Annotated in this window: 208 protein-coding genes and 2 pseudogenes (1 of these 210 cut by a window edge); 118 read left to right on the top strand and 92 right to left on the bottom strand. The window is 63.8% G+C overall.

The genetic code is table 11. The features are described from left to right. Window positions 1-42 precede the first annotated feature (42 nt). From F0A16_RS09230 to ggpS, 3 genes are all read left to right on the top strand, one after another. A complete protein-coding gene (locus F0A16_RS09230) occupies window positions 43-1122 on the top strand; it encodes a lipoate-protein ligase LplAB (RefSeq protein ID WP_149435100.1) in 1080 nt (359 codons plus the stop codon). A 209-nt stretch (window positions 1123-1331) separates the two neighbouring features. Next, a complete protein-coding gene (locus F0A16_RS09235) occupies window positions 1332-2627 on the top strand; it encodes an MFS transporter (protein WP_149435101.1) in 1296 nt (431 codons plus the stop codon). 92 nt (window positions 2628-2719) lie between these two features. After that, window positions 2720-5002 carry a glucosylglycerol-phosphate synthase gene (gene ggpS / locus F0A16_RS09240; RefSeq protein ID WP_149435102.1) on the top strand — a complete coding sequence of 761 codons (2283 nt, stop codon included), beginning with the start codon at window positions 2720-2722 and terminating at the stop codon, window positions 5000-5002. Between the two features lie 42 nt (window positions 5003-5044). Here the strand turns inward: ggpS and F0A16_RS09245 are convergent, their stop codons facing one another. The 4 genes from F0A16_RS09245 to rdgB form a co-directional block, all read right to left on the bottom strand. Beyond that, entirely contained in the window at window positions 5045-5896 is an 852-nt protein-coding gene (locus F0A16_RS09245) for a 23S rRNA (adenine(2030)-N(6))-methyltransferase RlmJ (RefSeq protein WP_149435103.1), read from the bottom strand. Window positions 5897-5984: 88 nt separating this feature from the next. Beyond that, a complete protein-coding gene (locus F0A16_RS09250) occupies window positions 5985-6662 on the bottom strand; it encodes a YiaD family glycine zipper/OmpA-like lipoprotein (protein ID WP_149435311.1) in 678 nt (225 codons plus the stop codon). Window positions 6663-6770: 108 nt separating this feature from the next. Then, window positions 6771-7943, bottom strand: coding sequence for a radical SAM family heme chaperone HemW (gene hemW / locus F0A16_RS09255; RefSeq protein ID WP_149435104.1), 1173 nt, complete (start codon window positions 7941-7943; stop codon window positions 6771-6773). Then, window positions 7940-8572 carry an RdgB/HAM1 family non-canonical purine NTP pyrophosphatase gene (gene rdgB, locus F0A16_RS09260; RefSeq protein ID WP_149435105.1) on the bottom strand — a complete coding sequence of 211 codons (633 nt, stop codon included), beginning with the start codon at window positions 8570-8572 and terminating at the stop codon, window positions 7940-7942. Before rdgB ends, hemW begins: the two co-directional genes overlap by 4 nt. Before the next feature lie 434 nt (window positions 8573-9006). Here rdgB and F0A16_RS09265 point away from each other — a divergent pair, with 434 nt between their 5' ends. Next, a complete protein-coding gene (locus F0A16_RS09265) occupies window positions 9007-9684 on the top strand; it encodes a LuxR C-terminal-related transcriptional regulator (RefSeq protein ID WP_149435106.1) in 678 nt (225 codons plus the stop codon). 66 nt (window positions 9685-9750) lie between these two features. Here F0A16_RS09265 and F0A16_RS09270 read toward each other — a convergent pair whose 3' ends face one another. The 5 genes from F0A16_RS09270 to F0A16_RS09290 form a co-directional block, all read right to left on the bottom strand. Beyond that, on the bottom strand, window positions 9751-11313 hold the full coding sequence (locus F0A16_RS09270) for a bifunctional aminoglycoside phosphotransferase/ATP-binding protein (RefSeq protein WP_149435107.1): 1563 nt from the start codon (window positions 11311-11313) through the stop codon (window positions 9751-9753). 31 nt (window positions 11314-11344) lie between these two features. Next, window positions 11345-12634 (bottom strand): glutamate-1-semialdehyde 2,1-aminomutase, encoded by a 1290-nt coding sequence (gene hemL / locus F0A16_RS09275; RefSeq protein WP_149435108.1) that lies wholly within the window; start codon window positions 12632-12634, stop codon window positions 11345-11347. 21 nt (window positions 12635-12655) lie between these two features. Beyond that, window positions 12656-13348 carry a thiamine phosphate synthase gene (thiE, locus tag F0A16_RS09280; RefSeq protein WP_149435109.1) on the bottom strand — a complete coding sequence of 231 codons (693 nt, stop codon included), beginning with the start codon at window positions 13346-13348 and terminating at the stop codon, window positions 12656-12658. Between the two features lie 2 nt (window positions 13349-13350). Then, complete coding sequence (thiD, locus tag F0A16_RS09285; RefSeq protein WP_420853078.1) at window positions 13351-14175, bottom strand: bifunctional hydroxymethylpyrimidine kinase/phosphomethylpyrimidine kinase; 825 nt, start codon at window positions 14173-14175, stop codon at window positions 13351-13353. Between the two features lie 135 nt (window positions 14176-14310). Next, a complete protein-coding gene (locus F0A16_RS09290; protein ID WP_420853077.1) occupies window positions 14311-16065 on the bottom strand; it encodes a chloride channel protein in 1755 nt (584 codons plus the stop codon). Window positions 16066-16324: 259 nt separating this feature from the next. On the opposite strand from F0A16_RS09290, the gene erpA reads away from it, so the two are divergent. The 18 genes from erpA to glmU all read left to right on the top strand — a co-directional run bounded on the left by erpA (window position 16325) and on the right by glmU (window position 33531). Continuing rightward, entirely contained in the window at window positions 16325-16678 is a 354-nt protein-coding gene (gene erpA, locus F0A16_RS09295) for an iron-sulfur cluster insertion protein ErpA (RefSeq protein WP_149435111.1), read from the top strand. Window positions 16679-16958: 280 nt separating this feature from the next. Then, the gene (locus F0A16_RS09300) at window positions 16959-17732 is read left to right on the top strand and encodes a transporter substrate-binding domain-containing protein (protein WP_149435112.1); all 774 of its coding nucleotides are present in this window, start codon (window positions 16959-16961) and stop codon (window positions 17730-17732) included. 136 nt (window positions 17733-17868) lie between these two features. After that, the gene (locus F0A16_RS09305; protein ID WP_110601654.1) at window positions 17869-18537 is read left to right on the top strand and encodes an amino acid ABC transporter permease; all 669 of its coding nucleotides are present in this window, start codon (window positions 17869-17871) and stop codon (window positions 18535-18537) included. Beyond that, window positions 18534-19325, top strand: coding sequence for an amino acid ABC transporter ATP-binding protein (locus F0A16_RS09310; RefSeq protein ID WP_149435113.1), 792 nt, complete (start codon window positions 18534-18536; stop codon window positions 19323-19325). Before F0A16_RS09305 ends, F0A16_RS09310 begins: the two co-directional genes overlap by 4 nt. Window positions 19326-20086: 761 nt before the next feature. Further along, complete coding sequence (gene mnmG, locus F0A16_RS09315) at window positions 20087-21982, top strand: tRNA uridine-5-carboxymethylaminomethyl(34) synthesis enzyme MnmG (RefSeq protein ID WP_149435114.1); 1896 nt, start codon at window positions 20087-20089, stop codon at window positions 21980-21982. Beyond that, window positions 21979-22623, top strand: coding sequence for a 16S rRNA (guanine(527)-N(7))-methyltransferase RsmG (rsmG, locus tag F0A16_RS09320; RefSeq protein ID WP_149435115.1), 645 nt, complete (start codon window positions 21979-21981; stop codon window positions 22621-22623). Before mnmG ends, rsmG begins: the two co-directional genes overlap by 4 nt. Before the next feature lie 114 nt (window positions 22624-22737). Beyond that, entirely contained in the window at window positions 22738-23505 is a 768-nt protein-coding gene (locus F0A16_RS09325; protein WP_110654305.1) for a ParA family protein, read from the top strand. Between the two features lie 28 nt (window positions 23506-23533). After that, on the top strand, window positions 23534-24448 hold the full coding sequence (locus tag F0A16_RS09330; RefSeq protein ID WP_149435116.1) for a ParB/RepB/Spo0J family partition protein: 915 nt from the start codon (window positions 23534-23536) through the stop codon (window positions 24446-24448). 234 nt (window positions 24449-24682) lie between these two features. Beyond that, a complete protein-coding gene (locus tag F0A16_RS09335; protein WP_149435117.1) occupies window positions 24683-25093 on the top strand; it encodes a F0F1 ATP synthase subunit I in 411 nt (136 codons plus the stop codon). A gap of 3 nt (window positions 25094-25096) precedes the next feature. Next, a complete protein-coding gene (atpB, locus tag F0A16_RS09340; protein ID WP_149435118.1) occupies window positions 25097-25963 on the top strand; it encodes a F0F1 ATP synthase subunit A in 867 nt (288 codons plus the stop codon). Window positions 25964-26036: 73 nt separating this feature from the next. After that, window positions 26037-26285, top strand: coding sequence for a F0F1 ATP synthase subunit C (atpE, locus tag F0A16_RS09345; RefSeq protein WP_011508579.1), 249 nt, complete (start codon window positions 26037-26039; stop codon window positions 26283-26285). A 68-nt stretch (window positions 26286-26353) separates the two neighbouring features. Next, on the top strand, window positions 26354-26824 hold the full coding sequence (locus F0A16_RS09350) for a F0F1 ATP synthase subunit B (protein ID WP_149435119.1): 471 nt from the start codon (window positions 26354-26356) through the stop codon (window positions 26822-26824). Between the two features lie 11 nt (window positions 26825-26835). Continuing rightward, window positions 26836-27378 (top strand): F0F1 ATP synthase subunit delta, encoded by a 543-nt coding sequence (locus F0A16_RS09355; protein ID WP_149435120.1) that lies wholly within the window; start codon window positions 26836-26838, stop codon window positions 27376-27378. 16 nt (window positions 27379-27394) lie between these two features. Beyond that, on the top strand, window positions 27395-28939 hold the full coding sequence (gene atpA / locus F0A16_RS09360; RefSeq protein WP_149435121.1) for a F0F1 ATP synthase subunit alpha: 1545 nt from the start codon (window positions 27395-27397) through the stop codon (window positions 28937-28939). Window positions 28940-29020: 81 nt separating this feature from the next. After that, a complete protein-coding gene (atpG, locus tag F0A16_RS09365; RefSeq protein WP_149435122.1) occupies window positions 29021-29911 on the top strand; it encodes a F0F1 ATP synthase subunit gamma in 891 nt (296 codons plus the stop codon). Window positions 29912-29992: 81 nt separating this feature from the next. Further along, window positions 29993-31372 (top strand): F0F1 ATP synthase subunit beta, encoded by a 1380-nt coding sequence (gene atpD / locus F0A16_RS09370; RefSeq protein ID WP_110601669.1) that lies wholly within the window; start codon window positions 29993-29995, stop codon window positions 31370-31372. Between the two features lie 176 nt (window positions 31373-31548). Beyond that, a complete protein-coding gene (locus F0A16_RS09375; RefSeq protein ID WP_149435123.1) occupies window positions 31549-31974 on the top strand; it encodes a F0F1 ATP synthase subunit epsilon in 426 nt (141 codons plus the stop codon). A gap of 168 nt (window positions 31975-32142) precedes the next feature. Beyond that, window positions 32143-33531, top strand: coding sequence for a bifunctional UDP-N-acetylglucosamine diphosphorylase/glucosamine-1-phosphate N-acetyltransferase GlmU (gene glmU, locus F0A16_RS09380; RefSeq protein ID WP_149435124.1), 1389 nt, complete (start codon window positions 32143-32145; stop codon window positions 33529-33531). 365 nt (window positions 33532-33896) lie between these two features. On the opposite strand, the gene F0A16_RS09385 is transcribed toward glmU, so the two are convergent. From F0A16_RS09385 to argE, 3 genes are all read right to left on the bottom strand, one after another. Beyond that, complete coding sequence (locus F0A16_RS09385; protein ID WP_149435125.1) at window positions 33897-34460, bottom strand: DUF1993 domain-containing protein; 564 nt, start codon at window positions 34458-34460, stop codon at window positions 33897-33899. Window positions 34461-34604: 144 nt separating this feature from the next. Further along, a complete protein-coding gene (locus F0A16_RS09390; RefSeq protein ID WP_149435126.1) occupies window positions 34605-35708 on the bottom strand; it encodes a DUF1615 domain-containing protein in 1104 nt (367 codons plus the stop codon). Next, the gene (gene argE, locus F0A16_RS09395; protein ID WP_149435127.1) at window positions 35705-36853 is read right to left on the bottom strand and encodes an acetylornithine deacetylase; all 1149 of its coding nucleotides are present in this window, start codon (window positions 36851-36853) and stop codon (window positions 35705-35707) included. Before argE ends, F0A16_RS09390 begins: the two co-directional genes overlap by 4 nt. 179 nt (window positions 36854-37032) lie before the next feature. Here argE and F0A16_RS09400 point away from each other — a divergent pair, with 179 nt between their 5' ends. Beyond that, window positions 37033-37809, top strand: coding sequence for a DeoR/GlpR family DNA-binding transcription regulator (locus F0A16_RS09400; protein ID WP_149435128.1), 777 nt, complete (start codon window positions 37033-37035; stop codon window positions 37807-37809). Window positions 37810-37842: 33 nt separating this feature from the next. After that, entirely contained in the window at window positions 37843-39684 is a 1842-nt protein-coding gene (glmS, locus tag F0A16_RS09405) for a glutamine--fructose-6-phosphate transaminase (isomerizing) (RefSeq protein ID WP_149435129.1), read from the top strand. 140 nt (window positions 39685-39824) lie between these two features. Here the strand turns inward: glmS and F0A16_RS09410 are convergent, their stop codons facing one another. Then, entirely contained in the window at window positions 39825-40772 is a 948-nt protein-coding gene (locus F0A16_RS09410; protein ID WP_149435130.1) for a LysR family transcriptional regulator, read from the bottom strand. Between the two features lie 210 nt (window positions 40773-40982). On the opposite strand from F0A16_RS09410, the gene F0A16_RS09415 reads away from it, so the two are divergent. The 7 genes from F0A16_RS09415 (at window position 40983) to F0A16_RS09445 (ending at window position 50167) form a co-directional block, all read left to right on the top strand. Beyond that, window positions 40983-41900: an alpha/beta hydrolase family protein gene (locus tag F0A16_RS09415; RefSeq protein ID WP_149435131.1), complete on the top strand. Its 918-nt coding sequence runs from the start codon at window positions 40983-40985 to the stop codon at window positions 41898-41900. A gap of 87 nt (window positions 41901-41987) precedes the next feature. Further along, on the top strand, window positions 41988-43484 hold the full coding sequence (locus tag F0A16_RS09420) for a porin (protein ID WP_149435132.1): 1497 nt from the start codon (window positions 41988-41990) through the stop codon (window positions 43482-43484). A 53-nt stretch (window positions 43485-43537) separates the two neighbouring features. Further along, window positions 43538-45112 carry an ABC transporter substrate-binding protein gene (locus F0A16_RS09425; protein WP_187775960.1) on the top strand — a complete coding sequence of 525 codons (1575 nt, stop codon included), beginning with the start codon at window positions 43538-43540 and terminating at the stop codon, window positions 45110-45112. A 2-nt stretch (window positions 45113-45114) separates the two neighbouring features. Next, on the top strand, window positions 45115-46032 hold the full coding sequence (locus F0A16_RS09430) for an ABC transporter permease (RefSeq protein ID WP_149435134.1): 918 nt from the start codon (window positions 45115-45117) through the stop codon (window positions 46030-46032). Window positions 46033-46035: 3 nt separating this feature from the next. Beyond that, window positions 46036-46965 carry an ABC transporter permease gene (locus tag F0A16_RS09435; RefSeq protein ID WP_149435135.1) on the top strand — a complete coding sequence of 310 codons (930 nt, stop codon included), beginning with the start codon at window positions 46036-46038 and terminating at the stop codon, window positions 46963-46965. After that, window positions 46965-48812 carry an ABC transporter ATP-binding protein gene (locus F0A16_RS09440; protein WP_149435136.1) on the top strand — a complete coding sequence of 616 codons (1848 nt, stop codon included), beginning with the start codon at window positions 46965-46967 and terminating at the stop codon, window positions 48810-48812. Before F0A16_RS09435 ends, F0A16_RS09440 begins: the two co-directional genes overlap by 1 nt. A 17-nt stretch (window positions 48813-48829) precedes the next feature. Then, window positions 48830-50167 carry a lyase family protein gene (locus tag F0A16_RS09445; protein ID WP_149435137.1) on the top strand — a complete coding sequence of 446 codons (1338 nt, stop codon included), beginning with the start codon at window positions 48830-48832 and terminating at the stop codon, window positions 50165-50167. A 194-nt stretch (window positions 50168-50361) separates the two neighbouring features. Here the strand turns inward: F0A16_RS09445 and putP are convergent, their stop codons facing one another. The 3 genes from putP to F0A16_RS09460 form a co-directional block, all read right to left on the bottom strand. Beyond that, window positions 50362-51873: a sodium/proline symporter PutP gene (gene putP, locus F0A16_RS09450; RefSeq protein ID WP_149435138.1), complete on the bottom strand. Its 1512-nt coding sequence runs from the start codon at window positions 51871-51873 to the stop codon at window positions 50362-50364. A gap of 84 nt (window positions 51874-51957) precedes the next feature. Then, a complete protein-coding gene (locus F0A16_RS09455; RefSeq protein ID WP_149435139.1) occupies window positions 51958-52761 on the bottom strand; it encodes a pyrroline-5-carboxylate reductase family protein in 804 nt (267 codons plus the stop codon). Further along, the gene (locus F0A16_RS09460) at window positions 52724-53410 is read right to left on the bottom strand and encodes a TetR/AcrR family transcriptional regulator (RefSeq protein ID WP_149435140.1); all 687 of its coding nucleotides are present in this window, start codon (window positions 53408-53410) and stop codon (window positions 52724-52726) included. Before F0A16_RS09460 ends, F0A16_RS09455 begins: the two co-directional genes overlap by 38 nt. 145 nt (window positions 53411-53555) lie before the next feature. Here F0A16_RS09460 and F0A16_RS09465 point away from each other — a divergent pair, with 145 nt between their 5' ends. Then, window positions 53556-55598, top strand: coding sequence for an NADH:flavin oxidoreductase (locus F0A16_RS09465; RefSeq protein ID WP_149435141.1), 2043 nt, complete (start codon window positions 53556-53558; stop codon window positions 55596-55598). A 55-nt stretch (window positions 55599-55653) separates the two neighbouring features. On the opposite strand, the gene F0A16_RS09470 is transcribed toward F0A16_RS09465, so the two are convergent. Continuing rightward, window positions 55654-56535, bottom strand: a complete 882-nt coding sequence (locus tag F0A16_RS09470; protein WP_149435142.1) for a LysR substrate-binding domain-containing protein — start codon at window positions 56533-56535, stop codon at window positions 55654-55656. Window positions 56536-56720: 185 nt separating this feature from the next. Between F0A16_RS09470 and F0A16_RS09475 the strand changes: the two genes are divergently transcribed. Next, window positions 56721-57965: an aromatic ring-hydroxylating oxygenase subunit alpha gene (locus F0A16_RS09475; RefSeq protein WP_149435143.1), complete on the top strand. Its 1245-nt coding sequence runs from the start codon at window positions 56721-56723 to the stop codon at window positions 57963-57965. An 82-nt stretch (window positions 57966-58047) separates the two neighbouring features. Here the strand turns inward: F0A16_RS09475 and F0A16_RS09480 are convergent, their stop codons facing one another. Genes F0A16_RS09480 through F0A16_RS09490 form a run of 3 tightly spaced genes read right to left on the bottom strand, consistent with a single transcriptional unit; the run spans window position 58048 to window position 63890 of the window. Continuing rightward, window positions 58048-59562: an MFS transporter gene (locus F0A16_RS09480; protein ID WP_149435144.1), complete on the bottom strand. Its 1515-nt coding sequence runs from the start codon at window positions 59560-59562 to the stop codon at window positions 58048-58050. 40 nt (window positions 59563-59602) lie between these two features. Next, on the bottom strand, window positions 59603-62719 hold the full coding sequence (locus F0A16_RS09485) for a multidrug efflux RND transporter permease subunit (protein ID WP_149435145.1): 3117 nt from the start codon (window positions 62717-62719) through the stop codon (window positions 59603-59605). A 16-nt stretch (window positions 62720-62735) separates the two neighbouring features. Next, window positions 62736-63890 (bottom strand): efflux RND transporter periplasmic adaptor subunit, encoded by a 1155-nt coding sequence (locus tag F0A16_RS09490; RefSeq protein WP_149435146.1) that lies wholly within the window; start codon window positions 63888-63890, stop codon window positions 62736-62738. Between the two features lie 157 nt (window positions 63891-64047). Between F0A16_RS09490 and F0A16_RS09495 the strand changes: the two genes are divergently transcribed. Next, window positions 64048-64782, top strand: a complete 735-nt coding sequence (locus F0A16_RS09495) for a response regulator (RefSeq protein ID WP_149435147.1) — start codon at window positions 64048-64050, stop codon at window positions 64780-64782. Beyond that, on the top strand, window positions 64779-65852 hold the full coding sequence (locus tag F0A16_RS09500) for an ATP-binding protein (protein WP_149435148.1): 1074 nt from the start codon (window positions 64779-64781) through the stop codon (window positions 65850-65852). The genes F0A16_RS09495 and F0A16_RS09500 overlap by 4 nt, the downstream gene beginning before the upstream one ends. 49 nt (window positions 65853-65901) lie before the next feature. Here F0A16_RS09500 and F0A16_RS09505 read toward each other — a convergent pair whose 3' ends face one another. Together F0A16_RS09505 and F0A16_RS09510 are read right to left on the bottom strand one after the other, a co-directional pair. After that, a complete protein-coding gene (locus F0A16_RS09505) occupies window positions 65902-66747 on the bottom strand; it encodes an anti-sigma factor family protein (RefSeq protein ID WP_149435149.1) in 846 nt (281 codons plus the stop codon). After that, window positions 66744-67265 carry an RNA polymerase sigma factor gene (locus F0A16_RS09510; RefSeq protein WP_149435150.1) on the bottom strand — a complete coding sequence of 174 codons (522 nt, stop codon included), beginning with the start codon at window positions 67263-67265 and terminating at the stop codon, window positions 66744-66746. The genes F0A16_RS09505 and F0A16_RS09510 overlap by 4 nt, the downstream gene beginning before the upstream one ends. A gap of 185 nt (window positions 67266-67450) precedes the next feature. On the opposite strand from F0A16_RS09510, the gene F0A16_RS09515 reads away from it, so the two are divergent. Then, window positions 67451-68524 carry a catalase family peroxidase gene (locus F0A16_RS09515; protein WP_149435151.1) on the top strand — a complete coding sequence of 358 codons (1074 nt, stop codon included), beginning with the start codon at window positions 67451-67453 and terminating at the stop codon, window positions 68522-68524. Then, window positions 68521-69069 carry a cytochrome b gene (locus F0A16_RS09520; protein WP_149435152.1) on the top strand — a complete coding sequence of 183 codons (549 nt, stop codon included), beginning with the start codon at window positions 68521-68523 and terminating at the stop codon, window positions 69067-69069. Before F0A16_RS09515 ends, F0A16_RS09520 begins: the two co-directional genes overlap by 4 nt. Before the next feature lie 208 nt (window positions 69070-69277). On the opposite strand, the gene F0A16_RS09525 is transcribed toward F0A16_RS09520, so the two are convergent. Next, the gene (locus F0A16_RS09525; RefSeq protein WP_149435153.1) at window positions 69278-69640 is read right to left on the bottom strand and encodes a hypothetical protein; all 363 of its coding nucleotides are present in this window, start codon (window positions 69638-69640) and stop codon (window positions 69278-69280) included. A 166-nt stretch (window positions 69641-69806) separates the two neighbouring features. Continuing rightward, window positions 69807-70742: an oxidoreductase gene (locus F0A16_RS09530; protein WP_149435154.1), complete on the bottom strand. Its 936-nt coding sequence runs from the start codon at window positions 70740-70742 to the stop codon at window positions 69807-69809. 103 nt (window positions 70743-70845) lie between these two features. Between F0A16_RS09530 and F0A16_RS09535 the strand changes: the two genes are divergently transcribed. Then, window positions 70846-71415 (top strand): HdeD family acid-resistance protein, encoded by a 570-nt coding sequence (locus tag F0A16_RS09535; protein ID WP_187775961.1) that lies wholly within the window; start codon window positions 70846-70848, stop codon window positions 71413-71415. 45 nt (window positions 71416-71460) lie between these two features. On the opposite strand, the gene mltA is transcribed toward F0A16_RS09535, so the two are convergent. Next, a complete protein-coding gene (gene mltA, locus F0A16_RS09540) occupies window positions 71461-72585 on the bottom strand; it encodes a murein transglycosylase A (protein WP_149435156.1) in 1125 nt (374 codons plus the stop codon). A 201-nt stretch (window positions 72586-72786) separates the two neighbouring features. Between mltA and pdxY the strand changes: the two genes are divergently transcribed. The 3 genes from pdxY to F0A16_RS09555 all read left to right on the top strand — a co-directional run bounded on the left by pdxY (window position 72787) and on the right by F0A16_RS09555 (window position 75270). Next, complete coding sequence (gene pdxY / locus F0A16_RS09545) at window positions 72787-73659, top strand: pyridoxal kinase PdxY (protein ID WP_149435157.1); 873 nt, start codon at window positions 72787-72789, stop codon at window positions 73657-73659. Between the two features lie 155 nt (window positions 73660-73814). Continuing rightward, window positions 73815-74684 (top strand): DUF72 domain-containing protein, encoded by an 870-nt coding sequence (locus F0A16_RS09550; protein ID WP_149435158.1) that lies wholly within the window; start codon window positions 73815-73817, stop codon window positions 74682-74684. Window positions 74685-74868: 184 nt separating this feature from the next. Beyond that, window positions 74869-75270 (top strand): MerR family transcriptional regulator, encoded by a 402-nt coding sequence (locus tag F0A16_RS09555; protein WP_149435159.1) that lies wholly within the window; start codon window positions 74869-74871, stop codon window positions 75268-75270. 27 nt (window positions 75271-75297) lie between these two features. Here the strand turns inward: F0A16_RS09555 and F0A16_RS09560 are convergent, their stop codons facing one another. Both F0A16_RS09560 and F0A16_RS09565 read right to left on the bottom strand, forming a co-directional pair. Beyond that, complete coding sequence (locus F0A16_RS09560; RefSeq protein ID WP_149435160.1) at window positions 75298-75570, bottom strand: BrnA antitoxin family protein; 273 nt, start codon at window positions 75568-75570, stop codon at window positions 75298-75300. Further along, a complete protein-coding gene (locus F0A16_RS09565) occupies window positions 75545-75856 on the bottom strand; it encodes a BrnT family toxin (RefSeq protein WP_149435161.1) in 312 nt (103 codons plus the stop codon). The genes F0A16_RS09560 and F0A16_RS09565 overlap by 26 nt, the downstream gene beginning before the upstream one ends. Before the next feature lie 130 nt (window positions 75857-75986). On the opposite strand from F0A16_RS09565, the gene F0A16_RS09570 reads away from it, so the two are divergent. The 11 genes from F0A16_RS09570 to F0A16_RS09620 all read left to right on the top strand — a co-directional run bounded on the left by F0A16_RS09570 (window position 75987) and on the right by F0A16_RS09620 (window position 82603). Then, window positions 75987-76184, top strand: a complete 198-nt coding sequence (locus F0A16_RS09570; RefSeq protein WP_239023775.1) for a MerR family transcriptional regulator — start codon at window positions 75987-75989, stop codon at window positions 76182-76184. A 57-nt stretch (window positions 76185-76241) separates the two neighbouring features. Beyond that, window positions 76242-76625 carry a nuclear transport factor 2 family protein gene (locus F0A16_RS09575; RefSeq protein ID WP_149435162.1) on the top strand — a complete coding sequence of 128 codons (384 nt, stop codon included), beginning with the start codon at window positions 76242-76244 and terminating at the stop codon, window positions 76623-76625. Window positions 76626-77335: 710 nt separating this feature from the next. Further along, window positions 77336-77926 (top strand): hypothetical protein, encoded by a 591-nt coding sequence (locus tag F0A16_RS09580; RefSeq protein WP_149435163.1) that lies wholly within the window; start codon window positions 77336-77338, stop codon window positions 77924-77926. Between the two features lie 96 nt (window positions 77927-78022). Continuing rightward, window positions 78023-78256: a DUF2188 domain-containing protein gene (locus tag F0A16_RS09585; protein WP_149435164.1), complete on the top strand. Its 234-nt coding sequence runs from the start codon at window positions 78023-78025 to the stop codon at window positions 78254-78256. A gap of 387 nt (window positions 78257-78643) precedes the next feature. Continuing rightward, complete coding sequence (locus F0A16_RS09590) at window positions 78644-79252, top strand: DUF5343 domain-containing protein (protein WP_149435165.1); 609 nt, start codon at window positions 78644-78646, stop codon at window positions 79250-79252. Next, entirely contained in the window at window positions 79249-79830 is a 582-nt protein-coding gene (locus tag F0A16_RS09595; protein ID WP_239023776.1) for a Swt1 family HEPN domain-containing protein, read from the top strand. The genes F0A16_RS09590 and F0A16_RS09595 overlap by 4 nt, the downstream gene beginning before the upstream one ends. 87 nt (window positions 79831-79917) lie before the next feature. Then, window positions 79918-80316, top strand: a complete 399-nt coding sequence (locus tag F0A16_RS09600) for a DUF6228 family protein (RefSeq protein ID WP_149435166.1) — start codon at window positions 79918-79920, stop codon at window positions 80314-80316. A 156-nt stretch (window positions 80317-80472) separates the two neighbouring features. After that, window positions 80473-81018, top strand: a complete 546-nt coding sequence (locus F0A16_RS09605) for a hypothetical protein (RefSeq protein WP_149435167.1) — start codon at window positions 80473-80475, stop codon at window positions 81016-81018. Between the two features lie 102 nt (window positions 81019-81120). Next, the gene (locus F0A16_RS09610) at window positions 81121-81816 is read left to right on the top strand and encodes a class I SAM-dependent methyltransferase (RefSeq protein WP_149435168.1); all 696 of its coding nucleotides are present in this window, start codon (window positions 81121-81123) and stop codon (window positions 81814-81816) included. Between the two features lie 121 nt (window positions 81817-81937). After that, the gene (locus F0A16_RS09615) at window positions 81938-82243 is read left to right on the top strand and encodes a hypothetical protein (protein WP_239023777.1); all 306 of its coding nucleotides are present in this window, start codon (window positions 81938-81940) and stop codon (window positions 82241-82243) included. 72 nt (window positions 82244-82315) lie between these two features. Further along, entirely contained in the window at window positions 82316-82603 is a 288-nt protein-coding gene (locus F0A16_RS09620) for a helix-turn-helix domain-containing protein (protein ID WP_149435169.1), read from the top strand. A gap of 73 nt (window positions 82604-82676) precedes the next feature. Here F0A16_RS09620 and F0A16_RS09625 read toward each other — a convergent pair whose 3' ends face one another. The 8 genes from F0A16_RS09625 to F0A16_RS09660 form a co-directional block, all read right to left on the bottom strand. Continuing rightward, a complete protein-coding gene (locus tag F0A16_RS09625) occupies window positions 82677-83588 on the bottom strand; it encodes a hydroxymethylglutaryl-CoA lyase (protein ID WP_149435314.1) in 912 nt (303 codons plus the stop codon). A gap of 1 nt (window position 83589) precedes the next feature. Then, window positions 83590-85674, bottom strand: coding sequence for an acetyl/propionyl/methylcrotonyl-CoA carboxylase subunit alpha (locus tag F0A16_RS09630; protein ID WP_149435170.1), 2085 nt, complete (start codon window positions 85672-85674; stop codon window positions 83590-83592). Next, complete coding sequence (locus F0A16_RS09635; RefSeq protein ID WP_149435171.1) at window positions 85671-86534, bottom strand: enoyl-CoA hydratase/isomerase family protein; 864 nt, start codon at window positions 86532-86534, stop codon at window positions 85671-85673. Before F0A16_RS09635 ends, F0A16_RS09630 begins: the two co-directional genes overlap by 4 nt. A gap of 112 nt (window positions 86535-86646) precedes the next feature. Further along, window positions 86647-88254 (bottom strand): carboxyl transferase domain-containing protein, encoded by a 1608-nt coding sequence (locus F0A16_RS09640; protein WP_149435172.1) that lies wholly within the window; start codon window positions 88252-88254, stop codon window positions 86647-86649. A gap of 158 nt (window positions 88255-88412) precedes the next feature. Beyond that, window positions 88413-89582: an isovaleryl-CoA dehydrogenase gene (locus F0A16_RS09645; RefSeq protein WP_149435173.1), complete on the bottom strand. Its 1170-nt coding sequence runs from the start codon at window positions 89580-89582 to the stop codon at window positions 88413-88415. Window positions 89583-89691: 109 nt separating this feature from the next. Next, on the bottom strand, window positions 89692-90159 hold the full coding sequence (locus tag F0A16_RS09650) for a MaoC family dehydratase (RefSeq protein ID WP_149435174.1): 468 nt from the start codon (window positions 90157-90159) through the stop codon (window positions 89692-89694). Window positions 90160-90190: 31 nt separating this feature from the next. After that, window positions 90191-91861 (bottom strand): acyl-CoA synthetase, encoded by a 1671-nt coding sequence (locus F0A16_RS09655; RefSeq protein ID WP_149435175.1) that lies wholly within the window; start codon window positions 91859-91861, stop codon window positions 90191-90193. 4 nt (window positions 91862-91865) lie between these two features. After that, on the bottom strand, window positions 91866-93251 hold the full coding sequence (locus tag F0A16_RS09660; RefSeq protein ID WP_149435176.1) for a GntP family permease: 1386 nt from the start codon (window positions 93249-93251) through the stop codon (window positions 91866-91868). Between the two features lie 270 nt (window positions 93252-93521). Here F0A16_RS09660 and F0A16_RS09665 point away from each other — a divergent pair, with 270 nt between their 5' ends. Beyond that, window positions 93522-93947 (top strand): hotdog fold thioesterase, encoded by a 426-nt coding sequence (locus F0A16_RS09665; RefSeq protein ID WP_149435177.1) that lies wholly within the window; start codon window positions 93522-93524, stop codon window positions 93945-93947. Between the two features lie 40 nt (window positions 93948-93987). On the opposite strand, the gene F0A16_RS09670 is transcribed toward F0A16_RS09665, so the two are convergent. Next, on the bottom strand, window positions 93988-94332 hold the full coding sequence (locus tag F0A16_RS09670) for a winged helix-turn-helix transcriptional regulator (RefSeq protein ID WP_239023778.1): 345 nt from the start codon (window positions 94330-94332) through the stop codon (window positions 93988-93990). A 101-nt stretch (window positions 94333-94433) separates the two neighbouring features. Here F0A16_RS09670 and F0A16_RS09675 point away from each other — a divergent pair, with 101 nt between their 5' ends. After that, complete coding sequence (locus F0A16_RS09675) at window positions 94434-95168, top strand: SDR family NAD(P)-dependent oxidoreductase (RefSeq protein WP_149435179.1); 735 nt, start codon at window positions 94434-94436, stop codon at window positions 95166-95168. 86 nt (window positions 95169-95254) lie between these two features. On the opposite strand, the gene F0A16_RS09680 is transcribed toward F0A16_RS09675, so the two are convergent. The 6 genes from F0A16_RS09680 to F0A16_RS09705 form a co-directional block, all read right to left on the bottom strand. After that, the gene (locus F0A16_RS09680) at window positions 95255-97003 is read right to left on the bottom strand and encodes an AMP-binding protein (protein WP_149435180.1); all 1749 of its coding nucleotides are present in this window, start codon (window positions 97001-97003) and stop codon (window positions 95255-95257) included. A 60-nt stretch (window positions 97004-97063) separates the two neighbouring features. Continuing rightward, complete coding sequence (locus tag F0A16_RS09685; protein ID WP_149435181.1) at window positions 97064-98254, bottom strand: acetyl-CoA C-acyltransferase; 1191 nt, start codon at window positions 98252-98254, stop codon at window positions 97064-97066. Between the two features lie 189 nt (window positions 98255-98443). Then, entirely contained in the window at window positions 98444-99214 is a 771-nt protein-coding gene (locus F0A16_RS09690; protein WP_149435182.1) for an SDR family NAD(P)-dependent oxidoreductase, read from the bottom strand. Beyond that, the gene (locus tag F0A16_RS09695; RefSeq protein WP_149435183.1) at window positions 99201-100364 is read right to left on the bottom strand and encodes an enoyl-CoA hydratase/isomerase family protein; all 1164 of its coding nucleotides are present in this window, start codon (window positions 100362-100364) and stop codon (window positions 99201-99203) included. Before F0A16_RS09695 ends, F0A16_RS09690 begins: the two co-directional genes overlap by 14 nt. Beyond that, the gene (locus F0A16_RS09700) at window positions 100361-101245 is read right to left on the bottom strand and encodes an enoyl-CoA hydratase (protein ID WP_149435184.1); all 885 of its coding nucleotides are present in this window, start codon (window positions 101243-101245) and stop codon (window positions 100361-100363) included. Before F0A16_RS09700 ends, F0A16_RS09695 begins: the two co-directional genes overlap by 4 nt. Next, window positions 101242-102408 carry an acyl-CoA dehydrogenase family protein gene (locus F0A16_RS09705; RefSeq protein WP_149435315.1) on the bottom strand — a complete coding sequence of 389 codons (1167 nt, stop codon included), beginning with the start codon at window positions 102406-102408 and terminating at the stop codon, window positions 101242-101244. The genes F0A16_RS09700 and F0A16_RS09705 overlap by 4 nt, the downstream gene beginning before the upstream one ends. A 290-nt stretch (window positions 102409-102698) precedes the next feature. Between F0A16_RS09705 and F0A16_RS09710 the strand changes: the two genes are divergently transcribed. The 5 genes from F0A16_RS09710 to F0A16_RS09730 all read left to right on the top strand — a co-directional run bounded on the left by F0A16_RS09710 (window position 102699) and on the right by F0A16_RS09730 (window position 110169). Further along, window positions 102699-103907 carry a thiamine pyrophosphate-dependent dehydrogenase E1 component subunit alpha gene (locus F0A16_RS09710; RefSeq protein WP_149435185.1) on the top strand — a complete coding sequence of 403 codons (1209 nt, stop codon included), beginning with the start codon at window positions 102699-102701 and terminating at the stop codon, window positions 103905-103907. Next, on the top strand, window positions 103904-104881 hold the full coding sequence (locus F0A16_RS09715; RefSeq protein WP_149435186.1) for an alpha-ketoacid dehydrogenase subunit beta: 978 nt from the start codon (window positions 103904-103906) through the stop codon (window positions 104879-104881). The genes F0A16_RS09710 and F0A16_RS09715 overlap by 4 nt, the downstream gene beginning before the upstream one ends. 13 nt (window positions 104882-104894) lie before the next feature. Continuing rightward, window positions 104895-106592 (top strand): dihydrolipoyllysine-residue acetyltransferase, encoded by a 1698-nt coding sequence (locus tag F0A16_RS09720; RefSeq protein ID WP_149435187.1) that lies wholly within the window; start codon window positions 104895-104897, stop codon window positions 106590-106592. Between the two features lie 196 nt (window positions 106593-106788). After that, the gene (locus F0A16_RS09725) at window positions 106789-108597 is read left to right on the top strand and encodes a protein kinase domain-containing protein (protein ID WP_149435188.1); all 1809 of its coding nucleotides are present in this window, start codon (window positions 106789-106791) and stop codon (window positions 108595-108597) included. 225 nt (window positions 108598-108822) lie between these two features. Further along, the gene (locus tag F0A16_RS09730; RefSeq protein WP_149435189.1) at window positions 108823-110169 is read left to right on the top strand and encodes a sodium-dependent transporter; all 1347 of its coding nucleotides are present in this window, start codon (window positions 108823-108825) and stop codon (window positions 110167-110169) included. Between the two features lie 143 nt (window positions 110170-110312). Here the strand turns inward: F0A16_RS09730 and F0A16_RS09735 are convergent, their stop codons facing one another. Next, window positions 110313-110501, bottom strand: a complete 189-nt coding sequence (locus F0A16_RS09735; protein WP_149435190.1) for a PA3496 family putative envelope integrity protein — start codon at window positions 110499-110501, stop codon at window positions 110313-110315. A gap of 216 nt (window positions 110502-110717) precedes the next feature. Between F0A16_RS09735 and hexR the strand changes: the two genes are divergently transcribed. The 10 genes from hexR (at window position 110718) to F0A16_RS09785 (ending at window position 124262) form a co-directional block, all read left to right on the top strand. After that, a complete protein-coding gene (gene hexR, locus F0A16_RS09740) occupies window positions 110718-111575 on the top strand; it encodes a transcriptional regulator HexR (RefSeq protein ID WP_149435191.1) in 858 nt (285 codons plus the stop codon). Window positions 111576-111807: 232 nt separating this feature from the next. Then, the gene (gene imuA, locus F0A16_RS09745; protein ID WP_149435192.1) at window positions 111808-112419 is read left to right on the top strand and encodes a translesion DNA synthesis-associated protein ImuA; all 612 of its coding nucleotides are present in this window, start codon (window positions 111808-111810) and stop codon (window positions 112417-112419) included. Window positions 112420-112423: 4 nt separating this feature from the next. Then, entirely contained in the window at window positions 112424-113938 is a 1515-nt protein-coding gene (locus tag F0A16_RS09750; RefSeq protein WP_149435193.1) for a Y-family DNA polymerase, read from the top strand. Next, window positions 113935-117114, top strand: a complete 3180-nt coding sequence (locus F0A16_RS09755; RefSeq protein WP_149435194.1) for an error-prone DNA polymerase — start codon at window positions 113935-113937, stop codon at window positions 117112-117114. The genes F0A16_RS09750 and F0A16_RS09755 overlap by 4 nt, the downstream gene beginning before the upstream one ends. 291 nt (window positions 117115-117405) lie before the next feature. Continuing rightward, entirely contained in the window at window positions 117406-118014 is a 609-nt protein-coding gene (locus F0A16_RS09760; RefSeq protein ID WP_149435195.1) for a ZapG family protein, read from the top strand. 112 nt (window positions 118015-118126) lie between these two features. Beyond that, window positions 118127-120367, top strand: coding sequence for a DNA helicase II (gene uvrD / locus F0A16_RS09765; protein ID WP_149435196.1), 2241 nt, complete (start codon window positions 118127-118129; stop codon window positions 120365-120367). A 171-nt stretch (window positions 120368-120538) separates the two neighbouring features. Continuing rightward, window positions 120539-121273: a phosphate signaling complex protein PhoU gene (gene phoU, locus F0A16_RS09770; protein WP_149435197.1), complete on the top strand. Its 735-nt coding sequence runs from the start codon at window positions 120539-120541 to the stop codon at window positions 121271-121273. A 113-nt stretch (window positions 121274-121386) separates the two neighbouring features. After that, window positions 121387-122115, top strand: a complete 729-nt coding sequence (gene cysZ / locus F0A16_RS09775) for a sulfate transporter CysZ (protein ID WP_149435198.1) — start codon at window positions 121387-121389, stop codon at window positions 122113-122115. Window positions 122116-122413: 298 nt separating this feature from the next. Further along, the gene (locus F0A16_RS09780) at window positions 122414-123025 is read left to right on the top strand and encodes a superoxide dismutase (protein WP_149435199.1); all 612 of its coding nucleotides are present in this window, start codon (window positions 122414-122416) and stop codon (window positions 123023-123025) included. 178 nt (window positions 123026-123203) lie between these two features. Beyond that, on the top strand, window positions 123204-124262 hold the full coding sequence (locus F0A16_RS09785) for a siderophore-interacting protein (RefSeq protein ID WP_149435200.1): 1059 nt from the start codon (window positions 123204-123206) through the stop codon (window positions 124260-124262). Window positions 124263-124274: 12 nt separating this feature from the next. On the opposite strand, the gene F0A16_RS09790 is transcribed toward F0A16_RS09785, so the two are convergent. The 6 genes from F0A16_RS09790 to F0A16_RS09815 form a co-directional block, all read right to left on the bottom strand. Continuing rightward, window positions 124275-125120 carry a M23 family metallopeptidase gene (locus tag F0A16_RS09790; RefSeq protein ID WP_149435201.1) on the bottom strand — a complete coding sequence of 282 codons (846 nt, stop codon included), beginning with the start codon at window positions 125118-125120 and terminating at the stop codon, window positions 124275-124277. Between the two features lie 102 nt (window positions 125121-125222). After that, window positions 125223-126893, bottom strand: coding sequence for a methyl-accepting chemotaxis protein (locus F0A16_RS22120; RefSeq protein WP_275401756.1), 1671 nt, complete (start codon window positions 126891-126893; stop codon window positions 125223-125225). Window positions 126894-127029: 136 nt separating this feature from the next. Next, the gene (gene phoR / locus F0A16_RS09800) at window positions 127030-128382 is read right to left on the bottom strand and encodes a phosphate regulon sensor histidine kinase PhoR (protein ID WP_149435202.1); all 1353 of its coding nucleotides are present in this window, start codon (window positions 128380-128382) and stop codon (window positions 127030-127032) included. An 8-nt stretch (window positions 128383-128390) separates the two neighbouring features. Beyond that, window positions 128391-129080, bottom strand: a complete 690-nt coding sequence (gene phoB, locus F0A16_RS09805) for a phosphate regulon transcriptional regulator PhoB (RefSeq protein WP_149435203.1) — start codon at window positions 129078-129080, stop codon at window positions 128391-128393. A gap of 145 nt (window positions 129081-129225) precedes the next feature. After that, the gene (gene ubiA / locus F0A16_RS09810) at window positions 129226-130122 is read right to left on the bottom strand and encodes a 4-hydroxybenzoate octaprenyltransferase (protein WP_149435204.1); all 897 of its coding nucleotides are present in this window, start codon (window positions 130120-130122) and stop codon (window positions 129226-129228) included. 125 nt (window positions 130123-130247) lie between these two features. After that, the gene (locus F0A16_RS09815; protein ID WP_149435205.1) at window positions 130248-130712 is read right to left on the bottom strand and encodes a chorismate--pyruvate lyase family protein; all 465 of its coding nucleotides are present in this window, start codon (window positions 130710-130712) and stop codon (window positions 130248-130250) included. A 227-nt stretch (window positions 130713-130939) separates the two neighbouring features. On the opposite strand from F0A16_RS09815, the gene F0A16_RS09820 reads away from it, so the two are divergent. From F0A16_RS09820 to F0A16_RS09830, 3 genes are all read left to right on the top strand, one after another. Then, window positions 130940-132142: an NAD(P)/FAD-dependent oxidoreductase gene (locus tag F0A16_RS09820; protein WP_149435206.1), complete on the top strand. Its 1203-nt coding sequence runs from the start codon at window positions 130940-130942 to the stop codon at window positions 132140-132142. 168 nt (window positions 132143-132310) lie between these two features. Next, complete coding sequence (locus F0A16_RS09825) at window positions 132311-132586, top strand: HU family DNA-binding protein (RefSeq protein WP_035472794.1); 276 nt, start codon at window positions 132311-132313, stop codon at window positions 132584-132586. A 139-nt stretch (window positions 132587-132725) separates the two neighbouring features. Then, window positions 132726-133082 (top strand): hypothetical protein, encoded by a 357-nt coding sequence (locus F0A16_RS09830; RefSeq protein ID WP_149435207.1) that lies wholly within the window; start codon window positions 132726-132728, stop codon window positions 133080-133082. A 90-nt stretch (window positions 133083-133172) separates the two neighbouring features. Here F0A16_RS09830 and F0A16_RS09835 read toward each other — a convergent pair whose 3' ends face one another. The 3 genes from F0A16_RS09835 to trpB all read right to left on the bottom strand — a co-directional run bounded on the left by F0A16_RS09835 (window position 133173) and on the right by trpB (window position 136219). Beyond that, window positions 133173-133886 carry a pirin family protein gene (locus F0A16_RS09835; RefSeq protein ID WP_149435208.1) on the bottom strand — a complete coding sequence of 238 codons (714 nt, stop codon included), beginning with the start codon at window positions 133884-133886 and terminating at the stop codon, window positions 133173-133175. Between the two features lie 141 nt (window positions 133887-134027). After that, window positions 134028-134897 carry a tryptophan synthase subunit alpha gene (gene trpA, locus F0A16_RS09840; protein WP_149435209.1) on the bottom strand — a complete coding sequence of 290 codons (870 nt, stop codon included), beginning with the start codon at window positions 134895-134897 and terminating at the stop codon, window positions 134028-134030. Then, window positions 134894-136219, bottom strand: a complete 1326-nt coding sequence (gene trpB, locus F0A16_RS09845) for a tryptophan synthase subunit beta (protein WP_149435210.1) — start codon at window positions 136217-136219, stop codon at window positions 134894-134896. The genes trpA and trpB overlap by 4 nt, the downstream gene beginning before the upstream one ends. Window positions 136220-136334: 115 nt before the next feature. Between trpB and F0A16_RS09850 the strand changes: the two genes are divergently transcribed. After that, complete coding sequence (locus F0A16_RS09850) at window positions 136335-137300, top strand: LysR family transcriptional regulator (protein ID WP_149435211.1); 966 nt, start codon at window positions 136335-136337, stop codon at window positions 137298-137300. On the opposite strand, the gene nanR is transcribed toward F0A16_RS09850, so the two are convergent. Continuing rightward, window positions 137261-137998 carry a transcriptional regulator NanR gene (nanR, locus tag F0A16_RS09855; protein ID WP_149435212.1) on the bottom strand — a complete coding sequence of 246 codons (738 nt, stop codon included), beginning with the start codon at window positions 137996-137998 and terminating at the stop codon, window positions 137261-137263. The genes F0A16_RS09850 and nanR overlap by 40 nt on opposite strands. A gap of 106 nt (window positions 137999-138104) precedes the next feature. Further along, window positions 138105-139169, bottom strand: a complete 1065-nt coding sequence (locus F0A16_RS09860) for a Gfo/Idh/MocA family protein (RefSeq protein ID WP_149435213.1) — start codon at window positions 139167-139169, stop codon at window positions 138105-138107. 233 nt (window positions 139170-139402) lie between these two features. Between F0A16_RS09860 and F0A16_RS09865 the strand changes: the two genes are divergently transcribed. From F0A16_RS09865 to F0A16_RS09885, 5 genes are all read left to right on the top strand, one after another. Then, window positions 139403-140143, top strand: coding sequence for a D-apionate lactonase family protein (locus tag F0A16_RS09865; protein ID WP_149435214.1), 741 nt, complete (start codon window positions 139403-139405; stop codon window positions 140141-140143). Then, complete coding sequence (locus F0A16_RS09870; RefSeq protein WP_149435215.1) at window positions 140140-141339, top strand: D-apionate lactonase family protein; 1200 nt, start codon at window positions 140140-140142, stop codon at window positions 141337-141339. The genes F0A16_RS09865 and F0A16_RS09870 overlap by 4 nt, the downstream gene beginning before the upstream one ends. Before the next feature lie 182 nt (window positions 141340-141521). Continuing rightward, entirely contained in the window at window positions 141522-142877 is a 1356-nt protein-coding gene (locus F0A16_RS09875) for an MFS transporter (RefSeq protein WP_149435216.1), read from the top strand. Window positions 142878-142910: 33 nt separating this feature from the next. Then, entirely contained in the window at window positions 142911-143711 is an 801-nt protein-coding gene (locus tag F0A16_RS09880) for a sugar phosphate isomerase/epimerase family protein (protein WP_149435217.1), read from the top strand. Continuing rightward, window positions 143708-144592, top strand: coding sequence for a phosphogluconate dehydrogenase C-terminal domain-containing protein (locus F0A16_RS09885; protein ID WP_149435218.1), 885 nt, complete (start codon window positions 143708-143710; stop codon window positions 144590-144592). Before F0A16_RS09880 ends, F0A16_RS09885 begins: the two co-directional genes overlap by 4 nt. 9 nt (window positions 144593-144601) lie before the next feature. Here the strand turns inward: F0A16_RS09885 and F0A16_RS09890 are convergent, their stop codons facing one another. Together F0A16_RS09890 and F0A16_RS09895 are read right to left on the bottom strand one after the other, a co-directional pair. Next, the gene (locus tag F0A16_RS09890; RefSeq protein WP_149435219.1) at window positions 144602-145489 is read right to left on the bottom strand and encodes an oxygenase MpaB family protein; all 888 of its coding nucleotides are present in this window, start codon (window positions 145487-145489) and stop codon (window positions 144602-144604) included. 15 nt (window positions 145490-145504) lie between these two features. Beyond that, a complete protein-coding gene (locus tag F0A16_RS09895; protein ID WP_239023779.1) occupies window positions 145505-146611 on the bottom strand; it encodes an Lnb N-terminal periplasmic domain-containing protein in 1107 nt (368 codons plus the stop codon). 175 nt (window positions 146612-146786) lie between these two features. Here F0A16_RS09895 and yccS point away from each other — a divergent pair, with 175 nt between their 5' ends. The 6 genes from yccS to F0A16_RS09925 all read left to right on the top strand — a co-directional run bounded on the left by yccS (window position 146787) and on the right by F0A16_RS09925 (window position 154259). Continuing rightward, entirely contained in the window at window positions 146787-149045 is a 2259-nt protein-coding gene (yccS, locus tag F0A16_RS09900) for a YccS family putative transporter (protein ID WP_239023780.1), read from the top strand. A 322-nt stretch (window positions 149046-149367) separates the two neighbouring features. Continuing rightward, window positions 149368-150180: a DeoR/GlpR family DNA-binding transcription regulator gene (locus F0A16_RS09905; RefSeq protein WP_149435220.1), complete on the top strand. Its 813-nt coding sequence runs from the start codon at window positions 149368-149370 to the stop codon at window positions 150178-150180. Next, window positions 150171-151418, top strand: a complete 1248-nt coding sequence (gene otnK / locus F0A16_RS09910) for a 3-oxo-tetronate kinase (RefSeq protein WP_149435221.1) — start codon at window positions 150171-150173, stop codon at window positions 151416-151418. Before F0A16_RS09905 ends, otnK begins: the two co-directional genes overlap by 10 nt. Continuing rightward, window positions 151415-152059, top strand: coding sequence for a 3-oxo-tetronate 4-phosphate decarboxylase (gene otnC / locus F0A16_RS09915; protein ID WP_149435222.1), 645 nt, complete (start codon window positions 151415-151417; stop codon window positions 152057-152059). The genes otnK and otnC overlap by 4 nt, the downstream gene beginning before the upstream one ends. Window positions 152060-152132: 73 nt before the next feature. Further along, window positions 152133-153062 carry a 3-hydroxyacyl-CoA dehydrogenase gene (locus F0A16_RS09920; protein WP_149435223.1) on the top strand — a complete coding sequence of 310 codons (930 nt, stop codon included), beginning with the start codon at window positions 152133-152135 and terminating at the stop codon, window positions 153060-153062. A 159-nt stretch (window positions 153063-153221) separates the two neighbouring features. After that, on the top strand, window positions 153222-154259 hold the full coding sequence (locus tag F0A16_RS09925; RefSeq protein WP_149435224.1) for a 2-keto-3-deoxygluconate permease: 1038 nt from the start codon (window positions 153222-153224) through the stop codon (window positions 154257-154259). A 142-nt stretch (window positions 154260-154401) separates the two neighbouring features. Here the strand turns inward: F0A16_RS09925 and recG are convergent, their stop codons facing one another. Both recG and F0A16_RS09935 read right to left on the bottom strand, forming a co-directional pair. Continuing rightward, window positions 154402-156480: an ATP-dependent DNA helicase RecG gene (gene recG / locus F0A16_RS09930; protein ID WP_149435225.1), complete on the bottom strand. Its 2079-nt coding sequence runs from the start codon at window positions 156478-156480 to the stop codon at window positions 154402-154404. After that, entirely contained in the window at window positions 156477-157397 is a 921-nt protein-coding gene (locus tag F0A16_RS09935) for a hydrogen peroxide-inducible genes activator (RefSeq protein ID WP_149435226.1), read from the bottom strand. Before F0A16_RS09935 ends, recG begins: the two co-directional genes overlap by 4 nt. Window positions 157398-157533: 136 nt before the next feature. On the opposite strand from F0A16_RS09935, the gene F0A16_RS09940 reads away from it, so the two are divergent. From F0A16_RS09940 to phnP, 14 genes are all read left to right on the top strand, one after another. Further along, complete coding sequence (locus F0A16_RS09940) at window positions 157534-158412, top strand: NAD(P)H-binding protein (RefSeq protein WP_149435227.1); 879 nt, start codon at window positions 157534-157536, stop codon at window positions 158410-158412. Window positions 158413-158669: 257 nt separating this feature from the next. After that, entirely contained in the window at window positions 158670-159494 is an 825-nt protein-coding gene (phnC, locus tag F0A16_RS09945; protein WP_149435228.1) for a phosphonate ABC transporter ATP-binding protein, read from the top strand. Between the two features lie 90 nt (window positions 159495-159584). Next, window positions 159585-160631, top strand: a complete 1047-nt coding sequence (gene phnD, locus F0A16_RS09950; RefSeq protein WP_149435229.1) for a phosphonate ABC transporter substrate-binding protein — start codon at window positions 159585-159587, stop codon at window positions 160629-160631. Between the two features lie 114 nt (window positions 160632-160745). Beyond that, window positions 160746-161537 carry a phosphonate ABC transporter, permease protein PhnE gene (gene phnE / locus F0A16_RS09955; protein WP_149435230.1) on the top strand — a complete coding sequence of 264 codons (792 nt, stop codon included), beginning with the start codon at window positions 160746-160748 and terminating at the stop codon, window positions 161535-161537. A gap of 34 nt (window positions 161538-161571) precedes the next feature. After that, a complete protein-coding gene (phnF, locus tag F0A16_RS09960) occupies window positions 161572-162384 on the top strand; it encodes a phosphonate metabolism transcriptional regulator PhnF (RefSeq protein ID WP_187775962.1) in 813 nt (270 codons plus the stop codon). After that, a complete protein-coding gene (gene phnG / locus F0A16_RS09965; protein ID WP_149435232.1) occupies window positions 162381-162833 on the top strand; it encodes a phosphonate C-P lyase system protein PhnG in 453 nt (150 codons plus the stop codon). The genes phnF and phnG overlap by 4 nt, the downstream gene beginning before the upstream one ends. A 17-nt stretch (window positions 162834-162850) precedes the next feature. Then, complete coding sequence (gene phnH, locus F0A16_RS09970) at window positions 162851-163486, top strand: phosphonate C-P lyase system protein PhnH (RefSeq protein ID WP_239023781.1); 636 nt, start codon at window positions 162851-162853, stop codon at window positions 163484-163486. Further along, entirely contained in the window at window positions 163486-164667 is a 1182-nt protein-coding gene (locus F0A16_RS09975) for a carbon-phosphorus lyase complex subunit (protein WP_149435234.1), read from the top strand. Before phnH ends, F0A16_RS09975 begins: the two co-directional genes overlap by 1 nt. 64 nt (window positions 164668-164731) lie before the next feature. Continuing rightward, window positions 164732-165565, top strand: a complete 834-nt coding sequence (locus F0A16_RS09980) for an alpha-D-ribose 1-methylphosphonate 5-phosphate C-P-lyase PhnJ (protein WP_149435235.1) — start codon at window positions 164732-164734, stop codon at window positions 165563-165565. Beyond that, a complete protein-coding gene (locus F0A16_RS09985) occupies window positions 165562-166452 on the top strand; it encodes a phosphonate C-P lyase system protein PhnK (RefSeq protein ID WP_149435236.1) in 891 nt (296 codons plus the stop codon). The genes F0A16_RS09980 and F0A16_RS09985 overlap by 4 nt, the downstream gene beginning before the upstream one ends. 11 nt (window positions 166453-166463) lie before the next feature. After that, on the top strand, window positions 166464-167231 hold the full coding sequence (gene phnL / locus F0A16_RS09990; RefSeq protein ID WP_149435237.1) for a phosphonate C-P lyase system protein PhnL: 768 nt from the start codon (window positions 166464-166466) through the stop codon (window positions 167229-167231). After that, the gene (locus tag F0A16_RS09995) at window positions 167228-168376 is read left to right on the top strand and encodes an alpha-D-ribose 1-methylphosphonate 5-triphosphate diphosphatase (protein ID WP_149435238.1); all 1149 of its coding nucleotides are present in this window, start codon (window positions 167228-167230) and stop codon (window positions 168374-168376) included. The genes phnL and F0A16_RS09995 overlap by 4 nt, the downstream gene beginning before the upstream one ends. A gap of 25 nt (window positions 168377-168401) precedes the next feature. Then, window positions 168402-168953: a ribose 1,5-bisphosphokinase gene (gene phnN / locus F0A16_RS10000; protein ID WP_149435239.1), complete on the top strand. Its 552-nt coding sequence runs from the start codon at window positions 168402-168404 to the stop codon at window positions 168951-168953. Then, window positions 168950-169705 carry a phosphonate metabolism protein PhnP gene (phnP, locus tag F0A16_RS10005; RefSeq protein WP_149435240.1) on the top strand — a complete coding sequence of 252 codons (756 nt, stop codon included), beginning with the start codon at window positions 168950-168952 and terminating at the stop codon, window positions 169703-169705. Before phnN ends, phnP begins: the two co-directional genes overlap by 4 nt. A 45-nt stretch (window positions 169706-169750) precedes the next feature. Here phnP and F0A16_RS10010 read toward each other — a convergent pair whose 3' ends face one another. Beyond that, window positions 169751-170416: a GntR family transcriptional regulator gene (locus F0A16_RS10010; RefSeq protein ID WP_149435241.1), complete on the bottom strand. Its 666-nt coding sequence runs from the start codon at window positions 170414-170416 to the stop codon at window positions 169751-169753. A 140-nt stretch (window positions 170417-170556) separates the two neighbouring features. On the opposite strand from F0A16_RS10010, the gene F0A16_RS10015 reads away from it, so the two are divergent. Genes F0A16_RS10015 through F0A16_RS10035 form a run of 5 tightly spaced genes read left to right on the top strand, consistent with a single transcriptional unit; the run spans window position 170557 to window position 175238 of the window. Continuing rightward, window positions 170557-171555, top strand: a complete 999-nt coding sequence (locus F0A16_RS10015) for an NAD(P)-dependent oxidoreductase (RefSeq protein ID WP_149435242.1) — start codon at window positions 170557-170559, stop codon at window positions 171553-171555. A 9-nt stretch (window positions 171556-171564) separates the two neighbouring features. Then, window positions 171565-172242: an RraA family protein gene (locus tag F0A16_RS10020; protein ID WP_149435243.1), complete on the top strand. Its 678-nt coding sequence runs from the start codon at window positions 171565-171567 to the stop codon at window positions 172240-172242. A 53-nt stretch (window positions 172243-172295) separates the two neighbouring features. Continuing rightward, on the top strand, window positions 172296-173264 hold the full coding sequence (locus tag F0A16_RS10025) for a tripartite tricarboxylate transporter substrate binding protein (protein ID WP_149435244.1): 969 nt from the start codon (window positions 172296-172298) through the stop codon (window positions 173262-173264). Window positions 173265-173270: 6 nt separating this feature from the next. Then, window positions 173271-173708: a tripartite tricarboxylate transporter TctB family protein gene (locus F0A16_RS10030; protein WP_149435245.1), complete on the top strand. Its 438-nt coding sequence runs from the start codon at window positions 173271-173273 to the stop codon at window positions 173706-173708. A gap of 21 nt (window positions 173709-173729) precedes the next feature. Next, complete coding sequence (locus tag F0A16_RS10035; protein ID WP_223119753.1) at window positions 173730-175238, top strand: tripartite tricarboxylate transporter permease; 1509 nt, start codon at window positions 173730-173732, stop codon at window positions 175236-175238. Window positions 175239-175410: 172 nt separating this feature from the next. Here F0A16_RS10035 and F0A16_RS10040 read toward each other — a convergent pair whose 3' ends face one another. Both F0A16_RS10040 and F0A16_RS10045 read right to left on the bottom strand, forming a co-directional pair. Further along, window positions 175411-178599 (bottom strand): efflux RND transporter permease subunit, encoded by a 3189-nt coding sequence (locus F0A16_RS10040; protein ID WP_149435246.1) that lies wholly within the window; start codon window positions 178597-178599, stop codon window positions 175411-175413. A gap of 104 nt (window positions 178600-178703) precedes the next feature. Beyond that, window positions 178704-179885, bottom strand: a complete 1182-nt coding sequence (locus F0A16_RS10045; RefSeq protein WP_149435247.1) for an efflux RND transporter periplasmic adaptor subunit — start codon at window positions 179883-179885, stop codon at window positions 178704-178706. Window positions 179886-180421: 536 nt separating this feature from the next. Here F0A16_RS10045 and F0A16_RS10050 point away from each other — a divergent pair. Then, a complete protein-coding gene (locus F0A16_RS10050; RefSeq protein WP_338100602.1) occupies window positions 180422-181339 on the top strand; it encodes an AraC family transcriptional regulator in 918 nt (305 codons plus the stop codon). Between the two features lie 35 nt (window positions 181340-181374). On the opposite strand, the gene F0A16_RS10055 is transcribed toward F0A16_RS10050, so the two are convergent. From F0A16_RS10055 to gmk, 4 genes are all read right to left on the bottom strand, one after another. Next, on the bottom strand, window positions 181375-181764 hold the full coding sequence (locus F0A16_RS10055) for a RidA family protein (RefSeq protein ID WP_149435249.1): 390 nt from the start codon (window positions 181762-181764) through the stop codon (window positions 181375-181377). A gap of 152 nt (window positions 181765-181916) precedes the next feature. Next, window positions 181917-184079, bottom strand: a complete 2163-nt coding sequence (locus F0A16_RS10060; protein ID WP_149435250.1) for a RelA/SpoT family protein — start codon at window positions 184077-184079, stop codon at window positions 181917-181919. Between the two features lie 112 nt (window positions 184080-184191). Further along, a complete protein-coding gene (gene rpoZ, locus F0A16_RS10065) occupies window positions 184192-184449 on the bottom strand; it encodes a DNA-directed RNA polymerase subunit omega (RefSeq protein ID WP_075561565.1) in 258 nt (85 codons plus the stop codon). Window positions 184450-184599: 150 nt separating this feature from the next. Then, window positions 184600-185262, bottom strand: coding sequence for a guanylate kinase (gmk, locus tag F0A16_RS10070; protein WP_149435251.1), 663 nt, complete (start codon window positions 185260-185262; stop codon window positions 184600-184602). Window positions 185263-185458: 196 nt separating this feature from the next. On the opposite strand from gmk, the gene F0A16_RS10075 reads away from it, so the two are divergent. The 3 genes from F0A16_RS10075 to F0A16_RS10085 all read left to right on the top strand — a co-directional run bounded on the left by F0A16_RS10075 (window position 185459) and on the right by F0A16_RS10085 (window position 188578). Further along, on the top strand, window positions 185459-186667 hold the full coding sequence (locus F0A16_RS10075) for an MFS transporter (RefSeq protein ID WP_149435252.1): 1209 nt from the start codon (window positions 185459-185461) through the stop codon (window positions 186665-186667). A gap of 101 nt (window positions 186668-186768) precedes the next feature. Further along, the gene (gene pyrC, locus F0A16_RS10080) at window positions 186769-187818 is read left to right on the top strand and encodes a dihydroorotase (protein WP_149435253.1); all 1050 of its coding nucleotides are present in this window, start codon (window positions 186769-186771) and stop codon (window positions 187816-187818) included. 4 nt (window positions 187819-187822) lie between these two features. Next, window positions 187823-188578 (top strand): carbon-nitrogen hydrolase family protein, encoded by a 756-nt coding sequence (locus F0A16_RS10085; protein ID WP_149435254.1) that lies wholly within the window; start codon window positions 187823-187825, stop codon window positions 188576-188578. Window positions 188579-188773: 195 nt separating this feature from the next. On the opposite strand, the gene iolE is transcribed toward F0A16_RS10085, so the two are convergent. The 7 genes and pseudogenes from iolE to F0A16_RS10120 form a co-directional block, all read right to left on the bottom strand. Beyond that, window positions 188774-189673, bottom strand: coding sequence for a myo-inosose-2 dehydratase (iolE, locus tag F0A16_RS10090; protein ID WP_149435255.1), 900 nt, complete (start codon window positions 189671-189673; stop codon window positions 188774-188776). Window positions 189674-189738: 65 nt separating this feature from the next. Next, on the bottom strand, window positions 189739-191592 hold the full coding sequence (gene iolD, locus F0A16_RS10095; protein WP_149435256.1) for a 3D-(3,5/4)-trihydroxycyclohexane-1,2-dione acylhydrolase (decyclizing): 1854 nt from the start codon (window positions 191590-191592) through the stop codon (window positions 189739-189741). Then, a pseudogene (locus F0A16_RS10100) lies at window positions 191589-193539 on the bottom strand (bifunctional 5-dehydro-2-deoxygluconokinase/5-dehydro-2-deoxyphosphogluconate aldolase). The gene iolD and the pseudogene F0A16_RS10100 overlap by 4 nt, the downstream one beginning before the upstream one ends. 69 nt (window positions 193540-193608) lie before the next feature. After that, entirely contained in the window at window positions 193609-194736 is a 1128-nt protein-coding gene (locus tag F0A16_RS10105) for a Gfo/Idh/MocA family protein (RefSeq protein ID WP_149435257.1), read from the bottom strand. 131 nt (window positions 194737-194867) lie between these two features. Next, a complete protein-coding gene (locus F0A16_RS10110) occupies window positions 194868-195698 on the bottom strand; it encodes an ATP-binding cassette domain-containing protein (RefSeq protein WP_149435258.1) in 831 nt (276 codons plus the stop codon). Then, window positions 195698-196816: an ABC transporter permease gene (locus F0A16_RS10115; protein ID WP_149435259.1), complete on the bottom strand. Its 1119-nt coding sequence runs from the start codon at window positions 196814-196816 to the stop codon at window positions 195698-195700. The genes F0A16_RS10110 and F0A16_RS10115 overlap by 1 nt, the downstream gene beginning before the upstream one ends. A gap of 44 nt (window positions 196817-196860) precedes the next feature. Beyond that, entirely contained in the window at window positions 196861-197799 is a 939-nt protein-coding gene (locus F0A16_RS10120) for a sugar ABC transporter substrate-binding protein (RefSeq protein WP_149435260.1), read from the bottom strand. A gap of 220 nt (window positions 197800-198019) precedes the next feature. Here F0A16_RS10120 and F0A16_RS10125 point away from each other — a divergent pair, with 220 nt between their 5' ends. Genes F0A16_RS10125 through iolB form a run of 3 tightly spaced genes read left to right on the top strand, consistent with a single transcriptional unit; the run spans window position 198020 to window position 200791 of the window. Then, window positions 198020-198925 carry a MurR/RpiR family transcriptional regulator gene (locus F0A16_RS10125; protein ID WP_149435261.1) on the top strand — a complete coding sequence of 302 codons (906 nt, stop codon included), beginning with the start codon at window positions 198020-198022 and terminating at the stop codon, window positions 198923-198925. A 12-nt stretch (window positions 198926-198937) separates the two neighbouring features. Continuing rightward, a complete protein-coding gene (gene iolG, locus F0A16_RS10130; protein WP_149435262.1) occupies window positions 198938-199933 on the top strand; it encodes an inositol 2-dehydrogenase in 996 nt (331 codons plus the stop codon). A 54-nt stretch (window positions 199934-199987) separates the two neighbouring features. Further along, window positions 199988-200791, top strand: a complete 804-nt coding sequence (gene iolB, locus F0A16_RS10135) for a 5-deoxy-glucuronate isomerase (RefSeq protein WP_149435263.1) — start codon at window positions 199988-199990, stop codon at window positions 200789-200791. Between the two features lie 186 nt (window positions 200792-200977). Here the strand turns inward: iolB and F0A16_RS10140 are convergent, their stop codons facing one another. From F0A16_RS10140 to F0A16_RS10155, 4 genes are all read right to left on the bottom strand, one after another. Further along, entirely contained in the window at window positions 200978-203083 is a 2106-nt protein-coding gene (locus F0A16_RS10140; protein WP_149435264.1) for a TonB-dependent siderophore receptor, read from the bottom strand. A gap of 62 nt (window positions 203084-203145) precedes the next feature. Then, entirely contained in the window at window positions 203146-204312 is a 1167-nt protein-coding gene (locus F0A16_RS10145; protein WP_187775963.1) for an ABC transporter substrate-binding protein, read from the bottom strand. A 117-nt stretch (window positions 204313-204429) separates the two neighbouring features. After that, a complete protein-coding gene (locus F0A16_RS10150) occupies window positions 204430-204996 on the bottom strand; it encodes a histidine phosphatase family protein (RefSeq protein ID WP_149435266.1) in 567 nt (188 codons plus the stop codon). 57 nt (window positions 204997-205053) lie between these two features. Next, a complete protein-coding gene (locus F0A16_RS10155; protein WP_149435267.1) occupies window positions 205054-206496 on the bottom strand; it encodes an aminotransferase class V-fold PLP-dependent enzyme in 1443 nt (480 codons plus the stop codon). A gap of 142 nt (window positions 206497-206638) precedes the next feature. Here F0A16_RS10155 and F0A16_RS10160 point away from each other — a divergent pair, with 142 nt between their 5' ends. Beyond that, window positions 206639-207103: an Lrp/AsnC family transcriptional regulator gene (locus F0A16_RS10160; protein WP_149435268.1), complete on the top strand. Its 465-nt coding sequence runs from the start codon at window positions 206639-206641 to the stop codon at window positions 207101-207103. A gap of 32 nt (window positions 207104-207135) precedes the next feature. Here F0A16_RS10160 and F0A16_RS10165 read toward each other — a convergent pair whose 3' ends face one another. Continuing rightward, the gene (locus tag F0A16_RS10165) at window positions 207136-208533 is read right to left on the bottom strand and encodes an aminotransferase-like domain-containing protein (RefSeq protein WP_149435269.1); all 1398 of its coding nucleotides are present in this window, start codon (window positions 208531-208533) and stop codon (window positions 207136-207138) included. Between the two features lie 125 nt (window positions 208534-208658). Here F0A16_RS10165 and F0A16_RS10170 point away from each other — a divergent pair, with 125 nt between their 5' ends. Continuing rightward, complete coding sequence (locus F0A16_RS10170; protein ID WP_149435270.1) at window positions 208659-209399, top strand: alanyl-tRNA editing protein; 741 nt, start codon at window positions 208659-208661, stop codon at window positions 209397-209399. Further along, window positions 209396-209998, top strand: a complete 603-nt coding sequence (locus tag F0A16_RS10175; RefSeq protein WP_149435271.1) for a LysE family translocator — start codon at window positions 209396-209398, stop codon at window positions 209996-209998. Before F0A16_RS10170 ends, F0A16_RS10175 begins: the two co-directional genes overlap by 4 nt. Window positions 209999-210010: 12 nt before the next feature. On the opposite strand, the gene F0A16_RS10180 is transcribed toward F0A16_RS10175, so the two are convergent. Both F0A16_RS10180 and F0A16_RS10185 read right to left on the bottom strand, forming a co-directional pair. After that, complete coding sequence (locus F0A16_RS10180) at window positions 210011-210559, bottom strand: DUF924 family protein (protein WP_149435272.1); 549 nt, start codon at window positions 210557-210559, stop codon at window positions 210011-210013. A gap of 101 nt (window positions 210560-210660) precedes the next feature. After that, window positions 210661-211863: an MFS transporter gene (locus F0A16_RS10185; protein WP_187775964.1), complete on the bottom strand. Its 1203-nt coding sequence runs from the start codon at window positions 211861-211863 to the stop codon at window positions 210661-210663. Window positions 211864-212068: 205 nt separating this feature from the next. Here F0A16_RS10185 and F0A16_RS10190 point away from each other — a divergent pair, with 205 nt between their 5' ends. Further along, the gene (locus F0A16_RS10190; RefSeq protein WP_149435274.1) at window positions 212069-212440 is read left to right on the top strand and encodes an RcnB family protein; all 372 of its coding nucleotides are present in this window, start codon (window positions 212069-212071) and stop codon (window positions 212438-212440) included. A gap of 120 nt (window positions 212441-212560) precedes the next feature. Then, a complete protein-coding gene (locus tag F0A16_RS10195) occupies window positions 212561-213508 on the top strand; it encodes a LysR family transcriptional regulator (protein ID WP_187775965.1) in 948 nt (315 codons plus the stop codon). 22 nt (window positions 213509-213530) lie between these two features. Here F0A16_RS10195 and F0A16_RS22325 read toward each other — a convergent pair whose 3' ends face one another. From F0A16_RS22325 to F0A16_RS10240, 10 genes and pseudogenes are all read right to left on the bottom strand, one after another. Further along, window positions 213531-214052 (bottom strand): OprD family outer membrane porin, encoded by a 522-nt coding sequence (locus F0A16_RS22325; protein WP_187775968.1) that lies wholly within the window; start codon window positions 214050-214052, stop codon window positions 213531-213533. A 1-nt stretch (window position 214053) separates the two neighbouring features. Next, a pseudogene (locus F0A16_RS22330) lies at window positions 214054-214860 on the bottom strand (OprD family outer membrane porin); the annotation flags it as partial. Window positions 214861-215011: 151 nt separating this feature from the next. Further along, window positions 215012-215980, bottom strand: a complete 969-nt coding sequence (locus F0A16_RS10205) for an alpha/beta hydrolase family protein (RefSeq protein ID WP_149435277.1) — start codon at window positions 215978-215980, stop codon at window positions 215012-215014. Window positions 215981-216076: 96 nt separating this feature from the next. Next, window positions 216077-217450 carry a lyase family protein gene (locus F0A16_RS10210; RefSeq protein ID WP_149435278.1) on the bottom strand — a complete coding sequence of 458 codons (1374 nt, stop codon included), beginning with the start codon at window positions 217448-217450 and terminating at the stop codon, window positions 216077-216079. Between the two features lie 76 nt (window positions 217451-217526). Further along, the gene (gene dcuC / locus F0A16_RS10215; RefSeq protein ID WP_149435279.1) at window positions 217527-218918 is read right to left on the bottom strand and encodes a C4-dicarboxylate transporter DcuC; all 1392 of its coding nucleotides are present in this window, start codon (window positions 218916-218918) and stop codon (window positions 217527-217529) included. A gap of 244 nt (window positions 218919-219162) precedes the next feature. Next, entirely contained in the window at window positions 219163-219591 is a 429-nt protein-coding gene (locus F0A16_RS10220; RefSeq protein ID WP_149435280.1) for an organic hydroperoxide resistance protein, read from the bottom strand. A 92-nt stretch (window positions 219592-219683) separates the two neighbouring features. Next, window positions 219684-220139, bottom strand: a complete 456-nt coding sequence (locus F0A16_RS10225; protein WP_149435281.1) for a MarR family winged helix-turn-helix transcriptional regulator — start codon at window positions 220137-220139, stop codon at window positions 219684-219686. Window positions 220140-220197: 58 nt separating this feature from the next. After that, window positions 220198-220506, bottom strand: coding sequence for a helix-turn-helix domain-containing protein (locus tag F0A16_RS10230; RefSeq protein ID WP_149435282.1), 309 nt, complete (start codon window positions 220504-220506; stop codon window positions 220198-220200). Continuing rightward, complete coding sequence (locus tag F0A16_RS10235; protein ID WP_149435283.1) at window positions 220503-221849, bottom strand: type II toxin-antitoxin system HipA family toxin; 1347 nt, start codon at window positions 221847-221849, stop codon at window positions 220503-220505. The genes F0A16_RS10230 and F0A16_RS10235 overlap by 4 nt, the downstream gene beginning before the upstream one ends. A gap of 122 nt (window positions 221850-221971) precedes the next feature. Beyond that, window positions 221972-222895: a LysR family transcriptional regulator gene (locus F0A16_RS10240; protein ID WP_149435320.1), complete on the bottom strand. Its 924-nt coding sequence runs from the start codon at window positions 222893-222895 to the stop codon at window positions 221972-221974. 158 nt (window positions 222896-223053) lie between these two features. On the opposite strand from F0A16_RS10240, the gene F0A16_RS10245 reads away from it, so the two are divergent. Continuing rightward, a complete protein-coding gene (locus tag F0A16_RS10245) occupies window positions 223054-224127 on the top strand; it encodes an SDR family oxidoreductase (protein ID WP_149435284.1) in 1074 nt (357 codons plus the stop codon). A 107-nt stretch (window positions 224128-224234) separates the two neighbouring features. Here F0A16_RS10245 and F0A16_RS10250 read toward each other — a convergent pair whose 3' ends face one another. The 3 genes from F0A16_RS10250 to F0A16_RS10260 form a co-directional block, all read right to left on the bottom strand. Continuing rightward, the gene (locus tag F0A16_RS10250; protein WP_149435285.1) at window positions 224235-225074 is read right to left on the bottom strand and encodes an inositol monophosphatase family protein; all 840 of its coding nucleotides are present in this window, start codon (window positions 225072-225074) and stop codon (window positions 224235-224237) included. Window positions 225075-225169: 95 nt separating this feature from the next. Then, entirely contained in the window at window positions 225170-226417 is a 1248-nt protein-coding gene (locus F0A16_RS10255) for a CynX/NimT family MFS transporter (RefSeq protein ID WP_149435286.1), read from the bottom strand. A 192-nt stretch (window positions 226418-226609) separates the two neighbouring features. Further along, window positions 226610-227533, bottom strand: a complete 924-nt coding sequence (locus tag F0A16_RS10260; protein WP_149435287.1) for a helix-turn-helix domain-containing protein — start codon at window positions 227531-227533, stop codon at window positions 226610-226612. 425 nt (window positions 227534-227958) lie between these two features. Between F0A16_RS10260 and F0A16_RS10265 the strand changes: the two genes are divergently transcribed. After that, window positions 227959-229005: an NAD(P)-dependent alcohol dehydrogenase gene (locus F0A16_RS10265; protein ID WP_149435288.1), complete on the top strand. Its 1047-nt coding sequence runs from the start codon at window positions 227959-227961 to the stop codon at window positions 229003-229005. A gap of 54 nt (window positions 229006-229059) precedes the next feature. Further along, window positions 229060-229265, top strand: the 5' portion of a protein-coding gene (locus tag F0A16_RS10270; protein WP_149435289.1) for an ABC transporter substrate-binding protein. Its footprint extends 1228 nt past the window's final position; 206 of the gene's 1434 nt are visible here — the first part of the coding sequence; it begins with the start codon at window positions 229060-229062; the stop codon falls past the right edge of the window.

A 229265-nucleotide genomic window follows, 5' to 3' on the forward strand; every position in this document is an offset into this window, starting at 1 on the left:
CGCTATACTGGCTCCTCGAACAGCGTTGCTCGAGGAGCCGAAATGACGGAGTCGAATGAGGGTCGTGAAACCGTACATCACGGCGAGTACAAGGTGCCGGGCGGGAAACTGCTGGTGGCAGATGTCATGGTCCGCGACGGGCGACTGGCGTCGGTACAGCTGTCCGGGGATTTTTTCCTCGAGCCCGACGACGCGCTGGAAGCGATAGACCGCGCCCTCGAGGGCGCCCCGGTCGATGCCGATGCCGGCACCCTGATCGCGAGAATCCAGCCAGCGCTTCCGCCGCAGACCGAGATGATAGGGCTTTCCGTACCTGCCATCGCTACCGTGATCCGACGAGCGCTGGCGAAGACGTCCGATTGGCGCGACCATCGCTTCGATCTGATTCACCGAGCCCCGGAATCGCCGCTTCTGCACATGGCACTGGATGAAGTTCTGACCCGCGAAGTGGCGGCGGGACGACGCGGCCCGATGCTGCGAGTCTGGGAGTGGGATCGCGCCGCCATCATTATCGGCGTGTTCCAGTCGCTGGCCAACGAAGTCGATAGCGATGCGGCAGCTGCGGAAGGCATCGAAGTAGTCAGGCGTATCAGCGGCGGCGGTGCCATGTTCGTCGAGCCGGGCAATACGATCACCTGGTCGCTGATCGTGCCGGAAACCCTGGTCCAGGGGCTCACCTTCGTCGAAAGCTACGCCTTCCTCGACGACTGGGTGATTCAAGCGCTGGGCGACATGGGTATCAAGGCGTGGTACGTGCCGATCAACGACATCACGTCCCCCGGTGGCAAGATCGCCGGTGCTGCCCAGAAGCGCATCAATGGCGCGGTACTCCACCACGTCACCATGGCCTACGACATCGACGCCGACAAACTCACCCGCGTACTCCGAATCGGCCGCGAGAAGCTCTCCGACAAGGGCACCACCAGTGCCGGAAAGCGTGTCGACCCGCTCAGGCACCAGACCGGGCTCGAGCGCGAGACGATCATCCAGCGCATGATCGACTCGTTCGCCGCGCGCTTTACCCTGATACCGTCGTCACTCACCCAAGGCGAGCTGGAACAGGCAAATGCCCTGGCCAACGACAAATTCTCCAGCGAGGCCTGGTTGCGACGCGTACCCTGACACAACGCGGTCGGTTTCGCTCACGGTTGCTATGCTGAATCGGGCCAGCCGATATGCACCACGCAGGTGCAAATAATCGAATAACCTTGGTTATGGTTGCGCCCCATTGTCGATAATATCATCTTATAATAATGACGCTTTTTGCGACCTTCCGTCCCTTCGGCACGCTTACTGCATGGATTGACTCGAGCGATGGCAAGGAGAAGGCTATGTGGTCGTTACTACGACCCATTCGTGCGTTGCTGGGGAGCGTGGCGCTACTACTGCTCGGCAACGGTCTGATCAATACCCTGTTGACACTGCGTGGCGCCGACGAAGGCTTTTCGACCAGCCTGATCGGCATCATCATGTCCGGTTACTTCATCGGCTTCATTGGCGGTACCTGGATCAGCGGCCGGCTGATCAAACGCATGGGCCACATCCGCACCTTCGCATTCTGTGCCGGACTCTGTGCCTCGGCTGCGCTGCTCCACCTGATATTCATCGACCCATGGGTGTGGCTGGGCCTCCGCGTGATCTACGGCCTCTCCTTCATCACCCTGATGACGGTGATCGAAAGCTGGCTGAATAGCCAGGCAGCCAGCCACCAGCGAGGGCGAGTGTTTGCCATCTACATGGTGGTCAATCTGGGCGCGTTGGCGATCGCCCAGCAGATCCTGCGCCTGGATAGCCCCGACGGCTTTCTGCTGTTCGCCCTGGCGTCGATCCTGATCAGTTGGGCGTTGTTGCCGATCACGATCACCAAACGCAGCCAACCCGTCATTCCCGCTCGTCCCAAGAGCAGCCTCAAGGCGCTGCTGGGGTTCGCCCCGCTGGCCGTTGCCGCCTCGGCAATGTCCGGTCTTGCCATGGGCGCGTTCTGGACTTTGACCCCGGTCTACGTGCGCAGTGTCGGCTTCGATGTCGCCGGGGTCGGCGTGGTGATGAGTTGTGCCATCGTCGGCGGCGCCCTGCTACAGATACCGATCGGCCGCTTCTCCGATACCCACGACCGCCCTCGTGTCATGACTTACGTGGTGATCCTGGCCGCGATCGCTGCTGCCGCCATGCCGTTCGCGCCCAGCCAGATGACGCTGCTCGGGCTATATTTCCTGTGGGGCGGGCTGTCGTTCTCGATCTACCCGATTGCCGTGGCTCAGTTGATCGACCAGTTGCATCCCGACGAAATCGTGGCCGGCTCAGCTGATATGCTGGTCGTCCAAGGCGCCGGCAGTGCCGTCGCGCCGATCCTGGCCGGGGTGATCATGCACAACGTCGGCGACCAGGGGCTGCCGCTCTACATTACCGTGGTGCTGGCTCTGCTCGCGGGCTATGCCATCTATCGCCGACGTCATGTCTCGGTTCTGGTCAGCGGCGACACGGCCCATTTCGAACCCATGACACCCACCAGTAGCCAAGCCTTGGAGATGATGTACGACGACGTGCAGAAGGATCTGTTCGCCGACCCCAGTTTCTACGAAGAGCACGAACGCCAGCGAATCGTCGAGATGGCCGGCAAGGCCTGACCCGAATCTGGGCCAACGTCATTCGACGAACGCGCGAACCACTCGCGCAGGGAAAATCGCCCCGGTCCTCAAAGGCCGGGCAGGAGGAAAACATGCTACTTGCAACCGATCTTGACGGCACCTTTCTCGGCGGCGAGTCCGAAGCCCGCCTGAGCCTCTACCAAACTATTGCCGCACACCCGGACATCAAGCTGGCCTACATCAGCGGCCGCAGCCTGGAAGCGATCCTGCCGCTGCTGTCCGACCCAACGCTGCCTCAGCCGGACTACATCGTCGCCGACGTGGGCGCCAGCCTCTATCTGGGCGACAGCCTGCAGCCGATCCAGCCGCTGCAGAACGAGATCGATTCCCGCTGGCCCGGTGAATCCCGGATTGCCAGCGCCATGCAACGCTTCCCAGACGTGGTGCGCCAGGACGAGCCGCAGCTGCGGCGCTGTTCCTACTACTGCCCGCCCGAGCGGGCCACGGACGAGGCCCTGGTCGCCCTCGCCCGGGAGCTGGACTGCGAGATGCTCTATTCGGCCGAGCGCTATCTCGATTTCCTGCCAAAAGGCGTCAACAAGGGCAGCAGCCTGCGGAAATTGATCGAATGGCTCGGAATCGATGAAGGAGAAGTGCTGGTGGCCGGCGATACCATGAACGATCTCGCCATGCTCACCGCCGGTTTCAAATCCGTCTGCGTCGGCGGTTCCGAACCCAAGCTGCTCGAACAGACCCAGAACCAGACACGAGTGATGCACGCCGAAAAGCCCGGCTGTGCCGGTATCATCGAAGCGTTTGCCCACTTCGGCTTTCTCGGCGCCCGTGGCGTGGCGGCGGAGAACCGCCGCGACGAAACCCAGACCGGCAAGGCCGAGCTGGTCATGGTCTACCACCGCCTGCCTTACGAGGAGTATCGGGTCGACGGCAAGATCCAGCGCCGTCGCCCCACTTCTCCCAACGGCATCATTCCCACGCTGCTGAGCTTCTTCGCCGACCAGCGCGGTTCGTGGATCGCATGGTCGATCTACGAGGAGGGTGAAGAAGAGGAAAAATTCGTCACTCACACCAGCGTCGATGCCAAGCAGTACCCACTGCTGACGGCTGCCCGCGTTCCGCTGACCAAGGTTCAGGTCGACACCTTCTACAAACGCTTCTCCAAGGAGGCCTTCTGGCCGACCTTGCATACCTTCTGGGAGCGTGCGCATTTCCGCGAGGACGACTGGGAAGTCTACTGCGAGGTCAACCGCGCCTTCGCCGAACGCACCGCCGAGGAGGCCGCCGAGGGCGCGCTGATCTGGATTCACGATTACAACCTGTGGATGGTACCGGCCTATCTTCGCGAGATGCGTCCCGATCTGCGTATCGCCTTCTTCCATCACACCTATTTTCCTTCGGCGGACGTGTTCAACGTGCTGCCATGGCGCCGCGAGATCATCGGCAGCCTGCTGCAGTGCGACTATGTCGCCTTCCACATTCCGCGCCAAGTCGAGAACTTCGTCGACGTGGCCCGCGGTGTCGTCCCGCTGACTACGCTGTCCCGCCAGAGCTGCGCACCGCGATTCCTGACCTACGGCTGCGCGGTCGGGCTCGAGACCATGACCACGGCGGTCGATACCGGGTCACGCGTGGTGCGGCTCGGCGCACACCCGGTGGGGCTAGATCTCAATCGGATAAGGAACGCGCTCGACCAGGAGGGAGCCAGTTCGCGCATGGCCGAACTGCGACAAGAATTCGAAGGCGTCAAATTGATCCTGTCGGTCGAACGGCTCGATTACACCAAGGGCATTCTCGAGAAGCTCCAGGCCTACGAACTCCTGCTCGACGAGAATCCCGAGCTGCGCGGCAAGGTCACCCTGGTCAGCATCTGCGTACCCGCCGCACGCGAGATGACCATCTACAACGAGTTGCAGACCCAGATCGAGCAGACCATCGGCCATATCAACGGCCGCTTTGCCGACGTCGGATGGACACCGGTCCAATTCTACTTCCGCGGGTTCCCGTTCGAAGAGGTCGTCGCCTGGTACGCCATGGCCGATGTGATGTGGATAACACCACTGCGTGATGGCCTCAATCTGGTCGCCAAGGAGTTCGCCGCTACCCAAGGCATGACCCAGGGGTGCGGCGTACTGGTGCTGTCGGAGTTCGCAGGCGCAGCGGCGGAGTTGAAGGGCGCGGTCCTGACCAACCCGCACGATCTTCACGATCTGGCCCGAACCTGCTATCTGGGGCTCAATCTCCCTCGCGCGGAGGCGGAGGCACGCCTTCGCCAGTTAAACGATATCGTCAGCTACAACGATATCCGACGCTGGGGCGACGAATTCATCGCCGCCATTCAGGGTCAGGAACCCGAAGGCACCGAAAGCCCGGCCAACCCAACCACCGATCTGGTCTGACGAGCTCAGAGAGCAACAGAATGACGGCGCCGCTTGGCGCCGTCACGCTTCGCCGGTCCACCACTCGCCCTGATGCCTCGCGCCGTCAGCCAGCACCGAGGCCAGCGTGGTGAAGGCGTGATTGAGCTCCCGATCGAGCTGCCAAGGTGAATTGAGCAACAGCAAGCCACTGCCGTACATGCCGCGATCGGCGATCGGCTCCCGGACCTGCAATTCGCTGCGCCACAGCTTGGGAATGCCGGCCTGCCTCAGCGTGTCCAGCAACAGTCGATGGCGTCCGGCCGGCAGCAGCGGATACCAGATCAACACCACTGCATGCCGCACCTTCCGCACGACTTGAATCAGCGTCTCGGCGACCTCCTGGTATTCATCTTTTTTCTCGTAGCTGGGATCGATCAGCACGCACAAGCGCGGCGTGGAGACCGGCACCAGCTTTACCAACCCCTTGAGTCCGTCCGCGTGTCGGCGCTGCACGCCGGCGTGGGGCGATACCGTCTGATCCGACAAGTGCCGGTGCTCGCCCGGGTGCAGCTCGAACAGCGTCAGCCGGTCCTGAGACCGCAGCGTCGAGCCCAGCCACCAGGGAGAACCGGGGTAGCGACTCAGCTCGGACCCGGACTGCAGTGTCGCCAATGAGGCCAGCCACTCCCCGATGGGCGACTCGACGCCAAAACTGCGACGCCTCTGCCACAGTCGCTCGATACCGTCATGAAACTCGCCAAGCTTCTGCGTCTCCGCCGCAGCCAACGGATAAAGACCTCGGCCGGCATGGGTATCGACGAAGCTGATGGCGGAGGATTTGCGCATCATGACCGAGACAAGTTGCCTCAAGCCGAGATGCTTGTGAACATCGGCAAAATTGCCGGCGTGATAAGCGTGCTGGTAGGCAAGCATGCGCGTCTGTCCATCAAAAAGGGCGTGGCTCTTGGCCACGCCCGGATTCGAGATCGATACGCCGGTCGCCTCGGGACGGCTCGTCGTCTCAGGACTGCTGAGTCGGCGTCAGGGTAATTTCGACGCGACGATTCTGAGCGCGTCCCGCATCGGTCTCGTTGCTGGCAACCGGGCGCGTTTCGCCGAAGCCGACCGCATTGATCCGGCCGGCTTCGACACCACCCTGCTCGAGGTAGGTCGCCACCGACTGCGCGCGCTGCTCGGAAAGCTTCTGATTGTAGCTGTCCGATCCGGTGCTGTCGGTATAGCCGGCCACGTTGATGCGGGTTTCCGGATAGGAGCGCAGCACCGCGTTGACGTCGTTGAGGGCCTGACGCGCCGGCGTCTGCAGATCGCTGGAATCGAAATCGAACGTCACGCTGCTCGGCATGTTGAGGATAAGATTGTTGCCGTTGCGCTCAACGCCGATGCCCGTGCCATCCAGACGATTACGCAGCTCCTTCTCCTGAGAATCCATGTAGGCGCCGACGCCACCGCCGATCGCCGCACCCGCTGCCGCACCGATCAATGCACGGTCCCGCGTGCTGCTGCCGCCATCGCCAGTCAGCGCGCCGACGACGGCACCCGCTACCGCACCAATGCCGGCGCCGCCCCAGGTGTTCGTGTTACCGCTACCTTGCTGCTGATTGTCAGCACCGTTGGAGGCACAGCCTGCCACTCCGACCGCCACGGCAACCGGAATGGACAGCCAGAACGTCTTTTTCATCATCTTCATGCTTGGAGAGCTCCTTGCTTGCCGATCATCACGCCTCGCCTTGTCGCGAGGTGGGTGACGATGAATCCATCACTGCCCGGCTTTCGCCATCGGAGAGAACTACGCCTCCTCATCGAACAACGCGAGCAGATCGTTCAAGAATAACAGGCCTTGCGGGGTCGCTTGCAGACGTGACGGCGAAGTCGTCAGCAGACCTTGCCGTCGCGCCGCTTCCAGGCGAGGCGTTAGCTCAGACAGCGGTTGCCCGGTATGGTTTTCCCAATCCTCGACATCGACGCCGTCAGTCAGGCGCAAGGCGTTCATCAGGAACTCCAGGGGCAGCGCCCGTCTCTCCACTGTCTGTCCCCCAGCCACGAATCCCCGCGGATCGTTCATCCGACGCAGATAGGCTTCCGGTTGCCGAGTCTTCCAGCGACGCTCGATGCGCCACCGCCCCGCCGGGTCGATCGAGGACAGTTTGCCGTGGGCTCCGGCGCCGATACCCAGATAGTCGCCGAAGCGCCAGTAGTTGAGATTGTGATGCGCCTGCCGCCCGGGCCGGGCGTAGGCAGAAATCTCGTAGCGCGAGAAGTCGGCCGACTCGAGCAGATCATGCCCCGCATCCTGAATATCCCAGAGCCGCTCCTCGTCGGGCAGCGGCGGCGGGTGGGAGAAAAACTCGGTGTTGGGCTCCAGCGTCAGTTGATACCACGACAGGTGCGTCGGCTCCAACGCCAACGCCTGCTCGATATCTCCCAGCGCGGCCGCCAGCGTCTGTCCGGGCAGCCCGTGCATCAGATCGAGATTGACGTTGTCGAAGCCGGCCTCCCGGGCGCTGCGCACCGCGCGCTTTGCTTCCCCGCCGCTGTGGATACGTCCCAGAGCCTCGAGTTGACCAGCGGCAAAACTCTGTACACCGATGGAGAGGCGATTGATCCCCGATCGCCGATACCCCTCGAAGCGCGTTTGCTCCACCGTCCCCGGATTGGCCTCCAGCGTAATCTCGATATCCCGAGCAAAGATGAGACGCTGGCGCAGACCGTCGAGCAGCCGCTGATAGGCCGAGGCGGAGAGTAGACTCGGCGTCCCGCCACCGATGAAGATACTGACGATCTCGCGACCCTGGACCGCATGATGATCCTGATCGAGATCCGCCAGCAGCGCGTCGATGTAGCGGGTTTCCGGTAGTTCGGTATCGCGCCCCACGCCGTGCGAGTTGAAGTCGCAGTAGGGGCATTTGCGCACGCACCAAGGCACGTGGATATAGAGCGCCAGCGGTGGTAAATCCATCATTCCCGGTACTTTTCCGATGCCTTGAGCTGCGCTATCAGCGCCTGTAGCGCGCGTCCCCGGTGGCTTAACCGGTTCTTCTCCTCGGCGCTGAGTTCGGCAACGCTCATGCCGCACTCGGGCACCCAGAACAGCGGGTCGTAGCCGAACCCCCCTTCCCCCCGCGGGTAAGCCAGAATGTCGCCTCTCCAGTCGCACTGGACGATCACTGGAACTGGGTCGTCCGCGTGGCGCAGATAGACCAGCACGCACCAGTAGCGCGCCGTCCTTTCCCCCTCGGGGATTTCCTTGAGCGCCTCCAGCAGCTTGGCGTTGTTGGCGCTGTCCCGGGACTCGCCACTTTTGGCGTCCCCGGCGTAGCGGGCCGAGTAGATGCCTGGCGCGCCGGCGAGGGCATCGACCGCCAGACCGGAGTCGTCGGCCAGTGCCGGCAGACCACTGGCACGCGCGGCGGCGCGCGCCTTGAGGATGGCATTTTCGACGAACGTCAACCCGGTCTCCTCGACCTCGTTGACGTCGAAATCCGACTGCGGCTGGACCTGCAGCCCCAAGGGACCGAGGAGCTGCTGAAATTCCGCCAGCTTTCCGGGGTTGCCACTGGCGACGACCAGATTCTCTATGGACGAGTTCATGGACGAGATTCCTGACAAAAACGTTCATTCTACGGGGCGTGGCATTCGAGGCATAGGAGACCCTGAGCTGGGGTGCCATCACTCACTCACCATATCGGGGATGAGAAACCTCAGAAATTTTCCTGCCGAGACTTTCGAGTCCTCGCAAGCATGAGCGTGTTTTTTCTAGAAAAGGAAACATTGTTTTCTAAAAAACCAAGGGGATATATTAAATAAACAACTGATTTCAATAGATTAATTAGAGAAATTAAGAATCACTTAATTGTCTCCACCATGTCACTTTTTGAAAACCTCAAGACCCTATATTTACAACGCATGGGTTTTATTAACACTATTGAGCTCCAACAATCACGGACCGGCAGCAGGTTGCTCAGCTAGGGATCAAAACGAAAAAGCGTAAAACACTAATTAAAATCCTTCGAAGGGATCAGACCATGAACACTGAACACACCGACATCGTTCTTGTTACGGATTGTAACTCTCAATCCGTACTATTTCTGGATTACATACACCAGAAAACGGGTTGCCGGGTCTCGGCACTCAGCCCGCAGGACCGTTTCCCGGTACCCGAAGGCAGTAGGGTACTCGTGCTACTGGATGGAGATCACGTTCAGGAAAAAGACCTACTGACCTGGAACACCAGAGCCGAGGAGAACGATGCCATCATCCTGTCGGCTTTCAACGTCCGCGATAACAAGCAGGTCATGGAACTGCTGATCGGCATACACCTTCGCGGCGTGTTCTATCGGCAGGATAGCCTCGAACTCATCTGCAAGGGGATCATCAAGCTCCTTGGCGGGGAGCTCTGGATTTCCCGGCCGCTCTCGGCGATGTTGATCGACTTCTATCGTCGCCAACAGGTCAATACCTATCGGCCCGTATGCGGTCTGACACGGAGAGAACTGGAGATCGTCACGCTGCTGGTATCCGGTGCGAGCAATACGGAGATCGCGGAGAAGCTATTCGTGAGCGAACACACGGTGAAGTCGCACCTCTACAACCTGTTCCGCAAGATCAACGTCCACAACCGCATCCAGGCGACCAACTGGGCACGGCAGAACCTGGGAACGATCCCGGTCATGGCCTCGCGCTATGCCAACGGGCGTCGCTGAATCCATCGAGCGGCCCCTTTCCATTCACCGGGAAGCCAATGGGACATGGCTTCCCGGCGGCACCCCTCAGCTTAGTCGCATCCTCTCCTGAATCAGAGAAGCGAGCGTCAGATTGGCATCCGGCGCGGTGGTGTCGAGATGCACCAGATGGGTCGTCTCGTCACTGGCGAACGGCTCGAAACGCTCCAGTTGCCGCTCCAGAATCGACAGGCTTCTCTCCGAGGGTTCTCCGCTTCGCCTGGCTCGCTTGACGATACGAGCCCGTAACGTCGCCCGATCCGCTTCGAAACTGACGATCAGCACGGGAAGCCCCCGCTTCTCGGCCTCGAAACGTAGCCGCTTGCGCTGTTCCAGCAGCAGGCAGGTGGCATCGATACACGCCGGCAAACCCGCTTCGAGTACGGTGCCCGTCAGCTCGGCCAGGCGTCGATAGGTCTGGTCGGTCGCTTTCTCGCTGTAGACGGCTTCCGCGTCGTCGGGAGCCGCGGTGAAATCGAATAGCCGCTTGCGTTCGACATCGGACCGTATCCGCACGCCGCCCAGCCGCCCCACTATCTCCTCGGTGAACCGGCTCTTTCCACTGCCGGAGACGCCAACCGCCAGGATCAGGTAAGGAAAGCGGAATTCGCTGTACTCCTCGGCCATCGTCAGATAGCGGCGGAAGACGTCGATCGGCTCGCCGCCGGGCAGGTCATCCATCACTCCGGCATCGTGATCCCGTACCAGTTCGATCCGTGCCCGCAACAAGGCTCGATAGCGCTTGTAGAAATTGAGCAATCGTACCGCTTGATAGTCCCCGGACAACTCGAGGTACCGATTGAGGGCATAGTGGGCGAATTCCCGCTCGCCACGGGCCTCCAGATCCATGATCAGGAAGGCGAGTTCGCAGGCCACGTCGCACCAACGCAGACGATCATTGAACTCGATGCCGTTGAACAGGATCGCCTTGCCCTCGAACCGCACCGCATTGCCGAGATGGATGTCGCCATGGCTCTCGCGGATGAAGCCTTCTCTCCAGCGTGATTCCAGGATGGGTTCCAGACGCGCGAAGCTCTCGAGCGTCAACGTCTTCACGCTGGATAGCTGCTCGAGATCCTGGGGCGATTCCAGTAGCGGCTCGATCACATCGAATTCGCCGACCAGCATCTCGTGAATGCTCTGCGGCGATCCCAGGGGATTGTCCCCCGAGGCGCTGGAAGCGGATTCGTGAAGCGCCACCAACTGGTCGATGAGGTCGTCGATCAACTCCGCCGAGAGTTCTCCACTGGCCTGCAGCGAACTCAACAGATGGCGGCTGCTGAACTGGCGCATCTTGACCGCGTATTCGATCGGTGAACTGTCGTCGTTGACTCTAGGCGCCTCCTCGGTTCCCGAGATGGCCACGCAGCCGATGTAGAGCGACGGTGCCACGCGACGATTCAGCGCGACCTCCTGTTCGCAGAGACGACGCCGCTTCTCCAGCGTCGAAAAATCGAGAAAGCTGCCATAATCCAGCGACTTCTTGATCTTGTAAGCGTAATCACCGGTCGATACCACCCAGGAGATGGGGGTTTCGAACACTTCGACAGCGCCAATCGGGTGATCGAAACAATCACTCTCCTTGAGCGCCTGTATCAGCGTTCGGCTCATGCGTCGTCTCCCTGTCAGTGGCGTTCGCGACTCATTGTTGACGCATGGCGGCGAAGGCACGCTCGCTGGCCATCAAGGTCGTCTGAATATGGTCATGGGTATGCGCGCTCGACATGAATCCGGCCTCGAATGCCGATGGCGCCAGGTAGACGCCGGACTCGAGCATGTGCGAGAAGAAATCGCGAAACGCCTGTGCATCGCACGCCATGGTCTGCCCGAAGTTATCGACCCGTTGTTGTGCCGTGAAGAACAGGCCGAACATGCCCCCGGCGCGCTGCGTCATCAGTGCGATACCAGCCTCGTGAGCACGTGTCTCGAGTCCGTCGCAGAGCGTTTCGACCCGGGTGGAGAGAGCCTCGTGAAAACCGGGCTGGCACACCTTCTCGAGCAACGTGATGCCGGCCGCCATCGCCAGCGGATTCCCCGATAGCGTGCCGGCCTGATAAACGGGCCCCAGCGGCGAGATCTGCTCCATGATGTCGCGCTTGCCGCCGAAGGCGCCCACCGGCATGCCGCCGCCGACGATCTTGCCCAGGCAGGTCAGGTCCGGGATGACGCCGTAATGCGCCTGCGCCCCGCCCAAGGCCACGCGGAAACCGGTCATGACCTCGTCGAAGATCAGCACGCTGCCGTGGCTGTCGCACACTTCACGCAACGCTTCCAGGAAGCCGGGCTGCGGCGGTATGCAGTTCATGTTGCCGGCCACCGGCTCGACGATGATGCAGGCGATCTGTTCACCCATGGCCTCGAAACATTCGTGTACGGCTTCGATGTCATTGTAAGAGAGCGTTATGGTGTGCTCGGCCAATGACGCCGGCACGCCGGGCGAACTGGGCTCGCCATGGGTCAATGCACCGGAGCCGGCTTTCACCAGCAGCGAGTCCGAGTGACCGTGGTAGTTGCCCTCGAATTTGACGATCTTGTCCCGTCCGGTATACCCCCGCGCCAGCCGGATCGCCGACATTGTTGCCTCGGTACCGGAATTGACCATTCGCACCATGTCGATGGAAGGAATGATCTCGCAGATCAGGTCGGCCATGGTGGTCTCGATCGCCGTCGGCGTTCCGAACGAGAGACCGCTGTCGAGCCGTTCGCGCACCGCACCGAGCACGTCCGGGTCGGCGTGGCCGGTGATCATCGGCCCCCAGGATCCGACGTAATCGATGTAGCGCTTGCCCTCGACGTCGAACAGGTAGGCACCCTCAGCACGCTCGATGAAGACCGGCGGTTGGGACATGCCCTTGAAGGCCCGTACCGGAGAGTTGACGCCGCCCGGGATATGCCGGCAGGCGCGTTCATAGAGTTCGGCGGATGTGGTCATGGTGTTCTCTCCAGCAAATTTCTACTGACATCGATCGATGTCGGATTCCGTCGATGACGTCCCGGTAAGGCCGGCATTGAGCTCGCGCATCGCTCGGGCGACATCCGGCATGCCGAAAATGGCATGAACCACAGCCAGCATCTCGGCGCCCGCCCGCCGTGCCTCGATGGCGGTGCGGGCATCGATGCCGCCAATGGCGACCCGTGGCAAACCCAGATGTGCCACCTCCTCGAGTATCGATAGCGATGCCGGCGCGGCTTCCGGCTTGGTGCGCGAGGCAAAGAAGCGCCCGAACGCCAGATAGCTGGCGCCAGCCTCGGCCGCCTGGCGCGCCAGGATCGGTGAATCATGGCAGGTGGCACCGATGATAGCCCGGTCGCCCAGGCGTCGTCTGGCGGTCGACAGCGAGACATCCTCCTGACCAACATGCAGCCCGACGACCTCCCCCCAGCGCTGCTGCAGTCGCAGCGCCAGTTCCAGGTCGTCGTTGACGATCAGCGGTACCGCGTGGCGCTCGCAGAGCGCAGCCAGCGCATCGCTCTGACGCCAGCGGCGGTCCTCATCCGCGGACTTGTCGCGATACTGCAACAGCGCGATACCCGCTTCCAGTGCCGATTCGCAGGCGACCAGCAGGCGACGATCGTCCGGCAACAGCCGGCTGTCGGTAATCGCATAGAGTCCATTCAGGGTCGATGCAGGCGGGCGTGTCGACATCATCACTCCAGCGTGGCATCGAAGTCCGGCGCGCGCCAGACCCGGTCCGGTAGATACTGGCCCTGGCCCAGCGCCAGGCCGTTGTCCAGCGTATCCCAGGTGAATCGCTGCGCTTGCGCGCAGGCCGCCGCGAGTCCCTCACCGGCGGCCAGCCGGGTCGCCAATGCCGACGCCAGCGTGCATCCGGACCCGTGATAGTCGGCCGGCAGACGTGGCCACTGCCACTGCCGGTTGAGTTCCGGCGTGTGCAGGGTGTGAACCACATGAGCCTGTGCCGATTCCGCGTCCAGCGGATCGGTACCGGTCACCAGCACCGCGGCGCAGCCCAGCGACATCACCTCGACCACCCGAGCCACTTCGTCGGCGTCGTCGATGGTGGAAAGCAGCGCCAGTTCGCGCCGGTTGGGCGTCAGGATATCCACAAGGGGAAGCAGCCGCTGGCGAATCGGCGCGATCAGACCGGGTGTGGATAATTCGGAACCGCGACCGCTGCGGATGACCGGATCGACGATCAGCGGCGTGCCGGGGCTCATTCGGGCGACGTCGATCACCGCCTCCAGCACATCGAGGTCGGGGATCAGCCCCACCTTGATCGCCGCGATACGAAAATCGTCGAACAGGACGCGGGCCGCGCGACGGATGAAATCGCCGCTGCACGACTCGACGCTGATCACGTCGCGAGTCGACTGGACGGTCATGGCAGTGGGCACGGTCACCGGCCAGCCACCACAACCGCGCACGGCCTCGGCGTCCGCGACCAGCCCCGCACCGCCGCTAGGATCGTGTCCCGCCAGAACCATCACCACGGGCTTATCTTCGTAGCGAATCATGACGTCCCCCCCGGGACGCTCGTCACCGCCAGGGATCGTGTGGCGAGATGGTCAATCGTCTCTCGCATGGGAGCTCTCCTCATCGATCGCTTCGGTGTGTCCTGAACTTCGACACCGGACGCATTCATCCTATCAACGTTTACGTCGATAATAGTTCTCGATCGCCTCGCGAGTGATGATACCGGAAATCCTGCGAATCATCGGCGCCGTGGTGTGCTCGACATAGAGCGCGTCGACGCCGGATTCGTTGAGCGTATCGTAGGCCTCGGAGAGCGTCGCCTCCAGATGCACCGGCGCCAGGTCTAGACGCTGCCCCGGCACCTCCTCGAGATCGATCCGCTCATGCTCCGCGAGCCACGCTTCATTGTGCAGCACTCGCGCCAGATGGGCAGCCTTCATCGCCAGTGGGGGCTTGTCCTTGCCCTCCTGGATGATCACCAGCCAGGTCGGCTTGGAATCAAGCAGCGCCTTGGCCCGGTCATGATCGATGACGCGTGGCGTGCGAACCAGATTGCGCTCCATCACCGCCGGCACGGCGACCCGCGACAGTGCCTGCATCAAAGGCTGCTGCAACGGATGGAGCCCTTGCCGGGTCAGGCTGGAAAGGAAGAATCCCTGACAGCGGCAGAGCTGGCGTGCGGTGAGAACGGCGACCACCACTGCCAGCATGCCCGGCAACATGATCGCCGAGTTCCGGGTCAGTTCCAGCAGTGCCAACAGCGCCGCCAACGGTGCCTGCAGCGCCGCCGCCATCATCGCCGCCATGCCGAGTACCGCGTAGAGGGCCGGGGTGGTAACCACGCTCGGCAGCAGCGCGCCACCGACCATACCCATTACCGCACCCACGGCGGCACCGGAGACCAGCATCGGCCCGATCACGCCCACCGGCACCCCGCCCGCCATGCAGACGCCGGTCAAGGCCAGCTTGATCACCGCCAGCACCAGCAGCACGTCCAGCGCCATCGGCCCGTTGAGCATCCGCTCGAGACTGTCGTAGCCGATCCCCTGCACCTGCGGGTACCACCACGCCACGGCACCGGTGAGCAGACCGATGATCGCCAGACGCAGGGCGAACGGTACGCGAGCGAGCGACGGATGCCCCTGGGCCAGACGCACGAAACCACCGGCCAGCACGCCGACGACCAGCGCGGTCAGCACGATCCAGGGCAGATCCAGCAACGAATTGAGCTGCAGCGGCGGCACGCTGAATGCCGGCTCCGACCCGTAGACCGCCCACGAGACCAGCGCACCCATGGTGGCAGCGAGTATCACCGGCATGAAACCGGCAATGGTGTACTCCATCATCACCACTTCCATGGCGAAGATGACACCGGCGATCGGCGTGTTGAACGACGCGGAAATGCCCGCTGCGGTCCCGCAGGCCACCAGCACGCGCAGGCTGTTGTGCGGCAGACGCAGGCGCGAACCGATCCAGCTCGAGGCGGCGGAGCCGAGATGGATCGCCGGTCCCTCTCGTCCGGCCGACAACCCGCCGATAACCGATATCACCCCCACCCACCATTGATTGATCCAGTTGCGCAGCGGCATCTTGCCCTGATGATAGGCGAGACGCTCGATGACGTGGCCGATCCCCATCTTCAGGGCGCGGTTGGGCTGCGGCCACAGCCAGAGCCCGATCAGGGTGACGGCAATCAACGGCAAGGCCGCACGGAAAGCCGGTGACAGGGTCTCGAAGGCTTCCGGATCGTCGCCGGGAATGAAGAACAGCGCGCCAAACTCCAGCAGCAGCCGGAAGGCGACCATCACGGAGCCCGTCAGAATGCCGGCGAATATCCCCAGAAGACAGAGTTGAGGCATGGCGTCGACGCTAGCCAACTGACGTCGAAAACGTTCGAGGCTGGGACGTCGTGGAACGAACCGCGGCACGCGTGACAAACTCTCCTCCTTGCCCGATCTCGATCGCTCGTCTTTCGTGCGCGATACCTGTTCAGGTGGGCGGCCACACCGTGCGAGCGGTTACGGGAGTGACATCATACACCGATCCTCGCATCCCGGAGGTAGATGTCCCCGACACTAAAGTTGACCCTTTTACTTGGTATTAACGATAATGGAGATCTGATGGCGGCTTTGCCGCCCTACGTCATTCGACAGTCCGGTCAAGGCCGGCACGAACGGGAGCGTGACGATGAGTACAGTGGAGTCTTTCGCTCCAACCCCGATGTTCTTCACCGATGCCGCCGCCAGGCGGGTCAGGGCACTGGTCGCCGAGGAGAACAATCCCGAGCTGAAGCTACGGGTCTATGTCACGGGCGGTGGCTGCTCGGGGTTTCAATATGGATTCGATCTCGGCGACAAGACCGCCGAGGACGACACCGTGATCGACAACGGCGACGTCAGTCTGGTGGTGGATCCACTCTCCTACCAGTATCTGGTTGGCTCGACGGTGGATTTCGAGGAAGGCCTCGCCGGGGCCCGTTTCATCATCAAGAACCCCAACGCCCAGTCAACCTGCGGCTGCGGTGCCTCGTTCTCGGTCTAGGTCTAGGTCTAGGTCTAGGTCTAGGAGGCCGGGCGGCGAGTCAGGTCTTGAATCGAAAATTGGCCGAGCGACGAGCAGACAAGGCAAAAATTGAGTAAATAGCGAAGTTTACGAAGTGTAAATGAGCATTTTGACCGAGCTGGCGCTCCAGTCGAATTTTAACCCAGTATGGTCGAGCATAGGCATTTTCGAACAAAACCTAGGTCGACTTGACGTTCAGTAACAACTTTCCTCAAGGTAGTCGTTGATTGTCCCGATCAAACAATGACTTGAGGAACTTATGAAAAACAACATGACCCCGGGCCACTGGCTCGCCATCCCCGCCGTCGCACTCTCCCTGAGCATCTCCGGGCAGGCCTCGGCCCAGGACGCCACGCTCAAGGCCGTCACCGATCCTAGCTTCGTGCCGTTCGAGATGATGGACCAGGAAAGCGGCGAGATGGTCGGTTTCGACATGGACATCCTTCACGAAGTTGCCGATCGCGCAGGCTTTGACATCGATCTCAATACCATGGATTTCAACGGTATCATCCCAGCCGTTCAGACCGGCAACGTGGATCTGGCCATTGCCGGCATCACCATCACCGACGAGCGCCAGCAGATCGTCGATTTCAGCGATCCCTACTACGACTCCGGCTTGCGCATTCTGGTTGCCGATGGCAGCGACGTCGACTCACTGGATGATCTGGAAGGCAAGCGAATCGCTACCAAGATCGGCTCCACCAGCTACGATTACCTGCAGGAGAAGTTGGGCGATAACGCCGAAATCACCCCCTATCCGGGCAGCTCGGACATGTACATGGCCCTGATGGGCGGCAGCGCCGATGCGGTCTTCTATGACGCGCCCAATGTGGGCTATTTCGCCCAGACCAAGGGCCAGGGCAAGGTCAAGACCGTCGGCCCGCTGTATGAAGGCCAGCAGTACGGCATCGCCTTCGCCAAGGGGAGCGACTGGGTCGAACCGACCAACCAGGCTCTCGAGGCCATGCACGAGGATGGCACCTACGACGAGATCCACAAGAAATGGTTCGGCGAGGCGCCGGAATCCGAGTGATCGGCCCCGCCTGACCGGGGGCCGCGCCATGGCGCGCCGGCCCCCGATTTTTTGTGGAAAACGCCACTACCTCAGCGGCCTGAGATATCTCGTCGTGATGCGATGAGAGATCTCTTCGTTGCCTACGGAGATCCCCGTGGAATTCAACTTCCAGTTCGACTGGCAGGCGGCCATCGATTCGCTGCCGTTTCTGCTCAAGGGTTTGCCCTACACCCTGCTCATCTCCTTCGCCGGCCTCGCCATCGGCTTCGTCATCGGCATCGTCTTCGGATTGATGCGAATCGGCCCTTCCCGCTGGATACGCTGGCCCGCCGTGGTCTACGTGGAGGTGTTTCGCGGTACCCCGGTGCTGGTCCAGGTACTGTTCATCTTTTATGGCCTGCCGACACTGCTCGGCGGTCCCATCGACGCGCTAACCGCCGGGATCGCGGCTATCGCCCTCAATGCCGGCGCCTATATCTCCGAGATCGTGCGTGGCGGCGTGCAATCGATCGAGCGGGGCCAGCGCGAGGCCGGGTTGTCGCTGGGACTCTCTCCGCCCCAGACCTTCCGCTACGTGATCTGGCCACAGGCGTTGCGCCGGATGATTCCCGCACTCGGTAACCAGGGTATCGTCAGCATCAAGGACACCTCGCTGTTCTCGGTCATCGGCGTCGGCGAGCTGGTCCGCCAGGGCCAGGTCTATATCGCCAACACCTTCACCGCGCTGGAGGTCTATTTCATGATCGCCCTGCTCTACCTGGCGATCACCCTGAGCCTGTCGCTGGCTCTGAGTCTGCTCGAACGCAAGGGGTTGGTGGGATGAACGATAGCGTAAACCGACAAGAGGCCACCCAAGCGTCCGGGACCTCGCCGATCGTGCGACTCGCCGGGGTCAACAAGCACTTCGGTCGCCTGCACGTCATGCAGGACATCGATCTCAGCGTGGCCCAGGGCGAGGTCGTGGTGATTATCGGCGCCAGTGGCTCAGGAAAGTCGACACTGATCCGCTGCGTCAATGGCCTCGAGCCATTCCAGTCCGGTCGCATCGAGGTCGACGGCAAGACCCTGCTGCCCAATGGGGCCAGCGGCAAATCGCTGCAGGCGGTGCGGACCGAGGTCGGCATGGTGTTCCAGCAGTTCAATCTGTTCCCGCATCTGTCGATCCGCGACAACGTCACCCTGGCGCCCCGCAAGGTCCGCGGCATGACCCGGCGGCAGGCCGATGCCACCGCCGACAGGCTGCTGGAGCGGGTCGGCATCTCGGATCAGGCCGACAAGCATCCGACCCAGCTCTCCGGTGGGCAGCAGCAGCGCGTGGCGCTGGCCCGGGCGCTGGCCATGGAACCGCGCCTGATGCTGTTCGACGAGCCTACCTCCGCGCTGGATCCGGAGATGATCGGCGAAGTCCTGGATGCCATGCGGGAACTGGTCAACGACGGCATGACCATGATGATCGTCACTCACGAGATGGGCTTTGCCCGCGAGGTGGCCGATCGCGTGGTCTTCGTCCACGGCGGCCAGATCGTCGAACAGGGCCCACCCGACCAGCTATTCGATCACCCCCGCCACGAGCGTACCCAGGCGTTCCTCTCCCGGGTGCTCAAGCACTAATTCGAACGTGGGTTAAAGCGTTCCAAAAAACGCGGGCACCGGTGCCATTCCCGGTGTCCGCCTGCCTCGACGGACACTTCGTTCCCTGACAGTACTCTCGGCTCTCCCCTGAACCACGCTTCTCCATTCCCGTCATTGCCTGTCTGCTTCATCGAACCTTGGTGCTTCCTGTCTTCGCTCGAGCGAAAAGCAGCCGAGCCATCGGCTCGCCTCGAGGTCGGAAAACCAGGTCGGACAGGGTCGATTTCGTCATTCACGATTACCCCAGACACTTTTTTCGCCTGTGGATAGTTTTTTTGCCTATCCGGCTGTAACCCTGATTCGTCCGGCACTGGTGGAGAATTCGCGGTTTGTTGACCACCGCGGTAACAGTTGGCGTATACGACGGTGGACAACCGGTGCTCGAACAGCGATGTGCACAAAGTGATCTTCTGTCCACAGGAACCAACGCCGTTGTCAGCAGCCTCCCCAAAGCTTTTCAAACAATCGGATAACAATGCAAGTAGCTGTAGGATATAGGGTAATTCGACTTATCCACTGAAAATGTCCACACCATTAGTTACTACCACAACAGAACTTCTTTATATATTTTTCTTTATTTAGTAATGACTCTGTTGGCTGATGGGCTGAAGCCAATCGGGTGTGGAAAACCCCTGACGGTTACCCACAGGAGGTTTATACTGGGCGGCTTTTCGAGATTCATTCACCACTGTCGGGTGCCTGTTCGAGCTACTCGTTTCCAGCACCTCGTGAGGTAAACCGTGGAGTATCCCGACCGTTTTCAGGTCATCGTGATCGGCGGTGGCCATGCCGGTACCGAAGCCGCGCTAGCAGCGGCACGTGGCGGTGCCCGCACCCTGCTACTGACGCACAACATCGAGACGCTGGGCCAGATGTCCTGCAATCCCGCCATCGGCGGGATCGGCAAGAGCCATCTGGTCAAGGAGATCGATGCCCTCGGCGGGGCCATGGCCCAGGCCACCGATCTGGCCGGCATCCAGTTCCGCGTGCTCAATTCGCGCAAGGGACCGGCGGTTCGTGCCACCCGAGCCCAGGCGGATCGCGTACGCTACAAGGCCGCCATTCGCGGGATGCTGGAAAATCAGCCCAATCTCACGCTGTTCCAGCAGGGCGTTGACGATCTGGTTGTGGAAAACGATACCGTCGTCGGCGTCACGACCCAGACCGGCATTCGCTTCATGGCGGATACCGTGGTGCTGTGTACCGGGACGTTCCTGGGTGGCGTGATCCATATCGGTCTGGACCATCATGCCGGAGGGCGCGCCGGCGACCCGCCGGCCAATGCACTGGCTCAGCGGCTGCGGGCGCTACCGTTCCGGGTTGATCGGCTGAAAACTGGAACGCCGCCGCGGATCGATGCCAAGAGCGTCGATTTTTCCCGGCTCGAGCGCCAGCCTGGCGATACGCCGTTACCGGTGATGTCCTATCTGGGTAGCCGCGAACAACATCCGCGTCAGGTCGATTGTCATATCGCCCATACCAACGAGCGCACTCACGAGATCATCTTTGCCAATCTCGATCGCTCGCCGATGTATTCCGGCGTGATCGAGGGCGTTGGCCCGCGCTACTGTCCGTCGATCGAAGACAAGGTCCATCGCTTTGCCGACAAGACCAGTCACCAAGTCTTCGTCGAGCCCGAAGGGCTGGACACCCACGAGCTCTATCCCAACGGGATTTCTACGTCACTGCCGTTCGATGTCCAGTTGCAGGTCGTGCGTTCGATCACCGGCCTGGAAAGCGCGCATATCACGCGGCCGGGTTACGCTATCGAGTACGACTTCTTCGATCCGCGCGATCTCAAGCATTCGCTGGAAACCAAATTTATCCACAACCTGTTCTTCGCCGGCCAGATCAACGGCACCACCGGTTACGAGGAAGCCGGCGCCCAAGGGCTGCTGGCAGGGCTCAATGCCGCACGCCGAGCGCAAGGCGAATCGGTCTGGTGGCCGCGACGCGACGAGGCCTACTTGGGCGTGCTGGTCGACGACCTGATCACCATGGGTACGCAAGAGCCCTACCGCATGTTCACTTCGCGCGCCGAATATCGGCTGCTGCTGCGCGAGGACAACGCCGACCTGCGTCTCACTGCCACCGGTCGCGAACTGGGGCTGATCGATGATCATCGCTGGTCGGCCTTCGAGACCAAGCGCGACAGGATCGAACGGGAGAGTGCACGCCTACGTTCGACCTGGGTCCAGCCGAAAACCGAGGCCGGTGATCGAGTGGCCGACAAGCTCGGCCAACCGTTGGCTCGGGAGTACAGCCTGATGGATCTGCTCAAGCGCCCCGAACTCGGCTACGCCGACGTCGCGTCGCTCAAGGGCGAGGCCGTCAGCGACGAACTGGTGGCCGAGCAAGTGCAGATCGAGGCCAAGTACGAGGGCTATATCGCGCGGCAACAGGACGAGATCGATCGCCTGCGCCGTCACGAAGCCACGCCGCTGCCGGAATCGCTGGATTATGCCAAGGTCGAGGGGCTCTCCAACGAGATCCGCCAGAAGCTCGAGCAGGCACAACCGCAAACCCTCGGCCAGGCCGGCCGGATATCCGGGGTCACCCCGGCGGCGGTGTCTATTCTGCTGATCCATCTCAAGAAGCGTCGGCTGATCGACGACAGCCGGGCATTGAGCGCATGACGCCAGCGTGTGAACGGCTGCTGGACGAGGGCCTGGGGGCTCTCGGGGTCGCTATCGATCGTGGACAGCGCGAGCGACTGTTGTCGCTGCTCGCGCTGTTGCACAAGTGGAATCGCGCCTATAACCTCACCGCAGTACGCTCGCCCGAGGCGATGGTCGGCCGTCATCTGCTGGATAGCGCCAGTGTCGCTTTCGCCGTGGGGGGCACCAACTTGCTGGACGTCGGTTCGGGGCCGGGTTTTCCGGGGTTGGTGCTGGCGATTCTGGATCCCGGACTTCAGGTCACGCTACTGGACAGTAACGGCAAGAAAGTCCGTTTCCAGCGCCAGGCGGTAATGGAACTGGGGCTCGACAACGTTTGCTGCGAGCAGGTTCGAGTCGAATCTTTCGACGCCACGTTCGATCAGGTTATCTCGCGCGCTTTCGCGGCGCTGGGCGATTTCATCGGACTCACCGAACCGCTACTGGCCCGAGGTGGCGAATGGCTGGCGATGAAAGGGGGCCTCGAACCCCGGGAACTCGAATCGCTGCCGCCCCATGTCGTGGTGCGCGAGTGCCGCGCTCTGGCAGTGCCCGGAGTGGATGACGCCGAACGTCAGTTGCTCCGCCTCGGGCGGGACGAAGACTCGGGCCATCGGTAGTAGGCTCGTCATGAGCCGGACGTGATGAACAGTGGCGTCGTCGACGCCATGCCCGATCAGCGCTAGCGGATCGCTCGCGATCCACAGGATCAGTCTCGACGAAGGGAGTCGCCAGTGACCAGAATCATTGCATTGACCAACCAGAAGGGTGGCGTGGGCAAGACAACGACCGCGGTCAATCTGGCGGCTTGCCTGGCGGCACTGGATCGCCGAGTACTGCTGATCGATCTCGATCCGCAGGGTCACGCCACCATGGGCAGCGGTGTCGACAAACACGATCTCGACGGCAGCGTGCTCGACGTACTGCTCGGCGACAAGAGCGCCGCCGAGGTGATTGTCGACTGCGCCGTGGCCGGGTACGCGTTGCTGCCGGGCAATGGTGACCTGACCGCCGCCGAGGTCGATCTGCTCGATCGTGATGGCCGCGAACGGGTGCTCCAGGCCGCCATCGAGAGCGTCGCTGCCGATTACGACGTAGTGATGATCGATTGCCCCCCGTCCCTCAACATGCTGACGGTCAATGCGCTTACTGCTGCCCACGGCGTACTGATCCCCGTACAGTGCGAGTTCTATGCGCTCGAGGGCCTCTCGGCGCTGCTCGATACCGTCGAACAGATTCAGGAGAGCGTGAATCCCACGCTCGAGATATTCGGCATCGTGCGAACCATGTACGACCCGCGTAACAGCCTGACCCGCGACGTCAGCAAGCAGCTCGGCCAGTATTTCGGCGATTCTCTACTCAAGACCACCATTCCGCGTAACGTCCGGGTGGCGGAAGCGCCGAGTCACGGCGTACCCGTCACCAAATACGCGCGTCTCTCGCGTGGCAGCCAGGCGCACCGCGTTCTGGCCAAGGAACTGATTCGCCGGTTGGCGCTGTAATGACGATGACTGCTGCGAGGAATATCCCATGACGACGCGCAAACGCCCCCTGGGCCGCGGCCTCGATGCCTTGATCGGTTCCAGTGCCCGTCGCCGCGACAGTCTGTCGCCGGAAGCCGGTTCTGAAAAGCCCTCGCCAGCCCAGGCACCACCGGAATTCGATGCCGCCCAGGAGCGGCTCGAACGTCTGCCGCTGCGCCAGTTGACCCGCGGCAAGTATCAGCCGCGGCGCGATATTCAGCCCGAGGCCCTGGAGGAGTTGGCCGATTCGATCCGGGCCCAGGGCGTCATGCAGCCGATCGTGGTGCGACAAATTGGCGCAGAGCGTTACGAGATCATTGCCGGCGAACGTCGCTGGCGGGCTTCGCAACTGGCCGAGCTCGAGACCATTCCGGCAGTCATTCGAGAAGTCAGCGACGAGGTAGCGCTGGCCCTGGCATTGATCGAGAACATCCAGCGCGAGAACCTCAATCCGGTCGAGGAGTCGATGGCGCTCAAGCGTCTACTCGACGAGTTTGAACTGACCCAGCAGCAGGTTGCCGATGCGGTGGGGCGTTCACGTGCCCAGGTCGCCAACCTGCTGCGCCTGCTGGCGCTGGATCCTCAGGTACTAACCCTGCTGGAACGCGGTGATCTGGACATGGGGCATGCTCGCGCTCTGCTGAGTCTGCCGGCCGCCAAGCAGCGCCATGCGGCCCACGAAGTCGTGGCCCGCGAGCTGACCGTGCGCCAGACCGAAGCCCTGGTCAAACAGATTGCCAGCGGCCAAACGAAAGCCGATGCCAAGAAGCCACCGGCGGACGTTGGCCGGCTCGAGAATCGTCTGGCCGATCTGTTGGGCGCGCCGGTCAAGATTCACCACAACAGTTCCGGCAAGGGACGGGTCACCATCCGTTACACCAGCCTCGACGAGCTGGACGGCATACTGGGCCATATCCGCTGAAAGGTTGGTATTCGGTGGTGCGACGAGAGAAAAAAACATTTAGCGCGTTAACGGAATTTACGCACTTTTCGTGATCGTTTACTCGAAAAGACGCATCAGATCGGTGCAGGTTCGGTTGAAGCGGCATGGCCGCTTCTCTATAATCCGCCGAGATTTGCCAAGCTGACGCTGAACACAGACATCGCACGTGGAAACAACAACGTCATCCTAGGACTCAACGGCGAGACCGACGCCATGCAACCAGCGGCACCGGCCAAGCTTCCAAGACCGCGAATCGCGGGGTTGATCCTGTTACAGTGCGGCGTAGTGATGGGGCTGGTCCTCATCGGTTGGGTTGGCTGGGACCTCGGAACGGCGTTTTCCGCTTTGACCGGTGGTCTCGTTGCCGCCATTCCCAATGCCTTCTTCGCCTGGCGCGCCTTTCGCTATCAGGGGGCGGCGCAGGCGAGATACATCGTCAAGAGTTTCTACCACGCCGAGGCCGGCAAGTTCGGTTTGACGGCGGCACTGTTCACGCTGGTGTTCGTGACCGTGCCCCCCTCAAACCCCGCTTTCTTCTTTGGCGCTTATGTCGTGACGCTGCTGGTGCACTGGATGGGGCCCTGGCTCCTGCACCGCCCGTCACACATTCAATCTCGAGGCTGAACCATGGCTGGCAACAACATGACGAGTACGGAGTACATCCAGCACCATTTGCAGAACATGACGTTCGGTCTGCATCCGGAAAACGGCTGGTCGATGGCTCATTCCGCTGCCGAGGCCAAGGCCATGGGATTCTGGGCCATCCACGTCGATACCATGCTGTGGTCGATCGGCCTCGGGGTGCTGTTCCTGTACCTGTTTCGTCTGGTGGCCAAGCGCGCTTCCACCGGCGTGCCGACCGGTCTGCAGAACTTCGTCGAGATGATGGTCGAGTTCGTCGATAACTCCGTGCGCGAAACGTTCCACGGCAAGAGCCGACTGATCGCGCCGCTGTCGCTGACGATCTTCTGCTGGATTTTTCTGATGAACATCATGGATCTGGTGCCGGTGGACTTCCTGCCGGTGCTGGCCCAGAAGGTAGGTGCCTGGTTCGGTGCCGACCCGGCGCACGTCTACTTCAAGGTTGTCCCCACGACCGACGTCAATGCCACGCTCGGCATGTCGCTATCCGTTTTCGCGCTGATCATTTTCTATTCCATTCGTTCCAAGGGCCTGTCCGGTTTCATCGCGGAATTGACACTGCACCCGTTCAACACGCCCAATAAACTTGCCCAGATCTTGTTGATTCCGGTCAACTTCCTGCTTGAAGTCGTTACCTTGTTGGCCAAACCGGTTTCGCTGGCGCTACGACTGTTCGGTAATCTCTACGCCGGCGAACTGATCTTCATCCTGATAGCCATGGTCGGATTGTGGCAGTTGCCGCTGCACTTCCCGTGGGCGGTGTTCCACATTCTGATCATCACGCTGCAGGCCTTCATCTTCATGATGCTCACCATCGTCTACCTGAGTATGGCGACGGAAGAGCAGCATTGAGACGCGTTCCCGTTAACCCCTGACCCTTAGTAAAACTCGACTGAGCAAGACTCGACTGAAACTGGAGAGAACCATGGAAGCACAAGTTCTGGGCATGACCGCAATTGCCGTTTCTCTGTTGATCGGCCTGGGTGCCCTCGGCACGGCCATCGGCTTCGGCATTCTCGGCGGCAAATTCCTGGAAGGCGCCGCGCGTCAGCCGGAAATGATCCCGCAGCTGCAGGTCAAGATGTTTATCGTCGCTGGCCTGCTCGACGCCGTGACCATGATCGGTGTCGGTATCGCCCTGTTCTTCACCTTCGCCAATCCGTTTGTCGGTTAACGTCGCCTCGAGGCCCGCGAGGCCCCCGGTGACCCTAACCCCAAACCCGTGACGCGAGAGGTGCTGGCGTGAATCTGAACCTTACACTGATTGGTCAGGCCATTGCCTTTGCCGTCTTCGTCTGGTTCTGCATGAAGTATGTATGGCCGCCGGTCATGCAGGCCCTGCAGGAACGACAGAAGAAGATTGCCGATGGTCTGGATGCAGCCAGCCGTGCGACCCGTGATCTCGAACTGGCTCAGGAAAAAGCCGAAGAGACATTGCGGGAGAGCAAGGAGCAGGCGCAGCAGATCCTGGAACAGGCCAACAAGCGGGCCAATCAGATCGTCGAAGAAGCCCGTGACAACGCGCGGGCCGAAGGCGAGCGCATCATCGAAGGCGCTCGCAGCGAAATCGATCAGGAGATCAATCGCGCGAAGGAAGAGCTGCGTGCCCAGGTATCGCTGCTGGCCGTGGCCGGCGCCGAGCGTATCCTGGAGTCCTCCATCGACGAAGCCAAGCATCGTGAGCTCGTCGACAAGCTCGCTGCCGAGCTCTAAGGAGGCGCACCATGGCTGAATCGTCTACCGTCGCTCGACCCTACGCCAAGGCGGCGTTCGAGTTCGCGCGCGATAACAAGGCGCTCCAAGCGTGGTCCCAGAGTCTGTCACTGGTCGCCCTGGCGGCCGGTGACAGCGATGTCCGTGAACGCATACTCGGCAACCCGCGGCTGACCGCTGACGACAAGACGCGTTTGCTGCTGGAAGTCTGCGAAGACCAACCCCTTGACGAGAGCGTGGGAAATTTCCTGCGTCTCGTCGGCGAAAAGGGGCGTCTGGCTGCGTTGCCCGACATCTTTGACGAGTTCGAGGCGCTGCGCGCCCAGGAAGAAAAGCGGGTCGATGTCACCATCGTCTCCGCCTTCGAACTGGATGACGCCCAGCAGAACGTGCTCGTCGAGGCTCTGAAGAAGCGCCTGAATCGTGAAATCTCCATTACCACTCAAGTGGACCGCGACCTGCTGGGCGGCGTGATCCTGCGTACCGGAGACACCGTCATCGACGGCTCCGTGCGCGGTCGATTGCAACGTCTGCGCGAAGCGCTCACCGCTTGAGTTCGAGGGACATGGCATGCAGCAACTGAATCCTTCCGAGATCAGCGACATCATCAAACAGCGTATCGAAAAGCTGGATGTCGCTTCCGAGGCCCGTAATCAGGGCACCGTCGTCAGCGTCGCTGACGGCATCGTTCGCATCCACGGCCTGGCCGACGCGATGCTGGGCGAAATGATCGAGTTCCCCGGTGGCGTCTTCGGCATGGCGCTCAACCTAGAGCGCGACAGCGTCGGCGCCGTGGTGCTGGGCGACTACCTCGAGCTCGAAGAGGGCATGACCGCGCAGTGCACCGGTCGCATCCTCGAAGTGCCGGTCGGTCGCGAACTGATCGGACGCGTGGTCGATGCGCTGGGTAATCCGATCGATGGCAAGGGCGACATCGACGCCAAGATGACCGACGCGATCGAGAAGGTCGCGCCGGGCGTCATCACGCGCCAGTCGGTCGACCAGCCGGTGCAGACCGGCCTCAAGTCGATCGACTCCATGGTGCCGATCGGTCGTGGCCAGCGCGAGTTGATCATCGGCGATCGCCAGATCGGTAAATCCGCCGTGGCGATCGACGCGATCATCAATCAGAAGGGTACGGGTATCACCTGTATCTACGTGGCCATCGGTCAGAAGCAGTCGACCATCGCCAACGTGGTGCGCAAGCTCGAACAGCATGGTGCCATGGATCACACCATCGTGGTCGCCGCCGGTGCCGCCGATCCGGCCGCCATGCAATATCTGGCGCCTTACGCCGGCTGCACCATGGGCGAGTACTTCCGCGACCGCGGCGAAGACGCGATGATCGTCTACGATGACCTCTCCAAGCAGGCCGTCGCCTACCGCCAGATTTCGCTGCTGCTGCGTCGCCCGCCGGGTCGTGAAGCCTATCCGGGCGACGTCTTTTACCTCCACTCGCGTCTGCTCGAGCGTGCCGCGCGCGTCAATGCCGAGTACGTCGAGAAGTTCACCAACGGTGAAGTGAAAGGCAAGACCGGTTCCTTGACCGCGCTGCCGATCATCGAGACCCAGGGTGGTGACGTCTCCGCGTTCGTTCCCACCAACGTGATCTCGATCACCGACGGCCAGATCTTCCTCGAGACGGGCCTGTTCAACTCGGGTATTCGTCCGGCGATCAACGCCGGTCTCTCGGTATCGCGTGTGGGCGGTTCGGCGCAGACCAAGATCATCAAGAAGCTGGGCGGCGGCGTGCGTCTGGCGCTCGCGCAGTATCGCGAACTGGCGGCGTTCTCGCAGTTCGCGTCGGATCTCGACGAGGCGACTCGCAAGCAGCTCGAGCACGGTCAGCGCGTCACCGAACTGATGAAGCAGAAGCAGTACTCGCCGTTGTCGGTGGCCGAGATGGGCGTCACGCTGTACGCCGCCAACGAAGGTTTCCTGGACGACGTCGCGGTCGACAAGGTACTGGATTTCGAGCGTGCGCTGCACGACTACATGAAGTCCGAGCATGCCGACCTGCTCGACAAGATCAACCAGAGCGGCGGCTACGACGACGAGATCCAGCAGGGTCTCAAGTCGGGTCTCGAGTCGTTCAAGTCCACTCAGACCTGGTAAGTGGCGCGACCCGCTCTCCCGCGATGCGATGAGAGCGGGTCGTCCCGCCCGACTGAGCGGCATGAATCAGGGTGATCCGAGATGGCAGCTGGAAAAGAGATCAAATCCCAGATTGGGAGCATCAAGAACACGCAGAAAATCACCAGCGCCATGGAAATGGTCGCTGCGTCGAAAATGCGTCGGGCTCAGGAGCGCATGGTGGCCAGTCAGCCCTATGCCAAACTGATCCGCCGGGTGGTCGGCCACGTCGCCAAGGCCAATCCGGAATACCGTCACGACTATATGATCGAACGCGACGTCAAGCGCGTCGGTTATATCGTCGTTTCCAGTGATCGCGGGCTCGCCGGCGGCTTGAACGTCAACATGTTCAAGGCGGTGGTCAAGCACGCGCGGGACTGGGACCAGAAGGGCGTCGGCGCCGACTTTGCGGCGATCGGCAGCAAGGCCGGTGGCTTCTTTCGCAAGCGCGGCGGCAATCTGCTGGCGGCCAAGAAGGGCCTTGGCGATGCGCCGGAAGCTCAGGATCTGGTCGGTAGTGTCAAGGTGATGCTCGATGCCTTCGATGAGGGCAGTCTGGATCGGCTTTACGTGGTGTACAACGAATTCGTCAACACCATGAGCCAGAAACCCGTCGTGCGTCAGCTGCTGCCCCTGGAGGCAGTCGAGGACGAAAGCGGTGGGGATGAACAACCCAGTCCCGGTGATACGCAGAAGAGCTGGGACTACCTGTATGAGCCGGACGCCAAGACCCTGCTCGATCACCTGCTGGTTCGCTACGTCGAATCCCAGGTGTATCAGGCCGTGGTGGAGAACGCGGCTTGTGAGCAGGCCGCGCGCATGATCGCGATGAAGAATGCGACAGACAACGCCGGCGATCTGATTGACGATCTTCAACTGGTGTACAACAAGGCGCGTCAGGCGGCCATTACCCAGGAAATTTCGGAAATCGTCGGTGGTGCCGCGGCGGTATGACGACATCGCCGTCTGCGCGACGGCGATCTCGAGTACGGCTTGGCCCAACAGGTTTCATTTGCAGGTTTACGAGGAACCACTATGAGCGGACGTATCGTACAAATCATAGGCGCGGTGGTTGACGTAGAATTCCCGCGGGACGACGTGCCCAAGGTCTACGACGCGCTGACGGTCTCGGGTAAAGAGGCCGTTCTCGAAGTGCAGCAGCAGCTCGGCGACGGCGTGGTTCGTGCCATCGTCATGGGCTCCAGCGAAGGTCTCCAGCGCGGCATCGAAGTGGTTAACACCGGTGCCCCGATCTCCGTGCCGGTGGGTACCGAGACGCTGGGCCGTATCATGAACGTGCTCGGTGAGCCGATCGACGAAGCCGGCGATATCGGTTCGGACGCCAAGCGCATGCCGATTCACCGTCAGGCGCCCGGCTACGCGGATCAGGCGGCTTCCAGCGATCTGCTGGAAACCGGCATCAAGGTCATCGACCTGGTCTGCCCGTTCGCCAAGGGCGGCAAGGTCGGCCTGTTCGGCGGCGCCGGTGTCGGCAAGACCGTCAACATGATGGAGCTGATCCGCAACATCGCCACCGAGCACAGCGGCTACTCCGTGTTCGCCGGTGTCGGTGAGCGTACCCGTGAAGGTAACGACTTCTATCACGAGATGGACGAGTCCAACGTTCTCGACAAGGTGGCGCTGGTCTACGGCCAGATGAACGAGCCCCCGGGCAACCGCCTGCGCGTGGCCCTGACCGGCCTGACCATCGCCGAGAACTTCCGCGACGAAGGTCGTGACGTCCTGCTGTTCGTCGACAACATCTACCGCTACACCCTGGCCGGTACCGAAGTGTCGGCCCTGTTGGGTCGTATGCCGTCGGCGGTGGGCTATCAGCCGACGCTGGCCGAAGAGATGGGCGCCCTGCAGGAGCGTATCACCTCGACCAAGACCGGCTCGATCACTTCCGTCCAGGCCGTCTACGTGCCCGCGGATGACTTGACCGACCCGTCGCCGGCGACCACCTTCGCCCACCTGGACTCCACCGTGACGCTGTCGCGCTCCATCGCCGAGCTGGGTATCTACCCAGCCGTCGATCCGCTCGACTCCACGTCGCGCCAGCTCGATCCGCTGGTCGTCGGCGAAGAGCACTACAATACGGCTCGTGGCGTGCAGAACGTGCTCCAGCGCTACAAGGAACTCAAGGACATCATCGCCATCCTCGGGATGGACGAGCTGTCCGACGAAGATAAGCTGGCCGTGGCCCGGGCGCGTAAGATCCAGCGCTTCCTGTCGCAGCCGTTCTTCGTCGCCGAGGTTTTCACCGGCGCGCCGGGCAAGTACGTGTCGCTGCAGGAAACCATCCGTGGCTTCCAGGGCATTCTCAACGGCGACTACGACGACATGCCCGAACAGGCGTTCTACATGGTCGGCACCATCGACGAAGCCGTCGAGAAAGCCAAGAGCATGAAGTAAGGGAAATGCTGAATAAATCGACGAACAGGATGAAGCGCAAGGCGCACGGAGCGCAGAAGGCGAGACATAACATGGGGTTAGGCGAGTCTTCGAGCACCGCGCAACGCAGCGATTCGCCTGTGCAGTCATTTATGCAGTGTTTCCTAAGCCTGCAGACTCCCGGGAGATAAATCGCTATGGCCACATTTCAGTGTGACATCGTCAGCGCCGAGAAGGAGATCTTCTCGGGCAACGTCGAGCAGCTCATTGCTGCCGGCGTGGCCGGCGATCTGGGTATCCTGCGCGGTCACGCGCCGCTGCTGACCGAGCTCAAGCCCGGTCCGGTGCGCGTGATTCAGGAGAGCGGCGAAGAAGAGCTCTACTACGTCACCGGCGGCTTCCTCGAAGTGCAGCCGGACGTGGTCTCGGTGCTGGCGGATACCGCCACCCGAGCCAGCGATCTCGACGAAGCGGAAGCCGAGCAGGCGCGGCAGCATGCGCTGGCTTCGCTCAACGAGAAGCAGACCGAGCTCGACTACGCGCGTGCCTCCGCCGAACTGGCCGAAGCTACCGCCCAGTTGCGCACGCTGCAGCAGCTGCGTCGCAAGGGCGGCCGCGGCTGAAGCGGCAGGCGCGTCTGCCGAGGCAAGCGCTGGTGCAGTACCCGAAGGCGACTCCCCTGGAGTCGCCTTTTTCATGGCCCGCGTTCGGGTGCGACGATCGGATTTCTGCCGGATCGCCTCGACGCGCTAGAATGACGCCCGGTTTTCACTGATCGAAGGATTGACCCCATGACACTCGACGTCGTGATACTAGCCGCCGGCCAGGGCACTCGCATGCGCTCGAAGACGCCCAAGGTGCTGCACGAGCTGGCAGGCCGCCCGCTGGTTCAGCACGTCGTCGATACCGCAGCAGGACTGGAGAGCGCGCGCCTGCACGTGGTGGTCGGCCATGGCGGAGAGTCGGTGCGGGAGACGCTGGCGAGCGCCGGTTCGACGTCCGGCGATGGCGAACTCGGCTTCTGTGAACAGACTGAGCAGAAGGGCACCGGCCACGCCGTGGCCCAGGCGTTGAACAGTCTCGGCGACGGCAAGGTGCTGGTGCTCTACGGCGACGTGCCGCTGATCCAGGCTCGCACCCTTGAGACGCTGCTGGATGGCGTCGACGAGCAGCACATGGCGCTGCTGACGGTGACGCTGGACGATCCCACCGGCTACGGCCGGATCGTGCGCAACGACAAGGGCGCGGTCATCGCCATCGTCGAGCACAAGGATGCCAGCGACAAGCAGCGCGCCATCCGCGAGTGCAACACCGGCATCATGGCGATGACCGCCGCGCAGTTGCGCCGCTGGCTGCCCGAGCTTTCCGCCGAGAACGCCCAGGGCGAATACTACCTGACCGACGTGATCGCCATGGCCGCGGCCGACGGCGTCGAGGTCACCGCCAGCCAGCCGAGTTCACCGGTGGAGGTCGAAGGCGTCAACGACCGTCGCCAGCTGGCGGCACTCGAGCGCGCCTATCAGCGTCGCCAGGCCGATCGCCTGATGACCGCCGGTGTTTCGCTGGCCGATCCGGAGCGCTTCGACCTGCGTGGCGACGTTACCGTCGGCCGTGACATCCGAATCGACGTCAACGTGATCCTGGAAGGCCGGGTGACACTGGAAGACGACGTCGTCATCGGTCCCCACTGCGTGATCAAGGACTCCATCCTGCGACGCGGTGCGGTGGTGAAGGCCAACAGCCACCTGGAGGGCGCCGAGATGGGCGAGGGCAGCGACTGCGGCCCGTTCGCCCGCCTGCGCCCCGGCACGCGGCTCGGCGCCAAGGCGCATGTGGGTAACTTCGTCGAGACCAAGAACGCCTCACTCGGCGACGGCGTCAAGGCAGGGCACCTGAGCTACCTGGGCGACACCGAGATCGGCCGTGACACCAACATTGGCGCCGGCACCATCACCTGCAACTACGACGGCGCCAACAAGCATCTCACGCGAATCGGCGAAGCCGTCTTCGTCGGCTCCAACAGCGCGCTGGTCGCCCCGGTCACCATCGGCAATGGTGCCACCATCGCCGCGGGTTCGACGATCACTCGCGAAGTGAAAGACGACGAGCTGGCCATCGGGCGGAGTCGTCAGATCGTCAAGCAGGGCTGGCAGCGGCCGGTGAAGATGCCGAAGTCTTGATTCGTCGTCTTCAGCGCTCATTCGAGTGAAAAGCGCTCTCGACTGACGAGATATTTACGACCCTTATCGTCGTTATTGCGAGGGGCAAGCCCCTCGCGCTCCCCTTTTTCGCGCCACAGGCTCAAGCAGCCCCGAGTCGATCTTCGTCGACGCTTCGGGTCGGCGCGCAAGGACATCTGACCGCCATGGATGGCGGAAATGCAGAAAATGCAGGAGCAATTTTCTGCCCTGTCCCGGCGCGCCTCTAGCGTCCTGCTTAGCTGAAACATCCTGTCCCGCTTGCAGGGCCCGAGCTGGCCATCCATGGCCAGCTCGTTCGGCGAACCATGCGGTGGCAGTTTTCGGCATTGCCTGCTTTGAGCATTTTAACTTCCAGGCATTGATCCGGGCCGAAGATACCCGAACATATGTGGGACATAGTCTGCCTTCCCAATATCGATACCTTGGTTCCGGAGAATGGCGTAGGCAGTGATGATATGAAAATAGAATTGCGGTAGCGCCCAGTCACGAGCGTACTGCTCGCCGGTCATGTCGAATGTGATGTCGCCTGGGAGCTTAAGAGAAATTGGTAGGCCAGTATCGTTGTCGAGAGCGTTGTCGGAAACATCTTCTAGAAGCGATAGAGCCTGGTCAATTCGAGTTCGGGCATCCGCGATCGATCCCGGTGTATTTCCTGCGCTGTGTCCCTCGGCTACCACTGCATCAAGCCAAGCTGGTACGGGGATACCTCTCAATCGAAATACAGCCTCCTGCGCCTGAAATGCAGCAAACCGTATTTGTGACGACAGAGGTAACATATTTTCTGCGAGCCGCGCCGACATCATGGTTTCGGCCCGCTCAGGCATTTGCTGCTGTGCCTTATCCAATAATCCGCTAAGCGTTCGTAGCATCTGTCTATAGGTCGGGGTGAGAAGGTTAGTCAGTGTCATCGAAGCCCCTAAAATAGATGTAACGTCAGCTTTACAGTTGTAGTCGGTTCTCTCAGAAGATCAAAAAGGTTTGTCAATAGAACTTGCGCAGGACGATCTCTGCAATCATAGGCGCTCGGGTGCTTATGTGTAGTTCTCTAGAGTTTATCGCCCCAGACACTGCCGAAAACGCGTGTTGACTCGCTTGGCGAACCACGCCGTGGTCAGGTTGCGGGTGATCTTGGGGCTCTTTAGCTTGATTCCCGGCAGGCGCGCGTAGGGGGTGGGCTGACCTTCCTGCTGCGCCGCTAGCGAATAGACCTTTTCGTAGAGTTCGGTCTGCTCGAATTCGAGGGAATTCTCCTGCTCGAGCGCGTCGCGGATTTCGCCGTCGTCCATGCCCAGCCGACCTTTCAGCGTGCGTACCGCCAGCTCGGTCTGGCCAGCCTGGCGCGAGCCGGGAATGATCAGGTCGCCATCGAGCGCCAGCGGAATACCGGACAGTTGAGTGACGGCGGCCTGGAACGCGGCGTTGCGGCTGGCGTACCAGCCGGCGTTGAAGTCGGCGAAGCGGTAGATCGGCTCGTCGTAATCGGACGGATAGCCGAGCAGGTGGGCGATACCGAAGTAGAGCCCGCCGCGCCGGGTGAACACCTCGTGGCGGATCGAGCCGTCGATCGGATAGGGATAGTCGTCGGCGTGCTTCTCGGCGAAATCGACGCTGACCTGCATCGGGCCGCCGGTGTGCACCGGGTTGAGGCTACCGAACAGCTGGCGGCCCAGCGGCGCCATGTCGATGAAATCCTCGAAGATCTCGCTCATCTCGCGCTCGGTGGTGATGTGGTCGAGGCGTTCGCTGTAGCTCTCGCCGGTGGGGGATTCCAGGTTCAGGCCGGCATCGACCAGAAAACTCGGAATATGTAGCGCGCTGGCGCGACGCTCGATCTCTTGGCGGGCGATGGCGGAGAGATTGGGCACGCTGGGATCGGCGTCGTAGGTCGATTCCTGCTCGATCACCGCCAGCGTGGCGCAGAGATTGTCCCTGGTCGCGGGCAGGTTCTGGGCCGAGAACGCGGCGGTAATGTCCGTCGCCCAGCCGTCACGGTCCTGGGTCGAGGCCGGAATCAGCCTGACGAGCTCATTCTTCACGCTCGCCGGGCGCTGCTCGAAGCCGGGCTGCGGTGCCTGGGTGCTACAACCGACCAGCAGGATCAGACCGAGTGCCGGCGCCCGGCGAAGCAGGGCGTGAAAGGTCGTGAATCCCCTCATGCGCTGAGATGCTCCACCAGCCGCTGCATCATCGCGTCGCAACGCTCCAGCTGTTCGATGGCGATGAACTCGTCCGGCTTGTGGCCCTGGTCCATGCAGCCCGGCCCGCACACCACGGTGGGAATGCCAGCCTCGTGAAACAGCCCGCCCTCGGTGCCGTAGGCGACGGTGCCGAAGTCATCGCGACCCGCCAGGGTGGCGATCAATCGCGCCACCTCGCTCGAAGCCTCGGTGGTCAGCCCCGGATAGGCCTGCAGCGGCTCGAACACGATATCGGTGGTCGCCTCGATGGCACGCATGCGGGGGAGCAGCTCGTTGTCGGCGTAGTCGCGCATCTCGCGCTCGACCTCATTGGCATCGAAGCCCGGCAGCGAGCGCACTTCCCAGTCGAAGCGACACTCCGACGGCACGATGTTGAGCGCCCGGCCGCCCTCGATCACGCCGGTCTGGACGGTCGAGAAGGGCGGATAGAAACGCTCGTCGTGATGGGCGGGATCGGCCAGCCGGTCGCCGATCTGGTTGAGCCGGACGATCATCTTCGCGGCGGTCTCGATGGCGTTGACGCCCTCCGGCGCGTAGGCGGAGTGGCAGGGCGCGCCGTGCACGCGACAGCGCACGCCGAGCTTGCCCTTGTGACCCAGCACCGGCTTGAGTTCGGTGGGTTCGCCGATGATGCAGGCCAGCGGCTTGTGCGGCCTGTCTTCCAGCATCGAGATGATCGAGCGCACGCCCAGGCAGCCCACCTCTTCGTCGTAGGAGAACGCCAGATGCACCGGCGTCTCGAGTTTCGCCGCCTTGAAGCTCGGCACCGCCGCCAGCACGCAGGCGAGGTAGCCTTTCATGTCGGTCGTCCCGCGACCGTAGAGCTTGCCGTCGCGCTCGGTCATCTCGAATGCCGGCAGCATCCAGGGCTGGCCGTCCACCGGGACCACGTCGGTATGCCCGGAAAGCACCACGCCGCCACGGTCGGCGGGGCCGATCGTCGCCCACAGGTTGGCCTTGCTGCCATCCTCGTTGTGGATCAGTTCGCTGTCGACGCCGTGCTGGCTCAAGTAATTGCGGACGAACTCGATCAGCGCGAGGTTGGATTCGCGGCTGACGGTATCGAAGCCGACGAGTTTCCCCAGAAGTTCCTGACTGGTCATGACAAAGGCGCCTTTTATGGTTGTTTCCGATGGTGACCATGATGCCGAGCCCATGGAAGGGTGGCTACCTCGGCACGTCGAGTATCGTGAGACTTGACGAGTTTGCGCCAATAAGCTTTGATTCGAATCTATATTCTTTCGAATCGAAAGTTAAAAGCCGAATTTCGAAACCTGTCACCATGCCCAGACGCGACACCTCCCAGCGCCGCCATGCCATTCTCGCCTACGTCAACGAACACGGGGAAACCCCGGTCGAGCGGCTTGCGAGCCGCTTCGCGATCTCCGAAGTGACGGTTCGCAAGGATCTCAACACGCTCGAGCGCAGCGGCCTGCTGCTGCGCCGCTACGGCGGGGCGGCACCGCTTCCCCAGGAGATGCTGGGCGAGCCGGCACAGATAATCTCGCCGTTCAAGCGTGCCATTGCCCAGGCGGCGCGAGCGCGGATTCGCGAGCACAACCGGATCATCGTGGATAGCGGCACCACCACGGCGGCGCTGATCGGCGAGCTGGGCGGCCTGCGTGGCCTGGTGGTGATGACCAATTCGCTCGGCGTGGCCGGCGCCCTGCGTGAACTGGAATCGGAACCGGCGCTGCTGATGACCGGCGGCACCTGGGACCCGCACTCGGAATCCTTTCAGGGCCAGGTCGCCGAGCAGGTGCTGCGGGCCTACGACTTCGATCAACTCTTCGTCGGCGCCGACGGCATCGATCTCGAACGCGGCACCACCACCTACAACGAGCTCTTCGGCCTGACCCGCGTCATGGCCGAGGTCGCCCGCGACGTGGTGGTCATGGTGGAGGCCGACAAGATCGGCCGCCGCATCCCCAATCTCGAACTGCCCTGGGCACGCATCGACACGCTGGTCACCGACTGGCGACTCGATGACGTCTCGGCGGCTGCCATCGAACGCCAGGACGTGGCGCTGGTGATCGCCGAACGGCCCGCGGATCAGTAAGGCAGACAACGAACTCTGGATAAGGTATCGACTATGTGTGGAATCGTCGCCGCGCTGGCTGCGCGTAACGTGCAGGGCATCCTGCTGGAAGGGTTGAAGCGTCTCGAATATCGCGGCTACGACAGCGCTGGCATGGCCGTGTTGAACGAGGCTGGCGCGCTCACGCGGCAACGCGCCAAGGGCAAGGTCGCCGCGCTCGAGGAAAAACTCGTGCACGGCGCCCTGACCGGCAGGATCGGGATCGCCCATACCCGCTGGGCGACCCACGGCAAGCCCTCCGAAGTGAACGCTCACCCGCATCTGGCGCGGGAACGTCTGGCGATCGTGCACAACGGCATCATCGAGAACTTCGAGCCACTCAAGCGCGAACTGGAAGGCGACGGTGTGGTGTTCGAATCGGAGACCGATACCGAAGTCGTCGCTCACCTGATCGCGCGAGCCTTTGTCGAGACCGACGACCTGCTGGCGGCGGTGCAGACCACGCTCGACAGGATCGACGGCGCCTACGCGCTGGCGGTGATGCATGCCGATGCTCCGAGGGAGATCGTCGGCGCGCGCAAGGGTAGCCCGCTGGTGGTCGGTGTCGGTATCGACGAGAACTTCCTCGCTTCCGATGCGTTGGCGCTGCTGCAGGTCACCGACCGCTTCATCTACCTCCAGGAAGGCGACGTGGTTCGGCTGAGCGATAACCGTGGCATCGAGATTGTCGCGGCTGACGGCAGCCCGGCCGAACGCCCGGTACACGCCTTCGAGCACGGCGATAGTGCCGCCAGTCGCGGCGAGTATCGCCACTTCATGCTCAAGGAGATTCACGAGCAGCCGGCGGTGATCGCCGCCACGCTGGAAGGCCGCCTGAGCGGCTCCCATGTGCTCGAGAGCAGCTTCGGCGTCGGTGCCAGGGGGCTGTTCGAACGTGTCGCGCAGGTGCATATCGTCGCCTGCGGCACCAGCTACCATGCCGGCATGGTGGCACGCTACTGGCTCGAGAAGCTGGCGGGCCTACCGACCACGGTCGAAGTCGCCTCCGAGTACCGCTACCGCGAAGTGGTGGTGCCGGCAGATACTCTGTTCGTGACGCTTTCCCAGTCCGGCGAGACCGCCGATACCCTGGCGGCGCTACGCTATGCCAAGAGCCGTGCCAAAACATCGGGTTACCTGGGCGCGCTGGCGATCTGCAACGTGCCCGGCAGCTCGCTGACGCGGGAATCCGACCTGGCGTTGATGACCCAGGCCGGCCCGGAGATCGGCGTTGCCTCCACCAAGGCGTTCACCACTCAGCTCGTCGCGCTGATGCTGCTGACGCTGTCGCTGCGCAAGAGTCGCGGCGATGAGCGGGAAACGACGCTGGTTCAGGCGCTACGCGGCCTGCCGACGGTGCTCGACAGCGCGCTGGCCATGGACGGGCCGATCGCCGAACTGTCGGAAGCGTTCGCCGAAAAGCATCATGCGCTGTTCCTGGGCCGCGGCACCCAGTTCCCGATCGCCCTGGAAGGCGCGCTCAAGTTGAAGGAGATCTCCTACATCCACGCCGAGGCGTACCCGGCCGGCGAGCTCAAGCACGGCCCACTGGCGCTGGTCGACGCCGACATGCCGGTGGTCGCCGTCGCGCCCAACGACGAACTGCTGGAGAAACTCAAGTCCAACCTGCAGGAAGTCCGCGCCCGGGGCGGCGAGCTGTTCGTCTTCGCCGACGAAGGCGTGGCGCTGACCGCCGCCGACAACCTGCGCGTGCTCCACGTACCGGCTGTGGATGAATTTCTCGCGCCCATCGTCTACACCATTCCGCTGCAGTTGCTTTCCTATCACGTCGCCGTGCTCAAGGGCACCGACGTCGACCAGCCGCGCAACCTGGCCAAGAGCGTCACGGTGGAGTGAGCAATTCGATGGTCATACTGGTGGAGGTGAAGCCGTTCTATAGCCCGATTATACCCCTCGATGGCTGCCAGGTAGTTGCGGCAGGACTTATGTAGCGTTTCCTTAAGCGAAATCACGCTAAATCTGGGTATTGCTGGATTTTATTCTGCGGAAGTGTGGAGCGGAATGATCGCCTCACTATCAACAGGGCTTTGTGCGCGAATCGATTCGATGGCATCGCGCATGCAGTCGACAAATTCTTTCGATGTGCTAGAAAGACCGGTGCGTTCACCATAGACATAGCCGAAAGAGAGCCAACGCTCGGGATAGAGTGGACGCATCACTGCACCCGCCATATCGATGGAAGGAGCGCATAGACGGTCTAGCACCGCAATACCGGCGCCATCGCGTGCCATCTGGCAGGTTAGTAGCGAGGAGCTACTCTGGACGATGTGATCGACGTCGACGCCTCCCGCTTTCAGAAAGTTATCGACATGATCACGCCACACCTGACCGGGTACCAATCCCAGCATGGGTTGGTTGGCGAGATCCTCCGCCGTCACGTACGCCTTGGCCGCTAGTGGATGGTCGGCAGACATGATCGCTTCCGCGCGAACTTTGACCAGTGGTACTGCTTCGATCTTCAACAGTGAATGTGCCACCGGTAGCGATATCACCCCAAGATCGTAGATACCAACCCCCAGGCGCTTTTCCAACTGACGCCGTGAATAGAGATCAACATGGATCTGCATTTCCGGGTGTAAGCGCCGCATCCTCACCAGCGCCGGGGAGACGATGCCTTGTCCGACCCTGGCGGCGGCGAGGACGCGAAACTGCTGCTCTCGACGATCACGGATATTGCTGGTGATCTTCGGAATTTCGTCCAACCCGGCGACGATATGTTCCGCTTCCCGAAAGAAACGCTCTCCGTCATCCGTCAGTAGCAGGCGACGGCGTGAACGATGAAACAGTGTGATGTGTATTTCGGCTTCCAGTTGAGTAATCAAGCGACTGGCGGCTGGCTGGCTGATATGCAATTCCCTCGCAGCGCTGGCCAGTGATCCCTGAATGACGATTTGCCGGAAGAGCCGTAAGGCTTTGATGTTCATCGAACTCACAATATTGATATAAATTATTGTTTTTAGAACATAAAAGCCCAACCCATTCAATTAGCGAAACGGTTAATAGCATCTTTCGAATTTCTCAATGGTTGGCGTCTTGATAGCTTTCAGGCGAGGTCGGAGCGGGCGCTAGACGTCCAACCGTCTTCACTAAAATCTCTAATAAGACTAACGCCAGACACAAAGTGAGAGAAAACAATGCGAGTACTGTTCGCGCTGATCCTGCTGGGTCTGCCGTGGTCGTTGGCGCACGCCGCCAGCGATCGCAGCCTGGCCGAGGGAGCGGGTCAATATACCTTTCAGGATCCGGATACCCAGAGTGACGTAATCGTCTATTACTACAAACCTAGCGGTTATACACCTAATACCCCCGTCGTTTTCGTCCTGCACGGGCTGCGCCGCAATGCCAAAGAGTATCGCGACAGCTGGATGAAGTACGCCGAGCGCAACGGCCTGATGGTGTTGTCGCCACGCTTCAGCCGTGATCCCTACCCCGGGGCCAATGGCTACAACCTCGGCAATGTGTTCAACGCCAAGACCCACCGGGAGCGTATCGGCCGGGCCAAGCCGGATGAGCTGAACCCGCAACCCATGTGGGCCTTCACCCTCATCGAGCGGCTGTTCACCGATTTCGATGCTAACCGGGACAGTAATAACAATCCGACTTACTTCCTCTATGGTCATGGTGCCGGTGCCCAGTTCGCCCACCGTTTCGCCATGTTCATGCCCGACTCCCGCGCACAAGAGATCATCGTCGGCGCCGCTGGTTGGTACACCATGCCCGATAAACACGTCGAATGGCCCTACGGAACCGGTGGCGTGCCCATCGTCGATGACGCCGCATTGAAGTCGTTCTTCGCTCAGCCGGTACTACTGGTGGCGGGTGGCGCGGATACCGCAACGATTCAGACGGTAATGCGCAAGACGCCTGAAGCGATGGCCCAAGGCGGCAATCGTGTCGAACGCACGCGTAATTATTTCGATTTTGCACGCGAGCGTGCCCGGGCATTGGGGGCACCTTTCGACTGGGAGCTTTGGGTGCTACCTGGCGTCACGCATAGTCCGAGCCTGATGGTTCCCTTCGCCGCCAGCTATATCGCGGCACTTGCCCGCTAGCCCTAACAACCCTGAACGCCAAGCGATCGGAAGCTGCCGCGACCGGACCAACAACGAGAACTCGGTCCTTCGGGACCAGGGGAAAAAATGCCAAATCATGTCTTATCGAGTGGACGCAGCCTGCTGTCCGTCACCACTATCGGGCTAATGGCGCTGCCGGCCATGGTACCCATGACAGCCTCTGCTGATGACGCTGCACTGGCCGAACTGGTCAAGCGACAGTCAGCCATGCTGGAAGCCCAGGCCAAGCAGTTGCAGGCCATGCAAGCGCGGCTGAATAGGTTGGAGGCGGACGAGCAGCAGGATCGGGGCGCGTCGCTGGTTACCAGCCCACCCGCCACTACATCACCGCAGCAGGATGTGTCGATCGACAAGCTGAAGAATCGCGTCGCCTTGCTGGAAGCCTCTCAGGTCGACCGCACCCGCATCGACTGGTCCGATGGCGGTCCGAAGTTCATCAGTGCCAATGGAAAGCGCTCGCTGGAGATCAACGGTCGCCTTCAACTCGACGCTTCCAATACGAGTGGTTCGCGCTTCGATAGCCGTAATATCGGGGGCACGCAGGCGCGACGTCTGCAATTCGGTGTCAGTGGCCAGTTGTCGGAACGTATCGGCTACAAGATGGAGTACGATCTCTCCAGCAACGACATCAGCATGCGCGACGCCTATGTCTCGAGCGACTTCAAGTTTGGCGAGCACGACGCCACCCTCTATGTCGGCAACAAGTATGACGACCGCACGATGGATGGCGCCACGTCGTCGAACAACACCTGGTTCATGGAGCGTGGTTTCGTCAACGAGGCTCTTGGCCCCGAGCGCGGTTCCTACGGACTTGGAATCAAGGGCAAGGTTTTTGGCGACAGCCGTACCTGGCATACGTCGCTGGCGATCACCAATGGCAGACTGGGCGGCGATACCGACCGCTCCGATTCCACGACCTACATGACTCGCTCCCACTGGAACCCATGGACCAGCGGCAGCGACATGGTTCATCTGGGCGCTTGGGGATTTCACGAGAACATCCACGAAAGCGATACATCGGCCACTCAGAACACCAGAGCCGCCGATGGCTTCAATGACAACGTCACCATCAACAGCCGTCCGATCAGAGATCCCGAATCGAGCAATGCCTACGGTTTCGAGTTGGCGACCTCTCTCGGACCCTTTGCCGCGGCTGCCGAATACGGTAAGCGCAGCATTCAGCAGCGCGACTCCGCCGGCGGCGACGATGTCAGATATGACGCCTACAGCGTGCAGGCGGGTTACTTCCTCACCGGGGAAAACCACGGTTACTCACGTAAGTCCGGCGTCTGGCGTCTTCCTGAGGTCAAGGATCCGGTTTCCGCCGGCGGCTGGGGTGCCTTCGAGCTCGCCACTCGTTATCAGGCACTGGATTTCGACGGGACCTCGGACTATCCCCGAGGAGACGGTCATTCGACCACGGTCGGCCTGAATTGGTACCCCAACGACTGGTCACGGGTGATGTTCAATTACATTCATTGGAACACTCACAATCGCAGCGGCGACTACGAAGGCAAGGATGACGGCGACACCCTGGCAACCCGGCTGCAGGTGGTTTTTTAATGATGTTCTGTCCTCTGAAACGATGGACCCCGGCGTCTGCCGGGGCCCTCGCCTTGGGGCTGACGATGCTGCTGGGCTTGGCTGGTTGCACCGACGACGGATCGCAGGACGATATCCTGGACGTCGCTTTTCAGTCTCAGGTCAGTAATCTCGACCGCACTTTCACCACCAAGCGCGAGTACATCATCCTCTCGCAGTTGATCGACGACTTCCTGTTCGATGTCGATCCCGAGACGTTGAAGTATGAACCCTTGCTGGCGAAATCCTATGAATTCATCAACGATACCACCCTGGACGTCACCCTCCGCGACGGGGTGAAGTTCCACGATGGCTCGACCTTGAGCGTCAAGGACGTGCTTTACACTTACAACTTCGTTCTCGATCCGGATAACGGCGCCCGGGCGAATCGCAACGTCAGCGACTGGCTGGAGTCGGTGGAACAGATCGGGCCCATGACCGTTCGCTTCCATCTCAGTTACCCCTACCCGTTGGCGCTCCGGGACATGGCGGTTACCGTGCCGATCCGCAAGGCGGGCAGCTATACGGTCGACGGCGAGCTCGACAAGTCAGCGCTGGTAACGCGTGAGAACGGTCTTGGCCCCTATGAGGTCGTCCACTTTCTGCCCGGCCGCGAAGTGATGTTGAAGCGCTTCGAGGATTATTACGACGGCTCGCCCAAGGGCAAACCCGCGATCCGCCAGATCCGTATACACACCATCTCCGACTGGGGCTCGGCACAGGCCGGGATTCTCGCTGGTGAGCTCGATTGGCTCTACAACGTGCCCGGCGATATCGCGCGCAACCTGGATGCCTCGGGCTACGCCAAGCGCCTGGTAGGCCCATCGATGCGTATCGGCTTCTTGCAGCTGGATGCCGCCGGCCTGACTGGCGAAAATGCCCCGCTGACCGACCTGCGTGTGCGCCGGGCGGTCAATCACGCCATCAATCGCCAATCCATCGTCGAGAATCTGGTCGGCGCGGGTGCCAGTCTCATCGCGACCAGTTGCAACCCGGTCCAGTTCGGCTGCGAAACGGATGTCCAGCGCTACCCCTACGACCCACGCAAGGCCAGAGAGCTACTGACGGAGGCCGGCTATCCCGATGGTTTCCCGCTGACGCTTTGGGCCTACCGCGACCCCTATGTTGCCGAAGCCATGGCTCAGGATCTGCGCGATGTCGGCATTGATGTCAGCCTGCGCTACGTGCCGCTGCCGGTCCTCAACAAGGCGCGCTCCGCGGGCGAAATTCCAGCCTACTTCGGCACCTGGGGCGCTGGCGGCACCGCTGATGTCGCCGCCACGCTATCGGTGATGTGGAACATGAACACCGACCGCAATCTGGCGCAGGATCCGCTGATCGCCAAGCTCGTGGCTAGCGCGGAGCGAACCCAGGTCAAGGAAACCCGCCGCCAGCTATACAGCCGGGCGCTGAAGCGCATCGCCGATCAGGCCTACTGGGCGCCGCTGTATGTCTTTCCGCAGAACTACGTCGTCAACAAACGTCTCGGCTTCCCGGTTCCCAGCGACGGCCTGCCGCGGCTTTATCTGACCCACTGGCGGTCCGACGGCGACTCCACCAGTGGCGATAGGGCCAGCGGCGGTACCGTCGGCAACAAGGGAGGGAACTGACCATGCTGCGATTTGCGATCCGACGCCTGCTGCTGGCGCTGGCCGTGGGGTTTACGGTGTCGCTGGCGGCGTTCCTCGCCCTGCAGCTGGCCACCGACCCGGCTCAGGCAATCGCCGGTGAGGATGCGGAACCGGCAGTGGTCGAGCAGATTCGTATCGAGTACGGGCTGGACCGGCCGCTGGTCACCCAGTACGTCGACTGGATCGGCAACGTTGTCCAGGGCAACTTCGGCGAGAGCTTCTACTGGCACCAGTCGGTTGCCGATCTGATTCTGCAGGCTGCGCCGACCACGCTGAAACTGGCGACGTTCTCGATACTGGTCACGATACTGGTGGCGATTCCGCTGGGCGCCCTGGCTGCCATGCGACCCAACAGCTGGGTTGATCGGCTGGCGTTGTCGGTATCGGTCTCCGCTCAGGCGATTCCCAACTTCTGGCTGGGACTGGTGGTCATTGTCATCTTCTCGGTGCACCTCGGCTGGTTTCCCGTGGCCGGCGACAGGACGCTGGCCCACTTCGTGCTGCCCGCCTTCGTGCTCGGCATGACATCGGTGCCCGCCGTCATGCGCCTGACCCGCGCCGGCCTGCTCGAAGCCTTCGAAGCGGACTACATTCGCACCGCCCGTGCCAAGGGATTCCGCGGTTATCCCCTGCTCAAAAAGCAGGCACTACGTAACGCTATGCTACCCGTGATCAGTGTGCTCGCGGTCCAGCTCGGCAACAAGCTGGGCGGAGCCATCATCACCGAAGCCGTGTTTTCGATGCGCGGGCTGGGCCGCCTTGCCGTCGACTCGATCCAGGGCGGCGACATTCCCACGGTGCAGATGCTGGTGTTCGTGTTCGCCATGACTTTCGTACTTCTGACCTTCATAGCGGATCTGATCAATGCCTGGATCGATCCCCGCCTGCGCCTGAGGTAAGCCATGAGTTCCATCGACAATACGCTTCCCGAACGGCAGACATCCGCCGGTGTGGAGCATACCGAATCGCTGATCACGCTGACGCCACGCCAGCTGTTACATCGGCGCGCCTTCTCTCACTGGGGCCTGATCATCGGAACCTTGACCGTGATCGCGCTGGTGCTGTTGGCCGTCGTCGGCCCCCTGGTGCTGCCCTTCGATGCCTATGCTCAGGAACTGGCCGGGCGCCTGCAACCACCGGTCTGGGCAGGTGGTGACTGGGCCCATCCGCTGGGCACCGATCATCTAGGCCGCGACTATCTGGCCCGCCTGCTGATTGGTGCACGCATCTCGCTGACCGTGGGTTTCTTCGCCGCCACGCTGGGTTGCATCATCGGCGTCACGCTCGGTGTATGTGCCGGTTACTTTGGTGGCCGGATCGATCAGGCCGTCTCCTACCTGCTTACCTGTCAATTGGCGCTACCACAGATCCTGCTGGCCATGGCACTGGTGTTTTTGATAGGGCCGTCGATCTATGTGGTGATCGGGGTCATTGGCGTACTCCAGTGGAGCTACTTCCTGGTAGTAACGCGTTCCGCGGTGATGCGTATCCGTGAGCTGGATTACATCGCCTCGGCCAAGACCATCGGCAGCTCCACCAGGTCGATCTTCTGGCACGAGGTACTGCCCAACCTGCGCAGCCAGATCATCGTCATCTTTACCATCGAAATGGGTGTCGCGATTCTTTCCGAAGCAGCGCTATCGTTTCTCGGCGTCGGCATTCAGTCTCCCACGCCATCCTGGGGACTGATGATCTCCGAGGGCCGCCAATCGATGTTCTTCAATCCGTGGCTGACCATTCTGCCGGGTATCGCACTCTTCCTGCTGGTCATGGGAGTCAATCTAATGGGCGATGGCATGCGTGATGTGCTGACGCCGGAGGGACGACACTGATGAACGAACATGCCCCACTCCTGCGGGTTGAGAACCTTTCCATCACCCTGAAAACTCCTTCCGGCGAGCAGGTGCAGCCACTGCGTGGTGTCAATTTCGAGCTGAGCCGTGGCGAGGCGCTGGGTATCGTCGGCGAATCGGGCTCGGGCAAGTCGATGAGCATGCTGGCGCTGATGGGACTGCTACCGTCCAATGCCAGGCGTGACGCCGATTCGCTGAAGCTCGGTGACAAGGATCTGCTGCAGATCGAGGATACGACCTTCGCCCGTGAGATCGCCGGCAAGCGTATCGGCATGATCTTTCAGGAGCCGATGACTTCGTTGAATCCGGTGTACACCATCGGTCGGCAGTTGATCGAAACCGCCACGCTGTATGGACGCGGCACCGCCCGCGCCGCCAGGGCACGGGCCATCGAACTGCTGAACCGTGTCGGCGTGCCGGAGCCGGAGCTGCGCCTCGATCAGTACCCGCACCAGCTCTCCGGTGGTCTACGGCAACGCGTCATGATCGCCATGGCCTTGATGAACGAGCCGGAGCTGATCATCGCCGACGAACCGACCACGGCCCTGGATGTCACCATCAAGGCACAGATTCTCGACCTCCTGGCGGACCTGCAGTCGGAACTCGGGATGGGCATGATTCTGGTCAGCCACGATATCGGCGCGGTATCCCGTGCGGTAGATCGCATTGGCGTGATGTATGCCGGCGCCTTTGTCGAAAAAGGGCCACTGGACGATGTCTTCGAGCATCCGCTTCATCCCTACACTCAGGGACTACTGCAATGCGCGCCACGCGCGACTCTGGCCCACGGTGGCCCCCGTCTCGGCGCCATCCCCGGCAGTGTGCCCAGTCCGTTCAAGAGACTGACACGATGTGCTTTTTCCGACCGTTGCCCACATGTCCACGACGCCTGCTACGGCAGCGAGCCGGCGCTGCGGTCGGCGGGCAACCAAGCCTATCGCTGCGTGCTCGATGCCGAGCAGCTCCAAAGCGATAACGACCACAGTGACAAGGGGGTCGTCATCCCGCATGCGACACCGGTGCAGGTCGAGCATGGCGATCCGCCCGTTTTGGCGCTGGAGTCGGCCAGTTGCGTGTTCACCACGCGGCGCGGCCTGTTAGGGCGGAGTAAGGACAATCGCGCCGTCGACGACGTGTCGATCGCCCTGCACGGGAACGAGATTCTGGCCATCGTCGGTGAATCCGGCTCCGGCAAGACTACCACTGCCCGTATGATGCTGGGCCTGCAACAACCGACCAGCGGTGTGGCGCTGTTTCGTGGCGAGGCTTTGGAAAAGTCCACTCCGCGTCAGCGCGCGCAGTTGATCCAGCCGGTGTTTCAGGACCCCTACTCGTCGCTCAATCCCTTGCGCACCGTGGGGGACTCCATCGGGCGGCCACTGGTGGTGCATGGCGTCGGCAACCGGGCCAGCCGGCGCGAGCGCGCGCTCGAGATCATGTCGCTGGTCGGCCTGCCGGAGCGTTTCTACAACAGCTACCCCAATCAGATGTCGGGTGGCCAGCGTCAGCGCGTGGCGATTGCCCGTGCTCTGGTGCTAGAGCCGAAGGTATTGATCTGCGACGAGCCAACCTCGGCACTGGATATTTCTGTGCAGGCGCAGATTCTCAATCTGTTGCTCGATCTGCGCGAGCGGCTGGGATTGACCTATCTGCTGATCACGCACGATCTGGCCGTGGTCCGCTATTTTGCCACGCGAGTGGTGGTCATGAAGTCGGGGCAGATCGTGGAAAGTGGCGAAACCGAACGAGTATATACGCAGCCGACACATCCCTATACCCAAGAATTGCTGGCCTCGATCAGCGATCCTCTACGCCGATCGGCCTGAACTGAAGGACAAACTAAATGACAGATGCATTACCTTCCCCCGCTGATGTCAGCCGGCTTTTCACCGGGGAGAGCCGCTTGCAATCCTGGCTGGATATCGAGGCGGCGCTGGCGCTGGCAGAGGCGGAGCTGGGGATGATTCCACGCAGCGCGGCCGAAACCATTGCCTCCAACGCACAGTTGGCCTCGTTCGACACTGAAGCGTTTTCGCGTCTAGCTGCACGAAACCGGGCGCCAGTGCTGGCTCTGGTGGAAACGCTTGCAGCAGCTTGTGGGGAAGACGCAGGCGCCTACGTCCATTGGGGTGGCACTACTCAAAACATCATTCAGACTGGCCGCATCCTGCAAATGAAAAAAGCGCACGAAGCGCTGATGCGGCGGCTGGGCTCGATCTTTGCGCGATTGGCAACGATGGCAGACGAGAGTGCCTTTATGCTGGTTGCCGGGCGCTCCAATCGGCGTCAGGGCTTGCCGATTACCTTCGGCTTCAAGGTTGCCGCTTGGGTCGACGAAATGCTTCGTCACGAAGAGCGCCTGCGTGGTGCGCAGGGGCGAGTATTCGTTTCGCAGTTTGGCGGCGCGCTGGGCGCCATGCACGCCTTCGGCAATCATGGTCCGGCGCTCAATGTGCGAATATCCGAACGGCTAGGCCTGATCCCGGCGCGGATTCCGTCGAGGGCAGCACTTGACCACATCGTGGAATATCTACAACTACTCGCGCTGCTCGGCGGTACCTGCGCCAAGATCGCGCAGGAATTCTACACACTAATGACGGACGAGATCGGTGAAGCGCTGGAAGATGTCGCCGATGCCGTTGGCAGTAGCACCATGCCGCAGAAGGTCAATTCCAAGATCGGCGTGAGGGTAATCGCTTCGGCAACGCGACTGCGTGGCCATGTTGCCGCGGCACTGGAAGCGATGCAGCCTTCGCACGAAGGCGACGTCTCTTCCAACTTGGTGATGTACGCCGTTATTGACGAGGGGATACCGCTCGCCTACGAACTGGTGACGTCATTTGATGAAATGCTGGGCGCGGTGAAGCTCGATTCGGAGGCGATGCGGCACAACCTCGAAGGCAGCAATGGTTTGATCATGGCCGAGAAAGCCATGATGCTGCTCGCCCCGCATATTGGTCGCAACGAAGCGCATCACCGAGTCCAGGCCAGCGTCAAGCGAGCCCGCAAAGACCACTGTAGCTTTGCCAAAGCGCTGGCTAGCGCCCCCGACCTTCCTGACTCCATGGACCGCGCGACACTCGAGGCCGAATTGAGACCGGAAAGTTATACAGGGCAGAGCGAACCCATGGCGCGGGAAGGGGCAAGGCGAGCCAGGGAAGCGGCCGACAGATTGGGATGAGGATGGATCACTTGCCAATGGCGTAGTGCTTCAAATACACCCGATAGTCTCGATCACCAGTCAGTCGAATTGGCGCTTCCCCTCGCGGGAATAACGCCAGGGGGCAGCTCGCGAGTCATATCCGGCTGGCGGACCAGTCGATTGAGCAGCGTCGCCTTTCCGAGGTGCCGCCGCGGGGCGGCGGTCGTAAAGGTTCAGCGGAACGCGACCGGCTCGGGGCGGACCAGCTCCGCCTCCATCGTCTCGAACTGACGCGTCACGGCGTCGTGGGGGGCCGCCGTGGCCAGCGAGACGACGACGATGGCGATCAGCGAGAACAGGAACCCGGGCAGGATCTCGTAGAGATCGAAGAGGCCGCCGTGGAGCGCCGACCACACGATCACGGTCACCCCACCGACGATGATTCCGGCCAGCGCGCCCCACTGATTCATGCGCTTCCAGTAGAGCGCCAGCAGCAGCGTGGGGCCGAAGCTGGCACCGAATCCGGCCCAGGCGTAGGAGACCAGCCCCAGTACGTTGGAGTCGGGGGCGAGAGCCAGCAGCAGGGCGATGACGGAAACGCCGAGCACGGCGAGCCGCCCGACCCGCAGCAGTTCGCGCTGCGAGGCATGCTGGCGGAACATCGCCTTGTAGAGATCGTCGGCGATGGTCGAGGAGCAGATCAGCAACTGGGAGTCCGCGGTGGACATCACTGCGGCGAGAATGGCGGTCAGCAGCACGCCGGCGACCACCGGATTGAAGAGGATGTCGACCATGAACATGAAAATACGCTCCTGGTCGTCGAGCCCGGCGGGGAAGAAACCGTGCCCGAGCACGCCGATCGCCAGCGCACAGGCCAGGCCGATTCCGGTCCAGCTCACCGAGAGCAGACGGGCCCGGGGGATGTGGCGATGGTCGTCGATGCCGGCGAAACGCGCCAGCGAGTGCGGCTGGCCGAAGTAGCCGAGGCCCCAGGCCAGCGAGCTGGCGACGACGATCCAGCCCAGCGTCTCGCCGCTGGCGGCGTCGGTGAACCAGCGCAACAGCATCGGCGAGGTCTCACGCACCGACTCGAGCGAGGCAGTGACGCCACCGAGCTCCATTACCGCCGCCACCGGCACCGCGACCAGCGCCAGCAGCATCATGATGCCCTGCAGGACGTCGGTCCAGGAGACCGCCAGGTAGCCGCCGAAGAAGGTGTAGGAGACGATCGCCAGCAGGCCGACCACCACCGCCAGCTCGTAGTTCATGCCGAACACGGTATTGAGCAGCTTGCCGCCGGCGACGAGCCCGGAGCTGGTGTAGAACAGGTAGAAGACGATGATGAAGATGGAGGCGACCAGACGCAGCCCGCCGGTGTGGCGCTGGAAGCGCTCGGCCAGGAACTCGGGGATGGTCAGGGCATCGTTGGCGACGAAGCTGTAGACGCGCAGGCGCTGGGCGACCAGCAGCCAGTTGAGCAGCGACCCCGCGAGCAGCCCGGCGGCGATCCAGAACGCGGAGAGCCCGGACAGGTAAGCCGCACCCGGCATCGCCACCATCAGCCAGCCGGACATCTCCGAGGCGCCGGCCGAGATGGCGGTGGCGAACGGGCCCAGCGAGCGCCCGCCAAGCGCATAGTCGGAGAAATCCGAAGAGCGCTTCCAGGCAGCGTAGCCGATGATCAGCATCACCACGAAGTAGAGCACGAAGGTCGCGACGACGACCGCGTTATCGTTGTTCGTCATGCGGGGAACTCCTGTGTGGAGCGGCTCTTGGCGTCTTTGTTCGACTGTCACCGTCGCCGCCGGGATTATCGTTCTTTCAGTCCGCTATCCACTCGAAGGGCGACCCTCGAGCGCGCCGCGATGGGCCGCACCGACACCCTCTTTCACCGCGTCGCGGAAACCGTGGTCGACCATGGACTCCAGTCCCAGCGTGGTGATGCCGCCGTAGGCGAGAAAGCGGTCGACGATCGCGCCGGGGTCGGTGTCGGTCTGGCGGATCAGCGCCAGGCTACCCGCCAGGCTCTCGACCACGGCACGCCGCGCCAGCGCCTCGGGCAGCCCCTGATCCAGGGCGTGCTCGATCAGGCTGGCCGCCAGCAGGGCGGGAAAGGCGGGGCCGCTGCCGGTGAGCGCGGTCAGGTAGTCGAGCTGGTGCTCGTCGCCGACCTCGTCGACGGGGCCGCAGGCGGCGAGCAGGTCGCCGACCAGACGCCGCTCGTCGGCATTCACCGCCGTGCCGGCCACCCATGGTGTGTAGGAGCGGCCGATCTCGGCGGCGGCATTGGGCATGGCGCGCACCAGGCGCGTGGCACCGGTGGTCCGGGCGAGGTCGGCGAGCGACACCTGCGCCATCAGCGAAATCACCAGGTGGGATTCGAGAGAGAGCGTCAGCGTGGCGAACTGCGCTGGACGCAACGCGAGGACGACGATATCGGCGCGGTCGAGCAACGCCTCGAGGCTCTCGATGCGGACGACATCGGGCCAGTCGGCGTAGCGGTCGCCATGGCGGCTGGGGGTGACCGCCAGCCGATCCGGGGAGAGCAGGCCGCGCGTCAGCAGGGCACGCCCGAACGCGCCGCCCAGCCAGCCGTTACCGCCCAGGATGCCGAGCGTCGATCGGTGAGCCATCGGCTACCTCCTGTCGTGCGGCGGCGAGTTCCTCGGCGGGAAACCGCGTGCGGTGGCGGGCGGCGAAACGGGCCAGATCGCTCTCGGTGCAGGGCTGGCCGGTGAAGATGCGAACGTACTCGGCGACGCGGCCGACGCGGGTGTCCTTGCTCTCCTGCACGTGCATGGAGATGTAACCGATCTGGAGCAGGTAGACGGTCCTTGCGCGGGTGTCCGCCTCCAGCGCGGGGTAACCGAAGCGCGAGAACATCGCCTGGATCGCGGCCAGACGCTCGGCATCGGCGCGCTGCACGCGCTCGGCCACTGCCGGATCCTGCAGGCTCCAGCTGCGTACGGCGTATTCGAATTCGGAATCGAACACTGCGGGATCGAACCAGCAATCGAACACGTTGAGCGTGGCCTCGACGATCGAGGCGGCGTAGCGTTCGCTCTGGTCGATGACGGCCCGGGTGTTCTGGCTTTCCCAGCGCGCCAGCAGCGCCGCCAGGATCTCCTCGCGATCCTTGAACAGCCAGTAGAAGCTGGTACGCGAGGTGTTCAGCTTCCTGGCCAGCGGTACGATCTTGACCGCGCCGACGCCGGCATTGACGAGCAGCTCGTAGGCCGCATCGATCCAGGCTCTCTGGTTGTTGGCGAGATCGTCTTTCACGTCGGATCCTTGTTGGCGGTGGGCAGGATAGCGAGGTTAACAGAGCCCTTAGACCTTTTGTGTACACCAGTGTCATGCCAATTGACACTTGTGTACAGCGAGCGCTAGCGTGATGTCAACCCCACAACAACAAGGGTGTTCGACCGTGAAGAACGATCCGCTGCTCCAGCCGCTCCAGCTCAAGCACCTGACGCTCAAGAACCGCGTCATGCTGACCTCCCACGAGCCCGCCTATCCCGAGGACGGCATGCCCAAGGCGCTCTACCGGGCCTATCATGTCGAGCGCGCCAAGGCCGGCGTGGCGCTGACCATGACCGCCGGCTCCGCGGCGGTATCGCGGGACAGTCCGCCGGTATTCAACAACATCCTCGCCTACCAGGACGAGGTGGTGCCGTGGATGCGTGAGCTGACCGACGCCTGCCATGAGCACGGCACGGCGGTGATGATCCAGTTGACGCATCTGGGCCGGCGCACGCGCTGGGACAAGGGGGACTGGCTGCCGGTGGTATCGGCCTCCAACCGCCGCGAGGCGTCCCATCGCGCCTATCCCAAGAAGGCCGAGATCTGGGATATCGAGCGCCTGATCCGCGACTACGCCGACGCCGCCGAGCGGATGCGTGCCGCGGGGCTGGACGGCCTCGAGATCCAGGCCTACGGCCACCTGATGGATCAGTTCTGGTCGCCGCTGACCAACGAACTCGATGGCCCCTACGGCGGCAGTCTGGACAATCGTCTGCGCTTCACCTTCGAGGTGCTCGAGGCGATCCGCCAGCGTGTCGGCGAGGATTTCCTGCTCGGCGTGCGTTACACCGGTGACGAGTGCCTGCCCGGCGGTTTCGACGCCCGCGACGGCATGGAGATCTCGAAGCGGCTCAAGCGAAGCGGGCTGGTCGACTTCCTCAACGTGGTCAAGGGGCACATCGATACCGACCCGGGACTCACCGATGTCATCCCCATCCAGGGCATGCCCAGCGCGCCGCATCTCGACTTCGCCGGCGACATCAAGCGCGAGGTGGATTTTCCCACCTTCCACGGCGCCAAGATCCAGGACGTCGCCACCGCGCGCCACGCCATCGCTTCCGGCAAGGTGGACATGATCGGCATGACCCGCGCGCACATGGCCGACCCGCACCTGATGCGCAAGGTGATCGAGGGGCGCGAGGAGGAGATCCGGCCCTGCGTCGGCGCCAACTACTGCCTCGACCGCATCTACCAGGGCGGTGCGGCCTACTGCATCCACAATCCGGCCACCGGGCGCGAGACGACCATGCCGCACACCATCGCGCCGGCCGAGACCAGGCGTAAGGTCGTGGTGGTGGGAACCGGCCCCGGGGGAATGGAAGCGGCCCGAGTCGCCGCCGAGCGCGGCCACGAAGTGGTGGTGTTCGAAGCGGCCGACGCGCCGGGCGGGCAGGTCCGGCTCACCGCGCAGAGCGAGCGCCGGCGCGAGATGATGGGCATCATCGACTGGCGTTACGAGCGCTGCCAGGCGCTGGGCGTCACCTTCCACTTCAACGTCTTCGCCGAGCAGGACGAGGTGGTAGCGGAGTCGCCGGACGTGGTCATCGTCGCCACCGGCGGCCTGCCCAACGAGGAAGCGCTGGCGCAGGGCAACGAACTGGCGGTGACCGGCTGGGACATCCTCTCGGGGCATGCCAAGCCGGGACGCAACGTGCTGGTCTACGACGATGCCGGCGACCATACCGCGCTGCAGGCGGCCGAGATCATCGCCAGGAGCGGAGCTCGGGTCGAGTACATGACCGCGGATCGCGCGCTGGCGCCCGAGGTGATGGCGATGAACCTGGTGCCCTACATGCGCACGCTGCAGGTGCTCGACACCACCTTCACCCCGACCTTCCGCCTGGTCTCGCTGCGGCGCGAGGGCGACGAGCTGGTGGCGTCGGTGGAGAGCGACTACACCCGCGTTGGCAAGGAGCGTCGTGTCGACCAGGTGGTGGTCAACTTTGGCACTCTACCCATGGACGATCTCTACGAGTCGCTCAAGCCGCTGTCGAGCAACCAGGGCATGGTCGACTACGACAAGCTGATCGTGGGTGACCCGCAGCCGATCGTCGCGTCGAACGACACCGGGGAGGGTTTCCAGCTGTTCCGGATCGGCGATGCGATCTCGCACCGCAATACCCACGCCGCGATCTACGACGCGCTGCGGCTGATGAAAGACCTTTGATCGGCCACGGGGAGGACGCCAGGTGTTCGCCATCGCGACACGATCTCCGTGCTCGTCAGAGGGTCTTCAGCAGCCAGTCGCAGAGCCTCGTGGCGCGGCTGGAGGCGCGCGGGTTGAGGCGGATATAGAAGTCCATCGGTGACGGTATGTTGTCGGGAATCAGCCGGACGAGCCTGCCGCTCGCGACGAGCTCGGCGGTCAGGCCCTCCCAGCCCAGTATGGCGCCCATGTCATCCTGAGCCGCCTGGATGCCGATGATGTAGTTGTTGACGCTAAAGCCCGTCGACCCGGGCCTGGCGTGGCCGAGCTGGCTGGACCACTCCTGCCAGGTGGTCCAGCCGGTCTCTTCGGCCTCGATATGGATGAGCGGGGCACGCAGCAGATCCTCCAGGCAGGTAATCCCGTGTTGCTCGGCGAACCGGGGCGATCCCAGCGCCGTGATCCTGTCCTTGAACAGCCGGTGGCATGTCATGGGCTCCCGCGCCATGTCGCCATACTTGATGCTCAGGTCCCATTGGGTCCTGGGGACGTCGAGGTCGCTGACGATCTGGGAGACCGAAATGTCCGCGTGTGTGCGCCAGAACGAGGCCAGCTTGGGGGTCAACCACAGCGAGCTCACCGCCGTGGTGGTGCTGATGGTGATCGCGGAGCGATTTGGTTCCGAGCGCAACTGCTCGACGCCTTCCAGGATCGTGTCGAGGCCGTTCTGCAGCGCCACCAGCAGGTAAGCGCCGCTCTCGGTCAGTTCGACGCCGCGCGGATGCCGCCGGAACAGCTCCCGACGCAGATCGGCTTCCAGACTTTTTACCTGATGACTGATAGCCGCCGGGGTGACGTGCAACTCCTGGGCCGCCGCCTTGAATCCCCGCCGCCTGGCGGCCGCCTCGAAACACAGCAGCGAGTGCGCCGAGGGCAAGCCATGGTAACGCATAGTCATGATCGGTATCCGGGCATTGGGAAGTCGTTGGGTCGATTATCGTTGGCTTAGACGAAAGTCTGCCAGTCTCCATCAAATATCGAGAGGCTCAATAATAATAAGTCTAGTGGAAAAAATATGATGTTGCGGGTGGATATGGCGGGGCCTACGTTCGGACTGAATCAGGCCCAACAAGAGAGTCCGACATGCAACGACCGACCCCGTGGCTGGATGACCTGCTGGCTCGCCGCCGCTCCGGCTACTCGCTGGCGCAACCTTTCTACACCGACGAGGATATTTTCCGGATCGATCTGGAGCACATCTTTCAGCGACACTGGCTCTACGCGATTCCCGCCTGTCAGTTGGCCAGACCGGGTAGCTACGTCAGCCAGTGGGTCGGCAACGCCGGTGTGCTGATCGTGCGCGGCCAGGATGGTGCCATCCGTGCGTTCCACAACAGTTGTCGTCATCGCGGCTCGGTGCTCTGCAAGGCGGGCGAAGGACACGTGGCCAAGCTCGTCTGCCCCTACCACCAGTGGACCTACGAACTCGACGGCAGGCTGCTCTGGGCTCGTGACATGGGGCCCGACTTCGATCCGGTCTCGCATGGCCTCAAGCCCGTCCACTGCCGTGAGCTATGCGGGCTGATCTATGTCTGCCTGGCGGACGAGGCACCGGACTTCGACGCCTTCGCCTCGCTGGCGGCTCCCTACCTGCAGGTTCACGATCTCGATCAGGCCAAGGTGGCCCACGTCTCGACCATCGTCGAGAAGGCCAACTGGAAGCTGGTGTGGGAAAACAATCGCGAGTGTTATCACTGTGACGGCAACCACCCGTCGCTGTGCCACTCCTTCTCTCCCGATCCCGATATTGCCGGCGTGCGCCCGGATGGCACGATCCCCGAGCGGCTCATGGCCCACTTCGAACGCTGCGAGGCCGCGGGCTCGCCATCGCGGTTTCGCATCGCCGACAGTGGCCAGTATCGTCTGGCGCGGATGCCGCTGCAGGCGGGATCGGTGAGCTACACCCTCGATGGCAGACCGGCGGTGGCGCACTCGCTCGGCCGGGTGAATCCCGCCGACGCGGGTACGCTGATGAAATTCCACTACCCTTCGACGTGGTCGCACTTCCTGCCCGATCAGTCGATGACGTTCCGGATCAATCCGATCAGTGCCACCGAGACCGAAGTCACCACTACCTGGCTGGTTCACAAGGATGCTGTGGAGGGGGTCGACTACGATCTCGACCGGCTGACCGAAGTCTGGATCCATACCAACGACGAGGATCGCGAAGTCGTGGAGAACAACCAGAAGGGCATCCAGTCCCTGGGCTACGAACCCGGGCCCTACTCCATGGCGCAGGAAAGCGGCGTCGCCCAGTTCGTCGACTGGTATTGCGAGACGCTGGAAACCCCGGCAAGCCACACCCGGCTGAAGGTGGTGGAGACATGACCGGGCCTTCCTTGTCCGCGTCGTCGCCGACGTTGTGGCAGGACCGGGGTCCGTCTTGCCGCTATCGATTCCTCCTCATGAGTCAGTACTCCTGAGGCGTTGAATCCTGCCTGAGCAAGTAGATCACCAGGATGGAAAGGGCGGCGAGCAGGGCGGCGGCGGTCATCAACAGGATCGAATGACTGGATGAGAAGGCAGTTTTGCCTGCCGCGATCAGTGCTTCCGCCTGAGGCTCGGCGAGGTCCCTGGCGACCACATAGCTGTCACCGATGGAACGAGCCGCGCGCTCGGCCTGAGACGACGGGATGTCGGGCACCAGCACGATGGTGCGACTGTACACGCTGGACAGGAACACACCGAACAGCGTGATTCCCAGTCCGCTGCCGAGTTCGTAGGCAGTGGCTTCCAACGAGCCAGCCGCCCCGCCCTGGCTGGACTCTACCGAACTCATGATGGCGATGGACGAGGCCGTCAGGCCGATGCTGAGGGCCAAGCCAAGGAGTGCCAGCAGCATAGGTACCGTCAGCCCCGGATGCCCGAAGTCGGAAAAGGCCAGGCATGCCAGGGCCGCTGCGGCAATCGCCAGTGACAGGCTGGCGACCACGCGCAGGCCGAACAGGTTGGAAAGGTAGCCGGCGACTGGGCCACCGAGCGCGGCTGCGGCCATGATCGGGATCATGAAGATACCAGCTTGCAGCGGCGTTCTATCCATGACGTACTGCAGCTCCTGTGCCAGCGTCAGCTCGACGCCGGCCAGTGCGCCAGTCGCTACCACTGCCATGATCATCCCGGCCAGGATCGCCGGGCGCGAGAATAGCGACAGATCGAGCAAGGGTTCCGGTGCACGCAGCTGCAAACGTACGAAGACCATCAGCAGGCCCAGGCCAAGCATCGCCACCGGCAGCGCGACGTTCAACGCCTGTGTCGCGCCGAAAGCCGCCTTGATGCCGTATACCAGCGCGAGCATACCGGCGATAAGCAATACCGCTTGCCCCGGCGCCCATTTGCCCGGCCTCGTTTCTTCCGTGCGTGGCAGCAGGAGAAACACCAGTGGGATGACGACCAGCATGATCGGCACGTTGATCAGAAAGGCCGAGCCCCACCAGAAATGCTCCAGCAGTGCACCGCCGATCAGTGGCCCCAGCGCCGCGCCGGCCGCGCCCACCGTGCCCCAGAGACCCAGCGCCATGGCGCGTTCGTCTTCGTCCTCGAAGGTGCGGCGGATGATACCCAGCACGCACGGCATGATCATCGAACCACCCAGGGCGAGCAGCCCCCTTGCCCCGATCAGCATGGCTGGCGTCGGTGCGAAGGCGGCCAGTAGCGAAGCTGTACCGAAGACGCCTAGACCCGTCAGCAGGACGCGGCGATTGCCGACGCGGTCGGCCAGCGTTCCCATGGGCACCAGCAGGCCCGCCATCAGCAGCGGGTAGATGTCGATGATCCACAGCACCTCGGTGGCGGAGGCGTCCAGCGCCAGGGTCAGCGAGGGCACGGCGATATGCAGGATGGTCATGTCGATCACCACCGGCAGGAAGGCCAGCATGACGGCGAGCAGGATCAACCAGCGGCGCGGGATAGCGGGAAACAGGAACATCGGCTCTCGTCCGGTAACGGGATGAAGAATAGGTCAGGGTCTACGGCTGCGACGTTCGCCACGCTGGGCGCGCCAGGCGCTCCTGCGTGCCGATGACGAAGACGAAAAAGGCCGGCACGAAAAAAATAGCCAGCAAGGTGCCGCTGAGCATACCGCCGAACACGCCGGTGCCAATGGCGCGCTGGGTCTCCGCGCTGGCCCCGGAGGCGAGCATCAGCGGCACCACGCCGAGGGTGAAGGCCAGAGAGGTCATCAGGATCGGCCGCAGTCGCAGTCTTGCCGCCATCACCGCAGCCTCTACCAGCGGGCGCTTTTCGGTGCGCAGCTGGCGGGCGAACTCGACGATCAGAATGGCGTTCTTCGCCGACAGACCGATGAGGGTGATCACTCCTACCTTGAAGAATATGTCGTTGGGCAAACCGCGCAGCATCACCGCGGCCACCGCACCGAGCAGGCCCAGCGGCACCACCAGCATCACCGACAGCGGAATCGACCAGCTCTCGTAAAGCGCCGCCAGCACCAGGAACACCACCAGCGCCGAGAGTAGCATCAGCAACGGTGCCTGTGCCGCCGACTGGCGCTCCTGCAGCGACTGCCCGGTCCAGGCCACGGCGAAGCCCTGCGGCAACTGCGCCACCAGGCGCTCCATCTCGGCCATGGCCGCGCCACTAGAAACGCCGGCAGCCGCGCCCCCGGCGATACGCACGGCGGGATACCCCTGGAAACGCATCATCTGCTGCGGCGACTCGCTCCACACCGGCGTCACCACCTCGCGCAGCGCCACCATGCCGCCGCTGGCATTGCGCACCCGCAGGTTGAGCACGTCGTCGAGCTGCATGCGCGCCGGCGCATCGGCCTGCAGAATCACCTGCTGCATACGCCCTGCATTCGGGAAGTCGTTGACGTACAGCGAACCCATGGCCGCCGACAGCGTGCTGCTCACGGCAGCGAAGGACAGGCCCATGGCTTCGGCCTTCTGCCGGTCGATCTCCAGGCGGATGCTTTCGCCGGGCGGCAGGCCATCGGGGTAGACATCGCTGACGATCTTGCTCTGCCCGGCCAGCGCCAGCAGCTGCGCCTGGGCCTTGAGCAGTTCGGCTTCGCCACGGTTGGCGCGATCCTGCAGGAACAGGGTGAAACCGGAGGAGGTGCCCAGCTCATCGATGGCCGGCGGCATCAGGCTCATCACCGTGCCTTCGACGTTGCCGGCCATGGCCTGCTGCGCCAGCGCGGCTTCTTCGGCGGCCGTGGCGCCATCGCGCTGATCCCAGTCCTTGAGCATGGTGAAGGCCATCGCCGCGTTGGGGCCGGAGCCGGCGAAGCTGAAGCCCTGCACCACCAGGTTGGCATCCAGCGCCGGGCGCGAGGCGACGTGCGCCTCGTAGGCCTTGACCACGTCCAGCGTGCGTTCGCTGGTGGCGCCGGTGGGCAACTGGATGGAGGTCATGAAGTAGCCCTGATCCTCTTCAGGGAGGAAGGACGAGGGCAACTGCGCGGCAGCGATGGCCAGCACCGCGCAGAGCACGGCGAAGGCCGCCATCATCCGCCCGCTACGCCCGACCAGGCGCGCTACCTGCGCGCCGTAGCTCGCCGTGAGGCGCTCGAAGCCACGGTTGAAGGCGCCGAAGAAGCCGCGCTTTTCATGGTGCTCGGCACCCACCGGGCGCAGCAGCGTGGCGCACAGCGCCGGCGTCAGGCTCAGGGCAAGGAAGGCCGAGAACAGGATCGACACCGCCATCGACAGGGTGAACTGCTGGTAGATCACCCCCACCGAGCCACTGCCGAAGGCCATGGGGATGAACACGGCGGTGAGCACCAGGGTGATGCCGATGATCGCCCCGGTGATTTCCCGCATCGCCCGCGTGGTCGCTTGCTTCGGCGAGAGCCCCTGGGTGGCCATCAACCGCTCGACGTTCTCCACCACCACGATGGCGTCGTCGACGATGATGCCGATGGCCAGCACCATGCCGAACATGGTCAGCGAATTGATCGAGAAGCCCGCTAGGAGCATCACCGAGAAAGTGCCGAGCAGCGCGATGGGCGCGACGATAGCCGGGATCAGCGTATAGCGCAGGTTCTGCAGGAACAGGAACATCACCAGGAAGACCAGCGCCATGGCCTCGAACAGGGTGTAGATCACCTTCTCGATGGACACCTTGACGAAGGGGGCGGTATCGAACGGCACCGAGTAGGCCATGCCTGCCGGCAGGCTCGGCGCCATCTCGGCCAAGCGCTCTCGTACGGCGTTGGCGGTGCGCACCGCGTTGGCGCCAGGTGAAAGCTGGATGGCGGCACTGGTCGCCGCCACGCCGTTCTCGCGGTTGGAAAATGCGTAGGACTCCGCGCCTAGCTCGATGCGCGCCACGTCGCCGAGCACCACCTTGGCACCATCGGCATCCGCACGCAGGACGACCGCGGCGAACTGCTCCGGCGTGGTCAGTTGCCCCTGCACCGTCAGCGGCACGGTCAGGCGCTGGCCCGGCAGCGTCGGTTCGTCGCCGATCCGTCCTGGGGCGATCTGCGCATTCTGCTGCTCGATGGCCTGAGCCAGATCATTCATGGTCAGGCCATAGGCGGTGAGTTTGTTCGGGTCGACCCAGACGCGCATGGCCTGCTCGGCGCCAAACAGTTGTACTCGCCCCACGCCGTCGATACGGCGCAGCTCCTGGACGATGTTGCGCGCGAAATAGTCGTTCAGCGTGATCTCGTCGAACTGACCATTGGGCGAGGTCATGCCAACCATCATCAGAAAGCTCGATGAGGCGGACTCTACCTGCAGGCCGTTCTGTCGCACGGCCTGGGGCAGGCGAGGCTCGACCGCCTTGATGCGGTTCTGCACGTCGACCTGGGCCAGCTCGGCGTCGGTGCCCGGCTTGAAAGTCGCGGTGATCTGCGCCGTGCCCGAGGTGTCGACCGAGGACTCGAAGTAGAGCAGGTTCTTGACGCCCGACAGTTCGCGCTCGACCAGGCTTACCACCGAATCATTGAGCGTCTGCGGCGTGGCGCCCGGATAGGTGGCGTAGAGGGTCACCGAAGGCGGTGCCACCGAGGGGTAGCGGGCGATGGGTAACTTCGGGATGGCAATGACGCCGGCCAGCACGATGAACAGGGCGATCACCCAGGCGAACACCGGGCGGTTGATGAAGAACTGCGGCATGACGGATTCTCCGGCCTCAGCGCTCGGCGGCGCTGAACTGTTCGCTGGCGTCGATGGGCTGCCAGGGGCGCGGGGCAACGTGGGTGTTCTCGCTCAGGCGCTCGATACCCTCGATCACCACCTGCTGGCCGGCACTGAGGCCGGACACCACGCGATAACGGCGTGCCACCAGCTCACCGAGCTCGATGGGCACCGGCTGCGCCTGGCCCTTGGCATCCACTACCCACACGCTGGCCTGGCCCGCCGTACGGACCACGGCCTGTTGAGGCACGCTCAGGGCGGCAGGGTAGTGCGCCCGCGGAACTCGCGCCTGCACGTAGAGACCCGGCAGAAGACGGCGCTGCGGGTTGTCCACCAGCACGCGCAGCAACACATCGCCGGTGCCGGTGTCCACCTGAGTGCCGGAGAACAGGATGCGACCCTGCATGCCGAGAGGTTTGCCATCGCTGTCGAGAATCTCCACCGTTAGCGTCGCCGATCCTGCCTGCCGACGCAGCGTCTCCAGCACCGAAGCGGACTGGCGCACGTCGACATACACCTGGTCGATCTGCTGGATTCGCGCCATGGGCGTGGTATCGGTGGGCGAGACCAGAGCCCCTTCGCTGACCAGGGTCTGGTCGATGCGACCGGCAATCGGCGCCTCGACACTGGCGAACTGCAGATCCAGCTTGCGCCGCGCCAGAGTCGCTCTGGCCTGGGCCACGTCGGCGGCGGTCTGATCGCGCAGAGACGCCGCATCGTCGTAAGTCTGGCGGCTGACGGCTTCGCTGCGTCTCAACGACCCCAGGCGCTCGGCCTTGATGCGGGCCTGTGCCAGCGTCGCCTCGGCCCGTTGCAACGCCGCCGTGGCAATATCCACCTCGGCCTTGAAGGGGGCCGGATCGATCTGGAACAGCGTCTTGCCGGTCTCGACATCGCGGCCTTCCTCGAACAGGCGGCGTTTTACGATGCCGGTGACCTGCGCGCGCACTTCGGCCGTACGCACGGCTGATACGCGCCCGGGAAGATCCTCGGTGACCGAAAGATCGGCGGCTTCCAGCGTCATCACCGAGACCGGAATCGGTGACGGCGCCTCGCTCGTGGCATCGGGTGGCGAGGGATCGCAGCCTGCCAGCCCCAACACGGCAAGCCCTGCGAGCAGAATGCTCCACTGCCGCTGTCTGATGCGCATACCACACTAACCTCGCTCAAGGGGTCGTCGCGCCAGCGGCAACCGAAAAGGATCAAGGCGCCAGTCTGGCCTGCTGCTATTGCGAATGATTCGAGGCTTTATGGAGAAAGCATGGAGAGCGCGATAAAATTCAGTGCCGCCGCCATCGAGCCCGACCATGTCCGATGCTCAACCGCGATCCGGCCCCTCTGCTCCCGCGTCGGCACTGGTGCTGATCGCCGAGGATGAAGCCGAGATCGCCGATATTTTAGCCGCCTACCTACGGCGCAGCGGTCTACGCACCCAGCACGCCGCCGATGGCCACGCGGTGCTGGCCATGCACCAGGCGCTCAAGCCGGATCTGCTGCTGCTCGACGTGCAGATGCCGCGTATCGATGGCTGGAAGGTGCTCAGTGAAATCCGCTCCCGTGGAGATACCCCGGTGATCATGCTCACCGCGCTTGACCAGGATATCGACAAGCTGATGGGGCTACGTCTGGGCGCGGACGACTACGTGGTCAAGCCCTTCAATCCGGCCGAAGTGGTGGCACGAGTTCAAGCGGTGCTGCGACGCACCCGAATGAGCGAGCCCGCCCCCACGCAAATGCTGCGCGTCGGCCCGTTCCAGATCGACCTGGAGAGCCACGAGGCCAGCATCGGCACTGGTGACCAGCGACAGGTGCTGGATCTGACCCTGACCGAGTTCAAGCTGCTCGCTTGCCTGATGCGTGCGCCTAAGCGGGTGTTCAGCCGCGCGGAACTGCTGGAGAGCTGCCTGCCCGAAGGCGATACCCTGGAGCGCACCGTGGACAGCCATGTGAGCAAGCTGCGCAAGAAGCTCGAAGCCTTCGATATCCAGGGCGTGCCGGTCAGCGTCTGGGGCGTGGGCTATCGCTTCGGCGCGGCACCATGAAGCCGACACCGGGCCTGCGCCGACAGATCGTTCAATCTCTGGCGGTGATGGCGCTGGGCATCATCTGCCTCTCGGTGATCGGCAGCTACGTGTTCTACGCTTTCGCCCTGACCTACCTGCCGGGCAGCATCTCCGACTCCCTAGTGCCCTCACGGGTGGAGCTGGTGTGGATCATCTGCACCATTATTGCCGCGCTGTGCCTGGCGGTGTTCGTCGCCATTCGCCTGTCGCGACGCCTGATCTCCCCCTTGAACTCGGTGGCGCACAGCCTGCGTGAAGTGGCTGAGGGCAAGCTCGACGCCCGCGCCCCGCTGGACGACCGGGCCATGGGCGAGACCGCGCAGCTGGTGCGCGACTTCAACGCCATGGCCGAACGGCTACAGAGCATGACCCGGGAGCGCGAGTTCTGGAACGCCGCCATCGCCCATGAGCTGCGCACGCCGGTGACCATTTTGCGCGGCCGCTTGCAGGGTCTTTCGGAAGGCGTGTTCACGCCCAGCAGCGAGCTGTTCGATGGCCTGCTGCGCCAGGTGGAGGGTCTGAACCGGCTGATCGAGGATCTGCGGGTATTGAGCCTCAATGATAGTGGCCATCTGGAGTTGCGGCGGGTCGAGGTGGATCTAGCCCAGGAACTTGGCAGCGTTCTGCAGGCCTTCGCCGCGCCGCTGGCGGCAAAGGGTTTCCACCTGCACAGTGAACTCGAAGCGAACCTGAGAGTGAAATGCGACCCGGTGCGTCTGCGCCAGGCGCTGATGGCGTTGCTGGAAAACACCCTGCAGCATGCCGAGCCGGGCAGTCTGCGGGTCCGCGTCTATCAAGCGGACGGTGATTGCCATGTCGTCGTCGAGGATGACGGTCCTGGCATCGATAGGGCGTTTGCCTCCGACCTGTTCGAGGCCTTTCGTCGTGGCGACCCCTCGCGTTCACGCAAGAGCGGCGGCAGCGGCCTGGGGCTGGCCGTGGTCAAGGCCATCGCCGAGGCACACGGCGGCCAGGCGATTTGCCAGCCCACGGGGCGGGGTGGAAGTGCATTCGTCATCGCCTGGCCGCGTGGAGCGACCGCGAAGTAGTCATGCTCGCCGAGGAAAACGATGTCGAAATGAGCCGTTCCGGCACGACTTAGCTCTCGCGCAGCATCTCTTCGAGCATCGCGGCGTTGGGGTCGTCCGGCTGGCTGACGACGGCATAGTTGTAATTGCCCTTCGACCAGTACTGCGCCATGAGCTGGCCGTCGACCCGCTTGCCCGGTTCTAGCATGTGATGGCCGACCCCCGGCGGGCGGATATACATCATCATCTGGCGCCCGGTCCGATCGCGATAGACCACCATCGCGGCAGGCCCTTGATCGGTGGCCAGCAGCCGGGCGTCGGTCATCTCCAGGCCGGCGGCGCTGAGATCCGGGGGCATGATCCCGTCACTGAAATGGGCCTGAAACAGCTTGACGATCTTCTCGCGACTATTGGCGCCCGGTTCGGGGACGGCGGTATCGCTGACGCCGACAACGCTGTTCCCGTCGATGGCCGTGTTTCCATTGATAGTCGTGTTTCCATCGATAGCCGTGTTCCCGTCGAACGAGACGCTGTCGGTGAACAGGCGGTAGGCCTGAACGGCATCCGCCATCGGCGGTGGCGAGGCCGGATTCATCATGTCACGCACCGTCCAGCCACCGGTCAGGCCGATGCCCAGGGTCATCACCAGCATGGCGGCCGTGGCCAGCCAGCGCCGTTGCCCGGCCCGCTGGCGACGCCGGATCGCGGCCGGATCGAGCGAGGCATTGGCCGGCCACTGTTCGGGATTGGCGTACCGCGCGCGCAAGTGTTGGGTGTCCCTGCGCCACGCCTCGAGTTCCGCCGCCCGTTCCGGGTTGGCCTGGAGCCAGGTTGACACCCACTGCCGACGCTCGGCGTCCAACTGATCGTCGAGATAGGCGTGCAGGTCCTGTTCGGTAGGTCGATTCGGATTCATTTGAGCCTCCTGAGTGACGGTGCCGGACGCTTCTCGCGCGGTTCTCCCTCATCCAGCTCGCGCAGGGAACGACGCGCTCTAGAGAGCCGCGACATCACCGTCCCCATCGGAATGTCCAGGGTTTTGCTCACCTCGCGGTAGCTCAGCCCCTCCACCGAGACGAGCATCAGCAGGGCGCGATGCTCGGGAGGCAGTCGATCGAACGCCTCCCAGGTGGCATTGGCCACGACGATATCTTCCGCCGAGGCGCTGGTCTGGGGCTCGCCGGTGAACAGCTGCATGAGCCGCGCGTAGCGTCCGGCGCGACGTCGACTGTCGATGAACTGGCGGTACAGGATAGAGAACAGCCAGGCGCGCAGGTCGCCACCGGGGCGGCGGCGCTGCCAGTGGCTGATGGCCTTTTCCAGTGTCGACTGCACCAGGTCATCGGCATCGCTGGGACTCTGGGTCAGCGACACGGCAAAGCGCCGCAAACGGGGCAGGAGTTCACGCAGTTGATCGTCATCGGGTGGATTCATGGATGTTCCAGCGTATCGAAGGAAGTCGCTGTAGGACGAACCGATGGCAATTCTATTCCCTTCTGTCTCCAAGGGAATCGCCAATCTCTCGCCGGCGGGATTCAGGCACGCAATGGTGACTGGGAATAAAGTGTCGGCAGCGGCGTCCTACTCGCTCCATTCAGGCAAAGTTGCCCGGAGCAGACATGACCCAGAACGCCGCACCGCCGCCGAAACTGATATTGAGGTTCACGATTATCGGCCTCGTCATCGCCATTCTGGCGACGGCCTTCGCCTACGTGGGCGGTTGGCTGGACCCTGGCCGGCTGACCCCGGATCGGATGATCAATACGCTGGAGGACAACGCCGGCGTTCACGAAGGCTACCGACGCAATCACGCCAAGGGGTACTGCGTGGTGGGCAGTTTCGAGAGCAACGGCAACGTGGACAGCCTGTCCCGCGCCACTGTTTTCGAAACGGGACGCGTCAGCCCGCTCATCGGCCGCCTCGCGATCCCCGGGGGAGACCCGCACGCCAATGATGGCATGCCGCCGATACGCAGTTTCGCGCTGCAGTTCCAGTTGCCGAACGACGAGCAGTGGCGAACCGCGATGAACGCGATGCCGGTGTTTCCGGTATCGACACCGCAGGCGTTCTGGGAACTGTTGAAAGCCTCCCAGCCGGATTCGCAGAGCGGCAAGCCGGACCCCGCGAAAATGGCGGCCTTCTTTGCCGGCCATCCGGAAACCAAGCCATTCCTGGCATGGGCGAAAACCGCCCAGCGCTCCTCGAGCTTCGTCAACGTCGAGTACAACAGCCTTGATGCCTTCCGCTTCATCGATGCCGGCGGGACGACCCACTTCGTACGCTGGGGGCTGGTGCCGGAAGCGCCCTTCACGCCGATGACCGAGGCCCAGAAGCAGGATCCCGATTTTCTGTCCCGGGACTTGCGGGAACGCCTGGATAAGGGGCCCCAGCGCTGGCACCTGATCGTCACCGTGGCCAATCCCGGTGACCCCACCGACGATGCCACCCTGGCCTGGCCGGCGGATCGCCGCCAGATCGATGCCGGCATCGTCACCATCGACCGTGCCCAGGACCAGGCCGACGGCCCCTGTCGTGACATCAACTACGACCCGCTGGTGCTGCCCGACGGTATCGCCGGCTCCGACGACCCGCTGTTGAGCGCGCGTTCAGCCGCCTATTCGGAATCCTATAACCGACGCACTCGCGAGGAGGCCGAATCGGCGACATCCTCGACCCAGGAGCCACGATCATGAACCCACGGACTGCCGGTACCTTTTCCCTCCCCGCCCGTCTGCTGCACTGGCTGATGGCGATCATGATCCTGACGATGCTGTTTGTCGGCGTCGGCATGGTGGCCACGGTTTCCGAGCGCCACGTATGGCTCGTTCAGCTTCATAAACCGCTGGGAATCGCGATTCTCGCGCTGGTCATCGTGCGGCTGCTGGTGCGCTGGCGATATGGCACCCCGGCGCTGCCCGCGGACCTGCCGCCCTGGCAACGCGCCGCTGCCCATCTCTCCCACTGGGCGCTGTATGCATTGATGTTGGCGATGCCGCTGATCGGCTGGACCATGCTCTCGGCCGGCGGCTACCCGGTCACACTCTTCGCCGGCGTCACGCTGCCGGACCTGGTGTCGCCATCTCCCACGCTCTACAGCGCGTTGCGCTTCGCCCATACCTGGCTGGCGCTGAGCCTGTTCGCGCTCATTCTCCTGCACCTGGCGGCAGCGCTTTATCATGCTCTGATTCGTCGGGATGGCGTATTGGCCAGCATGACCAGAAGCCGCAAACAGCCATAAATCGCGACACGCTTTTTCATGGTAAAAGACGATAGGAATGGATATGCAGCAAGCGATCAGGTCGGCGTCACGCCAACCCGGTCGCTTTCTTCACGACCAGTCGTTTCCGCTCCGAAATCAGGCGATGAACGTCAAAAAGCCGAGGTGATTGGCCTCGGCTTGGGCGTTATTGATCGCGAGTTATTGGTCGCTTTCGATGCGTCGATGCTCAGGCGGGATTGGTGGTGTAGAGCCGTTTGATGACGGCCATTTGCGCAGCACTCTGCCCCTCCGCAATCAAGCTCTGCTGCGCCCTGCCCAGCGCTTTCATGGTGGTCATGCCGGTGCGGTTCTGTTCGGCACGCAGCGCATTGGCGCTGGCTTCACTGTGACCCGCGCCGATATCCAGGCGCCAGGGCCCGAACTGGTTGGCCGTCATCATGGCGGGCTGCAGGCTCAGCGGCTGGTGCAGTCGCTGCATGGCTTCCTGCTGGGCAATACTGTTATCGGCCTGGGCCAATAGCGGCATGAAGCCGGCAAGCGCGACGGCGGCGGCGACTCGGGCCAGGCGAGACATTGTCTTGGTTTCCATCATCGACTCCTGTCATGAAATAGCTGCGACTCGAATGTGTGGTCGCTGTCGACAGCGGGATAATTCCTGTCACTGTCGGCTGCAGGTAAGACGAATGGCGCAGCGAACTATTCCTCGCTTTCGATGATGAAATTCGACGCTGACACCAGCTCCGCTGAGTGCGTCTTTAAGCGTTCGATGACCACGCCGCTCCGGTCAATTCACACGACACTTTCCATAGCCGATCTTCCACCGCCCGGTCCCTGGCCGCGGCACTGCGATGGGCGCGTTTGGGTGCGCCGCGGGTCTCGCTGAAGCCGTCGGGGCCGAAGTAGTCGCCGGGGCGTACGTCGTCGGCGAGCGCGGCGTGGAGCGTGGGTCTGGCGCCTTCGGCGGCGGATTGGCTGACCAGCGGCATCACCAGCTTGAATGCCTGGCCGACCAGCGCGCGGCTCTTCACGCCGGCATCGAACAGCGCCGTGCGGGAAAGCCCGGGATGGGCGGCGACACTCAACAGCCCCCAGCCGTGCTGGTCGCTCCGTTGCTGCAGCGCCTGGGCGAACAACAGCATGGCGAGTTTGGACTGGCGGTAGGCGCGCCACGGGTCGTAGTCGCGCTCGCCGTTGAGGTCGTCGAAATCGATCCTGCCGCTGCGGTGCGCCAGGCTCGAGAGCTGGACGACGCGTGCTGGCGCTGACTCGGAACCCGACGACGAGGCGGCGACCAGCAGCGGCAGCAGCAGGCTGGTGAGCAGGAAGTGGCCAAGGTAGTTGACCCCGAACTGGCGCTCGCAACCGTCCTCGGTGCGCTCACGCCTGGGCAGCGCCATGATACCGGCGTTGTTGATCAGCCGTTGCAGCGACGTCTCGCTCTCCTGCAGGCGGTCGGCGAACTGGCGTACCGATTCGAGGCTGTCGAGATCGAGCAGCTCGAAGCGAACCTCGGCGCCGGGTTGATGAGTGCGCACCGCGTGGCAGGCGAGCTTGCCCTTGTCGGGATTGCGCCCGGCGACGACAATGCGAAACCCGTTCGCTGCCAGGCCCTTGGCAGTCTCCAGCCCGAGTCCGGCGGTGGCACCGGTGACGATGGCCAGCGGCGCTGCCGCCGGGGGGAATTCGGTCATCGAAGTCACTCCCGTGAAGGTCTATGTTGAAAGTCTGTATTGAAGGATGGATTCGACGCAGTGTGCAGGTTTCCTCGAACAGGGATATCAATGGGAGTCGCCAATGGCAACGAGAAGTCTCATCGGACGTAGCTGGTGGATTCTGATGGCGTTCGGCGTCATCGCCATCGTATTCGGTCTGATCGCGGTGTTTCGGCCGCTGGCCGCCATCGCGGCGTTGACCTGGATCATGGGCATCATGGCACTGGCGGAGGGCGTCTCCACGCTGTTCATGACGGCGACGGCCTATCGGGGAGCGGGCAAAGGATGGCTGATCGGCTACGGCGCGTTGTCGATACTGTTCGGTCTGCTCGCGATCTTCGATCCGCTCTCCATGGCCAGCGCGCTGCTGGTGCTGGTCGGCATCTGGCTGATCATCGCCGGGGTCTATCGCCTGCTGTTGGGCCTGCGCATCCGCCGCCCCGTGCCCGGCCAGGGTTGGGCCGCGCCGGGCGAGGGCTGGACCGTTCTCAGTGGCGTGCTGGCACTGCTGCTGGGCATCCTACTCGTCGTCAGCCCGCTCAGCGGCCTGGTGGCCACTGCGCTGTGGATCGGTATCGTCGCGCTGGTTTACGGCGTCATCCAGGTGATCGCGGCGTTGCGGGTGCGCAAGGCGTTTGCCGGCACTCGCTAGCCAGGTAGCAATGTCCACGAAGCGCCCAAACGATTGGGTGCTTTCTCATTTGGGCATCAGCACCCACATCTCGCCCCGCTGTTTCATCCGGCTGGCGGCTTCCCCGGCGGCATCGCCGTGGCCCCAGTAGAAGTCTGCGCGTACCGCGCCCTTTACCGCGCTGCCGGTGTCCTGCGCCACCATCAGGCGCTGCAGCGGCCGGTTGGAAAGCGGCTGGGTGGTGGAGAGAAACACCGGCGCGCCGAGGGGGATCTCGTCCGGGTCGACCGCGATGCTGCGCTCGGAGGTGAGCGGCACCCCCAGTGCGCCCACCGGACCGCTGGTATCGGCCAGGGCTTCGCTGCCCTTGAGCTCACGGAAGAACACCATGCGCGGATTGACGTTGAGCATCTCTTCGACCTGGCCCGGATGCCGGCGCGCCCAGTCGCGCACGCCGGGCAGCGTGGCTTCGGCCGGGGTGATTTCGCCGCGTTCGATCAGGCGCTTGGCGAAGGACTGGAACGGCTGATTGTTGGTGCCGGCGTAGGCCACGCGCATGGTGGTGCCGTCGGTCATCTCGACGCGGCCGGAGCCCTGAATCTGCAGGTAGGCCGCTTCCACAGGATCGTCGACCCAGACCAGTTCCGTGCCATCGAGATCGCCGCTGCGCATCAGTTCGGCGCGGGTTGGGCCGACGTGGGTGTGCTTCTTCCAGTATTTCGGGTACTGGTAGAGTGGCGTCTGGTAGGGTCCGCCCCGCACGCGGGAGCCGCGCAGGATCGGCTCGTAGTAGCCGGTGATCAGGCCGGTGGCGCTGCCGTCGCTGTTGGTCACGCGGTAAGGCACGAAACGGGACTCGAAGAAGTTCTGGATCGCCAGGGCATCGAGCGGATCGACCGACCGGGCATCGTGGCAGACGCTTTGCCATGCTGGCTTGCGCTCGAGCCGAGTGCAGCTCTCCTGGAAGGCGCTCCACGCCGCCATCGGCTGGTCCCGGCTCCAGCCTGGCAGGTTGTGCCAAGTGGTCTTGCGTGCCGGCTGTTCGATCCACGCCTCCGGGCTTTCGCCCGACGTGGTGGTCGCGATAGGGCCGCTGGAACAGCCGGCCACGAGCAGGGCAAAGACAAGACAGGCCAGCAGCGAGGGAAAGCGATGTAATGAGGCGCGCTGGCGCGAGGCGCTGGAGAGCATGCAGGGTCGATCCTTGAAACACGATGCATTAAGAAGACGAATATAAAAAGTCGGTGAAAAAGCTGGAGCGAGCATATCGCCGCCGCTCGATGGCGTCGAGCGAGGTATCGACCAAAGACAAGCGCTGCAAGTTCCTCCAGCGGCGCATTACACTATGTCCTTTTACTACGCCCTTTGCGCTTCAAGCGGCAGGATCGTCTCATGACCCAAGTCATCTCCATTCAGAGCCACGTCGCCTACGGTTACGTCGGCAACCGTGCCGCCGTATTTCCGCTTCAGCGGCTGGGGCTGGAAGTCACCGCCATCAACACCGTCCAGTTCTCCAACCACACCGGCTATGGCACCTTTACCGGCGATGTGTTCACGCCCGACCACCTCAGGAACGTGCTGGACGGCGTCGAATCCCTGGTTGGGCTCGACGGTGTCGATGCCGTGCTATCCGGGTACATGGGCGACGAAGGCATCGGTCGCGCCGTGCTGGACAGCGTCGATCGCGTCAAACAGGCCAATCCGGACGCACTCTACTGCTGCGACCCGGTGATGGGCGATGTCGGCCGCGGCTTCTTCGTGCGCGAAGGCATTCCCGAGTGGATGCGCGACCACGCCATTGCCCGCGCCGATATTGTCACCCCCAACCAGTTCGAGCTCGCCTTTCTCGCCGGGCGCGAGATCGACACGCTGGAAGATGCCCTCGCCGCTGCCGCCGCGTTGCGTGCCAAAGGGCCTAAGGTAGTGCTGATCACTTCGCTGGAAGTCGCCGGGGACGATGAAGATCACATCGGCATGCTGGTCGACGCCCCTGGCGGTAGCTGGCGGATTGCCACGCCCAAGGTGGATTTCGCCATTCCGCCCAATGGCGCCGGCGATTTCACTGCCGCGATGTTCCTCGCCCACAGCCTGCGCGCCGGCCTCACCGACGAAGGCCCCGCCCGCGCCCTGGAGCAGACCGCCGCCGCGGTGCAGATGCTGTTCGAACACACCCGCCGTGCCGGCACCCGCGAACTGGCGATGATCGCCGCCCAGCAGGATATCGTTTCGCCTACGGTGACCCTGCACGCCGAAAAGCTTCGTTGAGCCGAAAACTGGCTGTGCTCGGTCATACGGCGTTAAAAATCGGCTTAACATGCTCATTTACAAACTCGTAAACTCCGCTGTTGCGCCGATTTTTTGCCTTGTCTGACCATCGCTCGCCGACTTTTCGGAGCTTATGACTGCATGGAAGCAAAGCTATGTTGATTGATGAGTCTGCACCGCCGCTCTACCTGGGCATGGCGATGTGGGCCAACGCCGACTGGCAAGGCAGCCTGCTGCCCGGCCACGGCGACGTGGAGCTGCGCGACTACGCCAGCGTGTTCAACGCCGTGGAAGGCAACACCACCTTCTACAGCGGCATTCCCAAGGCGGAGACGGTGACGGCCTGGGCCGAACAGGCGCCCGAGACCTTTCGCTTCTGCTTCAAGCTGCCCAGCCAGCTGACCCACGGCAAACGCCTGCGCGATATTGACGATGAGTTTGAACGCTTCATCGAGCGACTCTCACCGTTGAAAGATCGTCTAGGGCCGATCATGGTCCAGCTACCCAGAGATTTCGGCCAGGGCGAGCTGCCCGCGTTGGAGCGATTGCTCACTCACCGGCCACGGGAGATACCCTGCGCGGTGGAGGTCCGGCACAGTGATTTTTTCCACAAAGGGCCTGCAGAACAGGCATTCAACCGCTTGTTGATAAGTCAAGACGCCAATCGGGTAATGCTCGACGTGCGGGCGCTCTTTGCCACCCCCCCAGGGCTTGACAACCGGCTCGCCAAGGCGCAAGGCGAAAAGCCGAAAGTCCCATTACACGTGCTCTGCACGGCGGTCAATCCCATCATTCGTTTTATCGGGCACTTCGACGAAGCCATTAACCAGGCCCGTTTCGAGCCGTGGATAGAACGTCTCGTCCTGTGGATAAAACAGGGGAAAACCCCTTTTCTCTTTGTGCATACACCGGATAACCGCCAGGCGCCGGAACTGGCACGAAAGTTCTACAACCAGATTGCCGAACGGATCGAATTGCCGCCGTTGGCCGAGTTCCCGGGCGAACGACAGAACTCGCTGTTTTAGCCAAATCTGAAACAGGCTGTTGATAACTCGAGCACCATTCTTCGACCCCATTCCGCCCGTCACTCATGATCCGTGACCGCCTGTCCGCGGTGCCGATGTGTGTGGAATACTTCGCTTAACGTTGATCTTCACGTAAAGGTTAAATAACGCTAGGGTAGAGTAAATCAGAAGAGGCAATCACCCCGTGTCCGGCCAGACCTACGCCATTGGCGAACTCGCGCAGCACTTCGACGTGACCACCCGCACCATCCGCTTCTACGAGCAGGAAGGCCTGCTCTCCCCCGAGCGGCGCGGCAAGACCCGCGTCTACCACGAGAAGGACCGCGTCCGCCTCAAGCTCGCCCTGCGCGGAAAGCGTCTCGGTTTCTCCCTGATCGAGATCCGCGAAGTGCTCGATCTTTATGACACCCGCCACGACGGCAGCATCCGCCAACTCGAGCGCCTGCTCGAGATCCTCGCCGATAAACGCGCCAACCTCGAACGCCAGCTCGAAGACATCCGCGTCATGCAGCGGGAGCTGGATCAGGTCGAAGAGCGGTGCAAAGGCGCGTTGGAGGAGTTGAAGGCGGCGGAAAAGAGTTCTTGAGCATGGCTTATACCTGGAAGCTCACCATCAAGACCGCCGATTTTCCTCGACATCATCAGCCAGCCAGACCTTGATCAGCGACTGATAAGGCATATCCCGCTTGTTGGCTTCGATCTTGATGCGATCCAGTAGTGATTCCGGCAACCTCAAAGAGATTGTCTTGGTCGATGGCTTCAGGTTGGGAAGCGCGGCACGCTTAGCCTGGTTCCAGTCCACATAGTCGGTGGAGTCGTGGCTTTCCCAGAACGCACGCTCTTCCGCTTCACTCTTGAACTCAGGCGTCGTCTTGGTTTTGCTCATAAATCCTCCTCTCCTTACGGTGCATGGCTCGGGCCGAGATAACTCGAATCAGCGTACCGGCTGCACGCAAGGTGAACGTGATGTGTAGCTGACGATGGTCGTCCGTGATGCCGAGGGCATGATATCGAGGTTCGTCTTGGCTGTGTCTGGTATCTTCGACCATCAGCAGTGGCTGATTGAAAAACACCTGTTCCGCTTCGGATTGGCGTACGCCGTGCTTGTCCGCACTTTTGCGGGCATTGCCCTCGTCCCAGTCGAAGCCGGTAATCTGCGCCAAATCGATCATATTTTGTATATTGCCATAATATACATGGCATGCAAGCAGTGCCTTCCGAGCGCTTCGGCAAGGACCGCGTTCGCCTCAAGCTCGCCCTGCGCGGCAAGCGCCTGGGTTCTCGCTGATCGAGATTCGCGAAGTGCTCGACCTCTACGACACCCGCCACGACGGCAGCATCCGCCAACTCGAACGCCTGCTCGAGATCCTCGCCGACAAACGCGCCAACCTCGAACGCCAGCTCGAAGACATCCGCGTCATGCAGCGTGAGCTGGATCAGGTCGAAGAACGGTGCAAGGGCGCGTTGGGGGAGTTGAGGGCGGCGGAACAGGGTCACTGAGCTACGGTTCTGCTCTGCGGCTCCTTCGATGGTAGTCAATCTGCACGGAGCAACGGCATGCAACATGACCTGGAAGCCAACAAGCACAATGCGATCGCCTTCTATCGCACGGCTTATCTCGGTGATCCTAACCTTGCCGTCGCGACTTATGTGGGTGCCGATTACATCCAGCACAACCCGGTAGTGGGTAATGGAAAGCAGGCGTTCATCGATTACTTCACGGCAATGGCAGAGCAGTATCCCGGGAAGGAAATCGAGTTCGTGCGCGCGGTGGCCGAAGCCGATCTGGTATCTCTCCACACGCACCAGACCTGGCCCGGCGGCGATGAGTACGTCACGATGGATTTTTTCCGTTTCGGCGACAACGGCAAGATCGTAGAACACTGGGATTCCATCCAGAGAATTCCGCATGAAACCAAGAACGGAAACCTGATGTACTGAGTACCGGCGGGCTAGCGCTTCAATCTGGCCGTTCCCGTGACGGTAAGCGGCCAGTGACCCTCCTAATTCCTGAATGATCTTCGTCTTCTGACGCGACAACGCCGGCCTCTCGAGCCACGATTGATTAATGCTTTCGTGGCGTTGTTTCTAATGTAACTATTGGTTACTGTGCGTAGAACAGCACAAGAAATGGCTTACAGAGTCACAAGCTCATAAGGGACAGCCGCGTTGGGATGATGGGAAACATCGTCATCCTCCATGGCGGGCGGTAGCGTGGCGGATTTCGTCAAAAGCCAACCGAAAGGGCCTCCACCGAATAACTGTATCTATGCATAGTCATGTCAGATTGTGCAAAACGTGCGAGCATGCGAATTCTGCATAACGCGCCGAATTATTCTGAGCATTATTCAAAATCAATGGGTTAGGTGTGAAAGAGCGTGCTAAATAAGATTATTCAACGCGCGAGCTTGTTCAAGTGGCTAAACGAGCGCGCTATCTAATACCCATTGGGCAGGTATATGGAACATAGCACTCCGAAAAGGGTCTTTCTCGATAATTGTATTTTCAGTATTAGCGACACTGTGCGAGGCTCGCAAAAACCTCATCAGATTTATTGGGGTGGAGAAAAGCATACAGTGCAGATTTCTGGGTTTGAGGGAAAGCCATTGCCTAAGGAATCTGAACCTTGGAAGAGAGAGCAGGTTAAATGCATGACGACAATTGGCAGACTGGCAAGACAGGACGTTATCGCTTTGTCGTCTTACATGGAAACCATGTTTGAGGGGTGGAAGCGTCCTGGATCATTTCCTGCGACCGCCATTGGCAATGTCTTTAACGGGGTAGAGGTTGAGCACGTAGATGCCGCCGTTGAGAGGTCGTACTTTTTTCAATCCTCATTGGATGAGTATATTGATAGCCAGAGCATGATAAAATTTTGCAAATGGCTATTGGCTATCGATCCGAATGTCTTAATTGAAAAAGTTACTCAGGTAAAGGATTTGCCAAGCTTTCTAGTGGCCAATCTGCGGAACGTTAAAAGATTCGGCGAGCTTTGCAAGGGGTTGTCTGAGAAACAGTACCCGGATGCATTTCACCTATGGACGGCTGAGGTTAATGGTGCAGATTGTTTCTTAACAATTGATAAAAAATTCATTCATGTGATGACTGAAACGAATCGGTCAGAGCTGCCTTGCCCACCATTGTCACCTTCTCAACTGCTTAATCAACTAGGAATAGATGAGCGAGATCCCCTTGAATACACGGAGGGTGTCTTCTATGACATTTCTGGTAGGCGCGGGTAACAGGAGGCCTAACAATGCGGTCCACGGGACGTTAACTACGCTGCGCTCCGTTGCCGCCCATTACCGCTGGCGTTATGTTCAAAGAGGAGAATGACGATGCCTAGGAAAACACATCATGTAGTTCCGAATCCTGAAGGCGGATGGGATTTAAAAAAAGGTGGTGGTGAACGGGTCATCAAGCACTTTGACACAAAACAAGATGCGGTTGACTATGGCCGAGATGTCAGTAGGAATCAGGGCTCGGAGTTTGTGATCCATAAAAAAGATGGGGACATCCAAAATACGGATAGTCATGGTAATGATCCAATGCCACCGAAGGATAAAAAATAGTCGTTAAAAATGAGTGTGCTTAGGCCGACAGGGGTAGCAGGTTGGGTTCGATTCCCCTGGCGTTTGTTGGCTCCATGGCTCTTTTATTAACTTTACTGAGATACATCAGCGTAAACGTGTTCCTGCCGGCCACCAGCAACAGTAAAAGGGGGTGTCTATGGTGAAAGTATTAACTGACCGAACTCGCGTTTTTTAAGCTCCATGTTCGAAACGATGTGGGCTATCGGAGTCGGCGGCGTTGTCGGACACCTGTCTGCTTAAGCGCACTCAGAACATAGCAATTACAGGCACGGCGACAGTTACTACATTGCGGCTTCGCCCCCATTCCGTAACTGCGCGTGCTGTGCGGCATTATATCGGTGAGTCAATTCTTATCAAGGGGGAAACATGGGACTACCAAGCACCTACACAAACGCTTACGGGAAGTTGGGTGAGTTTTTTCACAGGCTCAGAGATGGCCAGGCTCCGGAACGTTTTACTCAGGAACACTTGAAAGACCTAGGGTACACATCAAAGAATCACCGGGCTTTCATTCCTATCATGAAATCACTTGGTTTTTTGACTCCTGATGGTCAGCCAACGAACCGGTACAACGAATATCGAAGTCATTCAAGCTCTCAAAGGGTGATGGCAGAAGCCCTTAAAGATGCATATTCGGACATATTTCTTATCAAATCTCATCCAACACCAGCCGACAAGCCAGCAATAGAAGGTAAGTTTAAGAGCTATCACAATGTTAGTGACAGTGTTGCAAAAATAATGACAAGCACCTTTTTTGCACTGCTGAATTTAGCGGATTTAAATGCCCTTAATAAATCAAAACCCGTAGAGCCGGAAAATGCTAGCACTGAAGACCAACAAGCGAAACCTGAGAGTGGTGTTCAGCCACCGGTTCTTGGTGGGCTTCATTACAATATTCAAATACACCTACCTGCGACCAAGGATGTAGAAGTTTATAACGCAATTTTCAAGTCTCTCAAGGAGAATTTGTATTGAAATATAAAGACTTAAGAGACTATCTTTTTCGCGGTCTTTTGTTTGAAGCAGAAGCCACTTCTTTCCAAAAAGCTGGTATCCAGGTCGGTGCTGATCAAACTGCTTCAGAGCAACAGCTATTGACTGAAGCCTTAGCGCCTTTTCCGGTAAACCTCAGAAATAGTGCACTCGAAATGGCAAGACTCTACTCAGTACTATTTGCGTTTGAGAATCATGTGAGGGGGTTTATAAGGGAAACGCTCTCTGAGGCGGAAGGAAGCGATTGGCTAGATAAATTGCCTAGAAAGGTGAGAGATTTCGCGGAAAAGCGTCAGAAAACCGCTATGGGGGACTCATGGTTAGAAGGAGAGAAAACTGACCTTCTAGGTTTCATCGATTTCGGTCATCTCTCACAGATAATCGTTGAGAAGTGGGAGCATTTTCAGGACGTTATGCCTTCGCAGCATTGGCTGAAACAGAGAATGGACGAGCTTGAGAAATCTAGAAACTTTGTAGCTCATAATAGAGCGCTGCTGCCTAGCGAGTACCAACGAATGTATATGTACATTGCTGACTGGAATCGTGTTGTCGGGCTTTAGATATAACAATCGGCTGAACCGCGACCGATTTTCCGCCGCTTTGCGGCTCCAAATCGACGCGTGAGCCGTGCGTTAGCTGGAGAAAGGATGCAAGAGTTTCGAGTTCAGTCATCAGAAACAGAAGCTGAATTAATTTTTTTCGGCGTCAATGGCGATAATTTCTCAGTGGCATTCTCGTCGGGTACGGTCAATTGCCAGAGGGAAGTGTGGGCCTACACCGATGCACATGGACTTGCAAATCTATTCGAATGGATGGCATCGCAAAGTAAACCTTGGAGAACATTGGAAGGATGGGAATCTATTGAAGGTGAGTTCAAGTTTTATGTCAGCTGCAACGCACGCGGGAACATAATCTTTGACATGGAGATGAACCATTTGGGTGGTGTTGAAGAATGGCGGGTGAAAACCCAACTCAAGTCTGAGTTTGGCCAACTTCCTAGCCTCGCCAAGAAGGCTCGAGCTTTCTTTGGCCCATCGCCAAGCTAACCAGGCGGTCGATGGGAGCGCTTTTCCGCGCCGCTTTCATCTGTCGCCTTCAGCTGATGGGGGCTCGCAATTTTGTGACACCTGCGCCAACCTGCCACTCTGGCTGCCAGCTCGCGCAGTCACGACCATGCACGCGGGATAAACCGAGTACTGACGATGGATTGGCTGACATTCATTTCGAGCCTAGTCCGGTCGCTGGCCTGGCCGGTGTTCGCACTGATTCTCGCGCTTCTCTTCCGCGACCAGATCCTGCAGTTTGGATCCTTCATCAAGAAGCTGCGTGCTGGGCCTATCGAGGCCGAGTTCGAACACGACCTCGAACAGCTGCGCTCACTGTCGCCGGGTCGGGTTGACGTCGTGAGCGCGCGTGCCGGTGAAGCGGAGACATTTCTTACCGAGTTGGCCGAGCGCCATCCCCGTACGGCCATACTGGAGGCGTGGACTCGACTGGAGCGCGCAGCCCGCACGTCGCTGTCGTCACAGGAGAGCGAAGATGGTAGCCCGGGCGAGGTATCAGCGGTTCGGCTGCCGGAGCTGCTGGTGCGGGCAGGCCTGATCGATCAGCCACAGGTAACGCTGTATCACGAGCTTCGGCGTCTGCGTCGTGAGGTGGCTCGCGATCTCGATCCGACGAACGAGGCGGCACGAATCTATGTCGAGTTGTCTCGCGCGCTTCAATCCCAGCTAGATCGCGGAGCCTAGAGTGGTTGAACCATGATGACTAGCGCGCCGCCAACGCCACGTCCACCTTCGACCAATTTGGCCTGCCGAGTGTCAGCGTCAGGATTAACCGCGGGGAATGAGATGAACCAGGACGAGATCAAGGCGCTATTCGACCAGCAGGCGGCAAGCTACGACCAGCAGTGGGCCAAGACGTCACCGATTCGGAATTGCCTGCATCTATTGCTGGGGTCGTTGTTCGCGAATTTGCCGGCGGAGGCACGAATTCTCTGTGTCGGGGTGGGGACGGGCGATGAGCTGTTCTATCTCGCCTCACAGCATCCTGGTTGGCGTTTTACGGCCGTGGAGCCGTCGGGGCGGATGCTCGACGTCTGTCGGGAAAGGGCCGAGCAGGAAGGCGTGACGTCTCGCTGCACCTTCCATGAGGGGTATCTAGCGTCACTCCCCACCGCCGAGCTACACGATGCGTCGACCTGCCTGCTCGTCTCGCAGTTCATCACGAATCTCGACGAACGCTCCGGTTTCTTCCGTGGCATTGCCGAGAAGCTCAAATCGGGTGGCGTTCTCGCGAGCGCCGACCTGGCGTCAGACATCGCGTCACCCGAATATGACGTACTGCTTCACGCGTGGATGAACATGATGTCCGCGGCCGATGTCTCCGAAGAGATGATGGCGCGGATGCGCTATGCCTATGCGCATGATGTCGGTGTGCTACCGCCAGCGCGGATTGCCTCGATCATTGAAGACGGCGGCTTCGAACTTCCGGTGCCGTTTTTCCAGGCGGGGTTGATCCATGCATGGCTTTCCCGCCGGGCTTGAGTGAATACCCCTCTACCCCTGGAAGAAATTCCTGTAAATAACTGATTTTGATCTGGTTTTTTATGGAGAGGTTCGCTTCGCCGCCAGCGCCACCCCCGCCTTCGACCGGTTCGACTTGCCGATGGCGTCGCCGAGCCAGGGCGTAGCATTCACCTCCGCTTTTGATATTTATACGGCTTTGCCGTACATTTGCGTAATGCTATTCATCGAAACCTCCACGTTCACCAAGCTGTTGCCAAGCTACCTCACGGACGAAGAGTACCGCGGGCTGCAAACGTATCTTTTGCAGAAGCCGGATGCTGGCGATCTCATCAAAGGCTCGTCTGGTGTGCGTAAGGTTCGGTGGGCTCCAACCGGTTCCGGCAAGAGCGGCGGTGTCAGGGCAATTTACTACTGGAAAAATCCGATCACGAGATATGGATGCTGACGCTTTACGGTAAATCGGAGCGTGCCAGCATTCCTGGCCATATGCTCAAGCAGATAGCGGAGGCGATCAAAAATGGGTGAGAGAAATATTGGGGCCGAGATCCTCGAAGGCATCCAGGAAATCAAACAGTTCAAGAAAGGCAAGCTGGCGCTGCGAACGCAGGAGCTTTCAGAGCCCTCGCCGCCCAAGGCGATCCGGTTGAAGCTGAAACTGTCGCAATCCGCCTTTGCCGGCCTGATGGGTGTCAGCGTGCGAACGCTTCAGGACTGGGAGCAGGGGCGGCGGGAGCCGCAAGGGCCGGCAGTGGCACTACTGCGCATTGCTGAGCAGCACCCGGAAGTCTTCGAAAAGCTGCATTGAACGAAGTGATGTGCCACTTCCAACGGATAATGTCAGGCCTCGAGTCAGATCACTGACTCGGGGCCTTTTGCTTTCAGCGGCTCGTTCGCTTCGCCGCCAACGCCACACCCACCTTCGACCGATTCGGTCTGTCGAGGGTCTGTGTTATCCACACCCCTGTCTCTGCCAAGTTATCCAGATCCACGCCGCTGTCGATGCCGAGGCCGTTGAGCAAGTAGATCACGTCTTCGGTGGCGACGTTGCCGGTGGCGCCCTTGGCGTAGGGGCAGCCGCCGAGTCCGGCGACGGCGCTGTCGATCACGCCGATGCCCTCTTCGAGCACGGCGTAGAGATTGGCCAGCGCCTGGCCGTAGGTGTCGTGGAAGTGGGCGGCGAGCTTGTCCCTGGGGATATCTCGGCTCACGGCGTCGAGCAGGCGCTTGGCCTTGAGCGGGGTGCCGACGCCGATGGTGTCGCCCAGCGAGATCTCGTAGCAGCCCATCTCGTACAGCGCCCGGGAGACCTCGGCGACCCGCTGGGGGGCGATGTTGCCTTCGTAGGGGCAGCCGAGCACGCAGGAGACATAGCCGCGCACGCGCACGTTCGACTCACGGGCGCGTTCGATCACCGGGGCGAAGCGCTCCAGTGACTCGGCGATGGAGCAGTTGATGTTCTTCTGGGAGAAGGCTTCGCTCGCCGCTGCGAAAACGGCGACCTCTTCGACGCCGCACGCCAGCGCGGCCTCCAGCCCTTTGAGATTGGGCGTAAGCGCGGAGTAGATCACACCCGGCCGGCGGCGAATGCCGGTCATCACCTCGCGGTGATCCGCCATCTGCGGCACCCATTTGGGCGAGACGAAACTCGCCGCTTCGATCCGTTTGAGCCCCGCCGCGCCGAGCCGGTCGATCAGTTCCAGTTTGGCGCCCGTGGCGATGGGTTCGGCTTCGTTCTGCAGCCCGTCCCGCGGGCCGACCTCGACGATACTCACTCGCTTCGGCACACCCATCTCACACCCCCTCAGTCGCGTCGGCAGTGGCGAACGCCAGTAGCTCATCCCCCTGCGCCACGGCGTCGCCCACCTTGAAGTGAAACGCTTCCACCGCGCCGGCGGCGGGGGCGCTCAGGGTGTGCTCCATCTTCATCGCTTCTACCACCACCAGCGGCGTGCCTTTCTCCACCGTCTGGCCGGGTTCGACCAGCAGCGCCACCACAGTGCCGTGCATGGAGGCGGTCAGCCTGGCTTCGACCTCATGCGGCAGATGATCGACCCGGTCCGAGCGCCGCCAGATCAGGCGGGACTCGAAGCCGGCGGCGGTGAGGATGATCGTTTCGCCATCCAGAGTGGGATCGGTGTGCGCCAGCAGGCGACGGCGATGGCCATCCAGGGTGATCGCCACGGCGTCACCGTCGAGCCGCTGCAGGCGGCCTTCGAGATGCTGCTCGCCGTCTCGGTCCACGCTCAGTTGCCAAGTCGATTGCGAGGCAGAGCGTGTCGCGGTCACGGGGATCGGCGGCGCGCCCTCGGCCTCGGCAAATGCCAGTCGAACGTGCTGCGGGGCGTTGAGCCGCCAGCCGTCACGGCGCTCCCACGGTGAACGTTCATCGCTGGCTCGATCCAACTGGTCGAGCGCCACCAGCGCGGCGCAGGCGAACTCCGCGTTGGAGACCGGTTCACTCGCGAACAGCGCGTTGTGGTGGTGTTCGATAAAGCGGGTGTCGAGCCGGGCGGCGATGAAATCCGGATGCGTCACCAGCCGCTGCAGAAAACGGCGGTTGGTGGTCACGCCGGAGACATCCAGCGCAGCCAACGCACGATCCATCTCTGCCAGGGCCTGGCCGCGATCCTCGCCGTGAACGATCAGCTTGGCCAGCATCGGGTCGTAGTGCATCGAGACGTCATCGCCGGCCTCGACGCCGCTATCCAGGCGTACGCGATCCGATGTCAGGTCGCCAGCGTTCAGGTCGAGACCGAACCGCTCTAGCGTGCCGGTGGCGGGCAGAAAGTCGTTGTCCGGATCCTCGGCGTAGAGCCGCGCTTCGATGGCGTGGCCGGTGAGCGTCAGCGCGTCCTGGCTTTTGGGCAGCGGCAGCCCGGCGGCCACGCGCAGCTGCCACTCGACCAGATCCTCGCCGGTGATCATCTCGGTCACCGGGTGCTCGACCTGCAGCCGGGTATTCATCTCCATGAAGAAGAACGGCGAGCCGCTCTCCTGCGCGGTTTCGGCGGCGGCATCCAGCAGGAACTCCACCGTCCCGGCGCCGACATAACCGATCTCCTGGGCGGCGCGGACGGCAGCTTCGCCCATTTGCTGGCGCAGTACGGGGGGCAGGTCGGGGGCCGGTGCTTCTTCCAGCACCTTCTGGTGGCGGCGCTGCACGCTGCAGTCGCGCTCGAACAGGTAGACACCGTTGCCTTGGCTATCGCAGAACACCTGCACTTCGACGTGGCGCGGCTGGGTCAGGTACTTCTCGATCAGCATGCGCTCGTCGCCGAAGGCGGCGCGAGACTCCCGGCGGCAGCCGTCGAGGGCGGCCTGAAACTCGCGGTCGGACTCGACCACCCGCATGCCCTTGCCACCGCCGCCGGCGCTGGCTTTCAGCAGTACCGGATAGCCGATCTTGCCGGCTTCCTCCCGGAGCAGTTCGTCCTCCTGCGCCTCGCCGTGGTAGCCGGGCACCAGCGGCACGCCGGCCTTAAACATGCGCGCCTTGGCCGACGCCTTGTCGCCCATGGCGGCGATGGCGCTGGCCGGCGGCCCGACGAAGATGATCCCGGCAGCCTCGCAGGCGGCGACGAAGTCGGCGTTCTCGGAGAGAAACCCGTAGCCCGGATGGATGGCGTCGGCGCCGCTGCGCTGGGCGGCGGCGATGACCTTGTCGATATCGAGATAGCTCTCCCGCGCGGGGGCGGGGCCGAGGCGCACGGCCTCGTCGGCCTCGCGCACGTGGCGCGCGTTGGCGTCGGCATCGGAGTAGACGGCAATGGTGCGAAGCCCCAGACGGCGGGCGGTGCGCATCACGCGGCAGGCGATCTCGCCGCGGTTGGCGATCAGCACCGAACGTAGCGGGCGAGGCGCATTTGTCAGGCTCATGAGCGCGGTTCCTTGTTGTCCGAATGGCCGTCTTTATGCCTGTGGGCATCTCCGGTGGGCTGCCAGGCGGGCGGGCGCTTGTCGAAGAAGGCGGCGAGTCCCTCCTGACCTTCGCGGCTGACCCGCAGTTCGCTGATCGTGCGACAGCAGCGCTCACGGGTGGCATCGGAACCGGGATCCTGGTCGACCCGGGCCAGCAGCGCCTTGGTGGCGCGCTGGGCCTGGGGCGAGGCGGCGAGCAGCCGATCGATCGTCTGGTCGATGTGGATATCCAGCTCCTGCCCATCCACCACCTCATGCACCAGGCCCAAGGACTGCGCGGTGGCGGCGTCGATCACCTCGGCGGTGAGCGCGTAGCGGCGCATCTGGCGCGGGCCGATGGCGCGCTGAACATAGGGGCTGATCACCGCCGGCGAGAGGCCGATACGCACTTCCGACAGGCAGAACGTCGCTCTTTCTGAGGCGATCACCACGTCGCAGCAGGCGGCAAGCCCCACCGCGCCGCCGTAGGCTGCGCCTTGCACCCGGCACAGCGTCGGGCAGGGCAGCTCGTCCAGCTGCTGCATCAGCCGCGCCAGCTCGCGGGAATCCTTGAGGTTGTCGTCGAAGTCGTAGTCGACCATGCGCTTCATCCAGTGCAGATCCGCCCCGGCGGAGAAGTGCTTGCCGTCGGATGCCAGCACCACCAGCCGCACCTCGTCGCGCTCGGCCAGCGCGTGCAGGCGTTCGAGATGGGCGTTGAGCTCGCTGATCAACGCATCGTCGAAGGCGTTGTGAACCTCGGGCCGATCCAGCGTCAGCCGCGCGACGCCGCGGGAGTCGATGGTCAAACGAGTGAAGCTATCGGATATGGCTGCCATGGCGGCCTCTCATGATCATGTTGGCTTCGAGCTTCGAGCTTCGAGCTTCGAGCTTCGAGCTTCGAGCTTCTCGTGGCTCGCTGCCCGTCGCTCGAAGCTGGGCGCGAAACGCCTACATCCTAAACACGCCGAATCTTGTCTCTTCGACTTCTGCATTCATCGCGGCGGAGAGCGCCAGGCCGATCACGTCGCGGGTCTGCAGCGGGTCGATCACGCCGTCGTCCCACAGCCGGGCGCTGGCGTAGTAGGGGTGGCCCTGGCGTTCGTACTGTTCGCGAATCGGCGCCTTGAACGCCGCTTCCTCGTCTTCCGGCCAGGCGCTGCCGTCGCGTTCGAGCTGCTCGCGCTTCACCTGGGCCAGCACGTTGGCGGCCTGCTCGCCGCCCATTACCGAGATGCGCGCATTGGGCCACATGAACAACAGGTTCGGATCATAGGCACGACCGCACATGCCGTAGTTGCCGGCGCCGAAGCTGCCGCCGATCAGCACGGTGAACTTGGGCACCTTGGCACAGGCCACGGCGGTGACCAGCTTGGCGCCGTGCTTGGCGATGCCCTCCTGCTCGTACTTGGAGCCGACCATGAAGCCGGTGATGTTCTGTAGAAAGATCAGCGGGATCTGGCGCTGGGCGCAGAGTTCGATGAAGTGCGCGCCCTTCTGCGCCGACTCCGAGAACAGCACCCCGTTGTTGGCGACGATACCCACCGGATGGCCGCACCAGTGGGCGAAGCCGGTGACCAGGGTGTCGCCGTAGTAGCGCTTGAACTCGTCGAAGTCGGAGTCGTCCACCAGCCGTGCGATCACCTCGCGGACGTCATACGGCTTGCGCAGGTCGGTGCCGACGATGCCGTAGAGCTCCGACGGGTCGAGCCGCGGCGGCGCGGATTTTTTCATCGCCAACTGGCCGCTCTTGTGCCAGTTGAGACGGGAAACCGCGCGACGGGCGAGCTGCAGCGCGTGGGCGTCGTTCTCGGCGTAGTGGTCGACCACGCCGCTGATCTTGGCATGGACGTCGGCGCCGCCCAGGTCCTCGGCGCTGATGGTCTCGCCGGTGGCGGCCTTCACCAGCGGCGGGCCGCCGAGAAAGATGGTGCCCTGGCCGCGCACGATGATCGATTCGTCGGCCATCGCCGGCACGTAGGCGCCACCGGCGGTGCAGGAGCCCATCACCACCGCGATCTGCGGGATGCCCGCGGCGGAGAGCGTGGCCTGGTTGTAGAAGATGCGGCCGAAGTCGTCATGGTCGGGGAAGACCTCGTCCTGTTCGGGCAGGTAGGCACCGCCGGAGTCCACCAGGTAGAGGCAGGGCAGCCGATGCTTGCGGGCGATCTCCTGGGCGCGAAGATGCTTCTTCACCGTCAGCGGGAAGTAGGTGCCGCCCTTGACCGTGGCGTCGTTGGCGACGATCACGCACTCCACGCCGCTGACCCGGCCGATGCCGGCGACCACCCCGGCGGCGGGTACCTGGGAGTCGTAGACCTCGTGCGCCGCCAGGGCGCCGATCTCCAGAAACGCCGAGCCCTCGTCGAGCAGATGGTCGATCCGGTCGCGGACGAACAGCTTGCCGCGGGACTCGTGCCGCGCGCGGGCCTTGTCGCCGCCGCCTTGGGCGATGCTGGCGGTCAGGTCGCGCAGCTTGTCGACTTCGCTCCGCAGCGCCGCCTCGTTGGCCTGGAAGGCTTCCGTGCGGGGGTTGATCTGGCTACTCAGTATGGCCATGGAAATCCTCTTACGAGCTACGAGCTACGAGCTACGAGCTACGAGCTACGAGCTACGAGCTACGAGCTACGAGCTACGAGCTACGAGCTACGAGCTACGAGCTACGAGCTACGAGCTACGAGCAGTTCGAGGCTCGAAGCCCGAAGCTCGATACTGATTTATGCCGATTCCGCGAACAGTTCGCGCCCGATCAACATCCGCCGTATCTCGCTGGTGCCGGCGCCGATCTCGTAGAGCTTGGCGTCGCGCAGCAGCCGCCCGGTGGGGTATTCGTTGATATAGCCGTTGCCGCCGAGCAGTTGGATGGCGTCCAGCGCCATCTGGGTCGCCTTCTCGGCGCAGTAGAGAATCACCCCGGCGGCGTCCTTGCGGGTGGCGCGGCCGCGGTCGCAGGCGCCGGCCACCGCATAGAGATAGGCGCGGCAGGCGTTGAGCGTGGTGTGCATGTCGGCGAGCTTGCCCTGCACCAGCTGGAATTCGCCGATGGGCTGGCCGAACTGTTTGCGTTCGTGGACGTAGGGCACCACCACGTCCAGGCACGCCTGCATGATGCCGACAGGCCCGGCGGCGAGCACCGTGCGCTCGTAGTCGAGCCCGCTCATCAGCACTTTCACGCCGCGATTCTCCTCGCCCAGCACGTTCTCCGCCGGTACCTGGCACTCCTCGAATACCAGCTCGCAGGTGTTGGAGCCGCGCATGCCCAGTTTGTCGAGCTTCTGGGCGGTGGAGAAACCGGCAAACCCCTTCTCGATCAGAAAGGCGGTGATGCCCTTGGCGCCGGCCTCGGGGTCGGTCTTGGCATAGACCACCAGCACGTCGGCGTCGGGGCCGTTGGTGATCCACATCTTGTTGCCGTTGAGCACGTAGTGATCGCCGTGCCTGTCGGCGCGCAGGCTCATCGAGACCACGTCCGACCCGGCGCCGGGCTCGGACATCGCCAGTGCCCCCACGTGCTCGCCGCTGATCAGCTTGGGCAGGTACCTGGCCTTCTGCTCGGGCGTAGCGTTGAGCTTGATCTGGTTGACGCAGAGGTTGGCATGGGCGCCGTAGGAGAGCCCCACCGAGGCGCTGGCCCGGGAGATCTCCTCCATGGCGATGCAGTGGGCCAGATAGCCCATGCCGCTGCCACCATCCTCCTCGCCGACGGTGATTCCCAGCAGGCCCATGTCGCCGAACTTCTGCCACAGATCCGCGGGGAAGGCGTTGTCATGGTCGATCTGGGCCGCGCGCGGGGCGATCTCGTCCCGGGCGAAGGCGTTGACCTGCTCGCGCAGCATGTTCAGCTCGTCGGCGAGCCCGAAATCCAGCTCGGTGTAGGGGGCGTGCATGGTGGCATCCTCGCTGTCGGGTACAGCTTCTTTGTCTTGATACGTTGACGTTAACGTCAATATTCAGATGCGGCTAGAGCCCCTCGACCATGGTCTTAGGAGATGCCGCTCATCGAATGCCCTTCGGGTGGCTGACCGCCTCACGATCCAGCAGCAGGATCTTGCCGTTGGCCTCGGCGACGACCTCGTCGCGCTGATTGCGGCAACTACCCGCCAGCACCGCGATACCGCCGCGATGCCTGGGCTTGGGAACCAGCTCGGCGATCCGCCAGTTCACCGTCAGGGTGTCACCCGCGAAGACCGGGGAGAGAAAGCGGCAGTCGTGCTCCAGATAGGCCTCGGCGGTGGCGTAGAAGAACATGCCGATGGAGGCGGTCATGTAGGCCGAGGTCATCGGCCCGTGCAGAATGCGCTGGCCGAAGCGTGTCCGTTTGGCGAAGGCCTCGTTGCTGTGCAGCGGGTTGAAGTCGCCGAACAGGCCACAGGCCTGGACGATATGCGCCTCGGTGATGGTCAGGGTCTGACCGAAGGTGTCATCGACGGCGATCTCGTCGAAGGCGTTGCCGATAAAGTTCATGCGGTCACTCCAGGGCGCGGAAGGGGCGTGTTCATGGGGTCTCGTCGCGATCCAGCGTTCTCAGTGCCTTGCGCACGATCTTGCCGGTGGCGGTCATCGGGAATTCGTCGATGAAGTGGATCTCGCGCGGGTACTCGTGGGCCGCCAGGCGCGAGCGCACGTGCTGCTGCAGCGTCTCCACCAGTGCCGGGGTGGGTTCCCAGTCCTCGGCGAGCACCACGTAGGCGGCCACGATCTCGGTGCGCAACTCGTCCGGCTTGCCCACCACGGCGGCCATGCGCACCGCCGGGTGGCCCAGCAGACAGTTCTCGATGGGCGCCGGGCCGATGCGGTAGCCGGCGCTGGTGATGACGTCGTCGTCGCGGCTGAGGAAGGTGAAGTAGCCCTCGGCATCGCGAAAGCCCATGTCGCCGGTCAGCAGCCACTCGCCGGCGAACTTGGCCGCGGTCGCCTCCGGCTTCTGCCAGTAGTGCAGGAACATCACCGGATCCGGCGAGCGCACCGCGATATGGCCGGTCTCGCCATCGGCGAGACGCTGGCCCTCGGCATCGACGATGGCCAGCTCGTGCCCCGGCACCGCCTTGCCGATCGCGCCGGGGCGGTGCACGTCGAGCGACGCGCAGGCCGACAGCACCATGTTGCATTCGGTCTGGCCGTAGAACTCGTTGATGGTGACACCGAAGGTCTCCCGCCCCCACGCCAGCAGCGCTTCGCCCAGGGACTCGCCACCGCTGGCGACGCTGCGCACGTCGAGCCGCCAGCGGCGTTGCGGCTGCTTGACACGGCGCATCAGCTTGAGCGCGGTCGGCGGCAGGAACAGGTTGCGCACGCGGTGGCGCTCGATCAGCGCGAACGCCGCCTCGGGCGAGAACTTGAGCATGCGGTGGGCGACGATCGGCACCGCGTGGTAGAGCGACGGCAGCAGCACGTCGAGCAGGCCGCCGATCCAGGCCCAGTCGGCCGGCGTCCAGAAACGGTCGCCGGGCTGCGGCAACAGGTCGTGGGATATCTCCACCCCCGGCAGGTGGCCGAGCAGCACCCGGTGGCCATGTACCGCACCCTTGGGGCTGCCGGTGGTGCCGGAGGTGTAGATGATCAGCGCCGGGTCGTCGGCGCGGGTATCGCGGGTGACGAAGGCGTCGCTGGCGGCGGCCAGCTCGGCGTGGAAGTCGAGCGCGTCAGCGGTGGGCCGGCCCGCCCCGGGCGCGGCATCGACGGTGTAGATCGCGGTCAGCGCCGGCAGCTGGTGGCGGATCTCGTCGAGCGTCGCCATGCCGCGCGCATCGCTGACGATGGCGCGCATGCCACAGTCGGCGAGCCGGTGGTGCAGCGCCTCCGGGCCGAACAGGCTGAACAGCGGCACCGCGATCACCCCCAGCTTGAAGCAGGCCAGATGCGCCAGCGCGGTTTCGTGGCGCTGGGGCAGCAGCACACCGACGCGGTCACCGGGCTGAATGCCGTGGGCGGCCAGGCTGTTGGCCAGCCGGTTGGCGCCGAGCTTGAGTTCCAGGAAGGTGATCTCGCGGGCGCTGCCGTCGTCGTGGACTTCGATCATCGCCAGGCGCTCCGGGTCCTCCGCCCAGCGGTCGCAGCAGACGCTGGCGATATTGAACTGCGCCGGCACCTCCCACGCGAAGTCATCGTAGAGGCGGTCGTACTCGACCCCTGGCGTCAGCAGTGCGGTAGGTTGGGCGTCGTTCATCGGCTCAAAAACTCCCGAACAGGGTGCCCAGGGTGATCACCGCGACCAGCGTGATCATCGGCACCACGATGGTGACCATGGCGATGTTGGGATAGGACTGGCGGTGGGTGAGGCCGCAGATCGCCAGCAGCGTGATCACCGCGCCGGAGTGAGGCAGCGTGTCCATGCCGCCGGCGGCGATGGTGGCGACCCGGTGCAGCAGTTCGGGGTTGAGACCGACCGCGTTGGCCATGCGCAGGTAGTCGTCGCCGAGCACGCTGAGCGCGATGCTCATGCCGCCGGAGGAGGAACCGGTGATGGCGGCCAGCACGTTCATCGACACCGCCTCGGAGATCAGCGGGTTGCCGGGGGCGAGGCCGAGCACCGCATCGCGGATGACCACGAAGCCGGCCAGGCTGGCGATCACCGCGCCGTAACCCACTTCGGAGGCGGTGTTGAACACCGGCAGCATCGAGCCGAAACAGCCCTTGTTGATGGTCTCCTTGAGGTCCGCCCAGTGCCGCCAGCGGGTGACGACCAGCCAGGCGCAGGAGATCAGCAGTGCGATGATGATCGCCCACAGCCCGAGCATCGAGTTGGGGTCGAGGGCGCCGAAGCGCGCTTCCGGCAGCTGCGAGAAATCGAGGCTCGGCAGAATCCAGTAGGTCAGCAGGCCGTTGAGCAGGATCACCATCACCAGCGGCGTGAAGGCAGCGACGGTACCGATGACGGGTACCTCGGCGATGTCTATCTTCTCGTTGGGGTGATGGCCGTAGTCCTCGCCCTGGCGCATCGCCTTGCTGGCGCGGGACTGCAGCCACCAGGTGCCAAGCCCCAGCATCAGACAGCCGGCGATGATGCCGAGGCCCGGCGCGGCGAAACTGGTGGTCTGGAAGAACGGAATCGGGATCGCGTTCTGGATCGCGGGCGTCCCCGGCAGCGCGGTCATGGTGAAGGTGAACGAACCCAGCGCGATGGCACCGGGGATCAGCCGCTTGGGCGTGCCGGTCTCGCGGAACAACGCCGCCCCGATGGGGAAGACCGCGAACGCCACCACGAACAGCGACACGCCGCCGTAGGTCAGGATGGCGCAGGCCAGCACCACGGTCAGCACCACGTGGCGGGTGCCGAGACGCTTGATGATCCAGTTGGCGATGGCATGCGCGGCGCCGGAATCGGCCATCAACTGGCCAAACAGGGCGCCGAGGATGAACAGCGGGAAGAACTTGATCAGATAGCCGCCGAGTGCACTCATGAAGGTGTCGGTGTAGATCGGCAGCAGCAGCCCGGCTTCCCCGGACAGCAGCACCGCCAGCGACGCCATCAGCGGTGCCAGCAGCAGCACGGTGATGCCGCGATAGGCGAGGACGATCAGCAGGATCAGCGAGACAACGATAGCCAGTGTGCTCATGGGTCGATGGCCTTGGTCGGAGCTCCGTCACCATGACGGGTAGCGAGAGCATTGTTGTGAATGGACGTTGCTGAAAACGAGGGTTTCTGTGGATAAGTAGTGGGTAAGTCCCGGTAAGGGTGTGAATAAGCACGCCTGCCCGATTCGGGACCACGTCGAGACGAGATGACGATAGGTATTGATTAACGTTAACGTCAACGTGTTAATACGAGAACTAGCCTAAAGAGGGAGGCGTCGCCTCCTTCATTGTTATCACCGGAGACCCCTGCCATGCCGATCTGGAAACGCGAATCATCCCTGGAGGCGCTCGAAGCCGAGTGCCGCGACACGCTGGTCGCGCATATCGGTATCGAGTTCACCGAGCTGGGTGACGACTGCCTGCGCGGACGCATGCCGGTGGATGCGCGCACCCACCAGCCCTACGGCCTGCTCCACGGCGGCGCCTCGGTGGTGCTGGCGGAGACGCTGGGCAGCATTGCGGCGAACCTTTGCCTGGCCGACGAGAGCAAGATGGCGGTGGGCCTGGAGATCAACGCCAACCACGTGCGCGCGGTGCGCCAGGGCTGGGTCGAGGGGTGCGCCCGGCCGCTGCATATCGGTGGCACCACCCAGCTGTGGGAGATCCGCATCGAGGACGAGCGCGGCCGGCTGGTGTGCATGTCGCGGCTGACCATGGCGGTGGTCAATCGGGGCTGACTCACTGACGCCGCCAACGCAGAGCCGAACGCGCGGGTTGCTACGCTTCGCGCTGTTCCAGCATGGCGGCGATCGTCTCGGTGTGTTGATCTCCCCAACTGCACAGTGGCCTGAGCGCTTCGCACAGGCTGTGGCCAAGCGGCGTCAGTGCGTAATCCACGCGGGGAGGAATCTCCCCGTGATCCGTCCGCGACACGACGCCATCCCGCTCCAGCATCTTGAGCTGCTGAATCAGCATCTTGTGACTGATGCCACGGACGCTGCGCTTCAGTTCGCCGTAGCGCAGTGAGCCACCCGCCAGGAAGTGGAGGATAAGCGGCTTCCACTTGCCGCCCACGACGTGGAGCGTGGCGTCGAGGCCACAGATGAAAGGCGAGGGTGCCAAGGTTTTCTCGTTCATTTTGATACTTACCAAAAGGTGCATACTTGTAGAAAAGAATGTTAATTCTTAACCTGCCTCCTTCTCAATACCAGGAGTGCAGACGGATGGGTAAGCTACAGGGAAAGACCGCCGTGATCACCGGCGGCGCATCGGGCATCGGCCTGGCCACGGCGAAGCGCTTCACGGCGGAGGGGGCGTTCGTCTATCTCTTCGGGCGCAGACAGGAAGCGCTCGACGCGGCAGTGGCCGAACTCGGCTCCCATGCGCGTGCCGTCCGGGGCGACGTCACGAAATCGGCAGATCTCGATCGCCTGTTCTCGGCGGTGAAATCCGAAAGGGGCAGTCTCGATATCCTGTTCGCGAACGCCGGGGTCGGTGAGCTGGTGGCCCTCGGTGCGATCACACCCGAGCATTTCGACCATACTTTCGATATCAACGTCAGGGGAACGCTGTTCACGGTGCAAAAAGCGCTGCCTTTGATGCCAGCCGGCAGTTCGATCATTCTGACGGGGTCAACGGTGGGCGTGACAGGAACGCCGGCAATGAGCGTCTACAGCGCCTCCAAGGCGGCCGTTCGCAACCTCGCCAGGAGTTGGGCCCTGGATCTCCGAGGCAGCGGTATTCGGGTTAATGTGCTCTCTCCCGGCCTGACGGAGACGGACACAGTGAAAGGGCTACTGAACGACGACATCCTCACCGGCCAGATGCAGGCAACGCCACTTGGACGGATGGGGGATCCCGCCGAAACGGCTGCGGTAGCCGCGTTTCTCGCCTCCAGTGACAGTAGCTACATGACTGGTGGCGAAGTCTTCGTCGATGGCGGCTACGCCCAGGTATAGCGTCATCATCGAGTGCGATCATCATGGGATGGCAATCCGACGGGGTTGGCTGCCTGGATCGCAGTGCGAGACGACTTGACGGTTGATCAGGCCGTGTCCGATGGCGACTCCAACCCCAGTTCGTGACTGGTGGCCTGGCGCATCCGGAATTTCTGCACCTTGCCGCTGACGGTCATCGGGAATTCGTCGACGAACCGGACGTAGCGCGGGATCTTGTGGTGGTCGATACGGTCACGGCAGTAGTCGCGGATCGCCTCCTCGTCGAGCTCGGCGCCTTCCACCAGCCGGACCCATACCGCCACCGCCTCACCGTACCTGTGGTCCGGCACGCCGAACACCTGGGCGTCGGAGATCGCCGGGTGGGTGTAGAGAAACTCCTCGATCTCGCGCGGGTAGAGGTTCTCGCCGCCGCGGATGATCATGTCCTTGATGCGTCCGGTGATGGCGACGAAGCCGTCGTCGTCCATCATTGCCAGGTCGCCGCTGTGCATCCAGCCCTGCGCATCGATCGACTGGTGGGTGGCTGCGTCGTTGTCCCAGTAGCCGAGCATCACGCTGTAGCCGCGGGTGCAAAGTTCGCCGCTGGTGCCGCGCGGGACCACCTGGTCGCTGGCTGGGTCGACGATCTTCACCTCCAGGTGTGGGTGAATGGTGCCGACGGTGGCCACGCGCTTGGCCAACGGGGCGTCAGGCCGGGTCTGCAGGCTCACCGGACTGGTCTCGGTCATGCCGTAGGCGATGGTGACGTCCTGCATGTGCATGCGCTCGATCACCCGCTTCATCACCTCGATGGGGCAGTTGGAACCGGCCATGATGCCGGTGCGCAGGCTGGAGAGATCGAAGCGCGCGAACTCGGGATGCTCGAGTTCGGCGATGAACATCGTCGGCACGCCATAGAGCGCCTGGGCGCGCTCGGCTTCCACCGCGCGCAGCGTCGCCTCGGGGTCGAAACCGTCGTTGGGATAGATCGCGGTGGCGCGGTGCGACAGGCACGCCAGATTGCCCATCACCATGCCGAAGCAGTGATAGAGCGGTACCGGGATCACCACCCGCTCGCCGGGGTGCAGATTCATCCCGCCACCGACGAAGTAACCGTTGTTGAGAATGTTGTGATGGGTCAGCGTCACCCCCTTGGGCGCGCCGGTGGTGCCGGAGGTGTACTGGATGTTGATCGGATCGTCGAACTGCAATTCGGCCTGCCGCTTCGCCAACCGCTCGGCGGAGATGCCGTCGGCGAGGGTAGCCAGCTCGTTCCAGTGCCACATGCCTGGTGTGGCGAGTTCAGGGTCGAGACAGACCACCTGCCTGAGTCGGGGCAGGCTAGCGCAGTCGAGTCGGCGCTGCTCGTCGATGGGGACGTCGCGTAGCTCCGGGGCGAGCTGGCAGAGGATATCGACGTAATGTGACTTGATCTCGCCGCTGGCCCGATAGGCGCCCTGCAGTACCAGGACGGACAGGCCGGACTGGGTGAGCGCGTGTTCGAGTTCGTGGGCGCGATAGCTCGGGTTGAGATCGACCAGGATCGCGCCGATCTTGGCCGTCGCCAGCTGGGTAAGCGCCCACTCCGCACAGTTGAGCGACCAGATGCCGACCCGGTCGCCGCGCTCGACCCCCAGCGCCAGCAGGGCGCGGGCGATGCGGTCGGCCTCCGCGCGCAGCTCGGCGTAGGTGTAGCGCAGATTCTGATGGCAGCTCACCAGCGCCTCGCGGTCGGGGCAGTCGCTGGCGGCGGCGTCGAGGCAGTCGCCGATGGTCAGGCCCAGCAGTGGCCGGTCGCTGGTGCCACTGACGTAGCTGGGTTGGTGGCTGTGGTTGGCGCTGGCAGGCCCGGTCATCGTCATATCTCCCCTGAAGTGGATGTCGTGCGGCAGGGATGCCGGCACTCGCGTCTGCGGCTACGCGAGCCGTTCGATGCCGACCGCCGTGGCCTCGCCGCCGCCGATACAGATCGCCGCCACGCCCCGGGTCAGGCCGTGATGGGTGAGCGCGTTGAGCAGCGTGACCAGAATCCGTGCGCCGGAGGCGCCGATCGGGTGGCCCAGGGCGCAAGCGCCGCCGTGCACGTTGACCCGCTCGTGGTCGAGATCGAGTTCTCGCATCGCCGCCATTGCCACCACCGCGAAGGCTTCGTTGATCTCGTAGAGATCGACGCTCTCTCGCGTCCAGCCGAGGCGCTGGTAGAGCTTGCGCACGGCGTGGATCGGCGCCACCGGAAAGTCGCCCGGGCGCATGGCGTGGCTGGCGTGGCCGTGGAGGCGCGCCAGCGGGGTCAGCCCCTGGCGCTCGGCCTCGCGCTGGCGCATCAGTACCAGCGCCGCGGCGCCATCGGAGATCGAGCTCGAGTTGGCGGCGGTGACGCTGCCGCCGTCGCGAAAGGCGGGCTTGAGCTGGGGGATGCGCTCGAGATTGGCCTTGTGGGGCTGTTCGTCCTGGTCGACCCGGCGGGTGTCGCGGCCGGCGGGGGCGTCGAGGGCGACGATCTCCTTGGCAAAGACGCCGCTCTCGATCGCCTGGCGGGCGCGGGTCAGCGAGGCGATGGCGTAGGCATCCTGGGCCTCGCGGCCGAAGCCGAAGGCCTGGGCGCACGCCTCGGCGTAGGTGCCCATCAGCCGCCCTGGCTCGTAGGCGTCCTCGAGCCCGTCGAGGAACATGTGATCGAGCACCTGGGCATGCCCCATGCGCAGCCCTGTCCGCGCCTTGGGCAGCAGGTAGGGGGCGTTGCTCATGCTCTCCATGCCGCCGGCGATGGCGTGGGCTGCGTGACCCAGCGACAGCGTGTCGAACGTCTGCATCACCGCCTTCATGCCGGAGCCGCACATCTTGTTGACGGTGGTGCAGGGCGTCGACTCGGCCAGGCCCGCGCCGAGTGCCGCCTGGCGCGCCGGCGCCTGGCCCTGCCCGGCGGGGAGCACGCAGCCCATGATCAGCTCGTCGAGGCTGTCGGGCGCCAGCCGGGCCTGTTCGAGGGCGCCGCGAATCGCCGTCGCACCCAGCTGCGGGCAGGCAAGCCCGCCCAGGGCGCCCTGGAAGGCGCCCATCGGCGTGCGCTTGGCGCCGACGATGACGATCGGGTCTGGGGTGTTCATAGTCTGCTCTCCCATACTGGTGAGGGATCGATGCTCAGAGGGTGTTTACAAAATGCCTGCGCTCGACAATACGGCGTTGAAATCGACCTCAAAATACTCATTTACCCCTTGTAAACTCCGCTTTTTCGGCCGATTTCGCCTTGTCTTGTCTTCGCTCGTCGAATTTGTAAACACCCTCTCAGTCGTTTTTCACCGCGCACTCATGCGAATGCCGCCATCGAGACGAATCACCTCGCCATTGAGATAGCGGTTCTCCAGGATCTGGCAGGCCAGCGCGGCGTACTCCTCGGCGTGGCCCATGCGCGGCGGGAACGGCACCTTGGCGTTGAGGCTCTCGCGCACCTCCTCAGGCATGCCCTGCATCATGGCGGTGTCGAAGATGCCGGGGGCGATCGCCATCACCCGGATGCCCGAGCTGGCCAGCTCGCGGGCGGCGGGCAGGGTCAGCCCGACCACGCCGGCCTTGGAGGCGGCGTAGGCGGCCTGGCCGATCTGGCCCTCGAAGGCGGCCACCGAGGCGGTGTTGATCACCACCCCGCGCTCGCCGTCGTCCTCCGTCGCCGGGTTCTCCTGCATCGCCGCCACCGCCAGGCGCAGCATGTTGAAGGTGCCGATCAGATTGATGTCGACCACCCGGCGGAAGCGTTCGAGGTCGTGCACGCCGCGCTTGCCGTGGATCTTCTCCGCCGGCGCCACTCCGGCGCAGTTGATCAGCCCATGGAGGGCGCCGAAGTGGTCGCGGGTGGCGGCGATCACCCGCTCGGCATCCGCCGCCTGGGTGACATCGGCGGTCACCGCCAGGGCGTTCGCCCCCAGTGACTCGGCCTGGGTCCGCGCCGCCGTCTCATCATGGTCGGCCAGGGTCACGCAGGCCCCGGCCGCGATCAGCCGCTGGGCGGTGGCGGCGCCCAGCCCGGAGCCGCCGCCGGTGACGATGAAGGTGCGTTCAGTCAGTTGCATGAGTCGGTTCCTTCTCTGCAGGCCGATCGGCGAGATCCCGCAGGGGATGACCATCACGATCCCACGAGGAAACGAAGCAGGCCGCGATATCGGCGCCGAGCACTTCGCCGTGGGCGTGCTGCCATCGGGGATTCTTGTCCTTGTCGATCAGCAGTGCCCGGACACCTTCGCCGAGATCGCCGTGGGCGGCACAGGCCAGCGACAGATCCAGCTCGCTACGCAGCGTTTCGGCCAGCGATACGCGCCGGCAGCGGGCCAGCTGGCGTAGGATCAGCCGCGCCGAGAGCGGCGAGCCGGCGGCTAGGTTGCGCGCGGCACGGGCGATCCAGGGGTCGTCGCTGTCGCCGGCGGCGATGATGTTGTCGATCAGCGCTTCGTCGCTGTCGGCGTCGGTCAGCGCGGCGATTGCCTCCTGCCGCGGTGCGACCTCGGCGGCCGGGGCGAGCTCGCGGCTCGCCGCGGCGTGGGCGCGCAGCACCCGTTCGAGTGCCGGGCGCGGGCGGGACCAGTCGGCATCGAGCAGGTCGTCGATCACCGCGTCGCGGCGCTCGGCGTCAATAAGACGGTCGGCGAGACCGACGAACAGGGCGTCGCTGGCGTTGAGGCGGGCGCCGGTCAGGCCGAGGAAGGTGCCGCTGGCCCCCGGCATGCGGTTCAGGAACCAGCTGGCGCCCACGTCCGGATAGAGGCCGATGGTGATCTCCGGCATCGCCAGCATCGAGCGCGGCGTCACCACCCGGTGCGAGGCGCCGGCCATGAGGCCGATACCGCCGCCCATGACGATGCCGTCGCCCCAGGCGACGATGGGCTTGGGGTAGGCGTGCAGGGCGTGGTCGAGGCGGTACTCGTGGGTGAAGTAGCGTGCCACGAAGCCATCCGCGGCCTCCGGGTCACGGCCGGTGTGGCCTTCGGCGATGGCGCGATGGAGGGCAACCACGTCGCCGCCGGCGCAGAACGCCTTGTCGCCGGCACCCTCCAGCCACAGGGCGACCACCGTCGGGTCTTTGGCCCAGGCGTCGATCTGCACCTGGATGGCATCGATCATCGCCAGCGACAGCGCGTTGAGGCTCTTGGGGGCATCGAGGGTGATGCGTCCGAGGCGGTGGCCGTCGGCGGTGGCCAGGGTATCGAAGCGCACGGGCTCGCTCATGCCTGGTCTCCGTCGCGGCTGTCGTCGCCTGCGCCCGGGGTCGGGTTCTCGCGCCAGCGCGGCGGGCGCTTGTCGAGGAAGGCGCCGATGCCCTCGCCCGGGGCGGCGGTGTCGAACAGTTCCATGAACAGCTCGCGCTCCATGCGGTAGCCGTGGGGCAGGCCGTGGTCGCGGGCGTTCATGATCAGGCGCTTGCAGCGGTCCAGGGCTTGCGGGCTCTGGCCGGTGCTGCGCTCGGCCAGTTCGAGCGCGCTGGCGAAAGCCTGGCCAGCGTCGACCAGCTCCTCGACCAGGCCGATGGTCAGGGCGCGCTCGGCGTCGATGCGCTCGCCGCACAGAATCATGCGCTTGGCCCAGCCCTCGCCCACCAGCCACGGCAGGTGCTGGGTGCCGCCGGCGCAGGGCAGCAGCCCCACCTTGGCCTCCGGCAGTGCCAGCTGCGCCTGACGCTCGGCGATGCGGATGTCGCAGGCCAGCGCGCACTCCAGCCCACCGCCCATGGCGTAGCCGTTGATCGCGGCGATGGTGACCCCGGGGTAGGCGCTCAGGGTCTCGAAGGCGCGCCCGAAGCGGGTCGCCATCTCCAGCGCGGTGGCCTTGCCCTCGGTGAAGCGCTTGAGGTCGGCCCCGGCGGAGAAGAACTTGTCGCCGGCGCCGGTGATCACCAGCGCCGGCGGCTGGGGCTCGGCCGCCAGCACGTCGAGATGGTCGGCGAGTGCCGTCAGCGAGCCTTCGTGCCAGGTGTTGGCGGGCGGGTTGTCGATGGTCAGCACGGCGATGGCGCCGTGGCGCTCCAGGCGCAGGCCGTCGGCCGACGGCGTCTCTCTTGGCGTCTCTTGCGGCGTCGCGCCCGGCTGGGGGGCGGTGTGACGGTCGGTCATGTCGAGATCTCCAGGTCGTCCTTGTCGAGCAGGCGGCGGGCGATCACCAGGCGCATGATCTCGTTGGTGCCTTCGAGAATCTGGTGCACCCGGCAGTCGCGAACGTGGCGCTCCAGCGGGTAGTCGCGCAGGTAGCCGTAGCCGCCGTGGAGCTGCAGGGCCTCGTTGCAGATGGCGAAGCCCTGGTCGGTGGCGAAGCGCTTGGCCATGGCGCAGTAGAGCGTGGCGTCGGGGTCGCCGCGGTCGAGCTTGCTCGCCGCCAGACGCACCATCTGGCGCGCGGCGACGAGCTGGGTGGCCATGTCGGCGAGCTTGAACTGCAGCGCCTGGAAGCTGGCCAGCGGACGGCCGAACTGCTGGCGCTCGTTCAGGTAGCGGTGGGCGGTGGTGAGCGCGGCCTGGGCGGTGCCGACGGAGCAGGTGGCGATGTTGATGCGTCCGCCGTCGAGGGCGCGCATGGCGATACGGAAGCCCTCGCCCTCCTCGCCGAGACGATGATCCGCCGGCACGCGCACGCCGTCGAAGCTGATCGCCCGGGTGGGCTGGCTATTCCAGCCCATCTTCTCCTCCTTCTTGCCGTAGTCGATACCCGCCGTGTCCGCTGGCACGGCGAAGGCGGAGATGCCGTCGGCGCCGCTGTCCGGTGCGCCGGTGCGGGCCATCACCACCAGCAACTGGGTATCGCCGGCGCCGGAGATGAACATCTTGTTGCCGTCGATCACGTAGGCGTCGCCGTCGCGGTGCGCGCGGGTGCGCAGCGAGGCGGCATCGGAGCCGGCGTTGGGCTCGGTGAGGCAGTAGGAGCCCAGCGTCTCGCCGGCGAGCATCGGCGGCAGCCAGGTCTCTCGGACCGCGTCGCCGGCGTAGCTGGCCAGGATCCAGTTGACCATGTTGTGAATGGTCAGAAAGGCGGTGGTGGAGGTGCAGCCCTGGGCCAGCTCCTCAATGATCAGGGTCGAATCGAGCCGGCTCAGGCCCAGCCCGCCGGCGGCCTCCGGGGTGTACAGGCCGCAGAAGCCGAGTTCGCCGGCCTGGCGTATCGTCTCCACCGGAAAGATGCTTTGGGCATCCCATTCGGCGGCGTAGGGCGCCAGCTCGCGGCGCGAGAACTGGCGTGCCGCTTCCCGGTAGGCCTGCTGGTCGTCGTTGAGTTCGAAGTCCATGGGTAACGGAATTCCCTCGGTGGCCGCGCCGGAGAGACTGCGCGGGCGGGTGGGCCCGCGAGGCATGCAGGGCGCCGCGGCGTCGATGTGCCTGACAAGGCGTTTGGCGTGCCGGATCGGGTAGCCGGTACGCCTCGTTGCTCTGTTCTAGCGATGCCCTCCGGGGCGGGACAATAGGACCTAGTGCTAAACGACCAAGGTAGGATGGCGACGAGTTGACATTAACGTCAAGGTCAGGTGTTGAAAGCCGCTCATAAGGCGTTCCGAATTCTCGGCCCAGGAAGCGTCACATGAAGACGACCCGATCCACGGCAAAACCCGTCCACAAGCCGGTCTTTGCCAATGGCGACGATATCCAGATTCCCGTATTCACGCTGCTCAAGCCGGATGGCACCGCTTATGCCGGGGCGGGCAAGCCAACGCTCGACGAAGCGACCGCGCGGCGCGTCTACCGCGCCATGCTCTACACCCGCGTGCTCGACGAGCGCATGATGGCGGCCCAGCGACAGGGGCGGCTCAGTTTCTACATGCAGTGCACCGGCGAGGAGGCCGCGGTGGTCGGCAGTACGGCGGCGCTGGACGACGCCGACATGATCATGGCCCAGTACCGCGAGCAGGGAGCGCTGGCCTATCGCGGCTTCACCACCGACGAGTTCATGAACCAGCTGTTCGGCAACGAGCGCGATACAGCTCACGGTCGCCAGATGCCGATCCACTACGGCTCGCGGGATCTCCACTACCTGACGATCTCCTCGCCGCTGGCGACCCAGATTCCCCAGGCCACCGGCTACGCCTACGGTCAGAAGCTGGCCGGCCAGGGCCACTGCACGCTGGCGATCTTCGGCGAGGGCGCGGCCTCGGAAGGGGATTTCCATGCGGCGCTCAACATGGCCTCGGTGCACAAGGTGCCGGTGATCTTCCTGTGCCGCAACAACGGCTACGCCATCTCGACCCCGGTCACCGAGCAGTTTGCCGGCGACGGGGTCGCTGCCCGCGCCTTCGGCTATCGCATGCAGTCGATCCGGGTCGATGGCAACGACATCCTGGCGGTATTCGAAGCGACCCGCGAGGCCCGGCGGCTGGCGGTGGAGCACAACGAACCGGTGCTGATCGAGGCGATGACCTATCGGCTGGCGGCTCACTCCTCCTCCGACGACCCGTCCGGCTATCGCAGCAAGAAGGAGGAGGAGGCGTGGCACAAGAAGGATCCGCTGCGCCGGATGCAGCGTTGGCTGATCGATCGTGGCTGGTGGACCGAGGACGAAGAGCGCGAGCTGACCGAGTCGCTGCGCCGTGAGGTGCTCGACGGCATGAAGCAGGCCGAGAAGCGTCGCCCACCGGCGCTGGCCACGCTGATCAGCGATGTCTACGCCGAGACTCCCCCGCTGCTGCGCGAGCAGCTCGAGACGTTGAAAGCGCATATCGTCCGTCACCCCGAGGCCTATCCCAGGAGTGCGCCGTGGCTGGATGACAGCACCGAGAAGGAGGGCCAGGCATGAGTCGGATGAATCTGCTCCAGGCCGTCAATAACGCGCTGGATACCGCCATGGCCTCGGATGACCGGGTGCTCTGCTTCGGCGAGGATGTGGGGGTGTTCGGCGGCGTGTTCCGCGCCACCAGCCACCTGCAGGAGAAGTACGGCCGCGAGCGCTGCTTCAACACCCCGCTGGTGGAGCAGGGTATCGTCGGCTTCGCCAACGGTCTGGCCGCCCAGGGCTCGGTGCCGGTGGCCGAGATCCAGTTTGCCGACTACATCTTCCCCGCCTTCGATCAACTGGTGAACGAGACCGCCAAGTTCCGCTATCGCTCCGGCAGCCTGTTCGATGTCGGCGGCCTGACCGTGCGCGCGCCCTACGGCGGCGGCATCGCCGGTGGCCACTACCATTCGCAATCGCCGGAGGCCTATTTCGCCCACACGCCGGGGCTGACCGTGGTGGTGCCGCGCAATCCGCACCAGGCCAAGGGGCTGTTGCTGGCCTCGATCCGTTCGCCGGACCCGGTGCTCTTCTTCGAGCCCAAGCGCCTCTATCGTGCGTCGGTGGGCGAGGTGCCCGACGACGATTACGAACTGCCGCTGCGCCAGGCGGAGGTGGTCCAGGAGGGCAGCGACATCACGCTGCTGGCCTGGGGGGCGCAGATGGAGGTGATCGAACAGGCCGCCGACATGGCCGGGAAGGAGGGCGTCTCCTGCGAGCTGATCGATCTTCGCACCATCGTGCCGTGGGATGTCGAGACCGTGGTCGAATCGGTGCTCAAGACCGGACGGTTGATCGTCAGTCACGAGGCGCCGCTGACCGGCGGATTCGCCGCCGAGGTCGCCGCCACCATCCAGAACCGCTGTTTCCTCTATCTGGAGTCGCCGATCGAGCGCGTCACCGGGCTCGATACGCCGTTCCCGCTGACGCTCGAGAAAGAGTACATGCCGGGGCCGTTGAAGGTGCTCGACGCCATCCACCGCACGATGGATTTCTAGGAGAGGAGGCGAGATGAGCGATTTCCTGCTGCCCGATATCGGCGAAGGCATCGTCGAGTGCGAAGTGGTGAAGTGGCTGGTCAGCGAGGGCGATACCATCGCCGAGGACCAGCCTGTCGCCGAGGTGACCACCGACAAGGCCCTGGTGGAGATCCCCGCTCCCGAGGCCGGGCGCGTCACGCGGCTCTATGTCCGCGAAGGGGAGACGGCCCGGGTCCACGCGCCGCTGTTCGCCATCGAGAGCGTCGACGAGCGCGCCCGGTCCGACGCTGGCGCTCGATCCAACCATGACTCCCGATCCGACCACGATGCTCGGCCACCTGAACCGATCGCCGCCACGCCCGAAGACGAAGCCCCGCAGCCGCCCGGACCGGAAGCCGGGGAGACGGAACCGGCGGCATCGAAGGATTTCATACTGCCCGACCTGGGCGAAGGGATCGTCGAGTGCGAGGTGGTGGCCTGGCGTGTCGAGGAGGGCGACGAGATCGCCGAGGATCAGCCGGTGGTCGAGGTCAGCACCGACAAGGCGGTGATGGAGATCACCGCCCCGGAGGCGGGGCGGCTGGTGCGGCGGTATTGCCAGCTCGACGAGGTTGCCAGGGTGCACTCGCCGCTGTTCGCGTACGTGCCCCAGGCCAGCGGCAGCACTGACGAATGCAGCGATACCGACGCCATGGCGACCGGCACTGTTCCACGTGAAACCCACGCCGAGCCCCACCCGGCCCCGGCTCATCGCGTGGATAGCGGGGCCGAGTCGCGGTCAGCCGCCCGCTCGGCGCGGGATGACGCCGGCCGGAGACGCATCCCCGCCAGCCCGGCGGTACGCCGGCGGGTGCGCGAGCTCGGGGTCCGTCTCGAGGAGATTCCCGGTAGCGGCAAGGATGGCCGGGTGCTCAAGGAGGATGTGCTGGCGTTTCGGCAGCAACAGGAAAAGCAGGAGCAGCGCCCCAGGCAGGCCGAAGCGGCGGACCATCGGCTCACGACGGCTGCCGATGCTGCCTCCAGCGGCGAACGCGTCGAGCCGCTTCGCGGCGTACGTGCCGTGATGGCCAGGCGGATGAGCGAAGCGGCGTCGACGATTCCGCATTTTGCCTACGGCGACGAGTTCGACGTCACCGAGCTGCTGGCGTTGCGGGAGCGCCTGAAGGGCGATTTCGAGGCGCGCGACGAGCGGCTGACGCTGATGCCGCTGCTGATGAAGGCGCTGGCCCTGGCGGTGATGGAGTTTCCCTTGCTCAACTGCCGGCTCAATGCGGCAGCCGATGCCATCCACTACCAGGACGGCTGCCATGTCGGCATGGCGGTGGACAGCGCCAACGGCCTGCTGGTGCCCAACGTCAAGCATGTCGAGCGGCTTAGCCTACGCGAAGTGGCGAGCGAAGTGGAGCGCCTGACCCGGGCCGCTCGCGACGGACGGGTCGAACCGGCCGATCTCAAGGGCGGCACCATCAGCATCTCCAACATCGGCGTGCTGGGCGGCACCCATGCCATGCCGATCATCAACGCGCCGGAGGTGGCGATCGTCGCCCTCGGCCGCGTCCAGCGGCTGCCGCGCTTCGATGCCGAGGGGCGGGTAGTGGCGCGCTCGATCATGACCGTGACCTGGTCCGGCGACCACCGGGTGCTGGATGGCGGCACCATGGCGCGTTTCTGCAATCGCTGGAAGGGGTATCTGGAGGCACCGGAAACCATGCTTGCCGACCTGCGCTAGGGACCGCTGGAAAACTGGCTGCGCTCGATCAACCATTGTTGAAAATCGGCTCAATATGCTCATTGACAACCCGGTCAACTCCGCTATTTCGCCAATTTTCGCCGCGTTTGATCTTCGCTCGCCGACTTTTCGAGCGGCCCCTTGCATCGGGCGATACAGCCAATGACCTGAACCTAAACCATGAGTGCCATAGCCTATGGGGGCGGAATCGACGGAGCTGCAGCAGTTCTATATCCCCGAGGAGCAGTCGGTCTATCTGCTCAGCCAGAGCCAGGCGCGGCAGCTGCGCGAGTGGATCGAGCGCTGCCGCCGCCAGCTCGCCCAGGTCGGCTATCGCGAGGTCGAGCTGGTCGGCAAGGGGGCCTACGGCTTCGTCTTCGCGGGCATCGATGGCGCCGGCGACAGCCACGTGTTCAAGTTCACCCGCCAGAACCTGCCGCAGTCGTTCCACGAGCGCCTCGAGGAGGAGGCGTTCATGCTCGAGCAGGTGGATCATCCCCGCGTTCCCAAACTGATCGCCTACCGCACCCTGCGCCATCAGGCGATGCTGGTGATGGCGCGCGCGCCGGGTATCAACCTGGAGGAGTTCTCGCTGCGCGAAGGTCGTCTGGCGCCGCGCCTGGTGATCAAGATCGCGGCGCAGCTGGCGGATATCCTGCGCACGCTGCGCCGAGAGTCCGCCGAGGGGCGACTCGTGGTGCACGGGGATATCAAGCCCTCGAACCTGATGTTCGATGCACGAACCGAACAGATCGCGCTGATCGACTGGGGCTCGTCGGTCTTTGCCCAGCTCGATGCCGAGGGCCAGTTCCTGTCGCGCAACGTGATGGAGCTGATGTCCGCCGACCTGCAGCACACCAACGCCCGCATGGGTGATGTGTACTACATCGGCGAGGAGCAGCTCGAGGGCGCGCTGTCGTCGCCGCGCTTCGACGAGCAGGGCGTCGCCGCGACCCTCTATGCGCTCGCCACCGCGCAATCCAGCCGCTTCGGTCGCGAGACGATCCCGGCCACCTCGCTGGGGTTGCCGATCGAGTTCGCCCGGGTGCTGGATGCGATGTTGAGCGAGGATCCCGCGCTGCGTCGCCGGGCCGGAGACTACTTTCTCCAGCACATGCCGCGGATTGCCCGCACGATCCTGCGGGAGACTGCGGCATCGCCGGAAACTCCGCTGGTGCCGGTGTGGGTGCGCTCGCTGGAGCAGGAGATCGAGACGGTTGTCTACAGCTCGCGCAAGGCGTTCCTGCGTGACGACCACCGTCAGGACGACGAGCGCAACGACACCCTGAGCGCTGTCAACGATGTTCAGCTCGATCGCTACTACAAGCACTTCATGCAGGGCATGGGCGATCTCGAGAAAGCGTTCCTGGTAGCGGTGGGGCGACTGGGTAAGTATCCGGTGGTGGGCGGTCTGGCGGTGCGCTGGAGCGACACCGGCGTCGAACTCGACACGATCCTTAGCCTCAACGAACCGTCGTTCCGGACGGCCTTCGTCGCGGCGGTGAACAACATGGTCACTCTGGCCCGCGCGATCCGCCGACGCGATGGCGTGTTCAAGGCGTGCCTGTTCAACGCCCGGCGTACCCTCCACGTCGACCGCGACGATGCCGCTCGGCCGTTCGTGCCCGACGCGGCCTGCGCGATTCCCTACGAGGTCAGCCCGACGCCGGAGCTGGAAGACGCCAGCCGCGAACACTCCTACTTCGAGGACGGTCCGGATCCCGAGGAGTTCCTGCGGCTACCGCCGGTGATGATCGAGGCGCTGTCGCGACTCAATGCCATCCATCACACCGGGATGATCATCTTCGAGGCGTTGCCGACCCACCTGAAGATCCACAGCTACTACCGCCTGCTCGATCCGGCCCGGGAGGACGAGTTTCGCGACTGCCTGGAGACGCTGCTGGTGGCGGTACCGCAGATCGACGGGCTGGGCGTTTCCGGCTACATGAAGATGCCCTACAAGAACACGCGACATTTCGCGCATCGAACGCGGCTTTCCGAATAGCGGGGAGTGAGTCGTCCGTGCCCGGTAGCGAGCATGGTGCATTCTGCGCAACCTTTGCGTTTTCGGGACGCTTTACACCTATTTTGGACGGTTTCAAGGAGGAAAAAGGGAAGAAACGGGTTCGAGCCGTTATAATTCGCGCGGACAAGAGAAGCCCGTCCGCGTGCCTGGCGCCGTCACGGGGCGCTGCGGGTTTCCGACAACAGCAATACTGATGGTGAATTCATGGCCAAACAATCCCATACCCATGCGCAGTGGTCCTCCCGTACGGCCTTCGTTCTGGCAGCGACCGGTTCGGCCGTGGGACTCGGTAATATCTGGAAGTTCCCCTACATGGTGGGCGACAGCGGCGGCGCCGTCTTCGTGCTCGTCTACTTGGTCTGCATCGCGTTGATCGGTCTGCCGATCCTGGTTTCCGAATGGCTGCTGGGCCGACGTGGGCAGTCCAACCCGATCAACACCATGCAGAAGCTCGGCCGCGATTCGAAGCTCTCGCCGGACTGGGTGCTGGTGGGGATCGCCGGTGTGCTGGGCTCGTTTCTGATCCTCTCTTTCTACAGCGTGGTGGGCGGTTGGTCGCTCAACTATACCTGGAGCACGCTGACCGGCGACCTTGGTCAGTCCAGCGGCGTCAGCGTGGGTGACTACTTCACCACCCTGCTGGGTCAGCCGGGCACGCTGCTGTTCTGGCACACGCTGTTCATGCTGGTCACCTTCGGTATCGTCGCAGGTGGCGTCAAGGGGGGCCTGGAGCGCGCGGCCAAGTGGCTGATGCCGCTGCTGATCGTGGCGCTGGTCGTGCTGATCGGCTTCGGCATGTCAACCTCGGGCTTTGGTCAGGCGGCCGAGTTCATGTTCTCGCCCGACTGGAGCAAGCTCAACGGTGGTGTCATTCTCGCTGCGCTGGGACACGCCTTCTTCACGCTGTCGCTGGGCATGGGGATCATGATGGCCTACGGCTCCTACCTGGGTCAGGAGGTCGATCTGATCAAGACCGCGCGCACCGTGGTGATTCTGGATACGGTCATCGCGCTCGGCGCCGGCATGGCGATCTTTCCGGTGGTGTTCGCCAACGGCCTGGATCCGAGCGCCGGACCGGGGCTGCTATTCGTGACCCTGCCGCTGGCCTTCATCGACATGCCCTGGGGGTTGGCGTTCGGTACGATTTTCTTCGCGCTGCTGACCGTGGCCGCGGTGACCTCGGCGATCTCGCTGCTGGAGCCGGTGACGGAATTCCTGGAGGAGCGCACCCCGCTGTCGCGTGTTGCCTCGGCTTTCGTCGCGGCGCTTGCGACCTGGGCGCTGGGTATTGCCGCGCTGCTGGCGTTCAACGTCTGGTCCGGCTTCCAACCGTTCGGCTTCAACGTCTTCGACCTGCTCGACGCGCTCACCAGCAAGCTGATGCTACCGCTGACGGGGTTGGCCGCGATCGTCTTCACGGCGTGGTTCCTGGATAGTGAAGGCGTCAAGCAGGAACTGGGGTTGGGGCCGAAAGGGCGCGTGCTGTGGCACTATGTATCGCGTTATGTTGCGCCAATCGGCGTGGTCGTGGTGTTTTTCAATAGCTTATAACGGACCCCGCCACGTCTCGAGGCGTGATGGGTGCTTCCCCGTCGGAGAGGGTTCCGGTGGGGCAGGCAGCGGCCGTTGTCCTAGGGCAACGGCCGCTGATCGTTGGGGCGGGGGCTTCGGCCGACCGGGTGCTATTCGGGCAGCTATTCAGGTAATTCTGCGATCTCTTCCGCCAACTGGCGCTTCTCCTGGCGCTGCTCGATGCCGCGCCGGGCCTTGAGATATCGCACGGCTGCCCTGCGCTTGCGCCGCTCGTGCTCGCTGACTTCCAACGTCATGAAAATATCGAGAATTTCGCTCTTCAGGGTGTGAAGATGTTCGATGTCCTTCATTGATCGAATCTCCTGGCATCCTCGGAACTGTCGGTTTCGCGCCCGACATGCATACTATACTCAACTTTACAAGACAATGACGATCCACTTTTTTCATGCTTTCAACGCGCCGTGTCGGCGTGTTCCGCCAGCCCGACTCGGGCATACTAGGTTTCGAACTCCTGATCGAAATCCAAAGAAGCGAGACCGCCTGATGTCGCCATTCGAGGGCCAGCCATGAGTCGTTCGCTGTTCGATGAATTGCGCGTTCACATGGATCGTCTGCGTCGTTCCGAGCAGAAGGTGGCGCGCTTCGTGCTGCGCAATCCGGAAGAGGTGATCCTGATGCGGATCACCGATCTGGCCAGCGAGGCGCAGGTCAGCGAGCCTACGGTAGTGCGCTTCTGCCGCGCCATGGGCATGGCCGGGTTCCAGGAGTTCAAGCTGAAGCTGGCGCAGATGATGGCCAAGGGCAGCCAGTACGCCCAGTTCACCATGAACGATGGCGACAGCGTGGCCGAGTTCTCCCATGGCATCTTCGACAGCACCATCGAGACGCTGGAGCGGGTTCGTGATGGCCTGGACAACGAGGCGCTGGGCAAGGCGATCGCCGCGCTGGCGGTCGCCAACCGGGTCGAGTTCTACGGTTACGGCGCCTCGGGGGTGGTCGCGGCCGACGCCCAGCACAAGTTCTTCCGCCTGCAAATCCAGACTTCCGCTTACTCCGATCCGCACATGCAGGCGATGTCCGCCGCCACGCTGAAGGCGGGCGACGTGGTGGTGGCGATCTCCCAGACCGGCCGCACCCGGGCGCTGATCGCCAGTGCCAAGACCGCCGTCAAGGCCGGTGCCACCGTGATTGGCCTGTGCCCCAGCGATTCACCGCTGGCTCGCGAGGTGACCCTGTCGTTGCCGGTGGATGTCCAGGAAGATACCGAGGTCTACATTCCGATGACCTCGCGCATCGCCCACCTTTTGACCATCGACGTGCTCGCCGTCGGCGTGGCCAAGAACCGTGGCCCGCAGATCACCGATCAGCTCAAGGCGATCAAACGCAGCCTCGGTTCGCTGAGAGTCTCCAACAGCGTTTCCTGATTTTTCTGCCAACACCTCGCATTGTCTGCGATAAACCTGTGGATTTTCACGAGAGCCATGCTTTCGAGGGCGGGTTTTTGGACTCCATAATACTGTATATATAGACAGTAATCGGGGTTGTGAGCGACACTGAAGACATCGATTCTTTATATCTGGTCGTCGCCATGTCTCTTCATCACGCTTTCCATCACTTCGGCATACCGGCTTCGCGATCCTGCGGGAGAGTGTGGCGATGAGCGGTCTGGAGTCGCTGCTCGACAGCCGCCAGGTCTGGCGTGCCCAGACCGGCGTCGATAGTGATCGTGGCGAGGCGGTTGCCAGCGGGCACGCCGAACTCGATGCGCTCCTGCCGGGTGGTGGTTGGCCTTCGGCCGCGATCAGCGAGCTGCTGTCGGCCGGCGCCGGCAATGGGGAACTGGCCCTGCTATGGCCGGTGCTCTCGCGAATGACACGGGAAGGCAGGCCGATAGTGCTGGTTTCGCCACCGGGGGCGCCGTACCCGGCGGCGTGGCGTCGTGCGGGGGTGGTACTGGAGCAGTGTCACTGGTTGGACGTGCAAGGGCGCGAGGCGCTCTGGGCGACGGAGCAGTGTTTGCGCGCCGGCTGTTGTGGGGCGGTCGTGGCCTGGCTGCCGCAGGTCAATAATCGTCTCATGCGCCGGTTGCAGGTGGCGGCGGCAAGCGGGAACACGCTGGCCTTCGTTCATCGACCGCTGGCGAAAGTGACCGAGGCATCGCCGGCGCCGCTGCGGCTGCGGCTGCACCGGCATGCCGAGCTGGAAATCCTCAAGTGTCGCGGCGGCTTTGCACCTTCGCGGCGGATCGCCTTCGGCGGCGGGACGTGACCACGTGCGCTGGGTCTGTCTGCTGTTTCCGCGTCTGGCGCTGGAGGGTGCATTGCGCCGCCGCCCCGATCCCGAGGCCCCATTCGCGCTGATCGACGGGCCGGTAGCGCGCCAATGTATCCGCGCTGCCAATCGCGCCGCTCGCCAGCGGGGTGTCAGGCCCGGGCAGGCACTGGGCTTCGCCGAAGCGCTGATTAACGCGCCGCTTTTTAAGGCGCCCGACGCCGCGCCGCTTTCCAAGGCGCCCAACTCCGCGCCAGATAGGTGGTCTCGATCCGGTTCGAGTCAGCGGCTCGAGACGGCACTCTTCGATGTCGACTCGGTAGAGCGCTGGCGCCGACGGCTGGCGACCTGGGCCTACGGTTTCAGCGCCCAGGTCAGCCTTCACTATCCGCATGCGCTGGTGTTCGAAATCGCCAGCAGTCTCGAGTTGCTCGGCCCCTGGCCACGGCTGGAGGCGCGTCTGCGCGCGGAACTCGGCGAGCTCGGCTTTTCGCATCGACTGGTGATCGCCCCCAACCCGGCGGCAGCGCGGGTACTGGTCAACGTCCATGACGGGCTGGCGGTGGACGACACCGGGCTGGAGTCGGCGTTGGCAACGCTGCGTCTCGATCGGGCGGGACTAGCGAGCATCGATTCCGACCGTGACATCTTGCAGACCCTGAACCGCAGCGGTTTCCAGCGCCTGGGCGAGTTGTTCGCCCTGCCGCGCAGCGCCCTGGCCCGACGTTTCGGTGGTGACCTGATGCGCCACCTGAGCGAACTGCGTGGAGAGTGGCCGCTGGCGCTGGATTACCACCGCCCGACGCCGAGGTTTTCCCGCACCTTCGAATTCGATCAACCGGTGCATGCCATTGCTGGCCTGGCCTTCCCGCTAAAGCGCCTGTTGCAGGAACTGAGCGTGTTCCTGATCGGCCAGGATGCCGGTGTCGAGCGGTTTCGTCTGCAGTTCGGCCTGGAGGGGGGTAGCGTGCAGCATGTCGGGATCGGGCTGCTGGCGGTACAGCGCGACCCTGACATGTTGCTCGAGCTGACCCGTGCCCACCTGGAGCGCGTGCGTCTCGAAGGCCCCGTGCTCTCGCTGACGCTCTTCGCGCCTCGGCTCTCCGACTATGCGCCGACACGACGGGAGTTGCTGGAGGGGCCGGCGCGCCAGGCCCAGGCCTGGGCGGCACTGCACCAGCGTCTGGTGGCACGGCTGGGAGAATCGGCGCTCAGGCCGCTGGTCGAACATCGCGAGCATCGTCCGGAGATGGCGGTGCTGAACGGTGCCGGGCCACGGGCGCGCGATGCCAGCGCCGGCCCGTCGCGTCCCGGCTGGCTCGTCCCTGCGCCGCAGCGCTGCGACGGCGACGTAGTGCAACTGCTGGCAGGGCCGGAGCGCATCGAGAGCGGCTGGTGGGACGGTGGCGACATCCGGCGCGACTACTACCTGGCCCAGTGGGTCGATGGTCGCCACGCCTGGGTCTGGTGCGAGCCGGGGCGGCAGGGCTGGTATCTGCACGGGTGGTTCGGATGAACGACGCGACCGCCTACGCCGAGCTGCACTGCCTTTCCGCGTTCAGCTTCCAGCGTGGGGCCTCCACCGCGGATGAACTGTTCGAGCGCGCCGCACGGCACGGCTATCGCGCCTTGGCGATCACCGACGAAGCCACGCTGGCCGGCATCGTGCGCGGCTGGCAGGCGGCGCGTGAGTACGGCATCGACCTGATCGCCGGCGCGGAGTTTCGTACCGAATGCGGCATCAAGCTGGTGCTGCTGGTGGAGAATCGGCGTGGCTACGAGGCGCTATGTGGCTTGATCACCCGCGTTCGCGGCCGCGCGCCCAAGGGCGAGTATCGGCTGCTCGCAACGGATCTCGGCGGACTCGATGGCGGTGACGGCCTGTTCGCGCTGTGGGTTCCCGACGCCGTGCCGGATCGTGAGGTGGGCGAGCGGCTGGCCAGCGTCTTTCCCGACCGGCTGTGGCTGGCGGTGGAGCTTCACTATGGTTTCGAGAACGGTTGCGACAACGCGGCGCGCCTGGCCCAACTGCAGGCGCTGGCCGCCGAGCTGGGCATTCCGGCAGTGGCGACAGGGGACGTTCATATGCATGCGCGGGGCCGGCGGGCGCTGCAGGATTGTCTCACCGCGATTCGTCATCACCACAGCGTGTTCGAGGCGGGGAATACCCTGTTTGCCAATGGCGAGCGCCATCTACGCAGCCGTGACGCGCTGTCCGCGATCTATCCCGCCGGGCTGATGGCCGAGAGCGTGGCACTGGCGGCGCGCTGCCGTTTCGATCTCGGCGAACTCGAGTACACCTACCCCCACGAGGTAGTGCCGGACGGCAAAACCCCGGCCGAATGGCTGCGCGAACTGACGGCCAGAGGCTGCCAGCGGCGATGGTCGGATGGCGTGCCGGAGAAGGTTGCCAGGCAGATCGATTACGAACTCACGCTGATCGAGGAGCTCGGCTACGAGCACTATTTCCTCACCGTGCACGACATCGTCGACTTCGCTCGGCGGCAGCAGATCCTGTGCCAGGGGCGCGGCTCGGCGGCCAACTCGGCGGTCTGCTACGCGCTGGGGATCACCGAGATCGATCCGTCGCACACGGCGCTGCTGTTCGAGCGCTTCATCTCCCGTGAGCGCGACGAACCGCCGGACATCGATGTCGATTTCGAACACGAGCGCCGCGAAGAGGTGATCCAGTACGTCTTCCGCCGCTACGGGCGGCACCGGGCGGCGCTGACCGCCGTGGTCAGCCATTACCATGCCGCCGGGGCGATACGGGATATCGGCCGGGCGCTGGGTTTCGCGCCGGAGCGGATCGATCGGCTAGCCCGCTGTGCCGGGCGCTGGACCGATCACATACCCGACGAGGCGCGGCTGCGCGAGCAGGGCTTCGAGCCCGACGAGCCAGCACTGCAACGGCTGCTGGTGCTGGCCGGCACGCTCATCGGCTTTCCGCGCCATCTCTCCCAGCATCCGGGTGGCTTCGTGATTTCGGATGCGCCGCTGCAGACGCTGGTGCCGGTGGAAAACGCCGCCATGCCGAAGCGCACCGTGATCCAGTGGGACAAGGACGATCTCGACCTGGTCGGCCTGCTCAAGGTGGATGTGCTCTCGCTGGGCATGCTGACGGTGCTGCGGCGAAGCCTCGATCTGCTGCGCCGGCATCGCGGACTCGACTACGAGCTGGCGACGATTCCCAAGGCGTGCGACGAGACCTACGCCATGATCCAGCGCGCCGACACCATCGGCGTGTTCCAGATCGAATCCCGCGCGCAGATGGCGATGCTGCCGCGGCTCAGGCCGGCCAAGTTCTACGACCTGGTGATCGAAGTGGCGATCGTGCGCCCCGGGCCGATCCAGGGCGACATGGTTCACCCCTACCTCCGGCGGCGTCACGGCGAGGAGCCGATCACCTATCCGTCACAGGCATTCAAGGACGCCTTCGAACGCACCCTGGGCGTGCCGCTGTTCCAGGAACAGGTGATGGCACTGGCGGTGGAAGCGGCGGGTTACAGCCCCGGCGAGGCGGACCAACTGCGGCGCTCGATGGCGGCGTGGAAGCGCCACGGCGGGCTCGAACCCCATCGCCAGCGGATCGTCGAGGGCATGCTCGAACGCGGCTACGCAAGAGAGTTCGCCGAGCGCATCTTCGAGCAGATCAAGGGCTTCGGCAGCTACGGCTTTCCCGAATCCCACGCCGCCAGTTTCGCCCTGCTTACCTACGCCAGCTGCTGGTTCAAGTGTCACGAGCCGGCAATCTTCGCCTGCGCCCTGATCAACAGCTGGCCAATGGGCTTCTATTCGCCGGACCAGGTGCTGCAGGACGCCCGCCGCCATGGCGTCGAAGTGCGCCCGGTCGACATTCGCGAGAGCCAGTGGGAGAGCACGCTGGAACCCGCGCCCCCGAGTTCTAATAAAAACAGCTCTGATGGAGAAAATTCTGGTAGAAAGAGCAGCGGGGCGCTGGCGATCCGGCTCGGTCTGCACATGATCAAGGGACTCGCCGAGAGCGACGGCGAACGGCTGCTGGCGGCGCGCGACATGCCGGACTGCGATAGCGTCGAGCGCCTGGCGGCAAGATCCGGGGTCAAGCGGGCGGTGCTCTCGCGGCTCGCCGATGCCGGCGCGCTGGAGGGGTTGGCCGGTGATCGTCATCGGGCGCGCTGGGCCACGGCCGGTGTCGAGGCATCGCTGCCGCTGTTTTCCCAAAGTGGTATCGAGGTCGATAGCGAAGAGGAGACGCTCGCGCTACCGGCCATCGAGGTCGGCGAGGCGATCAAGGCGGACTACGCTGCGCTCGGCACCACGCTGGGGCCGCATCCGATGTCGCTGCTGCGCCAGCGCTACCGCTCGGAGGGGGCCCGCGGTCTGGGCGGCGTGATGGACTCGAAACGCCTCGCCGAGCTGCCGAGCGACATCGGCGTGGCGATCACCGGGCTGGTGGTCGGGCGGCAGCGTCCCGGTTCCGCCAAGGGGGTGACTTTTCTCACCCTCGAGGACGAATTCGGCATGGTCAATGTCGTGGTCTGGCCGCGGCTGGCCGTGCGCTATCGCCGTATCCTGCTCGAATCCCGACTGCTGCGGGTGACCGGCAGGCTGGAGAGCCAGGAGGGCGTGCGCCACATCATCGCCAAACGTCTGGTCGACCTTACCGGCCTGCTTGAGGGGCTGAGTACGCGCAGCCGGGATTTTCACTGATCCGAGCTACGAGCTACGAGCTACGAGCTACGAGCGAAAGGAAAGCGTAAAACGTCACGACCGGCTTCAGGCCGCCTTGGAGCGACAGTGAGCGTAAATCGAAACGGGGACCGGCGAGTCGCGAGCCACTGGCCGAGCGGGGCTGAACTATGGTTAGGTGCTGAACTGGGATTGGGTATTGAACCAACCCGCCGCGCGACCTGTCTTCAATCATGGTGCGGCAAAGACCGATGATGACGTTTGTCTTTCAATCACTTGAATTGTCTTTCAATCATAAGAGGCGGCTGAGTTATGGAGAGCATTGGCGTAGGGCCCTGGATTGCCATCGCGGTAGCCGTGGGCGCCGTTGGCGTATTGGTCGGCTACTGGCTGGGTACCAAGATGGGTGGCCACAACACCGAACCGATGCGCGAACTCAACCGCGAACACACCGCCTACAAGGAAGACGTGCGTGAGCATTTCGAGCAGGTCTCCGCGACCATGACCCGCATGGTGGAGGACTACCGCGAGATGTATCAGCATGTCGCCAAGGGGGCCGAGAAGCTCGCCGACATGCATCACGAGACGGTGATCGAGCCGCCGCCCAAGCCCGAGGCAATCACCCAGGAGAGGCCGACCGACGGCAAGGAGCGCGATACCTCGACTGCCGACGAAAACCGCGAGACAGCGACAGCGGCGACCTCCACCGCTTCTCCCGCATCGGCTTCCCGGGCAACGGATCCAGCAAAGACGTCCTCGGCAACGGCGGCCACGGCGTCCGGCGCGGCGGCGAAATCCTCCGCGTCCCCCTCGGCGACCGGTGCCGCTGGCTCCGGGGCGGCGTCATCCGCGTCCGCGCGCCCGCAGGACGCGGCGATCCGCGCCGCCGCCGAGGATGCCGCCACGGCGCAGAAGCGCTGACCTTACCCGCGCCAGTCAGCCGTCGCGGGCGTCATGTCAGGTGGAGCGGGCCGGCTATGTTAAGCTGGCGCGCTCTTCTCTATTTCCAGCAGCAGGCCCCGCACGGTTCCCAATGGATGATGTCTCGCCACTAATCGACTCCCTCAACGCCAATCAGCGCGAGGCCGTCGCTGCGCCGCCCGGCAACATGCTGGTGCTGGCCGGTGCCGGCTCGGGCAAGACCCGGGTGCTGGTGCACCGTATCGCCTGGCTGATGCAGGCCGAGGGCGTGTCTCCCTACGCCATTCTGGCGGTGACCTTCACCAACAAGGCCGCCCGCGAGATGCGGACGCGTCTCGAGGCGCTGCAGGGCGCGACGCTGCGCAACATGTGGGTCGGCACCTTCCACTCCATCGCCCACCGCCTGCTGCGAACCCACTGGCACGATGCCCGTCTGCCCCAGCATTTCCAGATCATCGACAGCGACGACCAGCTGCGGCTGGTCAAGCGCCTGCTGCGGGACCACAACGTCGACGACGAGCGCTATCCGCCCAAGCAAGTGCAGTATTTCATCGGTGGCTGCAAGGAGGAGGGGCTGCGTCCGCAGCAGGTGGCGACCCACGGCGACCCGTACATGGCCAAGATGGTCGAGCTCTACGAACTCTATCAACTGACCTGCGAACGCGGCGGGCTGGTCGACTTCGGCGAGCTGCTGCTGCGCAGTCTGGAACTGCTGCGCGATACGCCGGCGCTGCTCAAGCACTACCGCGAGCGCTTCGGCCATATCCTGGTCGACGAGTTCCAGGACACCAATACCCTGCAGTACGCCTGGTTGAAATTGCTGGCCGGCGTTGATGGCAATGGGGGGAGCGATGACCATCGTGCGGCCATGATCGTGGTCGGCGACGACGATCAGTCGATCTACGGCTGGCGCGGGGCCAAGGTCGAGAACATTCGCCGTTTCGAGAGCGAGTTCGCCGACACCCGGACCGTGCGTCTGGAGCAGAACTATCGTTCCACCAGCGCCATTCTGGACGCTGCCAATGCGCTGATCAGTCACAACAGCGGGCGCATGGGCAAGGAGCTGTGGACTGACGGCGATGCCGGCGACAAGATCTCCGTCTATGCCGGCTTCAACGATCTCGACGAGGCGCGTTTCATCGTCGATACCATTGGCGAGCAGGGGCGCAACGGTTTCGCGCGCCGCGAGATGGCGATTCTCTACCGCTCCAATGCCCAGTCCCGGGTGATCGAGGAGGCGCTGATCCGCAGCGGCGTGCCGTATCGCATCTACGGCGGCCAGCGATTCTACGAACGCCTCGAGATCAAGAATGCGCTGGCTTATCTGCGGCTGCTGCTCAACCGCGAGGACGACGCTTCGCTGGAACGGGTGATCAACGTGCCGCCTCGCGGGATTGGCACGCGTACGGTGGAGATCCTGCGTGGTCGTGCCCGCGACACCAACGTGTCGCTGTGGCAGGCGCTGCACGACAGCCTGAGCGACGGCAAGCTCAAGGGCCGCGCCGGCAATGCGATCAACGCCTTCGCCGAGCTGATCGAACGCCTCGATATCGACACCGCTGGCATGGCGCTGTACGAAATCATCGATCACGTCATTCAGATTTCCGGTCTGATCGATCATCACCGCAGCGAGAAGGGCGAGAAAGGTCAGGCGCGGGTCGAGAACCTCGAGGAGCTGATCAACGCGGCGCGGGCGTTCTCGCAGAATGCGCAGGCCAACCCGGTCGACCTGCAGGAGGTCGGCGAAGGCGCTGCGGCGCTGGAGCCATTCCTGGCCGAGGCGGCGCTCAATGCTGGCGATCACGAAGCCGATGAGTTCGAGGACTGCGTGCAGATGATGACGCTGCACTCGGCCAAGGGGCTGGAATTCCCGGTGGTGTTCGTGGCTGGCATCGAGGAGGGTCTGTTCCCGCACAAGATGTCGTTGGAAGAGCCGGGACGCCTCGAGGAGGAGCGCAGACTCTGTTACGTCGGCATGACCCGCGCCATGCGCAAGCTCTATCTGACCTATGCCGAGATCCGTCGGCTGCACGGCCGCGAAACGATGGCGCGACCGTCGCGTTTCCTGCGGGAAGTGCCCGAGGAGCTGCTCGAGGAAGTGCGCCTGCGCGGCCAGATATCGCGACCGGTGACGTCCCGGCCGGACGTTGGCCCGGCACGCCAGCAGGGCATCGAAGGCGGCGGCGATCTGCCATCGCTGTCGCTTGGCCAGCGCGTCAGTCATCCGCTGTTCGGCGAGGGCGTGATCCTCGATGCCGAGGGCGAAGGAGCGCGGGCCCGGGTGCATGTCAGTTTCGAGGGCGAGGGCGACAAGTGGCTGGTACTGGGGTTCGCCAAACTGACCCCGCTGTGAACCCGTCATCGTCACGAAGTTGCAACAATTTCATGCGATGATCGCCGTCATAGGTGTCTCTACGCCTGTCGCGTCCAGGCCATCGAAGACCGATTGTCGATGGCAGACTCAGCTGCCCAAGCCACCGTGTCAGATACGTCAACGCCCCCAGACAAGCCGTCGGAGTCACGCATGGATATCACCAGCGATACCCACAGTCAGCACATCTCGCAGCAGTACAACCAGGATCTCGAGACCATCAAGACCCAGCTGATGGCCATGGGCGGACTGGTCGAGAAGCAGCTCCAGGAAGCCCTTGCGGCCCTGCTGGAGGGCGATAGCCAACTGGCTATCCGGGTGCGCGACAACGATACCAGCGTCAACGACATGCAGCTCAAGATCGACGAGGAGTGTGTGCGGATTCTGGCGCGTCGCCAGCCGGCCGCCTCCGATCTGCGCCTGGTCATTGCGGTCATCCGGGCCACCAACGATCTCGAACGGATGGGCGATGAAGCCAACAAGATCGCGCGCAATGCGCTCGATCTTATCGAATCGGGGCGCATCCCCCAGGGCAGTGTGGAGATCCGCCATATCAGTGAGCACGTGCGCAGCATGCTGCGTGATTCGCTGACCGCCTTCGCGCGTTTCGATACCGAACTGGCCTTGAAGGTGGTTCAGGAAGACGCCTCGGTGGATAGCGAGTACACCACTGCCATGCGATCGCTGGCGACCTTCATGATGGAAGACTCTCGCTCCATCGGTGGCGTGCTGAGCGTCATGACGGTACTGCGCGCGCTGGAGCGGATCGGCGATCACGCCGACAACCTGGCCGAGCACGTCATCTATCTGGTGAAGGGACGCGACATTCGCCATACCTCGGTGGAGGAGCTCGACCGGGAAGACCTGGGGCGAAGCGACAAGCGCTAAAGGCCCCGGTCTCGCCGTCTGGTGATCGCGATCGGTCAGGATTGACGCCGCGCTGGAGGGACTTGTGTTAGCGTGTCGATCACGCAACACTTTGTCTGGTCGACGGATTCAGCATGATCTACTCCCTGCAAGCGATTATCCAAGGCACGCGCCTGGTGTTCGAACCCGGGCTGCGCCGCTTCGTGATCGGTCCGATTCTGGTCAACCTGCTGCTGTATGGCGGCACGCTCTTCTATCTCTTCGAAAATTTCGGCGGCTGGCTCGACTACGGCATGCGCCAGATACCCGGCTGGCTAACCTGGCTCGAGTGGCTGATCTGGCCGCTGCTGGTCGTTGCCCTGGCGCTGATCGTCTTCTTCACTTTCACCCTGGTCTCCAATCTGATCGCGGCGCCGTTCTACGGCTTTCTGGCCGAGAAGGTGGAAACCCGGGTCACCGGGCGGCCACCGAGCGACGAGCGCGGGCTGATGAAGGCTGGCGTCGATGCGCTGGGGCGCGAACTGATCAAGCTTGGCTATATTCTGCCGCGCATGGCGGTGCTGTTCCTGCTGGGATTCGTGCCGGGACTGAATCTGATCACCCCCTTTCTGTGGGCGGCGTTTTCGGCCTGGATGATGGCCGTCCAGTATCTCGATTACCCGATGGACAACAATCAGGTTGGTTTCACCGACATGCTCCGCCGCCTGCGCGCGCACTGGTGGCCGACGTTGACCTACGGCGCCTGCATGTCGGTGGCGACCTGGGTGCCGGTGCTCAACCTGGTTCTGCTGCCCGGCGGCGTTGCCGGTGGCGTCATGCTGTGGGATCGCTTCTATCGCCCCATGGTACCGGCCACCCGTTGATAGCGAGCTGCAGGCGCACGCCGACGGAAGCCGGGATCGACAAGAAAAATGGCGAGTGGGGTTGAAAGCTGCCGTGGGGCACGCCATCTAGGCTAGACGATAGGGAGATTTGCCGAAGCCGTGAAACCGGTTCAGCCAATGCTTCGGAAAATTTTTTTAAATCAAGATGATATATCAACGTAGCAACGCTTTTCCTCAGCCGAGCTTGCTTGACACCGTGAGGCGTTGCTCACTATTTTGATTCACCCGAGAGGCGCCCACGTCGGGCAATGCCTCCTCATGAAAGGGAGTTTTGATCATGGCTCATAGCTTACCGTCGCTACCCTACGCATATGACGCGCTGGAACCCAAGATCGACGCGATGACGATGGAGATTCACCACACTCGTCACCATCAGACCTACATCAACAACCTCAACGCCGCGCTGGAAGGCACGGGGCTCGAGGAGGTGCCGGTCGACAAGCTGATGGCCGATATCGACAAGGTGCCGCAGGACAAGCGCCAGGCTGTCATCAACAACGGTGGCGGCCATGCCAACCACTCCCTGTTCTGGACCGTCATGTCCAAGGACGGCGGTGGCGAGCCGACCGGCAAGGTGGGCGAAGCCATCCAGAGCGAGCTGGGCGGTTACGACGCTTTCAAGGAAGAGTTCAAGAAAGCGGCCACCGGTCGTTTCGGTAGCGGCTGGGCCTGGCTGGTGGTGACGCCGGAGAAGAAGCTCAAGGTCATCAACACCCTGAACCAGGACAGCCCGCTGATGGAAGGGCTGACGCCGATTCTGGGGCTGGACGTTTGGGAACACGCCTACTACCTGAAGTATCAGAACAAGCGTCCGGACTACATCGCGGCGTTCTTCGACGTCATCAACTGGGATGAAGTCAACCGTCGCTATGCCGAAGCCATCGCCTGATCGCCAGGCCGATGTTACCGGCGTAAGCCGTCCCAAGATGCCTCCGCTCACCGGGGGCATCTTGCGTTGATTCCCGCCTCTGCAAGGATTCCCCCCTCAGCGGCTTTTCTGGTACGCTGACCGCGCTGGCGTCCTGCCGGCTCAGTTCATCGACCCACCCTCGCGACGATCCGACACCATGACTGCACAACGCTGCGACGCCACGCTGACGCTCACCGATGTAAATGATTTTCGATTGCGCCTGATAGCGTTTCTGGATGAGTACGACGTGGCCTATCGCAGCGACGAGCGCCAGGTGGCGATCGACCTGCCGGGTGGGGAAGCGCGCTTCTCGGTGAGCCGGGTCGGTCTTCACCTCGAGGCCGAAGCCGACGCGAGGGACGGCCTGGAAACGCTGCGCGGGATCATCGAACACTACGTCGCGCTGTTCGCCGGCGAGAACGCACTGCCGCTGCACTGGCATGGAGACGTAGTGGCGGCGCCGACCTTTGCCAACTTCCGCGAGATGCGGGTGGCCCGGATCGAGGAGCTGAGCCCCAGCATCCGCCGCCTGACGCTGACCGGCGAAAATCTGGCGCGCTTCGATCACCCCGAAGAGTGGCACGTGCGGCTGCATTTTCCGCCGCCCGGGATCGACCGCCCCCAGTGGCCGCGCCCCACGGCGGAAGGCGGTACCCAGTGGCCGCCGGAAGATCGACGGGCCGAGATTCGCTACTACACCATCCGCCGTCTGGACGTCGCCAGCGGCGAGGTGGATATCGATTTTCTGCTGCACGAAGCGCCGGGGCCGGGGGGCGATTTCGCCCGCCGGGCCAAGCCGGGGGACATCTGCGGCATGGCCGGCCCCTACGGCCGGGGCGTTGCCGAGGCGTCGCACTATCTGCTGGCCGGTGACGAGACCGCCATTCCCGCCATCGCACGATTGCTGGAAACGCTGCCGGCGAGCGCGCAGGTCGAGGCGTGGCTGGAGGTCGAATCGCCGGTGGATGAGCTGGAGCTGCCGGTCGCCGATCACTGCCGCATCAGCTGGCGTCACCGCTGTCGTGGCCACGCACCCAGCGAGCAGCTCGCCGCGGCGGTGGTCGAGGCGATGCCCGACACCCGCGACGATCTGTTCGTCTGGTTCGCTGGCGAAGCCGATGTCAGCCAGTGCCTGAGAAAACGGCTCAAGCAGGAGTTCGGGCTGCAGAAGGGGCAGCATCTGGTCACCGGCTACTGGAAACGAGAAAGCGCCTAGCTTCGTTCGTGACTAACGGCCACGCTCCAGTACCAGCAGCGGGTCGATGCGGGTATCGAACCAGTTCATGCCCCAGTGCAGGTGGGGCCCGGTGGCGCGCCCGGTGGAACCCACCGCGCCGATCACCTCTCCCTGTTCGACGCGATCGCCGACCTTCACGTCGATCCGCGAGAGGTGCAGGAAGTTGGAGCTGATGCCGTAACCGTGATCGAGCAGCACCGTACCGCCGGTCAGATAGAGATCGTCGGCAAAGGTGATCACGCCGCTGGCCGGCGCCTTGACCGGTGTACCCTCGGCGGCGGCGATGTCCATGCCCGAGTGCGCCGAGCCCGGCGCGCCGTTGTAGATACGCTGATTGCCGAAACGCCCGCTAATGCGCCCTTCCACCGGCCAGATGAAGGTCTGGGTGAAACCCACCCGGTCGTCGTTGCGCGCACGCTCGGCGCTGACGGCGGCCTGCTCGCGCTGGATACGCCGGGCGATCTCCGGCGGCGGCGAGACGGTCCTGGGTGGTACGCCGTCGATGCGTTCGGTCGGCCAGTCCCGCGGCGTGATCGCGACCGCGACGTTCTGCTGGCGGCCATCCGGCGTGGTGATCGACACCGTCTGACGACCGCTGGCATCGCGCCCGACGCCGAACACCACGGTGCCGTAACCGGTGACCCTGAGATCGTGCCCCGCCACCGAGACCTGGCTGCCGGGCGGCACTCGACCGATCACCATCGAGCCCTGTTGGACGCTGTCGGGGAAGGTGATCGGAACCGTATCGGCGTGTGTCTCGAGCGTGACGCCCGCCAGCAGCAGCATGAACACGATGGCGCCGACGAGTCGACGCCACGAGAGGAAGGAAGGGATCATGACCACCTGTCGGCACTCCGTATCTCGGGATGCCGCCACCATAACCCGAGGCGGTGGTGGAGGAAACGCTGACGGGAGACCGGACCGAGTCGAGAGAGTCGCCTAAAACGACTCCCACTCGTCGTTATCGCTCGGCGTCGAACGTGTCGCGGTCGCGACTCCCGGCGATGACGTCATCGCCAATGTCGGTGTCGTGGTCGAGGGAGACGGCGAACGATAGCGCGACACCCTCTCGTCGTATTCGACGTCGGCGATCTTGAACCCGGCCAATGCCCGTTCCAGCATCGCCACCTGCGCATTGAGCGTGGCGGCGGCGGCCGATGCCTGCTGCACCAGCGAGGCGTTCTGCTGGGTGACGTGATCCATCTGCACCACGGCCTCGTTGACCTGGTCGATACCGTTGGACTGTTCGCCGGAGGCGATCGAGATCTCCTCGATCAGGTCGGTCATGCGGGCGACCGAATCCACGGCGCGACGAATGGTCTCGCCGGCCTGCTCGACGATCTCGGAGCCGGCATCGATCCTGCGATTCGAGGCGTCGATCAGCTCTCGGATCTCGCGGGAGGCATCGGCGCTGCGGCTGGCCAGCGTACGGACTTCATTGGCGACGACCGCGAACCCCCTACCCTGCTCGCCGGCTCGGGCGGCTTCCACGGAGGCGTTGAGCGCCAGGATATTGGTCTGGAAGGCGATCGAGTCGATCACGCCGACGATCTCGGTGACCCGACGCGAACTGTCGGTGATGCCCTGCATGGTCGAGACGACCTGATCCATCATCTCGCCGCCCTCTGCGGCGGTGTTGCGCGCCTCGCCGGCCAGGCCGCTGGCCTGGCGGGCGTTGTCGGCGTTCTGGCGCACCGTCTGGGTCAGTTCCTCCATGCTGGAGGCGGTCTCACCGATGGACGCCGCCTGCTGCTCGGTTCGCGCGGCCAGGTCCTGATTGCCGCTGTGAATCTGGCCCACGCCGACGGTGATGGTGGTCGAGGCGTGGCGAACGTTGGCCATCGATTCGGCCAGGTGAATCCGCATGCCCTCGATGGCCGCTAGCAGACTGCGCCGGTCGCCGGATTTGACCTGCAACGCGGTGGTGAGATCGCCCTCGGCCATGCCCCGGATCGCATCGCGCGCCTGGCGCGGATCGCCCCCCAGGTCGCCCAGCACGTTGCGGATGATCCAGCCCATGAGCAGCGTGATGATGATGCCGATGACACCGGCGATCAGGCTCATCTTCAACACGCCGGCCCAGAATGCGTGCTGGATGTCGCTGATATAGACGTTGGCGGCGAGATACCAGTCCCACTCGGGGACGTAGCGCACGTAGTTGAGGCGCGATACGTCCTGGCCATCGGCATTGGTGGAGGTGTACTCCAGCGTGCCGTCGTCGGGGGAGTCCGCCAGCGCCTTGAGCTCGCGATAGAAGTAGACGCCGTTGTCGTCGCGGAAACCGCTCATGTCCGTGCCGATGTCGCGCTTGGGGTGATAGACCAGATGAATGTCGCTGTCGAAGGCGTAGACATAGCTGCCGTCGAGATCCAGCGCCGACAGGTCCCTGCGCGCAAAGTCCTTGGCGGCGTCTTCGGAGAACTCGTCATCGTTGGCGCGCTGGACATAGCGCTCGACCAGCGTCTGGGCGCTGGCCACGAAGCTCTTGAGACTGCTGACGCGCTCGGCCATCAGCGTCTCGCGCTTTTCCAGGGCCATCCAGCCCACCAGAATCAGCATGCCCAGCCACATCAGGCCAACCGTGATCCAGAGTTTTCGTCGCATCGTCATCTTCAGGGGCGTCCTTTTCTTCGCGAGAAGCAATTCATATAAACAACTAGTAGCTATGAACCGACCTCGTTATCGGCCGGGGACGCCGAAGATTGAGCGGGTATCGAAGGAGAGCGCCAAAAAAGGAGGGGATTGGTCAGGCTGACGTCGACGTATCGGAGGAGGGGGAGGTCGGCAGTGCGGGCGCCACGCGCGCCGCCGGGAACACGCAGCGGAAGCGCGCGCCGAGCCCCGGACGGCTGACGATTTCCAGGCTGGCGTCGTGACGCAGCAGCACGTGCTTGACGATGGCCAGGCCCAGTCCCGTACCGCCGGTGGCGGCGCTGCGACCCTTGTCGACGCGATAGAAGCGCTCGGTCAGCCGCGGGATATGGATGGGGTCGAAACCGTCGCCGTTGTCTTCCACTTCGATGGCGGAGCCGTCGTGCCAGGGCTTCCAGCGTAAGGTGATGGTACTGCCTGCCGGCGTGTAGCGAACGGCGTTGAAGACCAGGTTGGAGACGGCGCTGCGTATCTCCTTGGTGTTCGCCAGCAACTGCCGTGGCTCTTCGGTTTCTATCGACAACTGGTGGTGTTCCGCGCTCAACTCGCGGGCATCGGCGGCGATGCTGTCGAGAAGCGAGGGCACGTCGAGAGTGTCGCGATCGTCATCGGGGCTGTCGATCTCGAGGCGTGACAACAGCAGCAGATCTTCGACCAAGTTCTGCATGCGGGTGGTCTGTGCCTGCATCTGGTCGAACCCGCGCTGCCAGCGTTGGGGCAACTGATCGACATGATCCGAATAGGTTTCGAGATAGCCGGCCAGCACTGTCAGCGGTGTGCGCAGTTCATGGGAAACGTTGGCGACGAAGTCGCGTCGCATCATTTCCAGTTGGTGCAGTCGGGTCACGTCCCGCGCCATCAGTAGGCGTTCGTTGTCGCCGAACAGCGTAAGATGGAACTGCAGGGTACGATTGGCCTGGACCGGGGAAGGAATCAGCAGTGGCTCGCGGTAGTCGCCCGTCTCGAAATAGGCGATGAAACGGGGATCGCGCAGGAAGTTGGTGATCGGCTGCCCGCGATCGTGATCGGGCTGCAGACCGAGCATGTCGCAGGCAGCGCTGTTCCACCATTCAAGATCGCCCTGGGGATCCAGCATCACCACGCTGTCGCGCATCGCCTCGCAGGAGTCCTGAATCCGCCGCAGGATGTCGCGCAGTCGCTGCTGTAGCTGGGTCTGCGCTTTCTGATAGTGGTACAGGCGATCGAACAGATCGCCCCATACGCCGGTGCCGGGTGGCGGCGCCTCGCGGGGATTCTTCAACAGCCAGACGTAGAGCAGCCGCACGTGGCGCAGGTGCAGGAACACGTAGAGCCCGAGACCGGCCGCCAGTCCCCACCCCATTCCGGCGAGCAGGTGGCCGCCCAACTCGCCGAGCAACAGCCCCATCGCGCCAAGCCCGAACAGCATGTAGCCGAGGCGCCACAGTTCGTTGATCCAGTAGCGCACGTCCTGACTTACTCCCTGATCGAAAAGCGGTAGCCGGTGCCGCGCACGGTCTGGACCAGATGCTGGTGCGCTTCACCCAAGGATTTGCGCAAGCGCCGAATGTGTACGTCTACGGTACGCTCTTCCACATACACATTGCCGCCCCAGACCTGATCCAGCAACTGGCTGCGGGTGTAGGCACGTTCCTGGTGGGTCATGAAGAACTGCAGCAGGCGATACTCGGTCGGGCCAATCTCCAGTGCGCCGCCGTTGGAAGTGACGCGATGGCTGGAGGGATCGAGCCGTAGCCCGTCGACCTCGACCGCTTCCTCGATACCCGGCGGCGTGGCCCGGCGTAGTACCGCCTTGAGACGTGCCACCAGCTCGCGTGGCGAAAACGGCTTGGTGATGTAATCGTCGGCGCCAGCTTCCAGCCCTTGAACCTTGTTGTCCTCTTCCCCCTTGGCGGTGAGCAGGATGATCGGCATTTCGGCGGTGGCTTCCTCGCGCTTCAGACGGCGCGCGAGTTCGATGCCGCTGGTGCCGGGCATCATCCAGTCGAGCAGAATCAGGTCGGGTTTCTGGTCCAGCGCCATGGCGTGGCCGGTCTGGGCGTTGTCGGCTTCCAGCACGCGATAATCGGCCATTTCCAGGGCGACGGCGATCATTTCGCGGATGGATGCTTCGTCGTCAACGATGAGTACGGTCTTGGAGCTCATGCGCAATGCCTCGAGTGAGCCGCCGGTCAGCTTTCTTGCGTGGCGTCGATGACACCATCGGGCGTAGCTTCCGGCCGTGACAGAACGGTGACGATTACATCGTGAAAATATGACATTGATATGACAGTCACGCCAATCTCGCCATTCAAGTCGGTGGCCACAGGGTAAGCATCAGCCCCGCGAACAGCAGCAGCCCGGACCAGAAATTGTTGAGAAAGGCGCGAAAGCAGGCGTCGCGCTCGCGTTCCCGGATCAGGCACTGCTGATAGACGAAGGTGGCCGCCATCGCGGCCAGGCCCAGCCAGAAGAATCCACCCAGTTGCGTCCGCATGCCGGTCCAAACCAGCAACGCCAGCGTCAGCAACTGCAGCAGACCGATGATCCGCTTGTCCCACTGGCCGAACAGCCGTGCGGTGGACTTGATCCCGATCTTGATGTCGTCGTCGCGATCGACCATCGCGTATTGGGTGTCGTAGGCCACGGTCCAGGCAATGTTGGCGAGAAGCAGCAACCAGGCTTCCAACGGTACCTCGCGGCTCACCGCCATGAACGCCATCGGGATGCTCCACGAGAACGCCATGCCCAGCACCACCTGCGGCAGATGGGTGTAGCGCTTCATGAACGGATAGATCGCCGCCAGCGCGACGCCAACGAAGGAGAGCAGCACGGTGGCCAGGTTGGTGAAGCAGACCAGCACGAATGCCAGCACCACCAGACCCGCGAACAGGATCCTGGCCTCCTGCTCGCTGATCCGTCCGGTCGCCAGCGGGCGCTCCCGGGTCCGCTTGACGTGGCCGTCCAGATGACGGTCGGCATAGTCGTTGACGACGCAGCCGGCGGCTCGCATCAGATAGACACCGAGCACGAAGATGATCAGCGTGGCGCGATCCGGCAGACCGTCGGCCGCCAGCCACAGCGCCCACAGCGTCGGCCACATCAGCAGCCAGGTGCCGATCGGCTTGTCGAGTCGCGTCAGGCGCAGGAAATCGGGCAGGCGGGCAAGGCCGCGAGGGAGAGCGGAGGAGGGACCAGCGCTGGGCATACGAAGCTCCGAAACGGCAAAAACGACAAGATCTGAAATCGCCACCGACTTTACTGCAACGGCGGTCTCGCTTCGAGGCCTGGGATCGCCGTTCAAGTCCTGGGTCCCGTTCGGCGGATCCTGGTTCAGGTTGGAGAAAGGCCGAGATCCTCGGCCATCTCACGTTGAAAGCACTCCTGGACCAGCAACTGGATACCGCCATGGCGAAAGCGCGAACGACGTAGCCAGAGGCCTTCGCCAGGGGGCGATACCCGCGCCACTTCGATCGGGTCGCGTTCGAGATCGTGCTGCGCGAACAGCCAGCTGCCCAGCGAACGCTCCCCCAGCGTGCGCAGACGACGACAGCCGATGCGATCCAGCGGGGCGACCGAGCGCGCCGCCACCCACGGCCGCTCGCCGCTCATCAGCATGACCTCGCGTATCCAGGCGACGTCGGTATGTGCCAGACCCAACGCAAGCGCCTCGTCGCGTCGTGGTCGTTCGATGCCCTGGTGTACCAGCCTGACCCGAAAGGGGCGCTCGGAGGCCGCGATCAGCCGCGCGGTAAGCGAGTCGGTGGAGGCCACCCACTGCCACCAGGCGGCGCTCATGCGAGGGCGTCGCGTGGCTGCGGGGGCCCAGCGAGTCCATCGCCAGGATCGTTCGGAGGGCGACAGGGCATGGCAGTGACAGGTTGAGGGCACGCGAAGCGACTCCATCATGACGCACCAGGAAAGCGCAGCGTCGTGGAAAAAGCCATGAACCACCGGACGGCGCGGGTCGAAGGCGGCGTAGTGTACCATGAGGCCTCAAGACGACCGACCGAACGAGCCCCGTAATGAGTCAATCCGATCACTCCACCGCCCCCCTGACGATCGTCGGCACCGGGATGGCCGGTGTGGGCCTGGCCCGAGCCATTCGGAGCCGTGATGGCGAGCGGCCGATCACCCTGATCGGTGCCGATAGCGGCGACGAGTACACTAAGCCGCTGCTCTCCAGTGCGTTTGCCAAGCGCCAGACGGCGCAATCGCTGGTCATGCGCGATGCAGTGGGCCTGGCCGCGACGCTGCGGGCGCGGGTTCGTACCCATACCACCGTGGATGCCATCGAGACCGACGACCATCGGTTGAGGATCGGCGCCGAAGTTCTGCCCTATGGCCAACTGGTGCTGGCGACCGGCGCCGCGCCATGGCAGCCGTTCGAGGTGGCATCCTCGCTGCACGGCAGGATATTCCAGATCAATGATCTCGATGACTACCGTCGCTTGCGCGGCGTGCTGGATCGTCATCCCGGGCGCCAGGCCCGCATCGCCATCATCGGCGCTGGCCTGGTGGGGTGCGAGTTCGCCAATGACCTGCATGCAGGGGGGCACCGGATCGCCCTGATCGCGCCCGAGACGACGCCGCTCTCACGTCTGCTGCCGCCACCGTTGGGGCGGGCACTGGGCGAGGCCTTCGCCGAAGCCGGCATTCTCGGTTATTTCGAACGTCAGGTCTCGGCACTTCACGACAATGGCGAGGGCGTGACTCTGGTACTGGACGACGGTGAAGCGCTGGAAGCGGACCTGGTGCTGGTCGCGACGGGGCTGCGTCCACGCACGGCACTTGCCGAGGTGGCGGGGCTGGCGGTCTCGCCAGCCGGTATCCTGACCGACCGGCGGCTCGCGACCAGCGCGCCGAACGTCTTCGCGCTGGGTGACGTTGCCTGTGTCGACGGTCTCGATGCTCCGGCCGGCGGCTTGAGTGCCATGTACGTTCAGCCGCTGCAGGCCGCTGTCAAAGCGCTGGCGGCAACGCTCACCGGCACACCCACCGAGGTGGCCTACGGCGCCTGGCCGGTGGTGGTCAAGACACCGCTGTTGCCGATTGTCGCACTACCGCCGCGCGAGGTCCCCCATCATTGGCGGATAGAGGGGGAGGCCAGTGATTTCAGCGCCTTGGCCGAGGATGAGGGGGGGCGGTTGCTGGGTTTTGCGCTGACCGGCCGCTGCGTTCGTCGTAAAGTCGAACTGGCGCGAGCTGCCCCCCCGTTGCTAGGCTAGCTCCGGTGGCTACGGTTATGTAAGCCATGAATCGTCACCTGATGCTGGACAAACCGCGCCCCGAGCGGCTTATTATGCGTTCGGAGGGCATTTCCCTCATCGAGAACAACAACTCGTTTAAGATGCGAGGTGTGTCAGGTGACGCCATAGCCAAACTAGGAGGGCTCTATGCGTAAGCCAGAACTCGCTGCGGCGATTGCCGAGCGTGCGGATCTTTCGAAGGACAAGGCCAGTCAGGTGTTGAACGTCATTCTCGACGAAATCACCGGTACGGTTTCCAAAGGTAGCGATGTCACTTTGATCGGTTTCGGTTCATTTACGGTTCGCGAGCGCGCCGCACGGACGGGTAAAAACCCGCAAACTGGCAAGCCGTTGAATATCCCGGCCAGCAAGACCGTGGCCTTCAAGCCCGGCAAGGCTCTCAAGGACGCCGTCAGCAAGTAAGGTGTAATTCGGGTTTCGAATTCCCGAGTCGCTCATCCGCCAATGAGCGCAACGATAGCCGATCCGTCCCGATGCTGGCGGGTCGGCATTCTTCCACACGATGCATCCCCTACTCTGATGATCGGTCGTGCGAGGTGGCATGAAGCTCAAGTTGATGCTCTGGTGGCTGGGCGTGATGCTCAAGCGCGCACGGTCGCGCAAGGCGGCGTTTCGCGAGAGCCTGGAGAAATTCCAGCGATTCGATTGGGGCGTTGCCACGGAAGACCTGTCGATTGCCCGTCATTATCGAATGACCCCGCAAGCCGTCCACAGCGACACCGGTCTGCCGGTGGACCTGACGCTGGAACTGCGCTTCCGTGACGCCGATAGTGCCACGCGCTTTCTGCGCAAGCCTTCGCAGCGTGCTTTTCGCGAAGGGCTGTTCGATGGTCGATTGCGTCTGGTGGGCGACTCCCGCGATCTGGAGCGATTGCAGGGCCTGCTGAAGTATCTCTAGCCACGAGCCACGAGCCACGAGCCACGAGCCACGAGCCACGAGCCACGAGGCCGGCAACGCCCCTGTCGCCGGTATCGCCTCACGCCCGTGTCACTGCTGCAACAGGGCTGGCAGGTCGAAGACCAGAACTTCGGCATCCTCTCCCTTTTCCAGCACGACCCCCGGCTCATCCACGAGCATCAGCGCGTCGCCGCCCTCGAGGCGCTGGCCGTTGGCCTCTATACCGCCCTTCACTACGTGGACATAGCTTTGGCGCCCCTTCTTCAGCGTCAGTTCCGCACGCTCGTCGCCATCCAGCAGCGATGCGTAGATGAGCGCGTCCTGTTGCAGCGTGAGCGAGCCCTCGCGGCCATCGGGCGACAGGATCAGACAGAGCCGGCCGCGCTTGTCCACCTCGGTGAAATCCTTCTCGGCGTAGTGCGGGGTCAGGCCACGCGCCCGCGGGAAGAGCCAGATCTGCAGGAAGTGGACCGGCTCGCTGGCGGAGTGATTGAACTCGCTGTGCTCGACCCCGCTGCCGGTGGTCATGATCTGCACCCGGCCGGGGCCGATCGCCGAGCCGTTGCCCAGGGTGTCACGGTGGGCCAGTTCGCCGCTCAGCACGTAGGAGAAGATCTCCATGTCCTGATGACCGTGCTGGCCGAAGCCCTGCCCGGACGCCACGCGGTCCTCGTTGATGACCCGAAGCACGCTGAAGTGGACGTGCTTCGGGTCGTGATAGCCGGCGAACGAAAACGAGTGATAGCTCTTGAGCCAGCCGTGATCGGCATAACCGCGCTCGTTACCGCGTCGAATCGTCAACATGACTTGTCTCCTCTCGTCTGCTGGGCGCTGCAAGCTTCAGCTTGGCGCAATGGAGACAGTTTATCGCCTATATAATCGAACAAAAGCGCGTTTTTATGCGCATATACGTGCTTAAAATCGAACGATAGGGCGCGCTCAGGATTAACCTCTCCGGGCACCCTGAATCGACTCGGCCAGTTTCCGCGTCAGCGTCAATGCTCCTTCCACGCCTGTCTCGGCGAGCCGCTCGACCAACGCGCTGCCGACGACAACGGCATCGGCAATCCTGGCGACCGTAGCCGCCGTGTCGCCATCGCGCACGCCAAAGCCGACCGCGACAGGCAGGGGCGACTGTCGCTTGAGCTCGATGAGCGATTCGCCCAGCGAAGCCGCGATATCGGATCGCCGGCTACCGGTCACACCATTGAAGGCGATGCGATAGACGAAGCCATCGCCCTGGGCGAGCAGTGCCGGCAATCGTCCGGGCGGTGTGGTCGGCGCCACCAGCGGAATCCGCGCCAGGCCCAGGTCGCGTGCCTTGGCCGTCAGTGCGGCGCCGTGCTCCGGCGGCAGGTCGACCAGGATCAGTCCATCGACGCCGGCCTCTGCCGCCGCTTGCAGAAAGCGATCCTCGCCGCAGCGCTGGAGCGGATTGAGATAGCCCATCAGCACGACCGGGGTGTCGTCATCGCGTCGCCGAAAATCGCGCACCATCTCCAAGGTGCGCGCCAATGTCTGGCCCTTCGCCAGGGCGCGCTGGCCGGCGCGTTGAATGGCCACACCGTCGGCCATCGGGTCGCTGAACGGCATGCCCAGTTCGATGACATCGGCGCCCGCTGCCGGCAGCCGGGCGAGCAGGTCGCGGCTGGTTGCGGGATCGGGGTCCCCGGCCATCACGTAGGTCACCAGCGCGGCGCGATCCTCGACACGTAGTGCCGCGAAACGACGCGCCAGGCGCGAGTCGGTGTTCGGAGAGACGTGGTTCTGGGTTTCGGTCTTCAGCGTCTCGGTCTTCGACGATAGCGCGTTCATGATTCGACCTCCTCGGGCATCAGGTGGCGGGTGATGGTGTCCATGTCCTTGTCGCCGCGACCGCTCAAGCAGACCACGATGGTCTGGTCCGCTTCCTGCCTTGCGGCCAACCGCCCGGCGTGATGGAGCGCGTGGGACGACTCCAGGGCGGGCAGGATGCCCTCCAGCCGGCAACACAGTCCCACCGCTTCCAGTGCTTCGTCGTCGGTTACCGCGACGTAGCTTGCCCGACCGCTGTCGTGCAGATGCGCATGCTCGGGGCCGATACCGGGATAATCGAGACCGGCGGAGATCGAGTGCGCGTCGCGAATCTGGCCGTCGTCGTCCTGCAGCAGGTAAGTGCGATTGCCATGCAGAATGCCGGGGGAACCGCCGTTAAGGCTGGCGGCATGGCGGCCGCTCTCCAACCCTTCTCCGGCCGCTTCGACCCCGACCATGACGACCGCGTCGTCGAGGAAGGCGTGAAACAGCCCCATGGCATTGGAGCCGCCGCCGACGCAGGCGATCAGCGTATCCGGCAGGCGGCCCCGCGCCGTCAGCAGCTGTGCGCGCGTCTCGATACCGATCACCGCCTGGAAATCCCGCACCATGCGTGGATAGGGCGCCGGCCCCGCCACGGTACCGATGATGTAGAAAGTGTCGTCGACGTTGGTCACCCAGTCCCGCAGCGCCTCGTTCATGGCATCCTTGAGCGTCGCCGTGCCGCTGTGGACAGGCACGATCTCGGCGCCGAGCAGGCGCATGCGCTGCACGTTGGGCTGCTGGCGTTCGATATCGGTCGCGCCCATGTAGACCACGCAGCCGAGGCCGAGCCGCGCGGCCACCGTGGCGACGGCGACGCCGTGCATGCCGGCGCCGGTTTCGGCGATCAGCCGCTGGCGCCCCATGCGTTGTGCCAGCAAGGCCTGGCCCAAGGCGTTGTTGATCTTGTGCGCGCCGGTGTGATTGAGATCCTCGCGCTTCAAATAGATCTGCGCGCCGCCGAAATGTTCGGTCAGGCGCTCGGCGAAGTAGAGCGGCGTGGCGCGGCCAACGTAATCGCGACGCAACTCGTTCAGGCGTTCCTGAAAAGCGGGATCGACGCGGGCGGCGTCGTAGGCGGCTTCGATCTCGCCGATCAGCGGCATCAGCGTCTCGGCGACATAGCGTCCGCCGTAGCCCTGGTTCAACTGAGTGCCGTGGCCATCGCCCGGGCTGCCACCAAAAAATTTCCGGGAGAAATTTTTGACGTCGCGGCAGCGACGGCCCGAAGGGTGACCGCCAGGGACGGCGGGTACAAAAAAGCCGTTCTCGTCGGGAAGAGTCTTCAGTGTCGAGTTCATCAGTCAGATCCGGTCGATCGATTCGATGCCCTCAGATTAGGCTGGAGGCGAGTGGGGGAAAATCGATAAACTCTCCATATCATGTGAGAAAACCTCACCTAATGAGAGGATCGAGATGGCCACGCTACCGTCTCTCAACGCGTTACGCGCCTTCGAAGCCACGGCCCGCCTGGGTAGCGTCAGCGCGGCCGCCGACGAACTTCATGTCACCCACGGTGCGGTGAGTCGTCAACTTCGGACGCTGGAGCATCATTTCGGCGTCGAGCTGTTCGAGAAGTCCGGGCGCGGGCTCGTGCCGACGAATCACGGTCGCACGCTATACCCTGCCGTCGGTGAGGCTTTCTCACGCTTGAACGAAGGTTGCACGGCACTGACGCGCCATCTCGACGAGGCGCCGTTCACGCTGGCCTGTCCCGGCAGTTTGCTGGCGCGCTGGCTGATTCCACGGCTCGACCAGCTCAATGCCGACCTGCCCGAGCTTCGCCTGCGGGTGGTCTCCAGCGAGAACGAGCTTGATCCGCGTCGCGAGGATGTCGATGCCACGCTGCGTTTCGCTGCGCCGCCCTGGCCCAACGACATGGCGGTGATCCCGCTGATCCCGGAACGCATCGTTGCCGTAGCGACGCCGGAGATCTGGACGACGGCAGCGAAGGACTCGGCCCATGCCATGCTCCAACGCCTCACGCTGCTGGATACGGCGTCGCGGCCGCAAGCCTGGCCCGAATGGGCGGCCGCCATGGGCGTCGATGATGTGACGCTGGCCACGGCACGCGACGAGGGGCGCAGTTTCGAGCATCTCTACTATCTGCTGGAAGCGGCGCTGGCGGGGCTGGGTGTCGCCATCGCGCCGCAGTTGTTGGTGGCGGGCGAGCTACGCCAAGGGCGGCTGGTGGCACCGTGGCCCACGATCGAGACCGATGCGTCGCTGGGGCTGTGGCTGGCGCCCGGCGTCGATGCTCGGCGAGGCGAGCGCCTCGCCGAGTGGTTGCGCCGCGAGCTGAGTCAAGGCGTCGGCGCAAGGGGAAAGCCACCGGAGGACGATCAGCGGTCGGAGCCGTCCCCGAGTGACTCGGCGCGCTGACGATAGAGCTCGCTGGTTCGAGTGAGGTGGTCGCGCATCGCCTGCTCCGCGGCGTCGGGATCGTTGTCGGCCAGGCAGTCGACGATCTGATGGTGCTCGCGAAGGGAGACGTCTTCCGCCCCGCGGAAACTGACGATGCCGAGATGATAGTCCTTCAGCCAGTGGAGCATGGCGCGAGCCGTCGCCGAGAAGATCGGGTTGCCGGTCATGTCGGCGATTGCGCTGTGAAACGCCATGTCGCACTCGATGAAGGCATCGCCGCGTTGGCTCCGCTGCATGTCGTCGATCAATCCGCGCAGTTTGTCGATATCGTCGGGCGTCGCCCGGGTCGCGGCCATCCGTACCATGCCGGCCTCGAAGAACAGTCGTGCCTGCTTGAGGTGGTCGATGTTCTCGGCATCGTCGTCGAGCAGAAAGCGGGCAGTGGTGTCGAACTGGGAGATCATCGAGTGAACGGTGACTTCGCTGACCCGCGCTCGCTCGCCGTGGTTGATGGTGATCCTGCCCATCGCGGCGAGTTGCTGCATGGCTTCGCGGATTGCCGGCCGGCCTACGCCGTAGAGCGCCATCAGTTCCCGTTCGGGCGGCAGTTGATCGCCGGGTTGCAGCTTCTGTGCACGGATCAGCGCCAGCAAGCGTTCCAGCACTTCGTCCGATAGCTTGCGTCGGCGGATCGGACCTGCAGCGATGTCATTCATGAATCTTCCTGTTCTCGAGTACGGAGTGGCCGTCGATCGAACCCATGTCAGGACGTAGGATAATCGCTTCGGCGATCGACAGAACAGTCGCCTGCCCGAACTCGCCCTAGCGGTTCCAGCGTTCGGGAATCACGCTCTGGTGCGTTGCCGCCGCCTCGTAGGCCGCTTCGACCAGCGCCAGGGTGTTGTAGTTGTCCTCGCCGCGGGTCTCGATCGGGCGGTTTTGCCGATACGCTTCGAGCCAGTCGGCCTGAAAGGCGAGCACGCTGGCCTGGATCGGTACCCATGGTGATTCACTCCAGGCAGGCGGCTCGGGCCGGACCGTCTGCACCACGCAGTGGCCCCCGGTATCGTGGATCTCGAGGACGAAATCCTGGCGCAGGCGCAGCGAGCCGTGGACGCCGTCGACCTCGATCAGACTCTGCGGGAACGGATCGTCGGCGAGCCGGGTGGCATAGCTGCAATCGACGACGGAGGTGATGCCGTCGTCGTGTTGCAACATCAGGGTGGCGACGTCTTCACCCGCGATCGCGGCGTTGATCCGCGTGGTCTCGCAACTCAACCGCGCCACCTCGCCGAACAGGGCGCGGGCGATATCCAGCACATGAATGCCCAGGTCCTCGAGGATGAAGCGTTCCGCCCGGGCCAGATAGGGCTGGGCCGCGTAGACATCGAAACCGCTGCGATAACTGATGCGGCCAAAGAAGGGGCGGCCGATTCGCCCGCTGCGCAGCGTCTCGATCGTCTGGCGAACCGCATGTTGCCAGCGGAAGTTCTCGTGGATGCCGAGGCTCACCCTGCTCGCCGAGCACTGCGCGATCAATCGGCTGGCGTTCTCCAGCGAGCCGGCGAAGGGCTTCTGGCAGATGATATCGACGCCATGGCGGGCCGCCAGCGGGACCAGCGCCGCATGGGAGGGCGTGGTGGTGGCGATATCCACGAAGTCCAGCTCCCCGGCGAACGCGGCGAACAGGGTTTCCGCCTCGGTATAGGCGGCTTCGACGCCGAATAGATCCCGAAAGTACGCCAGTCGTTGCGGATCGCGATCGCACAAGGCGACGATCTCGACGCCTTTTCCCATCTCATGGAGATCCCGCCACGCTCGCATCTGGTTTTCGGCGAAGAAACCGCAACCGATCAGCGCGCCCCGCACAGTTCGCTGTTGGGTCATCTGAATCCCTCCCGCATCCGCTGTTGTTCATGGTCCGTCCCGGGCCCGGCTCGCCCGGAACGGATGGCGTAACGGCATTAAACCGATGCATTGAGGTCATGTCATCATACCAAAAGTCGAATGGCGCCCAGCGTCAGAACCGCCATCATCGGTTCGAGACCCGTGCCAGAAAGGGGTGTCCCGGGGGCGCTTCAGCGGACTTATTGACGGCATCGACGAGAGAAGGAGAGCACATGGGGACGGACGGCCCGGGCTTGATTCGGCAATACGGCACGGCGACGCCGGAGCCGGCGCCGTGCCATATCCAGTTGGGAGCGTTGTCGTTCGCCTGGCAGTCGGGCGCCCTGCGTTGGCTCCGTATCGGCGATATCGAAATCGTGAGGGGGATCGCTGCGGTGCTGCGTGACCCGCAGTGGGGCACCCATACGCCGATCGTCGATGACAAGCGGATCGAAGTGGCGCATCGCCATGCCAGCCTGGCACAGGATTTTCATCTATCGACCGACGGTCCTGATGCTGGCGGTGAGTCGTTGCTGCGTGGACAGTTGCGGATCGAGGCGACCGAGCATCGGGTCACGGTGGACCTTGCCCTCGAAGTCCTCATCGATTTCACCACGGCGCGCAGCGGCGTGAGCATGCTGCTGCCGCTGGCGGGTGTCGTCGGCGGTGAAATTCAGGTGCTGCATACGGATGGCCAGCGGGAGACCACGCGGCTGCCCCACCTGATCAGCCCCTCGCAGCCGCTGTTCGATATTCGGCAACTACAGCTTTCACCAACGCTCGATGTCACGGTGAAGATCGATTTCGAGGGCGATGTGTTCGAAATGGAAGATCAGCGCAACTGGTCGGATGCCTCATTCAAGATCTACAACCGGCCGCTGGCCTGGCCGACGCCCTACGTGCTCGGGGCGGGGGACCGGGTCGTGCAGCGGGTGGTCGTCTCTGTGGTCGACAGCGGGAGAACGCCCGGATGAGAACCGACGTCCACACGCTCCGGCTCGGCGGCCCGGCCTCGACGCCACTGCCGTCCGTCGGCTGCGGTCTATGGTTGGATCGCATCAATGATCTCGGCCGGCTGGCACGGCAGCTCGATGCCGTCATGCCACGGCATCTGGATGCGCTGCTCGATCTGCGCAGCTCCCGGGCGCTCGAGAATCTGCCCGGCTTGATGGTCAGCGCGGCCGAGCGCGACATCCCGGTATGGCTCTACGTGATCTGCGATGATCACGATCCGACGGGCTCGCTCTCGACGCTGGCACGGCGGCTGGAGGGGTTGCCTGGCCCCCCGGCCGGCATGCTGGTGACCCCGGCGGCGTACCTCAAGAGCTACCAGCCGGATGGCGTCTGGCCTTCGGGCACATCGCCCGGTCAGGCACGGATGGCAGCGCGTGTACTGTGGCCGGAACTGGCGCTGGGCGGCGGCGTGCCGACCTACTTCACCGAGCTCAACCGCTGTCGCCCCGACCCTTCATCGATCGATTTCATCACCCATGCCGTCTCGCCCATCGTCCACGCCGCGGACGACCGCTCGGTGATGGAAACCCTGCAGAGCGTGCCGGATATCGTCGCTTCCTGCCGGGCCCTGGCGCCGACGACGCCTTACCGGATTACCACCACCGCCATCGGTGCCTGGACCAATCCGTATGGCGAGTGTCTCACGCCCAACGATGGCAGCCAGCGCGTGACCCTGAGTGACGACGACCCGCGCCAGCGCGGGCTGTTCGCTGCGGCCTGGGGCGTCGGTTTCATGGCCCGCGTGGCCTATGCCGGGGTCAATGCCGCCACACTGTCGTCCCTCGGTCCGCCGTTCGATATCGGCGCTGATTCTCTCTATCCCGTGGGCCACGCGATCGCTGGCCTGTGCCGGGCAGCGGGGCAACCGCTGCGGCAACTGAAACTCGGCGGTGCCGAGCTGGCGGCGCTGGCCTGGCAGACCGAGCTCCTCGCCGTTATCGAGGTATGGATCGCCAACCTGAGCGCGGACGCCGTGCCGCTGTACATCGAGGACGTCGACCTTCTCGAACTGTCACGACTCACTGCGATGGGTGATGGATTTCAGCCGGCGCCGAGCATGGAGGCGCGTCTGCGCGCCGGTGAAACCGATCGGCTCGCGGGGTTCGAGATTCTCAGACTCCGCGTGCAGAACCTCGGGTCGGGTCCGGACTGCTAGCGGCTTCATATCTTCATCGATAGAGACTTGCCGATGACCGCGGCAATGCCCGGTCTACGACGTTTGCCGTATTGCTGTAGTGGTATGATGACCTGATGATCGCACAACTTGCCACGATATGGCCGACATCGACGGGTCATGCCGTGGTCACTGACAACGCTTTTGCGGGAGTGGGAGCGATCATGGAACACGCGGCAGCTTCATCGGTGGAAACGTCCGCCATTCGCAAGGTGGCATGGCGCTTGGTGCCCTTCGTGGCCCTGATGTTCTTCATCAACTATCTGGATCGGACGGCGATCTCCTTTGCCGCCCCCAACGGCATGAACGCCGATCTGGCCCTGAGTGCCGCGCAGTTCGGTTTTGCCTCGGGCATCTTTTTCGTCGGCTACATCCTGCTGGAGGTACCCAGCAACCTGGCCCTGCATCGCTTCGGCGCGCGCAAGTGGCTGGCCCGGATCATGGTCAGTTGGGGCGTCGTGGCGCTGCTGTTCACCTGGGTGGACAGCGCCGGCGGGCTCTACTTCCTGCGCTTCCTGCTGGGCGTGGCCGAGGCCGGCTTCTTCCCCGGCGCGATCCTGTTCCTGAGCCTGTGGGTGCCGGCGCGCTATCGCAGCCGGATCCTGGCGCTGTTCTATCTGGCGCAGCCGTTGACCACGGTAATCGGCGCACCGTTGGCGGCGGCGTTGATCCAGCACGACGGCGCGTTCTTCGGGCTGGCGGGGTGGCGCTTCATGTTCTTCGGCGTGGCGATACCGGCGATCGTGCTGGGCATCGTCGCCTGGTTCTATCTGGTCGATCGCCCGGCCGATGCGCGCTGGCTGACGGCCGAGGAGAAGGCGTGGTTGACCACCGAGCTCGAGCGGGAGTCCCGTCAGAAGCTTGGTGCCACTCAAGAGAAGAAAGGGCTCAAGCAGGCGTTCTCCAGCGGCCGGGTATGGGCGCTCTGCGGGATCTACTTCGGTTTCATCTACGGTCTTTATGCGCTTGCCTTCTTCCTGCCGACGATCATCGGCGGTTTCGAGGCGCAGTTCGGGACCCATTTCGGCCTGATGCAGAAAGGCCTGATTACAGCCGTACCCTATCTGCCGGCCGCGATCGTGCTCTATTTCTGGTCTCGCGACGCCACGCGGCGCGGAGTGCGCAGCTGGCATATCGCCGTGCCTGCTTTCACCGGCGCCGTCAGCGTTCCGCTGGCGCTGTTCATGGATTCGCCCGCCGCCACGGTAGCCATGATCACCATCACGGCGTGCTCGATCTTCGCCGCGCTGCCCAATTTCTGGACGTTGCCGACTCGCTTTCTCGATGGCGCCGCGGCCGCGGCGGGTGTGGCGCTGATCAACACCATTGGCAATATCGCCGGATTCTCGTCGGGGTATCTGACCGGCGCGCTGCATGATCTGAGCGGTGGTTATACCGTGCCGATGTTCGTGGTCGGCGGGTTCATGGCAATGGCTGGGGTGATGATGCTGATCATCAGCCGTGAGCCCGCCACGCCCAGCCGTCGCGCGACCCCCCACAACGCCACCGCCGGACACTGACGATGGCTTCCTGCAACCGATACCGGAGCAACCATGCGGATTGGACTGAGTACCTACGCCTTTTTCTGGCGCGGATCGGACCGGGTCGAGGAACCGATGTCGCTGGAAGCGATGCTCGAGGAGACGGTGGCGCTCGGCGGCGATGTCTTCCAGATCTGCGACTATCCGGTGATCGAGGCTTTCGGCACGGCACGACTGAATCAACTGCGCGCGCAGGCGGAGCGTCTCGGCATCCGGCTGGAACTCGGCACCAAGGGCGTGGCGCCCGACCATCTCGGTCGCTATCTGGATATCGCCGAGCGGCTGGGCGTATCGCTACTGCGCAGCATGTTGTATCGCGACGAGGATCGGCCCACCACCGAAGTCGCGATTCAGCGACTGGAGGCGATCCTGCCGCGATTGCGACGACAGAACGTCACCCTGGCACTGGAAACCTACGAGCAGGTTGCCATCGATGACTTGATGGCGGTCATCGAGCATCTCGACGATCCGCATATCGGCATCTGTCTCGACCCGGCCAACTGCGTCGCCGCGCTGGAAATGCCGCTGACGGTCGTCGAACGCACCGCCCCGCGGGTCGTCAACCTGCACGTCAAGGATTTCCATTTCACTCGCGCTCCCGGTTGGGTTGGGTTCCAGCTTACCGGCTGTCCGCTGGGAGAGGGGCAATTGCCGTTCGACGCCATGATGCGGCACGTCGATCCGGCATCACGCGGTATTTCCCAGGTCATCGAGCACTGGCTGCCCTGGCAGTCGGATGCGACGACGACCTGCCGCCTGGAGTCCGAGTGGACCCGGCGCAACCTGGACTTTCTAAGGAGCTATACACCATGACACAGACAGTTAGATCGATCGCGCTGGTCGGGGCCGGCGGCAAGATGGGCATGCGCATCTCGGCCAACCTGGCGCGCAGCGACTTCCATGTTCACTACTGCGAAAACGCCACCGAGGGCCAGCAGCGCGTCCGCGACGCGGGGAGAACCGTGTCGGGCATCGATGACGTCATCGCCGATTGCGATCTGCTGATTCTGGCGGTGCCGGACATCGTGCTTGGCAAGGTTTCCGAGGCGCTGGTACCACAGATGAAGGCTGACGCGACACTGCTGATGCTGGATCCGGCCGCGGCCTACGCCAACCTGCTGTTCCAGCGTGAAGATATCCACTACGCCGTGGCGCATCCCTGCCATCCGTCGGTTTTCCTCGAACGCTACACCCGGGAGGAGCACGCCGATGCGTTCGGCGGCGTGGCGGCCACGCAGTCCGTCGCGGCGGCGTTCGAGAGCGGTAGCGACGCCGAAAGGGCGGCGCTGGAGGCGGTGATTCGCGTAATGTATGCCCCGGTCGATGATGTCCACTGGATTACCGTCACCCAACTAGCCTATCTCGAGCCGACGCTGGTGGAGACCGTCACCTGCATGCTCGGCACCTTCATGCAGGAGGCGCTGGACGAGACCGTCGCGCGCACCGGCGTACCGCAGAAGGCTGCAGAGGCAATGCTCTACGGCCATATCCAGATCGCGCTGGCGGTGGCGTTTCGCAGCACCAATCCGTTCTCGGACGCCTGCATGATCGCGATCGACTACGGTCGCGAGAATATCCTGCGCGACGACTGGAAGAAGATTTTCGAGCAGTCGGAGCTCGATAAAGTCATCGCGCGGATGCTGAAGATCGACCGCGTCCGTCGCGACGAGTCGGCACCGCCGGCCAGCGCATGATCCGGCTCTTTACCGCCGCTGAGCCTGCTCCCGGACCTGCATCCGCTCCAGGGCCCGTCGATAGGAGCCGTTGCGTACCGCCCAGCGCATCACCGGGGCGATGGCGAGGATGCCGCCGCGAACGGCGCGGCGCTCGAGCGTCGACATCTCGAGGCTAAGCAGTGTCGCCGCCCAGGGCGGCAGCAGGTCGATGCCGGCGCGCATGAACAGCACTCCGGCGGGTCGGGTGATCGGGCTGGGCGGCAATGCGTGCAGCAGCACGTCGATTACGTCGCGGGTCCGTGTGTCGCAGACAAGGTGGCGTCGCTGGTGTTCCAGGTAGGCGTCTATCGCCGCGCGCGATCGCGGAACTTGGCGCGCGCCCAGCGCTTCGGAGACGCGGGCGGTCTCATCGAAGTAGCGATCCTGATCGGCGAGGCTGAGCCGGGGATTGCGATAGCGCATGTGGGCGGCCAGGAAGCGGCTCATCTCGGCTACGTGGACCCATACCAGCAGGTCGGGATCGTTGGCGGCATAGGGCGTACCGTCGGCAGCGTGACCGCTGACGCCGTCGTGGACCCGGCGCACCCGCTCGAGGATGCGCTCGGCGTCATCGCGGGAGCCGAAGGTGGTGACGGCGATGAACTGGCTGGTACGGCGCAGCCGGCCGATCATGTCCTGGCGGAAGTTGGAGTGATCCCAGATGCCGGCCAGCGCCAGCGGGTGCAACATCTGCAGCAGCAGCGCGCTGACGCCGCCGCACATCATCGGCGTGAACTCGCCGTGGACTTTCCACGCCACGGTATCCGGCCCGAACAGGCCGGGATCGCCCTTGGGCTGGGTGTAGTCGACCCCGCCCAGCGTGCGGCCGGTCAGATGGTGGATGCGATTTTCGATGGCGTCGCGCAGGGAGGTCATGGCATTGAGTCCAGCTCAGGGCGATGACGCGTGAAGGATCTCGCCATCGGCGGCGGGGACGCCGTCGCGGATGGCGCGGGAAAAGGCCTCGCTCCCCGCAGTGTACGGGATCTGCCGGGCGCGCGGATTGATATGGCCCCGTTCGCGCAGGAATTCGAGCGGATGGCTCGTGTCCAGCCCACCGATATCGTAGACGTACTCCGGCAGGTAGCCGGAAAGAATCAGCCGGATATCCCTGGGAAGACCGGAGACGATCCTGTCGACCATGTCGAACACGATGGTGGTGCAGTTGCTGGTCAGGGTGTTGTAGAACTCGGGCGCCCGGCGCAAGCGGCTGGCCTCTTCCAGGTAGGCCAGAAACAGCTCGCGCCGCGCTTCCGGCGATAGCCCGACCCGGTAGAGATAGACCTCCTCGCCTCTGACGTTGCTGCGAAGGCGCAGGATATCGTTCTCGTCCGCGGCGATCAGGTTGAGCTCGAACTGCTTGAAGAAGCCGCCGCTGATCGAGAACGCCTCGTTGCGCTCACGCCGGATCTCCACCGAAAACGTCAGATGCCGGCCGTCGGTAAAGCCGAAGCTGACCAGGGTGTGGGCGATCGCCGGGCCCATCCAGTAGGAGACGATCATGTCCACCGAGTCGAGCCGCGACAGATCGTACTCGCGGGTCTCCCAGCGGGGGATCGCGGTGGCGGGCGTCTGCCACTCGAAGTCGCGCACGTTGTGAAGCGTGACCCGGTCGCCGTCACGTTCGACCGAGAGCTGGCGTGCCACGTCCGGCGCCCAGTCGCGATCGTTGCGGGGTTCGAGACTCTGCCACCAGCTAACCAGGACGACCAGTGTCAGCGTGAACATCAGCCGGATCGCCAGGGCCACACGCGCTCTGCGCGATTGGCGAGGCGAACCTCGACGGACCTGCCAGGGCGCTATCAACGCCGCCGCGCCGATCAGCACCCATACGGCAATGACGACAACGACGAGCGGGCGCGGCCCCGGCAGCTCGAAATGCAGCGCCAGCGCGCCCCAGCCGATCACGCCCAGCATCACCACGCCACGCAGCAGCTGACCCACGAACCCCAGCGCTCGTATCACGCCGGTGCGATGCGAATTCCTGGTCGATCCCACACCTTGCCTCTGCTGTCCGGTAAATCCCGATCATGCCCAACTCCGGGATGGGGATAAAGCGGGAAGGCGTTGCGGCCGATAGAGAAAACGACGTTATACTAAAGTCTAATGACGGGCGGTTTCTCTGGCCGTCCCGGGCTTCGACGGCTGTTACCGTCATCATCGGCGCGCTATCGTGACGCCACGACCCCATTGCGGAGAGACCGAGATTTCCGATTCGTTTTCCCACTCCCTGCGCCAGCTGTGGACGCTCGACAAGTTCGCCTACAGTTTTCGTGTGTTCCTGGCGTTCAGCGGCGCCATCGCGCTGAGCTGGTCTCAGGACCAGATCGCGCTAGCCATTCCGCTGTTTCTCGGCATCATCGCCAGCGCGCTCTCCGAGACCGACGACAACTGGGAAGGCCGCGTCCGCGCCCTGCTGGTCACGCTGATCTGCTTTCTGGTCGCTTCGAGCTCGGTGGAACTGCTGTTTCCGTGGCCGTGGCTGTTTGCGCCCGGCCTGGCGCTGTCGGCGTTTATCTTCATCATGCTTGGTGCCATCGAGCAACGTTATGCCACCATCGCCTCGGCGACGCTGATCCTCTCGGTCTACTCGATGATCAACATCGAGCAGCACGGTGGCACCACCGATGGCGATTTCTGGCATCAGCCGCTGCTGCTGGTCGGTGGCGCGGCCTGGTACGGCGCGATCTCGGTCATCTGGTGCGCGCTGTTCTCGCGCCAGCCGGTCAAGCAGAGCATGGCGCAGCTTTATCGGGAACTGGGAGAATATCTGATCATCAAGGCGACCCTGTTCGAACCGCTGCGCGGGGTCGACGTGGAGAGCCGACGAGTGGCGCTGGCGCGGCAGAATGGCCGCGTGGTGACCGCGCTCAACCAGGCCAAGGAGATGATCTTCCGACGCCTTGAAGGCCAGCGCGGCAGCCGCAAGCTCAACCGCTATCTGCGGCTCTATTTCATCGCCCAGGATATCCACGAACGGGTCAGCGCCTCGCACTATCCCTATTCCGCACTCTCGGAAGCCTTTTTTCATCACGACGTGTTGTTTCGCTGCCAGCGGCTGCTCGATCAGCAGGGTCGCGCCTGCAAACGTCTGGCCAAGGCGCTGTTGCTGCGTCAGCCGTTCGAGCACGGTCAGAGCGAGCAGGCGCTGGAGGATCTGCGGGCCTCGATCGTCTACCTGCGCGCCCAGCGCAATCCGGCATGGACCCCGCTGCTGCGCTCGCTGCAGGCGCTGGGCCGCAATCTGGCGACACTGGAGGACCAGCTCTCCAGCGCCCACAACCCGGACGCGGTCGCCGACCAGAAGGACGCCAGTCTGTTCAATCGTTCGCCGCGCAGCTTCAAGGACGCCTGGGAGCGCATCCGGCTCAACCTGACGCCGGGTTCGCCGACCTTCCGCCACGCGTTGCGGCTGTCGACCGCGCTGCTGGTAGGGTACGGCGTGCTGCACCTGGTTCACCCGACGCAGGGGTACTGGATCCTGCTGACCACGCTGTTCGTGTGTCGGCCCAACTTCGGGGCGACGCGGCGTTTCCTGCGCCAGCGCATCGTCGGCACGGTGCTGGGTCTGGTGGTGGGCTGGGCCCTGATCAGCCTGTTCCCCGACCCGCTGCTCCAGTCGCTGATCGCGGTGGTCGCCGGGGTCACTTTCTTCGCCAACCGGGAAAAGCATTACATCATCGCCACCGCGGCCATCACCACGCTGGTGCTGAGCAGCTTCAATCAGGTCGGTGATGGCTTCGATCTGATCCTGCCGCGGCTGATCGATACGCTGATCGGCGCCTTCATTTCGGGACTGGCGGTGTTCTTCATCCTGCCGGACTGGCAGGGACGACGACTGCACAAGGTCGCCGCCACCGCACTCACCAACAGCACGCTCTACCTGCGCGAGATCATCCATCAATACGAAGCCGGCAAGCAGGACGACCTCGCCTACCGACTGGCCCGGCGCAATGCCCACAACGCCGATGCCGCGCTCTCGACGGTGCTCTCCAACATGCTGCAGGAGCCCGGGCACTACCGGAAGAAGGACGCCGACGAGGGTTTCCGGTTCCTGGTCGTCTCCCACACGCTGCTGGGGTATCTCTCCGCGCTGGGGGCGCACCGGGGCACGCTGACGCCGAGCGACGCGGATATCGAGATCCATGCCGCCGCCCGCCGTATCGCCGATGGCTTCGATGCGATCGCCGCGAGTCTGGCCGCTCGTCGGCCGATCCCCGAGCTCCACGACGAGCAGAGTGCGCTGATGGCGATCTTCGAGCAGGAGCCCGCCACCGCCCAGGACGATGCCGATGACGAACGGCGTGTGATCCAGACCCAACTGCTGCACATCAGCCGCCAACTGGTGCCGATGAGCGAGGCGGCGGGGCGGTTGGTCGCACGTCCGGTGGAAACGCCGGGCGAGCGGCAGCAGGCGGCGCAATCATACTGAAGAGCGACAACCGGCGGGTCGATAGTCACATGTCTCACAACCCTTTGTGGCTAAACACTTCTGCTTTCAGCCACTCGCCGGGATCAAGGTCAGCAGGTGCCATGAACGCCCCCCCCCCCTTTTTTTTTAACAAAAATTACCAAAAATTTGTTAAAAAGTCAGTGGTTTAACTAATTTCCGGGCCATATCTCATACTAAAAGATAATGCTGCGGTCTTTGACTTCAAGAATTTCGCTGCCGAAGATGAACCCATGGTAATTAACGTTAATTTTTAACGTTAATTACCATAAAGGTTTTATCTGCTAGAAGGTGAAATTAGCTCGTGATACCCACTCAAAGACGCGACTATCTGCTGGAATTGCTTGATCGGCGGACCGTGCTGACCATCAACGAGTTGACCGAATTGCTCGGGGTGTCTCATATGACGGTGCGCCGCGATATCGCCCAGCTCGAACAGGAGGGTCGGGTGCTATCGGTCTCCGGTGGCGTTCGGCTGGCTGCGCGGTTTCGGCATGAGCCTGCCTGGCAGGAGAAGGCTTCTGCCAATATCGGTCATAAGGAAGCGATTGCCCGGCGAGCGGCCGCCATGATTCACGATGGCATGTCGATCTATCTTGATGCCGGCACTACTACCTTCGCCATGGCGTGTCTGCTCACCGAGCACAACGCTCTTTCGGTAGTCACCAACAACTTTCACATCTCGGCACTGCTGGCGCAGTATCCTCATATTGACCTCTTTCATACCGGCGGACGCGTTAATCACGAGAACTATTCAGCGGTCGGTCCGTCGGTGGTGGAATTTCTGCGCCAGGTCAACGTCGATATTGCCTTTCTCAGCAGCAGCTCCTGGCATCTCGAACGCGGCGTGACCACGCCGAATGAGTCGAAGATCCTGATCAAGCAACAGCTATTGCAGATTGCTTCCAAGAGTGTGCTGGTGGCCGACAGTTCCAAGTACGGCCGTTTCGGCATGTTCCGTGCCTGTGCGTTGGAGGATGTCGACTTGATCGTCACCGACGACGGCCTGGCCGCTTTCGATCGCGAAGCAATCATCGAGCGCGACATCGCACTCGAAACGGTGCCGATTACCGCCTCAGAGATGGCCGATGAGCCGAAGGAGGTTCCATGGCTCTGATCGGATGTATTGCCGACGATTTTACCGGCGGCACGGACCTGGCCAATAACCTGGTCAAAAGCGGCTTTCGTACCGTCCAGACCATCGGCGTACCGGATACAGCACCTGAGGACGTCGACGCCATCGTGGTGGCGCTGAAGTCACGCAGCATTCCGGCAGCCGACGCGGTACGCCAATCGCTTGAAGCGCTGACATGGCTACAGACGCAGGGCTGCGAGAAGTTTTACTTCAAGTACTGCTCGACCTTCGATTCGACCGCGAAGGGCAACATCGGACCCGTGGCCGAGGCGCTAATGGCCGCGCTGGGCTGCGACGCTACTCTGTTCTGTCCCGCCTTCCCGGCCACCGGTCGCACCGTCTATCACGGCTATCTGTTTGTCGGCGATGTGCTGCTCAACGAAAGCGGCATGGAGCATCACCCGCTCAATCCGATGACGGATGCCAGCCTCGCCCGCTGGCTCGATGCCCAGACCCGTGGCCGGGTCGGCGTGCTGGGCGCTGATGTGATCAAACGCGGCGAGCAGGCTACCCGCCGACAGCTCGCGGCGCTGCGTGACGCGGGGCATACGCTGATCGTCACCGATACCCTGCGCGATGCCCATCTGACCACCATCGCGTTGGCCAGCCGCGACATGCCGCTGGTGACCGGCGGCTCCGGACTGGCGCTGGGACTGGGCGCGCTGTATTCGGCGCCGACCAGCGAGGTCGCCGCCCTGCCCGAGGCCGGCGGCGGCGCGCTGATCCTCGCCGGAAGCGCCTCGAATCGCACCCGCGAGCAGATCGAACATGCCCGTCAGCACATGCCCATCCGGGCGCTCGACCCGGAAGCGCTGCACCGGGACTTCAGCGCCACGCTCGATGCGATCGAGCAGTGGGCAGTGCCCCGGCTCGGCAGCCCCCTGCTGATCCACAGTGACACCCGTCCGGAAATCGTGCGAAAGGCGCAGCAGAGCCTGGGCGTCGAAGCCTCCGGAGCGCTGGTCGAACGCGCGCTGGCCGAACTCGCCACCCGACTGGTCGAACACGACATCGGTCGGCTGATCGTCGCCGGCGGCGAAACCTCAGGGGCCATCGTACGCGCGCTGGGCATTGGCAGCCAGCGTATCGGCCCCGAAATCGACCCCGGCGTGCCCTGGACGTGGACCGAGTCCGACTTCGGGCCGCTGCATATGGCGCTCAAATCCGGCAATTTCGGCGCCCCCGACATGTTTACCCGTGCCTGGGAGATCATCGAATGAACGAACACACCCTGCGCCAGCGTCTGGTCACGCTCGGCAAGCGGCTCTATGACCGCGGCCTCAGCCCCGGCACCAGCGGCAACCTCAGCGTGCGGCTGGAAGACGGCTGGCTGACCACGCCGACCAACTCCTGCATGGGCGAGCTCAACGCCGACGAGATTTCAAAACTCGACTGGGAGGGCAACGTCATTTCGGGCAGCAAGCCCAGCAAGGAGTACTTCTTTCACCTCGCCTACTACAAGAACCGTCCCCAGGCGCAGGCGATCGTCCATCTGCACTCCACCTATTCGAGTGCGGTGTCCTGCCTGAAGAATTTGGATGACAAAAGCATCCTGCCACCGATCACGCCGTATTTCGTGATGCGCATCGGTCAGCTGCCGCTGGTGCCCTATCGCCGTCCGGGCGATGCGCGCCTCGGCGACGACGTCGCCCGGCTGGCGCCGCACTACAGCTCGCTGATGCTGGCCAACCATGGCCCGATCGTCACCGGCAGGGACTTCGACTCGACCGTCAGCGCCGCCGAGGAACTCGAAGAGACCGCCCGACTGTTTCTGCTGTTGCACGGCCACGAGTATCGCGTGCTGGACGACGCCGCGATCGACGAGCTGCGCGAGCACTTCGGCGTGCAGTGGGAAAGCTGAATACCCGATACCCCATTGATCGGCCGGATCGCCGGTCGCGGCGCCTGCGGCGCCACCATTGAAGGAGTTAGAGATGAGTCATGTTGCCATTATCGGTGCCGGCCTGGTCGGTCGCGGCTGGTCGGTCGTCTTTGCCCGCGGCGGCTACGACGTGGTGCTGTTTGATACCGTGGCCGACGTGTTACCCCGCGCCCGGGAGCTAATCGGCCAGACGCTCAAGGATCTCGCCGCCAACGCGCTGCTCGATGAAGCGCCGGAGACCATCCTCGCCCGGGTCAGTACCAGCAGCGATCTGGCTCAGGCGCTGGACGGCGCGATCTATGTCCAGGAGAACGTGCCCGAAACGGTCGAGGTCAAACGTGCGGTGTTCACCCAGCTCGATGAGCTCGCCGCGCCCGAGTCCATTCTCGCCAGTTCGACTTCTGGGATTACCGCCTCCAGCTTCACCGAGACGCTTGCTCATCGTGAACGCTGCCTGGTCTCGCACCCCGTCAATCCGCCGTCGCTGATCCCGCTGGTAGAGCTGATTCCCGCGCCCTGGACCAGCGATGAGGTGGTGCAGCGCACCCGCGCGCTGATGGACGAGGTCGGCCAGTCGCCGATCGTGCTCAACAAGGAGGTGGCCGGATTTGCCGTCAACCGTCTGCAGGGCGCCCTGCTCAACGAGGCCTTTGCGCTGATCGAGGATGGCGTGATTAGCGTCGAGGATCTCGATCGCGTGGTCAGTGACGGTCTCGGCGCCCGCTGGTTCTTCATGGGACCGATCGAAACCATCGATCTCAACGCGCCGGGAGGCGTACGCGACTATCTCGGACGTTACGGCCTCATGTACAAGCAAGTCGCCGAGGACACCCGTCCGCGCGGCTACAGCGAGGCCCTGATCGACCAACTGGAACACGCGCGCCAGCAGATCCTGCCTATCGATCAGCGCGATGCGCGCATGGCCTGGCGCGACCGTTATCTGGTCGGTCTGGCCGCGCACAAGAAGCAGCGCAGCTCCTGATACGGCGGTCGGCGCCTGATTGTCCGGTGCCGGCCACCCGAATACCCGACCGAAGTTCAGCATGTTCCGAGTGAATACCCCTGGGACATGGGGCCGGTATGCCCGGAACTCTGGTCTTCCCTCAATCGTCAGCATCACCAACAACCCACGAGACAGCCCATGAATATTCTCGGTGCGATTGAAAAGGTCCCCGGCGGCATCATGGTCATCCCGCTGCTGATGGGCGCGACCGTCAATACCTTCTTTCCCGGTCTGCTCGAGATCGGTGGCTTTACCCAGGCCCTGTTCAAGGAGGGCGCGCTGCCGGTCATCGGCGCCTTCCTGTTCTGCATGGGCGCGCAGATCCCGATCCGCGCCACCGGTCCGATCGCGGAGAAGGGCTTTGCTATCTTGATCGGCAAGCTGCTGGCCGGCGTGCTGATCGCGCTGATCGCCGCGTTTCTGATGCCATCGGGCACGCTGCTGGCGCTGACCCCGCTGGCGATCGTCGCCGCCATGACCAACTCCAACAGCGGCCTCTACGTGGCCTTGACCGAGCAGTTCGGCAACACCACCGACAAGGGCGCGGTATCGGTCATTGCCCTCAATGACGGACCCTTCCTGACCCTGCTGGTACTGGGTGCAGCGGGGCTGGCGTCGATTCCCGTGCTGACCTTCATTGGCGTGGTGACACCGATTGTGCTGGGCTTCATCCTCGGCAATCTCGATGATAACCTGCGCCGCTTCCTCGCCCCCGGCCAGCGCATTCTGATCCCGTTCTTTGCCTTTCCGCTGGGTGCCGGTATCGATTTCAGCACCCTGCTGAAGGCGGGTCTGCCCGGCATCCTGCTGGGGCTGCTGACACTGGTGGTCTCTGGCGGTGGCGCCATGCTGCTGCTCAGCCTAGTGCATCGCGTCCGCCGACGGCCGCTGCACAGGCGCAACCTCATCTCCGGCGCCTGTGAATCCTCCACCGCCGGTGCCGCCGTGGCCACGCCTGCGGTGGTTGCCGCCGCCGACCCGGCCTACCGGGCCATCGAGGCCGCCGCTACCGCTCAGGTGGCCGGCTCGGTGGTCACCACCGCGTTTCTCACCCCGGTGCTGGCGCTGCTGATCTATCGCTGGCAGATGAAACGGGGCATCGATCCGCAGCGGGAGTTTGAAGAGGACCACTCGAAGGGAAAGTCAACTGACGCTGAACCAATCACCGATGCTTGAACCCGATGTGTATGGGGGCACCGCTAATGTGCGCTGTTTCTCTATCCGCGCTGATTGATCGCTCAACATCGACCGGATACACGAAGGGGAACAGGGGCTCGTCGCAGGGCGGTAGAGTTGGGTTGATTCGCTGGCCGAAACTTCACACCTGCCCGTAGCGCCCGGCTTCGTCGCCCAGCCAGCGGCGGATCAGCGGCGTCGCGGCGTCGGAGGCTTCTTCCAGCAGCGCCTGGGCCAGGGCGGTGACGGTATCGAGCAGGTCGCGATCGCGCTCCAGATCGGCGATCTTCATCTGCGCCAGGCCGGTCTGGCGGGTGCCTAGCACTTCACCGGGGCCACGCAGTTCGAGATCCTTCTCCGCGACCTTGAAGCCGTCGGTGGTGTCGCGCAGGATGCCGAGTCGCTGGCGGGAGTGGTTCGATAGCGGCGGGTGATAGAGCAGCACGCAGTAGCTGTCGACGCTGCCGCGACCGACCCGGCCGCGTAGCTGATGCAACTGGGAGAGCCCCAGCCGCTCCGGGTTCTCGATGATCATCAGGCTGGCGTTGGGCACGTCGACGCCGACCTCGATCACCGTGGTGGCGACCAGCAGGTCCAGCTCGCCGCGCTTGAAGGCATCCATCACCTCGACCTTTTCCTGCGCCTTCATGCGACCGTGGACCAGCCCGACGTTGAGCTCCGGCAGCGCTTCTACCAGCGTATCGCGGGTCACTTCCGCCGCCTGGCAGGTCAGCGCTTCCGACTCCTCGATCAGGGTGCAGACCCAGTAGGCTTGGCGGCCCTCGGCGCAGGCGTTGCGGATACGCTGGATCACTTCCGGGCGACGCTCGTCGGGGACGGCAACGGTGTGCACCGGGGTGCGGCCCGGCGGCAGTTCGTCGATCACCGAGAGATCGAGATCGGCGTAGGCGCTCATCGCCAGGGTGCGCGGGATCGGCGTCGCGGTCATGATCAGCTGGTGCGGCGTCAGGCCACCGGATTCGCCTTTCTGGCGCAGCGCCAGGCGCTGGTGAACGCCGAAGCGATGCTGCTCGTCGATCACCGCCAGCCCCAGCCGATGGAAAGTCACGTCGTCCTGGAACAGCGCATGCGTCCCCACGGCGACCTGCACGCGACCGTCGGCGATGGCCGCCTTGGTGTCCAGACGTGCCTTGCCCTTTAGCTTGCCGGCCAGCCAGCCGACCTCGATCCCCAGCGGTTCGAGCCAGGCACGGAACTGGCGAAAGTGCTGCTCGGCGAGGATCTCGGTGGGGGCCATCACTGCCGCCTGGCAGCCGCCGGCAATGGCGTTCAGCACCGCCATGGCGGCGACCACGGTCTTGCCCGAGCCGACATCGCCCTGCACCAGCCGCAGCATCGGTACCTCCCGCTCCAGGTCGCGTCCGATCTCCTCCAGCACGCGGCGCTGCGCCTGGGTCAGCGAGAACGGCAGCTGGGTCAGAAAACGCGCCTGCAGATTGCTGGCGGCCGCGAGCCGGGGGGCGCCATCGGCCTGAATCCGCAGGCGGACCTGGCGCAGGCTCAACTGATGCGCCAGCAGCTCTTCCAGGGCTAGTCGTCGCTGGGCGGGGTGACGGCCGTCGGCCAGACGCTCCTGCGGGGCGTCTGGCGGCGGCTCGTGGAGATAGCGCAGCGATTCGATCAGCCCCGGCAGCCGAAAGCGCCCGCGCAGCGGTTCGGGAATCCACTCCGGCAGGCTCTCGGGGGCTGCCGCCAGTCGCTTCAGCGCCTGCTGGATCAGGGCGCGCAGGCGCGGTTGTGCCAGACCCTCGGTGGTGGGATAGATCGGCGTCAGGTGTTCGTCCACCGGCGTGGCGTCGGACTGGATCAGGCGATATTCCGGATGATAGATCTCGAGCCCGGTGCTGCCGGCGCGGGCCTCGCCGAAGCAGCGCACCTGCACGCCCTTGACGAACTGCTGCTGCTGGGCCGGCGAGAAGTGGAAGAAGCGCAGGCTGAGAATGCCGGAGCCATCCTTGAGCCGGACCAGCAGGCTGCGGCGACGGCCGCGAACGACCTCGGCGGCGCTCACCTCGCCCTCCACCACCGCCTCGGTGCCGGCGCGCAGGGTGCCGATGGGGGTGATCCGCGTTCGGTCCTGGTAGCGCAGCGGCAGATGGAACAGCAGGTCGGCGACCTGCTCGATGCCCAGCCTGGCCAGTTTTCCGGCCAGGGCCTCGCCGACGCCGGAGAGGTCGGTGACGGGTTCGTCGAGGCTCATGCGGCCTCGACGTCGCTGCCCTGGATTTTATCGATCGCCTGGATCAGGGCATCGATCGCCTTGGGTCGCGGGAAGCTGGCACGCCACGCCAGTGCGACGCTGCGCGTCGGGACGTCGCCCTTGAAGGGTCGGCTTTCCAGCAGCCCGCCCTCGTAATGACTGGTACCGATCGCCAATTTGGGCAGCACCGTGATGCCCAGCCCGGAGGCGACCATGTGGCGAATGGTCTCCAGCGAGCCGCCCTCGGCAATCAGGGTGTTCGAGGGATTGTTGAGCTGCGCGCTGATCGCCGGGCACGCCTCCAGAATCTGGTCGCGGAAACAGTGGCCCTCGCCGAGCAGCAGCAGGCGTTCGGTGAGCAGGTCCTCCTTGTCGATCGCCGCCTTCTCCGTCCACGGATGGCCGGCCGGCAGCAGCACCTCGAACGGCTCCTCGTAGAGCGTCTTGGTGACCACGTCGGGCTCGTTGAAGGGTAGCGCCACGAAGATCGCATCGAGCTCGCCGTTGCGCAGCTTGCGCCGCAGCACGCCGGTGAAACTCTCCTCGATATAGAGCGGCATCTGCGGCGCGATGCGCGACAGCGCCGGGATCAGGTGCGGGAACAGGTAAGGGCCGATGGTATAGATGGCGCCGATTCGCAGCGGGCTGATCAACTGGTCCTTGCCCTCGGTGGCCATCTCCCGGATCAATGTCGCCTGCTCCAGCACGCGGTGCGCCTGCTCGACGATCCGCTCTCCCAGCGGCGTGACCTGAACGGTGGATTTGGAGCGTTCGAACAGGGCGATGCCGAGTTCGTCCTCGAGTTTCTTGACGGCCACCGACAGCGTCGGCTGAGAGACGAAGCAGCGTTCGGCGGCGCGGCCGAAATGGCGCTCCTGGGCCAAGGTTACGATGTAGCGGAGTTCTGTTAGAGTCATTGGCTGGGACCGAAAGGCTCCCTGTCAGCGCGATTTGGCAAGTGAACAGCGGTACGCAATTCTCGTGGTCACGCTCGTGCGTGCGCGTCCTCAGGGACGAATCATCAAGGACGTTTTACCAAGAGGCTAGGGAAAGGTGAAGAAAACAACGCTAATTCTCGGCTGTGGCGATATTGGCACTCAGCTCGGGAAGCAGTTGATCGACACCGGTCATCGCGTGATCGGCGCGCGGCGCAATGTCGGGGCGCTGGACGGAACCGGTATCGAGGCGGTGGCGCTGGACGTCACCGACGAAGCGGCGCTGGCGGCGCTGCCGGATGCCGACATCATCGTCTACGCCGTCACGGCGGATCGATTCGAGGCGTCGGCCTACGAGACAGCGTATCCGACGGGCCTGAAAGCGGTTCTCGAAACCTTCGGGGCCCGTGAGAACAAACCTGAGCGGGTACTGTTCGTCTCCTCGACCAGCGTCTATGCCCAGCAGGGCGGTGAAGAGGTCGACGAAACCTCGGAAACCGATCCGCACGGTTTCTCCGGCACGCTGATGCGCGAGGCCGAGCAGGCACTGCTAGCACATGATCTGCCAGGCACGGCGGTGCGTTTCTCGGGCATCTACGGCCCAGGGCGAGATCGCCTGATTCGTCAGGTGAGTGAGGGCCGGATCGCGGCCTCCAACCCGCCGATGTATTCCAACCGCATTCATCGCGACGACTGCGCCGGCGTGATCGCCCACCTGATCCAGCTGACGCTGGACGGCAACACGCTGGAGCCAGTCTATCTCGCCAGCGACTGCGATTCGGCGCCGCTGCACGAAGTGATGGCCTGGATCGCCAAGCGGCTCAAGGTCGAGACGCCGGACGTCATCCAGTCTCCGCTGCGGCGTCGCTCGAGCAAGCGCTGCAACAACCGGCTGCTGCTCGAATCCGGCTACACGTTTCGTTATCCCACCTTCCGCGAAGGTTACGAGGACGTGCTCCAGCAGGGCGGCTTTCTGTCGGCCAAGGAAAAAGCCTGACGATCATTCGCGATCCGGCATGACGCTTTGGCGACAATTTCGTGTCCACTCGATGACACGATTTCTCAACCCGCTGAAATATTTGATAAAGCGCCTTCGGGCGCTTTTTTGGTTGCCCGCGCTGCCGCCCGACCTGTCATCGTTTCTTAATTGTCTAGATAAATAACCGTCACACGACGTCGCCAGACTGTGTTCAACACTCTGGGCCAGGGGTTCATGATCCGACTCGCGGCCCGACACTTTCCGGGACGAATCGCATGACTGCCATCGTTAGCGTCGAACGGCTCGACAAATCCTTCGGTCCCCATGCGGCCCTGCGCGAGATCGGTTTCGAGATCCATGCCGGCGAGCTGGTCACCCTGATCGGACCGTCGGGATCGGGCAAGTCGACCCTGTTGCGCCACCTCATCGGATTGACCCGCGCCGACCGCCGGTCGCACAGCCATGTTCGGGTGCTGGATCGCGACGTCCAGCACGGCGGGCGTCTGCTCGGCGCCAGCCGCGAACAGCGCCGCCGCTGCGGCTACATCTTCCAGCAGTTCAACCTCGCCGGTCGGTTGAGCGTCATGACCAACGTGCTGATCGGTCACCTCGGCGCGATGCCGCGCTGGCGGGCGCTGACCGGGCGCTTCACCCAGCAGGAGCGGGATCTGGCGCTACGGGCGCTGGAGCGCGTCGGCATCGTCGGACTGGCCCATCAGCGCGCCAACACGCTGTCGGGCGGCCAGATGCAGCGCGTCGCCATCGCCCGGGCGCTGGTGCAGGAGGCGGAAGTGATCTTCGCCGACGAGCCGATCGCCTCCCTCGATCCGCGCAGTGCCCGCGAGGTGATGGAGATCCTGCAGCGGATCAATCGCGAGGATGGCCGCACCATCGTCGTCACCCTGCATCAGGTCGACGTTGCCCGCCGCTACTGCCGCCGCGCCATCGCACTGAAGCAGGGCCGCCTCTACTACGACGGGCCGATCGCGGGTCTCACCGACGTTCGCCTGCAGGCGCTCTACGAGAACGCCGGTCTCGACGAGCTCGAGTCCCGCCAGCCCGATCACCGGATCGCGACGCCGCTGCACGCGGTGGGCTGATCCGGGCGCACGCTCGACCGCTGACCATCGATTCGTTGCCACAGACCTATCACCAACGATCCATCATCAACGACACTTCAAGGAAACGACATGATCTCATCCCTCTTGCGCCGCACGGCCCTGCCGCTGATCGCCGGGCTCGGCCTGCTCGGCGGCACGCTCGCCATGAGTTCCGCTCAGGCCGCCGACGAGCCGCTGCGCTTCGGCATCATCTCCACCGAGTCGAGTTCCAACCAGTCGACCCAGTGGCAGCCATTCCTGGACGACATGTCCGACGCCCTGGGCGTCAAGGTCGAGCCGTTCTTCGCCACCGACTACGCCGCGGTGATCCAGGCGATGCGTTTCGACAAGATCGATCTGGCCTGGTACGGCAACAAGTCGGCGATGGAAGCGGTCGATCGCGCCGGCGGCGAGATCTTCGCCCAGACCGTCGCCGCCAACGGTGCGCCGGGTTACTGGAGCCTGATGATCGTCAACAAGGACAGCCCCTACAACACGGTTGAAGACGTGCTGGCGCACGCCGGCGAGCTGACCTTCGGCAACGGCGACCCCAACTCCACCTCGGGCTACCTGGTGCCGGGCTACTACGTCTTCGCCAAGAATCACGTCGATCCCAACACCGCGTTCAAGCGCACGCTCAACGCCAACCACGAGACCAATGCGCTGACCGTGGCCAACGGCCAGGTCGACGTCGCCACCTTCAATACCGAGAGCATGGAGCGTCTCGAACTCACCCATCCCGACAAGGCCGCCCAGCTCAAGGTGATCTGGAAGTCGCCGCTGATCCCCTCCGACCCGCTGGTCTGGCGCACCAATCTGCCGCAGCAGACCAAGGACGAACTGCGCCAGTTCTTCCTCAGCTACGGCGATACCGACAAGCAGAAAAAGATCCTCGAACCGCTGCAGTGGTCCGGCTTCGCCGCTTCCGACAACGACCAGCTGCTGCCGATCCGTCAACTGGCGCTGTTCAAGCAGCGCGCCCAGGTCGCCGCCGACGATTCCCTCGATGCCGACGACAAGCAGAAGCAACTCGCCGATCTCGATGCGCGTCTCGAGTCGCTGAACCAGCGCATGGACGCTCGTGAAGCCGCCCAGGCCAAAAAGGCCGGCAACACCACGGCGATGGCGACCCAGTAAGTCAAGAAAGAGTAAGTCAAGAAAGCGCTTTCTGAACACGAGTCTCTGACAGGCCGGGGCGGCATCTACGCCGCCCCCTTGCCATCTTCATGATCGATGCAGCGGAGTCCATGCATGACCACTTCCACACTCGATGCGCGAGCCCGATCGGGTAAACGCAGCTGGACCACACTGCTGGGCTGGGCGATCGCCGTCATTGTTCTGGGCTGGGCCTGGCAGGGCGCCGAGATGGCCCCGAGCCTGCTGTTCCAGAACGCCGGCAACATGGCGACCCTGGCCGCCGACTTCGTGCCGCCCACTTTCGGCAGCCTCGATCACTATATCGATCAGATGCTGGTCACCATCCAGATCGCCATCTGGGGCACGCTGCTGGCGGTGCTGTTCGCGATCCCCTTCGGTCTGCTCTCGTCGGACAACCTGGCGCCGTGGTGGATCAACCAGCCGGTGCGGCGGCTGATGGATGCCTGCCGCGCGATCAACGAGCTGGTCTTCGCGATGCTGTTCGTGGTCGCCGTCGGCCTGGGGCCATTTGCCGGCACCATGGCGCTGTTCGTCCACACCACCGGCGTGCTCGCCAAGCTGTTCTCGGAAGCGGTGGAAGCCACCGATGCCGGGCCGATGGAGGGCGTTCGCGTCACCGGTGCCGGGCGCCTGGAAGAGATCATCTTCGGACTGATACCGCAGGTTCTGCCGCTGTGGATCTCGGTCAGCCTCTATCGCTTCGAATCCAACATCCGCTCCGCCACGGTGCTCGGCATGGTCGGCGGCGGCGGTATCGGCGTCTCGCTGTGGGAGACCATGCGCGGGTTTCAGTACACCGAGACCGCCACGATCATGCTGGTGATCATCGTTGCCGTCACCTTGCTCGACATGGTGTCGCAGCGTGTTCGCAAGCGTTTCATCTGATGCTGGGGCTTTCCCGGCTTTTTTGGGCCTGATGATGTCTAGACAAATCCTCTCGATACCCCGCTACCGAGAACTGGCCGAAGTGCTGGTCCGCGAGGTCCGTACCGACTACGGCCCCGGCGACCTGCTGCCGACCGAGGCGCAGCTCGCCAAGCGCTTCGCGGTCAACCGCCACACGGTACGCCGGGCGCTGGACGAACTGGTCGCCGCCGGGCTGGTGACCCGCCATCAGGGGCGCGGCACCCAGGTGGTCGACCGGCGGCTCGACTACGCCGTCAGTGCCGGCAGTAAGGTGACCCAGAATCTGGCCAGCCTCGGCCTGCCCTCGAACACCTGCTGTCTCGAACAGGGGCTGGTGACGCCCCCCGAGGCCATCGCCCAGCGCTTCGGGCGCTCCGCCAGCGAGCCGCTGCTGCGGGTCGACACCGTGCGCACCGTCGATGACGCGCCGCTGATGCGACTGCGCCACTGGTTCGATCCCGAGCGGGTACCGGGCTGGCTCGAGCGCTATCGCGGCGGTTCCACCCGCGCCCTGCTGGGCCAGCATTATGGCTTGCGCCTGCATCGCCGACGGGTACGCATCGATGCCGCCGGCGCCGATCGCGACGACACCCGCTGGCTGCAGTGCCCGTTCAACGCCCCGCTGCTGGTGATGACCAGCGACAACACCGACGCCGCCGGCGTGCTGGTGGAAGTCTCCGTGGGGCGGGCGCGTGCCGACCGGCTCTCCTATCACATTGATTTCGATGACGCCGTGGGCCGGGATTTCGACGAAGCCGCTGGCCGTCATCGCGACGCCGCCGGCGACCCTTCCGATCTTTTTCCATCCGACGAGGACGACGCATGACCCACACCCCTCGAGGAGCCCGTCAGCGCTTGCTGGCGCTCTCCTCCCGTCAGCACATCGAGGCCCGCTGGGGCGCACTGGGCGCGTGGCTCGGCGATTTCCCCAGGCACCGCTGTGTCCGCGGTCCGGAGACCGGCATGGCGATGCTCAAGGGGCGTACCGGTGGCACCGGCAACGCCTTCCACCTGGGCGAGATGACCCTGACCCGCGCCAGCGTCGCCCTCGACGACGGCACCGTCGGCCACGGCTGGGTGCGCGGTCGCGATCATCGCCACGCCGAGCTGATCGCGCTGGCCGATGCCGTCGCCCAGCACGCCGAATGGCAGGAAGCACTCGAGACGCGACTGCTCGCGCCGCTGGCCGCCGAACTGGCCGAGCGCCAGCGCCGCGACGCCGCCACCGCCGCCGCCACCCGGGTCGATTTCTTCACGCTGGTGAGGGGGGAATGACGATGGAGAAGGGAACCGTGACGCAGCACAGAGGGGCGTCGAGTGCCGCCTGGCCCGGGCTGGCCGACCCCGCCCACGACAGCCAGCGCCTGTTTCGCCAGATTCTCGGCGCCATGTCCGAACCGGGCACGCTGACGACGCTGGCCGTGCCGGCACCGCCCCAGGCGGCGCCGAGTGACGCCCTTGGCGCCGCGCTGTGGGGAGTGATACTGACACTCTGCGATCTCGAGACACGCGTCTGGATTGCCGCTGACCTCGACTCGCCGCCCCTGCGCGAGGCGCTGACCTTCCACACCGGGGCGCGCATCACCGACGACCCGGCGAACGCCGATTTCGCGCTGCTGACCCATGAATCCTTCGATCCACAGACGCCGTTTGCGCTGGGCAGCGACACCTATCCCGACCGCGGCACCACGCTGCTGGTCGCCGTCGAGCGACTGGCCAACGCCGAGCCCTGGATTCTCTCCGGGCCTGGCATCGAGACCATCCGCGCACTCGACATCGGCGATTCCCCCGGCTGCCGGGCGCTGATGGATCGGCTGGCCGCCAACCGCGCCAGTTTCCCGCGGGGTTTGGACATGATCTTCGGCTGCGGCGCGCGGCTGGCGGCAGTGCCCCGCAGCACGCGCGCCGATTCTCGGGAGGTGAACTGATGTACGTTGCCGTCAAGGGAGGCGAGCAGGCCATCGCCAGTGCCCACCGCTGGCTGGCCGACCGCCGTCGCGGCGATCGCGATCGCCCGGAACTCGAGGTCGCCCAGATCGGCGATCAGCTGCGTCTGGCCGTCGACCGGGTGATGAGCGAGGCCTCGCTGTATGACCCCGAACTCGCCGCGCTGGCGTTCAAGCAGGCCAGCGGCGATCTCACCGAGGCCGTGTTCCTGCTGCGGGCCTATCGCACCACGCTGCCGCGACTGGCGGTCAGCGAGCCGCTCGACACCGCCAGCATGCGCATCGAGCGCCGTATTAGCGCCACCTACAAGGACATCCCCGGTGGCCAGATTCTGGGGCCGACCTACGACTACACCCACCGCCTGCTCGACTTCCTGCAACTGGCCGGTGCCGAGGTGCCGGCCGCCGAGATTCGCGAAGAGGTCACCGACGCCGAGGCGTGCCCGCAGATTCTGGAGCTGCTCAACGACGAAGGCCTGGTGGAGCAGGAGATCGACGATGGCGCCGAGCCATCGGATATCACCCGCGATCCGCCGGATTACCCGATGGACCGTGCCGCCCGGCTGCAGATGCTGGCCCGCGGCGACGAGGGCTATCTGCTGGCGCTGGGGTACTCCACCCAGCGCGGCTACGGCCGCAACCACCCGTTCGCCGGCGAGATTCGCCTGGGTCAGGTGGAAGTGGAGATCCACGTCGACGAGTGGGACGAGACGATCTGCGTCGGCGAGATCGCGCTGAGCGAGTGCCAGATGATCAACCAGTTCAGCGGCTCGCGCGAGGCCGCGCCGCAGTTCACGCGGGGGTACGGCCTCGCCTTCGGCCACAACGAGCGCAAGACCATGGCCATGGCGCTGGTCGATCGTGCCCTGCGCGCCGAGGAGCTGGGCGAGCCGATCATCGGCCCGGCGCAGCAGGCGGAGTTCGTGCTGGCCCACGCCGACAGCGTCGACGCTTCCGGCTTCGTCTCGCACCTGAAGCTGCCGCACTACGTCGACTTCCAGTCCGAGCTCGATCTGCTGCGCCGCCTGCGACGCGAGCATGCTCAGAACACCTCTTTTGGACAGTCCGAATCTCACGGCAACCCAGCCACAGAGGGAGAAACGTCAGTGAGGAAGTCGGGACAAGGCAAACACGACCGAGAAAGCGGAGTTCATGGGTTATGAATGAGCACTTTGAGGGCGTGTTTAACGCCGTATCCGACGACGCAGCTAGTTTCGGGAGCCCAAGATGAACGGATACAACTTCGCCTACCTCGACGAACAGACGAAAAGAATGATCCGCCGCGCGCTGCTCAAGGCGGTGGCGATCCCCGGCTACCAGGTGCCGTTCGGCGGCCGCGAGATGCCGATGCCCTACGGCTGGGGCACCGGCGGCGTGCAGCTCACCGCCAGCATTCTGGGCGCCGACGACATTCTCAAGGTGATCGACCAGGGCGCCGACGACACCACCAACGCGGTCAGCATCCGCCACTTCTTCCAGCGTGTCGCCGGCGTCGAGACCACCACCGCGACCACGGCGGCGGATGTGATCCAGACCCGCCACCGGATTCCCGAGACGCCGCTGAGAAGTGGCCAGATCCTGGTGTTCCAGGTGCCGATTCCCGAGCCGCTGCGCTTCATCGAGCCCAGCGAACAGGAGACCCGGCTGATGCACGCGCTGGAGGAGTACGGCGTGATGCACGTCAAGCTCTACGAGGACATCGCCCGCTACGGCCATATCGCCACCACCTACGCCTATCCGGTCAAGGTAGACGGTCGCTACGTGATGGACCCGTCGCCGATCCCCAAGTTCGACAACCCCAAGCTCGACGGCAACCCGGCACTGATGCTGTTCGGCGCCGGGCGCGAGAAGCGGCTCTACGCGATCCCGCCCCATACCCGGGTCGAGAGTCTCGACTTCGAGGACCATCCGTTCGAGATCCAGCGCTGGGAGCACAGCTGCGCGCTGTGCGGCAGCGACCGCAGCTATCTCGACGAAGTGATCACCGACGACAAGGGCGGGCGGATGTTTGTCTGCTCCGATACCGACTACTGCCAGACCCGGCGGGGAGAAGTGGCATGAAGAAGCCTCGACTGACACGTCCGGTCCTGCTGGACGTCCAGGACATCACCCGGCTTTACGGCCCCGCCAAGGGCTGCGAGGCGATCGACTTTCGACTCCATGCCGGCGAGGTGCTGGGCATCGTCGGCGAGTCCGGTTCCGGCAAGTCGACGCTATTGCGCGTGCTCGCCGGACTGGAAGCGCCGGACGCGGGTCGCGTGATCTATCGACGGGCTGTTCACGAGCCCGAAGCCGCTCGAGCCGATTTCCACGAGCCCGAAGCCGCTCGAGCCGGCGCCGGGGAAGACGTGCTGGATAAGGGAGAGTTGGAGAGGGACGAGGCCGAGCTCGATCTCTACGCCGTCGGCGAGGCGCGTCGCCGGGCGCTGCTGCGCCTGGAGTGGGGGCTGGTGCATCAGAATCCCCGCGATGGCCTGCGCATGGGCGTTTCCGCCGGGGCCAATATCGGCGAACGGCTGATGGCCCAGGGCCAGCGCCACTATGGCCAGCTCCGCGCCACCGGACAGGCGTGGATGCGCCAGGTCGAGCTCGATCCCGGGCGTATCGACGATGCCCCGCGCACCTTTTCCGGCGGCATGCAGCAGCGCCTGCAGATCGCCCGCACCCTGGTCACCCGGCCACGGCTGGTGTTCATGGACGAGCCCACCGGCGGGCTGGACGTCTCGGTCCAGGCGCGGCTACTGGACATGCTGCGCACGCTGGTGAGAAGCCTCGGCCTCTCGGTGGTGCTGGTCACCCACGATCTCGCCGTGGCGCGTCTGCTCGCCCACCGGCTGATGGTGATGCGACGCGGTCAGGTGGTGGAGACCGGCCTCACCGATCAGATTCTCGACGACCCGCAGCACGAATATACGCAGCTGCTGGTGTCATCCGTGCTCACCCCTTGAGGATATCTTCGATGCTTTCCGAGACTGGCGTTTCCCCGAAGCCCTCCCTGCCTCGCCTCACGGTGGATGGGCTCCACAAGCAGTTTCTGCTGCATGGGCAGGGTGGGCTCGAGATCGACGTGATGCGAGATCTCTCGCTGACGCTGCATGCCGGCGAATGTCTGGTGCTGGCCGGACGCAGCGGTATCGGCAAGAGCACGCTGTTGAAGATGCTCTATGGCGACTACCGCATCGATCAGGGTTGGATCCGGCTGCATTTCGACGACGGCGAACTCGATTTGGAGACACTGCCTGCCTACGCCTGGCACGGCCTGCGTCGCGACGTGATCGGCTATGTCAGCCAGTTTCTGCGCGTGGTACCACGGGTCGCCGCCGTCGACGTGGTGATGGAGCCGCTGCTGGCGCGTGGTGCCGACGAAAACGAGGCCCGCCAGCGCGCCGAGACGCTGCTGGCCCGGCTCAACCTGCCCGAGCGACTGTGGCGACTGCCGCCCGGTACCTTCTCCGGCGGCGAGCAGCAGCGCGTCAACATCGCCCGCGGCTTCATCGGCGAGCATCCGCTGCTGCTGCTGGACGAGCCCACCGCGTCGCTGGACGCCGCCAATCGCGACGTGGTGATCGCGCTGATCCATGAGGCCAAGGCACGCGGTACCGCCATGCTCGGCATCTTTCACGACGAGGACGTGCGCGAGCGCGTCGCCGACCGCCTGCTGCCGCTGGATGGCAGCCTGGGCAGCCCAGCCGCCACCAGCCAGTCCTTCCGGGAGAGCCTGTCATGAGCGCACAGGAACAGATTCTGACCCACGCCAGATTGGTGCTCGACGACGAGACGATCGACGGCACCCTGGTGATCCGCGATGGCCGGATCGCCGCCATCGATCACGGTGCGAGCCAGTCAGCGGGCGCCATCGACTGCGAGGGCGACCTTGTGCTGCCGGGGCTGGTCGAGCTGCACACCGACAACATGGAGAAGTACTTCCAGCCGCGGCCCAAGGTCGAGTGGCCGAGTCTCCAGGCCGCGCTGGCCCATGATGCCCAGATGGCGGCCAGCGGCATCACCACCGTGTTCGATGCGGTCTCGGTGGGCGATGTCGACGAGCAGAGCATGCGTCACGGCGCACTCGACGAGATGTGCCATGCCCTGTCGCGGATCGCTCGCGACGGTCTGGCGCGGGTCGATCATCGCCTTCATCTGCGCTGCGAGGTGAGCCACCCCAACACGCTGGCGCGGTTCGAGGAGCTGTCGTCATCACCGCTGCTGGGGCTGGTGTCGCTGATGGATCACGCTCCCGGACAGCGGCAATTCGCCAGCCTCGAGGCCTATCGCATCTATTATCAGGGCAAGTACAAGCTCGATGACGCCGCAATGAATGCCTTCATGGCATCCCAGATCGACAACAGTCAGCGCTACAGCGCCGAGCATCGTCGCGCCATTGCCGCGATCTGTCGCGAGCGCGGTCTGGCGATCGCCAGCCACGACGACGCCACCGTCGAGCATGTCGCCGAAAGTCATGAGTACGGCACCCGGGTCGCGGAGTTTCCCACCACCCGCGAAGCGGCCGAGGCCTCCCACCGGGCCGGCATGGCGGTGATGATGGGCGCGCCCAACGTGGTTCGCGGCGGCTCCCACTCCGGCAATATCGCCGCCGCCGAGCTGGTCGAACTGGGTGTGCTGGATATCCTGTCGTCGGATTACTACCCGGCGGCGCTGCTCGACGCCGTATTCCGGGTTGCAGCGATGGAGAACGGCTACGCCTTGCCCCGTGCCGTCGCCACCGCGACCCGCATTCCGGCCGAGGCGGTCGGTCTGCTGGACCGTGGGCGCCTGGCGCCGGGGCTGCGCGCCGATCTGCTGCGGGTGCGGCTGGCCGACGATCACCCCATCCTGAGAAGGGTGTGGGCCGCCGGTCAGCAGGTTCATTGATGCCGTATTTTCTGAGAGGTCCGAGATGTCGCGTCTGATCTACGTGATGGGCGCCAGCGGCGTCGGCAAGGACAGCCTGCTGCGCGAGCTGGCACGGCGTCGCCCGGACGCGCTGGTGGCGCATCGCTATATCACCCGGGCCAGCAGCGGGGCGGAGAACTGTATCGAGCTCTCCCGCGAGGCATTCCACTGGCGCCGCGAGCAGGGGCTGTTCTGTCTCTCGTGGCGCGCGCATGGGCTCGACTACGGTGTCGGCATCGAGATCGAGACGTGGCTGGCGGCGGGGCATACGGTGGTACTCAACGGCAGCCGCCGCGCGCTGGAAGGGGCCCGCGAGCGATTCGGCGAGTCGCTGGCGCCACTGCTGGTGGTGGCGGATGCCGAGGTGCTGCGGCGGCGTCTGATCGCTCGCGGCCGCGAGACGCCGGCCGAGATCGCGGCGCGGCTGGCGCGCGGCGACGAGGTGGATTCGCTTGGCGATGTCCCGCGGATCGATAATGGCGGCGAGCTGGCGCATGGCGTGAAGGCGCTCGAAGCCTGGTTCGACATGCCACACGCTCCGGAACATTCGGTGTGAAGCTGCGCTTCGCGGGTACCGGCGACAGCGCCCAGGTGCCCTGTTTCGGCTGCGACTGCCCGGCGTGTCAGCGTGCGCGGCTGCTGAGCTGTCACCGTCGCGAGCCTTGCGCCGGCGAGATCGAGCTCGATGGCGACCTGATCCTGATCGACGCCGGCCGCATGGATCTGGTCGCCCGCTGCGAGCGTCAGCGCCCGGCCGCGATCCTGTTGACCCACTATCACGCCGATCATGTCCAGGGGCTTCTGCATCTGCGCTGGGGCCGGGGCGAATCGATTCCAGTCTACGGTCCCAAGGACCCTCAAGGCTGCGCCGACCTGCACAGGAACCCCGGCATTCTCGACTTCCGGCCCGGCCTCAAGCCGTTTCGGCCGCTCATCCTTGGCGGCCTCACGGTGACACCGCTGCCGCTCAATCACAGCAAGCCGACGCTGGGCTACGCGCTCTCCGACGGCGTCAATCGGGTCGCCTGGCTGTGCGACACCGTCGGCCTGCCCGGCGCCACCGAGCAGTTCCTGCGTGAATGGCGTCCGGATGCGCTGGTGATCGATGCCACCCACCCTGATTCGCACCGCAGGCCGCGCAATCACAACAACCTTTCCATGGCACGGGAGACGATCGTACGGCTCGCCCCGGCGCGTGCCTGGCTGACCCATATCAGCCACGAGCTCGATGCCGCCGTGATGGTCGGCACGGCGACGCTGCCGGCGGGCGTCGAACTCGCGGCCGACGGGCTGGAAATCGTGTTCTGAATCGCTTCAAAAACCTCTTTACCACCACGCTAATCCTCTCTCGGATCAGCGCTCTTTTTGATTCGTGATCAAGGCGATTCTTTGAAAACGTCCATTGCGCGTGTGACGTCGCATGGCTTCTTCTGCTGCTGCGCTGTCGCCATTCTCTATCGCGCGATAGATCGCTTCATGCTCGGAAAGGGACCATGAATCATAGTTGTACTGACCTTGAGTAGACCCACGAATCATCCCGGCAGAAACGAGCAGAATGCTGGCAGTTCTTTGTACATACCGATTCCCGGAGATCCGATAGATACACCCGTGAAAACGATCATTGATTTCCAGGAAATCCACCTCATTCTCGCAGCCGTCGCGCTGCTCGTCGAGAATCCGTCGCAGGTCGAGTAGGTCATTGGTTCGTGCCCTCTTCGCCGCTAGTCGTGCGGCTAGACATTCGACGGCTTCGCGCATGTCATAAATTTCTTCCGCACGGTCGATATCGATTTCTGCCACTACCGGGCGTCCACCACTGCCAGCTGTCAAAAAACCTTCATTCAATAAACGATGGATGGCTTCGCGAGCGGGCGTTCGGCTTACATTAAAACGACTACAGATGTCGGCTTCGCTGACTCGCTGCCCCGGCACGAGTTCTCCCTCACGCAGAAGGTCACGGACCCGGGCGTATACACCATCGCTGAGCGACGTATCCACCTTGGGAGCGTCTTGACTCATCGTATGTGGCTCCTGTCATGTCTCGTCCAAAAAGAATACTCGGGAAGCAACATTCTGATCAAACTGTATACCTTTGTCGAATTTTTTGCCGATTTTGTATGTGATTAAGTTTGCAAAAGCTTTATTTGGATACCAATCGCATGGCTCAAGGCAGCAAAAAAATTCTCGTCACTCGGGATCGCATCGATGAGGAAGCCGAGAGGACGCTCGACCTGAACGGTTACGAGTGTATTTTCTCGCCTCCCTATGCGTCTCCGGTGGATGTGGCGCGTACGGCGAGTGACGCTCAAGTGGTAGCGATCATGGTGTCCCAGGGAAAGATCACGGATGAGGTGATTGCCGCTTCCGATGCGCTCAAGGTCATCGTGAAGCACGGTAGTGGCGTCAATAACATCAACTTGAGGGCCGCGGAGCGCCGTGGGATTCCGGTCTTTCGGGCACTCGGTGCCAACTCGCGCGCCGTTGCCGAGCACGCGATTGCATTGATGCTGGCGTTACGCAAGTCATTACCTCGGCTCGATGCTGCGACGAGGCAAGGCAATTGGTTGAAAGGCTCGTTCGTCGGCCACGATCTCCTCGGGGCTCAGGTCGGCTTGATCGGGCTGGGAGGCATTGGCCGGGAAACGGCGAAACTAGCCAGCGCCATCGGTATGCGAGTGAGAGCATTCGATCCGGCGCTGTCAGGGAGCGTCAGTGAGGGTGACGCTTTCTCTCTTTGCGGGGACCTCGATGAATTGGTTTCCCGTTCCGACATCATTTCTCTGCACTGCCCTCTCGTACCCACGACTCACCACCTGGTCGACAGAGAGTTTCTATCGAAGATGCCGCGCCATGCGGTCCTCGTGAACACGGCGCGAGGCGGCATCGTCGACGAGCAGGCTCTGGACGTGGCGCTACGAGATGGCGTCATCGCCGGCGCCGGAATAGACAGCTTCGAAGACGAGCCGATCGATTCCGGCCACGCACTTCTCTCTTCCCCGAATTTGATTGTCACTCCCCATGTTGCTGGCCTCACGCCTGGCGCCGAGCGCGCAATGGCCATGACGGCGGCGCAACTCATCATGGATACGATCGACGGCAGGGAAGTGCCTTCTGCATACCGCGTCGAGGCGACTGCTCTCGGCGGACTTGAAGAATAGGAGACAGCAATGACCGAGGGATTCAGGGTTAAAAAGGAATGGTCCCGCATCGGCGATGATGAAGTTCGCCGGGCAAAGCTACTGCCGGTATCGAACATCAGCGATGTCATGTCCCGTCGCTTCGGCGCTCCTGCGGGCCTCCGCGCCATGCATCGCGGCGGGAAGATGGCCGGCCCTGCGCTGACCGTCAGTGTGCGGCCTGGTGACAATCTCATGCTGCACAAGGCTCTTGTCATGGCACAGCCTGGCGACGTGATCGTCGTCGATGCCGGCGGCGCGCTCGATAACGCCATCATAGGGGAATTGATGCTCGCTCGCGGCGTTCAGGCCGGGATTGCTGGAATTGTCATCTGGGGCGCTATTCGGGACGCAGGCAGCATCGCCCAGCAGGACGTGCCGGTCTTTGCCTCGGGGGTGTCCCATCGCGGTCCTTATAAAGACGGGCCTGGAGAAATCGGATTTCCCATCGCCGTGGGCAACATGCTCGTAAACCCAGGCGATCTCATCGTGGGAGATGAGGACGGCATTTTAGCGATCCCCCGCGAACAAGCTAGTGTGATCCTCACGCGCGCCGAGGGTAAACACCATTCCGAAGAACAACAACTCCAGACTACGCTGCAAGGTAAATACGATGCAACGTGGATCGATGATGCGCTGAAAGAACTCGGCTGCGAGTTTACCTCTTAGCTGGCGCTCGCCAACTAAACTTTTCAAGATTTCTCATCGTGAGGAAATTGACAATGAAAATATTAAGAAATATTGGACATGTCGCCGTTATCATTTCGGCAGTCATGTTGGGAGTGGGGTCGACCGCTCAGGCCCAGGAATTTCCAACTCGTGGAATAGAATTCATCGCCGGATACGGACCTGGCGGTGGTCACGACACCATGCTACGTATGATGTCAAAAATCATTCAACAAGAGGGAATAGTTGATGCCAGTATCAATGTAGTGAATAAACCAGGTGGAGCAGGCGCTAGTGCGTTGGGTTATCTAAACTCACACTCGGGCGATGGTCATTACTTGATGGCCGCTACTTCATCATTTATTACTACGCCGTTGGCAACAGATGTTGGGTTAAATTATGAAGACTTTACCCCAATTGCGCGATTGGGTATCGACCCCACTATCCTAGTAGTACCTGCTAATTCTCCAATCCAAAATCTAGATGATATAAAATCTTCTGAGCGTGTTCTAAATGTCGCCGGTGGAGGGCGCGGTCAGATCGAACATATCGCCACAATAATGGTGAGTGATGCCCTCGAAAAAGAATTGAACTTTATTCCATTTCAAGGCGACGGCGAGGTGGCGACTGCTGTGCTCAGCGGCCAAGTCGACTTTGCGATGATCAATCCCGGGGCAGTTTCCGAGTTCCTAAAGTCTGGGCGGCTGCGGGCTATCGCAATATCTACAGAGGAGCGTGCACAGGCTTTTCCTGAGCTCCCAACCTTCAAAGAGCAGGGGTATGACGTAATCGCTTCAGTATTCCGTGGTGTAGTCGCGGCAAAGGATATTTCTGATGAAGCAAAGAATTATCTGGTAGATATGGTGGAGAAAGTTCAAGAAACTCCAGCATGGGAGGAGGATTACCTTGAGCCTAACAGCATAGTCCCCGGCTACCTTGGCCCCGATGATTTCGCTAAATACCTTGAGAAAACTAACGAACTCTATAAAGAAACTCTGGTTGACCTGGATCTGATAAGTGAATGATTGGTTATGAAATATTCTGAAATCACCTTGTCGATCATGCTGGCCGCTTTTGCGGCCAGCATCTCTGTCGGTGCCATTGAACTAAAATACTCCGATCAGTATTCTTTCGGCCCCGGATTCGTGCCATTGACTGTTGGACTTTTACTATTGTTATGCTGTTTCCTTCAGCTGGTGAGGGCCTGTAAGCGAGAGGGCGGCGACAATTCCGACGATCAGGTGGAAAAACCGAATTTTCGAGGGCTGCTTATTACTATTGCAATTCTTTCAGCAGGGATTTCGGCAATGGCGTTCGGGGCGGTGCTCATTCCCCTTATAGGTATCGTATTCTTGATATCCTGGTTGGTCTCTGGTCACACCTTGGCGATGTCAGCCATTATTAGCGTCGTAACAACGCTAGTCATCTACGTAATATTTTCCATTTGGCTGGGTCTGCCGGTCCAGTAATAATCGGGCGGGAATTCTGTCATGCAGTCTTCAATAATAGAATTGATAAATGCGTTATCACAATTTGCCACACCTTCCAATTTATTGATGATATTTGTGGCAGGGTTGATAGGCACGATTGTCGGGGCGCTTCCAGGCCTCGGCCCTTCAGCCGGTATCGCTCTCATGATGCCTTTAACGTTCGGAATGGACCCGATTTCTGGTCTTAGTCTGTTGACGGGCGTATATATGGGAACGATGTACGGTGGTCGCCTTACCGCTATTTTGATCAATACCCCAGGAGATGCCCCTGCTATTGTCACCGCACTCGATGGTTATCCCATGATGCGGCAGGGAAAAGGTGGATTGGCGCTAGGTATATCGGCAGTAGCATCATTTATCGGCGGTATGTTCGGTCTTGTCATGCTGATTTTTTTCGCGCCGGTGATCGCGGAGTACGCCATTTATCTGGGGCCCCCCGAATATTTTATGCTGATGTTGCTTGGCCTAAGCATGATTATCGTGCTGGCTGGGGCGGACCCTCTAAAGGCAACCATTGCGACTCTCTTTGGCGTTTTGCTGAGCACTATCGGTAGCGATTACGTTTCGGGTAATACTCGCTTTGTGATAATGCCAGAACTCATCGAGGGGGTCGATTTTGTTGCGGTAATTATTGGCCTTTTTGGTATCGGTGAAGTTCTTGTCAACATCGAAAAACGTGTTCGACTCGATATGGGAAAGCCTAGGTTTCGTATTAGAGAGTTCATTCCTGGCGGAAAGGATTTGCGTAAGATTTCGATGCCAACGCTGCGTGGATCATTGCTGGGCACGCTGATTGGCGTCCTTCCCGGTGCGGGAGCCACAATCGCTACCTTTGTTTCGTACATTACAGAAAGAAAGCTATCGAAGACACCTGATAGATTTGGCCAAGGCGCGGAGGAGGGGCTGGCGTCTCCGGAAGCAGCCAATAACGCTGCTGTGCCTGGCTCACTCATTCCACTTCTGACACTAGGAATTCCGGGATCGGGTGGCACCGCTATCATGTTGGGCGCGTTAATCATGTTTGGCCTGAATCCTGGCCCAATGCTGATGATACAGTCAGCAGACATCGTTTGGGGTGCTATTGCGGGACTGGTTATAGCAAATTTTTTCTTGCTTGCTTCGAACGTGCTTTTAATCCCATTGTTTGTGAATGCACTACGTTTAATTCAAAGGCACCTTGGTCCAATAGTGGTGGCTTTTTGCCTGGTGGGTGCTTTTTCTATCAATTACGGCACTTTTAACATATGGGTTGCTGCAATTTTTGGACTTATCGGTTATTTGATGAAAAAGGCTGATTATCCTGCGGGACCCTTTATTCTGGCACTGGTTCTGACACCGCTAGCTGAAAACTATCTCCGCCAGGCAATCATGATCGGTCAGGGGTCTTGGGCAATTTTCTTTTCCAAACCGCTGACAACCTTGTTTACATCATTGGTTATATTGGTTATTGTAATCGGTCTTTTAAAAAGACCTTTGATGAAGTTGTGGCAGTCGCGCAAGGGGGGGTAGCGTCTCGAGCCCTAGGAACCTCTTGCGTCCTGCGCTTGGTAAGCGTTTTGATTCATCTTTTGTCCAGAGACCGCCGTCGGCGCCCGACTGCAATATTCATCGGGCGCCAAGGGTAATAGGCGTCGTTGGGTTGATGTTTTAACGCTACAAGTTTCTCTCGAAGAGCATTTACTCAGATAGATTTGTGCGTTGACGATGGGGCGGGTGTTTCGCCTTCCATCGTCGAGCCGTGATCCGGGCTGAGCGGACCGGCCAGCTTGCGCAGCGCCACGTAGAAGACCGGCGTCAGGAACAGGCCGAACAGGGTCACGCCGAGCATCCCGGCGAACACCGCGATCCCCAGCGCCTGGCGCACCTCGGCCCCGGCGCCGTGTCCCAGCGCCAGCGGTATCACCGCCGCGGTGAAGGTGATCGAGGTCATGATGATCGGACGCAGCCGCAACCGGCAGGCCTCCAGTGCCGCCTCCACCACGCTGCGACCCTGGAACTCGAGTTCGCGGGCGAATTCGACGATCAGGATGGCGTTCTTGCAGGCCAGCCCGATCAGCACCACCAGCCCCACCTGGACGAAGACGTTGGTATCGCCGCCGGAGATCTTGACGCCGACCAGCGCCGACAGCAGGCACATCGGCACGATCAGGATCACCGCCAGCGGCAACGTCCAGCTCTCGTAGAGCGCGGCCAGCACCAGGAACACCAGCAGCACCGCCAGCGGGAACACCACCAGCGCGGCATTGCCCTGGGTGAACTGCTGATAGCTGAGGTCGGTCCATTCGAAGTCGATGCCATCCGGCAACACCCGCTCGCCGATATCGGACAGAACGCTCATCGCCTGGGGCGAGGAGAGCACTCGCGGGTCGGCTTCGCCGGCCAGGTCCGCGGCCGGGTAGCCGTTGAAACGCAGCACCGGGTCGGGACCGAAGCTCTGATGGATATCGATCATCGAGCCGATCGGCACCATCTCGCCCTGGGCGTTGCGGGTGCGCAGCCGGGCGATATCCTCGACGCTGTCGCGGTACGGGGCGTCGGCCTGGGCGATGACCTGCCAGGTGCGGCCGAAGGTGTTGAAATCGTTGACGTAGGTAGAGCCCAGATAGGTCTGCAGGGTATCGAACAGGTCGCTCACCGCGACGCCCTGGGTCTTGGCCTTGAGTCGGTCCACCTCGGCGTCGAGCTGGGGCACGTTGGCTTGATAGCTGGTGATCGGGTAGCTCATCCCCGGCGTCTGCACCACCGCGCCCTGGAATGCGGTCACCGCCTCCTGCAGCGGGCCGTAGCCGAGGCCGCCGCGATCCTCGATGAACAGCTGATAGCCCGAACCGTTGCCGAGACCCAGAATCGGTGGCGGCATGAACGAGAACGCGATGCCATCCTTGAGACCACTGATCTTGCCGGCGATCTCGGCGTTGATCTCCGCCGCGGTGCGGGTGCGCTGATCGAAGGGCTTCAGGGTCAAAAACGCTAACCCGGTGTTGGCGGTGTTGGTGAACTGCAGCGCGTTGAGGCCGGGGAACGAGATGGCGTGTTCGACGCCGTCGGTCTCCATGGCGATATCCACCACCTGGCGCAGCAGGTCATCGGTACGATCCAGCGAGGCGCCCTCCGGCAGCTTCACGCCGGCGATCAGGTACATCTTGTCCTGGACCGGGATGAACCCCGGCGGCACCAGCTTGAACAGATAGCCGGTAGTGCCGAGCAGGATCAGGTAGACCACGAATACCGCGCCACGTCGGCGCAGGCTGCCCGAGACCACGCCCTGGTAGCGATTGGAGCCGGCGTTGAAGAAGCGGTTGAACGGCCGGAACAGCCAGCCGAACAGGAAGTCGATCACCCGGGTCAGACGGTCCCTGGGCGCGTCGTGGGACTTGAGCAGCATCGCCGCCAGGGCCGGTGACAGGGTCAGCGAGTTGATCGTCGAGATCACCGTGGAGATGGCGATGGTGACCGCGAACTGGCGGTAGAACTGGCCGGTCACGCCGGAGAGGAACGCCATCGGCACGAACACCGCGCACAGCACCAGGCCGATGGCGACGATCGGCCCGGACACCTCGCGCATCGCCTGGTGCGCGGCGGCGCGTGGCGCCAGCCCCTGGCCGATGTTGCGCTCCACGTTCTCCACCACCACGATGGCGTCGTCGACGACGATGCCGATTGCCAGCACCAGCCCGAACAGCGTCAGGGTATTGATCGAATACCCCAGCAGCAACAGCACCGCGAAGGTACCCACCACCGAGACCGGCACCGCCAGCAGCGGAATCAGCGACGCGCGCCAGGTCTGCAGGAACAGCGTCACGACCAGCACGACCAGCAGTATCGCCTCCAGCAGCGTCTGAATCACCGAGCGGATCGAGTCGCTGACGAACAGCGTGGTGTCGTAGACGGTGCGATACTCGACCCCCGGCGGGAACTGGGTGGCCAGCTCGTCCATGGTCCGGATCACCTGGTCGCGGATCTGCAGGGCGTTGGCACCGGGCGATTGGAAGATGCCGATCGCCACCGCGTCCTTGCCATCCAGCCGGGAGCGCAGGGTGTAGTCGCCCGCGCCCATCTCGAGACGAGCGACGTCCCGCAGCCTCAGAACCTCGCCGTCTGCGCCGACTTTGAGCACGATATTGCCGAACTCCTGCTCGGTGGACAGGCGACCCTTGGCGTTGATCAGGGTGAGGAAGTCGCTGTGGGGCATCGGCTCGGCGCCGATCTGTCCGGCGGAGACCTGGACGTTCTGTTCGCGCATGGCGTCGACCACGTCGCCGGCGGTGAGACCGTGGGACGCGATGCGATCGGGATCCAGCCAGGCGCGCATGGCGTAATCGCCGCCGCCGAACATCTGCGCCTCGCCGACGCCGGAAATCCTCGCCAGCTGATCGCGCACGTGCAGGCGCGCGTAGTTGCGCAGGTAGAGGGTATCGTAGCTGTCGTCCGGCGAGACCAGGTGCACCACCATCAGGAAGGTGGGGGACTGCTTCTGGGTGGTCACGCCCTGTCGCCTCACCGCTTCTGGCAACCGCGCTAGCGCTTGGCTGACCCGGTTCTGGACGCGCACGGTGGCCTGTTCGGGGTCGGTCCCGGGCTGGAAGGTGATGGTCATCTGCAAGACGCCATCGGAACCGGCCACGGACTTGTAGTACATCATGTCCTCGACGCCGGTGATCGCTTCCTCCAGCGGTGTCGCCACGGTCTCCGCGATCTCCTTGGGGTTGGCACCCGGGTAGGTGGTGCGGACCAGCACCGAGGGTGGCACCACCTCCGGATATTCGCTGATCGGCAGATTGGGGATGGAGATCACTCCCACCGCGAAGATGACGATGGAGAGCACCGCCGCGAAGATCGGCCGGTCGACGAAAAAGCGGGAAAAATTCATGACAGCAGGCTCCTGGGCGGCGGGGACGATGCCCGCCGCGTCTTGTCATTCAGAGGAGAGAAGGGCTTCAGGATGCGTTGGGTGGATCGCCGTGCGGTGCTTCCTCAGGATCGGGTGGCAACAGCGTTGCCCACGCCCGCCTCGCGCATGGCGATCGGGTTGGGTGTGACCGGCATGCCAGGCGCAAACACCTTCTGAGTACCGTTGACGATCACCCGCTCACCGGCCTTCAGTCCGTCGCGGATCACCACCAGCTCTCCCACCTCGCGGCCGAGCTCCACCTGACGGGGCGTCACCGTATTGTCGTCGCCGACCACGTAGACGAAGCGGCGGTCCTGATTGGCGAGCACCGCCTTGCGGTTGATCAGCATCGCCTCGCTGAGGTTGGCGACGGGCATCTCCACCCGCGCGAACTGGCCGGGCCTGAAGGCGCCATCCGGGTTGGGCAGGACGGCGCGATAGCGCAGCGTACCGGTGTCGGCGTTGATCTGGTTGTCGACGAAATCCAGCTGCCCCTGATGGGGGAACCCCGTCTCGCCTGTCAGGCCGATATGTAGCGTCATGGTCTCGCCCCGGGCCAGCAGCGTCTGCGCTCCCAGTGCTTCGGCTTCGTTGCTGTCGAAGTAGACGTACAAGGGATCCACCGACACCAGCGTGGTCAGCACCGACTGGTCGGCGCTGGCGAGATTGCCCTTGGTGACCATGGCTCGCCCGGTGCGGCCCGTCACCGGTGCGGTGACTCGGGTGTACTGCAGTTCCAGTTCGGCACTGGTCAGCGCGGCTTCGGCCTCGGCTTCCTGCGCCCGGGCATTGAGCGCCGCCGCCTTGCGTTGGTCGTACTGTTCCCGGGAGATGGCCTGTCGGCCGATCAGGGTGTTGGCCCGGCCGGCTTCCACCTCGGCGAGTTGACGCTGGCTGCGTGCCTGCGCCAATGATGCCCTGGCGGCCTGGACACGAGCCTCGTAGGGGCGGGGGTCGATACGGAACAGCAGGTCGCCCGCCTCGACCAGTTCTCCTTCCTCGAAGGCCACCTCGTCGATATAGCCGCTCACCCGTGGCCTAACCTGCACGGTCTGCGGCGAGGCCACGCGGCCGGTAAAGGTCTCCCGCAGGGTGACCGGTTCCACCAGCACCGTTGCCACGTCGACTTCCGGAGGCGGCGGCGCACTGGCGGAGTCCGCTTCACCATGGGCATCGCAGCCGGCGAGCAGCGCGATGACGAGCAGTATCCCCAGGCCGCGAGTCAGACCCGTTTTCGACAGACGCTTCTGGTCGGACTTGTTCATTGTTGGGCTTCCCTTTTTCGTTCCCGGTCATCGATCCCTTGCCCCATCGTCCGCAGCGGATCGCCCTGGCGAGCGCTTCGAGCCGGCGTCGAGGTTTGGCGACCGACGGAGTCGATAGGAAGGCCGTCGATCAACCGATGAAAACGAGGCGCGCGCGGCGCCGATCAAAACGCGTCGCCGCCCTTCGCAAGACGGCGAGTGCCGACATGGGATCATGGATTACCAATCTACGGTCTCGCCGCCAGCGGGCGTTATCGATTTACTCCGCGTTGATTGCCTGATCCTGTCGATATCGTCGATCCAGGAAGAAAGACATTCATTGGCTTCTGAGGACTATCGAGGATTGTTTGGCTAACTTGCCTGTTCCTTCAAAGGTCTTGCCCAATTCTGCATAAGTCGCTAATTCGTCATAAAAGCGCCGTTATGACGGAATATAATTACGATTCATCAAGATCGGGAATTTGCGATCCATGAGGGGTGGAAACGTGAGTGTCGTGCAGCCTGTTTTCAAAACGCTAGATGACGAACTCGCCCAATTGGCGAAAACTCTAGCCCGTCAGATTCAGAGGTGGGCGCCGGAAGAGGGTCTGACGCCGACGTCGGTGCCAGGGCTGGAACTGGTGCGCGCCAACTCCTCGCTCACCACCTGTATCGGCTCGACGGTCTATGACCCTTCGCTCTGCCTGATCGCGCAGGGAAGTAAGAGAGTGTGGCTGGGGGATCGGGAAATCGATTATGGACCGCTGAGCTGTATGGTGTCGGCGGTGCATCTGCCGGTCCTGGGTAAGGTAACTGAAGCCTCGGCGGAAAGGCCCTACCTGGGGCTGAAGCTTGCCGTCGACGCCCAGGAAATCACCGATCTGGTGCTGGAGCTGGGTGAGGGGCTGAACGAGGTGGAGGCGCGGGAGTGCGCCGAGAGCGCTTGCGGCCTCGGGCGGGTACAGGCCGAGAAGGGCCTGGTGGAGGCCATGCTGCGGCTGGTGAGCCTGCTCGATTCACCCCAGGACATTCGCATTCTCGCACCGCTGGTGCGGCGCGAGATCTTCTATCGTGCATTGATCGGCGAGATCGGCCTGCACATGCGCAAGTTCGCGGTAGCCGATACCCAGACCCATCGCATCTCGAAGGTGATCGCTGCACTCAAGGATCGCTTCACCGAGCCGCTGCGCGTTCGCGAACTGGCGGAGATGGTGAACATGAGCGAGTCGTCGCTGTTCCACAGCTTCAAGCAGGTCACGCGGATGTCGCCGGTGCAGTTTCAGAAAAAGCTGCGACTCCACGAAGCGCGCAGGCTGATGCTGGCCGAGGGGATGGAGGCGGCCACCGCCAGTTTCCGCGTGGGGTATGGCAGTCCATCCCATTTCAGCCGCGAATACAGCCGCCTTTTCGGCGTGCCGCCCCGCACGGACGTGAGCAAACTGCGCGGCGAGCTGCCGCAGACCGCTCGCGCCTGACCGTTCGCCCAGGTCGTCGGTGTCGAGTACCGAACTCAGTCGCCGATGACCATGACCGCTTCCGCTTCCACCTGACTGCCCTTGGGAAGCTGCTTGACGCCAACCGCGGCGCGAGCCGGGAACGGCGACTGGAAGAACTCCTCCATCACCTTGTTGACCACGGCGAAGTTGTCGAGGTCGGTCAGGTAGAGATTGAGCTTGACGATGTCCTGCAGCGAGCCGGCGGCTTCCTGGCACACGGCGGTCAGGTTGGTGAAGACTTGGCGGGCCTGCGCCTCGAACTCCTGGGAGACCAGTTCCATGGTCTTCGGATCGAGCGGGATCTGACCCGAGAGATAGACGGTATTGCCCGACTTGATCGCCTGGGAATAGGGGCCGATGGCGGCCGGGGCGTTGTCGGTGTTGATGACGGCTTTGTTGCTCATGGCATACCCTCCAGCACTGCATGAATGTCTGCGCAGACTCGGTGTGGCCTTGAATGAACGGCCTTTTTAAATGCGTTTTTCGTCATGTAATCGTAACGACGAAAAAACGACGCCCCGCCGTGATTGGCCACGGCGGGGCAACGATCCTGTGGTTAGTTTCGGGCGCGAACGATGCGGCCGATATGATTCAGATTGCGAAGGCGCTTGATGATTCGCGCCAAATGAACGCGTCCCTTGACCAGAATGGTCAGGTTGACGATCGAGAGCCTGGCGTCGCGCTCCTCGATCCCGATGCGTTCGATATTGGCGTCGGCATCGGTGATCAGGCTGGCCAGTTCGGCGATCAGGCCACGCCGAGTCTCGACCTCGATCCGCAGCGGTACCGGAAAATCCTGATCGATCTGCTTCGACCAGGTCAACGAGATCAACTTGTCGGGATCATCGCGCAACTCGTCGAGGTTACCACATTCGTGGCGGTGTACGACGATCCCCTTGCCGATGGACAGGTGGCCGATGACCGGGTCTCCCGGCAGCGGGTGGCAGCAGCGGGCGAAGCTGATCGCCATGCTCTCGGAGCCATTGATCACCATCGGGCCGTTGTGCGGGGAGTCCTCCAGCCGCCGCTCCGGGGGGCCATCGCTTGCACCGGCGTCCATGTCCGCAGTGAGCTCCTTCGTGACCAGGCGTCGCGCCGTGGCATGCGCCAGGCGAGTGCCAAGGCCGATGGTCTCTAGCAGATCGTCCTCGGTCTTGAGGTCCAGTTCGTCCAGCAGTGCCGAGAGTCGCTCCGGCGGCAGCTTATCCAGACTGGTTTCGAAGCTGCCCAGCGCCCGGTTGAGCAGGCGGCGTCCGAGCTGAATCGCTTCGCTTCGCTGCTGACTCTTCAGCGCATGACGAATCGCCGAGCGCGCCTTGGCGGTGATCACGAAATTAAGCCAGGCGAGATTGGGTCGTGCTCCGGGCGCAGTGATGATCTCCAGCGTCTGACCGCTCTCCAGCGGGGTCGACAGCGGCGCGAGATGACGATCGATGCGGCAGGCGATGCAGCTGTTGCCGATATCGGTGTGGACGCTGTAGGCGAAATCGACCGCCGTGGCCCCCTGTGGCAACTCCATGATGTCGCCCTTGGGAGTGAAGATGTAGACATCGTCCGGGAACAGGTCGTTCTTGACGTGCTCGATGAACTCCAGCGAATCCCCGGCATGGCGCTGCATCTCGAGCAGGCCGCGGACCCATTCGCGAGCGCGGGCATGGCTGCCGGCGCCGATGGGGCGCTCGGTCTGGCCGGCCTTGTAGAGCCAGTGAGCGGCAATGCCGTTGTTGGCCATCGCCTCCATCTCGCGGGTGCGGATCTGCACTTCGATTGGCATGCCGCTGGGGCCGAACAGCGTGGTGTGCAGGCTCTGGTAGCCGTTGGCCTTGGGAATCGCGATATAGTCCTTGAAGCGCCCCGGCACCGGCTTGTAGAGGTTGTGCACCGCCCCCAGCACGCGATAGCAGTTGTCGACGCTGTCAGTGATGATGCGGAAACCGAACACATCCATGATCTCGGCGAACGGTTTGCGCTGGTCGTGCATCTTGCGGTAGATCGACAACAGGTGCTTCTGGCGTCCAACGACGCTGCCGGTCAGGTCGTCTTCGTCGAGGCGGCGTTGCAGGCTGGTCTGGATCTGGCGCATGGTTGAACGGCGGTTGCCGCGGGCGCTCGCCACCGCGCGCTTGATACGCTCGGATCGCATCGGGTGGATCGCCTGGAACGAAAGATCCTCGAGCTCGACGCGGATGGTGTTGATACCCAGTCGCCCGGCGATACGGGCGTAGATCTCCAGCGTTTCGCGGGCGATACGGCGCTTCTTGTCCGGGCGCAGCGCACCCAGCGTGCGCATGTTGTGCAGCCGGTCGGCGAGCTTGACGATGATCACCCGTATGTCGCGGGACATCGCCATGACCATCTTCTGGAAATTCTCGGCCTGGGCGACCGCCTTGTCTTCGAAGGTGATCTGGGTCAGCTTCGAGACGCCGTCGACCAGCTCCGCTACCGCTTCACCGAATTGCGATTCCAGCGCTTCCCGGGAGACGCTCGTGTCTTCTATCACGTCGTGCAGCATGGCGGCCATCAGGCTCTGATGGTCCATGTGTAGGTTGGCGAGAATATTGGCGACGGCGAGCGGGTGGGTGACGTAAGGCTCGCCGGATCGGCGCTGCTGGCCGTCGTGGGCTTGTTCGGCGTAATAGAAGGCGCGTTTGACCTGCTGAATCTCGTCGTCGGGGAGATAGCCGCCGAGGCGATCGGCCAGGTCATCGATGGTGAACATGCGGCGCGCCTATTTTACGTTAACGACCCGTTTTTCATTGCCCGTCTGGCAGCCGGCCCCGTAAAGACCGCGCCAGCGGCCTGGGAGGCATTGGTCACGCCAGGAGCCTGGTTCAGATGTCGTATTCCTGGGTCGGCTCGGGGCGCGGGCGCGGCGGCGCGGCTTCGACCGGCTCGTCGAGAATGCTGTCGCCGATCTGGCCGGTGGCGATTTCGCGCAGGGCCATGACGGTCGGCTTGTCGTTTTCCCACGGCAGCAGCGCATCGCGGGAGCCGCGCGCGAGCTGACGGGCGCGTTGGGACGAGATCATTACCAGCTTGAAACGATTCTCGATGTGGTCCAGACAATCTTCGACGGTCACTCGTGCCATGAGGGTAGCCCTGCCAGAAATGGGTGAACGCGCCCCGGATGGCGGGGTCTGCGGGACCGAGCAGTCTACTGGAGTCGTGCGCTGTCTGACAAGAGTCCTCAACGAGTGGCAAGAGTCCTCGACGACCGACAGCAGCCCGCCGGTGGCGGTTCAGTCGAGGCCGTTCAGCAGCTCGTCGAGCAGCGTCGCATGACGTGCCCGCATCTTGTCGAGGCGCGACCGGCGTGCGTGGACGATGCACTCGAGCTCGGTCAGGGCGTGCTCGAAAGTGTCGTTGATGATCACGTGCTCGTACTCGTCGAAATGCGACATCTCGCTGACCGCATCGCGCATGCGCCGTTCGATCACCGCCTCGTCGTCGGTGCCCCGCCCGGAGAGTCGCTCGCGCAGCGCTTTCCGCGACGGCGGAAGGATGAAGATCGACTCCGCATCCGGCGCCTGCTCGCGAACCTGTCGGGCGCCCTGCCAGTCGATCTCCAGAATCACGTCTTCGCCCACCGCGAGTCGCTTCTCGACCTCGACCCGCGAGGTGCCGTAGTGGCGGTCGAAGACCCAGGCATGCTCGAAGAATTCGCCGCGCTCGACCATCGCCTCGAACCCGGGCTGATCGACGAAGTGGTAGTTGACGCCGTCCTGCTCGCCGGGGCGCATCGCCCGCGTGGTGTGGGAAACCGAGACGCCGATGCTCGCGTTGCGCTGGAGCAGGGCGCGGACCAGGCTGGTCTTGCCGGCACCGGAGGGCGCGGAAATGATGTAGAGCGTGCCGACTGCCGGAGCGGCGTTGGCGTGCGGTGCGGAAGTACTTTGCGACATGGCGAGACGGCCGTGAGGAAGTGCGTGAAGCGGCTCAGTATGCCATGAATCGGAGTGATTGGGGCGGCCCGGCGCGTCGGGTCGTGCGCTAGAATGGTGGCGGACCGCGAGTTTCGCCCGGCGTCGAGTTCGCGATCTCGCCAGCGCTCGAGATCGCGCGACGACGCCCAACCCGATTTATCTCCGAAGGAATTCCATGGCCTCTTCACAGCATGCCGCGACCGGCAGCCCGGTCGCCTTCATCGGTGCCGCGTTCGCCTTCTTGCTCACCATGATCGGCACCACCATGCCGACGCCGCTCTATCCGATCTATCAGCAGCAGTTCGGCTTCTCCCAGCTGACGATCACGATCATCTTCGCGGTCTACGCCGCCGGCGTGATGGGCGCGCTGCTGCTGACTGGACGCTGGTCGGATCAGTTGGGGCGGCGTCCGATGCTGTTCGCCGGTCTGGCCGCCTCGGCGTTGAGCGACGTGGTGTTCTGGCATGCCGGCGGTCTCGGCATGATCCTGACCGGCCGCGTGCTGTCCGGTATCTCGGCCGGCATCTTCACCGGTACCGCCACCGTCGCGGTGATGGAGCTGGTGCCCGACGCCTGGAAGCGGGTCGGCCCGCTGGTTGCCACCGCGGCCAACATGGGCGGGCTGGGGCTGGGGCCGATGCTCGCCGGGGTGCTGGCGGCGGCGTTCCCGATGCCGTTGATCCTTCCCTACGTCGTCCACCTCGCCCTGGTCCTGCTGGCCGTGCTCTGCCTCTGGCGGGCGCCCGAGACGGTGGATCGACCGGCGCGGATACGGCTGAGCGTCCAGCGGCTCGGCGTGCCCGAAGGGGTCCGCAGCGTTTTCGTTCCCGCGGCGATTGCCGCTTTTGCCGGCTTCATGGTGTGCGGTTTCGCGACCTCGGTGACGCCGGCCTTTCTCGGCAGGGAACTTGGCCATCACAACCCGGCGCTGATCGGCTTCGTGGCCGGGCTGCTCTTCATCGCCTCCACGGTGGGGCAGATGGTGCAGGACAAGTTGCCCGAGGCCCGGCGCCTGCCGATCGGCTGTGGCGTCTTGCTGATCGGCGTGCTGTTGATCGCCTGGGGCATCGGCGCGAAGACGCTGACGGGGTTCATCATCGGCCCTGTCGTCGCCGGCATCGGCCAGGGCATCGCCTTTCGTGCCGGGTTGGGCGCCGTCGCGGCGGCAAGCCCGGCGGAGCACAAGGCATCGGTGGTCTCGACCTTCTTCGTGGTGGCTTACATCGCCATCTCGCTGCCGGTGATCGGCATCGGCGTGGTGGCTTCCGTCATCAGCCTGCAACTGACCGGGCTGCTGTTCGCGCTGCTGGTGGCACTGCTCTGCTGCGTGGCGCTGGCCATGCTGCTGCGGCCGTCGCGTCAGGGTGAATCGTCGGACGCCTGATCAGCCTGAGCGACAGAGCTGGGGATTCGCTAGAGCTCGGGAATCGACAGGCTCTGGTATCATGAGCGCCGATTCGTCCCACCGATTGCCAGGAGTTCCCGATGACCGCTTCGCCCGACACGCTTCGCATCCGCCGCCCCGACGACTGGCACCTGCATCTGCGTGACGGCGACGTGCTCAAGACGGTGCTGCCCTATACCAGCCGAACCTTTGCCCGCGCCATCGTGATGCCCAACCTGGTACCGCCGGTGACCACGGTCGAGGCGGCCGACGCGTATCGCGAGCGCATCCTGGCGGCGATTCCCGCCGGGCATGACTTCACCCCGCTGATGACCTGCTATCTCAACGAAAGCGTCTCCCACGAGACGCTGGAGCGCGGCCATGCCGACGGCCTGTTTACCGCCGCCAAGCTCTACCCGGCCAACGCCACCACCAACTCCCAGCACGGCGTCAAGCGCATCACCGACGTCTACCCGCTGCTGGAAGTGATGCAGCGGATCGGCATGCCGCTGCTGGTGCATGGCGAAGTCACGCGTGGCGAGATCGATATCTTCGATCGCGAGAAACACTTCATCGACGAGGTGATGACCGACATTCGCCGCCAGTTCCCGGCGCTCAAGGTGGTGTTCGAGCACATCACTACCCGGGACGCCGCCCAGTTCGTGCTGGAAGGCGACGAATGCCTGGGCGCCACGCTGACCCCCCAGCATCTGGCCCAGAACCGCAACGACATGCTGGTCGGCGGCATTCGCCCGCATCTCTACTGCCTGCCGATCCTGAAGCGGCAGGAGCATCAGCAGGCACTGCGCCAGGCCGTGGCCAGCGGCCATCCGCGCTTCTTCCTCGGCACCGACTCCGCGCCCCATGTCACCGCCGCCAAGGAGACCGCCTGCGGCTGCGCCGGCGTGTTCAACGCCGAAGCCGCGCTCTCGGTCTACGCCGACGTGTTCGAGCAGGAGGGCGCGCTCCAGCACTTCGAAGCCTTCTGCTCCGAGAACGGCCCACGCTTCTACGGGCTGCCGCTCAACGAAAGCCATGTCACCCTGACGCGCCAGCCGACTCCGGTCGCCGAATCGGTGGGCGAAGGCGACAACACCTTCGTGCCCTATAAGGCCGGCGAATCGCTGAGTTGGTCGGTGGCGCTGGAGTGAAAGCGTGAAAAACGGATCGCTAACCATCGGGCTGGCTCAGATCGGCTCGCTCGCCGGTGATGTCGGGGCCAACCTTTCGCGTCATCTGCTCGTGGTGAACCGGGCTGCCGCGGCTGGTGTGGGAGTACTCATCTTTCCCGAGCTCTCGTTGACAGGATATGAGCCGGCTCTCGCGGCGAAGCTGGCACTTTCGCCGACAGACCCCCGTCTAGCGCCTCTTGTCGAGTCGGCGAAGCGCCATGGGCTGCATGTCGTCGCTGGCCTGCCGCTGACGGGCGTCGAGCGACCACGAGTGGGCGCGCTGGTCATCTCTTCGAACGGAGAGGTCTCAACCTACGCCAAGCGGTATCTCCATGTGGGGGAAGAGGCGACTTTCGAGCCCGGCGAAGAGAACTGCCTGCTGGATATCGGCGAGGAGCGGGTTGCTATCGCCATCTGTGCCGATACCAATGCACCCGAGCATGCCGAGCACTGCGCGGCCCTGGGCGCGACGGTCTATCTCGCCGGTGTGTTGATCACGGCGGGCGGCTATGCCGCCGATACCGCGCAGCTCGCCCGCACGGCGGCGCGTCATGACCTGCTGGTGGGCATGGCCAACCACAACGCGGCGTCCGGCGGCATGATGGCCATTGGCAAAAGCGGCTTCTGGACGGCGGCTGGCGCCCTGACGGTAGCCGCCGATAGCGATGCGCTGGTGATCGCCACTCGCCGCCCTGAAGGCTGGCGAGGGCAACTCCACCGGCTCAAGCTCGCCGATTAGAACGATACTCGACTGTTTTCCCTAGGCCGCTCCCCGAAGGAGGGCGGCATTCCATCAGTGTATTGGCATGGCGAACGGGTTGGGTTCGTCACGAATAACGCTGGGCGACGGTCTGGTCGCCGGCGTAGTGGTACACGGTATACATGGCAAAACCTCGATGTGGCTGATGGAAGGAGCGATGTGCGGTGACAGCATTCAGGTGTCGATGGTGAATCCGGCATCCCGCGCCAACTGGTGCAGGTTGCGATAGCCCAGCCGGGCGTAGGTCAGCGGATGCGCCACTTCCGGGTCCTGCTCGGCCTCGACCACCAGCCAGCCCACGTAACCGGCTTCGCGCAGATGGGTCAGGGTGGGTAGGAAATCGACGTCCCCGTCGCCGGGTACGGTGAACAGGCCGTCTAGCACGCCGTCGAGAAAGCTCTTGTCGCGGTTGCGCACATCGTCGAGGACCACCCGGCGCACGTCCTTGCAGTGGACATGGTGGATGCGCCCGGCGTAGCGGCGGGCCACCGCCAGCGGATCGCCACCGGCACCATACAAATGGCCCAGGTCGAGCAGCAGCCCCACCGACTCGGGTGTGTTGTCGAGCAGCCGTTCGACCTCTGCCTGGCTCTCGATCAGGGTGCCCAGGTGGTGGTGATAGACCAGTTGCATGCCCTGGGCGGCGAGATAGTCGCCGACTTCGGCCAGCCCCTGGCACAACCGCTGCCACTCCGACTCGTCGAGCAGCGGGCGCTGCGACAGCGGGCGCGAGGCATCACCGTGGATGCAGCGGGTCACTTCACAGTAGACCATCACCGATGCGCCACCGGCCCTGAGCAGGGCGAGATGGCCCTGCAGCGCCTCGATCTCTGCCTGGGGACCGCGCTCCAGGATGCGGCTGGAGTACCAGCCGGAGACCAGCGCCAACTCGTGGGCGCCCAGAGCGGCGTTCAGCGCCTCGGGCGCGCGCGGGAACTTCTGGCCCAGTTCGAAGCCGGCGAAGCCCGCCTCGCGTCCCTCGCGCAGGCAGGTCTCGAGCGGAGTATCCCCGCCCAGGCTGGGCAGGTCGTCGTTGGTCCAGGTCAGCGGGTTGATGCCTAAACGTACGCTCATGGTGAACTCCATGTCGTTCGGCCCGTCGCCAGTGGCGGGCCGAAGGGTCGATGTCGAAACGGCGCTCAGCGGTTGTGCCACTGGCGCGTCTTGCGTTCCTCATAGCGGCGGCGGGCCTCGCCCACCTCCTCGCGTACGGAGACCTCGGCGACGGCCACGTCCCACCACGCGCCGCCTTCCTCGGTGGTCGCCAGCGGATCGGTGTCCAGCGCGATCACGTAGCTGATCAGCGAGGCCTTGGCCCGCGTCAGCGCCGCCTCCAGTTCGGGAATGCCGGAGACCGTCTCCGAGCGGGCGCCGAGGGCCGCGGCATGGGCGGCGAAGTCGATCCTCGGGGCGCCTTCGGCGGTGCCGAGGCAGTCGTCGAGCAGGTTATTGAAGCCGGGGCCGCCGCAGACCTGCTGCAAACGATGGATGCAGCCGAAGCCGCGGTTGTCGAGCACCACCGCGATGATCTTGTGGCCCAGCATTACAGAGGTCGCGATCTCCGAGTTGAGCATCAGGTAGGCGCCGTCGCCGACCATCACGAAGACGTTGGACGTGGGACTGGCCATCTTGGTGCCGATCCCGCCGGCCAGCTCGTAGCCCATGCAGGAGTAGCCGTACTCCAGGTGATAGCCGCGAGGGTGGCGGGTGCGCCACAGCTTGTGCAGTTCGCCGGGCAGGCCACCGGCGGCGGCGACCACGATGTCGCGCTCGCCGGCGGCGCGGTTGACGGCACCGATCACCTCGGCGTCGCTGGGCAGGTCCGTACCGCGATCGCGCGTCGCCAGCTCGACGCTGCGGTTCCAGGCCTTGCGCAGGTGGGCGGCGCGTTCGATCCAGGCCGGCGCCGGCTGCCAGTCGTCGAGCCCTCCGGCGAGGGCCGGCAGGGTCAACGCGGCATCGCCGACCACCGCCTGGCCGTGATGCTTGATCGCGTCGAAGGCGGCGACATTGAGGCTGACCAACCGCGTACGGGGCGAGATCAGCGCCCGCGAGCCGGAAGTGAAATCGCCCAGCCGCGTGCCCACTGCGAGGATCAGGTCGGCCTCCTCGGCCAGCGCATTGGCGGCGGCGGAACCGGTGACGCCGATGCTGCCCAGGTTGTGGGCGTGATCCCACGGCAGCGCCCCCTTGCCGGCCTGGGTCTCGCCCACCGGCAGCCGGTAGCGTTCGACCAGCGCGGCCAGGGCGTCGCGGGCGCCGGCATAGTGGACGCCGCCACCAGCGATCACCAGCGGCTGGCGAGCCTCGCGGAGCAGAGCGATGGCACTGGCCAGTTCGTCGACATCGGCGGCCTGGCGCCGGGGCCGGTGCACCTTCTCGACAAACAGTCGTCGGGGGAAGTCGTAGGCCATGGTCTGCACGTCCTGGGGCAGCGCCAGCGTCACCGGGCCACACTCGACGGGGTCGGTGAGCACGCGCAGCGCCTGGGGCAGCGCGGTCAGCAACTGCTCGGGCCGGGTGATGCGGTCGAAGAAGCGGCTGACCGGCTTGAAGCAGTCGTTGCTGGTCAGGGTGTGGTCGTGGAAGTTCTCGACCTGCTGAAGCACCGGATCCGGCAACCGGGTGGCGAAGGTGTCGCCGGGCAGGAACAGCACCGGCAGGCGGTTGACGTGAGCCACGGCACAGGCGGTGACCATGTTGGTCGAGCCGGGGCCGGCGGAGGCGGTACAGACCATCACCCGACGCCGCTCCAGGGTCTTGGTGTAGGCGATGGCGGCGTGGGCCATCGCCTGCTCGTTGTGGGCGCGGTAGGTTGGCAACTGCTCGCGGGCCTGATAGAGCGCCTCGCCCAGCCCGGCCACGTTGCCGTGGCCGAAGATCGCCCAGCAGCCGGAGAACAGCGGCAAAATCTCGCCATCCACCTCTACCTTCTGGGCATTCAGGTAACGCACCACGGCCTGGGCCATGGTCAGTCTGAGGCTGTCGCTCATGACACACTCTCCTTCTCGGGCCGAGCGGCACGCAGGCGCCTCCAGGTCCGGATCAGTTCGGCGTAGTTGCTCGCCACCCGCTCGACCAGCCCGGCATCGTCGATGTCTCCGGCCAGCCACGCCCGGCTGGCGGCGGAGAACAGGGTGCGGCCGACGGTGAAGCCCTTGCACCAGTCATGATGGGCAGCGGTGGAAAAGCCGTGCTTCATCGCTTCCATGGGCGCGTCGAGGCCCAGCAGCACCACCCCACGGCAGTGCGGATCCTGGCTCTCTATCACCGTGCTGACGGCTTCCCAGGAGAAGGCCGACATCGACGGTAGCTTCCACCAGTCGGGGCGGATACCGAGGTGGTAGAAGCGCATCAGCGAGCGCGCCAGGGCGCTGTCGTCGGGAGTGTCCCGGACGGGCGGGATGATCTCTATCAGCAGCTCCAGCTCGAACGCGCAGGCTGCCTGGTAGAGCTGACGCAGGCGGGCTTCCTGGTCGAGGCGCAGGGCCAGTGGATCGTCCGGGTGGTAGAACACCAGGCACTTGATGATGTGCTCGCGCGGCCAGTGGCGAAGACGCATGCCGAGATCGTCGCCATGCTGGAAGCGCAACGGGCGCGAGCCGGCCAGCTCCACCGGGCGACCGATCCACCAGCCGCGTCCGCTGGCGTCGTTGAGCGCGTCCTGGCCCAGCACGTCGTCGACCAGAATCGCCGGTGCTGTCAGGCTAGTGCTGCTGGCACCCTCCGCCGCGGCTTGCACCAGCAGGCGCTTGAGATGCGGCAGTCGTGCCGGGTCGGCATGCGCCTCGCGGGCCATGTCGAACAGCTGGCGGCGGTGATCGAAGGCCAGGCCGCAGACTTCGGGCCAGTCTTGCGGGGTACGGGTGGTGACGCGATGCAGGTGGTTGAGCCGTGCGTCGCGGTCGGGCCGGGCCAGGGTGTCGCGGCGTCCGAGATAGTCGAACAGCTCGGCCTCGGTCGGCATCGCCGGGGCGCAGCCGTGGCGCGAGACCACCAGCGCGCCGCAGGCGTTGGCGTAGGCGGCACTGGTGGCCCACGACTCGCCGCGCAGCCAGCCCCGCAGCAGCCCGCTCATGAAGGCGTCGCCGGCGCCCAGCACGTTGAGCACCTCGACTTCGACGCCTTCGACCAGGATGCCGTCCTCGAGGCGCTCGGGAATCTCGCCCTCGAACACCACGCAGCCCTGGGCGCCGAGCTTGCACACCAGGGTCGCGGGGCTGACTCGCGCGCACCGCACGCAGCGCCTCGAGGGTCCCGGTGCTGCCGCCGGCGATATGGAACTCCTCCTCTGTGCCCACGATCAGGTCGAAATCGCCCAGCCACTGCTGCAAGTGACGACTGACCTCGGCGTCGGCGACGAAGCGCGTCTCGCCGTCGCCGGGCGAGGTCAGACCCCACAGCACCGGGCGGTAGTCGATGTCGAGCACCCGCTTGACACCGTGGGCGGCGGCGGCATCGAGCGCCTTGCGGCAGGCGCGCTGGGTGGTCTCGGTGGAGAGGTGGGTGCCGGTAATCGCGAGTGCCCTGGCGCGGGCGATGAACGCCGGGTCAATCGCGCCGGCGTCGATGGCCATGTCGGCGCAGTCGCGGCGATAGAACAGCAGCGGAAAGCTGTCGCGATCCTTGAGCGCCAGCAGCACCAGCCCGGTATGGCGCTCGGGGTCGGTCTGCAGGGCACTGACGTTGACCCCGGCGCGCACCAGCTCCTCGCGCACGAAATTGCCCATCTGCTCGTTGCCGACACGGGAGAGCATGGCCGACTTCAGACCCAGGCGGGCGGTGCCGTAGGCCATGTTGCCGGAGCTTCCGCCAAGGTAGCGGGAGAAGCGGGAGACATCCTCGAGACGACTGCCGAGCTGCTCCGAATAGAGGTCCACCGCTACGCGACCTAGGCAGATCAGGTCCAGGGAGCGAGGTTTCCTGAGTGAATCCTGCATGGCGTGTCTCCACGTCGTTTGTCATCGAGTGCCGCCGAGCCTCGTGCGGCGACGAAATAAAGTGATGTATCAGTCGATCCCGATCCAGCAGCGCTCCCGATGCGAGCGCTCGATCGCGTCGATCAGGCGATTGATACGGCAGGCCTGGCGAAAATCGGGATAGAGCTCGCGCTGGCCGAGAATGCCCTCGATCAGGTCGCGGACCTCGATGATCTTCTGGTCGTTGTAGCCCAGGCCGTGGCCGGGGGCCGGGCTGAATGCGGCGTAGTCGGTGTGTTCGGGGCCGATCAGCAGGGTAGAGAAGCCGCGCCGGCCCTTGGGTCCTTCGTGGCGGTAGAGCTGCAACTCGTTCATGCGCTCCTGGTCGAACACCAGCGCGCCGTGGGTACCGGTGACACAGTAGGCCAGGCCCATCTTGCGTCCGCTGGCGATGCGCGAGGTCTCGATGTTGCCCATCAGCCCCTGGGAGAAATGCAGCATCGCCTGGGCTTGGTCGTCATTCTCGACCTCGCCCATGCCGCTGCCATCCGGCAGCGGGCGCTGGCGGATCAGCGTCTGCAGGTCGCCGCAGACCGTGGTGATCGACTGCCCGGTCAGGTACTCGGCCATGTTGAGAATGTGGGAGCCGACGTCGCCCAGCGCGCCGCTTCCCGCGGTATCGCGTCGCGTGCGCCAGTTGTGGGGCAATTCGGGGTCGGCCAGATAGTCCTCGTTGTGGCGCCCACGGAAGTGCACCAGCTCGCCGATCTCGCCGCTGGCGATGATCTCGCGGGCCAGTTGGGTGGCCGGGTTGCGGATGTAGTTGAAGCCCACCAATGTTTTTACGCCGGCACGCTCGGCGGCCACGGTCATGCGCTCGGCGGAGGCGGTGGTCAACGCCAGTGGTTTTTCCGAATAGACGTGTTTGCCCGCGGCGATGGCGGCCAGGGCCATCGACTCATGGAGAAAGTTGGGAGCGCAGATATCGACCACATCGATGGCGGGGTCGGCGACCAGCTCGCGCCAGTCGCCGGTGGCGCGGGCGAAGCCGAGTTCAGACGCCCTGCTCGCTGCCAGGGCGGCGTCGGTCTCGGCCAGCAGGTCGCAGACCGGCAGCGCCGGCAGGGTGAACACCCGTGGGGCGGCGTGCAAGGCGATGGCGTGGGCCTTGCCCATGTAGCCGGTGCCGATCAAACCGATGTTGAGTGTCTGTTGCATGGCGTGGTTCCTGGATGGGAGGCGGATGCATCGACGCGGTGGATGAGCTGCACGCACGGGCTCGGGAGCGCGGCGGTCGCATTTAGCGACGGCATCGGCTGACGCCACTACCGCGGCCGTGGGTAAAAGCGTCAGGAGATGGCAGCACGGGATGCGGTCTGGCTCTCCGCCGGCGTGCGCTGAAACTCGGCCAGCTCGGCATCCAGGCTCTCCAGCTCGGCGCCGCCGGCCATCATGTTGAGCACCTCCTCGCGGCTGATCTCCGACTTGCGGAAATAGCCCAGACTGGTACCGCGCTTGAGCAGGGTGAAGGCGTCGGCCACCGGGTAGGCGTGGTGGACGTTGTGGGTGATGAAGATCACCGCCAGCCCGTCGTTGCGCGCCTTGGCGATATAGCGCAGCACCACCGAGGCCTGCTTGACCCCCAGCGCCGAGGTGGGTTCGTCGAGGATCAGCACCTTGGCGCCGAAGTAGACCGCCCGCGCGATCGCCACGCACTGGCGCTCGCCGCCGGAGAGCGTGCCCACCGGCTGACTGGGATCGCGCACGTCGATGCCGATCCTGGCCATCTCCTCCATGGCGATGCGGTCGGCCTGCTTCCAGTCGATGCGCTTGAGCGGTCCCCAGCCCACGGTCGGTTCCCGGCCCATGAAAAAGTTCCGGGTGATCGACATCAGCGGGATCATCGCCAGGTCCTGGAATACCGTGGCGATGCCGCTATCCAGGGCGTAGGCCGGCGACTTGAAGCGCACCGGTTCGCCGGAGACCCGCATCTCGCCCGAGGTGGGCTTGTGGACCCCGGAGAGCGTCTTGATCAGGGTCGACTTGCCGGCGCCGTTGTCGCCCAGCAGGCACATCACCTCGCCGGCGTGGACGTGCAGCGAGACGTCGTTGAGGGCAATGACGTTGCCGAAATGCTTGCTGACGTGGCGCATTTCGATCATCGGGACGGTGTCGTTCATCAGCGAGCCTCCATCATCTTCTTGCGCACGAAGTTGTTGAACAGCACCGCGATCAACAACATGACGCCGAGGAAGACCTTGAACCAGTCGGTATTGACGCCGGTATAGAAGATGCCCATCTGCACCATGCCGAAGATCAGCGCGCCGAGGGCGGCGCCGACCGCCGACCCGTAGCCGCCGGTGAGCAGGGCACCGCCGATGACCACTGCGATGATCGCCTCCAGCTCCTTGAGCATGCCGCGGATGGTATCGGCGGAGCCGGTGTCCATGACCTGCAGGCTGGCGAAGACGGTGGCCGAGAGCGCGGTGAAGATGAACAGCGATATCTTGACGCGGTGAACCGGCACCCCGGAGTTGCGCGCGGCGTTGGCATCCCCGCCGCTGGCGAAGATCCAGTTGCCATAAGGCGTGAACAGCAGCATCCAGGTAGCCAAGGCGGTCAGCCCCAGCCACCAGACGATCGACACCGGGATGCCGGTCACCATCGGATTGCCGGCGAAGTTGGTGGCGATCCAGCCGTGGCTGGCCATCCATGCGAACAACCCGGTGGCGACCTCGCCGGAAAAGAGCGTCGCCAGCCAGTCGTGGGGGATATGATTCTGAATGCCGCCGATCTGGGTGCGTCCGGTAAGCAGGCGGCAGCCGCCGATGGCCAGCCCACGCAGGATGAACAGGAAGGCGAGGGTGACGATGAATGAAGGTAGGCCGGTGCGGTTGACCAGATAGCCGTTGCACCACCCGACCAGAACCGCACAGACGAACGCCAGCAGCAGCGCCGCCCACAGCGGCCAGCCGTACTGCACGGTGGGAATCGCGATGATGATGCCTGCCAGCCCGATCATCGAGCCGATGGAGAGGTCGAACTCGCCGCCGATCATCAGCAGGGCGGCGGCCGTGGCCAGAATGCCCAACTGGGCGGAAACCTCCAGAAAGTTCATGATGCCGGCGGGCGTGAACATGCCGGTGCCGCTGGCGGCGACGATGAAGAAGGCGAGCACCAGTACGGTGCCGGCGATGGCGCCCAGTTCCGGGCGCCGCATGATCTTCTTCCAGGTCGCGACGGCGGCGATGCGCTCGTCCTCCCGGGTAGCGTCTTTGGCTGCGGGGGTTGCTGTCATGGCAGTGATCTCCTGCGATTCGCGATGGCGGGGCGGGCCGGAAACTAGCGAATGCCCTTCTTGCTAAGCTCCATCACTTGTGCCGCGTTCTGCTTGGTGACGAAGCCGGGACCCGTTGCCACGTCGCCGGCCGGCATCAGGCCGTTCTGGGCGTACTGCTCGAGGAAGATCACCGGCAGGTAGCCCTGCAGGTACTGTTGCTGGTCGATGGCGAAATCCAGCCCGCCCTGCTGAAGCGCCAACAGGATGCCGGGGGAGAGGTCGAACGTGCCCAGCGTGAATTGATCGGTGACGCCCTCGTCGCGCATGGCCTGGATCATCGGCTCCGCCGAGATCGGACCCAGCGTGAGGATGCCTTTGATATCCCGATGCTGATTGAGATAGGCAATGATGGCGTTGCGGATTTCGGTGGGGTCGTAGGAGGTCGCGAGCTGATCGGCGTTGCCGTCGAAGCCGTCGATGAAGCCGTCGCAGCGCTGATCGAGGCCCTGGTTGCCCTGTTCGTGGTTGATGCACAAGCCTTTCTCGACCCCCATCTCGCGCATCCGCTCGGCGGCAGCCTTGCCGGCCTCGTATTCGCTCTGACCGATGTGGAGCAGAGCGCCGTATTTGGCCGCCGCGTCTCCCCCCGAGTTGATGGTGATGACCGGGATGCCCCTGTCGGAGGCGTTTTGCACCACTTTTCCGAGGGCGTTCTCGTCGGTGAAGGAGATGATCAGACCGTCGGGATCGGAGGCGATGGCGGCCTGGGCCAGCTGCTGCATCTGGGCCATGTCGAAGGTCGAGGGAGAGCGGTATTCGAGCGTGTCGCCCATCTGCTTGGCTGCTTGCTCGGCCCCATTCTTGACCACGGTCCAGAACGGATCCGACGGCACCCCATGGGTGACCATGACGAAGCGATGATTGGCGGCGCTGGCCAGGGCCGAGGTCGTCAGGCAGGCGGCGGCGAGCGTGATGGCGAGAAGGCGTTTGTGAGATCGCATGGTGGATCCTCTTTATCGTTGTCTTCCGGATAGCGGGTGACGTGACACTCGGCTCAGCCCGCGCCAAAGAATATAAATTTCATTTTCCCCGTAATACAAATCATTTGTTCTATACTTTGGTATGAATGGAATTTTTATTCCAAAATCTCTAAGCTTGCTTCCATTGCTGCCCGATCCTGAAACGGGATCGCAAGCCGTGCTTTTTACAAGGGTTTTTCTCATGCCTATTCAGGATTTCGAGGCACTCGAAAGCCAGATCACTGAAGCGTATGCCTCGCTCAGCCGCCGGCTGCAGCAGACGGCGAGATTCCTGCTCGATAATCCTCAGGAGGTTGCGTTCGCGACCGTCGCCAAACTGGCGGATCAGGCTGGCGTCACTCCCTCGACGCTGATCCGTTTCGCCAACAGCTTCGGTTTCACCGGATTTTCGGAGATGCAGGAGCTGTTTCGTGCGCGTTTGGTCAATGAGCTGCCCAATTACGCGGAGCGTATCCGCGCCGTGCGCGCGGCCACTGGGGAAAACCCGGACAGCACCCAACTGCTGTGGGAGTTCGCCGAGGCCAACCGGCATGCTCTGGAAGGTCTTCCGAGTCGCATCGATCCCGACGACCTGGAGCGCGCGCTGGACATTCTCGAGCAAGCGGAGATCGTTCATGCCATCGGCGCGCGGCGCAGTTTCGTGGTGGCCAGTTATGTCACCTACGCGCTGCACCACATCGACAAGCGAGCAGTCCTGATCGATGGCCTGGGTGGTATGCACAGCGAACAGGTCAAGGCGATCGGTGCCCGTGATGCGCTGCTGGTGGTGAGCTTTTCACCCTATGCCGAGGAGACCCGGCAGGCAGCCAGCAGTGCGGGCGGGCGCAACATTCCGCTGGTCGTGATCACCGATTCGAGCCTTAGCCCGCTGGCACGCCTGGCTGACGTGGCGCTGGTGGTGCAAGAGGCCGAGGTCAAGAGCTTTCGCGGGCTGAGCGCATCACTGTGCCTGGCCCAGGCCTTGGCGATCGCACTGGGGGTGCGTCAGGACCGAGCTACGGAGTCCGCAGGCTCGGGATCGACCACGTCCGGACCGGTGGGTGTCATATCCGATGATGGGTCGGGCCGACGAGGCTCACGAGATTAAAGGAGATAGCCTATGAAACTGGCGCTGATCGGTGCCGGGCGGATCGGCAAGGTACACGCCGCCGCCATCGCCGCACACCCCGAGATCGTCCTGGCCGGGGTGTGCGACCACGACCCGGCGGCAGCCCGGCGACTGGCCGAAACCCACGACGGCCAGGTGCTGGCGGTGGATGCGGTGTTCGACGATGCCGAGATCGACGCCGTGCTGATCGCCTCCAGCACGCCCACCCACGCCGACTACCTCGAGTGCGCGGCGCGGGCCGGCAAGGCGATCCTGTGCGAGAAGCCGATTGCCCTCGACCTGACCCGCACGCGGGAAGCGCTGGCGGTGCTGGCGGCGCACCCGGTGACCTGCGCCCTGGGCTTCAACCGCCGCCACGACCCCCAGTTCGCCGCGCTCAAGCAGGCCATCGTCGAGGGGCGCATCGGCCAGTTGGAGACGCTGACCCTGATCAGTCGCGATCCGTCGCCGCCGCCGGCGGAGTACGTCGACGCTTCCGGCGGCCTGTTCCGCGACATGACTATCCACGACTTCGACATGGCACGCTGGCTGCTCGACGAACCGATCCACGCCATTCATGCCGAGGGCGCCTGCCTGATCGACCCGGCGATCGGTGCCGCCGGCGACATCGACACCGCGATGATCACGCTCGTCACCGCCAGTGGCCGGCTTTGCCATATCGACAATTCGCGCCGCGCCAGCTATGGCTACGACCAACGCATCGAGGCGTTTGGCAGCCTCGGCATGCTCCAGGCACAGAACGAGACCGAGACGCGCCTTCGCTTCGCCGGTGCGGCGGGCCAGGTCGAGGAGAACCCGCAGCCCTTCTTCCTCGAGCGTTACGCCCGTGCCTATCGGCGCGAGCTGGATGATTTCGTTGCCAGCTGGCGCGAAGGCCGATCACCGCTGGCGGGCGCCGAGGACGGCCTGCAGGCGCTCCGCCTGGCCAGCGCCGCGGATCTCTCGCGCCGCGAGGGCCGCCGCGTGGCGCTGAGCGAGATCGACTAGCCAGCTATCCATGCGGCGTCGCCCGGTGCCGCCTTGTGAACAGGAGGAATCTGGATGGAATCGCTTCGTATACGGCCTCATGCGGCCGACGATCAGGGGTGCGTACTCGACGTCACGCCCCGATCCGCCGGCTGGGAGTACGTCGGTTTTCGCGTGCACCGCCTGTCGGCCGGACAGTGCCTGGAGGCGCACACTGACGATCGCGAGCACTGCCTGGTGCTGCTGAGTGGCCGTGCCACGGTCGCCAGCGGGGAGCAGCGTTGGGACAACATCGGCGAGCGCATGAGCGTGTTCGAACGGGTCCCGCCCCACGCCGTCTACCTGCCCGATGGCGTCGGCTACCGGGTAGAGGCCCTGACCGATCTGGAACTGGCGGTGTGCAGCGCGCCGGGGCACGGCGGACACCCCGCTCGCCTGATCGCGCCCGGGCAGATCCGGCGCAGCACCCGCGGCGAGGGCAGCAACGTGCGCCACGTCCACGATATCCTGCCGGAGACGGAACCCGCCGACAGCCTGCTGGTGGTGGAGGTCTACACGCCGGCCGGCAACTGGTCGAGCTATCCGCCCCACAAGCACGACGTCGACGACCTCCCGCGGGAGTCGCGGCTGGAGGAGACCTACTACCATCGTATCGACCCACCCCAGGGCTATGCCGTGCATCGCGTCTACACCGACGACCGTTCGCTGGACGAGACCATGGCGGTAGAGAACGGCGATTGCGTCCTGGTGCCGCGGGGCTACCACCCGGTGGGCGCGGCCCACGGCTACCAGCTCTACTACCTCAATGTCATGGCCGGCCCGCGACGGGTGTGGAAGTTCCACAATGATCCCGACCATGAGTGGATGCTTGGCCAGTGAGGTAGTGTCGATCATCGTGAAATCCGCGAACTCGGGCTGTCATTCCGGCGGTGCGCACAAATTCGCCGGGAGCGAATTTGAACGGCCCCAGGCCGGCCTTCGGTGACCGCCAGGGATGGCGGTCATAGCGCAGCGAATAGCCGGAGCGTAGAGCCCACGTAGGCATTCAGGCGGTGATTGATCACACTAGAACGACACGCTGGCCTGCAGCGTGACCTCCAGCGGTTCGCCGACCACCACCCGAGTGTCGCCGCCGCTGGAGGGGTAGTAGGTGGTATCGAACAGGTTTTTCACGTTGAGCTGCAGGTGGGTGTTGTCGCCTAGCCAGCGGTTGTCCACGGCGACGAAGGCATCGGCCACGGTGTAGTCGTCGAGACTGAAGCTGTTGTCGCTGTCGCCCTCGCGCGAGCCGACGTAGCGCACGCCGCCGCCGACCCGCCAGTGGCCGAAGTCGGGATTCAACGCCAGTTCCCGCGCCAGCAGCAGCGACGCGGTGTGACGCGCCACGTTGGGAAGTTCGTTGCCCTCGGTTCCGCCATCCGCGTCGTCGAGCACCTCGGCGTCGGTATAGGCGTAGTTGGCGAGGATCGACAGCCGATCGGTCACTTCGCCCTGGACGGAGAGTTCGACCCCCTTCGAGCCGCTCTTGCCCACCGCCCGCGAGACGCCGTTGTCGCTGACGACGACGTTCTCCTTGGTGATCTCGAAATAGGCCAGCGACGCTTGCAGCCGGTCTGCCAGGAAGCGACGCTTGATTCCGGCTTCCCAGCCATGGCCTGTCTCCGGGTCGAAGCTCTGGCCTGAGTCGGCATCCGGTTCGTTGGGTACGAACGACTCGCTGTAACTGGTGTAGAGCGAGGTCCGTGGCGTCAGCCTGTAGAGCAGGCTGGCGTGGGGCAGGAAGATATTGTCTTGGGTATCGGTTTCGACCACGAAGGGGCGCCCCTTGCCGCCATACTGTTCGGTATGCTGATAACGGCCACCCAGGCCGAGAATCCAACGTTCTCCCAGGTGGAGGTTGTCGTCGAAATAGGCGGCGGTGCTGTTGATCTCGTCGAGACGGTGGCTGGTGCTGTCGAGATAGGTGGCGCCGTCTAGGGTCAGGTCGCCGTTGTCCGCGTCGTAGATCGAAAAGGTGTCGGTGGCGCCGCGATAGCGGTCGGCCAGATAGTCGCGGCGGCGTTCATGGTCGAGTCCGAGGGTCATCTCGTGGCGGATGCCGGCTAGTTCGACATCGCCCAGCAGTTCGGCGGCGGTATAGATCACCCGGCGGTCGAAGCCATGGTTGGCGTCCGCGCGTCGTTTCACGGTGCCGTCCTCGGCGACGCTCAGTACCCGAGGCTGGCCGTCGTCGTACTGGCGGCGGTTCCAGCCATAGGTCAGGCGGCTGGTCCAGGCGGCGTTCAGATCCTGCTCCCAGCGCGCCGTGAACGACTGGTCGTGGCCGGTCACCCGCGACCAGCTCTCGTCGAGACGGCGCTTGCGCGGCACGTCGATGGGGTCGCCATCGACGAAGGCGGTGCCGCGATCCAGGGTCAGGTCGTAGTCGCGATACTCATAGGCGAACCAGAGCCGGGTATCGTCGTCTTTCCAGCTCAGCGAGGGCGCGATCACCGTCTGCCGGTTGCTGCCGAAGTCCCGCCAGTAGTCCTCGTCCTGCTGGCCGACGATGAAGCGGAAGGCGGCACCGCTGTCGCCCAGCGGCCCGGTGACGTCGACGCTGGCATCGCCACCGCCAAACGAACTGCCCTCGCCGCTGATGATGCGCTGCCACGAGTACTGCGGCCTCTTGCTGACGACGTTGATCACCCCGCCCGGCTCCTGGATGCCGTAACGAAACGAGCTTGGTCCCTTGAGCACTTCGATGCGCTCGATGGTGAACAGCGGAAAGGTGTTACGCGGCTGGCGGATGCCGTCGCGCAGGATCGAGCCGTCGCTGTTGCTGCCGAAGCCGCGCTTGATGAAGCCCGCCTCGGTGCCGCCCATGGTGTTGCCCTGGGTGATGCCGTTGACGTAGCCCATGGCGTCGGTCAACGAATCGGCACCGATGTCCTCGAGCATCCGGGCGCTGACCTGATCGACCGTGCGCGCCTGGCTCAGGAAGTCGGTGGCGCGACCGGTGACCATGCTGGTGGGGCCCGGGCGATAGGTGTCGTCGACCGGCGCCGCCTTGACGACCAGCGGGTCGAGGGCCGTGGCGCCGGTCTCGGCGGCCTGCGCCACGGGGTGGTACAGCACGGCCATTGCCAGCGCCATCGGCGAGCATCGGCGGAGTCTGGGGGTGATACGCATGACAGGGGTTCCCGGAGTGATCTCGTTATCGCGGGTCTCGAGACCCGTCGTTGGTATTGCCGTCAAGGCGGGTTGCCGGCGTAGGTCGCCTGGAAGGTGCCGCTGGCATCGATCGGCATGAACCGGCGATAGAGCGACTCCAGCGTCTCTTCGGGGTCGAGCGCCGCGCATTGGCGAGGATGCAGCCAGCCGGCGATGGCCTGCAGCGCCACCACCGAGAACGGCCCCTGGTGATAGCCGTGCCAGAGCGCATGAAAGCCGCCATCGTTGACCGCCGACAGCGTCGGCCAGCCTGGGCGACGGGCCACGACATCGACCATGTCGCGCTGGGTATCGCTCTCCTCGACGCCAAAGCCGGCGCGAACCGAGCCACCCTTCGGCCACTGCGCGGCGGTGGCGATGATGACGTCGGGGTCGCGGGACAGAATGGTTTCCGGATTGAGCACGTTTTCGGTGCCTGGGCTCATGCCGGCAGCGATATTGTTGCCCCGGGCGTACGCCACCAGGTCGGCGAGGCCGGAGTCGAAGTTGCTGCGGCAGCAATCGACCCTGAGTCCAGGAGCGATATCGATCAGCACGCTGGGTCGCCGGGTGACGGCAGCGAGACAGTCGTCGACCGCGGCCTGCTCGGTCTCGAGCTGCTGGATCATCGCGTCGGCGCGGGATTCCGCGCCCAGGGCGCGGCCCAGCAGCCGCAACGATGGGACGGTGTCCGCCAGCGGATGCTCGCGGAAGTCGACGAACAGGATCGGTATTCGTAGTGCCTCCAGCTGCGCCCGCAACGGCGATGTCTGCAGCTCGCGATAGCGTGAGACATCGGCGATGATCAGATCTGGATCGAGGGTGATCAGCGCTTCGGCGCCCAGCATGGCGTTGTTCGCCGTCCCCGGTGCCGGCAGGTCGGAAAGGGCGGGCAAGGCCGCCTCGAACCGGGACTGGGCCACCGGATCGAAGCTCTCGAGCGAGCCGCGCCAGCCGCTCATGCGCGCGACGGGATCGGGCAACAGCGCGGCGAGGGCGAACAGGTGACGCGGGTTGTCGAGGAAGATGCGCTGTGGCGGGGCCTGCAGCGTGAGCTCCTGGCCAGCCAGGTCGGTCAAGGTGACGGGGAAGTGGGGTGTCGCGACAGGGTCGGTGCTCTCCGACGCCATCGCGGTCATCGACCACAGCAGCGCTGAACCGATCGCTATGATGGCCAGGCCAAGCCGGCTGGCGAAAAGCGCGCGCATCATTTTTCTTCTATCTGATTAAAGATAATCATTATCATTGTTATTTGTGGCACGGTCAACGCGGCTCGAGTCGCCATTCCCGCCCTGGACGGTGCCTCGGAGGCCTCGGGAATACGGCTAACCAACCGAATTCAGGTGGTCGCTCCCGAAGGGCTCGATCGTCCAGCGCTTGCCGCCCGTGGGAGCGATCCACAGTGGAATCGCGTTGGCCGAGCGTGGTCCGGCCGGGCTGCCCTGGGTCAACCCGCGTACGGCGCGTACCAGCCCGGAGTGGCCGACGATCAGCGGCGTGTCGGCTTCCTCTAGCAGGGCGTTGAGGGTGGTGGCGATGCGTTCGACGAACGTCTCCCAGGATTCGCCGCCCGCGGGCGTGCCCAGGTAGGGGATGGTGTCGGGAATCGTCTGGCCCTCCAGCTCGCCCCAGTGGCGCTCCATCAGTCCATCGACGACACGATCCGGCGCGCGACCCAGCGCCAGTTCGGCGGTGCGGTAGGCGCGCTGCAAGGGGCTGGAAGCCACCAGCGACCAGTCGATGTCGCCCAGCAGTGCCCGCGCGCGTCGCGCCTCCTCCTCGCCCCGCGGGGTCAGCGCCACGTCGTGCTGGCCACCGATGCGGCGTTCGAGATTGCGGGTACTCTGGCCATGACGCAGGAAGACGAAGGGGCGACGAATCAAGGTGGGCATGGCGATGGGCTCCAGCGCATCAGCAAAGCGACCATCTTACCCGGCCCGGTGGGGCTGTCATCCCCCGGCGGTGTCGACCTGGAAGCGTGCGGTGGCCGGATCGGCGCGGTAGTGACGGGCCCAGGCCGGTGCCTCCCGCGCCAGAGTCAGCACGCCGTCGAGAATGCGCGCCACCTGGGCGTCGTCGTGCAGAACGTTCAGGCTCAGCCGTATCCAGCCGGGCTTCTCCAGCTCGTGGCCCTGGCCCAGCCGCTCGACCAGCGCTCTGGAGGCCGCGGCGTCGATGCCGAGCAGGCGGTGGGCGTAGGGGCCGGCGCAGGCGCAGCCGCCGCGAGCCTGGATGCCGTGGACGTCGGACAGCATGCGGGTGAAGAGCTGATGATGGATCCGGTTGCCGGCATCGTCGCGCACTCGAAAGGAGAAGATCGGCAGTGCGTGCACGTCCTGGCGGCCGAGCAGTTCCAGCCGCGGCTCGTCGGCCCAGCAGGCGAGCGCGCGTCGGCGCAGCTCGGCATCGCGCCGGGCGATCTCGGGCAGCCCGATGGCCGCCTTGACCAGTAGTGCCAGCGCGGCGCGAATGTCGCCGACCACATTGGGGGTGCCGCTCTCCTCGCGGGCTTCGAGACGGCTGCTGTAGTGGTGTGTCCAGGGCGAGACGAAGCTGACCGTGCCGCCGCCGGGCAGCGACGGTGTGCGGCGGTGAACGAGTGTGTCGCGGACCACCATGACGCCGGACGCCCCAGGGCCGCCGACGAACTTGTGCGGCGAGAAGACGATGGCATCCTTGCGGCAGTCCGGCGCGGGCGCCATGTCCATCGCCAGGTAGGGGCCGCCGCCGGCGTAGTCCCACACCGCCAGGGCGCCGCGTCGCTTGAGGCGCCGGGTGATGTCGTCGACGTCGCTGACGATCCCGGTGACGTTGGAGGCGGCCGAGAAGGCGCCCACGATCAGATCGCTCCCGGCGACGGTATCCAGCGCCCGCTCCAGCGCCACGGTGTCCGGCCCCCCGGCGTCGCCCTCGGGAATCTCCACCAGCACGGCGCCGCTCTCCCGCCACGGCAGGAGGTTGGAGTGATGCTCGTAGGGGCCGACCAGCACGCTGACCCGCTCGCCACGCCGCACGCGGGCGGCGATATCGAGCAGCGCCACGATCCGGTTGATGCCGGCGGTGGCGCCGCTGCCGCTGAACACCACGTGGCAATCCTCGGCGTTGAGCTCCCGCGCGATCAGCGTCCGCGCCTCCTGGCGCAGCCGGGTCATGGTCTGCCCGCAGTGCGAAGCCTCGGTGTGCGAGTTGGCGTAGAACGGCAGGATCTCTTCGCTGATGAAGCGCTCGACCTGGCGCAGCGCACGGCCGGAGGCGACGTAATCGGCGTAGAGCAGCCGCCGTTCGCCGAAGGGAGTGACGAACGGCATGTCGTTGCCGATCAGACCTTTCCGCAGCCGGGTCAGCAGATCCGGTCCGGACAGGGAGCGGCGAAAATCGGCGAGCGTCGTCATGGCGGCACCTTGGTGTGGGAAGGGGAGGGTGTGGAAAGGGGAGCGCGAGTGTTCAGCGAGTCCGGCTATGATATCTCGACACGAGCAGGTAGATTTCTCGATATGACCCGTTAATCAATCATTGCGCGAGTGATTTGACACCATGAGCGACGCCAAATTAGATCATTTCAACCTCGCTATTCTGCGTACGTTGCAGCAGCGTCCCGGGCTCTCCCAGCGCGAGCTGGCGGAGCGGGTCAATCTCTCCCAGAACGCTTGCTGGCGGCGGGTCAAACAGCTCGAGGAGGCGGGCGTGATCGAGGCTCGGCGGCTGGTACTGAGCCGTCAGGCGCTGGGATTCGGGCTGGTGGTGTTCTCCATGATTCGCACCCGTAGCCACTCGCGGACCTGGCTGGCGGCGTTCCGCGAACATGTGCTGGGGATTCCCGAAGTGATCGACTTCTATCGTATCGGCGGCGACTACGACTACATGCTCAAGATCGTGACGCGGGACATCGGTGCCTTCGATCTGATCTACCAGCGCCTGATCGACGGTTTCGAGATCGACACCGTGACCTCCTACTTCGCCATGGAGGCGCTGGCGGAGAGCCGCCCGCTGCCGGTGTGACGATGACTCACGACCGGGCCGCGGTCAGTGTTTCAAACCGTCTGCCACAGCATCGGATCCGGATCACCCAGCGTCGTGGCGATGATCCGCAGGGCGTGTTCCAGCGCTTCGCGGCTCTCGGCGGCGCTGATGCAGACACGGATCGCCTGGGGCGCGCTGACGCTGCCGAGGCAGAAGCTTTCGGCCGTGCTGACGTTGACTCCTTGCGCCTGGAGCTGGCTCACCACATGGCTGGTACGCAGCTCGCCCGGTAGCGGCAGCCACAGATAGAATCCGCCGCGATGCCCACGCGGGGAGAACTCGCCCAGCCTTTCCATCGCGCGGTCAAAGCGCCATTCGAGCTCTTCGCGCTGCCATTGCAGCAGTGCATCGGCGTCGCCGCTCTCGATCCAGCGGCAGACCAGCGAGGCCATCAGCGGCGGCGGCATCCAGCTCTGCGCCCGCAGTGCCGCCGTCAATCGCCCCTGCAGCGCCGGTGGCGCGCGCATGGCGCCGACGCGCAGGCCGCCGCCGAGCAGCTTGGCGACCGAGAACAGCGTCACCGTGCACTCGGGGGCCAGGCGATAGAGCGGTGTCACCGGTTCGTCATCGAGCTGGGGGTGGATGTCATCCTCGATCAGCCAGAACTGCCGCTCCCGGGCCAGGGCGACCAGGGCATGACGGCGGGTCTCGCTCAGCCTCGCGGTGGTGGGGTTATGGCAGTCCGGCATCAGGTAGAGCGCGCGAAACGGCTGCTGTTCGAAAGCACGCGCCAGCGCATCGATGTCGATGCCTTCCTGGTCGTGGGCGATCGCCACGCTCTTCAGCGACAGCTGCTGCAGGCCGCTGATCAGGCCCGGATAGGTCAGGCGCTCGGCTGCCAGCCGTTCGCCGGGCGACAGCAGGGCGCTGAGGCTCAGGAAGATGCCATGCATGCCGCCCTGATTGATCAACAGCTCATCCGCCGGGACGGCGCGGCCCAGCGTTGCCAGCCAACCCGAGATCACCTCTCGCTGCCACTCCTGGCCGGCCTCCGGTTGATAGTCGATAGCCGCCCGCAACAGCGCCGGATCGTGCTGAATCGAGCGCATCGCATTGGCCAGCGATGCTTCGCGTCGCGGGTGGGGCGGCGGCAGCGACAGGCTAAGATCGACGATGCCGCTGTCCGGCGCGGCGCGGCGGACATGATCGAAAGCCGGATGGGGCGCCCCCGTATCGCGCACATAGGTACCGCTGCCGACACGTGCGGTGACGACCCCGCGCTGTTCTGCGAGCGCGTAGGCACGGGTGACCGTACCGACGGTGACGCCGAGGGCGTCCGCCAGGCGCCGTTGCGGCGGCAGCTTGGCGCCCGCCGTCAGTTCGCCGCTGGCGGTGGCGGTGGCGATGGCATCGGCCAGTTCGCGGTAGCGCGGGCCTTGCCCAGGTAGAACGGGAATCCAAATTGTCATGGTGACAAAAATCGAGTTGACCGGAATATTAGGCGGTTTATGCTCGAATTGTTCGGTCTTTGGGCCGCAAAGTCAATAAATTGTACCCATACGATTTTGAGAAACGGTTCTCCGAGAGGTCTCCGATGTCTACCGCCCTGATGTTCCGCGAACTGCCTTACGCCCGGGAAAGCCTGGCGACCGTATTGTCGACGACAGGGGCAATTGGCGAAGACGGCGTGGTGGTGACGGATGCCACACTGTTCTATCCCCACGGTGGCGGACAGCCGGGGGACCGGGGTGTGTTCATCACCGCCGATGGCCGCACCTTGACGGTTCATGACACGCGCAAGGGCGCCAACGGGCAGGTCCATCACCTGCTCGACCCGAACCATGGGCTGGAGGCAGGGCAGAGCGTCACCCAGCAGATCGACTGGGCGCTGCGCTACGCCCACATGCGCATGCACACCGCGCTGCATCTGCTGTCCGTCGTCGTTCCCCATGGCGTCACCGGCGGCAGCATCGGTGCCGATCGTGGCCGGCTCGATTTCGATCTCGGCGAGGCCAGCTTCGACAAGGAGGAGCTGAGCGAGCGGCTCAATGCGCTGATCGCAGCCGACTATCCGGTGACCAGCGAGTGGATCAGCGAGGCCGAGCTCGACGCCCGGCCCGAATTGGTGAAGACGATGTCGGTGGCACCGCCACGCGGCGCTGGCGAGATCCGGATGGTCCGCATCGGCGACGTCGACTATCAACCCTGCGGTGGCACACACGTCGCCTCCACCGCCGAGGTCGGCCCGATCCAGGTCGCCAGCATCAAGAATCGCGGCGCGCGCAATCGCCGCTTCACCCTGACCTGGGCGGAAGCGCCGGGCGGTGGCCAATGACCTCGCTGGCCTGGTGGTTCTCGGTGGCGCTGTTCTCGATCTCGATGACCGGCACGCCCGGCCCCAACAACGTGATGTTGACCGCCTCCGGCGCGCTCTACGGCTATCGCCGCACGCTGCCGCACATCTTCGGCATCATGGCCGGCTGTTTCGTGCTGTTCATGGCGGTGGCGCTGGGGCTCGGCGTGCTGTTCGAGCGCTTTCCGGTGGTTCAGCAGGCGCTCAAGGTCATCGGCGCCATCTACCTGCTCTACCTGGCGTGGAAGATCGCCACAGCGCCACCACCGGACCTGGCTGCCAGGGAGGGCGCGCGACCGCTGACCGCATGGCAGGCGGCGGTGTTCCAGTTCGTCAATCCCAAGGCGTGGGTCATGGGTATCGCGCTGATCGCCGGGTTCATGCCGCACCAGGGATCACTGATCGTGAACGCGACCGTGCTGTCACTGTTCATGGAGTTCGTCGGGTTTTTCTGCATCTCGTGCTGGGCCGGTTTCGGCATGGCGATCGGCAGGTTGTTGAAGACGCCACGAGCGTGGCGCGTCTTCAACGGCGTGATGGGGCTGGCGACGGCAGCCTGCGTGGGCTTCATCCTGAGCTAGCACGATGCGAAGCTAGAACGACGAGCCCGGCTGACGCAGGAACTCGATCTCCTCCGGTGTCGATTTTCGCCCCAGGATCGCGTTGCGATGCGGGTAGCGGCCGAAGCGTTCGATGATCTCGCGGTGGCGCTGCTCGAAGCGGACCTGCTCCTCCATCCCGGGCTGATCGAACAGCCCGGTCGCCCGGTCGTGGATCGCCAGCGACTCACTGTGCATGAACGGCATGTAGACGAAGATCCGCTGCGGCGTGGGTAACCTGGCGTCATCGCCGGCGGCGATCGTCTCCTGCGCCAGGGCGAGGGCCAGCGGATCCTGGGCGAAGGCGGCCGGGGTGTCGCGATGAACGTTGCGCGAGAACTGGTCGAGTACCAGGATTTCCGCCAGCCGGCCGGGAGGCGTCTCGCGCCACCGCCAGCATTCGCAATGCGCGGCGGCGGCCAGCGTCTCGCCGAAGCGCTCGGCGATGGCGCGATCCAGCTCCGTGTCCTTGCGGAACCAGTCCTTGGGAGTCAGCGCCTCGAACCAGAAGTCGAGAACCTGTTGTGGCGTGGCGATCGTCATCGAGTCGGCCTCCGGGCCAGCGGATGGGGCATCGAGTCCGGCAGCTTATCGCACTGCGGCCCTGGCGCCATAGATGACGAGCCGCGGGGGGCGTACGGAGATCAGGCTGGCACCAGGGCCCGGTCGCGCCGACGGATCTGCCAGGCGAAGCCGAAGCCGACCGGCAGTACCGCGACGGCGGCGAGGGCCAGGGTCGGCGTGGTACCGGACAGCGCGATGATGCCGCCGCCGACGGCGGTACCCAGCGACTGCCCGGTGAAGAAGGCGGTGGAGAATAGCGAGACGGCAGCGCCACGTCGCTCCGGCGCCATCTGGGTGGCGGTGGTCTGCAGTGTGTTGTGGAGCATGTAGAAGCCCAGCCCGAACAGATAGCAGCCGATGACGGCGACGCCAGGTGTCGGCTTCAGGCAGATGGCGGCCAGTGCGATCGCGATCAGCACGCAGCCCAGCTGGCACAGCCCGCTCTCGCCGAGTCTCGGCACCAGTCGCCGTGCCAGCAGCGCGAAACTCAAGCCGCCGAGCGCGAACACCGCCAGGATCATCCCGGCCTCGGTCAGCGGCAGTCCGCCGACGACATGCAGGTGGCTGGCGACGAAGGCGAAACCGCAGAACACCGCGGCGCCTTCGCAGAACACCGCGATCAGCACCACCCTCGGCCAGGACTTCTGCAGCACGTGACGCAGGCTCACGCCGAGCGACTCCGGCTTGCGCCCCTGGGGCCGCTCGTGACGTCCGGCGCGATACCACAGCAGCCCACTGGCGGCGGCGAACAGCAGGGTATAGACCAGAAACGGCCACTGCCACCAATCCTGTTCCGCCGCCAGCCCACCGAACGTCTGGCCGCAGGCCAAACCACAGATCTGCCCGATCAGAAAGCGTGCCAGCACCGCCTGGCGCTGCTCGTAGGGGACGTTGTCGCCGATCCACGCCATCGCCAGCGGGATGACCGCGGCGCACCCCACGCCCGCCAGCATGCGTGCCGCGATCAGCGTGGCCAGACTTCCCGACAAGGCACACAGCAAGCTGGCCACGGCGGCGAGCAGGGAAAACAGTGAAATCACGCGCAGCTTGCCGTAACGGTCTCCGCTCGGCCCCAGCACCAACTGCAGGCAGCCGTAGACGATGGCGAAGGCGGTGATGGCCCAGGAGGCGGCGCTCAGGGTGGTGGTATAGACCTCGGCGAGGCGCGGCAGCATCGGATCGAGGATGCGCTGGGTGGCGGAGGCGCAGAAGGCGGTCATCGCCAGCAGAATGATGGTGGGCCAGGGCGTAGGTGCTGCGGATTGGGAGACGGTCACTGACACGGGCGGCAAGTCCGGGTGAAGAATGAGAGGGTTTGGCGATATTAGCATGCTAAGTGAGATCCGCCTCAGTTTGCACACCGACTCTCCTGACTGGCGCCCCGTTGTATAGGCGGTCAGCAGAATGCACAATTCGTGAACACTGTTTTCTTATTGGCGTCTCATGCTGGATCCATCTCGCCATCGACGGCAATGAGAGGAGAGTTCCATGAAACATCGCGTCGTCACCATCGGCGTCCTGATCGCCGCGCTGGGCACCGCCGGGATCGCCCAGGCCGATCCGGGTCATGGCCATGGCCACGGAAAAGGGCATGGCCCTCACGGCAAAGGCCCTCACGGCCATAAACATCACGATCGACATGGCAGGGGCCATGACGGCTACCGAGACCATCGCGGTTGGCACGAGGGCGGCCATCTCGCCGACCGCTACTACCGCGATGACCGCTACTGGGTTCGCGACTGGCACGCGCGGCATCTGCGGGAACCGCCGCGAGGGCACCGCTGGCTGAACATCGACGGCGACTACGTGCTGGCTGCCGTCGCCACCGGCGTGATCACGGCGATCGTCCTGGGGCGCTGACCGTCGGCGGGGGCGACTCCTTGGCTCCCGGCATAGGCGGCCTGCCACCAAAGCGGCAGTGTCTCTTTCCCGGCTTCTGGTAGGCTCTTCGATCCGATGGCCTGGCAGAGTCGACTTCCCATGAATCTTAAGGCGCTCCGACTGTTTCGATTGACCGTCCTGCGCGGTTCGCTGTCGGCGGCGGCGCAGGCGGCCAACCTGAGCCAGCCCGCCGCCAGCCGATTGATCGCCTCGCTGGAGGCGGAGCTCAAGCTGACGCTGTTCGAGCGGACTCACCAGCGACTGTTGCTGACGCTGGAAGGCGAGCGCTTCTATCGCGAAGCCGAGCATATTCTCAATGCCGTCGAGGAGATCCCCACCATCGCCGGCGAGATTCGCCAGCAGACGGTCGAGAGCCTGCGCATCATCACCTCCGCCCCCATCGGCGCCACGCTGCTGCCGGCGGCGATCGCCCGCCTTCGCGAGTGCTGTCGCGAGCTCAACTGCAAGATCGATATCGGTAGTCGCTTCGACGTCGAGCGCCAGGTGGGATCGCGCCGCTACAACGTCGGCCTGCTCTCGCTGCCGGTGGAGAACGCCATCGTCGAGCTGGCGGTGGAGCCTCTGCTGCAGGCGACCACCCAGGTGTTGATGCCGGCGAACCACCCCCTGGCAACACTCGAGCGGGTGCCGGTCGAGGCGCTGTTGGAGTCGCCCTTCGTCACGCTCAAGCCGCAGCAGATCTGGCGCCAGCGGCTCGATCGACTGTTCGACGGGATCGGGCGAAAGCCCCGAATCGCGCTGGAGGTCGGCTCGACGCAGTTGGTGCCGCGCTTCGTCGAGGCCGGCTTCGGGCTGGGGCTGCTCGACCTGGCGTGTTGCGGTGCTATCGCGGGATCTGACGGCGAGGGCAGCGGCACGGTGATGCGGCCGATCACGCCCGCCACCGACCTGACCTACGCCTGCATCCTGCCGCCGGCGGGGCAGCGTCCCATCGCGCGGCGCTTCATCGACGCCTTGCGCGAGACGCTCGAGGCGCGCGGCCGGCAAGACCGCGCGTTCCGTGACGGTGTCACGCTGCTCCCTTGAGCCGGATCAAGCGGTTTTGCCGTTACAGCTTCAGGGTGTAGCCGAGCAGGATGCGGTTCTCGTTGACGTCGCGGGTGAAGTTGGCGCGGCGTGAGGCGTTGCGCCAGCGCAGCGACAACCCTTCGAGCATGCCGCCCTGGACGATGTACTCGATGTCGACATCCCGTTCCCACTCCCGCGCCTCGCCGTCGAAGCCGTTGACGCTGGCCTGGTCGCCCATGGCATAGCGAACCATGAAGGTCAGTCCGGGCAGGCCGAGATCGCTGAAGTCGTAGTCGTAGCGGGCGTGCCAGACTCGCTCGCCGGTCTCGGTGAAATTGCTGATCTGGTACTGAGAAAACAGGTAGACGTTGGTACCGCTCAGGTAGGTGAAAGGCGTGTCGCCGAACTGGGACTGATAGCCACCGCTGAAGGTGTGTCCGTCCAGCCGATAGCGCAGCCGCGTGCTGACGGCTCGGTTGTCCACCTCGCCGGCCTCGGCGGCGCCCTGTTCGCTGGCGTCGAAGTAGCGTATGTCGGCGCCCAGCCGACCCGAAACCCAGATCGATGCCGTCGCTCAGCCCCACGTAGTGCTGGCGATAGATGTCTTCCAACTGCGCGTAGTGATAGCCGAGGCGGGCGCGCTTGCCGAGATGGTACTCCCCGCCGACGAACTGGAAGCGGGTGCTGGTGGCCCTGCCGTAGGCGCCGCTCTTGCGATTCAGCGCCATCGGCTCGTGCTCGGTCTCGTCGCGCTGCCGAGTGCGGTTGAGCTGGCCCGCCGTCAGCTCTAGCCCGTCGATGTCGGTGGAAGTGATCTGGGTGCCGAGAAACGACTGCGTGAACAGCCGGCTGGCATTGGGCCGTAGCGACGGGAGGCGCGGCTCGAGATAGCCGTAGCGCAGCACGCTCTCGCCGGCGCGGATCTTGGCGGTGGCGCCGAACTTGGTGTAGTCGTCCTCGGCGCGGCCGTCGTCGTCGATCTCGAGCAGGCCGGTGCCGGAACGGGACGGGCTCGAGTCGAGCTTCACGCCCAGCATGCTGATGGTGTCGACGCCGAAGCCGATCGGACCCTCGGTGAAGCCGGAGTCGGCCCGGAATAGGAAGCCCTGAGCCCACTCTTCGCGTTTGTTGTTGTCCCGGTCGCCCTCGAGGTAGTCGCGGGTGATGAAGTAGTTCTTGAACTCCAGCGAGGCGGTACTGTCCGCCAGGAAGTCGGCCTGGGCTGGCGCGGCGAGCGCCAGGGTCAATGCCAAAGTGCAGGTGCCCGCTAGAGGTGTCGCTATCGGCAAAGACTTTGTTGTCGAAAGGGGGCGGCGCGCGCGTGCGAGTCGGGATCGCCGGGGCATGTTGCGGTGGCGGGGCGTGATCATGGTGAACTCCTGTCGTTTTTCATGTTGTGGGGGAGCTGCTGGCGCGGCCGCTCGCGGCTCGACGCTGGCTATCGAGCGGACACAGGTTTCCTGCCTCGCCCGCTGAGCGGACGAGGGGTAGTGATCAGAAAAGGCGTTGCGAAGGTGAGCGCTAGCGCGTGCTGTCCGGCGGTGTCTCCGGGGTCACGACATCGAAGGCGCCATCGCGTTCGAAGGCAGCGAACTGCTCGGCGGCGAAGGGGGCGATACCGGCGTTGTCGTGGCCAACGTCGGGTACGGTCTGGAACGTCCAGTTGAAGTCGAAGCCGTAGCGGTTGGCCTTCTGTTCGGCGGTCTTGTAGTAGATCCAGGCGCGCTCGACCCGGTTGTTGCCCTGGGCCATCGCCTGGTAGCTGCGGCGCAGGTACTTGTGCCAGGGGTCGGTATCCTCGGCGCCCACCGCCACCAGCAGATTCAGGCCGGCTAGCTGACGCTGGGCATCACGGTCGACCTCGACCGGCGCGTCCTTGAGCCCGTAGGGCCACTCGTTGTCGGCGTCGGGCAGCGTCCACCAGCCCGCCGCCGAACAGATGGCCGCCTGGACCCGCGATTGCGGTGCGAAGGTCAGCATACGGTGCACGAACTGGCAGCCCGCACTGTGGCCGAACAGGTAGTAGCGCTGGCGCTCGGTCTGGCCGGACTGCTCGAGATCGGTGAAGAGACCGTCGATGACGTTGTAGGACCACGCCTCGGGCGGATTGGGCTGGCCGTCGGCACTGACCAGGTTGCCCAGGTTGTAGCCCGCGACGCCGGGATAGTCCTGCTTGGAGAAGCGCGGCACGACGATGGTGAAGCCGTATTCGTCGGCGGCGTCGATCCAGGCGTCGCGATAGTCCTCGGCATTGCGCTTGAGGCCGGTCAGCACGAACACGATCGGCGTCTTGGCGTCGGCCCCTTCGGGGACGTAACTGGCCACCTCGATCCGGCGCTGGCTCTCCGGCAGGGTGAGGGTCGACTCATGGCTGCCCGTGGCCAAGGGCTGAGACGGAGTCTGGGACGTCTGCGACTGTGCCAGCGGCGACAGGGCGAGGCCGCCCAGTGCCAGCATGAGGCCGAGATAGCGTCTTGGTGTTGTTGGCATGATCCTTCCTCTTTTTCTTGTCGATGCGTTCTTGTCGATGCGGCGTTGTGCCACCGAGGCGTTCGGCATCGGTGGGGTGGTTCTCATTCCGTGCTGTCAGCGCTCCGACGCGTGGGTTTTCTTGAGTTCCCGAGTCAGGCGCCCGGCGAGATCGCGGGCCGAGGCCGCCATCGCCAGCGCGATCTGGCGGCTCTGGCCGGTGTAGTTCTCGGGAGCCAACGCGCGTTCGAGCTTGGCTCGGTCGCCATAGTGACGGCGCACGGTGTCGTCCTCGAACAGTGTCTCGGCAAAGGAGCGAGCGCCGTCGCGGCTGGCGACGATGGCCTCATGAACCAGGTCGTGGGCGCGCTGGCGGCCGATCTCGTCGCTCAGTTCGAGCATGATGTGTTCGGACATCAGCGGTGCGGCGTTATCCATCAGGATCTCGCGCATTCGCTCGGGGTGGGGATCCAGTCGGGTCAACAACGTCCGCTGGGTGGCGGCGACGCGATAGGCGAGCGCACCGGCCTGGTCGAGCAGCTTGTAGAGGCGAAAATTGCACGATGCATCGCCCTCGTGGGAAGGGCGGGCGGTCTCCAGTGCCGGTGCCACCAGGCTGCGCAACTCGCCGGCCTCGGTCAGCAGATTGACGGCATACTTGGGGTTGAACTTGTGTGGCATGGTGCTACTGCCGACCACCTCCTCGCCCTGGTTTTCGCTGACTTCCTCGAGTTCGTTGGCCATCAACGTGTAGAGCTCCTGACCCAGGCGTTCGCAGCCGGCCGCGTAGAGCCCCAGCGTGGTGATGTACTCGACCAGGCCGTCGATGGCGGCGCGGGAATGAACCCGCGACACGCCGAGGCCCAGCCGGGCGGCCAGCGCCTGCGCCAACGCCTGACCCTCATCGCCGTAGCTATGCATAGCACCGCTGGCACCGCCGAAGGTGAGCACGAAGGCGCGGGATTCCACCGCTTCCAGCCGCTCGACGTTGCGCTCCAGCTCCTCGATCCAGCCGGCGACCTTGTAGCCGAAGGTGATCGGCAGAGCGTGGCGGCGATTGGTGCGCGAGACGCATGGCCATTCGGCGCCGCGCTCGGCGAGATTCGCCAGGCATTCGAGCTGGGCGGCGAACTGCGCCTTGAGCCAGCGATGCGAGCGTTCGAGCTGCAGCATCTTGCCAGTGAGGATGACATTCTGGGTGGTGGCTCCGAGATGGACATAGCCGCCGGCGTCGCCCTCGCAGCGTTCGGCCAGCGCCCGCACCAGCGACATCACCGGCGACATCGTGCGCTCGATATCGGCGGCCAGCGCCTCGCGATCGAGCTGATCGAGGGTCGCGCAGCGCTCGATCTCCGCGGCGGCGGCGGCAGGGATCATGCCCCGCTCGGCCTGGGTCAGGGCCAGCGCACGCTCGACCTCCAGCCACGCCTGCCAGGTGGCGTCGCGGGAAAAGAGGTGGTCGGTCGAATCGGGAAGCTGAGCAGTATTCATGGTCGGTTCTCGCCAAAGGTGTGCAGAGTCGGTCGACGTCGCAGGTTCAGGCCATCGGTTGGCGGAAGATCGCGGCTCATCTCACACCGACGAACAGCGCGGTATAGACGAACAGCACGATCAGCCCGCCGATCAGCGGGATCGCGGTGCGCTTGACGATATCGATGGGCGAGCAGCCGGCGGCCTCGCTGACGGCGATGATCACCCCCGAGACCGGTGACAGCGAGCGCGCGATCCCGGCGGTGAACTGCAGCGGCAGCAACAACGCTACCGGGCCGGCAGCGGTGGCGGCGGCGACGTTGGGCGCCAGTCCGGCGAAGGAGAAGAACGCCGCGTTGCCGGAGCCGGTGAGAATCGCGGTCACCGCCACCAGCAGACAGGTGACCAGGGTCATCCCGAACAGGCCGAAGCCCGCGCCCTGGGCCGCGCCGATCATGAAGTCGATGGCACCGATGGCGGTGAGACCGGCGGCGAAGAACTCGGCGCAGATGATCAGCGAGATGATCGAGGAGAACATCTGGCCCATGCCCTGGAAGAAGGTCATGAAGCCCTTGAACACCGCCTGCAGCTCACGACGCTTGCGCACCATCTCGCAGAACAGGCCCAGTACCGCGCCGATGATCATCGCGGTCACCACGCCGATCTCGATCTGATGGATCAGCAGCTTGCTGAAGACCAGGATCAGCGTCAGCGGCAGGATCGGCAGCAGCGCATAGAAGCCGGGCACGCGCTGGGCCTCCGACTCGCCATCGGCAACTGCATGGGCGGTGGGGTCGGGGTCGACCACGTGGCCGCTGCGGCGATCGAAATACTTGGCGCTGAAGTAGGTCAGCACGCAGATCACCGGCACGATGAACAGCGATGCGGGAATCTGGTACTGGGCGAAGTAGATCGCCACGTCCATGTTGGCGGTATGCGCCGCCAGGTTGGCGGTGCCGGAGGCCGGCCCCAGGTCGAGCACCGAGGTCATCCCGATCATTGCCGCGGCGGAGGCCTTGCTGACGCCGAGGCGCACCAGGGTGGGATAGAGCGTGACCAGCAGCAGCATGGCCAGCCCCGCCGCGCTGGGGATGAAGATATTGAGCACCTGGCCCACCGCATAGCCGAGCGCCAGCACCAGATAGGGCGCACGCATCCGGGCCAGCGGCCGGGTGCCGATATTGACCATCGCCTGGGTGGCGCCGATATGGTCCATGTACTTGGCGAAGCCGCCGGCGGCCATGATGATCAACCCCAGCCCGGCCAGGCGGTAGGACATGATCTGGTGGATGAACTCGAAGATATCGAAGCCGGCCCAGCCGCTGGTCTCGGTCTCCTTGAACAGGATCGACTGGGCGGGGAAGAACAGCGCCGTGGTGACGAACAGCGCCAGACCGGCCAGCAGCAGCACGGTCTGCGGTTGGTATTTCTTGATGACCAGCGTGCCGGCGAACGCCGTCACCGCCATGGCTATGAGAAACGCGACCATGATCGAATCCCTTGATTGTTGGAGTCGACACGGTAGTCAGCGCCGGCGGCGCGAGACCATTGCGTTGTTGCTATGCCCGCATCGCGTTTTTGCATGTTATTACAAGATATTGATTTCAATTGATTTTATGGATGGTCGTGGCGCCTCGGCGATGGCCGCTACGACCAAAGCACGACACCCCGGCCCCCTCTCCAGGGGGCCGGGGTGTCCGGACGGGGCGAGCGTCGGCGCTGCCGACGCCGGCTCAGACCTCGACGTTGAGCGTCACGTCGATATTGCCGCGGGTGGCATTGGAGTAGGGACAGACCTGATGCGCTTTTTCCACCAGCGCTTCGGCCTGTGCCCGATCCATGCCCGGCAGCTTCACTGTCAGCGTGGCTTCGATGCCGAAACCGCCATCGATGGGTCCGATGCCGACTTCGCCCTGGATTTGGGTATCGCTGGGCAGCTTGGCTTTCTCCTGCGAGGCGACCAGCTTCAGGGCGCCGAGAAAACAGGCAGAGTAGCCGGCTGCGAACAGCTGCTCCGGGTTGGTACCGTCGCCGCCGGCGCCGCCCAGCTCCTTCGGAGTGGAGAGCTTGACGTCGAGCGCGTCGTCGGAAGAGGTGGCACGGCCATCACGACCGCCGGTGGCAGTGGCTTCGGCACGGTAGAGGACTTTATCGAGTGACATGAGACTTCTCCTTCGGGTTAAAGATCGCTGTCTATTAAATCGTGCGCGATCTAGCTGGGTGCAAATAGTTTTTTGCAAATCGTGTTAACGCTTTACTGACCGTCGAGTCGCTGACGTAGCCCATGTAGCGCATCACGCAGTTCGGCGGCCTCCTCGGGCGAGCACTGGCCCGCGCAGCCGACGGCATGGGGCACTGCCTTGGCCCGCTCGCGTAGCGAACGGCCCTTTTCGGTCAACGCGATCTCCACTTGGCGTTCGTCCTGCCGCGAGCGCTGGCGCGTTATCAAGCCCGCTGCTTCCAGCCGTTTCAGCAGCGGCGTCAGCGTCGCCGAATCCAGGTAGAGGTGTTCGCCGATCTCCGACACCGTCTGGCGATCCCGCTGCCATAGCACCAGCATGGTCAGATACTGGGGGTAGGTCAGCTCGAGCTCGCGCAGCAGGCCGCGGTAGAGCTTGTTCATCGCCAGTTGGGTCGAATAGAGCGCGAAGCAGAGCTGCGATTCGAGAGCCAGGGCGTTGTCGGTGTCATTGCCGTTGTGTGTCGTCATGCAGGCAATATAGATCGCGCACGATTCAATCGCTAATTAGGTTTTTCTATGAAGGTGATCACGAGGCGGATCGCGTCAGCAGGCGTTGACGGGTCGATCGATCACGGGGGAGCAGACCCACGCTAAGTCCGAAAGGGCGAAAGGCACGATTGAGAGAACCCAGCGATTGGGTCCCGCTGTCGTTCTCGATGGCCGAGAGCGTCCGGCGGCTGACCGACGCCAACGCGGCATAGCGGGTCTGGTTCATCCCCAGGACCTCCCGGCGCAGTCGTTTCAGCAGCGCTCCCGTGGTGATTTTCTCATCGAACAGCTGGTCGAGCAGGTCGAACAGCAGCGCTTCGCGCTCCTGGGGAGAAAGACGACTCATGTCAGCCCCCAACCATCGAGTTTCTCGTCGAGATAATCAAACCCCAGCGCGGGCATATCGAGGATCGAATTCGGAACGCCTCGCTGTTGCAGGCGGGCTTTCAGACCCTTCAGTCGTCTTCCCAACTGCCGAAGCTCGGCGAGCAGATCGTCGGCGGGCGCCAGCGGATCGAGCCGCTGAGCGATTCCTTGCCAATCGAAACGGCCGCCTTCTTCGTAGGGCGCCCCCCATTGCGTGGTGCGCATGATGTCCTCTGGGTCCGCCTTCATGGGTGCGAAGTCATAGACTGGCGCCAGCCACAGGCCATCGGGACGCTTGATCATCGCGGTGTTGCGACCATGATTGTCGGAGTTGCCGAAAACGACGTTGAGGAGATCCCGCTTGACCCACTCCACGACGAAGCGGGAAATGTCGAAGGGCTCGCCCGTTTCTCTGACGCGATATTGCTGCTGGCACTTGGCAACCAGCGTGTCGATCGCTTCGAAATGATTGAGGAAAGTGCCCGGAGGCTTCTCAAGCAGCGAATAGAGCGACTCCAGACCGTAGAGCGTACGCTCGCCTTTGATGAAATCGACATCGAACCGGGGCAGCCAGAGGCTGGGGTAGCGTGTACCTTCGATCAGCTCCATACCGCGGATATCGATGGTATCGACGCACAGCGCCTGCAGCTCGTGATAGTAGTGGTACTCCGCGCGCAGAATGTCGCAATCCATCTCCGAGCGGCGGCCGCGGGGAAATTTCACCAGGTAATGCGCATCGGCATTCCGGGAATCGTCCTGCCAGGTATCGATCCAGATCTCATCCTGCGCGCTGCGACGCAGCAACAGTTTGGGCGCTTCGCCGCCAGCGCCGGTCGCACCACCGCCGGCAGCGCCCACCTGCTGGGCATATTCCAGGAAGTCGGTATGGCGTTCCACGACGTCGTTCAGCGTGAAGCGATGATGTTTCAGTTGGCTACCCGTCGGAAGTCGGGGCAGCGCCTGCTTGATGCGCAGATTGCCGACGGGCGCTATCGTGCCTTGGGCCAGCAAGGCGTGGTCCTGCTCATGCGGGGGCAGTGACTGAAGCCCCAATCGACTGACCCAGTAACGTCGGCTGGCCCCTGACGGCATGATATCGTCGAGCATGGCGAACCAGTTTGTCCGGCGATACAGGAGCATCAGTTCGACCGGCAGATTCAGACTGCAGGCGTGCTCGTCATCCCGACCCATCCAGTCGATGGCGTAATCGGTCGAGTAACCCAGCGCGATAGGGCCGCGTCGGCCCGCCTTCGGATCATCGATCTGAAGTTCTGCGGCATCGTGCCATTGGCCATGATGGAACAACTGTATCGTCAGTGACATATCGAGTGTACTGGGTAAATTATTGCTCAAACTTATCATGTCCGACTGTGGGTGAGCTATTTTTTGCTCATCAGATGTTTTTCTCGCCATTAGTGAGAAATAAATTGCTCAAAATGGCGATGTCATCGCCACCGATCCCAGGCCGGCCGTGGCGCCAGCGATTCCCGCAGGTAGTCGAGAAAGGCACGCACCTTGCGCGTTCGCAGGCGCCGTTCGGTGGTCAGCACGTGAATGTCGCGGCGACCTGGCATCACCTCGCCGCGCCACCCCTCGAGCAGTGGCACCAGTTCCTCCCGCGACAGTGCCTCGCCGATCAGCCAGGTGGGGAACAGCACCAGTCCCTGGCCCAGCAGCGCGGCGCGCAGCAGGCTCTCGGCGTCGTTGCTGTAGAGATTGCCGCTGACCTCGAACGGGGTCGAACCGCTCTGGTCCGGCGCCTGGAAATACCAGCGCTGGCGGCCCATCTCGCCCTGGTAGAGCAGGCAGTTGTGATCGGCCAGCGCCTCGGGCGTCCGCGGCTCACCGTGTGCGTCGAGATAGCTCGGGGCCGCAGCGACCACGTAGTTCATCGGCGCCAGCCGCCGTGCCACCAGCGAGGAGTCGGCCAGATCGCCGACGCGGAACGTGATGTCCTGGCCCTCGCGCACCGGATCGATGACCTGGTCGCTCAGTTGCAGTTCGGCGGTGATGCCGGGGTGGCGGCGCTGGAAAGCATGCAGCAGCGGCACGATCTGGCGCTGGCCGAAGGCGACCGGCGCATTGATCCGCAGTACGCCGCTGGGCTCGGCGTCGGGATAGGCCAGCGCTTCGGTGGCGAGATCGAGCCGTTCCAGAATTTCGCGGACCTCCTCGTAGTAGCGCCAGCCCGCCTCGGTGAGCGCGACCGCGCGGGTATGCCGGTAGAGCAGCGGCTGGCCGAGCGCCTCTTCCAGCCCGCGAATCTGGCGCGATATCGAGGAGACCGCGCGGTGGAAGTGACGCGCGGCGGCGGTGAAGCTGCCGGTGGCCGCAACGCGTTCGAAGACGCGCAGGGCGTTGAGATCCAGCGAATTGACGTTCACGGTTCTGAAATTCCTGGAGTTGCGTTCAGCACAATAAAGATTTGCGATGCTTTCGATTGTAGCAACGATCAGGCGCTACCAGACTGCGTTCATCGATCCGGCGCGATCCGGATCTTCCCGAACTTGGAAGGAGGTCATCGATCATGCGTAAAGGCACTGCACTCGTCGTCGGCGCCACCGGTATCACCGGCGGCAACCTGGCGTCTTATCTGGTGGCCAGCGGCTGGACCGTCTACGGCCTGTCTCGTCGCGCCACCGAGCAGAGCGGCGTGATTCCCGTCGCCGCCGACCTGCTGGACAGGCCCGCCACCGAGCAGGCGCTGGCCGGGCTGCCGATCACCCACGTCTTCTACTGCACCTGGATTCGCCGCGACAACGAGCGCGCCAACGTCGAGGCCAACAGCCAGATGATGCGCAATCTGTTCGAAGCGCTCGACAGCGACAAGCTCGATCACGCCTCGCTGGTGACCGGCACCAAACAGTACCTGGGCTCGTTCGAGGCCTACGGCAGCGGCCGGATCGAGACGCCGTTCCGCGAATCCGAGCCGCGGGTGCCGGGCGACAACTTCTACTATGCGCTGGAGGACGTGCTGTTCGAAGCCGCTGAGCGCCACGGTTTCGCCTGGAACGTGCACCGCCCGCATACCGTGATCGGCTACGCCCGCGGCAACGCCATGAACATGGGCACGACGATCGCCGTCTATGCCTCGATCTGCCAGGCCACCGGCCAGCCGTTCGTGTTCCCCGGCTCCCGGACCCAGTGGAACGCGCTCACCGACATGACCGACGCGCTGGTGCTGGCGCGACAGATGGAGTGGGCCGCGACCACGCCGGGCGCGGCCAACCAGGCCTTCAACACCGTCAATGGCGATGTGTTCCGCTGGCGCCGGATGTGGCGCGAGATCGGTGAGTACTTTGGTCTAGAAAGTCAGGGGCCCGAAGCCTCGGACGACCCGGAGTCGATGCAGCCGTTGGAAACGCAGATGGCCGGTGCGGAATCGACCTGGCGCGAGATCGCCGAAAAGCACGACCTGGTCGAGCCGGACGTCGCCAAGCTGGCCTCCTGGTGGCACACCGACGCCGACCTCGGCCGTGACCAGGAGTGTGTCAACGACACCACCAAGTCCCGCGACTTCGGCTTCGATCACTTCCGCGAAACGCGAGCGGCCTTCTTCGATCTGTTCGATCGTCTGCGCGCCGAGAAGATCATTCCTTGATTCGGTCTGTCTGAGCGGTTCGTCCCGATCGGCTGCAGAAAAGAAAACCGGCGCCTTCTCGGCGCCGGTTCTTGTCGTCTTGGGTGGCTGAAACGCGCCGCTCGCGCTCAGACCAGAAAGCTGAACTTTTCGCGCAGCCGCTCCCAATGCGCCCGCGAGCTGGCCGCCAGCACCGTGCCCTGGTGAATCGTCGGCCGATAGGGTGTGCCGTCCAGCAGCGCCGAATAGCCGCCGGCTTCGGCGTGGATCATCAGCCCGGCGGCGTGATCCCACGGCATCAGCTTGCCGGTCAGCATGAAGTCGACGAAGCCGAACGCCATGGTGCGGTACTCATGGCAGGCGCAGCCGAACGCCATCATGCGCTGGAAGTCGGGGAAGGTCGCCGCCAGCTGATACTGCTGCGGCTTGGCGAACAGCCGGATCGAGGTGGAGCCGACCATCTCGTCGAAGTTGTCGGTACTCGACACCTGCAGTTGGCGCTGGGTGCCGTCGGGGCGGCCGAACCAGGCTCCCTCGCCGTGACGGGCGACGATCCAGTCGTCCGCCAGTGGATCGTAGAGCAGGCCGAAGATCGTCTCGCCAAAGCTGGTTGCCGCCAGAATCACCCCGAACTGGTTGAGCCCGCGGGCGAAGTTCCAGGTGCCGTCGACCGGATCGATGATCAGCGCCAGCTCGGCGCCGGCGATATCGTCGAGATTGGCGCTGCCGTCGGCCACCGCCTCCTCGCCGATCACCGTCGCCTCCGGCAGCAGCTCGCGAGTCGCCGCCGTCATCATCCGCTCCGCCCCCTGGTCGGCATCGGTGACCAGATCGTCCGGTGCGCTCTTCGAGCGGATCGCGTCTTCGGAGAGGTTGCGAAAACGCGGCAGAATCTCGGTCTTGGCGGCGTCGCGCACGATCTCGATCAACTGCTGCTGTTGCTCGAGGCTGATGGCTCTGGCGGGCATGCGAATCTCCTGGGTCGTGGGTCTCGTCTCTAGGGTAACCGATTCCGGCGGCCCGGTTCGTCGGCGTGTCCGCTTTGCGCCGTCAGTCCACGTCGTCAATCCACACCCTGGGTCGAGGCCACCTGGCGATCGCGGCCGGCACCTAGCGCCATGACCAGCGCGCCCAGCGCAATCGCGCTCACCAGAATGCCCACCACGTTCCAGCCACCGCTCCAGTCGTGCAGCACGCCGACCAGCAACGGCCCCATTGCCGCCAGGGTATAGCCGATGCCCTGGGCCATCGCCGAGAGGCTGGCCGCGGTGATGGCATCCGGCGCGCGCAGCGCCAATAGGGTCAACGCCATGCTGAAGGTGCCGCCCTGGCCCAGCCCCAGGATCACAATCCACACCCATATGCTGCCGATCGGCGCATAGAGACAGCCCAGTAGGCCGATCAGGGTGAGCGCCATCACCCCGACCAGTACCGCCCGCTGGTCCCGCATGCGGCTGCCGATCCACGGCGCCAGGATCGCCGTGATCACCTGCAGCAGGATCGAGACCGACAGCGCCAGCCCCGCGGTGACCGCCGCCAGCCCGCGATCCTGCAGGATCGTCGGCAGCCAGCCGAACACGATGTACGCCAGCGACGACTGCAACCCCATGAACAGCGACACCTGCCACGCCAGCGGGTCGTGACGCAGGCGCGCACCGCGTCGAACGGGCACGCGAACGGGCTTGGTGCCCTTGAGCTGTGGCAGCCACAACAGCGCGGCGATCACCGCTGGCAGTAGCCAGAACGCCAGCGCACCCTGCCAGGCGCCGTGCGAGATACCTTGTGCAGCGTCCTGCCAGCCACCGCCGAGCAGCTGACGCAGCGGCTCGGTGGTGCCCGCGGCAGCGGAAGCGCCAAGATTGAGCGCCACGGTGTAGAGGCCGGTCATGATGCTGACGCGGCGGGGAAAGTCGCGCTTGACGATGCCCGGCAGCAACACCCCGATGATGCCGATACAGCTCCCGGCCACCGCCGTACCCAGGAACAGCCCCGCCGTGCCGACCGTTGTAACGACATAGGGCCGCGCCAGCAGCGCCACCGCCAATACCAGAAGCGCGGCGAACACGCTGCGTTCCGGGCCGATGCGACGCACCAGCCGTGGCGCCAGCGGTGCCGCCAGACCCAGGAACAGCACCGGCAGGGTGGTCAGGATGCCCTGCCAACTGGGGGAAAGCGCCAATGCCTCGGCAATGCTGCCAAGCACCGGCGACACGCTGGTTAGCGCCGGACGGAGGTTAAGCGCCACCAGCAGCAGCGCGACGAGAGTCAGAACGCCCCGGCGGGGCATCGCGGAAGTCGACAAGAGGACCATCCTTGGAGATCAAAAGATATTGCTGCACGGCGGCAAGCCAGGGGAGCAAGGGTAGCCGATCGCGGTCAATATCGGGGCGGTTCTAAGCCAATAGTTGAGGGTGATAGTGGTTTTGACTTCTGGAGCGGGGAGCTCAAGGGACGCCTCGGCAAGGAGCGCTTTTTCCCTCCATGTCCCGAGTTTCCCCGTTGTTCACGGTAGGGGATAGATCGTGACATGCCGTTCCAGATCGGCCGTCTGCTGTTGGTATTGGCGCGGCGTCATGCCCTTCTGCTCGCGGAAGTGGCGATTGAAATTGGAGAGATTGTTGTAGCCGACCTGAAAGCAGATATCGGCGATGGATTGTCGGCCTTCGAGCAACAGGCGGCAGGCGTGTCCTATGCGAATACGCCTGAGGAAGGCCACGAAGGTGTCGCCGGTGGCGTGCTTGAAGAAGCGCGAAAACGTGGAAGGAGTCATGCCGTACCGCTCGGCCAGCCTCGACATGCGCAGCTCTTCGTGGAAATGGTCGTGGATATAGCGCAGCACGGCATCGACCTGCTCGGAAGAGGTACTCCTGGCATCCAGGCCGTACCCGCGGCCAGCCAGGGTTCGGTACCCGCACTGCGAGAGGCTGCGGAGGATGGTCAGCATGGTCAACAGCCTGCCGGCGTTGTCCTGCTCGCCCATGGTGACCAGCAACTCGCCGCAGCGTGCCGCTTCCTCCCCTTCGAACTCCACACCCAGAGCCGAGTCCTCGATCAGCGCCGACAGGCAGTTGAGCTCCGGGCAGAGCTCCATCATGTGCTCCAGCCATTCGCCCTTGAACTGGAGCACGACATCGCGCCCCTCGATGACCGGCCTTGCCTCGTCGGGGTCGCTGAACCAGGCGTGCGGAATGTTCGGCCCCACCAGTACCAGGTTGCCGGGTCCGAAGCGGCCAATGTAATCGCCCACGAACGCATGCCCCTCCGAGTAACGGATGAGATGCAACTCGTACTCTGGGTGATAATTCCAGCGGGCGATGGGCGCGGGAAAATCATGGCAGTGCCAGTAGAAGCTGAACTTCGGATCCTGGGTGACGCTTTCGAAGACAGGCGCACCAAGACGAGTATCGTTGAGCTGCGCAGCGATCATGAGTTATCGGAGCCTCTTTCTATCAGCGCTATCAGGCTATCAGGCTATCAGCGCTATCAGGCCTGGATGAGGTCCACGCTCTGCCTGAAAAATGCCTGCACTGGTCCTCCTTTCCAGAGCCACTATATATCCTGAAACAGAGCAAAACAGTGGACTTTTATACCTTGGTATCAAGGTAGACTTTGGTCCTGCCAAGCCTATTGGATTGGTGGGGAATTTTTTTGAAGATCCCCTAAATAGCGATACAAAACAATCGGTTGAAAGCTGACCCAACAAGGTTTGCAAAAAAGTATCATTGTCTCGAAAATTACAGCCTAGCCGCTTTTCCGGCGCGAGGCGTAGGTTCATGGCCACGCCGATAGCGAGGGTGTGGTCGCGTATCGACCGGCTCTCGACCCATGTCAATATCTCCCGGGAAACGCGCCATGAAAGCCAGAGCCCTGGTGCTGGAAAAGCAACGCGAGCTGTCGCTACGCGAGATAGACCTGCCGGACCGACTCGGGCCCGACGATGTTCGCGTCCGCATACACACCGTCGGGATATGCGGCAGCGACGTCCACTATTACACCCATGGCCGGATCGGCCCCTTCGTGGTCCGCGAGCCGATGGTGCTCGGCCATGAAGCGTCCGGCGTGGTTACCGAGGTCGGCGGCAACGTCAACCACCTGCGGGTAGGCACGCGGGTGTGCATGGAGCCCGGCATCCCCGATCTCACCTCGCGTGCCGCCAGGCTGGGCGTCTATAACGTCGACCCCAGCGTACGTTTCTGGGCCACGCCGCCGGTGCATGGCTGCCTGACCCCCGAGGTCATCCACCCGGCGGCGTTCACCTTCGCGCTGCCCGATTCGGTCTCCTTCGCCGAGGGAGCGATGGTCGAGCCGTTCGCCATCGGCATGCAGGCGGTGGTCAAGGCGCGAATGCAGCCGGGCGACGTCTGCGTCGTCACCGGCGCCGGGCCGATCGGCCTGATGGTCGCCCTGGCCGCGCTGGCGGGGGGCGCCAGCGAAGTGCTGGTCTCCGACCTGGTCGAGGAGAAGCTGGCGATCGCGGCCCGCTACGCCGGCATCACCCCCGTCAATGTCTCGCAGGAGTCGCTGCACGAAGCCGTCGACCGGCGCTGCGGCGAGGAGTGGGGCGCCGACGTGGTGTTCGAGGCCAGCGGCAGCCCCCGGGTCTACGACGATGTGCTGGCCTGCGCCCGGCCCGCCGGCGCGGTCGTTCTGGTCGGCATGCCGGTGGAGCCGGTCACCTTCGATATCGTCTCGGCCCAGGCCAAGGAGCTGCGCATCGAGACGGTGTTCCGTTACGCCAACGTCTACGACCGGGCGATCGGCCTGATCGCCTCGGGCAAGGTCGATCTCAAGCCGCTGATCAGCGAGACCTTCGATTTCGAGCAGAGCATCGCCGCGTTCGAACGTGCCGCGAGTGCACGAACCGATGACGTCAAGCTACAGATCACGCTTGACGCCTGACCTCGCCAGCCCAGGAAGCACACTGGACCTGAACCCACCAAGAGGTGAACAACAATGACCCAGTTCAAGCGTCGCGACATACTGAAAGGAATGGGGGGACTCGCCGGCCTGTCGTTGATGGGGGCGGGATCGCTGCGTACGGCCCTGGCCCAGGGCATGGCCAGTGACGAGGCCTGGAGGCAGGCCAGCGGCACCACCATTCAGTTCATCTCCGAGAACACCCCGCCGACCACGGCGATCGCCGCCAACCTGGCGTCGTT

This window comes from Salinicola corii (genome assembly GCF_008298015.1).
GTDB lineage: Bacteria > Pseudomonadota > Gammaproteobacteria > Pseudomonadales > Halomonadaceae > Salinicola > Salinicola corii.

Coding starts and splice junctions, on each gene's coding strand:
- F0A16_RS09230 (WP_149435100.1), top strand. CDS start 43: ATGACGGAGTCGAATGAGGGTCGTGAAACCGTACATCACGGCGAGTAC.
- F0A16_RS09235 (WP_149435101.1), top strand. CDS start 1,332: ATGTGGTCGTTACTACGACCCATTCGTGCGTTGCTGGGGAGCGTGGCG.
- ggpS (WP_149435102.1), top strand. CDS start 2,720: ATGCTACTTGCAACCGATCTTGACGGCACCTTTCTCGGCGGCGAGTCC.
- F0A16_RS09245 (WP_149435103.1), bottom strand. CDS start 5,896: ATGCTTGCCTACCAGCACGCTTATCACGCCGGCAATTTTGCCGATGTT.
- F0A16_RS09250 (WP_149435311.1), bottom strand. CDS start 6,662: ATGAAAAAGACGTTCTGGCTGTCCATTCCGGTTGCCGTGGCGGTCGGA.
- hemW (WP_149435104.1), bottom strand. CDS start 7,943: ATGATGGATTTACCACCGCTGGCGCTCTATATCCACGTGCCTTGGTGC.
- rdgB (WP_149435105.1), bottom strand. CDS start 8,572: ATGAACTCGTCCATAGAGAATCTGGTCGTCGCCAGTGGCAACCCCGGA.
- F0A16_RS09265 (WP_149435106.1), top strand. CDS start 9,007: ATGAACACTGAACACACCGACATCGTTCTTGTTACGGATTGTAACTCT.
- F0A16_RS09270 (WP_149435107.1), bottom strand. CDS start 11,313: ATGAGCCGAACGCTGATACAGGCGCTCAAGGAGAGTGATTGTTTCGAT.
- hemL (WP_149435108.1), bottom strand. CDS start 12,634: ATGACCACATCCGCCGAACTCTATGAACGCGCCTGCCGGCATATCCCG.
- thiE (WP_149435109.1), bottom strand. CDS start 13,348: ATGTCGACACGCCCGCCTGCATCGACCCTGAATGGACTCTATGCGATT.
- erpA (WP_149435111.1), top strand. CDS start 16,325: ATGAGTACAGTGGAGTCTTTCGCTCCAACCCCGATGTTCTTCACCGAT.
- F0A16_RS09300 (WP_149435112.1), top strand. CDS start 16,959: ATGAAAAACAACATGACCCCGGGCCACTGGCTCGCCATCCCCGCCGTC.
- F0A16_RS09310 (WP_149435113.1), top strand. CDS start 18,534: ATGAACGATAGCGTAAACCGACAAGAGGCCACCCAAGCGTCCGGGACC.
- rsmG (WP_149435115.1), top strand. CDS start 21,979: ATGACGCCAGCGTGTGAACGGCTGCTGGACGAGGGCCTGGGGGCTCTC.
- F0A16_RS09330 (WP_149435116.1), top strand. CDS start 23,534: ATGACGACGCGCAAACGCCCCCTGGGCCGCGGCCTCGATGCCTTGATC.
- F0A16_RS09335 (WP_149435117.1), top strand. CDS start 24,683: ATGCAACCAGCGGCACCGGCCAAGCTTCCAAGACCGCGAATCGCGGGG.
- atpB (WP_149435118.1), top strand. CDS start 25,097: ATGGCTGGCAACAACATGACGAGTACGGAGTACATCCAGCACCATTTG.
- atpE (WP_011508579.1), top strand. CDS start 26,037: ATGGAAGCACAAGTTCTGGGCATGACCGCAATTGCCGTTTCTCTGTTG.
- F0A16_RS09355 (WP_149435120.1), top strand. CDS start 26,836: ATGGCTGAATCGTCTACCGTCGCTCGACCCTACGCCAAGGCGGCGTTC.
- atpA (WP_149435121.1), top strand. CDS start 27,395: ATGCAGCAACTGAATCCTTCCGAGATCAGCGACATCATCAAACAGCGT.
- atpG (WP_149435122.1), top strand. CDS start 29,021: ATGGCAGCTGGAAAAGAGATCAAATCCCAGATTGGGAGCATCAAGAAC.
- atpD (WP_110601669.1), top strand. CDS start 29,993: ATGAGCGGACGTATCGTACAAATCATAGGCGCGGTGGTTGACGTAGAA.
- F0A16_RS09375 (WP_149435123.1), top strand. CDS start 31,549: ATGGCCACATTTCAGTGTGACATCGTCAGCGCCGAGAAGGAGATCTTC.
- glmU (WP_149435124.1), top strand. CDS start 32,143: ATGACACTCGACGTCGTGATACTAGCCGCCGGCCAGGGCACTCGCATG.
- F0A16_RS09385 (WP_149435125.1), bottom strand. CDS start 34,460: ATGACACTGACTAACCTTCTCACCCCGACCTATAGACAGATGCTACGA.
- F0A16_RS09390 (WP_149435126.1), bottom strand. CDS start 35,708: ATGAGGGGATTCACGACCTTTCACGCCCTGCTTCGCCGGGCGCCGGCA.
- argE (WP_149435127.1), bottom strand. CDS start 36,853: ATGACCAGTCAGGAACTTCTGGGGAAACTCGTCGGCTTCGATACCGTC.
- F0A16_RS09400 (WP_149435128.1), top strand. CDS start 37,033: ATGCCCAGACGCGACACCTCCCAGCGCCGCCATGCCATTCTCGCCTAC.
- glmS (WP_149435129.1), top strand. CDS start 37,843: ATGTGTGGAATCGTCGCCGCGCTGGCTGCGCGTAACGTGCAGGGCATC.
- F0A16_RS09410 (WP_149435130.1), bottom strand. CDS start 40,772: ATGAACATCAAAGCCTTACGGCTCTTCCGGCAAATCGTCATTCAGGGA.
- F0A16_RS09415 (WP_149435131.1), top strand. CDS start 40,983: ATGCGAGTACTGTTCGCGCTGATCCTGCTGGGTCTGCCGTGGTCGTTG.
- F0A16_RS09420 (WP_149435132.1), top strand. CDS start 41,988: ATGCCAAATCATGTCTTATCGAGTGGACGCAGCCTGCTGTCCGTCACC.
- F0A16_RS09430 (WP_149435134.1), top strand. CDS start 45,115: ATGCTGCGATTTGCGATCCGACGCCTGCTGCTGGCGCTGGCCGTGGGG.
- F0A16_RS09435 (WP_149435135.1), top strand. CDS start 46,036: ATGAGTTCCATCGACAATACGCTTCCCGAACGGCAGACATCCGCCGGT.
- F0A16_RS09440 (WP_149435136.1), top strand. CDS start 46,965: ATGAACGAACATGCCCCACTCCTGCGGGTTGAGAACCTTTCCATCACC.
- F0A16_RS09445 (WP_149435137.1), top strand. CDS start 48,830: ATGACAGATGCATTACCTTCCCCCGCTGATGTCAGCCGGCTTTTCACC.
- putP (WP_149435138.1), bottom strand. CDS start 51,873: ATGACGAACAACGATAACGCGGTCGTCGTCGCGACCTTCGTGCTCTAC.
- F0A16_RS09455 (WP_149435139.1), bottom strand. CDS start 52,761: ATGGCTCACCGATCGACGCTCGGCATCCTGGGCGGTAACGGCTGGCTG.
- F0A16_RS09470 (WP_149435142.1), bottom strand. CDS start 56,535: ATGACTATGCGTTACCATGGCTTGCCCTCGGCGCACTCGCTGCTGTGT.
- F0A16_RS09475 (WP_149435143.1), top strand. CDS start 56,721: ATGCAACGACCGACCCCGTGGCTGGATGACCTGCTGGCTCGCCGCCGC.
- F0A16_RS09480 (WP_149435144.1), bottom strand. CDS start 59,562: ATGTTCCTGTTTCCCGCTATCCCGCGCCGCTGGTTGATCCTGCTCGCC.
- F0A16_RS09485 (WP_149435145.1), bottom strand. CDS start 62,719: ATGCCGCAGTTCTTCATCAACCGCCCGGTGTTCGCCTGGGTGATCGCC.
- F0A16_RS09490 (WP_149435146.1), bottom strand. CDS start 63,890: ATGCGCATCAGACAGCGGCAGTGGAGCATTCTGCTCGCAGGGCTTGCC.
- F0A16_RS09495 (WP_149435147.1), top strand. CDS start 64,048: ATGTCCGATGCTCAACCGCGATCCGGCCCCTCTGCTCCCGCGTCGGCA.
- F0A16_RS09500 (WP_149435148.1), top strand. CDS start 64,779: ATGAAGCCGACACCGGGCCTGCGCCGACAGATCGTTCAATCTCTGGCG.
- F0A16_RS09505 (WP_149435149.1), bottom strand. CDS start 66,747: ATGAATCCGAATCGACCTACCGAACAGGACCTGCACGCCTATCTCGAC.
- F0A16_RS09510 (WP_149435150.1), bottom strand. CDS start 67,265: ATGAATCCACCCGATGACGATCAACTGCGTGAACTCCTGCCCCGTTTG.
- F0A16_RS09515 (WP_149435151.1), top strand. CDS start 67,451: ATGACCCAGAACGCCGCACCGCCGCCGAAACTGATATTGAGGTTCACG.
- F0A16_RS09520 (WP_149435152.1), top strand. CDS start 68,521: ATGAACCCACGGACTGCCGGTACCTTTTCCCTCCCCGCCCGTCTGCTG.
- F0A16_RS09525 (WP_149435153.1), bottom strand. CDS start 69,640: ATGGAAACCAAGACAATGTCTCGCCTGGCCCGAGTCGCCGCCGCCGTC.
- F0A16_RS09530 (WP_149435154.1), bottom strand. CDS start 70,742: ATGACCGAATTCCCCCCGGCGGCAGCGCCGCTGGCCATCGTCACCGGT.
- F0A16_RS09535 (WP_187775961.1), top strand. CDS start 70,846: ATGGCAACGAGAAGTCTCATCGGACGTAGCTGGTGGATTCTGATGGCG.
- mltA (WP_149435156.1), bottom strand. CDS start 72,585: ATGCTCTCCAGCGCCTCGCGCCAGCGCGCCTCATTACATCGCTTTCCC.
- pdxY (WP_149435157.1), top strand. CDS start 72,787: ATGACCCAAGTCATCTCCATTCAGAGCCACGTCGCCTACGGTTACGTC.
- F0A16_RS09550 (WP_149435158.1), top strand. CDS start 73,815: ATGTTGATTGATGAGTCTGCACCGCCGCTCTACCTGGGCATGGCGATG.
- F0A16_RS09560 (WP_149435160.1), bottom strand. CDS start 75,570: ATGAGCAAAACCAAGACGACGCCTGAGTTCAAGAGTGAAGCGGAAGAG.
- F0A16_RS09565 (WP_149435161.1), bottom strand. CDS start 75,856: ATGATCGATTTGGCGCAGATTACCGGCTTCGACTGGGACGAGGGCAAT.
- F0A16_RS09575 (WP_149435162.1), top strand. CDS start 76,242: ATGCAACATGACCTGGAAGCCAACAAGCACAATGCGATCGCCTTCTAT.
- F0A16_RS09580 (WP_149435163.1), top strand. CDS start 77,336: ATGACGACAATTGGCAGACTGGCAAGACAGGACGTTATCGCTTTGTCG.
- F0A16_RS09585 (WP_149435164.1), top strand. CDS start 78,023: ATGCCTAGGAAAACACATCATGTAGTTCCGAATCCTGAAGGCGGATGG.
- F0A16_RS09590 (WP_149435165.1), top strand. CDS start 78,644: ATGGGACTACCAAGCACCTACACAAACGCTTACGGGAAGTTGGGTGAG.
- F0A16_RS09600 (WP_149435166.1), top strand. CDS start 79,918: ATGCAAGAGTTTCGAGTTCAGTCATCAGAAACAGAAGCTGAATTAATT.
- F0A16_RS09605 (WP_149435167.1), top strand. CDS start 80,473: ATGGATTGGCTGACATTCATTTCGAGCCTAGTCCGGTCGCTGGCCTGG.
- F0A16_RS09610 (WP_149435168.1), top strand. CDS start 81,121: ATGAACCAGGACGAGATCAAGGCGCTATTCGACCAGCAGGCGGCAAGC.
- F0A16_RS09615 (WP_239023777.1), top strand. CDS start 81,938: ATGGCGTCGCCGAGCCAGGGCGTAGCATTCACCTCCGCTTTTGATATT.
- F0A16_RS09620 (WP_149435169.1), top strand. CDS start 82,316: ATGGGTGAGAGAAATATTGGGGCCGAGATCCTCGAAGGCATCCAGGAA.
- F0A16_RS09625 (WP_149435314.1), bottom strand. CDS start 83,588: ATGGGTGTGCCGAAGCGAGTGAGTATCGTCGAGGTCGGCCCGCGGGAC.
- F0A16_RS09630 (WP_149435170.1), bottom strand. CDS start 85,674: ATGAGCCTGACAAATGCGCCTCGCCCGCTACGTTCGGTGCTGATCGCC.
- F0A16_RS09635 (WP_149435171.1), bottom strand. CDS start 86,534: ATGGCAGCCATATCCGATAGCTTCACTCGTTTGACCATCGACTCCCGC.
- F0A16_RS09640 (WP_149435172.1), bottom strand. CDS start 88,254: ATGGCCATACTGAGTAGCCAGATCAACCCCCGCACGGAAGCCTTCCAG.
- F0A16_RS09645 (WP_149435173.1), bottom strand. CDS start 89,582: ATGCACGCCCCCTACACCGAGCTGGATTTCGGGCTCGCCGACGAGCTG.
- F0A16_RS09650 (WP_149435174.1), bottom strand. CDS start 90,159: ATGAACTTTATCGGCAACGCCTTCGACGAGATCGCCGTCGATGACACC.
- F0A16_RS09655 (WP_149435175.1), bottom strand. CDS start 91,861: ATGAACGACGCCCAACCTACCGCACTGCTGACGCCAGGGGTCGAGTAC.
- F0A16_RS09660 (WP_149435176.1), bottom strand. CDS start 93,251: ATGAGCACACTGGCTATCGTTGTCTCGCTGATCCTGCTGATCGTCCTC.
- F0A16_RS09665 (WP_149435177.1), top strand. CDS start 93,522: ATGCCGATCTGGAAACGCGAATCATCCCTGGAGGCGCTCGAAGCCGAG.
- F0A16_RS09675 (WP_149435179.1), top strand. CDS start 94,434: ATGGGTAAGCTACAGGGAAAGACCGCCGTGATCACCGGCGGCGCATCG.
- F0A16_RS09680 (WP_149435180.1), bottom strand. CDS start 97,003: ATGACCGGGCCTGCCAGCGCCAACCACAGCCACCAACCCAGCTACGTC.
- F0A16_RS09685 (WP_149435181.1), bottom strand. CDS start 98,254: ATGAACACCCCAGACCCGATCGTCATCGTCGGCGCCAAGCGCACGCCG.
- F0A16_RS09690 (WP_149435182.1), bottom strand. CDS start 99,214: ATGCAACTGACTGAACGCACCTTCATCGTCACCGGCGGCGGCTCCGGG.
- F0A16_RS09695 (WP_149435183.1), bottom strand. CDS start 100,364: ATGAGCGAGCCCGTGCGCTTCGATACCCTGGCCACCGCCGACGGCCAC.
- F0A16_RS09700 (WP_149435184.1), bottom strand. CDS start 101,245: ATGACCGACCGTCACACCGCCCCCCAGCCGGGCGCGACGCCGCAAGAG.
- F0A16_RS09705 (WP_149435315.1), bottom strand. CDS start 102,408: ATGGACTTCGAACTCAACGACGACCAGCAGGCCTACCGGGAAGCGGCA.
- F0A16_RS09710 (WP_149435185.1), top strand. CDS start 102,699: ATGAAGACGACCCGATCCACGGCAAAACCCGTCCACAAGCCGGTCTTT.
- F0A16_RS09715 (WP_149435186.1), top strand. CDS start 103,904: ATGAGTCGGATGAATCTGCTCCAGGCCGTCAATAACGCGCTGGATACC.
- F0A16_RS09720 (WP_149435187.1), top strand. CDS start 104,895: ATGAGCGATTTCCTGCTGCCCGATATCGGCGAAGGCATCGTCGAGTGC.
- F0A16_RS09725 (WP_149435188.1), top strand. CDS start 106,789: ATGGGGGCGGAATCGACGGAGCTGCAGCAGTTCTATATCCCCGAGGAG.
- F0A16_RS09730 (WP_149435189.1), top strand. CDS start 108,823: ATGGCCAAACAATCCCATACCCATGCGCAGTGGTCCTCCCGTACGGCC.
- F0A16_RS09735 (WP_149435190.1), bottom strand. CDS start 110,501: ATGAAGGACATCGAACATCTTCACACCCTGAAGAGCGAAATTCTCGAT.
- hexR (WP_149435191.1), top strand. CDS start 110,718: ATGAGTCGTTCGCTGTTCGATGAATTGCGCGTTCACATGGATCGTCTG.
- imuA (WP_149435192.1), top strand. CDS start 111,808: ATGAGCGGTCTGGAGTCGCTGCTCGACAGCCGCCAGGTCTGGCGTGCC.
- F0A16_RS09755 (WP_149435194.1), top strand. CDS start 113,935: ATGAACGACGCGACCGCCTACGCCGAGCTGCACTGCCTTTCCGCGTTC.
- F0A16_RS09760 (WP_149435195.1), top strand. CDS start 117,406: ATGGAGAGCATTGGCGTAGGGCCCTGGATTGCCATCGCGGTAGCCGTG.
- uvrD (WP_149435196.1), top strand. CDS start 118,127: ATGGATGATGTCTCGCCACTAATCGACTCCCTCAACGCCAATCAGCGC.
- phoU (WP_149435197.1), top strand. CDS start 120,539: ATGGATATCACCAGCGATACCCACAGTCAGCACATCTCGCAGCAGTAC.
- cysZ (WP_149435198.1), top strand. CDS start 121,387: ATGATCTACTCCCTGCAAGCGATTATCCAAGGCACGCGCCTGGTGTTC.
- F0A16_RS09780 (WP_149435199.1), top strand. CDS start 122,414: ATGGCTCATAGCTTACCGTCGCTACCCTACGCATATGACGCGCTGGAA.
- F0A16_RS09785 (WP_149435200.1), top strand. CDS start 123,204: ATGACTGCACAACGCTGCGACGCCACGCTGACGCTCACCGATGTAAAT.
- F0A16_RS09790 (WP_149435201.1), bottom strand. CDS start 125,120: ATGATCCCTTCCTTCCTCTCGTGGCGTCGACTCGTCGGCGCCATCGTG.
- F0A16_RS22120 (WP_275401756.1), bottom strand. CDS start 126,893: ATGACGATGCGACGAAAACTCTGGATCACGGTTGGCCTGATGTGGCTG.
- phoB (WP_149435203.1), bottom strand. CDS start 129,080: ATGAGCTCCAAGACCGTACTCATCGTTGACGACGAAGCATCCATCCGC.
- ubiA (WP_149435204.1), bottom strand. CDS start 130,122: ATGCCCAGCGCTGGTCCCTCCTCCGCTCTCCCTCGCGGCCTTGCCCGC.
- F0A16_RS09815 (WP_149435205.1), bottom strand. CDS start 130,712: ATGAGCGCCGCCTGGTGGCAGTGGGTGGCCTCCACCGACTCGCTTACC.
- F0A16_RS09820 (WP_149435206.1), top strand. CDS start 130,940: ATGAGTCAATCCGATCACTCCACCGCCCCCCTGACGATCGTCGGCACC.
- F0A16_RS09825 (WP_035472794.1), top strand. CDS start 132,311: ATGCGTAAGCCAGAACTCGCTGCGGCGATTGCCGAGCGTGCGGATCTT.
- F0A16_RS09830 (WP_149435207.1), top strand. CDS start 132,726: ATGAAGCTCAAGTTGATGCTCTGGTGGCTGGGCGTGATGCTCAAGCGC.
- F0A16_RS09835 (WP_149435208.1), bottom strand. CDS start 133,886: ATGTTGACGATTCGACGCGGTAACGAGCGCGGTTATGCCGATCACGGC.
- trpA (WP_149435209.1), bottom strand. CDS start 134,897: ATGAACGCGCTATCGTCGAAGACCGAGACGCTGAAGACCGAAACCCAG.
- trpB (WP_149435210.1), bottom strand. CDS start 136,219: ATGAACTCGACACTGAAGACTCTTCCCGACGAGAACGGCTTTTTTGTA.
- F0A16_RS09850 (WP_149435211.1), top strand. CDS start 136,335: ATGGCCACGCTACCGTCTCTCAACGCGTTACGCGCCTTCGAAGCCACG.
- nanR (WP_149435212.1), bottom strand. CDS start 137,998: ATGAATGACATCGCTGCAGGTCCGATCCGCCGACGCAAGCTATCGGAC.
- F0A16_RS09860 (WP_149435213.1), bottom strand. CDS start 139,169: ATGACCCAACAGCGAACTGTGCGGGGCGCGCTGATCGGTTGCGGTTTC.
- F0A16_RS09865 (WP_149435214.1), top strand. CDS start 139,403: ATGGGGACGGACGGCCCGGGCTTGATTCGGCAATACGGCACGGCGACG.
- F0A16_RS09870 (WP_149435215.1), top strand. CDS start 140,140: ATGAGAACCGACGTCCACACGCTCCGGCTCGGCGGCCCGGCCTCGACG.
- F0A16_RS09875 (WP_149435216.1), top strand. CDS start 141,522: ATGGAACACGCGGCAGCTTCATCGGTGGAAACGTCCGCCATTCGCAAG.
- F0A16_RS09880 (WP_149435217.1), top strand. CDS start 142,911: ATGCGGATTGGACTGAGTACCTACGCCTTTTTCTGGCGCGGATCGGAC.
- F0A16_RS09885 (WP_149435218.1), top strand. CDS start 143,708: ATGACACAGACAGTTAGATCGATCGCGCTGGTCGGGGCCGGCGGCAAG.
- F0A16_RS09890 (WP_149435219.1), bottom strand. CDS start 145,489: ATGACCTCCCTGCGCGACGCCATCGAAAATCGCATCCACCATCTGACC.
- otnK (WP_149435221.1), top strand. CDS start 150,171: ATGGCTCTGATCGGATGTATTGCCGACGATTTTACCGGCGGCACGGAC.
- otnC (WP_149435222.1), top strand. CDS start 151,415: ATGAACGAACACACCCTGCGCCAGCGTCTGGTCACGCTCGGCAAGCGG.
- F0A16_RS09920 (WP_149435223.1), top strand. CDS start 152,133: ATGAGTCATGTTGCCATTATCGGTGCCGGCCTGGTCGGTCGCGGCTGG.
- F0A16_RS09925 (WP_149435224.1), top strand. CDS start 153,222: ATGAATATTCTCGGTGCGATTGAAAAGGTCCCCGGCGGCATCATGGTC.
- recG (WP_149435225.1), bottom strand. CDS start 156,480: ATGAGCCTCGACGAACCCGTCACCGACCTCTCCGGCGTCGGCGAGGCC.
- F0A16_RS09935 (WP_149435226.1), bottom strand. CDS start 157,397: ATGACTCTAACAGAACTCCGCTACATCGTAACCTTGGCCCAGGAGCGC.
- phnC (WP_149435228.1), top strand. CDS start 158,670: ATGACTGCCATCGTTAGCGTCGAACGGCTCGACAAATCCTTCGGTCCC.
- phnD (WP_149435229.1), top strand. CDS start 159,585: ATGATCTCATCCCTCTTGCGCCGCACGGCCCTGCCGCTGATCGCCGGG.
- phnE (WP_149435230.1), top strand. CDS start 160,746: ATGACCACTTCCACACTCGATGCGCGAGCCCGATCGGGTAAACGCAGC.
- phnF (WP_187775962.1), top strand. CDS start 161,572: ATGTCTAGACAAATCCTCTCGATACCCCGCTACCGAGAACTGGCCGAA.
- phnG (WP_149435232.1), top strand. CDS start 162,381: ATGACCCACACCCCTCGAGGAGCCCGTCAGCGCTTGCTGGCGCTCTCC.
- F0A16_RS09975 (WP_149435234.1), top strand. CDS start 163,486: ATGTACGTTGCCGTCAAGGGAGGCGAGCAGGCCATCGCCAGTGCCCAC.
- F0A16_RS09980 (WP_149435235.1), top strand. CDS start 164,732: ATGAACGGATACAACTTCGCCTACCTCGACGAACAGACGAAAAGAATG.
- F0A16_RS09985 (WP_149435236.1), top strand. CDS start 165,562: ATGAAGAAGCCTCGACTGACACGTCCGGTCCTGCTGGACGTCCAGGAC.
- phnL (WP_149435237.1), top strand. CDS start 166,464: ATGCTTTCCGAGACTGGCGTTTCCCCGAAGCCCTCCCTGCCTCGCCTC.
- F0A16_RS09995 (WP_149435238.1), top strand. CDS start 167,228: ATGAGCGCACAGGAACAGATTCTGACCCACGCCAGATTGGTGCTCGAC.
- phnN (WP_149435239.1), top strand. CDS start 168,402: ATGTCGCGTCTGATCTACGTGATGGGCGCCAGCGGCGTCGGCAAGGAC.
- F0A16_RS10010 (WP_149435241.1), bottom strand. CDS start 170,416: ATGAGTCAAGACGCTCCCAAGGTGGATACGTCGCTCAGCGATGGTGTA.
- F0A16_RS10015 (WP_149435242.1), top strand. CDS start 170,557: ATGGCTCAAGGCAGCAAAAAAATTCTCGTCACTCGGGATCGCATCGAT.
- F0A16_RS10020 (WP_149435243.1), top strand. CDS start 171,565: ATGACCGAGGGATTCAGGGTTAAAAAGGAATGGTCCCGCATCGGCGAT.
- F0A16_RS10025 (WP_149435244.1), top strand. CDS start 172,296: ATGAAAATATTAAGAAATATTGGACATGTCGCCGTTATCATTTCGGCA.
- F0A16_RS10030 (WP_149435245.1), top strand. CDS start 173,271: ATGAAATATTCTGAAATCACCTTGTCGATCATGCTGGCCGCTTTTGCG.
- F0A16_RS10035 (WP_223119753.1), top strand. CDS start 173,730: ATGCAGTCTTCAATAATAGAATTGATAAATGCGTTATCACAATTTGCC.
- F0A16_RS10040 (WP_149435246.1), bottom strand. CDS start 178,599: ATGAATTTTTCCCGCTTTTTCGTCGACCGGCCGATCTTCGCGGCGGTG.
- F0A16_RS10045 (WP_149435247.1), bottom strand. CDS start 179,885: ATGAACAAGTCCGACCAGAAGCGTCTGTCGAAAACGGGTCTGACTCGC.
- F0A16_RS10055 (WP_149435249.1), bottom strand. CDS start 181,764: ATGAGCAACAAAGCCGTCATCAACACCGACAACGCCCCGGCCGCCATC.
- F0A16_RS10060 (WP_149435250.1), bottom strand. CDS start 184,079: ATGTTCACCATCGATGACCTGGCCGATCGCCTCGGCGGCTATCTCCCC.
- rpoZ (WP_075561565.1), bottom strand. CDS start 184,449: ATGGCACGAGTGACCGTCGAAGATTGTCTGGACCACATCGAGAATCGT.
- gmk (WP_149435251.1), bottom strand. CDS start 185,262: ATGTCGCAAAGTACTTCCGCACCGCACGCCAACGCCGCTCCGGCAGTC.
- F0A16_RS10075 (WP_149435252.1), top strand. CDS start 185,459: ATGGCCTCTTCACAGCATGCCGCGACCGGCAGCCCGGTCGCCTTCATC.
- pyrC (WP_149435253.1), top strand. CDS start 186,769: ATGACCGCTTCGCCCGACACGCTTCGCATCCGCCGCCCCGACGACTGG.
- iolE (WP_149435255.1), bottom strand. CDS start 189,673: ATGAGCGTACGTTTAGGCATCAACCCGCTGACCTGGACCAACGACGAC.
- iolD (WP_149435256.1), bottom strand. CDS start 191,592: ATGAGCGACAGCCTCAGACTGACCATGGCCCAGGCCGTGGTGCGTTAC.
- F0A16_RS10105 (WP_149435257.1), bottom strand. CDS start 194,736: ATGCAACAGACACTCAACATCGGTTTGATCGGCACCGGCTACATGGGC.
- F0A16_RS10110 (WP_149435258.1), bottom strand. CDS start 195,698: ATGAACGACACCGTCCCGATGATCGAAATGCGCCACGTCAGCAAGCAT.
- F0A16_RS10115 (WP_149435259.1), bottom strand. CDS start 196,816: ATGACAGCAACCCCCGCAGCCAAAGACGCTACCCGGGAGGACGAGCGC.
- F0A16_RS10120 (WP_149435260.1), bottom strand. CDS start 197,799: ATGCGATCTCACAAACGCCTTCTCGCCATCACGCTCGCCGCCGCCTGC.
- F0A16_RS10125 (WP_149435261.1), top strand. CDS start 198,020: ATGCCTATTCAGGATTTCGAGGCACTCGAAAGCCAGATCACTGAAGCG.
- iolG (WP_149435262.1), top strand. CDS start 198,938: ATGAAACTGGCGCTGATCGGTGCCGGGCGGATCGGCAAGGTACACGCC.
- iolB (WP_149435263.1), top strand. CDS start 199,988: ATGGAATCGCTTCGTATACGGCCTCATGCGGCCGACGATCAGGGGTGC.
- F0A16_RS10140 (WP_149435264.1), bottom strand. CDS start 203,083: ATGCGTATCACCCCCAGACTCCGCCGATGCTCGCCGATGGCGCTGGCA.
- F0A16_RS10145 (WP_187775963.1), bottom strand. CDS start 204,312: ATGCGCGCGCTTTTCGCCAGCCGGCTTGGCCTGGCCATCATAGCGATC.
- F0A16_RS10150 (WP_149435266.1), bottom strand. CDS start 204,996: ATGCCCACCTTGATTCGTCGCCCCTTCGTCTTCCTGCGTCATGGCCAG.
- F0A16_RS10155 (WP_149435267.1), bottom strand. CDS start 206,496: ATGACGACGCTCGCCGATTTTCGCCGCTCCCTGTCCGGACCGGATCTG.
- F0A16_RS10160 (WP_149435268.1), top strand. CDS start 206,639: ATGAGCGACGCCAAATTAGATCATTTCAACCTCGCTATTCTGCGTACG.
- F0A16_RS10165 (WP_149435269.1), bottom strand. CDS start 208,533: ATGACAATTTGGATTCCCGTTCTACCTGGGCAAGGCCCGCGCTACCGC.
- F0A16_RS10170 (WP_149435270.1), top strand. CDS start 208,659: ATGTCTACCGCCCTGATGTTCCGCGAACTGCCTTACGCCCGGGAAAGC.
- F0A16_RS10175 (WP_149435271.1), top strand. CDS start 209,396: ATGACCTCGCTGGCCTGGTGGTTCTCGGTGGCGCTGTTCTCGATCTCG.
- F0A16_RS10180 (WP_149435272.1), bottom strand. CDS start 210,559: ATGACGATCGCCACGCCACAACAGGTTCTCGACTTCTGGTTCGAGGCG.
- F0A16_RS10190 (WP_149435274.1), top strand. CDS start 212,069: ATGAAACATCGCGTCGTCACCATCGGCGTCCTGATCGCCGCGCTGGGC.
- F0A16_RS10195 (WP_187775965.1), top strand. CDS start 212,561: ATGAATCTTAAGGCGCTCCGACTGTTTCGATTGACCGTCCTGCGCGGT.
- F0A16_RS10205 (WP_149435277.1), bottom strand. CDS start 215,980: ATGCCAACAACACCAAGACGCTATCTCGGCCTCATGCTGGCACTGGGC.
- F0A16_RS10210 (WP_149435278.1), bottom strand. CDS start 217,450: ATGAATACTGCTCAGCTTCCCGATTCGACCGACCACCTCTTTTCCCGC.
- dcuC (WP_149435279.1), bottom strand. CDS start 218,918: ATGGTCGCGTTTCTCATAGCCATGGCGGTGACGGCGTTCGCCGGCACG.
- F0A16_RS10220 (WP_149435280.1), bottom strand. CDS start 219,591: ATGTCACTCGATAAAGTCCTCTACCGTGCCGAAGCCACTGCCACCGGC.
- F0A16_RS10225 (WP_149435281.1), bottom strand. CDS start 220,139: ATGACGACACACAACGGCAATGACACCGACAACGCCCTGGCTCTCGAA.
- F0A16_RS10230 (WP_149435282.1), bottom strand. CDS start 220,506: ATGAGTCGTCTTTCTCCCCAGGAGCGCGAAGCGCTGCTGTTCGACCTG.
- F0A16_RS10235 (WP_149435283.1), bottom strand. CDS start 221,849: ATGTCACTGACGATACAGTTGTTCCATCATGGCCAATGGCACGATGCC.
- F0A16_RS10245 (WP_149435284.1), top strand. CDS start 223,054: ATGCGTAAAGGCACTGCACTCGTCGTCGGCGCCACCGGTATCACCGGC.
- F0A16_RS10250 (WP_149435285.1), bottom strand. CDS start 225,074: ATGCCCGCCAGAGCCATCAGCCTCGAGCAACAGCAGCAGTTGATCGAG.
- F0A16_RS10255 (WP_149435286.1), bottom strand. CDS start 226,417: ATGGTCCTCTTGTCGACTTCCGCGATGCCCCGCCGGGGCGTTCTGACT.
- F0A16_RS10260 (WP_149435287.1), bottom strand. CDS start 227,533: ATGATCGCTGCGCAGCTCAACGATACTCGTCTTGGTGCGCCTGTCTTC.
- F0A16_RS10265 (WP_149435288.1), top strand. CDS start 227,959: ATGAAAGCCAGAGCCCTGGTGCTGGAAAAGCAACGCGAGCTGTCGCTA.